At 62.8% G+C, this 226,165-nt stretch carries 217 protein-coding genes (1 of these 217 cut by a window edge); 104 read left to right on the forward strand and 113 right to left on the reverse strand.

Going from position 1 to position 226,165, the window contains the following annotated elements; all coding sequences use genetic code 11:
• Nucleotides 1-3: 3 nt before the first annotated feature.
• The 12 genes from NDI72_RS10095 to NDI72_RS10150 form a co-directional block, all read right to left on the reverse strand.
• Nucleotides 4-201, reverse strand: coding sequence for a hypothetical protein (locus NDI72_RS10095; RefSeq protein ID WP_206546599.1), 198 nt, complete (start codon nt 199-201; stop codon nt 4-6).
• Nucleotides 186-542: a hypothetical protein gene (locus NDI72_RS10100; protein ID WP_283800397.1), complete on the reverse strand. Its 357-nt coding sequence runs from the start codon at nt 540-542 to the stop codon at nt 186-188. Before NDI72_RS10100 ends, NDI72_RS10095 begins: the two co-directional genes overlap by 16 nt.
• 659 nt (nt 543-1,201) lie before the next feature.
• On the reverse strand, nt 1,202-1,642 hold the full coding sequence (locus NDI72_RS10105) for a YybH family protein (protein ID WP_206552729.1): 441 nt from the start codon (nt 1,640-1,642) through the stop codon (nt 1,202-1,204).
• A 102-nt stretch (nt 1,643-1,744) separates the two neighbouring features.
• Nucleotides 1,745-2,116, reverse strand: a complete 372-nt coding sequence (locus NDI72_RS10110; protein ID WP_206549061.1) for a thermonuclease family protein — start codon at nt 2,114-2,116, stop codon at nt 1,745-1,747.
• A 410-nt stretch (nt 2,117-2,526) separates the two neighbouring features.
• Nucleotides 2,527-2,772, reverse strand: a complete 246-nt coding sequence (locus tag NDI72_RS10115; protein ID WP_206552721.1) for a DUF982 domain-containing protein — start codon at nt 2,770-2,772, stop codon at nt 2,527-2,529.
• 154 nt (nt 2,773-2,926) lie between these two features.
• Nucleotides 2,927-3,517, reverse strand: a complete 591-nt coding sequence (locus NDI72_RS10120; RefSeq protein WP_113154977.1) for a hypothetical protein — start codon at nt 3,515-3,517, stop codon at nt 2,927-2,929.
• Between the two features lie 227 nt (nt 3,518-3,744).
• Complete coding sequence (locus NDI72_RS10125) at nt 3,745-4,752, reverse strand: mechanosensitive ion channel family protein (protein ID WP_113154978.1); 1,008 nt, start codon at nt 4,750-4,752, stop codon at nt 3,745-3,747.
• 252 nt (nt 4,753-5,004) lie between these two features.
• Nucleotides 5,005-6,144 (reverse strand): CehA/McbA family metallohydrolase domain-containing protein, encoded by a 1,140-nt coding sequence (locus NDI72_RS10130; RefSeq protein WP_283800400.1) that lies wholly within the window; start codon nt 6,142-6,144, stop codon nt 5,005-5,007.
• Nucleotides 6,145-6,382: 238 nt separating this feature from the next.
• Nucleotides 6,383-6,562, reverse strand: a complete 180-nt coding sequence (locus NDI72_RS10135; protein WP_206547706.1) for a hypothetical protein — start codon at nt 6,560-6,562, stop codon at nt 6,383-6,385.
• Nucleotides 6,563-6,702: 140 nt separating this feature from the next.
• Nucleotides 6,703-6,948, reverse strand: a complete 246-nt coding sequence (locus NDI72_RS10140; RefSeq protein ID WP_113156265.1) for a GlsB/YeaQ/YmgE family stress response membrane protein — start codon at nt 6,946-6,948, stop codon at nt 6,703-6,705.
• A gap of 117 nt (nt 6,949-7,065) precedes the next feature.
• The gene (locus NDI72_RS10145) at nt 7,066-7,884 is read right to left on the reverse strand and encodes a maleate cis-trans isomerase family protein (RefSeq protein WP_283800403.1); all 819 of its coding nucleotides are present in this window, start codon (nt 7,882-7,884) and stop codon (nt 7,066-7,068) included.
• A gap of 105 nt (nt 7,885-7,989) precedes the next feature.
• Nucleotides 7,990-8,250 carry a hypothetical protein gene (locus NDI72_RS10150; RefSeq protein WP_206545475.1) on the reverse strand — a complete coding sequence of 87 codons (261 nt, stop codon included), beginning with the start codon at nt 8,248-8,250 and terminating at the stop codon, nt 7,990-7,992.
• Nucleotides 8,251-8,552: 302 nt separating this feature from the next.
• Here NDI72_RS10150 and NDI72_RS10155 point away from each other — a divergent pair, with 302 nt between their 5' ends.
• A complete protein-coding gene (locus tag NDI72_RS10155) occupies nt 8,553-9,998 on the forward strand; it encodes an alanine/glycine:cation symporter family protein (RefSeq protein WP_113154982.1) in 1,446 nt (481 codons plus the stop codon).
• 114 nt (nt 9,999-10,112) lie between these two features.
• On the opposite strand, the gene NDI72_RS10160 is transcribed toward NDI72_RS10155, so the two are convergent.
• Nucleotides 10,113-10,361, reverse strand: a complete 249-nt coding sequence (locus tag NDI72_RS10160) for a hypothetical protein (RefSeq protein WP_113154983.1) — start codon at nt 10,359-10,361, stop codon at nt 10,113-10,115.
• A 336-nt stretch (nt 10,362-10,697) separates the two neighbouring features.
• Here NDI72_RS10160 and NDI72_RS10165 point away from each other — a divergent pair, with 336 nt between their 5' ends.
• The 3 genes from NDI72_RS10165 (at nt 10,698) to proX (ending at nt 13,992) form a co-directional block, all read left to right on the forward strand.
• Nucleotides 10,698-11,951, forward strand: coding sequence for a quaternary amine ABC transporter ATP-binding protein (locus NDI72_RS10165; protein ID WP_206545474.1), 1,254 nt, complete (start codon nt 10,698-10,700; stop codon nt 11,949-11,951).
• Nucleotides 11,948-12,880 (forward strand): ABC transporter permease, encoded by a 933-nt coding sequence (locus NDI72_RS10170; protein ID WP_113154985.1) that lies wholly within the window; start codon nt 11,948-11,950, stop codon nt 12,878-12,880. Before NDI72_RS10165 ends, NDI72_RS10170 begins: the two co-directional genes overlap by 4 nt.
• Before the next feature lie 101 nt (nt 12,881-12,981).
• Complete coding sequence (proX, locus tag NDI72_RS10175; RefSeq protein WP_283800406.1) at nt 12,982-13,992, forward strand: glycine betaine/L-proline ABC transporter substrate-binding protein ProX; 1,011 nt, start codon at nt 12,982-12,984, stop codon at nt 13,990-13,992.
• A 105-nt stretch (nt 13,993-14,097) separates the two neighbouring features.
• On the opposite strand, the gene NDI72_RS10180 is transcribed toward proX, so the two are convergent.
• Both NDI72_RS10180 and NDI72_RS10185 read right to left on the reverse strand, forming a co-directional pair.
• Nucleotides 14,098-14,391 (reverse strand): hypothetical protein, encoded by a 294-nt coding sequence (locus NDI72_RS10180; RefSeq protein ID WP_283800408.1) that lies wholly within the window; start codon nt 14,389-14,391, stop codon nt 14,098-14,100.
• A gap of 42 nt (nt 14,392-14,433) precedes the next feature.
• Nucleotides 14,434-14,886 carry a TspO/MBR family protein gene (locus NDI72_RS10185; protein ID WP_113154988.1) on the reverse strand — a complete coding sequence of 151 codons (453 nt, stop codon included), beginning with the start codon at nt 14,884-14,886 and terminating at the stop codon, nt 14,434-14,436.
• 357 nt (nt 14,887-15,243) lie between these two features.
• On the opposite strand from NDI72_RS10185, the gene mgtE reads away from it, so the two are divergent.
• On the forward strand, nt 15,244-16,659 hold the full coding sequence (gene mgtE, locus NDI72_RS10190; protein ID WP_113154989.1) for a magnesium transporter: 1,416 nt from the start codon (nt 15,244-15,246) through the stop codon (nt 16,657-16,659).
• Between the two features lie 48 nt (nt 16,660-16,707).
• On the opposite strand, the gene NDI72_RS10195 is transcribed toward mgtE, so the two are convergent.
• A complete protein-coding gene (locus tag NDI72_RS10195; protein ID WP_206547734.1) occupies nt 16,708-17,892 on the reverse strand; it encodes an MFS transporter in 1,185 nt (394 codons plus the stop codon).
• Nucleotides 17,893-18,441: 549 nt separating this feature from the next.
• Here NDI72_RS10195 and NDI72_RS10200 point away from each other — a divergent pair.
• On the forward strand, nt 18,442-18,828 hold the full coding sequence (locus NDI72_RS10200) for a MerR family transcriptional regulator (RefSeq protein ID WP_113154990.1): 387 nt from the start codon (nt 18,442-18,444) through the stop codon (nt 18,826-18,828).
• Between the two features lie 13 nt (nt 18,829-18,841).
• Here the strand turns inward: NDI72_RS10200 and NDI72_RS10205 are convergent, their stop codons facing one another.
• On the reverse strand, nt 18,842-19,318 hold the full coding sequence (locus tag NDI72_RS10205) for a methyltransferase family protein (RefSeq protein WP_283800414.1): 477 nt from the start codon (nt 19,316-19,318) through the stop codon (nt 18,842-18,844).
• A complete protein-coding gene (locus NDI72_RS10210) occupies nt 19,305-20,303 on the reverse strand; it encodes a heparan-alpha-glucosaminide N-acetyltransferase (RefSeq protein ID WP_283800415.1) in 999 nt (332 codons plus the stop codon). Before NDI72_RS10210 ends, NDI72_RS10205 begins: the two co-directional genes overlap by 14 nt.
• 87 nt (nt 20,304-20,390) lie before the next feature.
• On the opposite strand from NDI72_RS10210, the gene NDI72_RS10215 reads away from it, so the two are divergent.
• From NDI72_RS10215 to NDI72_RS10225, 3 genes are all read left to right on the forward strand, one after another.
• The gene (locus NDI72_RS10215; RefSeq protein WP_283800416.1) at nt 20,391-21,221 is read left to right on the forward strand and encodes an aldo/keto reductase; all 831 of its coding nucleotides are present in this window, start codon (nt 20,391-20,393) and stop codon (nt 21,219-21,221) included.
• 199 nt (nt 21,222-21,420) lie between these two features.
• Nucleotides 21,421-22,419 (forward strand): GGDEF domain-containing protein, encoded by a 999-nt coding sequence (locus NDI72_RS10220; protein WP_349632271.1) that lies wholly within the window; start codon nt 21,421-21,423, stop codon nt 22,417-22,419.
• A gap of 162 nt (nt 22,420-22,581) precedes the next feature.
• Nucleotides 22,582-23,241, forward strand: coding sequence for a YiaD family glycine zipper/OmpA-like lipoprotein (locus NDI72_RS10225; protein WP_113154995.1), 660 nt, complete (start codon nt 22,582-22,584; stop codon nt 23,239-23,241).
• A gap of 86 nt (nt 23,242-23,327) precedes the next feature.
• Here the strand turns inward: NDI72_RS10225 and NDI72_RS10230 are convergent, their stop codons facing one another.
• On the reverse strand, nt 23,328-24,245 hold the full coding sequence (locus NDI72_RS10230) for a pseudouridine-5'-phosphate glycosidase (RefSeq protein WP_283800417.1): 918 nt from the start codon (nt 24,243-24,245) through the stop codon (nt 23,328-23,330).
• Between the two features lie 13 nt (nt 24,246-24,258).
• Nucleotides 24,259-25,209 carry a carbohydrate kinase family protein gene (locus tag NDI72_RS10235; RefSeq protein ID WP_283800418.1) on the reverse strand — a complete coding sequence of 317 codons (951 nt, stop codon included), beginning with the start codon at nt 25,207-25,209 and terminating at the stop codon, nt 24,259-24,261.
• A gap of 235 nt (nt 25,210-25,444) precedes the next feature.
• Between NDI72_RS10235 and recA the strand changes: the two genes are divergently transcribed.
• On the forward strand, nt 25,445-26,524 hold the full coding sequence (gene recA / locus NDI72_RS10240) for a recombinase RecA (protein WP_113154997.1): 1,080 nt from the start codon (nt 25,445-25,447) through the stop codon (nt 26,522-26,524).
• Between the two features lie 206 nt (nt 26,525-26,730).
• A complete protein-coding gene (gene alaS, locus NDI72_RS10245; protein ID WP_283800419.1) occupies nt 26,731-29,391 on the forward strand; it encodes an alanine--tRNA ligase in 2,661 nt (886 codons plus the stop codon).
• Between the two features lie 77 nt (nt 29,392-29,468).
• Here alaS and NDI72_RS10250 read toward each other — a convergent pair whose 3' ends face one another.
• The 4 genes from NDI72_RS10250 to NDI72_RS10265 all read right to left on the reverse strand — a co-directional run bounded on the left by NDI72_RS10250 (nt 29,469) and on the right by NDI72_RS10265 (nt 33,123).
• Nucleotides 29,469-30,095, reverse strand: coding sequence for a DedA family protein (locus NDI72_RS10250; RefSeq protein WP_113154999.1), 627 nt, complete (start codon nt 30,093-30,095; stop codon nt 29,469-29,471).
• On the reverse strand, nt 30,092-30,448 hold the full coding sequence (locus NDI72_RS10255; RefSeq protein WP_283800420.1) for a hypothetical protein: 357 nt from the start codon (nt 30,446-30,448) through the stop codon (nt 30,092-30,094). The genes NDI72_RS10250 and NDI72_RS10255 overlap by 4 nt, the downstream gene beginning before the upstream one ends.
• A 419-nt stretch (nt 30,449-30,867) precedes the next feature.
• The gene (locus NDI72_RS10260) at nt 30,868-32,079 is read right to left on the reverse strand and encodes an NADP-dependent isocitrate dehydrogenase (RefSeq protein WP_283800421.1); all 1,212 of its coding nucleotides are present in this window, start codon (nt 32,077-32,079) and stop codon (nt 30,868-30,870) included.
• A 180-nt stretch (nt 32,080-32,259) separates the two neighbouring features.
• Entirely contained in the window at nt 32,260-33,123 is an 864-nt protein-coding gene (locus tag NDI72_RS10265) for a LysR family transcriptional regulator (protein WP_283800422.1), read from the reverse strand.
• A 94-nt stretch (nt 33,124-33,217) separates the two neighbouring features.
• Between NDI72_RS10265 and NDI72_RS10270 the strand changes: the two genes are divergently transcribed.
• The 4 genes from NDI72_RS10270 to murI all read left to right on the forward strand — a co-directional run bounded on the left by NDI72_RS10270 (nt 33,218) and on the right by murI (nt 37,940).
• Nucleotides 33,218-33,994, forward strand: a complete 777-nt coding sequence (locus NDI72_RS10270; RefSeq protein ID WP_283800423.1) for an NAD(P)H-dependent oxidoreductase — start codon at nt 33,218-33,220, stop codon at nt 33,992-33,994.
• 114 nt (nt 33,995-34,108) lie between these two features.
• Nucleotides 34,109-36,238, forward strand: a complete 2,130-nt coding sequence (locus NDI72_RS10275; RefSeq protein ID WP_283800424.1) for a DUF294 nucleotidyltransferase-like domain-containing protein — start codon at nt 34,109-34,111, stop codon at nt 36,236-36,238.
• Nucleotides 36,239-36,285: 47 nt separating this feature from the next.
• On the forward strand, nt 36,286-37,071 hold the full coding sequence (locus NDI72_RS10280; RefSeq protein WP_206545462.1) for an RNA methyltransferase: 786 nt from the start codon (nt 36,286-36,288) through the stop codon (nt 37,069-37,071).
• A 53-nt stretch (nt 37,072-37,124) separates the two neighbouring features.
• Nucleotides 37,125-37,940, forward strand: coding sequence for a glutamate racemase (gene murI, locus NDI72_RS10285; RefSeq protein WP_206993493.1), 816 nt, complete (start codon nt 37,125-37,127; stop codon nt 37,938-37,940).
• Nucleotides 37,941-38,038: 98 nt separating this feature from the next.
• On the opposite strand, the gene NDI72_RS10290 is transcribed toward murI, so the two are convergent.
• A complete protein-coding gene (locus NDI72_RS10290) occupies nt 38,039-38,251 on the reverse strand; it encodes a hypothetical protein (RefSeq protein ID WP_283800425.1) in 213 nt (70 codons plus the stop codon).
• A 524-nt stretch (nt 38,252-38,775) separates the two neighbouring features.
• Between NDI72_RS10290 and rpsD the strand changes: the two genes are divergently transcribed.
• Both rpsD and NDI72_RS10300 read left to right on the forward strand, forming a co-directional pair.
• The gene (rpsD, locus tag NDI72_RS10295) at nt 38,776-39,393 is read left to right on the forward strand and encodes a 30S ribosomal protein S4 (RefSeq protein WP_113155007.1); all 618 of its coding nucleotides are present in this window, start codon (nt 38,776-38,778) and stop codon (nt 39,391-39,393) included.
• Nucleotides 39,394-39,484: 91 nt separating this feature from the next.
• Entirely contained in the window at nt 39,485-40,975 is a 1,491-nt protein-coding gene (locus NDI72_RS10300; RefSeq protein WP_283800426.1) for a glycosyltransferase family 39 protein, read from the forward strand.
• A 72-nt stretch (nt 40,976-41,047) separates the two neighbouring features.
• Here NDI72_RS10300 and NDI72_RS10305 read toward each other — a convergent pair whose 3' ends face one another.
• From NDI72_RS10305 to NDI72_RS10315, 3 genes are read right to left on the reverse strand one after another with little or no spacing between them, the layout of a single operon-like run.
• Nucleotides 41,048-41,449, reverse strand: a complete 402-nt coding sequence (locus tag NDI72_RS10305; RefSeq protein WP_283800427.1) for a GtrA family protein — start codon at nt 41,447-41,449, stop codon at nt 41,048-41,050.
• Complete coding sequence (locus tag NDI72_RS10310) at nt 41,446-42,258, reverse strand: ChbG/HpnK family deacetylase (RefSeq protein ID WP_283800428.1); 813 nt, start codon at nt 42,256-42,258, stop codon at nt 41,446-41,448. Before NDI72_RS10310 ends, NDI72_RS10305 begins: the two co-directional genes overlap by 4 nt.
• The gene (locus tag NDI72_RS10315; protein WP_283800429.1) at nt 42,251-43,246 is read right to left on the reverse strand and encodes a glycosyltransferase family 2 protein; all 996 of its coding nucleotides are present in this window, start codon (nt 43,244-43,246) and stop codon (nt 42,251-42,253) included. The genes NDI72_RS10310 and NDI72_RS10315 overlap by 8 nt, the downstream gene beginning before the upstream one ends.
• A gap of 190 nt (nt 43,247-43,436) precedes the next feature.
• On the opposite strand from NDI72_RS10315, the gene ttcA reads away from it, so the two are divergent.
• Nucleotides 43,437-44,267 (forward strand): tRNA 2-thiocytidine(32) synthetase TtcA, encoded by an 831-nt coding sequence (ttcA, locus tag NDI72_RS10320; RefSeq protein ID WP_222473946.1) that lies wholly within the window; start codon nt 43,437-43,439, stop codon nt 44,265-44,267.
• On the opposite strand, the gene NDI72_RS10325 is transcribed toward ttcA, so the two are convergent.
• From NDI72_RS10325 to NDI72_RS10345, 5 genes are all read right to left on the reverse strand, one after another.
• Nucleotides 44,251-45,495, reverse strand: a complete 1,245-nt coding sequence (locus NDI72_RS10325) for a multidrug effflux MFS transporter (protein ID WP_206552703.1) — start codon at nt 45,493-45,495, stop codon at nt 44,251-44,253. The two genes, ttcA and NDI72_RS10325, sit on opposite strands and share 17 nt — an antisense overlap.
• 347 nt (nt 45,496-45,842) lie before the next feature.
• A complete protein-coding gene (gene grxD, locus NDI72_RS10330) occupies nt 45,843-46,178 on the reverse strand; it encodes a Grx4 family monothiol glutaredoxin (RefSeq protein ID WP_113156272.1) in 336 nt (111 codons plus the stop codon).
• A gap of 110 nt (nt 46,179-46,288) precedes the next feature.
• Entirely contained in the window at nt 46,289-46,522 is a 234-nt protein-coding gene (locus NDI72_RS10335; RefSeq protein ID WP_113155012.1) for a BolA family protein, read from the reverse strand.
• Between the two features lie 142 nt (nt 46,523-46,664).
• Nucleotides 46,665-48,860, reverse strand: coding sequence for a phosphoribosylformylglycinamidine synthase subunit PurL (gene purL / locus NDI72_RS10340; protein WP_283800430.1), 2,196 nt, complete (start codon nt 48,858-48,860; stop codon nt 46,665-46,667).
• Between the two features lie 96 nt (nt 48,861-48,956).
• Complete coding sequence (locus NDI72_RS10345; RefSeq protein WP_113155014.1) at nt 48,957-50,369, reverse strand: aminotransferase-like domain-containing protein; 1,413 nt, start codon at nt 50,367-50,369, stop codon at nt 48,957-48,959.
• Nucleotides 50,370-50,453: 84 nt separating this feature from the next.
• On the opposite strand from NDI72_RS10345, the gene NDI72_RS10350 reads away from it, so the two are divergent.
• On the forward strand, nt 50,454-50,681 hold the full coding sequence (locus NDI72_RS10350; protein WP_206545454.1) for a DUF1127 domain-containing protein: 228 nt from the start codon (nt 50,454-50,456) through the stop codon (nt 50,679-50,681).
• A gap of 99 nt (nt 50,682-50,780) precedes the next feature.
• Here the strand turns inward: NDI72_RS10350 and NDI72_RS10355 are convergent, their stop codons facing one another.
• Nucleotides 50,781-51,260, reverse strand: a complete 480-nt coding sequence (locus NDI72_RS10355) for a Pr6Pr family membrane protein (protein WP_349632272.1) — start codon at nt 51,258-51,260, stop codon at nt 50,781-50,783.
• Here NDI72_RS10355 and NDI72_RS21995 point away from each other — a divergent pair.
• On the forward strand, nt 51,249-51,413 hold the full coding sequence (locus tag NDI72_RS21995) for a hypothetical protein (protein WP_349632273.1): 165 nt from the start codon (nt 51,249-51,251) through the stop codon (nt 51,411-51,413). The two genes, NDI72_RS10355 and NDI72_RS21995, sit on opposite strands and share 12 nt — an antisense overlap.
• A gap of 192 nt (nt 51,414-51,605) precedes the next feature.
• Here the strand turns inward: NDI72_RS21995 and NDI72_RS10360 are convergent, their stop codons facing one another.
• Genes NDI72_RS10360 through purC form a run of 5 tightly spaced genes read right to left on the reverse strand, consistent with a single transcriptional unit; the run spans nt 51,606 to nt 54,067 of the window.
• Nucleotides 51,606-52,046 carry a hypothetical protein gene (locus tag NDI72_RS10360; RefSeq protein WP_206545452.1) on the reverse strand — a complete coding sequence of 147 codons (441 nt, stop codon included), beginning with the start codon at nt 52,044-52,046 and terminating at the stop codon, nt 51,606-51,608.
• Nucleotides 52,046-52,714: a phosphoribosylformylglycinamidine synthase subunit PurQ gene (gene purQ, locus NDI72_RS10365; protein ID WP_113155018.1), complete on the reverse strand. Its 669-nt coding sequence runs from the start codon at nt 52,712-52,714 to the stop codon at nt 52,046-52,048. Before purQ ends, NDI72_RS10360 begins: the two co-directional genes overlap by 1 nt.
• Nucleotides 52,711-52,986 carry a hypothetical protein gene (locus tag NDI72_RS10370; protein ID WP_206547686.1) on the reverse strand — a complete coding sequence of 92 codons (276 nt, stop codon included), beginning with the start codon at nt 52,984-52,986 and terminating at the stop codon, nt 52,711-52,713. Before NDI72_RS10370 ends, purQ begins: the two co-directional genes overlap by 4 nt.
• A gap of 20 nt (nt 52,987-53,006) precedes the next feature.
• A complete protein-coding gene (purS, locus tag NDI72_RS10375; protein ID WP_206545450.1) occupies nt 53,007-53,249 on the reverse strand; it encodes a phosphoribosylformylglycinamidine synthase subunit PurS in 243 nt (80 codons plus the stop codon).
• A 29-nt stretch (nt 53,250-53,278) separates the two neighbouring features.
• Nucleotides 53,279-54,067 (reverse strand): phosphoribosylaminoimidazolesuccinocarboxamide synthase, encoded by a 789-nt coding sequence (gene purC / locus NDI72_RS10380; protein ID WP_113155021.1) that lies wholly within the window; start codon nt 54,065-54,067, stop codon nt 53,279-53,281.
• Between the two features lie 270 nt (nt 54,068-54,337).
• Here purC and NDI72_RS10385 point away from each other — a divergent pair, with 270 nt between their 5' ends.
• Nucleotides 54,338-54,661: a DUF1476 domain-containing protein gene (locus NDI72_RS10385; RefSeq protein WP_113155022.1), complete on the forward strand. Its 324-nt coding sequence runs from the start codon at nt 54,338-54,340 to the stop codon at nt 54,659-54,661.
• 14 nt (nt 54,662-54,675) lie between these two features.
• Nucleotides 54,676-55,449 (forward strand): HpcH/HpaI aldolase family protein, encoded by a 774-nt coding sequence (locus NDI72_RS10390; RefSeq protein ID WP_206547732.1) that lies wholly within the window; start codon nt 54,676-54,678, stop codon nt 55,447-55,449.
• 117 nt (nt 55,450-55,566) lie between these two features.
• On the opposite strand, the gene NDI72_RS10395 is transcribed toward NDI72_RS10390, so the two are convergent.
• The gene (locus NDI72_RS10395) at nt 55,567-56,115 is read right to left on the reverse strand and encodes an RBBP9/YdeN family alpha/beta hydrolase (RefSeq protein WP_113155024.1); all 549 of its coding nucleotides are present in this window, start codon (nt 56,113-56,115) and stop codon (nt 55,567-55,569) included.
• Between the two features lie 222 nt (nt 56,116-56,337).
• Here NDI72_RS10395 and NDI72_RS10400 point away from each other — a divergent pair, with 222 nt between their 5' ends.
• Nucleotides 56,338-57,147, forward strand: coding sequence for a VOC family protein (locus NDI72_RS10400; protein WP_283800431.1), 810 nt, complete (start codon nt 56,338-56,340; stop codon nt 57,145-57,147).
• A gap of 216 nt (nt 57,148-57,363) precedes the next feature.
• Here NDI72_RS10400 and purB read toward each other — a convergent pair whose 3' ends face one another.
• The 5 genes from purB to NDI72_RS10425 all read right to left on the reverse strand — a co-directional run bounded on the left by purB (nt 57,364) and on the right by NDI72_RS10425 (nt 62,105).
• A complete protein-coding gene (purB, locus tag NDI72_RS10405) occupies nt 57,364-58,671 on the reverse strand; it encodes an adenylosuccinate lyase (protein WP_113156273.1) in 1,308 nt (435 codons plus the stop codon).
• A gap of 61 nt (nt 58,672-58,732) precedes the next feature.
• Nucleotides 58,733-59,230, reverse strand: coding sequence for a hypothetical protein (locus NDI72_RS10410; RefSeq protein ID WP_283800432.1), 498 nt, complete (start codon nt 59,228-59,230; stop codon nt 58,733-58,735).
• Nucleotides 59,231-59,268: 38 nt separating this feature from the next.
• The gene (locus NDI72_RS10415) at nt 59,269-59,994 is read right to left on the reverse strand and encodes a DUF2259 domain-containing protein (protein ID WP_206552694.1); all 726 of its coding nucleotides are present in this window, start codon (nt 59,992-59,994) and stop codon (nt 59,269-59,271) included.
• A 24-nt stretch (nt 59,995-60,018) separates the two neighbouring features.
• On the reverse strand, nt 60,019-61,038 hold the full coding sequence (locus tag NDI72_RS10420) for a P1 family peptidase (protein ID WP_283800506.1): 1,020 nt from the start codon (nt 61,036-61,038) through the stop codon (nt 60,019-60,021).
• On the reverse strand, nt 61,038-62,105 hold the full coding sequence (locus NDI72_RS10425; protein ID WP_283800433.1) for a branched-chain amino acid ABC transporter substrate-binding protein: 1,068 nt from the start codon (nt 62,103-62,105) through the stop codon (nt 61,038-61,040). Before NDI72_RS10425 ends, NDI72_RS10420 begins: the two co-directional genes overlap by 1 nt.
• Before the next feature lie 238 nt (nt 62,106-62,343).
• Here NDI72_RS10425 and NDI72_RS10430 point away from each other — a divergent pair, with 238 nt between their 5' ends.
• The 7 genes from NDI72_RS10430 (at nt 62,344) to NDI72_RS10460 (ending at nt 68,614) form a co-directional block, all read left to right on the forward strand.
• Nucleotides 62,344-62,838, forward strand: a complete 495-nt coding sequence (locus NDI72_RS10430) for a flavin reductase (protein WP_206545444.1) — start codon at nt 62,344-62,346, stop codon at nt 62,836-62,838.
• A gap of 62 nt (nt 62,839-62,900) precedes the next feature.
• Complete coding sequence (locus NDI72_RS10435; protein WP_113156275.1) at nt 62,901-63,815, forward strand: AAA family ATPase; 915 nt, start codon at nt 62,901-62,903, stop codon at nt 63,813-63,815.
• Nucleotide 63,816: 1 nt separating this feature from the next.
• Nucleotides 63,817-65,082 (forward strand): vWA domain-containing protein, encoded by a 1,266-nt coding sequence (locus NDI72_RS10440; RefSeq protein ID WP_206552692.1) that lies wholly within the window; start codon nt 63,817-63,819, stop codon nt 65,080-65,082.
• Nucleotides 65,075-65,413 (forward strand): XdhC family protein, encoded by a 339-nt coding sequence (locus NDI72_RS10445; protein ID WP_113155031.1) that lies wholly within the window; start codon nt 65,075-65,077, stop codon nt 65,411-65,413. Before NDI72_RS10440 ends, NDI72_RS10445 begins: the two co-directional genes overlap by 8 nt.
• Complete coding sequence (locus NDI72_RS10450) at nt 65,413-66,117, forward strand: XdhC family protein (RefSeq protein ID WP_206547679.1); 705 nt, start codon at nt 65,413-65,415, stop codon at nt 66,115-66,117. The genes NDI72_RS10445 and NDI72_RS10450 overlap by 1 nt, the downstream gene beginning before the upstream one ends.
• On the forward strand, nt 66,114-67,721 hold the full coding sequence (locus NDI72_RS10455) for an NTP transferase domain-containing protein (protein ID WP_283800434.1): 1,608 nt from the start codon (nt 66,114-66,116) through the stop codon (nt 67,719-67,721). The genes NDI72_RS10450 and NDI72_RS10455 overlap by 4 nt, the downstream gene beginning before the upstream one ends.
• A gap of 68 nt (nt 67,722-67,789) precedes the next feature.
• Nucleotides 67,790-68,614, forward strand: coding sequence for an alpha/beta hydrolase (locus NDI72_RS10460; protein WP_502888389.1), 825 nt, complete (start codon nt 67,790-67,792; stop codon nt 68,612-68,614).
• Nucleotides 68,615-68,630: 16 nt separating this feature from the next.
• On the opposite strand, the gene NDI72_RS10465 is transcribed toward NDI72_RS10460, so the two are convergent.
• A complete protein-coding gene (locus NDI72_RS10465) occupies nt 68,631-69,659 on the reverse strand; it encodes a DUF1176 domain-containing protein (RefSeq protein WP_206545514.1) in 1,029 nt (342 codons plus the stop codon).
• A 280-nt stretch (nt 69,660-69,939) separates the two neighbouring features.
• Between NDI72_RS10465 and NDI72_RS10470 the strand changes: the two genes are divergently transcribed.
• Nucleotides 69,940-70,440, forward strand: coding sequence for a hypothetical protein (locus NDI72_RS10470; RefSeq protein ID WP_206545438.1), 501 nt, complete (start codon nt 69,940-69,942; stop codon nt 70,438-70,440).
• Here NDI72_RS10470 and NDI72_RS10475 read toward each other — a convergent pair.
• From NDI72_RS10475 to NDI72_RS10490, 4 genes are all read right to left on the reverse strand, one after another.
• Nucleotides 70,406-71,815, reverse strand: coding sequence for an MATE family efflux transporter (locus NDI72_RS10475; RefSeq protein ID WP_206545437.1), 1,410 nt, complete (start codon nt 71,813-71,815; stop codon nt 70,406-70,408). The genes NDI72_RS10470 and NDI72_RS10475 overlap by 35 nt on opposite strands.
• Before the next feature lie 205 nt (nt 71,816-72,020).
• Complete coding sequence (locus NDI72_RS10480) at nt 72,021-72,791, reverse strand: polysaccharide pyruvyl transferase family protein (protein ID WP_283800436.1); 771 nt, start codon at nt 72,789-72,791, stop codon at nt 72,021-72,023.
• A 119-nt stretch (nt 72,792-72,910) separates the two neighbouring features.
• Entirely contained in the window at nt 72,911-73,948 is a 1,038-nt protein-coding gene (gene bmt, locus NDI72_RS10485; protein WP_283800437.1) for a betaine--homocysteine S-methyltransferase, read from the reverse strand.
• A gap of 106 nt (nt 73,949-74,054) precedes the next feature.
• Entirely contained in the window at nt 74,055-74,906 is an 852-nt protein-coding gene (locus tag NDI72_RS10490; RefSeq protein WP_162742301.1) for a helix-turn-helix domain-containing protein, read from the reverse strand.
• A 198-nt stretch (nt 74,907-75,104) separates the two neighbouring features.
• Between NDI72_RS10490 and NDI72_RS10495 the strand changes: the two genes are divergently transcribed.
• From NDI72_RS10495 to NDI72_RS10505, 3 genes are all read left to right on the forward strand, one after another.
• Nucleotides 75,105-76,118, forward strand: coding sequence for a fatty acid desaturase (locus NDI72_RS10495; protein WP_502888390.1), 1,014 nt, complete (start codon nt 75,105-75,107; stop codon nt 76,116-76,118).
• A 40-nt stretch (nt 76,119-76,158) separates the two neighbouring features.
• Nucleotides 76,159-76,914 carry a phosphate/phosphite/phosphonate ABC transporter substrate-binding protein gene (locus NDI72_RS10500; RefSeq protein WP_283800439.1) on the forward strand — a complete coding sequence of 252 codons (756 nt, stop codon included), beginning with the start codon at nt 76,159-76,161 and terminating at the stop codon, nt 76,912-76,914.
• Nucleotides 76,915-77,084: 170 nt separating this feature from the next.
• Entirely contained in the window at nt 77,085-78,464 is a 1,380-nt protein-coding gene (locus NDI72_RS10505; RefSeq protein ID WP_283800440.1) for an aspartate aminotransferase family protein, read from the forward strand.
• A 277-nt stretch (nt 78,465-78,741) separates the two neighbouring features.
• Here the strand turns inward: NDI72_RS10505 and mmsB are convergent, their stop codons facing one another.
• Complete coding sequence (mmsB, locus tag NDI72_RS10510) at nt 78,742-79,626, reverse strand: 3-hydroxyisobutyrate dehydrogenase (RefSeq protein ID WP_206547670.1); 885 nt, start codon at nt 79,624-79,626, stop codon at nt 78,742-78,744.
• Between the two features lie 50 nt (nt 79,627-79,676).
• Nucleotides 79,677-80,846, reverse strand: a complete 1,170-nt coding sequence (locus tag NDI72_RS10515) for an isobutyryl-CoA dehydrogenase (RefSeq protein ID WP_113155042.1) — start codon at nt 80,844-80,846, stop codon at nt 79,677-79,679.
• A 160-nt stretch (nt 80,847-81,006) separates the two neighbouring features.
• Here NDI72_RS10515 and NDI72_RS10520 point away from each other — a divergent pair, with 160 nt between their 5' ends.
• On the forward strand, nt 81,007-82,479 hold the full coding sequence (locus NDI72_RS10520; RefSeq protein ID WP_283800507.1) for a cobyric acid synthase: 1,473 nt from the start codon (nt 81,007-81,009) through the stop codon (nt 82,477-82,479).
• A 75-nt stretch (nt 82,480-82,554) separates the two neighbouring features.
• Here NDI72_RS10520 and NDI72_RS10525 read toward each other — a convergent pair whose 3' ends face one another.
• Together NDI72_RS10525 and NDI72_RS10530 are read right to left on the reverse strand one after the other, a co-directional pair.
• Nucleotides 82,555-82,725, reverse strand: coding sequence for a hypothetical protein (locus NDI72_RS10525; protein ID WP_204360808.1), 171 nt, complete (start codon nt 82,723-82,725; stop codon nt 82,555-82,557).
• Nucleotides 82,726-82,777: 52 nt separating this feature from the next.
• Nucleotides 82,778-83,563 (reverse strand): TSUP family transporter, encoded by a 786-nt coding sequence (locus NDI72_RS10530; protein WP_113156280.1) that lies wholly within the window; start codon nt 83,561-83,563, stop codon nt 82,778-82,780.
• A 339-nt stretch (nt 83,564-83,902) separates the two neighbouring features.
• Here NDI72_RS10530 and NDI72_RS10535 point away from each other — a divergent pair, with 339 nt between their 5' ends.
• Nucleotides 83,903-84,274 carry a TerB family tellurite resistance protein gene (locus NDI72_RS10535; protein ID WP_283800441.1) on the forward strand — a complete coding sequence of 124 codons (372 nt, stop codon included), beginning with the start codon at nt 83,903-83,905 and terminating at the stop codon, nt 84,272-84,274.
• Between the two features lie 16 nt (nt 84,275-84,290).
• Here the strand turns inward: NDI72_RS10535 and NDI72_RS10540 are convergent, their stop codons facing one another.
• The 6 genes from NDI72_RS10540 to NDI72_RS10565 all read right to left on the reverse strand — a co-directional run bounded on the left by NDI72_RS10540 (nt 84,291) and on the right by NDI72_RS10565 (nt 91,455).
• Complete coding sequence (locus NDI72_RS10540) at nt 84,291-84,947, reverse strand: transglycosylase domain-containing protein (RefSeq protein ID WP_283800442.1); 657 nt, start codon at nt 84,945-84,947, stop codon at nt 84,291-84,293.
• Between the two features lie 130 nt (nt 84,948-85,077).
• A complete protein-coding gene (locus NDI72_RS10545) occupies nt 85,078-86,712 on the reverse strand; it encodes an ABC transporter ATP-binding protein (protein ID WP_113155045.1) in 1,635 nt (544 codons plus the stop codon).
• Entirely contained in the window at nt 86,709-87,581 is an 873-nt protein-coding gene (locus NDI72_RS10550; RefSeq protein WP_113155046.1) for an ABC transporter permease, read from the reverse strand. The genes NDI72_RS10545 and NDI72_RS10550 overlap by 4 nt, the downstream gene beginning before the upstream one ends.
• The gene (locus tag NDI72_RS10555; RefSeq protein ID WP_113155047.1) at nt 87,578-88,525 is read right to left on the reverse strand and encodes an ABC transporter permease; all 948 of its coding nucleotides are present in this window, start codon (nt 88,523-88,525) and stop codon (nt 87,578-87,580) included. The genes NDI72_RS10550 and NDI72_RS10555 overlap by 4 nt, the downstream gene beginning before the upstream one ends.
• Nucleotides 88,526-88,607: 82 nt before the next feature.
• Nucleotides 88,608-90,089: an ABC transporter substrate-binding protein gene (locus NDI72_RS10560; RefSeq protein ID WP_283800443.1), complete on the reverse strand. Its 1,482-nt coding sequence runs from the start codon at nt 90,087-90,089 to the stop codon at nt 88,608-88,610.
• Nucleotides 90,090-90,171: 82 nt separating this feature from the next.
• Nucleotides 90,172-91,455, reverse strand: a complete 1,284-nt coding sequence (locus NDI72_RS10565) for an acetylornithine deacetylase/succinyl-diaminopimelate desuccinylase family protein (RefSeq protein WP_113155049.1) — start codon at nt 91,453-91,455, stop codon at nt 90,172-90,174.
• Between the two features lie 189 nt (nt 91,456-91,644).
• On the opposite strand from NDI72_RS10565, the gene NDI72_RS10570 reads away from it, so the two are divergent.
• Nucleotides 91,645-92,076, forward strand: coding sequence for a L,D-transpeptidase (locus NDI72_RS10570; RefSeq protein ID WP_113155050.1), 432 nt, complete (start codon nt 91,645-91,647; stop codon nt 92,074-92,076).
• A gap of 51 nt (nt 92,077-92,127) precedes the next feature.
• Here the strand turns inward: NDI72_RS10570 and NDI72_RS10575 are convergent, their stop codons facing one another.
• The 6 genes from NDI72_RS10575 to NDI72_RS10600 all read right to left on the reverse strand — a co-directional run bounded on the left by NDI72_RS10575 (nt 92,128) and on the right by NDI72_RS10600 (nt 97,785).
• On the reverse strand, nt 92,128-93,048 hold the full coding sequence (locus tag NDI72_RS10575; protein ID WP_113155051.1) for a lipid A biosynthesis lauroyl acyltransferase: 921 nt from the start codon (nt 93,046-93,048) through the stop codon (nt 92,128-92,130).
• A 10-nt stretch (nt 93,049-93,058) separates the two neighbouring features.
• Entirely contained in the window at nt 93,059-94,087 is a 1,029-nt protein-coding gene (locus NDI72_RS10580) for a zinc-binding dehydrogenase (protein WP_113156281.1), read from the reverse strand.
• 203 nt (nt 94,088-94,290) lie between these two features.
• Nucleotides 94,291-95,511 (reverse strand): beta-ketoacyl-ACP synthase, encoded by a 1,221-nt coding sequence (locus NDI72_RS10585; protein WP_502888392.1) that lies wholly within the window; start codon nt 95,509-95,511, stop codon nt 94,291-94,293.
• 113 nt (nt 95,512-95,624) lie between these two features.
• The gene (locus NDI72_RS10590; RefSeq protein ID WP_206547664.1) at nt 95,625-96,812 is read right to left on the reverse strand and encodes a beta-ketoacyl-ACP synthase; all 1,188 of its coding nucleotides are present in this window, start codon (nt 96,810-96,812) and stop codon (nt 95,625-95,627) included.
• 36 nt (nt 96,813-96,848) lie between these two features.
• The gene (locus tag NDI72_RS10595; protein ID WP_007009717.1) at nt 96,849-97,127 is read right to left on the reverse strand and encodes an acyl carrier protein; all 279 of its coding nucleotides are present in this window, start codon (nt 97,125-97,127) and stop codon (nt 96,849-96,851) included.
• A 106-nt stretch (nt 97,128-97,233) separates the two neighbouring features.
• Nucleotides 97,234-97,785 carry a histidine phosphatase family protein gene (locus NDI72_RS10600; protein ID WP_206547663.1) on the reverse strand — a complete coding sequence of 184 codons (552 nt, stop codon included), beginning with the start codon at nt 97,783-97,785 and terminating at the stop codon, nt 97,234-97,236.
• A gap of 224 nt (nt 97,786-98,009) precedes the next feature.
• Between NDI72_RS10600 and NDI72_RS10605 the strand changes: the two genes are divergently transcribed.
• The 4 genes from NDI72_RS10605 (at nt 98,010) to NDI72_RS10620 (ending at nt 102,358) form a co-directional block, all read left to right on the forward strand.
• Nucleotides 98,010-98,951 (forward strand): AEC family transporter, encoded by a 942-nt coding sequence (locus NDI72_RS10605; RefSeq protein WP_283800445.1) that lies wholly within the window; start codon nt 98,010-98,012, stop codon nt 98,949-98,951.
• A gap of 68 nt (nt 98,952-99,019) precedes the next feature.
• Complete coding sequence (locus tag NDI72_RS10610; RefSeq protein ID WP_283800446.1) at nt 99,020-100,477, forward strand: NAD-dependent succinate-semialdehyde dehydrogenase; 1,458 nt, start codon at nt 99,020-99,022, stop codon at nt 100,475-100,477.
• 172 nt (nt 100,478-100,649) lie between these two features.
• The gene (locus tag NDI72_RS10615) at nt 100,650-101,105 is read left to right on the forward strand and encodes a FixH family protein (RefSeq protein WP_283800447.1); all 456 of its coding nucleotides are present in this window, start codon (nt 100,650-100,652) and stop codon (nt 101,103-101,105) included.
• 2 nt (nt 101,106-101,107) lie between these two features.
• Nucleotides 101,108-102,358 carry a cytochrome-c peroxidase gene (locus NDI72_RS10620; RefSeq protein ID WP_502888391.1) on the forward strand — a complete coding sequence of 417 codons (1,251 nt, stop codon included), beginning with the start codon at nt 101,108-101,110 and terminating at the stop codon, nt 102,356-102,358.
• On the opposite strand, the gene NDI72_RS10625 is transcribed toward NDI72_RS10620, so the two are convergent.
• A complete protein-coding gene (locus tag NDI72_RS10625) occupies nt 102,345-102,797 on the reverse strand; it encodes an Lrp/AsnC family transcriptional regulator (protein WP_113155057.1) in 453 nt (150 codons plus the stop codon). The genes NDI72_RS10620 and NDI72_RS10625 overlap by 14 nt on opposite strands.
• 162 nt (nt 102,798-102,959) lie before the next feature.
• Here NDI72_RS10625 and putA point away from each other — a divergent pair, with 162 nt between their 5' ends.
• Nucleotides 102,960-106,586: a bifunctional proline dehydrogenase/L-glutamate gamma-semialdehyde dehydrogenase PutA gene (putA, locus tag NDI72_RS10630; protein ID WP_283800449.1), complete on the forward strand. Its 3,627-nt coding sequence runs from the start codon at nt 102,960-102,962 to the stop codon at nt 106,584-106,586.
• 80 nt (nt 106,587-106,666) lie between these two features.
• On the opposite strand, the gene NDI72_RS10635 is transcribed toward putA, so the two are convergent.
• From NDI72_RS10635 to NDI72_RS10660, 6 genes are read right to left on the reverse strand one after another with little or no spacing between them, the layout of a single operon-like run.
• Nucleotides 106,667-107,590: an energy transducer TonB gene (locus tag NDI72_RS10635; protein ID WP_283800450.1), complete on the reverse strand. Its 924-nt coding sequence runs from the start codon at nt 107,588-107,590 to the stop codon at nt 106,667-106,669.
• A 14-nt stretch (nt 107,591-107,604) separates the two neighbouring features.
• The gene (locus NDI72_RS10640; protein WP_283800451.1) at nt 107,605-108,015 is read right to left on the reverse strand and encodes an ExbD/TolR family protein; all 411 of its coding nucleotides are present in this window, start codon (nt 108,013-108,015) and stop codon (nt 107,605-107,607) included.
• Between the two features lie 5 nt (nt 108,016-108,020).
• Nucleotides 108,021-108,410, reverse strand: coding sequence for a biopolymer transporter ExbD (locus tag NDI72_RS10645; RefSeq protein ID WP_113155060.1), 390 nt, complete (start codon nt 108,408-108,410; stop codon nt 108,021-108,023).
• Nucleotides 108,400-109,107, reverse strand: coding sequence for a MotA/TolQ/ExbB proton channel family protein (locus NDI72_RS10650; RefSeq protein WP_283800452.1), 708 nt, complete (start codon nt 109,105-109,107; stop codon nt 108,400-108,402). Before NDI72_RS10650 ends, NDI72_RS10645 begins: the two co-directional genes overlap by 11 nt.
• Nucleotides 109,108-109,139: 32 nt before the next feature.
• Nucleotides 109,140-109,586 carry a hypothetical protein gene (locus NDI72_RS10655; RefSeq protein WP_283800453.1) on the reverse strand — a complete coding sequence of 149 codons (447 nt, stop codon included), beginning with the start codon at nt 109,584-109,586 and terminating at the stop codon, nt 109,140-109,142.
• A gap of 1 nt (nt 109,587) precedes the next feature.
• A complete protein-coding gene (locus tag NDI72_RS10660; protein ID WP_283800454.1) occupies nt 109,588-111,660 on the reverse strand; it encodes a TonB-dependent receptor domain-containing protein in 2,073 nt (690 codons plus the stop codon).
• A gap of 248 nt (nt 111,661-111,908) precedes the next feature.
• On the opposite strand from NDI72_RS10660, the gene hemP reads away from it, so the two are divergent.
• From hemP to NDI72_RS10685, 5 genes are read left to right on the forward strand one after another with little or no spacing between them, the layout of a single operon-like run.
• Nucleotides 111,909-112,067 carry a hemin uptake protein HemP gene (gene hemP / locus NDI72_RS10665; protein WP_222473968.1) on the forward strand — a complete coding sequence of 53 codons (159 nt, stop codon included), beginning with the start codon at nt 111,909-111,911 and terminating at the stop codon, nt 112,065-112,067.
• A gap of 9 nt (nt 112,068-112,076) precedes the next feature.
• Nucleotides 112,077-113,135, forward strand: coding sequence for a hemin-degrading factor (locus tag NDI72_RS10670; protein ID WP_206547653.1), 1,059 nt, complete (start codon nt 112,077-112,079; stop codon nt 113,133-113,135).
• A gap of 16 nt (nt 113,136-113,151) precedes the next feature.
• Nucleotides 113,152-114,066 (forward strand): heme/hemin ABC transporter substrate-binding protein, encoded by a 915-nt coding sequence (locus tag NDI72_RS10675; protein WP_283800455.1) that lies wholly within the window; start codon nt 113,152-113,154, stop codon nt 114,064-114,066.
• A gap of 1 nt (nt 114,067) precedes the next feature.
• A complete protein-coding gene (locus tag NDI72_RS10680) occupies nt 114,068-115,168 on the forward strand; it encodes a FecCD family ABC transporter permease (RefSeq protein ID WP_283800456.1) in 1,101 nt (366 codons plus the stop codon).
• Entirely contained in the window at nt 115,168-115,962 is a 795-nt protein-coding gene (locus tag NDI72_RS10685) for a heme ABC transporter ATP-binding protein (RefSeq protein ID WP_283800457.1), read from the forward strand. The genes NDI72_RS10680 and NDI72_RS10685 overlap by 1 nt, the downstream gene beginning before the upstream one ends.
• A gap of 79 nt (nt 115,963-116,041) precedes the next feature.
• Here NDI72_RS10685 and rirA read toward each other — a convergent pair whose 3' ends face one another.
• The gene (gene rirA / locus NDI72_RS10690) at nt 116,042-116,503 is read right to left on the reverse strand and encodes an iron-responsive transcriptional regulator RirA (RefSeq protein WP_113155067.1); all 462 of its coding nucleotides are present in this window, start codon (nt 116,501-116,503) and stop codon (nt 116,042-116,044) included.
• A gap of 384 nt (nt 116,504-116,887) precedes the next feature.
• Between rirA and NDI72_RS10695 the strand changes: the two genes are divergently transcribed.
• Nucleotides 116,888-117,352, forward strand: a complete 465-nt coding sequence (locus NDI72_RS10695; protein WP_206547650.1) for a MaoC family dehydratase — start codon at nt 116,888-116,890, stop codon at nt 117,350-117,352.
• An 18-nt stretch (nt 117,353-117,370) separates the two neighbouring features.
• On the opposite strand, the gene maiA is transcribed toward NDI72_RS10695, so the two are convergent.
• From maiA to eutB, 7 genes are all read right to left on the reverse strand, one after another.
• Complete coding sequence (maiA, locus tag NDI72_RS10700; RefSeq protein ID WP_283800458.1) at nt 117,371-118,021, reverse strand: maleylacetoacetate isomerase; 651 nt, start codon at nt 118,019-118,021, stop codon at nt 117,371-117,373.
• A 1-nt stretch (nt 118,022) separates the two neighbouring features.
• Complete coding sequence (locus tag NDI72_RS10705; RefSeq protein WP_206552662.1) at nt 118,023-118,718, reverse strand: fumarylacetoacetate hydrolase family protein; 696 nt, start codon at nt 118,716-118,718, stop codon at nt 118,023-118,025.
• 118 nt (nt 118,719-118,836) lie between these two features.
• A complete protein-coding gene (locus NDI72_RS10710; protein ID WP_283800508.1) occupies nt 118,837-120,210 on the reverse strand; it encodes an aspartate aminotransferase family protein in 1,374 nt (457 codons plus the stop codon).
• Between the two features lie 45 nt (nt 120,211-120,255).
• Entirely contained in the window at nt 120,256-121,740 is a 1,485-nt protein-coding gene (locus NDI72_RS10715) for an NAD-dependent succinate-semialdehyde dehydrogenase (RefSeq protein ID WP_283800459.1), read from the reverse strand.
• Between the two features lie 127 nt (nt 121,741-121,867).
• Nucleotides 121,868-122,368: an Lrp/AsnC family transcriptional regulator gene (locus NDI72_RS10720; protein WP_206547646.1), complete on the reverse strand. Its 501-nt coding sequence runs from the start codon at nt 122,366-122,368 to the stop codon at nt 121,868-121,870.
• A gap of 2 nt (nt 122,369-122,370) precedes the next feature.
• Complete coding sequence (locus NDI72_RS10725) at nt 122,371-123,363, reverse strand: cyclodeaminase (RefSeq protein WP_283800460.1); 993 nt, start codon at nt 123,361-123,363, stop codon at nt 122,371-122,373.
• Complete coding sequence (gene eutB / locus NDI72_RS10730; RefSeq protein WP_206545405.1) at nt 123,353-124,366, reverse strand: hydroxyectoine utilization dehydratase EutB; 1,014 nt, start codon at nt 124,364-124,366, stop codon at nt 123,353-123,355. The genes NDI72_RS10725 and eutB overlap by 11 nt, the downstream gene beginning before the upstream one ends.
• Nucleotides 124,367-124,640: 274 nt before the next feature.
• Between eutB and doeA the strand changes: the two genes are divergently transcribed.
• Genes doeA through NDI72_RS10745 form a run of 3 tightly spaced genes read left to right on the forward strand, consistent with a single transcriptional unit; the run spans nt 124,641 to nt 127,704 of the window.
• The gene (gene doeA / locus NDI72_RS10735) at nt 124,641-125,825 is read left to right on the forward strand and encodes an ectoine hydrolase DoeA (RefSeq protein WP_113155075.1); all 1,185 of its coding nucleotides are present in this window, start codon (nt 124,641-124,643) and stop codon (nt 125,823-125,825) included.
• Between the two features lie 3 nt (nt 125,826-125,828).
• Nucleotides 125,829-126,992 carry an acetylornithine deacetylase gene (gene argE, locus NDI72_RS10740; protein WP_113155076.1) on the forward strand — a complete coding sequence of 388 codons (1,164 nt, stop codon included), beginning with the start codon at nt 125,829-125,831 and terminating at the stop codon, nt 126,990-126,992.
• A 19-nt stretch (nt 126,993-127,011) separates the two neighbouring features.
• Entirely contained in the window at nt 127,012-127,704 is a 693-nt protein-coding gene (locus NDI72_RS10745; protein ID WP_113155077.1) for a GntR family transcriptional regulator, read from the forward strand.
• Nucleotides 127,705-127,722: 18 nt separating this feature from the next.
• Here the strand turns inward: NDI72_RS10745 and NDI72_RS10750 are convergent, their stop codons facing one another.
• The 6 genes from NDI72_RS10750 to NDI72_RS10775 all read right to left on the reverse strand — a co-directional run bounded on the left by NDI72_RS10750 (nt 127,723) and on the right by NDI72_RS10775 (nt 134,380).
• Nucleotides 127,723-128,625 carry a carbohydrate kinase family protein gene (locus tag NDI72_RS10750; protein WP_206993456.1) on the reverse strand — a complete coding sequence of 301 codons (903 nt, stop codon included), beginning with the start codon at nt 128,623-128,625 and terminating at the stop codon, nt 127,723-127,725.
• Complete coding sequence (locus tag NDI72_RS10755; protein ID WP_283800461.1) at nt 128,622-129,680, reverse strand: ABC transporter ATP-binding protein; 1,059 nt, start codon at nt 129,678-129,680, stop codon at nt 128,622-128,624. The genes NDI72_RS10750 and NDI72_RS10755 overlap by 4 nt, the downstream gene beginning before the upstream one ends.
• Before the next feature lie 4 nt (nt 129,681-129,684).
• On the reverse strand, nt 129,685-131,172 hold the full coding sequence (gene argH, locus NDI72_RS10760; RefSeq protein ID WP_283800462.1) for an argininosuccinate lyase: 1,488 nt from the start codon (nt 131,170-131,172) through the stop codon (nt 129,685-129,687).
• Nucleotides 131,173-131,179: 7 nt separating this feature from the next.
• The gene (locus NDI72_RS10765) at nt 131,180-131,983 is read right to left on the reverse strand and encodes a carbohydrate ABC transporter permease (RefSeq protein ID WP_371685977.1); all 804 of its coding nucleotides are present in this window, start codon (nt 131,981-131,983) and stop codon (nt 131,180-131,182) included.
• A gap of 79 nt (nt 131,984-132,062) precedes the next feature.
• A complete protein-coding gene (locus NDI72_RS10770; RefSeq protein WP_206545400.1) occupies nt 132,063-132,956 on the reverse strand; it encodes a carbohydrate ABC transporter permease in 894 nt (297 codons plus the stop codon).
• Nucleotides 132,957-133,120: 164 nt separating this feature from the next.
• Nucleotides 133,121-134,380, reverse strand: a complete 1,260-nt coding sequence (locus tag NDI72_RS10775) for a sugar ABC transporter substrate-binding protein (protein WP_204360810.1) — start codon at nt 134,378-134,380, stop codon at nt 133,121-133,123.
• Nucleotides 134,381-134,532: 152 nt separating this feature from the next.
• On the opposite strand from NDI72_RS10775, the gene NDI72_RS10780 reads away from it, so the two are divergent.
• From NDI72_RS10780 to NDI72_RS10790, 3 genes are read left to right on the forward strand one after another with little or no spacing between them, the layout of a single operon-like run.
• Nucleotides 134,533-135,732, forward strand: coding sequence for an ROK family transcriptional regulator (locus tag NDI72_RS10780; protein WP_113155083.1), 1,200 nt, complete (start codon nt 134,533-134,535; stop codon nt 135,730-135,732).
• A 20-nt stretch (nt 135,733-135,752) separates the two neighbouring features.
• A complete protein-coding gene (locus tag NDI72_RS10785; protein ID WP_283800463.1) occupies nt 135,753-138,107 on the forward strand; it encodes a PIG-L family deacetylase in 2,355 nt (784 codons plus the stop codon).
• Nucleotides 138,104-138,991: a DMT family transporter gene (locus NDI72_RS10790; protein WP_283800464.1), complete on the forward strand. Its 888-nt coding sequence runs from the start codon at nt 138,104-138,106 to the stop codon at nt 138,989-138,991. The genes NDI72_RS10785 and NDI72_RS10790 overlap by 4 nt, the downstream gene beginning before the upstream one ends.
• 16 nt (nt 138,992-139,007) lie before the next feature.
• Here NDI72_RS10790 and NDI72_RS10795 read toward each other — a convergent pair whose 3' ends face one another.
• The 3 genes from NDI72_RS10795 to NDI72_RS10805 form a co-directional block, all read right to left on the reverse strand.
• On the reverse strand, nt 139,008-140,543 hold the full coding sequence (locus NDI72_RS10795; protein ID WP_206545396.1) for a tripartite tricarboxylate transporter permease: 1,536 nt from the start codon (nt 140,541-140,543) through the stop codon (nt 139,008-139,010).
• 16 nt (nt 140,544-140,559) lie between these two features.
• Nucleotides 140,560-140,991 carry a tripartite tricarboxylate transporter TctB family protein gene (locus NDI72_RS10800; RefSeq protein ID WP_283800465.1) on the reverse strand — a complete coding sequence of 144 codons (432 nt, stop codon included), beginning with the start codon at nt 140,989-140,991 and terminating at the stop codon, nt 140,560-140,562.
• Nucleotides 140,992-141,074: 83 nt separating this feature from the next.
• Entirely contained in the window at nt 141,075-142,049 is a 975-nt protein-coding gene (locus tag NDI72_RS10805; RefSeq protein WP_113155088.1) for a Bug family tripartite tricarboxylate transporter substrate binding protein, read from the reverse strand.
• 171 nt (nt 142,050-142,220) lie between these two features.
• Here NDI72_RS10805 and NDI72_RS10810 point away from each other — a divergent pair, with 171 nt between their 5' ends.
• From NDI72_RS10810 to NDI72_RS10865, 12 genes are all read left to right on the forward strand, one after another.
• Nucleotides 142,221-142,898 (forward strand): response regulator transcription factor, encoded by a 678-nt coding sequence (locus tag NDI72_RS10810; protein ID WP_113155089.1) that lies wholly within the window; start codon nt 142,221-142,223, stop codon nt 142,896-142,898.
• The gene (locus NDI72_RS10815) at nt 142,898-144,307 is read left to right on the forward strand and encodes a sensor histidine kinase (protein ID WP_283800466.1); all 1,410 of its coding nucleotides are present in this window, start codon (nt 142,898-142,900) and stop codon (nt 144,305-144,307) included. The genes NDI72_RS10810 and NDI72_RS10815 overlap by 1 nt, the downstream gene beginning before the upstream one ends.
• Nucleotides 144,304-145,386 (forward strand): ABC transporter substrate-binding protein, encoded by a 1,083-nt coding sequence (locus NDI72_RS10820; protein WP_206547636.1) that lies wholly within the window; start codon nt 144,304-144,306, stop codon nt 145,384-145,386. Before NDI72_RS10815 ends, NDI72_RS10820 begins: the two co-directional genes overlap by 4 nt.
• A gap of 73 nt (nt 145,387-145,459) precedes the next feature.
• On the forward strand, nt 145,460-146,860 hold the full coding sequence (locus NDI72_RS10825) for a sigma-54-dependent transcriptional regulator (RefSeq protein WP_206545394.1): 1,401 nt from the start codon (nt 145,460-145,462) through the stop codon (nt 146,858-146,860).
• On the forward strand, nt 146,853-148,871 hold the full coding sequence (locus NDI72_RS10830) for a sensor histidine kinase (protein ID WP_283800467.1): 2,019 nt from the start codon (nt 146,853-146,855) through the stop codon (nt 148,869-148,871). Before NDI72_RS10825 ends, NDI72_RS10830 begins: the two co-directional genes overlap by 8 nt.
• A 282-nt stretch (nt 148,872-149,153) precedes the next feature.
• Entirely contained in the window at nt 149,154-150,806 is a 1,653-nt protein-coding gene (locus tag NDI72_RS10835) for an OFA family MFS transporter (RefSeq protein WP_283800468.1), read from the forward strand.
• Between the two features lie 330 nt (nt 150,807-151,136).
• Complete coding sequence (locus tag NDI72_RS10840) at nt 151,137-152,102, forward strand: isoaspartyl peptidase/L-asparaginase family protein (protein WP_283800469.1); 966 nt, start codon at nt 151,137-151,139, stop codon at nt 152,100-152,102.
• A gap of 96 nt (nt 152,103-152,198) precedes the next feature.
• Nucleotides 152,199-153,425: an NAD(P)/FAD-dependent oxidoreductase gene (locus tag NDI72_RS10845; RefSeq protein WP_283800509.1), complete on the forward strand. Its 1,227-nt coding sequence runs from the start codon at nt 152,199-152,201 to the stop codon at nt 153,423-153,425.
• 158 nt (nt 153,426-153,583) lie between these two features.
• Nucleotides 153,584-154,456, forward strand: a complete 873-nt coding sequence (locus NDI72_RS10850) for a hypothetical protein (RefSeq protein ID WP_283800470.1) — start codon at nt 153,584-153,586, stop codon at nt 154,454-154,456.
• A gap of 14 nt (nt 154,457-154,470) precedes the next feature.
• On the forward strand, nt 154,471-156,450 hold the full coding sequence (locus NDI72_RS10855; RefSeq protein WP_283800471.1) for a vWA domain-containing protein: 1,980 nt from the start codon (nt 154,471-154,473) through the stop codon (nt 156,448-156,450).
• Entirely contained in the window at nt 156,447-157,340 is an 894-nt protein-coding gene (locus NDI72_RS10860) for a hypothetical protein (RefSeq protein ID WP_283800472.1), read from the forward strand. Before NDI72_RS10855 ends, NDI72_RS10860 begins: the two co-directional genes overlap by 4 nt.
• Before the next feature lie 112 nt (nt 157,341-157,452).
• Entirely contained in the window at nt 157,453-157,866 is a 414-nt protein-coding gene (locus tag NDI72_RS10865) for a hypothetical protein (protein ID WP_206552642.1), read from the forward strand.
• A 15-nt stretch (nt 157,867-157,881) separates the two neighbouring features.
• Here the strand turns inward: NDI72_RS10865 and NDI72_RS10870 are convergent, their stop codons facing one another.
• The 3 genes from NDI72_RS10870 to NDI72_RS10880 all read right to left on the reverse strand — a co-directional run bounded on the left by NDI72_RS10870 (nt 157,882) and on the right by NDI72_RS10880 (nt 161,490).
• Nucleotides 157,882-159,702 (reverse strand): serine aminopeptidase domain-containing protein, encoded by a 1,821-nt coding sequence (locus tag NDI72_RS10870; RefSeq protein WP_283800473.1) that lies wholly within the window; start codon nt 159,700-159,702, stop codon nt 157,882-157,884.
• A gap of 190 nt (nt 159,703-159,892) precedes the next feature.
• A complete protein-coding gene (locus NDI72_RS10875; RefSeq protein ID WP_283800474.1) occupies nt 159,893-160,918 on the reverse strand; it encodes a hypothetical protein in 1,026 nt (341 codons plus the stop codon).
• On the reverse strand, nt 160,915-161,490 hold the full coding sequence (locus tag NDI72_RS10880; protein ID WP_162742308.1) for a LemA family protein: 576 nt from the start codon (nt 161,488-161,490) through the stop codon (nt 160,915-160,917). The genes NDI72_RS10875 and NDI72_RS10880 overlap by 4 nt, the downstream gene beginning before the upstream one ends.
• Before the next feature lie 221 nt (nt 161,491-161,711).
• Between NDI72_RS10880 and NDI72_RS10885 the strand changes: the two genes are divergently transcribed.
• From NDI72_RS10885 to NDI72_RS10895, 3 genes are all read left to right on the forward strand, one after another.
• Nucleotides 161,712-163,007, forward strand: a complete 1,296-nt coding sequence (locus NDI72_RS10885; RefSeq protein WP_283800475.1) for a sodium:solute symporter family transporter — start codon at nt 161,712-161,714, stop codon at nt 163,005-163,007.
• Nucleotides 163,008-163,165: 158 nt separating this feature from the next.
• Nucleotides 163,166-164,158, forward strand: coding sequence for a tRNA dihydrouridine(20/20a) synthase DusA (gene dusA / locus NDI72_RS10890; RefSeq protein WP_283800476.1), 993 nt, complete (start codon nt 163,166-163,168; stop codon nt 164,156-164,158).
• 92 nt (nt 164,159-164,250) lie between these two features.
• Nucleotides 164,251-165,072 carry a sulfite exporter TauE/SafE family protein gene (locus tag NDI72_RS10895; protein ID WP_206545382.1) on the forward strand — a complete coding sequence of 274 codons (822 nt, stop codon included), beginning with the start codon at nt 164,251-164,253 and terminating at the stop codon, nt 165,070-165,072.
• Nucleotides 165,073-165,122: 50 nt separating this feature from the next.
• Here the strand turns inward: NDI72_RS10895 and NDI72_RS10900 are convergent, their stop codons facing one another.
• From NDI72_RS10900 to NDI72_RS10935, 8 genes are all read right to left on the reverse strand, one after another.
• Nucleotides 165,123-165,863, reverse strand: a complete 741-nt coding sequence (locus tag NDI72_RS10900; RefSeq protein ID WP_206545509.1) for an NUDIX hydrolase — start codon at nt 165,861-165,863, stop codon at nt 165,123-165,125.
• 67 nt (nt 165,864-165,930) lie between these two features.
• Nucleotides 165,931-166,392 carry a DUF983 domain-containing protein gene (locus NDI72_RS10905; protein ID WP_113155107.1) on the reverse strand — a complete coding sequence of 154 codons (462 nt, stop codon included), beginning with the start codon at nt 166,390-166,392 and terminating at the stop codon, nt 165,931-165,933.
• On the reverse strand, nt 166,392-168,734 hold the full coding sequence (gene rnr / locus NDI72_RS10910) for a ribonuclease R (protein WP_283800477.1): 2,343 nt from the start codon (nt 168,732-168,734) through the stop codon (nt 166,392-166,394). The genes NDI72_RS10905 and rnr overlap by 1 nt, the downstream gene beginning before the upstream one ends.
• Before the next feature lie 4 nt (nt 168,735-168,738).
• Nucleotides 168,739-171,360 (reverse strand): type I DNA topoisomerase, encoded by a 2,622-nt coding sequence (topA, locus tag NDI72_RS10915; protein WP_206552635.1) that lies wholly within the window; start codon nt 171,358-171,360, stop codon nt 168,739-168,741.
• A gap of 536 nt (nt 171,361-171,896) precedes the next feature.
• The gene (dprA, locus tag NDI72_RS10920; protein ID WP_283800478.1) at nt 171,897-173,030 is read right to left on the reverse strand and encodes a DNA-processing protein DprA; all 1,134 of its coding nucleotides are present in this window, start codon (nt 173,028-173,030) and stop codon (nt 171,897-171,899) included.
• On the reverse strand, nt 173,027-173,641 hold the full coding sequence (gene plsY, locus NDI72_RS10925; RefSeq protein ID WP_206547620.1) for a glycerol-3-phosphate 1-O-acyltransferase PlsY: 615 nt from the start codon (nt 173,639-173,641) through the stop codon (nt 173,027-173,029). The genes dprA and plsY overlap by 4 nt, the downstream gene beginning before the upstream one ends.
• 30 nt (nt 173,642-173,671) lie before the next feature.
• Entirely contained in the window at nt 173,672-174,958 is a 1,287-nt protein-coding gene (locus tag NDI72_RS10930) for a dihydroorotase (RefSeq protein ID WP_113155113.1), read from the reverse strand.
• The gene (locus NDI72_RS10935; RefSeq protein WP_113155114.1) at nt 174,955-175,917 is read right to left on the reverse strand and encodes an aspartate carbamoyltransferase catalytic subunit; all 963 of its coding nucleotides are present in this window, start codon (nt 175,915-175,917) and stop codon (nt 174,955-174,957) included. The genes NDI72_RS10930 and NDI72_RS10935 overlap by 4 nt, the downstream gene beginning before the upstream one ends.
• Before the next feature lie 256 nt (nt 175,918-176,173).
• On the opposite strand from NDI72_RS10935, the gene NDI72_RS10940 reads away from it, so the two are divergent.
• Nucleotides 176,174-177,787 (forward strand): acyl-CoA dehydrogenase family protein, encoded by a 1,614-nt coding sequence (locus NDI72_RS10940; protein WP_283800510.1) that lies wholly within the window; start codon nt 176,174-176,176, stop codon nt 177,785-177,787.
• Here the strand turns inward: NDI72_RS10940 and NDI72_RS10945 are convergent.
• A complete protein-coding gene (locus tag NDI72_RS10945; RefSeq protein WP_283800479.1) occupies nt 177,769-178,707 on the reverse strand; it encodes an AEC family transporter in 939 nt (312 codons plus the stop codon). The two genes, NDI72_RS10940 and NDI72_RS10945, sit on opposite strands and share 19 nt — an antisense overlap.
• Nucleotides 178,708-178,872: 165 nt before the next feature.
• Here NDI72_RS10945 and NDI72_RS10950 point away from each other — a divergent pair, with 165 nt between their 5' ends.
• Nucleotides 178,873-179,457, forward strand: coding sequence for a hypothetical protein (locus tag NDI72_RS10950; RefSeq protein ID WP_283800480.1), 585 nt, complete (start codon nt 178,873-178,875; stop codon nt 179,455-179,457).
• Nucleotides 179,457-179,789 (forward strand): DUF6105 family protein, encoded by a 333-nt coding sequence (locus tag NDI72_RS10955; protein ID WP_206547618.1) that lies wholly within the window; start codon nt 179,457-179,459, stop codon nt 179,787-179,789. The genes NDI72_RS10950 and NDI72_RS10955 overlap by 1 nt, the downstream gene beginning before the upstream one ends.
• Here the strand turns inward: NDI72_RS10955 and ruvX are convergent.
• Nucleotides 179,735-180,220, reverse strand: coding sequence for a Holliday junction resolvase RuvX (gene ruvX / locus NDI72_RS10960; RefSeq protein WP_113155119.1), 486 nt, complete (start codon nt 180,218-180,220; stop codon nt 179,735-179,737). The two genes, NDI72_RS10955 and ruvX, sit on opposite strands and share 55 nt — an antisense overlap.
• Before the next feature lie 222 nt (nt 180,221-180,442).
• On the opposite strand from ruvX, the gene NDI72_RS10965 reads away from it, so the two are divergent.
• The 8 genes from NDI72_RS10965 (at nt 180,443) to NDI72_RS11000 (ending at nt 187,998) form a co-directional block, all read left to right on the forward strand.
• Nucleotides 180,443-181,150 (forward strand): metal-dependent hydrolase, encoded by a 708-nt coding sequence (locus tag NDI72_RS10965; RefSeq protein WP_283800481.1) that lies wholly within the window; start codon nt 180,443-180,445, stop codon nt 181,148-181,150.
• Between the two features lie 166 nt (nt 181,151-181,316).
• Complete coding sequence (gene gatC / locus NDI72_RS10970) at nt 181,317-181,604, forward strand: Asp-tRNA(Asn)/Glu-tRNA(Gln) amidotransferase subunit GatC (RefSeq protein ID WP_113155121.1); 288 nt, start codon at nt 181,317-181,319, stop codon at nt 181,602-181,604.
• 63 nt (nt 181,605-181,667) lie between these two features.
• The gene (gene gatA, locus NDI72_RS10975; RefSeq protein ID WP_113155122.1) at nt 181,668-183,149 is read left to right on the forward strand and encodes an Asp-tRNA(Asn)/Glu-tRNA(Gln) amidotransferase subunit GatA; all 1,482 of its coding nucleotides are present in this window, start codon (nt 181,668-181,670) and stop codon (nt 183,147-183,149) included.
• Between the two features lie 41 nt (nt 183,150-183,190).
• Nucleotides 183,191-184,000: a YdcF family protein gene (locus tag NDI72_RS10980; protein WP_206993435.1), complete on the forward strand. Its 810-nt coding sequence runs from the start codon at nt 183,191-183,193 to the stop codon at nt 183,998-184,000.
• A 589-nt stretch (nt 184,001-184,589) separates the two neighbouring features.
• Nucleotides 184,590-185,990, forward strand: a complete 1,401-nt coding sequence (locus NDI72_RS10985; protein ID WP_206993434.1) for an L-serine ammonia-lyase — start codon at nt 184,590-184,592, stop codon at nt 185,988-185,990.
• 71 nt (nt 185,991-186,061) lie between these two features.
• A complete protein-coding gene (locus NDI72_RS10990; protein ID WP_113155125.1) occupies nt 186,062-186,496 on the forward strand; it encodes a DUF1489 family protein in 435 nt (144 codons plus the stop codon).
• 66 nt (nt 186,497-186,562) lie between these two features.
• Nucleotides 186,563-187,306: a vWA domain-containing protein gene (locus NDI72_RS10995; protein ID WP_206552626.1), complete on the forward strand. Its 744-nt coding sequence runs from the start codon at nt 186,563-186,565 to the stop codon at nt 187,304-187,306.
• Nucleotides 187,303-187,998: a DnaJ domain-containing protein gene (locus NDI72_RS11000; RefSeq protein WP_283800482.1), complete on the forward strand. Its 696-nt coding sequence runs from the start codon at nt 187,303-187,305 to the stop codon at nt 187,996-187,998. Before NDI72_RS10995 ends, NDI72_RS11000 begins: the two co-directional genes overlap by 4 nt.
• Nucleotides 187,999-188,045: 47 nt before the next feature.
• On the opposite strand, the gene NDI72_RS11005 is transcribed toward NDI72_RS11000, so the two are convergent.
• A complete protein-coding gene (locus tag NDI72_RS11005) occupies nt 188,046-189,368 on the reverse strand; it encodes a D-alanyl-D-alanine carboxypeptidase family protein (protein ID WP_206545507.1) in 1,323 nt (440 codons plus the stop codon).
• 368 nt (nt 189,369-189,736) lie between these two features.
• Here NDI72_RS11005 and clpS point away from each other — a divergent pair, with 368 nt between their 5' ends.
• The 4 genes from clpS to NDI72_RS11025 all read left to right on the forward strand — a co-directional run bounded on the left by clpS (nt 189,737) and on the right by NDI72_RS11025 (nt 193,782).
• Nucleotides 189,737-190,087, forward strand: coding sequence for an ATP-dependent Clp protease adapter ClpS (clpS, locus tag NDI72_RS11010; RefSeq protein ID WP_113156290.1), 351 nt, complete (start codon nt 189,737-189,739; stop codon nt 190,085-190,087).
• Between the two features lie 8 nt (nt 190,088-190,095).
• Nucleotides 190,096-192,555, forward strand: coding sequence for an ATP-dependent Clp protease ATP-binding subunit ClpA (gene clpA, locus NDI72_RS11015; protein ID WP_206993432.1), 2,460 nt, complete (start codon nt 190,096-190,098; stop codon nt 192,553-192,555).
• A 130-nt stretch (nt 192,556-192,685) separates the two neighbouring features.
• Nucleotides 192,686-193,435, forward strand: a complete 750-nt coding sequence (locus NDI72_RS11020) for an AzlC family ABC transporter permease (RefSeq protein ID WP_113155130.1) — start codon at nt 192,686-192,688, stop codon at nt 193,433-193,435.
• A complete protein-coding gene (locus NDI72_RS11025; protein WP_283800483.1) occupies nt 193,432-193,782 on the forward strand; it encodes an AzlD domain-containing protein in 351 nt (116 codons plus the stop codon). Before NDI72_RS11020 ends, NDI72_RS11025 begins: the two co-directional genes overlap by 4 nt.
• Nucleotides 193,783-193,830: 48 nt before the next feature.
• Here the strand turns inward: NDI72_RS11025 and NDI72_RS11030 are convergent, their stop codons facing one another.
• The gene (locus NDI72_RS11030) at nt 193,831-194,256 is read right to left on the reverse strand and encodes an HIT family protein (protein ID WP_113155132.1); all 426 of its coding nucleotides are present in this window, start codon (nt 194,254-194,256) and stop codon (nt 193,831-193,833) included.
• A gap of 108 nt (nt 194,257-194,364) precedes the next feature.
• Between NDI72_RS11030 and NDI72_RS11035 the strand changes: the two genes are divergently transcribed.
• Nucleotides 194,365-194,694 (forward strand): DMT family transporter, encoded by a 330-nt coding sequence (locus NDI72_RS11035; protein WP_113156291.1) that lies wholly within the window; start codon nt 194,365-194,367, stop codon nt 194,692-194,694.
• A gap of 4 nt (nt 194,695-194,698) precedes the next feature.
• Here NDI72_RS11035 and NDI72_RS11040 read toward each other — a convergent pair whose 3' ends face one another.
• The 3 genes from NDI72_RS11040 to NDI72_RS11050 all read right to left on the reverse strand — a co-directional run bounded on the left by NDI72_RS11040 (nt 194,699) and on the right by NDI72_RS11050 (nt 197,191).
• A complete protein-coding gene (locus tag NDI72_RS11040; RefSeq protein WP_502888393.1) occupies nt 194,699-195,826 on the reverse strand; it encodes a GNAT family N-acetyltransferase in 1,128 nt (375 codons plus the stop codon).
• 187 nt (nt 195,827-196,013) lie between these two features.
• Nucleotides 196,014-196,724, reverse strand: a complete 711-nt coding sequence (locus tag NDI72_RS11045) for a glycerophosphodiester phosphodiesterase (protein ID WP_283800485.1) — start codon at nt 196,722-196,724, stop codon at nt 196,014-196,016.
• Complete coding sequence (locus tag NDI72_RS11050) at nt 196,724-197,191, reverse strand: RidA family protein (protein WP_113155135.1); 468 nt, start codon at nt 197,189-197,191, stop codon at nt 196,724-196,726. Before NDI72_RS11050 ends, NDI72_RS11045 begins: the two co-directional genes overlap by 1 nt.
• A gap of 234 nt (nt 197,192-197,425) precedes the next feature.
• Here NDI72_RS11050 and NDI72_RS11055 point away from each other — a divergent pair, with 234 nt between their 5' ends.
• From NDI72_RS11055 to NDI72_RS11130, 16 genes are all read left to right on the forward strand, one after another.
• Complete coding sequence (locus NDI72_RS11055; RefSeq protein ID WP_283800486.1) at nt 197,426-198,259, forward strand: cell envelope integrity EipB family protein; 834 nt, start codon at nt 197,426-197,428, stop codon at nt 198,257-198,259.
• 162 nt (nt 198,260-198,421) lie between these two features.
• Nucleotides 198,422-199,204: a 30S ribosomal protein S2 gene (gene rpsB / locus NDI72_RS11060; RefSeq protein ID WP_113155137.1), complete on the forward strand. Its 783-nt coding sequence runs from the start codon at nt 198,422-198,424 to the stop codon at nt 199,202-199,204.
• A gap of 104 nt (nt 199,205-199,308) precedes the next feature.
• Complete coding sequence (gene tsf / locus NDI72_RS11065; RefSeq protein ID WP_206545350.1) at nt 199,309-200,232, forward strand: translation elongation factor Ts; 924 nt, start codon at nt 199,309-199,311, stop codon at nt 200,230-200,232.
• A 92-nt stretch (nt 200,233-200,324) separates the two neighbouring features.
• Entirely contained in the window at nt 200,325-201,071 is a 747-nt protein-coding gene (gene pyrH, locus NDI72_RS11070; protein WP_113156292.1) for a UMP kinase, read from the forward strand.
• A 12-nt stretch (nt 201,072-201,083) separates the two neighbouring features.
• A complete protein-coding gene (gene frr / locus NDI72_RS11075) occupies nt 201,084-201,644 on the forward strand; it encodes a ribosome recycling factor (protein WP_113155139.1) in 561 nt (186 codons plus the stop codon).
• 92 nt (nt 201,645-201,736) lie between these two features.
• The gene (locus NDI72_RS11080) at nt 201,737-202,501 is read left to right on the forward strand and encodes an isoprenyl transferase (protein ID WP_113155140.1); all 765 of its coding nucleotides are present in this window, start codon (nt 201,737-201,739) and stop codon (nt 202,499-202,501) included.
• Nucleotides 202,498-203,358 (forward strand): phosphatidate cytidylyltransferase, encoded by an 861-nt coding sequence (locus NDI72_RS11085; protein WP_206545349.1) that lies wholly within the window; start codon nt 202,498-202,500, stop codon nt 203,356-203,358. The genes NDI72_RS11080 and NDI72_RS11085 overlap by 4 nt, the downstream gene beginning before the upstream one ends.
• A 195-nt stretch (nt 203,359-203,553) precedes the next feature.
• Nucleotides 203,554-204,693, forward strand: coding sequence for an RIP metalloprotease RseP (gene rseP, locus NDI72_RS11090; protein WP_206547606.1), 1,140 nt, complete (start codon nt 203,554-203,556; stop codon nt 204,691-204,693).
• 216 nt (nt 204,694-204,909) lie between these two features.
• Entirely contained in the window at nt 204,910-207,282 is a 2,373-nt protein-coding gene (gene bamA / locus NDI72_RS11095; protein WP_283800487.1) for an outer membrane protein assembly factor BamA, read from the forward strand.
• Nucleotides 207,283-207,347: 65 nt separating this feature from the next.
• A complete protein-coding gene (lpxD, locus tag NDI72_RS11100; RefSeq protein WP_113155144.1) occupies nt 207,348-208,409 on the forward strand; it encodes a UDP-3-O-(3-hydroxymyristoyl)glucosamine N-acyltransferase in 1,062 nt (353 codons plus the stop codon).
• Complete coding sequence (fabZ, locus tag NDI72_RS11105; RefSeq protein WP_113155145.1) at nt 208,402-208,872, forward strand: 3-hydroxyacyl-ACP dehydratase FabZ; 471 nt, start codon at nt 208,402-208,404, stop codon at nt 208,870-208,872. The genes lpxD and fabZ overlap by 8 nt, the downstream gene beginning before the upstream one ends.
• A gap of 18 nt (nt 208,873-208,890) precedes the next feature.
• Nucleotides 208,891-209,721, forward strand: a complete 831-nt coding sequence (gene lpxA, locus NDI72_RS11110; RefSeq protein WP_206547604.1) for an acyl-ACP--UDP-N-acetylglucosamine O-acyltransferase — start codon at nt 208,891-208,893, stop codon at nt 209,719-209,721.
• Nucleotides 209,708-210,598: an LpxI family protein gene (locus NDI72_RS11115; RefSeq protein WP_283800488.1), complete on the forward strand. Its 891-nt coding sequence runs from the start codon at nt 209,708-209,710 to the stop codon at nt 210,596-210,598. Before lpxA ends, NDI72_RS11115 begins: the two co-directional genes overlap by 14 nt.
• Complete coding sequence (gene lpxB / locus NDI72_RS11120) at nt 210,595-211,770, forward strand: lipid-A-disaccharide synthase (RefSeq protein WP_283800489.1); 1,176 nt, start codon at nt 210,595-210,597, stop codon at nt 211,768-211,770. Before NDI72_RS11115 ends, lpxB begins: the two co-directional genes overlap by 4 nt.
• A gap of 263 nt (nt 211,771-212,033) precedes the next feature.
• Nucleotides 212,034-213,425: an MATE family efflux transporter gene (locus NDI72_RS11125; protein ID WP_283800490.1), complete on the forward strand. Its 1,392-nt coding sequence runs from the start codon at nt 212,034-212,036 to the stop codon at nt 213,423-213,425.
• Nucleotides 213,422-213,856 (forward strand): glyoxalase superfamily protein, encoded by a 435-nt coding sequence (locus tag NDI72_RS11130; RefSeq protein ID WP_283800491.1) that lies wholly within the window; start codon nt 213,422-213,424, stop codon nt 213,854-213,856. The genes NDI72_RS11125 and NDI72_RS11130 overlap by 4 nt, the downstream gene beginning before the upstream one ends.
• A gap of 88 nt (nt 213,857-213,944) precedes the next feature.
• Here NDI72_RS11130 and gltA read toward each other — a convergent pair whose 3' ends face one another.
• Together gltA and gltX are read right to left on the reverse strand one after the other, a co-directional pair.
• The gene (gene gltA / locus NDI72_RS11135; RefSeq protein ID WP_113155150.1) at nt 213,945-215,240 is read right to left on the reverse strand and encodes a citrate synthase; all 1,296 of its coding nucleotides are present in this window, start codon (nt 215,238-215,240) and stop codon (nt 213,945-213,947) included.
• Between the two features lie 194 nt (nt 215,241-215,434).
• The gene (gene gltX, locus NDI72_RS11140; protein WP_283800492.1) at nt 215,435-216,856 is read right to left on the reverse strand and encodes a glutamate--tRNA ligase; all 1,422 of its coding nucleotides are present in this window, start codon (nt 216,854-216,856) and stop codon (nt 215,435-215,437) included.
• A 129-nt stretch (nt 216,857-216,985) separates the two neighbouring features.
• Between gltX and NDI72_RS11145 the strand changes: the two genes are divergently transcribed.
• The gene (locus tag NDI72_RS11145) at nt 216,986-219,346 is read left to right on the forward strand and encodes a ComEC/Rec2 family competence protein (RefSeq protein WP_283800493.1); all 2,361 of its coding nucleotides are present in this window, start codon (nt 216,986-216,988) and stop codon (nt 219,344-219,346) included.
• Between the two features lie 95 nt (nt 219,347-219,441).
• On the opposite strand, the gene NDI72_RS11150 is transcribed toward NDI72_RS11145, so the two are convergent.
• Together NDI72_RS11150 and uvrA are read right to left on the reverse strand one after the other, a co-directional pair.
• Entirely contained in the window at nt 219,442-220,242 is an 801-nt protein-coding gene (locus NDI72_RS11150) for a DUF72 domain-containing protein (RefSeq protein WP_283800494.1), read from the reverse strand.
• A 4-nt stretch (nt 220,243-220,246) separates the two neighbouring features.
• Nucleotides 220,247-223,171 carry an excinuclease ABC subunit UvrA gene (gene uvrA / locus NDI72_RS11155; RefSeq protein ID WP_283800495.1) on the reverse strand — a complete coding sequence of 975 codons (2,925 nt, stop codon included), beginning with the start codon at nt 223,169-223,171 and terminating at the stop codon, nt 220,247-220,249.
• A gap of 939 nt (nt 223,172-224,110) precedes the next feature.
• On the opposite strand from uvrA, the gene NDI72_RS11160 reads away from it, so the two are divergent.
• Together NDI72_RS11160 and NDI72_RS11165 are read left to right on the forward strand one after the other, a co-directional pair.
• Nucleotides 224,111-224,608 (forward strand): single-stranded DNA-binding protein, encoded by a 498-nt coding sequence (locus tag NDI72_RS11160; protein WP_283800496.1) that lies wholly within the window; start codon nt 224,111-224,113, stop codon nt 224,606-224,608.
• Between the two features lie 14 nt (nt 224,609-224,622).
• Complete coding sequence (locus tag NDI72_RS11165) at nt 224,623-225,054, forward strand: hypothetical protein (protein ID WP_283800497.1); 432 nt, start codon at nt 224,623-224,625, stop codon at nt 225,052-225,054.
• Nucleotides 225,055-225,180: 126 nt separating this feature from the next.
• Here NDI72_RS11165 and NDI72_RS11170 read toward each other — a convergent pair whose 3' ends face one another.
• A protein-coding gene (locus NDI72_RS11170) for a molybdopterin molybdotransferase MoeA (RefSeq protein WP_283800498.1) crosses the window boundary here: on the reverse strand, nt 225,181-226,165 show its 3' portion. Its footprint extends 224 nt past the window's final position; the window shows 985 of its 1,209 coding nt (coding positions 225-1,209); its start codon lies beyond the right edge, outside the window; it ends in the stop codon at nt 225,181-225,183.

Here is a 226,165-nt window from a genome sequence, read left to right on the forward strand (position 1 = left end):
TCATCAGCGCGCCGCCCCGGCGCGCACAAATCCCCAGCTGACAGATCGCTCCAGCGCTTCTACGCGCCCGGCGAGGTAGTCCCGCTCTCCCAGGAGCGCCATAACCGCTTCGCGAGGATCGCCGCCGCAGGCTTCTATGATCGCCTCGGCCGCTGGCTCATAGGGATCGGGTTCCGTCTGTGGCTTCACTGCACGGTCCATGCGCGATCTCCCAGAGCGTCATTCTTTCTCATCTCGGCGGCGTGTTTCTCATCTGGCTCGATGCACCAGGTGGAGGGCAGGGCGGCCTTGCCGGTGGCAAAGCGCTCAAGGATTTCTTGCTTGGCTGCCTCGTCGTCCGGCAGAAGCGAGGAGAGGCCATCAGGCTTTCCAAACCAGCGCCACGGCTCCACGCAGATCTGCATGACGCCATTGATACGCTCGAAGCGGTAGGTGCAGCCGGAGCGCTCGATAAGGCGCTCCACGGCTTGCTCTATGGACAGGCCCGATTCGTCCTCGAACCCGTCGTCATCTTCCATGTTGAAGACGGTGTAGGTGGTCATTCTTTTCTCCATCAGAAACGCAGATCGTAATCCAATCGCCCTTGACGAGTCTAGAGTTTGTTCCACATTTGTTCACGTTACGCATGAGGCGACATGACGGGTGAAATTGAGAAGGAGCAGACGATGTCACGTCGCAAGGGAGAGCCCACCGGGGCTCAGATTGATCGCGCGCATCCGCNAGGCGACATGACGGGTGAAATTGAGAAGGAGCAGACGATGTCACGTCGCAAGGGAGAGCCCACCGGGGCTCAGATTGATCGCGCGCATCCGCACCAGGTGGCGCTACCGGAGGATCGGGTAATGGGAGCCAACTACGATGTCGTTCACGGCTTCTGCAGTGGTCTGTCGATCCATCGTCGGACGCAATCCGTCTATGCGCAGTGGGCCGAGCCGAGAGGCGGCTACTTCATCATCTTCTGCTTTTCCGAGAAGGAGGACGCGAAGCGCTTCGCAGCCGCGTTTGACGGCACTCCATTCGATCCGAAGCGAGACAGGGGAAGGGGGATCGGAAGCGGTTTTGGGACAGAGTGCCTGCCGAGTCGCCTCATTCACGCGGATGAAGGGCAGGGAGGCGGCGTTTAGGTGCAAAAAAGAGCCCCGCCGACGTTCTCGGCCGGCGGGGCTTTTTCTATTTGCTCGAAGATGTCGCTTAACTCCCCCTAGTCCAAATAAGTGGCCTCAGTGCGCGCATCCATGTAGATCTCGGAAACAATGAGCCAACGACCGCTCGCTTGACGATGCAGGACTTTGAGCGAATGATTGTGGCGGGTCGGAAGAGCTTCTCCGTCCACGGTTTGTTGTCCCTCAACTTTGATCTGCGTCTTGGCGACGACCACATCACTGCCGATGGAACGGATATTGATATCCGGTTGGCCCAGCATCTTCCCGGCCGAAAAATTTGGATCAGCAAACAAGCCGGTAAGATAGTCGATTATGCGATCACGCCCGGAAAGAGCGGTGCCAAAAGCGTTGGTCCAATCTGCGTCCTCGACATAAACCTCACGTAAGATGCTTGCATCGCGCTCCTGAAACGCCGCCAGCAAAGTCCGCAAGGTTGTTTCGATTGCGGTAGCATCGGGGTTGCCTCGAAGGTCACTCACTTGTCTTTCTCCTCGGTCCTTCAGTCGAAGCTTATCTGTGGCGTAGTTTCCCGCGAATGGGGCGGCCAGACACGCCGTCTCGAAGCTCAGCGAGCGCGTTTTCTACTCGCACCATGCTGACCTGTACCCTGGCTTCCAGCGAACGGCATAGCCATCCGCCATGAGGATTTCCCCCGCAGTCTTCCCGTTTGGCATCCGCACCCAAACGAGCGGACGCTTCCAGCGATCACGCTCGCCGCTGTCCTCGATCTTCACGTCCTCCCGCAGAAGCTCGGCAAGCCGTAGTTTGGCCTGCTTGCCCAGTAGCTTCTCCTGCGGGCATTTCGCGTTGCGGATCTCTGGAGTGTCGATCCCGGACTTGAACGGCGCGCCTGGTCCCATGATGCGCATGTTCTGTCCATTGCACTTGATGGTGTCTCCATCGACTGCAGACAGGGACAAGCAGGAAATGAGGGTGGCGGCGAAAGCGATCATTCAGAGCTCCAAAACAGACCGCATGTGAGCAAGTCGGGGCTCACTCTTCAATGGGGCGAGAGCGTAAGAACCCGAACCATCTGGTTGGATTATTCACAGGATGCGATTTTTGTGGACGGAAACTCGGCTCGGAGCGTGGGACACCTCGCTCGTAACCCATTGAAATGCATAGAACGAAAAAACAGCGGCGTGGGACACCAAAAGCCCGGAAAATAAGGCATTGCGGCCTGTTTGCGAGTCTTCTCGACCGCACCAAGCTCTCTTCCGAGAAAGCTGTTCCTCCCGGTCATCTTCGGAATGTATCGCGCACAAAGCAGCGAACGCTTAAATTCCCTCAGAGTTTTAGACGTCTTTAGAACAAGCCGCGCTTGCTGTCCGGCGCTTTGTTTCTCGATCCGAGCAGTCCACCATCACGATGTCAGCACGCGTGCTTCCGTCGCGGCGGTGAGAAACGCCTGCATTGCCGCATCGCCGGTCGCTCTGCCATCCATGGCCCGCTGGCAGATGATCAGCGCTTCCCGGTGCGCTTCGCTGCCCGGTTGCCGCCAGTGGCCGTCCAGCAGTTCCAGAGCCTGTCTGGCGCTCGAAATGTATCGAATATCGCCCGTGATGCATTCTGCAATCGGTACGGGTTTGGAAAACCATCCTTCATTCATTGCCGGCTCTCCCAGCCTGTTGAGGCGGGGATTTTACCACATGGAGAAGGGAACACGCGCCTGCATCACCGAGATGTGAAGTGGGCGAAAAGCCAGGTGGAAGCCCCATGTTCATCGCCGCAGGCGTTTGTAAAAGCACCGCGCTTTTAAGGTTTTAGGCAAGAACCTGGAAATACTGGATGATCCAGAGGACCTGGATTGCCAGCGCTGCCGTCACGAAACTGAGGTGGAAGCGGCGGCTTTTGACGAAGATGGCCACGATGGAGAGGGTGATCATCACCGCCTGCCGCAGGGGATATTCAGGCCCGAGGTTTTTGAAATGCTCAACGCCCTTGGCCAGCGTGTCGATGATGTCCACCGCATAAAGCGCAGCCAGAAGCGCAAAAAACCACGTCTGCCGCGAATGGAAGTAGTCGGCGAACCCCGAATACTCCTTCATGTCGTCGGGAAAAAGCAGCGCGCAGATGAAGAAGAACAGCGCGGCATACATGATGACGAAGATGTAGTGCTCGAAGGTCCAGTGCGAGATGTAGATCAGGCTGAACTGAAACCACCAGAAGTGCACGACGGCCAGGAACAGGAACAGAACCCAGCCGATATGCACCGAATAGATGCGGATCTTGCCCGGATGCTGAACGAAATGGGCCAGGCCGTTGAGGAGCCGCGCAAGGCTCAACCCCATCACAACACCCAGCACAACGCGAATATGGATGAGCTGATCGGTGTTGGGGATCGACTGCTCCATTGCGCGCGGCTGCTCCTTCCATCAGCCGAATCGTCAGGCCGGATTGCTTTAACTCATAAGCATTGCACTATCGGTGAAACGATTTGGCAAGCCGCGCGCCGGATTCCGGCCGGGGCAGGGCGCATCGAGAGCACATCAAGGGAGCATCAACAGCGTATGGAAGGGGGCGCGCCGCAGGCGGCGGTCAGCCGGAAACGGGCGCCCTCTAGAGGTCGATGCTCCTCGCGTTACCCTGCGGCCTCGGCCTTCTCTATCGAGATGACCTGCTTCGGATCAGCAAAGTCAGCACCATTGTTATGCACGATCTCGATGATCTTGAGATACACGTCCTGCTGGACGTCCAGCCATTCCGCCCAGTTGGTGGTCTTGGTGAAGCAGTAGACCATGATGTTGAGCGAATACTCGCCAAACTCGTTGAAGTAGATGAGCAGGTCCTGTTTCAGGTCGATGCTCGGATTCCCCCGCAACATCGCCCGTATGTCCGTGATGATGGCATTGATCTTCGCCGCATCCTCGTAGCGCACATTGATGGACGTGCTGATCCGCCGGTTACGCATCTGGCCGGGATTCTCGACGCTGATCGATGAGAAGAGCGAATTGGGAACGTAAAGCGGGCGGTTGTCGAACGTTGTTATGCGGGTCATGCGCCAGCCGATCTCCTCGACGGAGCCCTCGATCTGGCGGTCGGGCGAGCGGATCCAGTCGCCCAGGTTGAACGGGCGGTCGAAATAAAGCATCACGCCCGAGAAGACATTGCTCAGAACATCCTTGCCGGCAATGCCGATGGCGATGCCGCCAAATCCGCCAAAGGCGAGCAGGCCGGACAGGCTCAGCCCCAGATGCTCGCCAAAGAGCAGAACGAGCGACAGGACAATCGCCATTTTGAGAACGCGTGCAACACTGGTCGCCGACGTTCGGTCGCTGCCTTTCTGTACCTGGGCATAGGTCAGTCGGTTGATGAGGTGAAACATCTCCTCAATCACGGCCAGGCCGATCGCCACATAGGTCAAATCGTCAATAAAATCAGGCTGTATCAGCGTCACTTTGTAGTGCACCAGCAACTGATCGATGACCGTGTTGACGGTCAGCAACAGGCCTGTGACCGACAGCAGGTAGATCGCATGGACGACGATGCTGTGCGACCATTTTCCATTCCTGCGCATGCCATAGAGGCAGCCGAGCACAACGGCCGAAAAGGCCACGATCAGACCCAGATCGATCCAGTAGAATGTCATGCGATCACCTCGCTGTTGTCCGCAATGTGCAGGCAATGGGCGCCGCATGCAGATAAGATCGTCATATTGCCCGTGAACACGGCCCGGCGTGCAGAACGCGCCGGCTCAGGTGAGTCAGGCGCTTTCCAGAAATCACGCATCTGCCCTGCCGTCCATCGGGATTCTTGAAGCGGGGCCGCAGTTGCCGGCCCCGTTTCCTGTCTCGCCCGCATATGATCGCTTTCTTGGCGAGGCTGCAGGCCGGGTGGCCCGTCAGGGGCAGAACACCGCATTGGTAAAGGCCTGCCAGCCATCACTGTTGGTGACCTCGGCGCGCACATAGAGGTCGTCGGGCTTGCAGCTATACTCGGGTGAATAGCTGTCATCCATGGCGAGAACCTCGCCATCGCGGCCGATGAAGCGTGTGCGGTAGCTGGTCGGGTTGAAGTCGCCTTCCTTCAGGTAAAAGCCATGCCAGCCAATGTCGCTGGAGGCCGGGTCCAGCGTGATGGAGAGCCTGCCTTCGCCCATCTGAAGGTCCGTGAAGGTCACGCCTGTGGAGGCATAGAAATGCCCCTTGTCGAGTGCGGCCCGAATGGCGTCGTCGCTCAATTCATTCGCGAACACATACATCCAGACCCGGTCGGCAAGGGCCTGCTTGCGGGGATTGTGATGGTTCGGGGCGCTTTGCTGCGGGAAGTGGTGGCTGTCATCCGTTCCCCAGCCGAAAATCTGGCGGCCGGTGGACAGAACCTCGTCCCAGATCTCGAAGGTCGAGGCGTGCCCGTTTCCGCCAAAGTCGTTCATGCCCGGTTCGCCATTGCGGATTTCGACATGGCGGCTGGCCATCGGGTCGGTTTCAAGAATGTCCTTGGCGGTGATGCTGTAAAACATGTTGGGGTGCGAGATGACGGGAATGCCGCCCGCGGCGCGGCCGGTTTCGGCCTGCGCCTTCAGCACCGCCGCCGTGCTCCACGATGTGTCGCATGGAACCTCCAGCTGGTCGTCGCTCGGCAGGCCAACGACAATCGTGTCGATCACCCCATAGGGCGGCTCGCCCACGGGTTCGCAGTTGAGTTCGTTGCCGGCCATTACAAGCGTGCGTCCCGGGCGGTCCCAGTAAGGTTTCACGCCTTCGAAGACGGGAGTGGTGTAGTTCAGGTCGGTGAAGGAAACGATGTTGTAGTCCCGGCTGAAATAGTAATTGAGCGGGACATCCGGCGGCGTGGTGGGGATGAGGTCGGGCAGGCCCCAATTTGCGTGAATATGAAACTGCGCCTTGAACCATGAGCCATCCTCGGGGAAGGCTTCAAGAAACTTGTTTGGATCTGTTTTTTCTTGCGCGAGGGATAGCGCGCTCCCGCCAGCCAATAATGCGGCGGAGAGAATCGTAAATCCGAATAGTTTTTTCACGTTGAATTGCCCCGGTATATTCAATTTCTAGTTTTTATATGGCGTTTCATTTTTAGATTGAGCGAAGCGCCAAATGAATTGCTAGCATCCGATCCAAAAGATCATCAACGGGGCTGATATAATTGTCCCGGTATAAATGCTTGATGACAGAAGGATTGGTCACCCGGTTGCGCACTGGATTGGAGCCGGGCGAGGGGCGGGCGATCTTGTTTCTGTTGGTGGGGGCTGAGGCGGAGGCTCAGCCGTGCGGCGAAAGCCGGCTCGCCGGGTGCCGGTTGGCTGCCCGGTCATCGATATGGCGGCCATCAATGTATCTGCGGCTGATCGCGCGTGACAGCAGCTCCACCGTCGCGGTCGAAACGACGATAACGGAGATGGCCAGCGCCAGCGCATTCATGATTTCGGTCAGGGTATCCATGGTCTTCGACCTTGCAGGGCAACAATGACGATAAGTCGTTGTCCGGCAAAGCGATGCATCACGAATTCTTCCGCCCATTAAGAAACCGGCAGGGCGCAGGGCCCTGCCGGTTTCAATTGTCTGGCCCTGTGCGCTCACCGCTATTTCGCGACGGCGCGCACAATGGCTATGAGAATACATGCGCCGATGAAACCGGCGATCAGGTTGCCGAGCCAGCCGGCAAACGAAATTCCCACCACGCCCAGAAGCGCGTTTGCGACAGCCGCGCCGACGATGCCCAGAACGATGTTCATGAGAAGGCCGGTGTTGGTGTCCATGAACTGTTTTGCCAGCCACCCGGCAATGCCGCCGATGATGATGGCGGCGATCCAGCCAATGCCCTGCATCAGAATCACTCCTTGAAAAGAAAGGCGGCAAATGATCGACCGGTTTCGCCCTCCGTTTCAAGCCGACCGGCGAAAGAATGTTTCAAAATAGAGGTGTGAAGCCGGTATTGATCTGCTTCACAGGTCGCGCAGCAGGGCTCCGTAGCCTTCGATCCGGTCTTCGATGCCGGCCAGTCTGAGGCAGTTCCACATCATTGCCTGGTTGCTCACGACGACCGGCTTGCCGATCTTCTGTTCCAGCGCGTCGACGATCTCCAGCGAACGTAAAGCGCTGCAGCTGATCAGCACGGCATCGGCGTCGGCCGTGTCGACCGACGCGCCGAATTCGAGAAGGAATTCCGGCGTCACCCGCACCATCTCGCTGTCATAGTCCAGATTGAGCCCCGCATAGGCGGTGATGTCGAAGCCCGCGTCATGCAGATAGCGGACGACGTTCTCCGTCAGCTCTTCCGCATAGGGCGTGGCAACGGCCAGTTTCCGGACATTCAGCGCCTCAAGCGCCCTGTGGACGCTGCCCATGAGCGAGGTTGCGCGCGCATTGGGGGCGCCCCGGTTCAATTCTTCACGCACCCGCGCTTCGCCGACGGCGACCGTTCCCGATGTGCAGGCGAGGCACACCACATCCAGCGCATCGTCGGGAAGGATGCGCCCGGCCGTCTCCGCGAGGCTGTCGGCGAGCTGGGCGAGTGACCCGGTTGAGATTTCATGCGGCATGCGGGCGCGCGAGAAATAGGTGCTGACACCGGGCGGGGCCATGCGCACCATGTCTTCCTCGACCAGCTGGTCATTGGGCACGAGCACGAAACCGAGCTTGGCGCGGGCATTGCGCCCGTCATCGAAGCGGACTGGCCCCGGCGCCTCCCGTTTGCGGTCTTTTGGCAGTGGGGTTTTTGGCCCTGGGGTTTTGGGCTGCGGGGTCTGCAGCATTGCGGTCATCTTGGCTGTGCTCGTCTGTGCGTGTGTGCGATGCGCCAATCATCGTCTCTCGCCCGGCGCGATGCAATCGAGCGCTTGCCAATTCCCGAAATTCTTCACGCGGGTCTACTGGCTCTTCCGTCCGGCAACGAAGTCGCCGCGCCAGGCCGCGCGCCGCATTTTGGCGAGCGTGGTGATGTCGAGGCCGTCGGTCTTTATGGATGCGATGGCGATTTCCATCATGGCCAGATGGACCTGCTGGCTGCTCCAGCCGCGCTCCCGTGCCGAAACCAGCACCTGCCTTAACGCCGGCTCAATGGCGTCACGACATGTCTGCGCCTCGCTCACGAAATCTGCGGGCACACAGTTTTCATATGCAAACGACATGCTTTCCCCCCGGGAAGCGTGAAAACGGACTTGTTTTTGTTTGGCATGCTGAATTTTGGCGGTTCACTACCACAACCACAGCGTTCCGACGAGTCGTCCAATCGGGGTAGTGCCCAACTCACGCGTGCAAGCGTTATGAAAGTGTTAATTCAGGCGGGTAGGGGCAAAGCAATGCCTGGCGCGCGCGTGCGCTCATTGCGTTTGCGCGCTATCATGTCGCGTCTGCACCGGCCTCCCGGAGGAAGCGTGGCTAGGCACGGGCCGGTCGGCAGCAGTCTATTTCTGAAAGTGAGGATACGGAAATGACATTCATACGAGACTTATTTGGCATCATAGGCGACTTAACCTGGGGGTGGGCGCTTATTCCGATCCTCATCGTCCTTGGCATTTTCATCACCGCACTGACCGGTTTTGTTCAGTTCCAGTTCTTCAAGCGCATGTTCCGTGTGCTTTCCTCCAAAAACCAGAGCGGGGATCCAAATGCGATCTCCGCGCGCGCAGCGCTCCTCGTTTCCGTTGGCGGTCGCGTCGGCGGCGGCAATATTGCCGGCGTTGCGGTGGCGATCACGCTTGGCGGGCCGGGCGCGGTGTTCTGGATGTGGGCCGTGGCGCTGGTCGGCATGGCCACCAGCCTGGTCGAATGCTCGCTCGCCCAGCTTTACAAGCGGCGCGAGCCCGACGGCACGTTTCGCGGCGGACCGGCCCGCTCGATCATCCATGGTCTCGGCCATGAGCACAAATGGCTCGCCGTTCTTTATGCGGTCTGTCTGATCGCGGCCTTCGCCATCGGCTTCAACGCGTTTCAGGGCAACACGGTCGCCGGCGCAGCGCAGGAGAGCCTTGGCATCGACCGGATGTGGTCCGGCATTCTGCTCACCGTCATTGCGGGTTTCATCGTCTTCGGCGGCATCCGCCGCATCGCGCTTGCAGCCGATGTTGTGGTGCCGGTCATGGCGCTGGCCTATCTGCTGATGGCCATCTTCATCATCGTCATCAACATCACCGAGTTACCGGGTGTCCTCTATTCCATCGTCATGAACGCCTTTGGCTTCGAGCAGGCGGTTGGCGGCGGCATGGGCGCGGCGCTGGCGCAGGGGTTACGACGTGGCCTGTTCTCCAATGAAGCGGGGCTCGGTTCTGCCCCCAATGTGGCGGCCACGGCCGATGTGCGTCACCCCATCAGCCAGGGCATCACCCAGTCCTTCTCCGTGTTCATCGACACGATCGTGATCTGCAGCTGCACGGCCTTCGTGATCCTTCTGGGCGATGTCTATACACCGGGTGCGGAAGGCATTGATGGCGTGGTGCTGACCCAGCAGTCTCTGGTCTCGCATCTGGGCGAATGGACCCAGTATTTCCTGACCTTCATTCTGCTGCTCTTCGCGTTCAGCTCGATCATCTACAATTACTATCTGGGTGAAAACGCCCTGACCATCATCACCGAAAGCAATGTCGCGGTGAACATATTGCGCCTGACCGTCATGGGCATGGTGTTTCTCGGGGCGGTGGCGCCCGGCGCGACGGCCGTGTTCTTCTTCTCGGATCCGCTGATGGGCGTTCTGGCGCTGGTCAATCTGATCGCCATCATGATGCTCTTACCCATCTGCCTGCGCATTCTGAAGGACTTCCGCGAGCAGCTGAAGGCAGGGGTGGACCGCCCGGTTCTCAACCCCGACAATTTCCCGGATCTCGATATCGACCGCACGGCATGGACCGGCAAGGTGCGCACATTCCGCGAGGCGGCGTAGCGCGCGGTCGTTTCAGGCGCCGGCATATGGAAAAGGGCAGGGGAAACCTGCCCTTTCTCTGTTCTGGAAAAGCCCCGGAATTCTGGAGGAGCCTCTGACCGGGGGGAGGGCCCGCTAAAAGCCCAGAAGAACAGCCGCGGCAATGGACATGGCCACCGCCAGCGCGGTCAGCGCCACGAACACACGTGCCTTGTCGAGAAACATCGCATAGCCGGCACACCACGCGGAAGTGGCGGCTCCGAGTGCGAAGAAAAACGCATCCCGCTCGCCAAATGACAGCGATGCAGCCATCAGGCCGCCAATCACGATTGCGCCGAAAATCACGATGGTGGCAGCGGCATAAGCGTCGTAGCGGTCGTTCATTCTTCATCCCTTCACTGGTGCGTTTGCTGCGTCGCAGGCGCCCCCCGCGTGTCTATCCCTAACAGTTCATCTGGCCGAAAGGAACGCCCGCCAGCGCGGCGCGTTCCGGCTTTCTGAGCATGATTCAGGATAATTCGATGCTGAATTAATTTTCACTCACTGTTGCGATTCGTAATATCGCACGTTATGTCTTTAGCCATGTATGGTATTTTCACATCATGCGCGAGGAAGACTTAAGTCTCTCAGCGCTCCGCCTGAGTGCAGGGATATGTGAAATATTGAGCAGGTGTTCTACCTGTATTTCATTTTCCATAAAATAATCAATCAAGAGGAACCATGAAACCCAAGCTAAGGGTCGAGAATGTTTACAAGATATTTGGAGATCATCCAGAACAGGCGCTCGAAGGTCTGAAAGAGGGCAAGTCGAAAATCGAGATTTTCGAAGCAACGGGACAAACCGTTGGTGTCCAGGATGTCAGTTTCGATGTTGGTGAGGGCGAAATTTTTGTGGTTATGGGCCTGTCCGGCTCGGGCAAGTCGACACTTGTCCGCACGCTGAACGGTCTGATTGCCCCCACATACGGCAAGATCCTCATCGACGATGATGACGTCGCCAGCTGCTCGGCAGACCGGCTGCGCAAGGTGCGCCGCGAAAAGATCACCATGGTCTTCCAGCATTTCGCGCTTTTCCCGCACAAGACCGTTGCCGACAATGTCGCCTACGGCCTCAAGATCAAGGGCGAGGGCGCTGCCGAACGGCGCAAGAAGGCGCTGGCGGCGCTGGAGCAGGTCGGGCTTGCCGCCTATGCGGACAGCTTCCCCAGCGAACTGTCGGGCGGCATGCAGCAGCGCGTCGGCCTGGCGCGCGGTCTCGCCACCGATCCGCAGATCCTGCTCATGGACGAGCCTTTCGGCGCGCTTGATCCGCTCATTCGCCGCGAGATGCAGGAAGAGCTCCTGCACCTGCAGAAGAAGCTCAAGAAGACCATCATCTTCATCACCCACGATCTCAACGAGGCGCTGCTCCTCGGTGACAAGATCGCCATCATGAAGGATGGCGAGTTCGTCCAGGTGGGCACCGCGCAGGAAATCGTCGACAACCCGGCTGACGAGTACGTCGCCGCCTTTGTCGCCGACATTGATCGCGGCCGCGTGTTCGACGCCGCCCATGTGGCAGAACGCCCGATCACGGTCGAGCTTGGTGAAAAGGGCGCGGCGGAAAAGGCGCTTGAGCTCATGGAAGAGCACAATCGCAATGCGCTCTACGTGGTCGATAAGGACCGCATCGCCGGCCTCGTCACCTATCAGGAGCTGGCGGTTGCCGCACGCGAGGAGGGCCGGACCGATCTTTCCGAAGTGATGGTCACCGAGGTTCCGACCGTCGAGCGCGAAACCCCGCTCAACGAACTTTATGGCGCAGCGAGCGCCGGCTACCCGATCGCCGTTGCCGACAAGCGCGGCCGGCTTGCCGGCGTCATCGAGGCGCAGGCGGTGTTCTCGCAGCTTTCGGGCGACGAGAACGACGAAACGGCGGTTCCGGCGGAAGACGCCGAAGCCCGGCAGTCCGCCAGCGAAGGAGACCGCCCATGATTAGCCCCGCTGACCTCGTTCAGATCCCGCTCGACGACTGGGTGAACAGCTTCGTGCGCGATTTCCTCGTGCCGAATTTCCGCCCCTTCTTCAGAAGCCTGCAGGTGCCGGTCACCGTTGTTCTGGGCTGGCTTGACGCCTTCTTCCACTGGCTGCCCATGCTGGTCTTCACGGCCATCCTGACCGTGATCGCCGACCGCACGGCCGGTCGTGGCGTGGCAATCTTCACGCTCATCGCGCTGGTCTTCATCGACATGATCGGCCTGTGGGCGGAAACGATGACCACGCTGTCCATGATCATCACCTCGGTGTTCTTCTGCGCCGTGATCGGCATTCCCATCGGCATCTGGGCGGCGCGCAGCGACCGTGTCCTGCTTGTCGTGCGTCCGATCCTCGACATCATGCAGACGATCCCGTCCTTCGTGTATCTGGTGCCGATCGTGATGCTGTTCGGTGTGGGCATGGTGCCGGGCATCATCGCCACCATCATCTTTGCGCTGCCGCCCATCATCCGTCTCACCAATCTCGGCATCCGCAATGTGCGCGCCGACCTGATCGAGGCGGCCGAGGCGTTCGGTTCCACCCGTTCGCAGATGCTGTGGGAGGTCCAGTTCCCGCTGGCGCTTCGCACCATCATGGCGGGCCTCAACCAGACCCTGATGCTGGCGCTTTCCATGGTCGTCATCGCCGCGCTCATCGGCGCGGGCGGTCTCGGCCTCACGGTCTACACCGGCCTTGGACGCCTCAATGTGGGCGCGGCAACGGCCGGCGGCATCGGCATCGTGCTTCTCGCGATCATTCTCGATCGCATCACTCAGTCGCTCGGCGAAAAGAAAGCCGTGCAGACGCCTTCGCTCTGGCAGACGCTGCGCTCGATGTTCGGGCTCGGCAAGCCGGTCAAGGAAGAGCAAGCGGGCAAAGCCGCCTGAGGCGAGACCCGCTCTGCGGAACGCAATTGCGCGTTCCGCTCTTGCGGCAGCGGCTCCATTCGCTGCCACCACTGAAAATCACATAAAGGAGACTGCTTGTTATGACTGGTCTTAAGAAAAGCATCCCCGCAATTGCAGCCCTGGCGCTGCTCGGCTCCGTCGCCATGCCGGCAATGGCCGCAGACGCGCCTGGCGAGGGCAAGACGATCAAGATGGCCCAGGCCACCTGGGACACCGGCTGGTTCCACTCCGAGGTCTACAAGCAGCTGTTCGAGGAACTCGGCTACACTGTCGATGGCCCGACCACGCTCGACAACCCGCCCTTCTACCAGGCCGTCGGCTATGGCGACGTCGATCTCTGGGTGAATGGCTGGTTCCCGATCCATGACACCTATCGCCCGGCCTTTGAAGAGTCCGCCGAGATCATCGGCGCCGTTGCCGCTGGCGGCGCGCTTCAGGGCTATCTGGTGGACAAGGCGTCCGCCGAGAAGTTCGACATCAAGACGCTTGACGATTTCAAACGCGATGAGGTCAAGGAAGCGTTCGACCGTGATGGCGATGGCAAGGCCGATCTGGTCGCCTGCCCGCCCGGCTGGGGCTGTGAGGTTGCCATTGAAGGTCACCTGACCGAGTACGGTCTCAAGGATCACATCAACGAGATCAAGGCGAGCTATTCGGCTTCCATGGCCGATGCGGTTGCTGCTCACGACAGCGGCGAGCCGATCCTGTTCTACACCTGGACGCCGAACTGGACCGTCAACGAGCTGAAGCTCGGTGAAGACGTTGTCTGGATTCAGGTTCCGGAGGAAGCCACTGAAGAGAACGCCGCTGCGGGCATCGCGTCCTGTGTGGCCGACCCCTGCGTGATGGGCTTTGAGGCGAACGACATCGTGCCGGTCGCAAACTCCAAGTTCCTTGAGGAAAACCCGGCAGTTGCCGCTGTTCTCAAGACGGCTTCGATCCCGCTTGAAGACATCTTCGCCCAGAACTCTGCGATGAATGACGGTGCGGACAGCCCCGAAGACATCAAGAAGCAGGCTTCGGACTGGATCGAGAAGAACCGCGAAATGGTTGATGGCTGGCTCGAAGAAGCCCGCAAGGCTGTCGACTAAGAAATCGGCGCAGTCAGGCGCGCTTGCCTGACACGGCACAATTCGAGACCACGCGCTGGAAACGGCGCGTGGTTTTTTCGTGGGTCCGGAAGAAGGCGCGGCGATCTAGTAAAGCCGCGGCGGGGCTGTGTAGATCGGAACATCCAGATCCGGCTGCACCGGCTGGATGCGGTATTTGAGGTCCTGCTGCTGGCGCAACCAATCCCGATGCTGGTCGTCCATCGCATCGCGGGTCCGTTCGGCCTCGCTTTCGGCGCGCTCCTGCCGGGCGCGTTCCGCATCGCCCAGCGCCTTCGTGTCTTCTGCCGCATGAACCGGCATTGCAGCCGCCATGCCCACCGCCGCAAGGGCGAAGGCCATGCCGGCAATGCGTAACCCGTCTTTCAGAAATGCGCTCATGGTCCTTATGTAGTGTGCCGGGCCGCGTTTCGACAGGGAGGCTCAGTTGAGCGAGAGAATGGCCCCGTTCAGAAGGGCCGCGAAGAACACCCATGCCGCATAGGGCAGGAACATCAGCGCCGATGCACGGTCCGAGCGCCAGCTTGCTGCAATGAAGGCGGTGATCGTTGCCGCCAGAAGCAGGATGATCAGCAGGGCGAGCCCCACCTGATGCAGCACGAAGAAGGCCGGCGACCAGGCGAAGTTCAAGACGAGCTGAAGCCACCAGAGCCGCATCGCCATGCCATGCCGTGCGCGCTGCCATGTCCGTGCGCCCGCCACCGCGATCAGCACATAGAGAATGGTCCAGACCGGCGCGAACACCCAGTTTGGCGGGTTGAAGGCCGGCTTTGCCAGCGCCGCATACCAGGGACCGGGCGCGGTGATGTATCCGATGGCGAGACCCGCGCCGACAACGAGAAGCAGAAAGACCGGCAGGACGCGAATGATGGGCATGGTTTGATCCGTATTGATGTTCTTGAGGGGAGGTGGCTGCGTGCTTCCGTGCAGATCACATGTCCGTTTCGCTGCGGATTTCAAGGCGAGGTGATGCAAAAGAAGAGTGTTTTGCCCCGTACCCGGTGGCAACCCCAGCGGGTACCCCAAGGGGAAACCCAGGGGGAACAATGCCAATTCACCGGCATTATTGTTCTGGCAGACGTGTGACCGCTCCTCAGGCAGGGGCGGGGCCCGGGCGGAATTTCTCTGGCGGAAAGCGCCCTGTCGCGGTTGCCGTGCGGCGCGCGCCTCTGTATTGCCGGATGAGGGCCGTGCCCGTTCACAAAGCCGCAATTCCCAGCCAGGGAGGACCATTTGAGCGAGCCTGAAGGACTGGACGAGAAAACCGGGGCGGAAGCCGCCGACGGTCTGGGCATTTATGACGAGGATGGCGTCGTCTCCGCGCCGTTCCTGGCCCATATCGGCGCAGCCATAGCCGACCGGGACACGATCACCCTCAGACAAGAGGTGAGTTCGCTCCACCAGTCCGAAATCGGCGATCTGCTCGAAGCCCTCCTGCCGGATCAGCGCCTCGCGCTGGTCGTGCTGATGGGCGACGATTTCGACTATACGGCGCTGACCGAGGTCGATGAGGCGATCCGTCTCGAAATTCTCGAAAACCTGCCCAATGCGCAGGTCGCGCGCGCCGTCGAACAGCTCGATTCGGATGACGCCGTCTATATCCTGGAAGATCTGGAACAGTCCGATCAGGACGAGATTCTCGCCCAGCTTCCGTTCACCGAGCGGGTGCGGTTGCGCCGGTCGCTTGGCTACCCGGATGAAACCGCCGGCCGGCGCATGCAGACGGAATTCGTCGCCGTGCCGCCGTTCTGGACCGTCGGCCAGACCATCGACTACATGCGCGAGGAGCAGAACCTTCCGGAGAGCTTTTCGCAGATATTCGTCATCGATCCGACCTTCCGCCTCGTGGGCGCCGTCGATCTCGACCGCATCCTGCGCACCGGGCGGGGCACCAAGATCGAAGACATCATGCGGGAGACGCGCCACGCCATCCCGGCCACGATGGATCAGGAAGAGGCGGCGCAGATCTTTGAAAAATACGATCTTCTGTCCGCCGCCGTCGTGGACGACAATGAGCGGCTCGTGGGTGTCCTGACCATTGATGACGTGGTCGACGTCATCCAGCAGGAAGCCGAAGAGGATCTTCTGCGCCTTGGCGGCGTGGGTGATGAAGAACTCTCCGACCGCGTGTGGACGGCCGCGCGCTCGCGCGTGCCATGGCTGATGGTGAACCTCATCACCGCTTTCCTTGCTGCGTCGGTGATCGGCCTGTTCGACGACACGATCGAAAAAGTGGTGGCGCTCGCCATCCTGATGCCCATCGTCGCCGGCATGGGCGGCAATGCCGGCTCGCAGACCATGACGGTCACCGTGCGCGCGCTCGCCACCCGCGACATCGACATCTACAATGCCGGCCGCATCATCCGTCGTGAGATGGGCGTCGGGGTGTTCAACGGCATCGTTTTCGCGATTTTGATCGGCGCTGTCGCTGCCGCATGGTTCCAGGATTACAATCTGGGCGGCATCATCGCCGCCGCCATGATCATCAACATGTTCGTGGCGGCGCTTGGCGGCATTCTCATCCCGCTTCTGCTCGACCGGGTGGGCGCCGATCCGGCCGTCGCCTCGGCCGTCTTCGTGACGGCCGTGACGGATGTGGTGGGCTTCTTCGCCTTCCTCGGTCTGGCGACCTGGTGGTTCGGGGTCTAATAGAGCAGTTCCAGGAAAGGTGGGAACCGCTTTTCCGCCCGGTATTGCTCAGGCCGGAACGGCTGCCATGGCCGAGCGGCGCGCGCGATAGAGAATGAAGAACGCGATGGCCACATTGCCCAGGTTCCATGCGATCCCGTTGAGGAACGCCGCCTGATAGGAGCCGGTCAGATCGTAGATCCAGCCCGACATCCAGCCGCCCAGCGCCATGCCGATAATGGTCGCCATGATCACCACGCCCATGCGCTGGCCCGCTTCGCGTGCGGGCAGATATTCGCGCACGATGATCGCGTAGCTCGGAATGATGCCGCCCTGCGACAGGCCGAAGATGAACGACACCATGTAGAGCGAAGCGAGCCCGTTAAACGGAATGTAGAGAAGCAGCGAAAGGCCCTGTAGCACGGAGCCGAGCAGCAATGTCGGCACGCCGCCGATTTTGTCTGCGAGCACGCCGGAGATCAGGCGGCTTGCAATGCCCGCGCCCAGCATCAGCGACAGCATTTCCGCGCCACGCGCAATGTCGTAGCCCAGATCGATGCAGTAGGCGACGATGTGCACCTGTGGCATCGACATGGCGACACAGCAGCCGAGACCGGCCAGAACGAGCAGGCTCTGAAGCGCGCGGGGCGACAGGTCGATGGGGCGTCGTCCGCCCGGCCGCCGCGCCTGTGCGCCCGGCATTTCATCCGCCTCCTGCACGACAGGCTTTGCGCGCATCAGGAGCGCCAGCGGCACGATGCTGACAATGCAGAAAATGCCGATGCCCAGAAAGGTCACGCGCCAGCTCGTGTGTTCCAGCGCAAGCTTGATGACGGTCGGCCACAGGACACCGGACAGGTAATTGCCGCAGGCCACAGCCGCCACCGCGATGCCGCGGCGCTTTTCGAACCAGTGCGAAATGTCCGCCAGAAGCGGCCCGAAACAGGCCGCGCCGCCCAGTCCGATCAGAACCTGAAGGATGACAAACTGCCAGAGCGCGGTCGTGAAACTGGAGAGGATGAAGCCTGCGCCCAGCGCCGCACCGGCAATCGCCACCGGCATCGCCACGCCGGTCCGGTCGGCAAAGCGCCCAAGAAGCACATTGCCCAGCGCAAATCCGACCATCGCGCTTGTATAGGGCAGGGATGCCGCCGCGCGGTCAACGCCGAACTCCGCCTGAATGGGCGGCAGAACCACGACAAAGGCCCAGAGCCCCACAGTGCCGAAGGTGCCGATCAGGATCGCGATCGTCATCCGGAACCAGGCATAGGGTCCGTCGATCGCGTTGTCGCCGGCGCTGTAGAAGCTGCGCAAATGCACGTCTTGTCATCCTTGCTCGTGAGAGGCGTTCATGCGCGCCTGCCGAAACAGGCTCGATCCTGAACGGTTATTCTCATAGCGCGTGGCGATGCGCCACCGTAGGGCCAGTCGCCCTGTCATGCCTGTCCATGCCCGCGCCCCCCGCCATGGCATACGGGCCGTATGTCCCGCCAGCACAAAGCCTGGAGCAGGACAGCATTGCGGTCATATTAATGGGTCCTGACCCTGAGCTCCGCACAAGTGTCTCTCCTGTCTAAAGAGTAATGGTGCACAACGAAAAATTGACTTTTACGTAAGGGCCGTGGCAGTTTACGCGCCCGCTGCATGCTTTAAGGGAATCGACCGAAATGGATGGCGGGTCTTGATGGTTTGCCGGTCCGGTGTGATCGGCTTTCTGTCGAACACGATAAATGGCGGCATATTCCTGGGGGCGCCGGTTGATGAACGACCGGGCAGGGGGCCGGAAGCAAAGGGCGAAAAGCCATGCGCGACTATTATTCCATCACCGAGCTGACGCGTGAGTTCGGCATATCCACCAGAACGCTTCGCTTCTATGAGGATGAAGGGCTGATCAAGCCCGTGCGTCGTGGGCGCACCCGTCTTTACCGCCCGTCCGACCGGCATCTGGTGCGCCAGATCCTGCGCGGGCGCAGCATCGGTTTTTCCATCGCCGAAATCCGCGAGATCATCGATGTCTACAAGGCGCCGCCCGGCGAGATTGGCCAGCTCAAGCTCATGCTGGCGCGCATTTCGGAAAAGCAGCAGGATCTGCGCCAGAAGCGCCGTGATCTGGAAGACACGCTCGATGAGTTAAGCCGCGCGGAAGAGTCCTGCGTGGAGCGCCTTGCCGAGCTCGGCGTCAACACCTGACGCCCAACCCGCCTCAGAACCAGCGGCGCACCCGCTTCTGATAATCCCGGTATTTCTTGCCGAACCGCAGGCCGAGATGCTTTTCCTCGGGCTCGATGGCCAGTTTCTGCGTCAGGAAGCAGGCGACGATGAGGCTTGCGAAAAACCACGCATTTCCGGCCAGAAGCCCGATGCCCGCCGTCAGCATGGAATTGCCGAGATAGATCGGGTTGCGGCTGAATGAGAAGGGGCCGCTCGTCACCAGCGTGTCTGCGCCGCGGGTCGGCAGGATCGCCGTGCCCGCCCTGTGCAGCGTGCGCATGGCCTGCAGGTCGATGAACACGAAGCCTGCGATCAGCAGCCAGCCGATGGCGAACAGAAGATCGGAAAGCGGCGGCCCGATCCACGGCAGGGGATAGAAAATGCCAAGCACCGCCGCGATCACGATGGCCGAGAGATAAATCACCGGTGGCCAGGGAAAGCGCGCCGGTCGCTGTTCATGGTCGTTCATTCGAAGTGTCCCGCTCCGTAAAATCGCTCCCCGTTTCAGCGGTCATAGTGCATTCGGCAGCGATTTCACTCAAGCGGCTTTGCGTTTCCATTCCCGGCGTTGATGTCATCAGTGCATCCAGCCGGCCTTCCACCTTCAGCGTATCGGTAAAGCAGGCGCAATATGCGGTGCAGAAAGCCTCGTCGCGGCTCTCAAGGCACTGGCTCGCACAGGCCTTGGTGAAGCGGATTTCGGCGGGCTCCACTGCCGGCGGCCAGATCTGCGCCAGCACCCACACGCAGCCGATCAGCACCGGCTGATGCAGCAGATAGAAGGCGAGGCTGTGCCGGCCCGCAAAGGTGAATGGCGTATGCCAGCGCGCCGGCTTCATCAGCGAGAGCCAGCTGAGGAAACCGCTGTCACGGGCGATGCGCGCCGCCGCGATCCCGGCGAGCGTGGCCGCAAACCACGGAAACAGTGGCACATAATCATTGGAGGGCGGGCGGAACGTCGAAAGGCCGACCCACCAAAGCGCCGGCGTGTCGAAAAAAGCCGAGCGCAGGAAATGGGGTGCCGCCGCCACAAGTGCTGCCAGAACAAGAAGGCTCCATGCCGGAAAGCGCAGAAACGACAGGCCGAGCAGGCTCGCAAGCGCGATGTGATGGAGAATGCCGAAGAAGATGAAGCCCGAGGGAAAGGCGAACCATGTGGCGAGCGAAATGGCAGCGGCCGCAGCGACGATCATCAGCAGCCGCTTTGCGAAGCTCCTCCAGCGAATCCCCTTCTCATGGGCGAGAAAAAGACCCACGCCGACCAGAAAGATGAACGATGTGGCGATGCTGCGGGCAAAGAGCTTCCAGCCGCCGGTCACGGTGGTACCCGGCTCCATATAGCCGAAGAATTCGAGGTCCCACCCGAAATGGTAGACCGCCATGGCGAAGAGGGCGACACCGCGCGCAATATCGATGGCTTCGATGCGCGTCTTCCCTGCCGCCCGATGCCGCATATATGATCCGCCCCTGGAAAATGACTGTTATGTGTTGTGCTTATATTAGTCGGCGCTAAAAGTGGCCGAAAGACGGAGAGGTTTTCTATGCACATGGTTGAAGCAAACGGCGCGTCCATTCCTGCTCTGGGAATGGGAACCTGGACCTTGAAGGGGCAGACCTGCGCCGATCTCGTCACCCATGCGCTGAAGTCCGGATACCGGCACATCGACACCGCAGCGGCTTATGAAAACGAGGAAGCCGTGGGCACCGGCCTGCGCGCATCGGGGCTCGCGCGCGACGAAATCTTCGTCACCACCAAGGTCTGGTGGACCAATATCGGCGCTGGCGACCTCGAACGGTCTGCAGAAGAGAGCTGTGCGCGGCTCGGTCTCGACCATGTCGACCTCTTGCTCATTCACTGGCCTAACCCGGATGTCGCTCTGTCCGAGAGCATTGCGGCGCTCAATCGTGTGCGTGAGAGCGGGCTTGCCCGCCATATCGGCGTTTCCAATTTCCCGACCGCGCTTCTTGCCGAAGCCGTGCGCCTGTCGGATGCGCCGCTGGTGGCCAATCAGGTGGAGTATCACCCCTATCTCGACCAGGAGAAGGTGTATCAGGCATGTCGCGCGGCTGGCATGGCCATGGTTTCCTATTGTCCGTTGTCGCGTGGTGGCGATCTTTTCGCACAGCCTGCAATTGCCGATGCAGCCGCGCGTCATGGCAAGACCCCGGCGCAGATCGTGCTTCGCTGGCATGTCCAGCAGGAAGGCGTCGTCGCCATTCCCCGCACCACCAATCCGGATCGCCTGATCGAGAATGCAGACATTTTCGACTTCGCGTTGAGCGGTGAAGAAATGGTTGCCGTTTCCGCACTGCGTAAACGCGGGTATCGCATATGCGATTATGACTTCTCACCGGTCTGGGATATGGCCTGAATACGGCCTTGCGCAAAGGGTTAACCCTGCGTTAGCTGGTCTTGAATAGTTTACTTGCGGTTGTCGTCGGTCACGCGTCCGCGCGGCGAGAGACAACATGCCTTTGGGGGAAGGTGGACGGCGTATGTTGCAGGTGTCAGACGTCCCGGGAAAGGGGCCCACCGATATTGCCAGCACGATCGCAAGTTCCATGCGTCGCATGGGGGTTAGCGGTCTGCCGCGCAACTACGAGATTTTCTATGAGGTGTTCACCGGTTCGAACCGCGATCTCGTGCGCGAGTTCGAGGCGCTGAACGGCCGTCCCACGCAGGAAGCGCTGGACAAGCTTTCCCTGAAATATTTCACCCAGAACAAGCGACAGGCCGTTGTCGAGAGCGCACAGGAGCAGATCGCAGCCCGTGCGCAGGACATTCTCTCGCTTCTGGGGCGCGAGCGCAGTTCGCTGGAAAAATTCGGCGTCATTCTCGATCAGACCTCGAATGGCCTGAGCGGGCGCGATCTCTCGCACGACATTCTGCGCAAGATCGTCGGCATCATGGCGGCCGCCACCGAGACCACGATCCAGCAGGGGCGGCAGATCAGCCAGGCGATGGAGGAGAAGTCCAACGAGCTGGAAGAGATGCGCACCAAGCTCGCCCAGTACAAGAAGCTCGCCGACACCGATCCGCTGACCAGGATCTGGAACCGGCGTGCCTTCGACAAGCGCATGGCGGATGTCTATGACGACCAGCGCTCGGTCATGTTCCACGCGCTGATCCTTGCAGACATTGATGGCTTCAAGGCGTTCAACGATCACTATGGTCATCCGGTGGGCGACCGGATTCTTCAGGGCGTTGCACAGATCCTCAAGACACAGTCGACCACAGACTGCTTCGTTGCGCGCACTGGCGGCGAGGAATTCGCCATTATTGTCGAGGGGTTATCGGAAGAAGCGACCATGAAGGTTGCAGAAGCCATACGTCTCGCCGTGGAAAAGGCGGAGTTCGTCATCGGGGCCGGCGTTCGCAATTACGGCCCCATCCACATCTCGCTCGGCGTGTGCATGGCGGCAGACGCCGGCGATGCCGAAGAGCTCTACGCAAAGGCCGATCAGGCGCTTTACGCGTCGAAAGTCGACGGTCGAAACCGGGCAACGCTCTTCTCGCGGATCCCCAAGGGGAAGTTCACGAAGAACTGGCTTCTCTACAGGCAGGACTGAGGGTTAAGTCCGGGCATTCCGCCGCACGCATTTTGTTAAATTTTGCCTACACTTTGACGGGTAAGACGTCGAATTCCAACCGATCTGTGCTAAACGGAGAGGCAAGGGGCGATTTGCGCGCGATTCATGTCGCTGCTTTCCATTCAAGTGAGGATACTGACCATGTTGAAGAAATCCATCGCTGTTGCGCTCGTGGCGGGCTTTGCCGCCGGCTGCGTGACCAGCACAGACCCGTATACCGGTCAGCAGAAGATCTCCAACACGGCCGGCGGCGCAGGGCTCGGCGCGCTGGCGGGTGCGGGCATTGGACTTCTGGCTGGTGGCGATGACCGCCGCAACGCGCTGATCGGCGCTGGCATCGGTGCGCTCGCCGGCGGCGCCATTGGCTCCTATATGGACCAGCAGGAAGCGCAGCTTCGCGGCCAGCTTCAGGGCACGGGCGTGAGCGTCACCCGTCAGGGCGACTACATCATCCTCAACATGCCGTCGAACATCACCTTCGCAACCGATTCGTCGACCATCCAGCCGGCGTTCTACTCCACGCTGAATTCGGTGGCGCTGGTGCTCAACAAGTACAACCGCACCCTCGTCGACGTGTTCGGCTTCACCGATTCCACCGGCAGCCCGAGCTACAACATGGACCTGTCGCAGCGTCGCGCCAGCTCTGTTGCCAGCTACCTGATCTCGCAGGGCGCGGCCAGCCAGCGCTTCGCGGTCATCGGTCGTGGCGAGAGCCAGCCGATTGCGTCCAACGCAACGCCGGAAGGCCGCGCACAGAACCGTCGCGTGGAAATCCGTCTGTCGCCGCTCACCGGCGCCTGATCGAGCACACAGCGGTCATACGCAAAAAGAAAAGCCGCCGGCGCATCGCCGGCGGCTTTTTTCGTGTCCGTTATAAGGTCGCGCGGTCAGCCGGCGGCGATGGCGGCAGCGATCCGCGCGGCAAGGCGGGCATTGTTCTTCACCAGCGCAATATTGGTGGTGAGGCTTGCGCCATCGGTCAGCTCCAGAATGCGGGCCAGCAGGAACGGCGTCACATCCTTGCCCGAAATGCCCTTTTCGGTCGCCTCCTTCTGGGCGGTGGCGATGTATCCGGCCATCACGTCGGCAGCGATTTCCTCATCCGCCGGAACCGGGTTGGCAATCAGCATGCCGCCGTCGATGCCAAGCGCCCGGCGCGTTGCCTGGAAACGGGCAATCGCCTCGGCCGTGTCAAGCCGCAGCGGCGCGGTGTAGGGCGACTGGCGCGACCAGAAAGCCGGCATCGTGTCGGTGCCATACGCCACGACCGGCACGCCGCGCGTTTCCAGAACCTCGAGCGTCTTTTCCGTGTCGAGAATGGCCTTGGGGCCAGCCGAAACGACGATCACCGGCGTCTGGGCCAACTCGTCCAGATCGGCGGAAATGTCGAAGCTCGTCTCCGCGCCCTTGTGAACGCCGCCAATGCCGCCGGTGGCGAAAACCGGGATGCCGGCCATCTGCGCGGCAATCATGGTCGCGGCCACCGTGGTGCCGCCGCTCTTGCCTTCGGCAATGGCGAAGGCGAGGTCGGCGCGCGACAGCTTCATCGGATCCTTGGCCTGCGCCAGCGCCTCGCGCTCATGGTCGGAAAGGCCGATCTTCAGCCGCCCGTCGATCACGGCGATGGTGGCGGGAACCGCACCTTCTTCGCGGATCAGAGCCTCCACGTCGCTCGCCATCTCATTGTTGCGCGGCCACGGCATGCCATGGGTGATGATAGTGCTTTCCAGGGCCACCACCGGCTTGCCGGCGGCAAGGGCTTCGGCGACGGGCGCGTGGATGTCGATAATGTTCTTGGACTGCACGGGGGAGGCTCCTTTATGAAACTGGTTGCGGCGCGGGCACCCGCTCAAGCGCCGCAAGGAAGGCGTTATCGTCGAATTCCGGCGCTGCCGAGGCGCTGGCGATCACAAGTCCGGACGCCGCGACGCCCTCGCGCACGGCCTGCGGCAAGGGCGTTCCGCGCATCAGCGCCGTCAGCGTCGCGCCGGTCAGCGCATCGCCGGCACCGGTCACGTCCACGATCTCCTCGATGCGCGGCGGCGTTATCTGCCACAGCCCTTCGGGGGTGAAAATCATGACCGATCCGCCACCCCCGGTGATCACGCCGGCGCTAAGGCCAAGCGCGCGCAGCGCCTCGATGGCGCGGGGAAGGGCGGCCTCGTCATCGACGCCTGCAAGGCTGCGCGCCTCGCGCACATTCATAAAGAGAACGGCGATCTGCGGAAAACTGGCGGTCAGCCGCCCCGCCTTTGCGGGCGAGACCGCGATGGCGTAGAGCGGCGCGCCGGCCCGGATCTCCGCAAGTCTGACCACCGCATCTTCAGGCATGTTGGCGTCGCACAGGATCGCATCGGCCTGTTCGGCGGCATGCCGCGCCTTCGAGCGGCGCATCTGTTTGGGAAAGGCCGTATCGTAAAGCGCCATGTCCGCGAACCCGGTGATCAGCTCGCCATCATGGTCGAGGATCGCCGTATAGCTGGGCGTCGCGCGGTCGAGAAACGTGGCGGAGAGGTCCTCAAAGCCCGCATCCTCGATGGCGCGCGCCACGGCGCTGCCGGCTGCATCGCCGCCGCGCAGAGACATGAGCGACACCGCGGCGCCACGCCGGCTGGCGATGCGCGCCGCATTGAATATGCCGCCGCCCACTTCTTCGCTCATCCGTCCGGGGTTGGATGTGGCGGGAATGTGCGGCGCATTAAGGCGTCCGCGCCGGTCCGGATGCGCGCCGCCAATGGCCAGCAGGCGAGGGGCTTTATCCGCGTTCATGGCGCTCTCCCGCGAATCGAAATGCACCCCTGCAATCCCCTTCGCCGCCACGGCCTTCCTGAGCGGCAGAGAGGCTGTCCGGCATGGTGTTGCGCGTACAAAAATAGAACAAATCTGGTTTGTTTATGTTTTTCAATATTTTGGTGCCTATTGCAAAAATAGAACAAAAGAGGTACAGATAATCATCGCGGATTTGGCGGAACCGCCTCCATTGACCTCGAAGGGGTGTTGTATCATGGCTCAGAATTCATTGCGGCTTGTAGAGGATAATTCGGTGGACAAAACCAAGGCTCTGGACGCGGCGCTATCGCAGATTGAACGGTCCTTCGGCAAGGGCTCGATCATGCGGCTCGGCGCCAACGATCAGGTGGTCGAGATCGAGACCATCTCCACCGGGTCTCTGGGCCTCGATATTGCTCTGGGCGTGGGCGGTCTGCCGCGCGGCCGTATTATCGAGATTTATGGCCCGGAAAGCTCCGGTAAGACGACACTCGCGCTGCACACGGTGGCCGAGGCGCAGAAGAAGGGCGGCATTTGCGGCTTCATCGACGCCGAGCATGCGCTCGATCCGGTCTATGCCCGCAAACTGGGCGTCGATCTGGAAAACCTTCTCATTTCGCAGCCCGACACGGGCGAGCAGGCGCTTGAGATCTGTGACACGCTGGTGCGCTCCGGCGCGCTCGACGTGATCGTGGTCGATTCGGTCGCCGCGCTGACGCCGCGGGCCGAAATCGAAGGCGAGATGGGCGATTCCCTGCCGGGCATGCAGGCCCGTCTGATGAGCCAGGCGCTCCGGAAGCTCACCGCTTCCATTTCGCGCTCCAAGACCATGGTCATCTTCATCAACCAGATCCGCATGAAGATCGGTGTGATGTTCGGCTCGCCCGAGACGACGACGGGCGGTAACGCGCTGAAATTCTACTCCTCGGTCCGTCTCGACATTCGCCGCATCGGCTCCGTCAAGGACCGTGACGAAGTGGTCGGCAACCAGACCCGCATCAAGGTGGTGAAGAACAAGATGGCCCCGCCCTTCAAGCAGGTCGAGTTCGACATCATGTATGGCGAGGGCGTGTCGAAGACCGGCGAACTGGTCGACCTTGGCGTGAAGGCCGGGATCGTCGAGAAGTCGGGCGCATGGTTCTCCTACAATTCCCAGCGTCTGGGGCAGGGGCGTGAAAACGCCAAGCAGTTCCTGCGCGACAATCCCGAGGCGGCGCAGGAGATCGAGCTGGCGCTGCGCCAGAATGCCGGTCTCATCGCCGAAAAATTCCTTGAGGATGGCGGCCCCGGCGACCAGGATGGCGCTGACGATTGATAATTTGAGTGACGCCGACTGTCGGATGTGACCGTTGGCTGACTGTGAAAGACAAGACACCGCCGCTCGCCGGCGGTGTTTTTTTGTGTAAAGCCCGCATGATGTGCGCTGGCGCACGGGATTTCTGGACACGTCCCGGTGCTGGCGTTAAAAGGCGGACTTCTATTCCCCGCACCCTTGGACGGGCTTCTCGCAAAGGCTGAAACATGAGTGGCGTCAACGACATCCGGTCGACCTTTCTCGACTATTTCAAGAAAAACGGTCATGAGATCGTGGCCTCGGGCCCGCTCGTGCCGCGCAACGATCCGACCCTCATGTTCACCAATGCGGGCATGGTGCCGTTCAAGAACGTGTTCACCGGTCTGGAAACGCGGCCCTATGATCGCGCGGTAACCGCGCAGAAATGCGTGCGCGCCGGCGGCAAGCACAACGATCTCGACAATGTCGGCTACACGGCCCGCCATCACACCTTCTTCGAGATGATGGGCAATTTCTCCTTCGGCGACTATTTCAAGGACCGCGCCATCGAATTGGCCTGGAACCTGGTCACCAAGGAATTCGGCCTCGACGCCAAGCGCCTTCTGGTCACCGTCTACCATACGGATGACGAGGCCGCCGAGTTCTGGAAGAAGATCGCCGGCCTGCCGGATGAGCGCATCATCCGCATCGCCACCAACGACAATTTCTGGGCCATGGGCGATACCGGCCCGTGCGGTCCGTGCTCGGAAATTTTCTACGATCACGGCGAGGACATTCCCGGCGGTCCGCCCGGAAGCCCGGATGAGGATGGCGACCGATTCATCGAGATCTGGAATCTCGTCTTCATGCAGTTCGAGCAGCTGACGCCGGAAGAGCGGGTCAACCTGCCGCGTCCCTCCATCGACACGGGCATGGGGCTTGAGCGCGTCGCAGCCGTTCTGCAGGGCGTGCATGACAATTACGACATCGACCTGTTCCGCGCGCTCATCCACGCTTCCGAAGAGGCCACCGGCGTCAAGGCGCAGGGCGCGCAGCATGCGAGCCACAAGGTCATCGCCGACCATCTGCGCGCCGCAAGCTTCCTCATTGCCGATGGCGTCCTGCCGTCCAATGAAGGGCGCGGCTATGTGCTGCGCCGCATCATGCGCCGCGCCATGCGCCACGCCCAGCTTCTCGGGTCGAAGGAGCCGCTCATGTGGCGTCTCGTGCCGGCGCTGGTGCGCGAGATGGGCCGCGCCTATCCCGAGCTGGTGCGCGGCGAGCCGCTCATCACCGAAACGCTCAAGCTCGAGGAAACCCGTTTCCGCAAGACGCTGGCGCGCGGTCTCACGCTTCTCTCCGACGCCACCAGCGACATGGATGAAGGCGACCGGCTCGATGGCGAGACCGCCTTCAAACTCTATGACACCTATGGCTTCCCGCTCGATCTGACGCAGGATGCGCTGCGCCAGCGCGGCATCCATGTCGATCTCACCGGCTTCAATGACGCGATGGAGCGTCAGAAGGCCGAGGCGCGGGCCAACTGGGCCGGTTCCGGCGAGGCCGCAACCGAGGCCGTCTGGTTCGCGGTCAAGGACAAGACCGGCGGCAGCGACTTCCTCGGCTATGAAACCGAAGAGGCCGAGGGCGTGGTTTCGGCTCTCGTGCGCGATGGCGCGATGGTCGAGCACGCCAGCGATGGCGACGAGGTGATCGTCGTCACCAACCAGACGCCGTTCTACGGTGAGTCCGGTGGTCAGGTGGGCGACACCGGCGTGATCGCGGGAGAGGGCTTCTCCATCGCCATTGGCGACACCCAGAAGAAGGGCGACGGCCTGCTGGTTCACATGGGCCGTGTCGAGGGTGGTCAGGTCAAGGTCGGCGATGTCGTCGCGCTGAAAGTGGATCACGTGCGCCGTCGCCGCGTACGCGCCAACCATTCGGCAACGCATCTCCTGCACGAGGCGCTGCGCGAGGTTCTGGGCTCCCATGTGGCGCAGAAGGGCTCGCTGGTCGCGCCCGAGCGTCTGCGCTTCGACTTCTCGCACCCCAAGCCCATCACCGAGGCCGAGCTTGCCCGCGTCGAAGACATCGCAAACCGCATCGTTCTCCAGAACGCGCCCGTCGAAACGCACCTCATGGCCGTCGATGACGCCATCGAGGCTGGCGCAATGGCGCTGTTCGGCGAAAAATATGGCGACGAGGTTCGCGTCGTCTCCATGGGCACCGCGCAGGATGGCGAGAAGGAAGGCAAGACCTACTCGCTTGAACTGTGTGGCGGCACCCATGTGACGGCGACCGGCGATATCGGTCTGATCCGCATCGTCTCCGAAGGCGCGGTCGCCGCCGGCGTTCGTCGTCTCGAGGCGCTCACGGGCGAAGCTGCCCGCCATTATCTTGGCGAGCAGGAGCAGCAGCTGAAGCGCGCCGCCGGCGCGCTGAAGGTCGCGCCTGCCGATGTGCCCGCCCGTCTGGAAGCCGTGCTTGAAGAGCGCCGCAAGCTGGAGCGCGAGTTGAGCGAAGCCCGCCGCAAACTCGCCCTTGGCGGCGGTGGTTCGGCATCGGATGGCGGCGCGGAGACGGTTGCCGGCGTTGGCTTCATGGGCCGCGTGGTCGATGGCATTTCGCCCAAGGATCTGAAGCCGCTCGCCGATGATGGCAAGGCGTCGCTGGGGTCGGGCGTCACCGTGTTCGTCGGCACGTCGGATGAAGGCAAGGCCAGCGTCGTGGTGGGCGTCACCAAGGATCTGGTCGACCGCTTCAGCGCTGTCGATCTCGTGCGCGTCGCGTCTGCCGCCATTGGCGGCAAGGGCGGCGGCGGTCGTCCCGACATGGCGCAGGCCGGTGGTCCCGATGGCTCGAAGGCCGCCGAAGCCATTGCCGCAGTCAAGGCGGCGATGGAAGGCTGACCGGCCGCCAGCTCTGAAATCACATGAACATCAAGCGCCGCGCGTCCCACCGGATGCGCGGCGTTTTCGCATCCGGCTCAGGCGTTGCGTGTGCCGCTGGCGCTGCGCGCGCGGTGCCTTTTCACCGCCCGCCACATCAGCACGCCCAGGAGCAGCGTCACGGCGGCCGCGCCGATCAGCCAGCCCAGATTGGCCAGAAGTTCGGCAATTCCGGCGATGGAGCGGCTGAAGGCATAGCCGATCGACAGATAACCGATGATCCACACGCTTTCGCCCGCAACATCCCAGAACAGGAACTTGCCCCAGTGATAGCGCGCCAGCCCGCTGGTCAGGTTGATCCATGGCCCAAGCGGGCTCACAAGCCAGCGGCTGAAGAAAACGCCGAACCCGCCCCATCTGGCCGAAAAACGCTCCGCCCGGGCGAAGCTTCCGGTTTCGGACGTTCCGCCTTTGAATACGCGGTCCAGCAGGCTGCGTCCGCCAAAGCGCGCAACTGCATAGCTCAACTGGTCGCCGAGCACTGCGCCCGCAAGCGCCCAGGCGAAAACCTGGGTCGGCGTCAGGTCGCCATCGGCAATCAGCGCGCCCGCTGTCATCAGAAGGATCGAGGTGGGGAGCGGCACGCCAAACTGGCCAGCCGCAAGGATCACGCAGATGCCGGGCAGGCCGTAAAGCGCGAAAAGAGCAAGGATCTCCTCTGTCACTGCGCCGTTTCCCCGCCCTCGGCGCGCAGTGTCTCCACGGCCTGTTCCACCTCGCGGATAAGGGTGTCGGCTGCAACCTCACGCTCCCTCGCGATCTGCGCGATGCTGCGCCGGTCATGGTTCTCCACCGAAAGGTCGAGCAGACCGCGCAGCTCCTGCGGCGGCACCTCCCATGAGCGGGCGACATAGCCGATCGTCATCCACTCCTCGACGGGCACCGAACGATGGCTCGACCAGTAGGCGTAGAAGGCGACGGTGCGCACGGCCAGAAACAGCGTGACGAGCAGGGCGACGCAGAAGGCGATGAAGAGCAGCCTGTTGTGCTGCCACAGGGATTTTATCGCGCCGCGCATTCATCGCCCCAGAGTGTTTGCCGTTGACCTTATCTCGCAGGGATGGGGCATGTTTGTCGAGCGTAAAGAGGCCCGGCGCCTGGCTTTCGATGTCATGCGTTTCCGCGCTTCGCCGGGGCCGCCTTGCCGGCATGGCCGTTCTCTCTGCAGGATTTGCGGAACGTCCCCGGCGAACGCGCTGGACACGGAGATCGACCTCACGGTCAGGTTCCACGCGTTCACATCCGAAAACCCCGGTTGGCGCGAGAGCCGTGACGAGGCTCCGCCCTGCGACGGGCATCCTCCCTCATGACCTGTTGAACCATTTCGGGGGCGTCGGCCCGTCCGCGCGCCTTAATCCATGTCCAAAAAGAAACGGCCGGAACGCGAGGTTCCGGCCGTTCTGATCTTCAAGCTGCGCAGAATGCGCGAAGAGCTGCCTAGCTCATTGCCTTCTGCAGGTTCTCGTCGATCTTGTCGAGGAAGCCGGTGGTCGAGAGCCACGGCTGGTCCGGACCGATCAGCAGCGCCAGATCCTTGGTCATGAAGCCCGATTCGACGGTGTCGATGCAGACCTGCTCAAGCGTCTGTGCAAACTGCGCCAGCTCTGCATTGTCGTCCAGCTTGGCGCGGTGGGCGAGGCCACGCGTCCAGGCAAAGATCGAAGCGATGGAGTTGGTTGAGGTTTCCTCGCCCTTCTGGTGCTGGCGGTAGTGGCGGGTCACCGTGCCGTGTGCGGCTTCGGCTTCAACCGTGTTGCCATCCGGCGTCATCAGAACTGAGGTCATCAGGCCGAGCGAGCCGAAGCCCTGCGCAACCGTGTCGGACTGCACGTCGCCATCGTAGTTCTTACAGGCCCAGACATAACCGCCCGACCACTTGAGAGCGGAAGCGACCATGTCGTCGATCAGGCGATGCTCGTACCAGATCTTGGCTTCCTTGAACTTCGCCTCGAACTCGGCCTCGTAGATCTCCTGGAACAGATCCTTGAAGCGGCCGTCATAGGCCTTGAGGATCGTGTTCTTCGTGGAGAGGTAGCAGGGAACCTTGCGCATCATCGCGTAGTTCATCGAGGCGCGTGCGAAGTCGCGGATCGAATCGTCCAGATTGTACATGGCCATGGCAACGCCGGAGGAGGGGGCGTCGAACACTTCGTGCTCGATCTCCTGGCCGTCGTCACCAACGAACTTGATCGTCAGCTTGCCCTTGCCGGGGAACTTGAAGTCGGTGGCGCGGTACTGGTCGCCGAATGCGTGACGGCCAACGATGATCGGCTGCGTCCAGCCCGGAACCAGGCGCGGCACGTTCTTCATGATGATCGGCTCGCGGAAGATCACGCCACCGAGAATGTTGCGGATCGTGCCGTTCGGCGAACGGTACATGCGCTTCAGGCCGAATTCCTCGACGCGCGCCTCGTCCGGGGTGATCGTCGCGCATTTCACGCCGACGCCGTATTCCTTGATCGCATTGGCTGCATCGACGGTGATCTGATCGTCCGTGGCGTCACGGGATTCGATGCCCAGATCGTAATATTTCAGGTCGATGTCGAGATAGGGATGGATCAGCTTTTCCTTGATGAACTGCCAGATGATCCGGGTCATCTCATCGCCGTCGAGCTCGACGACTGGATTGTCCACCTTGATCTTACCCATGAAAAAGCTCCCAACTATAGAGTGTGAAACGACGCGGCGAAGACCGGCCGCGCAAAGGTCGGCTGCCCTATAGCACTCCTTGCAGAAAGCGCAAAGCGGGGAGGAGTGTTTTACCCCTGGCGCCGCGTAACCACAAGCGTGTCGCCGGCATGATGCGCCACTCTTCCCGCCGCGCGCGTGTCAGAAACGGTCCCTTGCAGCATCCGCGACAAAGTCCATCAGCGCGCGTATGCGCGCCGCGCGCCTTAAGGTGGGATGGGTAAGGAGCCACAGGTCCACATCCAGCGCGGGAACGGCTTCCACACATTCCAGATCGGGATCGTCTGCGGCTGCGTAATCCGGCAGAACGGCGAGCCCGACGCCGTGCTGTGCAGCCGCCAGCATGCCCGGCGTCGCATTCACGCGCGTGCGGCAGTTCTGCGCGTGACTTTCGGCCTTCATCCAGCTTTCCAGCGCCGCATAGCCCATATGGCGCTCCGGCCAGATCCATCCGAGCGTCGATTTCCGCCATGGCCCGTCCAGCAGGCCGCGCCGCACATAAATCGACTGGCGGATCACGCCCAGCCTACGCCCGACAAGGTGGCCGGGCGGTGCTGTCGCCGGTCTGATTGCGATGTCGGCCTCGCGCTCCGTCAGATCGAGCACGCTGTTTGAAAGAACGACATTCAGCTCGATCCCGGGAAACGCGCTGCAGAAACGGGCCAGAAGCGGCGCAAGGCAGAAGCCGTAGAGCGCATCCGTGGTGGTCACGCTCACCGTGCCGGAAGGCCGCAGGTCGCGCCCGATCACCTGCCGCTCCAGCGCATGCACCTCGGTCTCGACCCGGCCGGCCGCTGCAATCGCCTCTTCGCCGGCGGGTGTGGGCGCATAGCCATGGCGCGAGCGCTCAAACAGGGTCACCCCGATGCGACGCTCCATCTCGCCAAGCCTGCGAAACACGGTCGGGTGGCTGACGCCAAGCGCCTTGGCGGCCCCCGTCAGCGTGCCCGCGCGGCCCACCGCCAGCACCAGCCGCAGATCGTCCCATTCCAGCGTGTTGTTCATTTTTGCAAGCTCGACTTCCGGTTTTGCTCAATCGAAGTTCGTCAGAAAACAGCCTAGATCCTGTCGAAACAGAGCACAATGCAGGAGAAAGCCGATGCACGCGCTGATCGTTTTCGCGCATCCCGAGCCCGCATCCTTCAACGGAACGCTCAAGGACGCCGCCATCCGGCGGCTTGAGGCGCTCGGCCACACGGTCGAGGTGTCAGACCTCTATGGAGAGGGGTTCGATCCGGTTGAAGGCGCGCGGCATTATGAGAACCGGCTCGACCAGGACCAGTTTGCCACGCTTGCAGAGCAGCGCCATGCAGGCCGGCAGGGCACGCTTGCCGCCGATGTCAGCCGTGAGATCGCGCGCATTGAGCGGGCCGATCTGGTGATCTTCCAGTTCCCGCTGTGGTGGCACGCCCAGCCGGCCATCCTGAAGGGCTGGTTCGACCGGGTCTTCGTCAACGGCCTGCTCTACAGCGGGTCGAAGCGCTATGACCGGGGCGTCTTTCGCGGCAGGCAGGCGGTGGTTTCGCTCACCACGGGTGCGCCCGAAACGTCCTTTGCCCCCGGCGGGCGCAGCGGCGATATCGAGCTGCTTTTGTGGCCGATCCACTATTCGCTCAACTATATGGGCTTCGCCGTTCTGCCGCCCTTTCTCAGCTTTGGCGTTGCCGGCCATGGCTACCGTTATGACAGCGATGAAGAGAAGACGCGGCGGCTCGATGCCCGTCGCCGTTCCTGGGAAGCGCGGCTGGCAACGATTGCCGATGAAACACCGCTGCCCTTTTCCGGCTGGAACGACTGGGATGAGACCGGTCTCCCGCTCCGCGCCGATGGGGCGGACGAAGCACTGCGCTTTCGCTCGCGCAAGGGCGCGCGGTAGCGCACAGCCATCAGACTTTGGTCCAGAATGGCGCATTCTGGCGTGAAATCGGGTTTGGTTTGAGGCAAAATTCGCCAAAACCGGCCATTCCGGCGCAAAAGAGGGGGATCTGTCGTGAAAGCCGTAACCGACGCCACGCCCCTTATCGCGGCCAATGCTGTGGCGTTCGACACCGAGACCACCGGCCTTGATGTCAAGGAAGCGCGCATTCTGCAGCTTGGCGGCATGGCGCTGGTGGAAGGGCGGTTGCGCGCTGACGATGCGTTCGAAACGCTGGTCGATCCGGGCGTTCCGATCCCGCCGCGCTCCACCGCCATTCACGGCATCACCGGTCAGATGCTGCGCACTGCGCCGGATTTCACCGATGCCTGGCAGCGTTTCGAGGAATATCGCGGCGGCCGGCTTCTGGTCGGCTATGCGCTGGGCTTTGATCTGGCGGTTCTGGAGCGTGAGGCGCATCGCGCCGGCCTTTTATGGCAGGCCCCGCGAACGCTTTGCGTGCGCATGCTGGCCGGCATCGTCAATCCCGAACTGCCGGACGCCTCGCTCGACGCCATTGCCGCCTGGCTCGAGGTGGAGACTTCGGGCCGCCATTCGGCGCTTGCCGATGCGCGCATTGCCGGGGAGGTCTTCACAGCACTCGCCCCGCATCTTGCCGGGCGCGGCATCCGCACCGTGGCAGAGGCGGAGCGCGCGTCGAGCCTGCGCTCACAGGCGCTGCGCCAGCAGGCCGAGGCGGGCTGGAGCGAACCGTTTCTGCGCCGCAATGGCGCGTCCCGTCACGCGCTTGAGGCCATCGACCCTTACGCGTTCAGCCATCGCGTGGCCGAGGCGGCCAGCGCCGAGCCGGTGATCGCGCGCGACGACATTTCGGTACAGGAAGCCGCGTGCATCATGGCCGAGCGCCGCATCAGCTCGCTGCTTCTCTCATCCGATGGCGCACCGGGCGGCCCGGCCGAGCGATACGCCATCGTGACGGAGCGCGATGTTCTGCGCGCGGTGGCTTCGTCCGGCGGCACGGCGCTTGCCGGCCCGGTCTCGGGCATTGCCGCTGGTCCGCTGATCGCCATTGAGGGCAGCGCTTTCTTCTACCGGGCGCTCGGGCTTATGAACCGCAGAAAGATCCGCCATCTGGGCGTCAGCGATACCGATGGCCGGCTGGCGGGCGTCATCTCCGCGCGCGACTTTCTGAAATTTCGCGCCGGTGCTGCGGTCGATCTTCAGGCGCGCATCGAAAACGCCGACACACCGGCTGATCTTGCGGGCGCGTGGTCGCGTGTCGCCGTGGTGGCGTCGGCGCTGCTTGACGAGGAGATCGACACACGCAGCATCACGGAAATCATCTCCGGCGTCCTGTGCGCGATGACTGCGCGGGCCTGCGAGATGGCGCTTCACGACATGGAGGCGGCGGGCGAGGGCAAGCCGCCCTGCGCCTTCGCGGTCATGGTTCTGGGCTCTGGCGGGCGCGGCGAAAGTCTGCTGGCGCCCGATCAGGACAATGCGCTGATCTTCGCCGAAGGCGAACCGGATGGCCCGCAGGACCGCTGGTTTGCGGAACTGGGAGCCCGTTTCGCCGACCATCTTCACGCCGCCGCAATCCCCCTTTGCAAGGGCGGGGTCATGGCGCGCAATGCGGTGTGGCGCGGCTCGGCGGAAACCTGGCGGCAGCGCGTGGATGAATGGGTGACGAAGGCGCGCCCGCAGGATCTTCTGAACGTCGATATCTTTTACGACCTGCGCGCCGTCCATGGCGATGAACGCCTCGTAAGCGCGCTCAGCGCCCATGCATGGAAACGCGGATCGGAGCAGATCGAGTTTGCCAAGCTTCTGGGCGAGAGCGTGCGCGACATGAACAACCCTTTCACCCTGTTCGGTGGGTTCAGGCTGGAGGAGGGGCGGGTCGATCTCAAAATGCATGGTCTCTTTCCCATTGCGGCGATGGCGCGCGCGCTGGCGATCCGGCACCACTTGCCGCGCGCCTCCACCCGTGCGCGGCTTGAGGCGCTGGCCGAACATCCGGGCATGCCGCGCAACGATCTTCTGGCGCTGCGTGATGCGCACCGCTTTTTCCTCACACTCGTTCTGGAGCAGCAGGTGGACGACATCGCGCTCGGCATTCCTCTTTCCAACAATGTCGCGCCCGAGCGTCTCACCGCGCGTCAGCAGAAGACGCTGAAAGATGCACTGAAGAGCGTGGCCATCATTCCGCAGCTCGTGCGCAACGCCATGTTCGTGAATGGATGAACTGCGCGCTTTACCGCAGCGCGTGAAGCGGGTAACAGCACCGCATTATGGCAGGAACAGACAAACAGCAGGACATGCTCGCGGAAGGCCCGGCGATCATTCTGGTGGAGCCGCAACTGGGCGAGAACATCGGCATGGTGGCGCGCGCCATGGCCAATTTTGGTCTGGCGGAGCTGCGGCTCGTCGCCCCGCGCGATGGCTGGCCGAATGAAAAGGCGCGCGCCTCGGCAAGCCGCGCAGACCACGTCATCGATGCGGCGACCGTCTACGAGACGCCGGCCGAAGCGGTGGCCGATCTCAATTTCGTCCTGGCGACGACGGCCCGTCCGCGTGACAATTTCAAGCCCGTGCGCGGGCCGGTCGAAGCGGCAAGCGATCTGCGCAGCCGTTTTGCCGGCGGCCAGAAGACCGGCATCATGTTCGGGCGCGAGCGCTGGGGCCTCACCAATGAGGAAGTGGCGCTCGCCGACGAGATCGTCACGTTCCCGGTCAATCCGGCCTTCGCCTCGCTCAACATCGCGCAGGCCGTGCTTCTCATGTCCTATGAGTGGATCAAGACCGGCGATCAGGCCGTGACGCCGCCGGAGCAGGCGCTTGCGCCCGCCCAGAAGCTGCATATCGAGAGCCTGATGGGCTATCTCGACAATGTGCTCGACGAGCGCGGTTATTTCCGCACGGAAGACAAGAAGCCCAAGATGATGGAGAACCTGCGCGCCCTGTTCACGCGGCCGGGTTTCACCGTCGAGGAGCTTGCCGTTCTGCGCGGCGTGTTGACGTCGCTTGAGAAATTTTCGCCCAGGAATCCGCGCGGTTCTGGCGCGCCTGAGCGTTGACCGCAAAGTGGTGGCGATAGAGTGGCAGCGATAGAGATGGATCGGAGATGAAGATGGAAACGCGGCCGATCCTGTTCTTCGATTCGGGCATTGGCGGCCTTTCGGTCGTCAAGGAAGCGCGCATTCTTCTGCCGGGGCGGCCTTACGTCTATGTGGCGGACGATGCCGCCTTTCCCTATGGCGCGTGGGAAGAGGAGGCGCTTTTGGAGCGCATGGTCGGCCTCTTTGCCGATCTCCTCGACACCTACAGGCCGGTCATGTCGGTCATCGCCTGCAATACGGCATCCACGCTCGCCATTCATCGTCTGCGCGAGGCGTTTCCAAACGAGGTCTTTGTCGGCACGGTTCCGGCCATCAAACCGGCTGCGGAGCGCACCCGCTCAGGCCTCGTTTCCGTTCTTGCCACGCCGGGCACGGTGAAGCGGCAATACACCCGCGACCTCATCCGCGATTATGCTGCGAAATGCCATGTGCGGCTCGTGGGCAGCGAAAATCTCGCAGCCCTTGCCGAGCAATATATGCGCGAAGGCTTCGTCGATGAGGCTGCCGTCGAGGCCGAAATCGCGCCCTGTTTCGTCGATCAGGATGGCGGGCGCACCGATATCGTGGTTCTGGCCTGCACGCATTATCCCTTCCTGGTCAACCGCATGCGCAAGACCGCGCCATGGCCGGTCGACTGGATCGACACATCCGAGGCGATTGCCCGCCGCGCGCTGGCGCTGTCGGCAAATCTGCCCGCGCCATCATCCGCTGCCCATGGCGGCGGCGATGGAAATGGCAATGGCGCGGACATCGCCCATTTCACCTCCGGCGCACCCGCAGAAGGCTATCGCCGGCTGCTGTCCGGATTCGGCTTCAGGATGCGCTGAGCATCCGCGCTTTCTTCAGGGGCTGGAACTTGATCGAAGCAATCCAAAACCTGCTTTGAGAAGACCCCGGAGTTGTGACCGGGGTCTTCTTTGCTCAACTAGAACAAATCGAGTTGCGTCGGCTCAATACCAGGGTACTTCGTTCCTGTGTTGATTTCGCTGACGCGACCCTGGTTGATGTGGAAATGAGCCGCGATATCATGCTGCGCCATACCCAGGCTCAGTAGGTACTTAATCTTTGCCGCCATAGCCGGAGTTACGTCCGGGGAACGACGGCGGCGCGGAAGTGGGGGAGGAGTGTCCTCGTTCATGTGTGCTTTTCCTTGTGGTGCGCACACGATCCGAGTTGAAAGGCCCGTCTAATTGCTGTAAGGACACCTTGCAATGGGAGGCTTAACAGCTTTCGATTCGACCTTGCCTGACTCGGATCGCATCGACTTCAGGCTAGTCGCTTAAAGGCGGGTTTAGCATTGGTAGTGCGGCCCGCCCTTTTGGTGAACGAATCACCAACATTACTTTTACCAAGACCCAAGTGTGAATCCGAGTCGTTTTGTCGCAATTGACGAAGGCGCATGGGGAAAACTGCATTTTTGCTTTTTTTGAATGCGACCCGGTCCAGCCAACGCGTTTCGGTTGACATTCGGGGCGCTCTGGCATAATCACCCGCTCAAGCGCGATGGCTTCTGGCTGCCGCGCTTTTTAACGTGTCCCGTGGACAAGCCGCATTAGCGTGCGTGGCATGTCCTGTCAGGTCTCGAAAACGGAGGCCAGAGGAGGGCGCGTTTCCTTCGTCCGGAGCTTCGGCTTCGGTGTTTTTGATATGAAAGGGAATGCGATGAGCAAGCGCCATTCTGCAAAGTACAAGCTTGATCGCCGTCTTGGCGAAAACATCTGGGGCCGTCCGAAGTCCCCGGTCAACCGTCGTGAATATGGCCCCGGCCAGCACGGTCAGCGCCGCAAGGGCAAGCTCTCGGACTTCGGTCTGCAGCTTCGCGCCAAGCAGAAGCTGAAAGGTCACTACGGCGACATCTCGGAAAAGCAGTTCCGCAAGACCTACGACGAGGCGAACCGTCGCAAGGGCGACACCAACGAGAACCTGATCGGTCTCCTGGAGTCCCGTCTCGACGCCGTGGTCTACCGCGCCAAATTCGTTCCGACGATCTTCGCTGCGCGCCAGTTCGTGAACCATGGTCACATCCTGGTCAACGGCCGCCGCGTCAACATCCCGTCCTACCGCTGTAAGGCTGGCGACGTGATCGAGGTCAAGGAAAAGTCGAAGCAGCTCGCCATCGTCATGGAAGCAACGCAGCTCGCAGAGCGCGATGTTCCGGACTATGTCGAAGTCGACCACAACAAGATGGTTGCCACCTATCTGCGCGTTCCGGCCATCTCCGATGTGCCGTATGCCGTGCATATGGAGCCGAACCTGGTTGTCGAGTATTACTCGCGCTGATACCTTTCGGCAGGTAATTTTTGGGGGGCGTCCTGCCAGTGGCCGGGCGCCTTCTTTTTTGTCTTTTTTCGGGAAGAGGCGAGGTGCTTGCATGACGGGACTGGCGAAGGCGTCCGGGTTGCGGATGGGCTTGTTGCTGGCCTTTTTCGTGGGCTTATGGACGGTCTATGCGAGCCTGACGCAGCTCAATCTCGACGGTTTCGGCGACATGCTGGAAAACTACTCCTGGGGCATCGCCTGGGAGCAGGGCTACTACAAGCATCCGCCGCTTTTCGCCTGGATCACGGCCGCCTGGTTCTCCGTCTTCCCGAATGTGGACTGGGCCTACTATCTCCTGTCGGCCGTCAACAGCGCCGCGCTCATGTTTGCAAGCTGGCGCATCGCCGTGCGGTTTCTCGATCCGTGGCGCGCGTTTTTGAGCACCGCGCTCTTCTTCTTCCTGCCGCCGGTCACCTTTTTAGCCATCAAGTACAACGCCAATTCGGCGATGCTGCCTTTCTGGGCGGCGACGGTCTGGTTCTATCTGCGCTTTCTTGAAAAGCAGCGGCTTTCCGACGCCATCATTCTGGGCGCGCTGGCTGCGGCTTCGGTGCTGATCAAATATTTCTCCGGCGCGCTTCTGGGCGCGATTGTCCTTCATGTCCTGATCGACCGGGAAGCGCGCGGGCTGCTGCTGCGCCCCGGCGTCTGGGTTGCCAGCCTCGTCTTTGTCGCGCTGGTCACGCCGCATCTGATCTGGCTTGTTGGCAACGATTTCCTGCCGCTCACCTATGTGTCGGAGCAGGGCGATGGTTCCGCGCTGATCGGCATCACCTCCGCCCCCCGTTTCCTTGGCGCGCTTCTGGCCTACATGCTGCCGGTGGTGCTGGTGCTTCTGATCGCCATACTGCGCAATGGGCGCGGGCCGTGGTTTGATGCAACGCCCTTCCTGGCGCTGCGCAAGACGCTGGCCGGCAGGGCGCTTCTGTGGACCGGCTTCGGCTCGCTGGCGCTGACATTGCTTCTGGGCATTGCATTCACGGTGCAGTTCAGTTCCGTCTGGGCGCTGCCGCTCTATTTCGCCGCGCCCATCTTCTTGATGCTGCTCATCAAGCCGGGGCGGCTTGAGGCGCAGAAACTGGCAATTCCCGCTGCCGTGGTGATCTACGGCGCGTCCCTTCTTGCGCTGTCGCCCTTCATCTATGCGGAAGAGGCGAAGAACACCTCGCACTACAACAATGTGCCGGTTCGCGCGATTGCAACGGAGATCGAGGCGGCCTGGAACGAGCGGTTCGACACGCCGCTCACCCATGTGGCGGGCGACAAGATACTGGCGAGCGGCACCACGTTCTACACCGCCTCGCGTCCCTTCTCCATGCAGGGCAATTCCTATGCGCTGACACCCTGGGTTTCGCCGCAGGCGGTGGCCGAGAAGGGCATGGCGATTGCCTGTTTTGACGGTCAGTCGGGATGTCTTGCAAAGGCTGAAGAACTGGCGGGCGCAGGGGCGGAGACGCAGGTTCTGACCGTGCCCGGTTTCGGCGGCGAACGAAGCTGGACGGTGCAGCTGTTCTTCATGCCACCGGCGGCTCAGGGCTCCTGATTCCTTTTTCGGAAAAACGCGCTGTTTTTGGGAAATTCGGGACGAAATTTCTTCGTTTTACCCGAAATTCCCTCAAACGATGCGGTCTTCTATGGACCAGCGCGCGGCGAAGAAATTCAGGATCGCACCGATCACGATGCCGATCAGCTTGGCCGCGAAAAGACCGGTGAGCGGGGGCAGGAGATAGACGGCGAGCGTCGACGAGCCAAGCGAGATGATGCTGCCGCTGACGGCGAATTTCGCAAACGCCCTGTGCAGGCTGAAACGCTCCGCCCGCTCGAATGTCCAGCGTGAGTTGACGACAAAGGAAAAGATCACCGCCACCGCCCAGCCGAGAAAATTGGCGAGCAGCGGCGCAAAAGACAGGGCGATCAGCGCCGTGAAGGTGGCGAAGTCGATCACCGTGTTCAAAACGCCGACCACCGCGAAGCGGCCCAGCTTTGCGGAAAGCGTGCGGTTCTCGCCTTCGCTCATGAGCGGGCCTGTCTCAGGGAAAGCCCGGCGGCGACAAGGCGGGCGGGAAAGGCGTCTGCGGCGAGCGTATCGCGCTCTTCTGCGCGGGCATCGGTGAAGACGTCGCGGCTGCGCAGCACATCATCCACCGTGCCGGGATGGCACATGATGACGCTGCCATGGGGCGCCCTGTCAATGAAGAGATCGAGCGCGCGGGAGAATGCGCCCTTGCGCCGCCAGTCATAGAAGCCGCAGAGCGGGCCTTCGACGGCGAAGCCGTGCCGGCGCATCTCGGCATCGAAACCGCGTGCGAGCAGGCGGGCAACCACGATCTTAGCCTTGATGAGCGCAGGGGCGGCGCGCAGCGTCGGTGCGCCGCGAAGCCAGGGGCGCTCGGCTGCGGGAGCATCGGCAAAGCGCGCGGCCAGCCAGCGCCGGACCGGCGGCAGGAAATGCACGTGCTGGTGCCCGTCGATGAAATCGGGATTGCGGCCGAACGCCTCGCGGAAACGGTCAAGCTGCGCATCGGCCTCGGCGGCGATGGCGGCATCGTCGTCATGGCTTGCCAGAAGCCGTTTCAGCTCCGGCATTTTCCGACCGGTGGAAAGGGCCGGAAAATCGGTGAGGGTGAGGTGCATGCCGGTCGCAAAGCTGCCGCTGGTGGCTGTCAGCGCGGCGGCGTGGTCGCGCCAGTCATCGAACAGCGTCATGCAACCCGTGCCGCTCAGGCGGCCATTGGCGAGAAGCATGCGAATGCTCTCGCTGACGGCAGGGGAGAAGCCGTAATCGTCGGCGATCAACCAGACCGAGCGGGCGGCGGGCTCAGTCATCGTGAGACGCTCTGCCGGTTTTGCGCGTCTCGGCCAGCGGGACGGCGCTCGGACCGGACATGGATTTGATGATGTAGTTCGGCCGGTTCTTGGCCTCGCTCAGCGCCGACCAGACATATTCGCCGACAAGCCCGGTCAGGGCGAGGTTGAGGCCGCCAAGCACGAGGACGGCGACGATGAGGCTCGGATAGCCGGGAACCGCGACGCCGGTGAACAGAACCTCCAGAAGGATCTTGATGCCGTAGATGAAGCCGAGTGCTGCAACACCGCCGCCAAACAGCGACACCATGCGCAGAGGCACGACGGAGAAGGAGGTGAAGCCTTCGAGCGAAAAGGCGATCAGCTTGCGGCGCGACCACTTGCTTTCACCGCCCTGGCGATCTGCGGGCTTGTAGAGAATGCGTTCCTGCCGGAAGCCGGTCCATGCATAGAGGCCCTTGTTGAAACGGCGCTGGTCGCGCAGCTGGCGGAGCGCCATGGCAAAGCGCCGTGTCATGATGCGGAAGTCGCCGGCATTGGCCGGGATTTCGTAGCGCTGTCCCATATTGATGAGCCAGTAGAAGCCGTTGGCCAGATAACGCCCGAGCGTGCGGCTTTCGGCGCGGTCGGCGCGAATGGCATAGACCATGTCGAGATCGGGATCGGCGATGATGCGGCCGATCATGTCGAGCGCGACATCGGCGGTGTGCTGGAGATCTGCATCCATGAGCAGGACGTAATCGCCCTCGCTCTGGTCGAGACCGGCGAGGATCGCCGTTTCCTTGCCGAAATTGCGCGCGAGCGTGATGAGCGACCAGTCGCCGGTCATGTGCTCGCCATAGAGCGCGCCACCGCCATCGGTGCTGCCGTCATCGATGAAGATGAAATTGGTGTCGAGGCCGAAGCGTTCTTTTGCCTGCGCAGCCAAATCGCCAGCCAGGGCGCAGAAGCCGGCTACACTTTCCCGCTCGTTGAGGAACGGGACCAGAATGTCGAGCCGTTTGGCCACGCGCGCAATCTCCATCAAAAGGTGACACGATCAAAAGGTGATTTGCCAACAGAAAGTCGAAAATGCCTATTCGTTAAGTCGCCTTGCCGCAAGGCTTCTGATAGGAAGGCGCGAAATCACACGATCCGACAAAGGCCCGCCCATGCATAGCACCTTGGCGCAACCGAAAGAACCGGCGGAAACCGTTGAAATGGCAACGCCGACCGGCGAGGACACACCACCTTTCATGAAGGGTATGCCGTCTTCGGTGGAGTTCAACAAGCTGCGCAAACGCCTGCTGCGCAACACGCGTCAGGCGATCGAGGATTTCGCCATGGTGAAGCCCGGCGAGCGCTGGCTTGTGGCGCTTTCGGGCGGCAAGGATTCCTACGGGCTTCTGGCGGTGCTGATGGATCTTCAGTGGCGCGGCCTTTTGCCGGTGGAGATTCTCGCCTGCAATCTGGATCAGGGGCAGCCGAACTTTCCAAAGCATATTTTGCCGGATTATCTGGACAGTCTCGGGGTCGCGCACCGGATCGAGTATCAGGATACCTATTCGGTGGTGACCGAGAAACTGCCCGAATCGAGCACCTATTGTTCGCTCTGCTCCCGGCTGCGGCGCGGGCACCTCTACCGGATCGCGCGCGAAGAGGGCTGCTCCTCGCTTGTTCTCGGTCATCACCGGGAAGACATTCTCGAAACCTTCTTCATGAACCTGTTCCACGGCGGCAGGCTGGCGGCGATGCCGCCCAAGCTTTTGAACGATGAAGGTGACGTGATGGTGCTGCGCCCGCTCAGCTATTGTGCGGAAAGCGACATGGCGAAGTTTGCCGACGCCATGAATTTTCCGATCATTCCGTGCGATCTGTGCGGCAGTCAGGACGGGCTGCAGCGCAATGCGATGAAGTCTATGCTGACCGACATCGAAGCCCGCATGCCCGGCCGCAAGGACACGATGATCCGGGCGCTGACCAATGCGCGCCCGTCTCATCTTCTGGATCGCAAACTGTTCGACTTTGCGGGTCTTACACGGGCTGATTGACCGCGTGGAACATGCGTCCGCGCTCGGCGACCAGCACCAGAACGATGCCGACTGCCCCGGTGATGAAATAGCCGGTGGCGAGCGGGGCGGTTGAACCGTCGAACATCTGGCCGATGAAGGCGCCGATCAGGCCGCCGCCCAGCGTGGTGAGAAAGCCCTGCGTGGCGGCTGCCGTGCCCGCCACGTGGCCCAGCGGCTCCATGGCGATGGAGTTGAAGTTCGCGCCGACCCAGCCGAACTGGAACATGGCGACCGAGAACAGCAGGAAGAACAGCCAGAACGGCATGAAGCCGATGCTTGCCAGAACGAGCCAGAGCAGGCTGACCGTGGTGAAGCCGACCAGTGCGCCGTGGGAGAGACGGCGCATGCCGATGCGGCCCACGAGGCGCGAATTGGTGAAGGACGAGACGGCCATCAGACCGGCGCCGACGGCAAACAGGATCGGGAACCAGTCCGCCAGATCGAAAGCGTCGGTGTAGATCTGCTGTGCGGAGCTGATGAAGCCGAACAGCGCGCCGAAGACGCTGGTGGTGGCCAGCGTGTAGCAGAGCGAGATGCGGTTCGTCAGAACGATGCCGAACCCCTTCGTGATCGATGAGACGGTGAGGGCGCGGCGATTCTCCGGCGCAAGCGTTTCGGGAAGGCGGAAAGCCGCCCATGCGCCGAAGATGATGGCGAGAACGGCCATCGCCACGAAGATCTCCGACCAGTCGCCGAAGATCATGATGATCTGGCCGATGCTGGGAGCGATCACGGGGATGACCATGAAGACCATCATGACCATGGAGAGGACTTCTGCCATCTGGCGACCGCCAAACACATCGCGGATGACGGAGACGGCGACAACGCGCGTCGCGGCAGCGGCAACGCCCTGAAGGAAGCGCAGGACCAGAATGAAGGCGAAGCTGGGCGAGATGGCCGCAATCAGCGACGTCGCCACATAAAGCGTGAGACCGAAGAAGAGCGGCGCGCGGCGACCGAAACGGTCCGAAACGGGGCCGAAGAAGAGCTGTCCCGCACCGAGGCCTGCGAGATAGGCGGTCACGATATACTGGCGCGAATTCTCGTCATCGACGCCCAGCTCCGCGCCAATCTGCTGAAGGGCGGGCAGCATGATGTCGATGGCGAGCGCGTTGATGGACATGAGCGCTGCCGTCAGCGCGACGAATTCGACACGACCGAGGGATCTTTGCGGTTTAAGGGCGGTTTCTGAAACGGGTTTCTGCATATATCTCTCCAGCGGTCGTCAATGCGTGCAATCAAATGGCCGGTCGCGCCCCCTCGCAGTAAAAAGGCAGGTGGGCCGGTCAACAGGGGCAGGCGTCCGCGCCGTCAGGGCGCGCGTCTGCAAAAGGTTTCAGCGCGTCCGCCCGAACAGTACCGCCCAGGAGAAACCCCCGAAATATCCATGAGGGTTCTCGCATGGCGAGGCGCGCTTATCTCCTGCGTCAAAACACCAGTTGCCCTGCGGGCAAAAAAGCATGTTCAGACGCGAAAAAATGCGCTGGCGAAAACCAGCGCATTTCCAAAGAGGAGAGCGCCAGCGTGAAAGCAGGCGCGGTCCTGAAAAGCTTTTTAGGCGGCGCCTTTGGCTGCCACGCCTTTTTCGTTCAGGAAAGCCTGAAGCTCGCTGGCCTGGAACATCTCACGAATGATGTCGCAACCGCCAACGAATTCACCCTTCACATAAAGCTGCGGGATGGTCGGCCAGTTGGAATAATCCTTGATGCCCTGACGAAGCTCGTCGGAGGTGAGGACGTTGATGCCTTTGTACTCGACGCCGAGATAGTCGAGGATCTGGACGACCTGACCGGAGAAACCGCACTGCGGAAAGCCGGGTGTGCCCTTCATGAACAGCACAACGTCGCTGCTCTTGACCTCATTATCGATGAATTCGTTGATGCCGCTCATCGCAAGTCCTTTCATGTCCGGGTTCAAGGCCCGGCATTTTCATCATCAAACGTTATGTATTGCACCATTTTCCATGGCGCAACGCCACGCGTCAAACTTTCCGGATGAAATCAGTCCGGAGCGCTGGTCTGCAGGGCGAGCGCATGGAGCGCACCGCCCATATTGCCCTTGAGCGCGTTGTAGACCATCTGGTGCTGCTGCACGCGCGACTTGCCACGGAAGCTCTCCGCCACAACCTCTGCGGCGTAATGATCGCCGTCGCCAGCAAGGTCGCGGATGGTGACCTGGGCGTCCGGGATGCCTTCCTTGATGAGGCGCTCGATATCAGAAGCATTCATAGCCATGGGTAGGCGAGTCTCCAAAACAGTCTGTCTTAACGAGATATGGCTGTTCCGGCAGGCAAGGTCAATCGCAGTGAGCCCGCGAAGGCAGCGGCCGAATGTCCGCCCCGGTTTTAAAAACGAGCCGGGGCGGGACAGTGCGATGTCAGTCCATGAAGCCCGGGAACCAGGCCTCGTGCGCCGTCTTCAGCACTTCAACGGAGACAGCGCCGGCATCGCCGAGCTCAAGCGTGTCGCCACGGGTCTCGCCAATTTCGAAGGCCGACACACCGGCCTTTTCGGCTGCGGCGAGCACGGCTTCAACATCGCTGGTGGTGACGATGTAGCGGCCCTGATCCTCGCCAAAGAAGGCGGGGATGGCGTCTTCAGGCGCATCGATGGTCGCGCCAATGCCCGAAGCAATGGCCATTTCGGCGAGTGCAACGGCGAGTCCGCCATCGGAACAGTCGTGAACGGCGGAGACCTGACCGGCGCGGATCAGCGCACGCACCATGTCGCCGGTGCGCTTTTCATGCGCGAGATCGACCGGCGGGGGCGGGCCCTCGGCGCGGCCATGAATGTCGCGCAGGTAGACGGACTGGCCCAGATGCGTGCCCCAGCCTTCCGGCGCGCCGATGAGGACGACGGCCTCGCCTTCGGCGGCAAAGGCGGCGCGGGCTGCCTTCTGCCAGTCGGGGATGAGGCCAACGCCGGCCATGGTCGGTGTCGGCGGGATCGCTTCGCCCAGCGTCTCGTTGTAGAGCGAGACATTGCCGGAAACGATGGGGAAGCCGAGCGCGGTGCAGGCCTCGCCGATGCCCTTGATGGCATGGACGAGCTGACCCATGATTTCGGGCTTCTCCGGATTGCCGAAGTTCAGATTGTCGGTGGCCGCCAGCGGCTCGGCGCCGGTTGCGGTGATGTTGCGCCAGCACTCGGCAACCGCCTGCTTGCCGCCCTCATAGGGATCGGCCTCGCAATATCGGGGCGTGACATCGGAGGAGAAGGCAAGCGCCTTTTTGTCCTGTCCGTCGACGCGCACCACGCCGGCGTCGCCGCCGGGAAGATGAAGCGAATTGCCCTGAATCAGCGTGTCATACTGCTCCCAGACCCAGCGGCGGGACGAGAGATCGGGCGAATCGAGCAGCTTGACGAGGCTGTCGGCAATGTCGGCCTCGGGAGCCGGGCCTTCGAGCGGGGCCCGGAGCTTCGGCTCCACCCAGGGGCGGTCATATTCCGGCGCTTCGTCGCCAAGTTCCTTGATGGGAAGATTTGCGACTTCCTCGCCCTGATGGAAGATGCGGAAGCGCAGATCGTCCGTGGTCTTGCCGACGATGGCGAAGTCGAGACCCCATTTGCGGAAGATGGCCTCGGCCTCGTCGCGCTTTTCGGGGCGGAGCACCATGAGCATGCGCTCCTGGCTTTCCGACAGCATCATCTCATAGGCGCTCATGCGCTCTTCGCGCACGGGCACGCAGTCGAGATCGAGCTCGATGCCCAGATCGCCCTTTGCGCCCATCTCGACCGCCGAGCAGGTGAGGCCGGCAGCGCCCATGTCCTGAATGGCGATCACGGCGCCGGTGGCCATCAGCTCAAGGCAGGCTTCGAGCAGGCATTTTTCGGTGAACGGATCGCCGACCTGAACGGTGGGGCGCTTCTCGTCGATGCCTTCGTCGAACTCGGCAGACGCCATGGTCGCGCCGCCGACGCCATCGCGACCGGTCTTTGCGCCCAGATAGACGACGGGCAGGCCGACGCCTTCGGCCTTGGAATAGAAGATCGCGTTGGTCTCGGCGATGCCGGCTGCAAAGGCATTTACCAGAATGTTACCGTTATAGCGGGCGTCGAAGTTGACTTCGCCGCCGACGGTGGGAACGCCGAAGGAATTGCCGTAGCCGCCAATGCCGGAAACGACGCCGGCAACCAGATGCTTCGTCTTGGGATGATCGGGCGCGCCAAAGCGCAGCGCGTTCATGGCGGCGACGGGGCGTGCGCCCATGGTGAAGACGTCACGCAGGATGCCGCCGACGCCGGTGGCCGCGCCCTGATAGGGCTCGATGAACGAAGGGTGGTTGTGGCTCTCCATCTTGAAGACCACGCACTGGCCATCGCCAATGTCGACCACGCCGGCATTCTCGCCGGGGCCCTGAATGACCTGCGGCCCCTTTGTGGGGAGCGTGCGCAGCCATTTCTTGGAGCTCTTGTAGGAACAGTGCTCGTTCCACATGGCCGAGAAAATGCCCAGCTCCGTAAAGCTCGGCTCGCGGCCGATCAGCTCCAGGATGCGCTGATACTCATCGGGCTTCAGGCCGTGAGCCGCAATGAGGTCTTCGGTGATCGGGATGTGATTGGGGATGGTCATCGGGTCGGCGTTCCCTGCAAAAGGGTGGCAACGGGTGTCTCGAGGCTGCGTTACAGTATTGCGGCCCGATAATCCACTTCCCAATGCCGGTTTTCATCAGCCGTAATTGTCAAATCCGCTGATCGGGTTGTCCAGAAGGCCTGCGAGCGTGGCAAATCCCCGCCGGATCAGGTCGCGGTTTTGGGGAACGGTGAAGGCGATGCGCACCCGGTGGAGGGGTGCGCCGGAGCGCCCGACGCGGAACTCGTCCTCGTCGTCGATCAGCACGCCTTCCTCGAAGGCCGCCTGTTTGAACGTGCTGGAAAGCCAGGGTTCGGGCAGTTTGAGCCAGAGAAACGGCGCGCGGGGATGGCTGGTGAAATCGGCCCCGGCGAACGCTTCGGCTGCAATGGCGTGACGTGCGGCGATCTCTTCAAGCACCTGATTGCGCAGGGTTTGCGCCTCGCCGGACAGGACGAGCTGCGCCGCCAGTTCGCCCAGCAGAAACGGCATGCCGCCGGTGATCATCTTGTGGGCGGTGAGAATGCGGGAGGCATAGGCGGGCGGGCTCGCCACCCAGCCGCCGCGAACGCCGGCGGCCACGGATTTGGAAAGGCCGCCCACATGAAAGGTGCGCTCCGGCGCAAGCGAGGCGAAGAGAGGCGGGGTTTCCTCAAGCAGCGCGCCATAGATGTTGTCCTCGATCAGCCAGACATTGTGAAGCCGGGCGATATCCACAATGGCGCGCCGGCGCGCCTCGGGCATGGTGGCGAGTGTGGGATTGTGGAGCGAGGCCACCAGAAACACCATGCGGGGATGCTGCTGGGCGCAGACGCGTTCGAAATCCTCCGGGATCATGCCGTCTTCATCGATGGCGATGGGGAGAGGGCGGCGGCCGATGACCGTGGCGCTGCGCGCGACATGGGAATAGGTGAGTTCTTCAAAGGCGATGCGGTCGCCCGGCGTGGTCATCGCGGCGATGGTGGCGAGAATGCCGGCATGGCCGCCAAGCGTGGGGACAATGCCTTCGGGCGGCGGGCTCCAGCCCTCGCGCGCCAGCCACTGACGGCCTGCATCGAACCAGTGAGCGGGCAGGCTGCGCGTGTAGCTGGCAATGCTGTGCGGGTGCTCGCAAACAATGCGCGTGGTGATGCGCTCAAGCGCCGCGGCCTGGCCGATATCGGGGGCAGCGGAGGAATCCATGCGCGTCTTGCCGGACGCAACCACCATGTCGCGCGTGCCGCCGAAGGCCTGTGCGGCAGAGGGGCCGGTGCGCGGCGTGCCGACGCGTTCGAGCACATAGGTGCCGCGACCGACTTCGCCGGAAACGAGCCCGCGCTGACGCAGGAGTGCATAGGCGCGACTGACCGTGCCTATGGTCACGCCGATGTCGTAGGCGAGATTGCGCTGGGGCGGCAGCTTGGTTCCGGAGGCAAGACGTCCGCTCTCAATGTCCCGCTCGATCTGGTCTGCGAGGCGCACATAGAGCGGGCCGGTGCCGCGCGCGAGGTTTGGAAGCCAATTTGTCATGGTGACAATTGTGTATATTGCACCTGTTTTTGAGTCAATGCATAGGTTCAATCGTTCAAATAAAGACGGATCGAGGGCATTGCAATGGGTGCAAGTAAGACAATGCGTGGTGCATGCAGTCCCGCTGCGCCGCGTCTGAAGCACGAGCGCGCGGGGTTCGGCCTCGCTTATGTGATGGGAAAGCTTGCGGCATGGCTGAGCAAGCGCCGCAGCAGGCTGGATCTTCTGGAGTTGACCGACGAGCAGTTGTGCGACATTGGCGTGTCGCGCAGTGAGGCGCGGCGCGAAGGGCTGCGCCCCTTCTGGGATTAGAGCGTTTCCGGTGAAAACAGGATCACCGGAAACGCTCTGTCTTTATGATTTGACGCAATTGCGAACGCAAAACCGGTCTCCACTTTTGCTGGAATTGCTCTAGCTGCCGCCGCCCGTTTCGCGGGTGGCGCTGCCTTCGGTTGTGAGGCGGTCTGCGAGGATCGCGAGGCGGCCAAGAAAGGCGAAGAGCAGGAGAATGGCGGCGGATGTGACGAGAACGCTCGGCCAGCCGTTCAGCGCGACATCGAGAAACGGGTAGGGCACTTCGCCGGTGATCTGTGCGCGGGCGAGCACGTAGACCATGTAGGCGAACGGATAGGCGAGCCAGAGCGGAACGTGCCGCCAGCCGAGACTTCCATCCGTACCGGCCGAAAGCCACCAGGCGAGGTAGATCGCGGGCGCGACGTAGTGGAGCACGATGTAACAGACGAGGAACAGGCCTTCCGGCTCCCAGAGCGCTGAAAGCAGTAGCCAGTAGATAGTGCCGACCACGGTGATCGCAATGGCGATGCCGGCGCGCACCCATGCCTGCGTGAAAAAGCCCTGTCGACCAAACAGGGCTGCCCCATGAACCAGCACGGCCAGTATGTTGGTCAGAATGGTGAAGAAGGAAAAATAGAAGACAATCGAGCCTGCAAGGCTGCGCCCGGCTTAAATGGCGTCGGGGATGGTCAGACCGAACTGAAGAATGAGCGCGAACAGACCTATGGTCAGGCCTGCGACGTTCAATAATCTGGCCATGCAATCCCCCCAAGATCGCCGTGCGTCCGTCTGGATGCACAAAGGACGATCTAAACCAGTGATGGAGCATCGGAATAGCCGGAATTCACATTTCGGCCCGATGCTCTTGAGTTCCCAGGGAGATGCAATAAAGCCCGGAATCTAAATTCCAGGTTTAAATTTAAAGCGATTGAAACCGCAAAATCAGCACGAAGAGCCGCCGCTGGACCAGCGCATGATGTCGGTGTTTATGCGTGCGCCGGTGCGTGTGGAGGCCAGAGGGCCATAGGTGCTGATCGTCGCTGGCGACCCTGACGCTTCGATGACAAGCAGCGGGAGACCCTGCTGCTTGTTGCTGCGCACGATCAGAAGGCGTGGCCGCCCGACGCGCGTGTCGAGTTCGGGAACCATGCGCAGATCGCGGAAGCGACGGTCACCGGAGCGTATCCAGCATTTGAGGCCTGCGCTGTTGATGGTCTGAAGCGCCTTTACCGCGCTCGATTCCTCGACTTCGAGGGTGAGCGGCCCGCCCGCCGGCTCTGTCTGGCAGGCGGCGAGGGAAAATGTCAGCGCTGCAAGGGCTGCGCCGGCGGCAAGCCGGGAGCGTAATTGAAAATGCGAACCGGCGTGACCGGCGCGGCCCATCAGGCGGCCTTTCCAAGCACGCCGGCGAAGAGCGCGCGACCGTCATCGCCGCCATGGGCGGCTTCGATCAGGTTTTCGGGGTGAGGCATCATGCCAAGCACATTGCCGCTGTCGCTGACAATGCCGGCAATGTCATTCACCGAGCCGTTGGGATTGGTGCCCTCGGCGTAACGGAAAGCAACCTGGCCTTCGCCCTCGATCCGCTTCAGCGTCTCGGCGTCCGCGAAATAGTTTCCGTCGTGGTGGGCAACCGGGCAGCGGATGATCTGGCCCTGCTGATAACCACGCGTGAAGGGCGTGTTGGCGTTGGTGACTTCAAGCTTCACCTCGCGGCACACGAATTTCAGCGAGGCGTTGCGCATCAGCGCGCCGGGCAGGAGGCCCATTTCGAGCAGAACCTGGAAACCGTTGCAGACGCCCATGACGAGAACGCCCTTGCGGGCCTTTTCGGCCACGGCCTGCATCACCGGCATGCGGGCGGCGATTGCGCCACAGCGCAGATAGTCGCCATAGGAGAAGCCGCCGGGAATGACCACCAGGTCGACATCGGGAAGCTCGGTCTCCGTCTGCCAGACAGTGATCGGCGCTTTTCCGGAAATCTTGGTAAGCGCGGCGATCATGTCGCGGTCGCGATTGAGGCCGGGAAGCTGGATGATGGCTGATTTCATGGGTTCTGATCGTTCGGGCTGGGATCGTACGGTTTCTGAGGGCCTTCGGCCAATTCGCGGAGCTCGAGGCGGGGTTCTATGCGTTCAAGGCGGTCGTCATGGCGTCCGAGCATACCGTAGATATTGTGGGTGTCCTGCTGGATCGCAATCATATGCCCCCGGATGGAGATCAGCTCCTGACGGATCTCCGATTGTCCGGCTTCAAGTTTGTCCAGGCGACCCTGCATGCTTTTGAGAACCTCATAAAGCAGCTCATTGGTGACGTCGCCCATGACAGTCTTTCTCTACAACCTCAGGTAACGGAGACAGTGTAGTCCTCAATCACGGTATTCGCCAGAAGCTTTTCGCACATGGCGTTGAGGTCGCTCTCGGCCCTGGCCCTGTCGGAGCCCTCGAGCTCCAGGTCGAAGACCTTGCCCTGACGCACCGAACCGACGCCGGAGAAACCGAGCGCGCCGAGCGCGCCTTCAATGGCTTTTCCCTGCGGGTCCAGAACGCCGTTCTTCAACGTCACGGTGACGCGCGCCTTGATCACGGTAGTGCTCCCTGATTTCCCGACGCGCCCTAGTGGCGCGTCTTGTTGTCTTTGGAGGATACGAGGACGGGACCGCCACCGCGCGGCGGTTCGTTCTCGTTCATGATGCCGAGACGGCGTGCGACTTCCTGATAGGCCTCGACCAGCCCGCCCATGTCGCGGCGGAAACGGTCCTTGTCCATCTTGTCCTGCGTGGTGGTGTCCCACAGGCGGCAGGAATCAGGCGAAATCTCATCCGCCACGATGACGCGCATCATGTCGTTTTCCCAAAGGCGGCCGCACTCCATCTTGAAGTCGACGAGCTGGATGCCGACGCCAAGGAAGAGGCCGGTCAGGAAGTCGTTGACGCGGATGGCGAGCGCCATCATGTCGTCGATCTCCTGCGGGCTTGCCCAGCCGAACGCGGTGATGTGCTCTTCGGAGACCATCGGGTCGTCCAGCGCATCCGCCTTGTAGTAGAATTCGATGATCGAGCGGGGCAGCACGGTGCCTTCCTCGATGCCCAGACGCTTGGCGAGCGAGCCGGCGGCAACATTGCGCACCACGATCTCGAGCGGAATGATCTCCACTTCCTTGATCAGCTGCTCGCGCATGTTGAGGCGGCGAATGAAGTGGGTCGGGATGCCGATCCGGTTCAGATGCTCGAAAATGTATTCCGAGATCCGGTTGTTGAGCACGCCCTTGCCATCGACAATCTCATGCTTCTTCTTGTTGAAGGCGGTGGCGTCGTCCTTGAAGAACTGAATCAAGGTGCCGGGCTCCGGGCCTTCATAAAGAATTTTGGCCTTGCCCTCATAAATGCGGCGACGACGGTTCATGGCTTTTCCTGGTCCGTTGCCTTGACAGGGAAACTTCGCGCGGAAGTTCCGCAACGCGGCAGTTTCAAAGATGCATCGTTTCACGGGGTCTCTAGCGCAAACCCGTCCATACCACAATTGCCATTTCTCAAAGCCAACCGGTTTATGGCCGCAGCCAAAGGGCAAATGCGCCCATAGAGCGTATTGACCCGGAGCGGGGGTTCTGGTTTTTGCTTGCCAACCCAGTTGTATCCGCATCGTTTGCGATGCCCGAGCCGGAGGACATTCAGTATGGCCAGCATGAAAGACCGCGAAGACGCTTTTGAGAACAAGTTCGTCCACGACGAAACCCAGAAGTTCAAGGCGATGGCGCGTCGCAACAAGCTCCTGGGCCTGTGGGCCGCAGAAAAGCTTGGCAAAAGCGGCGACGAGGCCGAGGCCTATGCGCGCGAAGTGATGAACTCGGACTTCGAGGAAGCCGGTGACGAGGACGTGTTCCGCAAGGTGCGCAAGGACTTCGACGCCGCCAATGTCGAGCAGTCCGATCACCAGATTCGCCGCACCATGGAAGAGCTGCTCTCCACGGCGCTCGAGCAGATCAAGAACGGCGAGTAAGCGTCTTGGCGTCCTTGTCGCTGGCAGCACGCCTCAGGGCGGGGGAGAGCGTTTTCTCCGCCTGGTCGCTGATTCCCGATTCGCAGACCGTCGAACTGGTTGCCGGACTGGATTTCGGCGCCGTCACGCTCGACATGCAGCATGGCGGTCATCACGAGGACAGCGTGCTGCGCGGCGTGGGCGCCGTTCGGCTGAAGGGAAAGCACCCGGTGGTGCGCATTCCCGTCGGCCGTTTCGACATGGCGAGCCGCGCGCTGGACATGGGAGCGGAAACCGTGATCGCGCCCATGGTCAACTCGGTAGAGGATGCGCGCGCCTTTGCCGCCGCCATGAAATATCCGCCCGTCGGGCTGCGTTCATGGGGACCAAGCTTCGCCATGCCGCGCGCCGGGGCCTCCGATGCGCAGACCTGGCTGGCGAACGAGAACGCCAACACGGTCGCCTTCGCGATGATCGAAACGCGGCAGGCGCTGGCGGCACTTGATGACATTCTCGCCGTGGACGGGATCGACGGTGTTCTGGTCGGTCCTTCGGACTTCTCCATTGCGTGGTCGAATGGCGCGACAATGGACCCGGCGCTTGAAGACATGATGCCGGCGATTGCCTCCATCGCGGAAAAAGCGCGCGCAGCGGGCAAGCATGCGGCCATCTATGTGGTCGATCCGCTGCTTGTCGGCCGTTTCCATGCAATGGGATACCGGTTCTTCGCGCTCGGGTCCGAGGGCGCTTACATGACCGACGGTGCACCGGCCATGCTTGCGGCTGCGCGCGGTTCGATCAAGGGCTGATCCGGCCACAGCCGGTCTGGCAAATGATTGAGGGCGGTTCTTCGTTTTTCAGGAACGATGAGCCGCCCTTTGCTTTTCAGGCGCACCGGCAGAAGACGCGGTCTGCGGAGAGGCTGTTCAGAGCTGCTGCAGGAATTTGGCGAAGGTCATGGAGCCTTCCGGCCAGGGGCCGAAGCCCGATTCGGCATTGATGTGCCCGGCGTCACCCGCATCCATAAACAGCGAACCCCACGCGGCGGCGATGTCTTCAGCCACTTCGTAGGAGCAGAAGTGATCGTTGCGGCTGGCGATGGTGATCGACGGAAAGGGCAGCGGATCGCGCGGGTACGGCCCGAAGGTCATCAGGTGTTTGGGCCTGATCTTGCTGTTTGCGACATCGGGCGGGGCGACGAAGAATGCGCCCGCAACCGGCTTCCTGAACTCGGGAATGGCCTGAACGGCGGTGGCGACGCCCAGCGAATGGGCGACCAGCACAACGGGCTTTTCCGCTTCGTTGACGGCCGTCACCACATTGGCGATCCAGTCCTCGCGAACCGGCTTCGACCAGGCTTCCTGTTCGACGCGACGCGCCGTCGACAGCCGCGACTGCCAGCGCGTCTGCCAGTGATCGGGCCCGGAATTGGTGTAACCGGGAATGATGAGAATATCGGCGTCTGAAGCTTTCATGGCCGGGCATGTAGCCATCGTGTCGGAGGCATGCAAGCGCTGGGATGATCTGCGGCGCGAATTGCGCGTGTTTTCGAACGATTTTTGAAGATTGTATTTTATTTGGTGAACAGCGTGTTCGCCGGGCAGGTGCTTGTGCGGAGGGGGATGGCGCGCCAGTTTCAGGGGGACATGAGGCGGCCCGCCAAAGGGGCTGGCTGCCGCTTCGCAGGAGATAAAGCGATGAGTGGGTTTCCCTTTGCCGCAACCACGCCGGTCAGCATTGGCCGTGTCGGCCTGAAAGCGCGCGACGCGCAGAAGCTGGCGGCGTTCTATTCAGATATTCTGGGCCTTCAGGAGATGGACGGCGACAATGGCGCGATTGCGCTGGGTGTCGGTGGTCGCACGCTTCTGGAGATTGCCGAGGACCGGTCTGCCGAGCCGGACGATCCGCGCGAGGCCGGTCTCTTTCACACGGCGTTCCTGTTGCCGGAGCGGGCCGATCTGGCGCGCTGGTCGCTCTTTGCCCGCGACCGCAATATGCGGCTTGAGGGCGCGTCCGACCATCTGGTCAGTGAGGCGGTCTATCTGTCCGATCCGGAAGGGAACGGCATCGAGATCTATGCGGACCGCGCGCCCGAATGCTGGACCAAAACCGCGGACGGGATCGCCATGGCGACCGAGCGTCTCGATTTCGGCAGCCTGCTTTCCACGGTTCCCGATGGCGATGCGGGCTGGCAGGGCGCGCCGGAGAACACGGTGATCGGCCATGTGCATCTGCGCGTCGGCGACCCGGTGACGGCGGAAGCCTGGTGGCATGAGGCGCAGGGCTTCGACACGATGACGCGCTATGGATCGCAGGCGGTGTTTCTGGCGACGGGCGGTTACCACCACCATATCGGCGCAAACAGCTGGCGCAGCGCCGGGGCGGGCAAACGCAACCCGAACCGCACGGGGCTCTCCTGGCTTGAACTGAAGAGCAGGAATGCGACGGCGGAGACCGAGTTCGTCGATCCGTGGGGCACGGTCGTGCGGGTCGCACCGTCGAACTGACGCGTCAGGTTCCGCGAACCCACAATGCGGCGGGATTTTCATGCGCGGCGTCAGCCCCTCATCCCCCTGCCGGGACCTTCTCCTCGCTGGCGGGGAGAAGGAAGCCGTCATTCAGCCAGAGCGTTTCCGCTTCTTGTGGAATTGCTCCAGCCAACAAATAAAAACGCCGGCGCATCGGGTGATGCGCCGGCGTTTTCACGTTTCAGGGCGTCAAGATCAGCTTTCGCCGAAAACGCGCTCGAAGATCGTGTCCACATGCTTGGTGTGGTAGCCGAGGTCGAACTTGTCGCGGATGACCTCTTCGGAGAGGGCGGCGCGCACCTCGTCGTCACCGAGCAGTTCGGTGAGGAAGTCGGCGCCCTGTTCCCACACCTTCATGGCGTTGCGCTGCACGAGGCGGTAGGCGTCCTCACGGGACACGCCAGCCTGGGTGAGGGCAAGCAGAACGCGCTGCGAGTGAACGAGGCCGCGGAAGCGGTCCATGTTCTTCTGCATGGCGTCGGGGTAGACGACCAGCTTTTCCATCATGCCGGTGAGGCGGGCGAGCGCGAAGTCGAGCGTGACGGTCGCGTCGGGGCCGATCATGCGCTCGACGGAGGAGTGCGAGATGTCGCGCTCGTGCCAGAGCGCCACGTTTTCCATGGCCGGCGTCGCATAGGCGCGGACCATGCGGGCAAGACCGGTCAGGTTTTCCGACAGGACCGGGTTGCGCTTGTGCGGCATGGCCGACGAGCCCTTCTGGCCCGGCGAGAAATACTCTTCGGCTTCCAGAACCTCGGTGCGCTGCAGGTGACGCACCTCGACCGAGAGCCGCTCGATGGAGGAGGCGATCACGGCGAGCGTGGCGAAATACATGGCGTGGCGGTCGCGCGGGATGACCTGCGTGGAGACGGGCTCCGGCTTCAGGCCCATCTTCTCGGCCACATGCTCCTCGACGCTCGGGTCGATGTTGGCGAAGGTGCCGACAGCGCCGGAAATGGCGCAGGTGGCGATTTCTTCGCGCGCATTGACGAGGCGCTGGCGGCAGCGCTCGAACTCGGCATAGGCCTGGGCGAGCTTGACGCCGAACGTGGTCGGCTCGGCATGGATGCCATGGCTGCGGCCGATGGTGACGGTGTCCTTGTGCTCGAAGGCGCGCTTCTTGAGAGCGGCGAGCAGCTTGTCGAGATCGTCAAGCAGGATGTCGGTGGCGCGCACGAGCTGGACGCTGAGGCAGGTGTCGAGCACGTCGGAAGAGGTCATGCCCTGATGCACGAAGCGGGCTTCGGGGCCGACAATCTCTGCCAGATGCGTCAGGAAGGCGATGACGTCGTGCTTCGTTTCGCGCTCGATCTCGTCGATGCGGTCGATGTCGAACGTGGCTTCGCCGGCCTTGTCCCAGATGGTCTTCGCGGCGTCCTTCGGCACGATGCCGAGCTCGGCCATCGCGTCTGCGGCATGCGCCTCGATTTCGAACCAGATGCGGAACTTGGTCTCAGGCGACCAGATTGCGGCCATTTCAGGCCGCGAATAGCGCGGGATCATGCGTGCCTTGCCTTCCATAGGTGTGGGGTTGGCGCTTCACTAGCAGAGGTGCGCGTTTTGCTCAACGCGGCTTGATGGCATAGGCGAGCGAGAGCGCGAAAAGTGCGGCCAATCCCCAGGGAAAATAGACGCGCAGGCCGAGAACGGCGAACTGGTATAGTGCGCCGGCTATTGTGAAGACGAACTCAAACGCCCATCGGATCGACAGGATCGGGCCGTGCCACTGGGCGTAATAGGCGCGGTATTCGAGCGCGTAGAGGGCGGCGGTGATGCACAGGGTGCACAGCGCGAAGGCGAGGAAGGCTGCGGCAAAGCGCTGTTCAGGCCGGCCATGGCGCGCGATAAGCGCCTGAAGCGTGTGGCCGAGCGGAAAGGCAAGCACGCCGCCCAGCGCAAAGATCACGGTGAGGGCGGTGACGCGCGGCGCGGTCTGCCATTCGCTTTGCCAGAAGAAGGCGAAGGCGTTGAGCCCCATCAGCGCGCCCCAGAGGAGCGCGCCCAGAAGAGCCGTGGCGGGGGCGGGCAGTGCGCGCCTGATGGCGGCGAGAGCCGGTCTCATGAGATCCCGATGCTATCACCGCCCCCGGACATGACAGGTCAGTGCTGGCCGGTGACGGCGATGAAACGGTGGTCCGGCCCTTCAAAGCCGATACCGCGCACGGCGATCATGACGGCGAAGACCGGCGAACCGCCCTGAGGGTAGAAAGTCTGGACGCCGGCGATGCGGTAGCCGAGCGGGCAGCCGCGGCTTTTCGGAATGGAATTGTCCTCATGCACGAGCGTGGTTTCCGCACCCGGTTCGGTGGCGATGCGGGTGAGGCGGAAGCCTGCCGCTTCACCGAAGCCGTAGCATTCCGCGCCATCGGGCATGGGCAATTCGGCGAGGCGGAAATCAAGGGTGCCGTCGATCGACGGGAAGACCGGGCGCGGATTGACCTCGATGCGATAGGGATCGGCCGAAATTTCCGTGACCGCGTTCCAGCCGGCGGTGAAACCGGGATTTTCGGCGAGCACTGCGTCGCTGATGACGGACTGGGACTGGCTTTTGGCCTGTGCGCGGGCGTCGGCGAGGCTTGCGCCATCCTGATCGATGCGCACACGGACCGGTGTGCCGGGCAGGAAACTGTCATTGGCGGTGTTGATGTAATAGCGGTTTGCGTAGGGAAAGCCGGAACCGTCCTGAATGCCATACTCCTCAAAGGCGAAGGTGGAGCCATCGGCGGAAAAGCCGAGAATGTTGACGGAGGCGGTGTCGCCCGCCTGCGCCATGGTGCAGGTGGCGGCGAGGGCGATGGCGCAAAACCCTGAATGAAGAGATTTCATGCTGAAAATCCTTTTAAACTGAAACTAGTCACGCTTGCTGGTGGCTTTGAGCTCTTCCCAAACCGGGAATATATCACGATTGGTCTTTTTTGCGGCAAAGACGCCGCGTGCGATGGCGCGGGCCATGGTTGCGGTGGCTGCGGCGTTCAGGTCGATCACGCCTTCCATGTCGAGGACCGTGTCGTTGCGGCCAGTGGCAAGACCGAACACGAGATCGCCGTCGACCGGCGTGTGGGTCGGCCAGATGGCGCGGGCAAAACCGTCATGGGCGGCGATGGCGAGGCGCTTGGCAGCTGCCTTGTCGAGCTTTGCGTCGGTGGCGATGACGGCGATGGTGGTGTTGCCGCGCGCGGTGGCGCGCAGCTTGGTCAACACTCTGGATGCATCGTCGGGCATCGGGTGAGGCAGGCCGAGACCGCCGAACTCGTCACCGATCTCGAAGGGCGCTGCCCAGAAATGCGGCGTGCCGCCGACGGTGACGGAGCCCACGGCATTGACGGCGACGAGCGCGCCGACGGTGATGCCGTTTTCAAGCACGGTCGAGGCCGAACCGAGCCCGCCCTTGAGCGCGGCGGTGGTTGCGCCTGCGCCTGCGCCGACGCTGCCGATCTCGAACTCCTGCGCGGCGGCCATGGCGGCCTCGAAGCCGAAATCGCGATAGGGGGAGAAGCGGCCCCAGTTCTTGTCGCCGCCATTGGGCAGATCGAACAGGATCGCCCCCGGCACAATCGGCACGCGAAAACCGAGGATCTCGAACCCGCGATCCATCTCGCGCAAAGCCGCCTGTACGCCTGCTGCTGCGTCGATGCCGAAGGCCGAGCCGCCCGACAGCGAGATGGCGTCGACGCCATCGACCAGATTGTGCGGCTCCAGAGCGTCCGTTTCGCAGGTGCCCGGCGCGCCGCCCAGCACCTGAACGCCGGCGGCGGCAGGCTCATCGCACAGAATGGCGGTAACGCCGGATTTGACGGTCTCGTCCGTGTGGTTTCCCACAGTGATGCCCGCCACATCGGTGAGCAGATTACGCGGGCCGGTGCGCCACATCATTCAACCTCCTGGAATGTCTGGTCCTCGAAGCGGAAGAGGCGATAGAAACCCTGGTTCAGATCGCCTTTGGCGTCGAAGGAAAGAGAGCCGAGCGCGGTGCCGAACGTGCCGGAAGAAAGGGCGTCGAAGACCGATCCTGCTTCCGCGTCCGCCTGACGGGCGGCGGCAATGGCAAGTTCCGTTGCGGCATAGCCCGGAATGACATAGCCGTCCGGCACGATGCCGGCGACTTCAAGCGTCTGCCTGACGTCATCCGAGACGATGTCCGCCCAGTGCGGCAGGCCGACCATGAGCGTGCCTGTGGCAAGGGGGACGCTGCTGTTTTCCGCGCGCAGCGCCTCGCCACCGGCAATGGTGAGTTCGTAATCCATGCCGCGCGCATCGCGCGCCAGAATGGCGATGTCGCTGCGGTCGCCGCCGACGAAGACATGGGTGGCTCCGGCGCGGCGCAAGCGCCCGGCGAGGCCGATCTGGTTGTCGAGCTGGGGGCGGAACGTGTCGATGAAGACGGGGTTCAGTTCCTGAAGCTCGGCGGCGGCGCGCATGTTTTCGGCCAGTTCACGCCCGTAGATCGTGCCGTCATCGACGATGGCGAAGAAATTCTCGCGCCAGCGCGGAACGAGAATGTCGGCTACGGCGTCGCGTTCTGCGTCGGCGCGGGGCGCGGTGCGGAAAACAGGCCAGCCGGTGCGCTCGCGCTGGTCGGTGAGCGTGGCGGTGCGCACGCCGGGCGTTACGACGGGAATGCCGGCCTCGGCAAAGAGCGGCAGCGCGGCCTCGATGGCGTCGGTGCACAGGAAGCCGACCACGATGGCGACATTCTGCGCGATCAGCGCGCGGGCTGCCGCCTCGCCACCTTCGGTGGTGCAGCGTGTGTCAGCCTCGATGGCGGTGGCGCCGCCGGCTTCAGCGGCAAGGCGGGCACCGTCGCGCAACTGATTGCCAAGAATGGAGAAATTGCCGCTGAGTGGCGCGGCGATGCCGATGGAGGTTTCCTGCGCATGCGCGGAAGGCGCGGTCAACGCGGCAAAACTGGAGACGAGAAGGCAAGCGAGGCAACGCATATCTGGAGATCAATCACCCATTTCACGGTCACGCACTAGCATGAGAATCAGGCCGCCCGCATCCGAAGTTAACCGCAAAGCTGCGGAACTGGTAAATAACTGTGCCATAAAGTGCTTCCGTCGATGGAGACTTTCTGGCGCAGTCCTTTTTCCTTTTTTGGACTGTCGGGCGATGGTGCGCCTTGGTAAGGCTCTGCAGCAATCCTATATCGCACATGTGAGTTGAAAAGAGTTGACTGTGCTGAAGACCAACGAGATCGAACCGCGTCATTATCGCGATGCCATGGCCCGCTTTGCAGGGGCCGTTCATGTGGTCACGACCGACGGGCCGGCTGGCCTGCGCGGCGTGACGGCGATTGCGGCGTGTTCCGTCTCGGACGATCCGCCGACGGTGTTGGTGTGCCTCAACCGCGAAAACCCGCACAATGAGGCCTTCGTGAAGAATGGCATCTTCGCGCTCAACACGCTGACGGCAGACCATCAGGCGCTTTCCAACGCCTTTTCCGGCCTGACGGGGCTTTCGCCCGAAGAGCGTTTTGCGCTGACCGAGTGGGAGACCATCGCCACGGGCGCGCCGACGCTGCCGGATGCGCTGGCGGTGTTTGACTGCCATGTGGTTCAGACCGTGGAAATCGGCACGCACCGGGTCTATTTCGGCCGCGTGGCCGGCCTGAGCATCGGCGACAAAAGCAATCCGCTCCTCTACCATGAGCGGGGCTACCGGGTATTGTAGCCTCTCGACCCGGGAGTATTTCGGGAAACCCGGGGAGCCCTTTGGGAAGCAATGGGGGAATGATGTCCGAAACGACAGCCCGCGGCCTGCCGCAATCTATCGACGAGACGCTTACGCTTCTGACGGAAGGCGGCTATGTGGCCGACCGGGCGCTTGCGACCGTGCTGTTTCTGAGCCTGACCATGCAGCGCCCGCTGTTTCTGGAAGGCGAGGCAGGTGTCGGCAAGACGGAGATCGCCAAGGTTCTGGCGGCGGGGCTCGGGCGCAGGCTGATCCGGCTGCAGTGCTATGAAGGGCTTGATGTTTCGTCTGCCGTCTATGAGTGGAACTATGCCGCGCAGATGATCGAGATCCGCATGGCCGAGGCTGCGGGCATTCACGACCGCTCCGAGATGGAGAGCGGCGTCTTCTCCGAAAAATACCTGATCCGCCGCCCGGTGCTGGAAGCGCTGGAAAGCGGCATTGACGGGCCGCCGATCTTCCTGATCGATGAACTCGACCGGGCGGATGAGGCGTTCGAAGCCTATCTTCTGGAAGTGCTCTCCGACTATCAGGTGAGCGTGCCGGAGCTGGGAACGATCAAGGCGGATGAACCGCCCATCGTCGTGATCACCACCAACCGGACCCGCGAAATCCACGATGCGCTGAAGCGGCGCTGCCTTTATCACTGGGTCGATTACCCGGATGCGCAGCGCGAGCTGGAAATTCTCGCCCGCAAGGTGCCGAACGCCAACGCCACGCTGGCGAAACAGGTGGTGACATTCGTGCAGAAACTGCGCGAGCTCGATCTCTTCAAAGCGCCGGGCGTGGCCGAAACCATCGACTGGGCAACGGCGCTGACGGCGCTGGGCAAGGACAGCCTCGATGCGGATGCGGTGTCGGACACGATGGGCGTGTTGCTGAAATACCAGGACGACATTGCGCGGCTGGAAGACGGCGAGGGCGCGCGCGTTCTCGAAGAGGTCAAGGCCAGCTGACATGCCGGCTGCTCCAGACGCGGACAAACGAGCACCGGAACGCGAAGAGGGCGCGCGGCTGGCCGACAGGATCGTCGGCTTTGCCCGCATGCTCCGGCGCGCGGGGCTGCGCGTGGGACCGGCCGCCGTTATGGACGCCATTCAGGCGGTGGTGACGGTCGGCGTCGAGCGGCGCGACGACTTTTACTGGACGCTGCACGCCACCCTGATTTCCAGACATGAGGATCATGCGCTGTTCGATGCGGCGTTCCGGCTCTACTGGGCGCGGCGCGACGAGCGCGATGAAGGGCGGACCGAAGACGAGGGCGACGAGGCGGAAGTGCTGCGCGAGAAGAAACGCGCCGGCGACCGCCGCGCCGAGGATGCGCTGGACGAGGAGCGCCGGGCGATCATCAAGAAGCGGCCGGAGTTTGAACTGGACGCACGGCTTTCCTTCACGGCGATGGAGGTTCTGCGCCAGAAGGATTTCGCGCAGATGTCGGCTGAGGAAGTGGCCGAGGCCCGCCGCGCCATGCGCGATCTCGTTCTGCCGTTCGACCGGGTGGCGACGCGCCGGTTCAGGCCGGACCCGCATGGGGCGCGGATCGATCCGCATGCGATGCTGCGGGCGAGCCTGCGCACCGGCGGTGACCTGATCCTGCCGAAATTCCGCTCGCCGCGCCAGATCGCGCCGCCGCTGGTGGCGCTGGTCGATATCTCCGGTTCGATGAGCCAGTATTCGCGGGTTTTCCTGCATTTTCTGCATGCACTGACGGAAAAGCGGCGGCGGGTCTTCAGCTTCACCTTCGGCACACGGCTGACCAACATCACGCGCCCGCTCAGCCGGCGTGACCCCGACGAGGCGCTGGAAGAAGCGTCTGAAGCGGTGCGCGACTGGTCCGGCGGCACGCGTATCGGCACGGCGCTTGGCGATTTCAACCGGCTGTGGTCGCGCCGGGTTCTGGGACAGGGCGCAATCGTGCTCCTGATCACCGACGGGCTGGAGCGCGATCATATCGAGGTTCTGTCGCGGGAGATGGAGCGGCTTTCGAAATCATGCCGCCGGCTGATCTGGCTCAACCCATTGCTTGGCTTTGACGGGTTCGAGCCGCGCGCACGCGGCATGCGGGCGATGCTGCCGCATGTGGACGAGCTGCGGCCGGTGCACAATCTCGATGCGCTTGGCGATCTGTGCGCCGCGCTGACGGATGCGCCCGCACAGGGCGGGGACTTGGCACGGCACTTTCAGCGTGCCCATATGAAGGGCGGGAGAAACGCCAATGTCTGAGCTGAAACAATCCGATGAGACACGCGATCCGCTGATGATCGCCGAGGACTGGATGCAGGCTGGCCGCGATGTGGCGATTGCCACGGTGGTGGAGACCTGGGGGTCTGCACCGCGCCCGGTGGGAAGCCATCTGGTGATCGATGCGGATGGCAATTTCGAGGGCTCGGTGTCGGGCGGCTGCGTAGAGGGCGCGGTGGTGGCGGAGGCCGCCGATGTGCTGACCGAGGGCAGGCCGCGCATGCTGGAATTCGGCGTCGCCGACGAGACGGCCTGGGAAGTGGGCCTGTCATGCGGCGGGCGCATCAGGGTTTATGTGGAGAGGCTCGGCTAGTGGATCCGCTGTCGCTGAAGAAACTGAACGCGCTGCGGCGCGAACGCAGGGCCGCGATCCTGCTCACCGATCTGGAAGACGGGCGCGACCGGGTGATCCGCGAGGGTGACACGGTGGCCGGTGCGCTTGGCGAGGCGGTGGCGCGCGCCTTTCGCTCAGGCAAGTCCGGTGTGGTGGAGATCGACGGGCGCACTTTCTTTTTGAACGTGCACCTGCCCGAACCGCGCCTCGTGGTGATCGGGGCGGTGCATATCAGCCAGGCGCTGGCGCCGATGGCCAAGATTGCGGGTTTCGATCTGACGATCATCGATCCGCGCACGGCGTTTGCCACGCCGGAGCGCTTTCCGGGTGTCGCGCTTCATGCCGAATGGCCTGACGAGGCGCTGGCGCGTCAGCCGCTCGACGCCTACACGGCGCTTGCCGCGCTGACGCATGATCCGAAGATCGATGATCCCGCGCTGCGGGCGGCGTTTGAAGCGGATTGCTTCTATATCGGCGCGCTGGGCAGCCGGAAGACCCACGCAAAGCGCATCGACCGGCTGACGGAGGCTGGCGTTTCGCCGGCGGCGCTTGAGCGGATCGATGCGCCCATCGGGCTCGACATTGGGGCGGCAACGCCGGCGGAGATCGCGGTTGCCGTGCTGGGCGCGGTGATTGCGGCGTTGCGCTCGCGCGGGCCGGGGGACAGGAGCGTATCGGCGTGAAGTTCGGACCGCTATCCATTGACGAGGCCGAAGGGGCGGTGCTGGCGCATGCCACGATGGCCGGCAAGACGCGGCTGCGCAAGGCGCACCGGCTTGGCGCTGCCGACATCGCGCTTTTGAGGGCGGAAGGCGTCAGGACGGTGATCGCGGCGCGGCTGGAGCCTGGCGATCTGGACGAGGATCAGGCGGCAGAGCGCCTTGCGGCAACGCTTGCGGTGGAGGGAATTTCTGCGCGCGCGCCCACGACCGGGCGGGTCAATCTGCATGCGCAGAAGGCGGGGCTCTTTATTGTGGACCGGCAGGCGGTCGATGCGGTGAACGCCGTCGATCCCGCGATCACCATGGCCACGCTGCCCGATTACAGCGCGGTGAGCGAAGGGCAGATGGTGGCGACGGTGAAGATCATCCCGTTTGCCGTTTCCGCCGCGCAGTTGGACAGGGCGGCTTCTGCCGCGCACGGGCCGGTGTTTTCGTTGCGGCCCTTCAGGGCCATGCGCGTCGGCGTGGTGCAGACGGCGCTGCCGAGCCTGAAGGACAGCGTGCTCGACAAGACGGCGCGCATCACGGTGGAGCGGTTGCAGCGCTCCGGCAGTCATGTGACGCGCGAACTGCGGCCTGCCCATGAGCCGGATGCGGTGGCGCGCGCCATTACGGCGCTCAAGGATGAGAGTGACATGCTGCTCGTCTTCGGCGCTTCGGCCGTGTGCGACGCCGACGACGTGATCCCTGCCGCCATCCGCAAGGCGGGTGGAACGGTGGAGCGGGTCGGCATGCCGGTCGATCCGGGCAATCTGCTGGTGCTGGGGGCCATCGAGGGGCGTCCGGTGATCGGCGCGCCGGGATGCGCGCGCAGCCCCAAGACGAATGGTTTCGACTGGGTGCTCGACCGGTTGATGGCGGGGCTCGAGCTTTCCTCGGCGGACATTGCCGGGATGGGCGTTGGCGGGCTATTGGCCGAAATTCCGACCCGGCCGCAGCCGCGTGAAGGCAGGATTGCGGAGCGTGCGCCCTCCGTCTGGGGCGTGCTTCTTGCGGCGGGACAGTCGCGGCGCATGGGTGAACACAACAAGCTTATGGCGTCATTCGACGGCGTGCCGCTGGTGCGGCGCACGGGAGCGGCGCTGGCGCAAAGCCGTGTCGACGGGGCTGTCGCCGTGCTCGGGCATGAGGCAGCGCGCGTGCAGGGCGCGCTGGACGGGCTTGGCATGGCGGTGGCGGTCAATGATGCTTATGCGGAAGGACTGTCCACCTCGCTGAAAGCCGGCATTGCGGCGCTGCCGGAGGAGGCGGCGGGCGCGCTGGTGATGCTGGCCGACATGCCGGAAATCAGCACTGTGGATCTCGACCGTCTGGTGGAGGCCTTTGTGAAGGCAGGCGGCAATGCGGTGGTCAGGGCGACGCATAACGGCAAGCGGGGCAATCCGGTGATCCTGCCGCGCGCGCTGTTTGCCGAAGTGGCGCGGCTTGAGGGCGACACCGGCGCGCGGCATGTGGTGGAGCAGGAGCTGGTCGGCATTGTCGATGTGGAGACGGGCGCTGCCGCGCATCTGGATGTGGACACGCCGGAGGCGCTGGAAAAGGCCGGCGGCGTGTTGAATCGATGAGTGCGATGTCTCTTGCAAGAAGCTGTATTCGCTTGGGTTTTGCCGGATTTATGGTGGCTTTCTCCGGTATGAGCGCACAGGCGCTGGAGCTTGCCTCGCAAAAGGACCGGCTGTTTGCTTATCCGGCGGTTCTTTCATCGAGCGATGGCGGCGCTTACCGGGTGGTCGACTATCGGGAGATGCGGGACATCAACGGGCGCGACGCGGTGCCGGAGCGCCGCGTGGACGGGCGCTACATCTCCACCGGTGTACGGCGGGCGCAGCAGGATCTGGCGCTGCAGACCAATGCGGGCACGGTGCGCCATGTCGCGGTCGGCAAGACCGAGGGTGCGAGCGCCATCGTGCTTTATCTGCATGGTCAGGGCGGCAACCGTCGGCAGGGGGTGGACGACTTCACCTTCGGGGGCAATTTCAACCGCATCAAGAACCTTATGGCAAAGAGCGGCGGGCTCTACCTGTCGCCCGATTTCTCGGATTTCGAGGCGCGGGGCGCACAGGAAATCGCGGCGCTGATCGCGTATTATGCGGAACGTTCACCCGGCGCGCGGGTGTTCGTGGCCTGTGGTTCGATGGGCGGCGCGCTGTGCTGGCGGCTGGCGCAGGACCGGGTAACAGCCGACCGGCTGGGCGGGCTTTTGCTGCTCGGTTCGATGTGGAACGATGCGTTCCTGCAAAGCCCGGCCTTTGCTGAACGGGTGCCGGTGTTCTTCGGGCATGGCAGCGAAGACCGGGTTTTCCCGGTTGGAAATCAGGAAGCGTTTTTCACGAAAATCCGTTCGTCGGCAAAGGGTTATCCGGCGCGCTTCGTGCGTTTTGAGAGCGGGACGCACGGCACGCCGATCCGTATGAGCGACTGGCGCGAGACCCTGAACTGGATGCTCGCGCAGCCGTGATGCGTGAGGCCCTGGCCTACGGGCCGGTGTGATAGTCGAGGATCGTTACCGGGTTCTGCTCGCCGTCATAGGACGCATCCACATCGTAGCGCACCAGAGTGAACGCGCCCTCGCGGAAGATCCATGTACCGGCAGAGAAGGCGTCTCCGACGCCGCGCCACTTGTTGTAGCTGGTAAGTGTCTGCGTTCCCGGATCATAGTCCGAGTTCACCAGCGTGCTCTCGGCGGTGTAGCCGACGATGCGGATGTCTTCGACCTTGCCGTCGCTGTCGCCATTCTCGTACTGAACGCTGGTTTCCGGCATGGCGAACTGGACCGGCGACACGCCGCCCTGCGGGCTGGCCAGAATATAGGCGTGGATCTCGTTATAGGCGCCGGTGCCGCAATAGAAGCGGAAGAGCCGGGCTTCATGCTTCGGCGTGTCCAGGGTCTCGTAGGAATAGTTGAAGGGGATGGTGTAGCTGTCCACCAGATCGAAATTTTCCGGCGGTGGCGGGCAGGTTTCGGCGTAGACCGCAGCAAACATCGCCTTGGCCTCGGCCAGAACCCTGTCGGTTTCGTCGGGGGGACCATCGCCGCAGCTTGCCGGCAGAACATCCGTCAACTCGCCGCTTGCGGGCTTGAGCGATGCCTTCTCGATGTGGAGCGGGTTATAGGGCGTGCCCTGGATTGTCGGGTTGGACAGGCGCAGCGTGTAGCAACCGGCGAAAACCTGCTCCTTGCCGTCATTGTCGGTGGCGCGGATGGCGACGGGAAGCGAATAGATGATGCTGCCGGCTGCGCCTTCGGAGCTGACCGCACCGGTGGCGAGCTCGACATTGGCGGTGTTGGCGTAGCCTTCCTGATAGGCATCGAGGCTCTTTGCCGGGGGCGTTGAGAAATAGTCGTAGGCGCGCGCATATTCCTTGCGGTTGACCGCGTTGTAGAGCGAGCGCAGCAGCGTTTCGGGGCTCGAACGGTCGTCCAGATAGGCGTCCTGCTGCTGGGCAAAGGCCGGAGCCTGAAGCGCGGCAAGGATTGCGGCGGTCGTTAGAACGGGTCTCATCATGGCCTCCTCGGCTTTGAAACTGGCGGGAGAGTAACGCGGCGTGCGTCGATTCGGACAGATGTTACTGTTCCAAGATTGCCCGGATTGTGTCCGGGGCGATGGGGAGGCAGCTGCGTCGCGCAGCTCTCGCGCAGGGTGCGTTGCGCTGCTCGTTCAAATAGTGTGTTTTCGCTGGGGGATTTCTTAACCGCAGCCGGCTAAGGCTGAAGCTGGCAGGCTTTGCGCAAACGGGAGGCGTTTGTGCGCTTCGGGCCTGAAGGGGGCCGGAAAGAGAGACATGGCGATCGGAGGAAACCGCAATTTTGCGGCCTTACTGGACGAACTGATCAGCGAGGAGGCAGAGCGCACCGGCGGTGCGGCCACGAGCCTCAACTCGCTCGATTATCTGTCGGTCGCCGAAGAGCTGCATTCGGGCCGGATCAACTTCACCGACAAGCGGGCGCAGGACGCCTATGACGCAGAGGAAGCATTTGCGTCGGACGAGACGCCCGACGCGGTTGATGAGGTCAAGGCCGCCGCGGAAGACGAGCCACCGGCAGCGCTGCCGCTTTCCACCGATCCCGACGAGATTGCCCGGGAGCTCGGCTTGTATGCGGACATTGATGCGGGCCTGCTTGGCCGGATCCGCCGCGACTTCGCCTTCAACAATCACCCCGACCGTGTGCCGTCCCATCTGCGCGCCAATGCAATGGAGCGCATGCAGGTGGCGAACATGCTGATCGATGAGGCCAAACGCGGCAAATTCAGGTTGCCGCGTTCGGTCGAAGCCAGGGGATGAGCCGGTCACGCCGGAGCCAGCGCACGTAGAGCAGGACCGAGACGATGGCGAGGCCGCTGACGAGGCCGATCCAGATGCCGGGTCCGCCCATGCCGAGCGTGAAGGCGAGGACGACACTCGACGTCATGCCGAGCCCCCAATAGCCCAGAAGCGAGTAAACCATCGGCACCTTGGTGTCGTGCAGGCCGCGCAGCATGCCCGCCGCAACTGCCTGTGCGCCGTCAAAGATCTGGAACAGGCCGGCAAAGGCCAGGAAGGTGATGGCCAGACCGATCACCTCTGCGTTTTCAGGCAGGTCGAGATCGAGGAACGCGCCGATGAGCAGTTCGGGTATGGTGACCATCAAAAGCGCCATCAGCGCCATGAAAGCGATGCACATGACAAAGGCGGTCCAGCCGGCGCGGGTGATGCCATCAAGGTTCTGTGCGCCAAAGGCGCGACCGACGCGGACCGTCGCGGTCTGACTGAGGCCAAGCGGCACCATGAAGCTGATCGACGCGATCTGGATGGCGATGGCGTGCGCGGCAAGTGCGGGCGCGCTGATGAGGCCCATCAGAAGGGCTGCGGCGTTGAAGATCGTGACTTCGAAGGTCATGGAGCCGGCAATCGGCAGGCCAAGCCGGATCAGCTCGAAGAAGCGCGGCCAGTCGGCGCGCCAGAAACGGCCGAAAAGCTGATAGCGGCGAAAATTGCGCTCGACCGAAACGACGAGGGCAAGGCCGAGGAACATGAGCGTGCTCGAAATCGTGGTGGCGATGCCGGAGCCTGGAACGCCAAGGGCCGGAAAGCCGAGATTGCCGAACATCAGCGCCCAGTTGGCCAGCACGTTGAAAGCCACCATGACGAACATGATGCCAAGCGCCCAGCCGGGGCGCTCCAGCGCCGAGATGAAGGAACGCAGGATGATGTAGCCGAAGAAGGGCAGGGCCGCCCATTGCAGCGTGCGCACATAGCTGCCGGCGATGCGGGCGAGTTCCGGGTCCTGTCCCATCCATAAAAGGATGCTCTCGGACTGCCAGAGAAGCAGCCAGATGGGAAGGGACACGGCAATGGCGAGCCACAGGCCCTGACGCACGGTGCGGCGCACATCGCGCACCGCATGCAGCTTGCGGCCAAGCGCGGTCGCCATCATGGGTGAGGTGGCAAGAAGCAGGCCAAGGCCGAAGATGAGCGGTGCGAAATAGAGGTTGTAGCCGAGCGTGCCGGCAGCCAGCGCATCCGGTCCCAGACGGCCCATCATCATGACGTCGGTGGTGGTCATGGCGTTCTGCGCCAGATTGGTGAGCACCATCGGCCAGGCGAGCGAGAGTGTCGCCCGCGCTTCCGCGATCCACGGATTGACCGGCGCGCGTGCGCCGGAAGCAAAAACCGTCATGTCGTCTACCCCTTGCGGCGGGCGGAATGTTCAACGCCTGCCGGAATCAATCGCGGAAGGAGGATGCCTTCGGCGAAGCATCGCTTTTAACGCGCCCAGCCTGACAGGCAAGGCGGTTTCGTTTGGTCCAGCAAGCTTTGCGTGTAACGGGGGCGTGTAACGGGGGCGTGTGACGGGGAGACGACGGAGGCGGCAGCGGACGCTCTCAATAGGGGAAGGATCGCTCCAGACCGTCTGCCAGTCGTGAGACGATTCCCGGATCGGCTGCGGTTGCGGTTTGTTCAAGGGAAACGAGGTCCACGGGTTGCGTGATGGGAGAGGCCGTGCGGTTCACGCTCTGGAAGTAATCTTCGAACTTCCAGTTTCCCATCGACGCGCCGACCTGGAGCCAGACATTGGGCACGCCGAAGGAATCGGCGGCGATGAGGCCGTGAAGACTGGAGGAGAGCACGAAGTCGCAGCGGGCGATGTCACGGGCGATTTCGAGTGTGTCTTTGCTGGTGAGGTCGATCAGGTGGACGCCGGGAGCCCTGGCCAGTTCCCGAATGAGCGGGCTTTCCTGATGGTGAATGTGGGGGATGAGGCCCCAGCGGTGTCTTCTGGCGGGTCGGTCAAGAATTCTGGGTAACAAAAGGGCCGGGTCGCCCAAAGGCGTTTCTGCGGGGAGGTTCATCATCCTGCGGGTGAGCGGGCCGCGCACGCCGCTGACGCTTGCATGATGGTAGCGACCGGAAATGTCGCCGAAGCAGCCGGTGCCCCAGATGTGTGTTCTGCGCAGTGGCTTGCGGAGTGCGCGTTGCCAGCGCCGCTTGGTTGCCTGCCCCAGAAGACTGCCGATTGCGATCATGTCGCAGGACTTGATGCTTGCGTGCCGAACGGGGCGCTGTGCGTAGTGTTCAACGATGAGCGGCGACAGATCATCGCCGAAATTGCCTTTTGGAGCCTGCCACCAATAGAGGCCAATGGGTTTGCTCATGGCGCCCTCCGGATCTTGTCTGAGAGGTGCGATGTGGTTTGAGCCGATCAGTATACACCAATCAATGCCCGCTGATGGCGGCGGACATATCGTCCAAAAGGCGTAGGGTCTGGCGGCGCTCAGCTCTCGCCGGAGCGTGCGCGGCGGGAGCGGCGCGTGCCTGTGGCGGAACCGCTTTCGGAGGCGGACTTGTTGCGCAGCGGGCCGACGCGGGCGACGACATCTTCGATGGTCGGGCGTTGTTCGGGATGTTTGTGGCCGTCGAGCGCCGTGCGCATGGCCGCCAGATGCTCGAAGGATGTGCCGCAGCAGCCGCCGATGATCTTTGCACCGCCATCGACGGCAAGCCGCACATACTCGCTCATCAATTCAGGCGTGCCGGAATAATGGACTTCCGTGCCGCGAAATTCGGGAATGCCGCAATTGCCCTTCACCACGATTGTGGCGTCTGGCCGGGCTTCGGTCATGTCGAGAAGGGTGGCGAGGATGTCGGGTGCACCGACGCCGCAATTGGCCCCGACGGCGACAGGCGGCTGGCCGAGATCGTCGACAACGCCGTGAATGTCCTTCGGCGCAAGGCCCATCATGGTGTGGCCGGCAGTGTCGAAGGAGCCTGTATAGGTGTAGGGCAGGCCAATGCGGATCGCGGCTTCGGCAGCCGCATGGATCTCTTCAGGTGCAGACATGGTCTCGATCCAGGCGACTTCCGCGCCGCCCGCCTTGAGGCCTTCCATCTGCTCGGCAAAGGCTTCAACCGCTCCATCATAGGTGAGCGCGCCGAGCGGTTCGAGAAGCTCGCCCGTGGGGCCGACGGAACCGGCGACGATGACACGGCGGCCAGCTTTTTCGACGACGCGGCAGGCGATTTCGGCGGCTTTCCTGTTCAGCTCGAAGACGCGGTCCTGCGCATTGTGCAGTTTCAGCCGGTGGCGGGTGCCGCCGAAGGAATTGGTGAGGATGATGTCGGCGCCTGCATCGATGAAGCCCTGATGCAGCGCCTCGATCTTTTCCGGCGCATCCTCATTCCACAGTTCCGGCGCATCGCCGGACTCAAGCCCCATGGCGAAGAGGTTGGTTCCGGTCGCGCCATCGGCGAGGAGAACGCCTTTTTCGGCAATGAGGGCATCGATGGGATTGGGGATCGAAGAAGCTTGCATCGGGTGCCCTCCATTCGGGCGGCGCTGTTTCAGGCGTTGAGGGTATAGAGAGGCGTTTATGCCCGTCAATCCTCCCGGAAGGCCCGGACGGGACGCGGGAAGGCGATCAGCCGAGCCGCAGGCTCTTTACAAAACCGGCGGCCTCATGGGCGTTGATCTCGGCATCGCGAATGAGACCGTCGAAATGGCGCGTCAGGCGCTGCACGGAGCTGGTGGCGCTGAGGACCAGATAGACGCCGCCCATATAGAGCGCGGCGCGGTAGGGGCCGAAGATCGTGTAGGGCGCGGAGAAGCGTTTGCGCCCGTCGAACAGGAAGAGGCGGAAGGTCGGGTAGAGATCGTCCAGCAGGCGGGCCATGTGCACAACCTGCTCGGCGCGCACCTTTTCGGGCAGGGTGCGCCAGACGCCTTCTCCCTTGGCGAAGAGCTCGAGTGTCTGGCGCGGCATGCAGACTTCCATGTCCGTTTCCGGCCTGCGGTTGTAATCGACCCGGTACTGCGCTTCGCTGATCTGGGTGGCGCGGCGCTGCGGCATGGCTTCGGCTTCGTAGAGGATGACGGCTTCGGTGCGCAGCAGATCCGGAATGCCCGATGGCACGTAGCGGATCTTGGTGCCGACGGCCTCGGCGTGCCATTTGGCGAGCAGCGTGTCGTTGAAACCGCCCTGCGCCTCGGCGATCTCCAGGCTTTCGCGCAGGTCGCCGGTGATGCCTTCATCCTGACTGAGGCCAAGGAGCCAGTCGAGCGAGACCTTGTGTTCGGCAGCGATGTTGATGAGCGTTTCGGCACGCGGCAGGCGTGTGGACGCGCCGGAGAGAAGCTGGGAGAGGGCCGAGCGGTCTATGCCGACGGCGCTGGCGAAGGCCGACTGGTTGAGGCCCGAGCGCTTGAGCAGGGTTTTCAGGCGCTCGCGGAACGTGCCGGAGAGATCGCGTTTGTCGATGACAATCCTGTCCATGATGCGCTCAATCGTCGACTGATGAGTTTTGTAAACAATTGATGCTCTTGGTGCGCAAAGTCAACGCATTGTGCGTATTCTCGCATTGCGTGTGCCGGGGCCCTCCTGACAGTTTCATGTCAGGATGCACGGCGCGCCGCGTTTCCGGGCCGAGAGCGGGGAGCGATTGGTGCCGTGCGGCGCAGAACCGGGATAGAGATGAATATGACAACCAGACGCCGGGGCGCAGGCCGTGCGGCGGTGGAATGGCCGACGCTTGCGCTGATTTTCTTATGCTACGGAGCCTGGGCTGCGGCGGGGCTTTTTCTGTGGCCGGATTGGCCTTTGACGGCACTGGCGCTTCTGGCGTTGACGGTCGCGCTGCAGAGCTCGCTGATGCACGAATGCCTCCACGGCCACCCGACGCGGCGGGCGCTGGTGAACGAGGCGCTGGTGTTCTTGCCGCTGGGGCTTGTCTATCCCTATCGCCGTTTCAGGGCGCTGCATCTGCGCCATCACGCAGACGAGCGCCTGACCGATCCGTTCGAGGACCCGGAGAGCTATTACCGGGCGCGGTGGCGCTATGAGGAAATGCCGGGCTGGGCGCGGCGTCTTCTTGGGATCAACAACACGATGGCCGGTCGGTTCGTGCTGGGACCGGCGATCATGACGGCAGGCTTTCTCGCTGCGGAGATGAAGCTGATCCGGGAAAATGCACCCGGTGTGCGCAGGGCGTGGCTTCTGCATGCAGCCGGGCTGGCGGTTTTGCTGCCGGTGGTCGCTTTCGGGTTCGGGATGCCGCTGTGGCTTTACGTGCTGGGGCCGGCCTGGCTTGGGCAATCGCTGATCTCGGTTCGCACCTTTGCAGAGCATCAATGGTCCGAGCGGCCGGACGGACGCACGATCATCGTGGAGCGCTCACCGCTGGCGCTCCTGTTTCTGAATAACAATCTGCATCTGGTCCATCACAAGATGCCGGGCGCGCCGTGGTATCGACTGCCGGCGCTTTATCGCGCGCGGCGGGCGGAGTGGCTCGCCATGAATGACGGGTACAGCTATCCGGGCTATTTTGCGCTGGCGAAGGACTTTGCCTTTCGCACGAAGGAGCCGGTGCCGCATCCCGCACTTCGACGGGCACGGGAAGCCGCCAGCGCGTTTCGTCCGCGCGCCCATGGCCGCTCGATGAGCGGGACGGGCAGTGTGCCAGTTCCGGCAAGGCCCGTGAAGGAGTAGGGCGCTTGCCATCATCCTTCCAGCCATCGGATAAGGTTCTATGAGCGAACCTTTGGCAGCCCTTCCCATGTATGACTGGCCGGAGTGCCGGGACGAAACCGATGCGCTGTGGCGGGTCATTCGTGACGGGCTGCGCGCCCGTGGCGTGGCCGCGCCGGATGCTTTGACGCGCGGCGGCGATGTGCAGGCGATCTGGCGGGACCCGGACCTGCTTCTGGCGCAGACCTGCTGGGGGCCTTTGGAGGCGGGGCTGGCGAATGACGTGCAGGTGCTGGCGCAGCCGGATTATTCCGCCTTTGAGGGCGGTGCGGGGCCGCTCTATTCGAGCGCCATCGTGATGCGCCGTGACGCGGCGGGTGGAGCCGTGAGCGTCCCCGCGCCCGAGGACGGCATGGCGCGCCTGCCGCTTGATCGCATGCGCGGGATGCGGTTTGCGTTCAACGATCCGGTCTCCCGATCAGGCTATCTCGGCTTGATTCAGGATCTGAGAGAGTCCGGGGAAGGCATTGATTTGTTTTCACAATGTCTTGAAACAGGCGGGCATCGCCAGTCGCTTCGGGCCGTGCGCGACGGGCGTGCGGATCTGTGTGCCGTAGACTGTCGAAGCTGGGCGCTGGCGCAGCGCTTCGAGCCGGGCATGGATCTCCTGCTTGTGGCGGGGTGGACGGCGCGGCGGCCGGGGCTGCCCTATATCACGAGCCTTGCGACGGATGCGCAGACACGGGCTGCGCTGCGCGCCGTGCTGGCGGAGGCATCTTGCAAGGTGAATGATGGCGGGGATAGACTTGCGCCATGAGCCGTCGTCAAACACTGACAAGCGCCAAACTGCCGACCGCCAGACCGTCGCCGCGCACACGGCACACGGAGCTTCTGCGGCTTTGCGCGCGCATAGGGTACTCACCGCCGCTCTTCGCCTGAACCGGTTTTCGGCCTTGCCGAATAAATTCAAGCGAAGAGAGCAAGTCTATGACATACAAGAATTTTTCCCTGGATCAGCTTCAGGCGATGGATGCTGCGCACCATCTGCATCCGTTCACCGACCACGCGGATCTGCGGGCTGCGGGCTCGCGCATCGTGACGCGCGCGGACGGGCCTTTCGTCTATGACACGGAGGGCAATGAAATCCTCGACGGCATGGCGGGGCTGTGGTGCGTGAATGTGGGCTACGGGAGGGACGAACTGGCCGAGGCCGCTTGTGAACAGATGAAGGAGTTGCCCTACTACAATTCCTTCTTCCGCTGCACGACGCCGACGCCGGTGCTTCTGTCGCAGAAACTGGCGGAAATCGCGCCCGCCAACATCAATCAGGTGTTCTACGGATCGTCGGGCTCGGAGGCCAATGACACGGCGCTGCGGCTGGTGCGTCATTACTGGGCGCTGGAAGGCAGGCCGGAAAAGAACCGCATCATCTCGCGCAACTGGGCCTATCACGGCTCAACCGTGGCGACGACGTCGCTGGGTGGCATGTCGGCGATGCATGGCCAGCTTTATGGCGAAGTGCCGAACATCGCCCATGTGATGCCGCCCTACGCGTTTGAGCTGCGGGAGGAGGGCGAGAGCGATCATGATTTCGGCCTGCGCGCTGCGAAGGCCGTGGAGGACGCCATTCTGGAAGCCGGGCCGGACAATGTCGCCGCCTTCATCGGTGAGCCGGTGATGGGGGCCGGCGGCGTGAAAATCCCGCCGGAAAGCTATTGGCCGGAGATCGACCGCATCTGCAAGAAATATGATGTGCTGTTGATGCTGGATGAGGTGATCACGGGCTATGGCCGCACGGGCGAATGGTTTGCGGCCGAGCGGCTTGGGCTTGAGCCCGACACGATCACGACAGCCAAGGCGCTGACATCGGGTTACCAGCCGCTTTCGGCCCTTTTGGTTGGTGACCGGATTGCCGAGACGCTGGTGAAGAAGGGCGGCGAGTTCTATCACGGCTACACCTATTCGGGGCATCCGGTGGCGTGTGCGGTGGCGCTGAAGAACCTGGAGATCATCGAGCGCGAAGGGCTTGTCGAGCGGGTGCGAACGGACACCGGGCCTTATTTTGCCAAAGCACTTCAGGCGCGGCTGGGCGATCACGGCATTGTCGGCGAGGTGCGGGCCTTTGGTCTGATGGCGGCCATCGAGATCGTGGCGGACCGGGAAACGCGGGCGCGTTTTCCGGGTGATGGCGCGGCGGCTTCCTGCGTGCGCGATCATGCGATTTCCGGCGGGCTGATGATGCGGGCCGTGGGCGACACGATGATCCTGTCGCCGCCGCTGATCTGGACGCGGGAGACCATCGATATGGCCTGCGAGCGGATCGGCGCAGCGCTTGATCGCGCGGAAGCGGATCTGCGGAAGGGGTAGAGAGGTTTGCAGCCGGGTGTGTGCACCCGGCGTTCTCACAAGCACAAAAAAAACCGCGTTTCTTCGGGCGGGAAGAGACGCGGTTTTTTGCTACTCGAATACGCTGTCTTCGCAAATACGCTACGCTGCGAAAACTTCCCGTACCGGTACGCGAGACCTGTTCCGGCGTCGGGGAGGCTTCAAATCCGCCTCGACGTCATTTCTAGCCCCTCATGGTTACCGGGAGGTTAGCGGGAAGTATAAAAACGCATCTTTTTTGCCGGCAGACTATTTTTTTTCAGCTTTCCTTGCCGCGCAGGAAATTCACGATGCCTGAAAAATCCGTGCCTTCGTGGCCCATGGCGTTGAAAAGTGCGTAGAGCTGGGTGGCTTCCGCACCGAGCGGCGTAACTGCGCCGGCGCCCTGTGCCGCTTCCTGTGCAAGGCGCAGATCCTTGAGCATGAGGCCGGCGGCGAAACCGGGCTTGTAGTCGCGGTTTGCGGGTGAGGCGGGTACGGGGCCGGGCACCGGGCAATAGCTCGTCAGCGACCAGCACTGGCCGGACGAGGTGGACGCCACGTCGAACAGCGCCTGATGGGAGAGCCCGAGCTTTTCGGCCAGCACGAAGGCCTCGCTGACGCCGATCATGGAAATGCCGAGGATCATGTTGTTGCAGATCTTGGCGGCCTGGCCCGCACCACCTTCGCCGCAGTGCACGACGCGACCGGCCATCGGCTCCAGAATGGGGCTGGCCTTGGCGAAGGCGTCGGCAGAGCCGCCGGCCATGAAGGTGAGGGTGCCCGCTTCCGCGCCGCCCACACCGCCGGAGACCGGCGCGTCGATGGAGAGAAGATTGTTCTCGGCGGCAATGGCGTGGGCCTTTCTGGCCGACTCCACGTCGATGGTGGAGGAATCGATGAAGAGCGCGCCCCGGGCGGCTTTCGGGGCGATGTCGGCATAGACGGAGAGCACATGCTTTCCCGCCGGCAGCATGGTGATGATCACGGCAGCATCCTTCACCGCCGCTTCGGCGCTGGCCATGACGGTGACGCCATTGCTGGCGGCGGTTTCGAGGTTCTCCGTGATCAGGTCGAAGCCCTGAACGCTGTGCCCGGCCTTGACCAGATTGGCGGCCATGGGATTGCCCATATTGCCGAGACCGATGAATGCGATGGTTGCCATATTGGGGTTCCTCCGGAAATGCGGGCTGGGCGTCGTGTTCTCGTTTGGGGTCAGGAGCGACCGACCAACTGTCTTGCGATGATCAGGCGCATGATCTCGTTGGTGCCTTCGAGGATCTGGTGGACGCGCAGATCGCGCACCAGTTTTTCGACGCCATACTCGTGCAGATAGCCATAGCCGCCATGAAGTTGCAGCGCGTCATTGGCCACATCGAAACAGGTATCGGTGACGAAACGCTTGGCCATGGCCGACCATTTGGAGGCGTCCGGTGTCCTGGCGTCCAGCCGGGCGGCGGCGGTGTAGAGCATCATGCGCGAGGCCTGGAGACTGGTCTCCATGTCGGCGAGTTTGAACTGGAGCGCCTGAAAGCGGTTGATGGCCTGTCCGAACGCCTCGCGCTCTGCCGTGTAGGCGAGCGCCTTGTCGAGGGCCGATTGCGCGCCACCCAGCGAGCAGGCGGCGATGTTGAGGCGACCGCCATCAAGCCCGGCCATGGCGATGCTGAAGCCTGCTCCCTCATTGGAGAGAAGGTTTTCGGCGGGCACTTTGCAATCCTCGAAGATGACCTGACGGGTCGGCTGCATGTGCCAGCCCATCTTGAACTCGGCCGGGCCGAAGGAGAGACCGGGCGCATCCCTGGGCACGATCAGCGTTGAAACGCCCTTGGGGCCGTCCTCGCCGGTGCGGGCCATGACGACATAGATGTCGTTTTCACCGGCACCCGAAATGAACTGCTTGGTGCCGTTCAGCACATAGTGGTCGCCGGATTTGACGGCCTTGGTCTTGAGCGCCGCGGCATCGGAGCCGGAGCCGGGCTCGGTGAGACAGTAGCTTGCCAGCCACTCCATGGAGGTGAGTTTCGGCAGGAAGCGCTGGCGCTGCTCCTCGCTGCCGAACGTGTCGATCATCCAGCCGGCCATGTTGTGAATGGAAATGAAGGAGGAAAAGCCGGGGCAGGCGGCGGCCAGAGCCTCGAAGATGAGCACGGCGTCGAGCCGACCGAGCGCTGAGCCGCCCACATCGTCGCGCACATAGATGCCGCCGAAGCCAAGCGGCCCGGTCTCGCGCACCACATCGGCAGGGAAATGCCTGTCACGGTCCCAGTCGAGCGCGTTGGGGGCAACACGGTCGGCGGCGAAGCTCTCCGTCATTTCCTGAATGGCGCGCTGATCGGCGTTGAGCTCGAACTGCTCTGCGCCAGACGAAGCATTGGCGTCCATGACGTCCTCCCGAAATGGAAAATCTTCCCAGTCGGATCAGTTTAGTGCATTGAGTGGGCCGCGCAATGCGAGGTGCGGCACAGGCGCTGTGCATCAAACACGGACAGGATGGGGGCACGGGCAGTATGGGCGCGCTGACAGGATGAAGACGGGGATGACCATGGCGCGCGCCATCATGCTGCAGGGCACGGGTTCGGATGTGGGCAAGTCGGTGCTGGTGGCCGGGCTCTGCCGGATGGCGAAGCGGCGGGGTTTCGATGTGCGCCCGTTCAAGCCGCAGAACATGTCGAACAATGCAGCGATTGCCGCGATGCCGGGCGGTGGCGACGAGATGGGCGAGATCGGCCGGGCGCAATGGCTGCAGGCGCTGGCCTGCGGGGTCGCGCCGAGCGTGGACATGAACCCCGTTCTGATCAAGCCGGAGAGCGACATGGGCGCGCAGCTCGTGGTGCAGGGCCGCTCGCGCGGCTCGGCGCGGGCGCGCGACTATCAGCGCAGCAAGGGCGCGCTGATCGGGCCGGTGCTCGAATCGTTCGAGCGGCTGCGCAAAGAAGCCGATCTGGTGATCGTCGAAGGCGCAGGCTCGCCCGCCGAGATCAATCTGCGCGCCCGTGACATCGCCAATATGGGGTTTGCCACGCAGGCGGACGTGCCAGTGGTGCTGGTCGGCGATATCGACCGGGGCGGGGTGATCGCCGCACTCGCGGGCACGCATCTGATCCTGAGCGATGAAGACCGGCGCATGATCGTCGGCTACATCGTGAACAAGTTTCGCGGTGACCTCTCGCTGTTCGATGACGGCATTGCCGCGATTGGCCGGTTCACGGGCTGGCCCTCCTTCGGGGTGGTGCCGTGGCTGGCCGACGCAAGCCGCCTGCCGCCGGAGGATTCCGTCACGCTGGCGCGGCGGACGAGCCATCTGCCGGCGAAGCTCAAGGTTGCCGTGCCGATGCTCTCACGCATCGCCAATTTCGACGATCTCGATCCGCTGTCGGCGGAGCCGGAGGTGGAGGTGGTGTTCGTGCCGCCGGGGGAGCGTCTGCCGCGCGATGCGGGGTTGATCGTTCTGCCGGGGTCGAAATCGACCATCGGCGATCTGGCGTTTCTGCGCCGGCAGGGCTGGGATGAGGATCTGAAGGCGCATCACGCGCGCGGCGGGCACATTGTCGGCCTGTGCGGGGGCTATCAGATGCTTGGCCGCAGCGTCGATGATCCGGAAGGGTTTGAGGGCGAGGCCGGGCGCTTCGAGGGGCTGGGGCTGCTCGATGTGGAGACGGTGATGCAGCCGCAAAAGGCGCTGCGCGAGGTGGAGGCGCTCTCACCGCGCCACGGCGTTGCCCTGTCCGGCTATGAGATACATATCGGCCGGACCGAAGGGGCGGATTGCGCCCGCCCGGTGGCCATGATCGGCGACCGCCCGGACGGTGCGACATCCAGCGATGGCCTTGTCACGGGCACCTATCTGCACGGTCTGTTCGGCTCCGACGCATTTCGGGCGCGATTCCTCAGGGAATTTGGCATCGAGACGGGGGGAACGAATTATCGCGCGCAGGTCGAGCAGGCGCTGGATAACATCGCCATGCAACTTGAAGAGCATCTGGACTGCGACGCGCTGCTTGCTGCCGCCCGCTAGGGCCCTGACCCTGAACGCACCCCGATTACGCTATCATACAATGCTCTTCAGGCCGGTGGGTCCTGATGTCTTTCCCTATACGCCTTTCAAAAGCGAGCCGCCGACCATCAGAAGATAGGCCAGCGTCATGATCCAGAAGGCGGGGATCGGCACGAAGGTCAGGAGATTGAACGCTGCGACGACCCCTATGATCGCGATGACCAGGCTGAGCAGAAAGACGACTTTTGTGGGTGCGTTGAGTGTCATGGGAATCCCCGATGGTGATGATAGCGGGGATCAGGTTAGGGCCGGATCGGGCTTATAGGCCAATAGACCGCAGCAGCGGGTTCTCGGGATCCATCAGGAGACGAACCGCAAGCGCCAGACAGGTGATCACCAGAAGCGGCTTGATGACGCGCGAACCCTTCTTCATGGCGAAGGCTGCACCGATGCGCGCGCCGGCGATCTGCGCCAGTCCCATCATCAGCCCGACCTTCCACGCGATGGCGCCGACCATGGCGAAGGCTGCGAAGCCACCGACATTGGACGCGAAGTTCAGAAACTTGGTGTGCGCGGTGGCCTTGAGCAGGCCCTGACCGGCGAGGCCGACAAAGGCGAGCATGAAGAACGAGCCCGTGCCGGGACCGAACGCACCGTCATAGAAGCCGAGAAAAGGCGCGACGGTTAAGCCGAAAACGAAGGGCGTGATGCGCTGCGCGCGGTCGATGTCGTTCAAATTGGGTTTAAACGCGAAATAAAGCGCGACCGCGATCAGGAGCACGGGAAGCATGCCGCGCAGGAGATCGGCCGGCAGGATCGTTGCCACCAGCGCGCCGGCTATCGAGGCCAGAAACGAGAAGATCGCGGGCCATATCTGGTCGGAAATGCGCACATGCCCCGCCTTGGCATAGGCGTATGCCGCGGCTCCGCTGCCGAACATGCCCTGCAGCTTGTTGGTGCCGAGTGCAAGCACGGGTGGAAAGCCGGCCAGAAGCAGGGTGGGTATGGTGACGAGACCGCCGCCACCGGCGATTGCATCCATAAAGCCGGCAAAAAAGGCTGCCAGGGTCAGAAGGAGGAGAATCTCGAGACTTGCTTCAAACATATTCACGGAGTAGCCAGCGATAAGGATGGCTTCTTGCATCACAACCGGATGCGCTCCGCAAGGCGGTTTCGGCAGTTGTACAGGAAGCTTTGCGCTGTGGCGCAATCAATGAAGGAACGGCCTTGACGACGATGCGTGTCGACCCTCACCGGAAGTGTTGTGTTTGAGCACTTTCGTGGCGGTTGCGTTATGGCGCGATGCCCGGCCCGGTGATCCAGTTGGGCAGTGGCACCGTATTGTGGTCAGGAACGGAGAGACCGGGAGCAAGCCATGTTTACTTCGCCAGATTCCGGGCCAGATGCCGGGCCAGATTTCGGCTCAGGGGCGGAGGGCCACGAGATGTCAGCCGCTTTGAACGCCATGGCCGGCGACGTGCTGCTGCTCTTACGGCTGGCACTGACCGACGAGCCGCTGGGGGAGCGTGAGAAGACGGTCCTTGGCCGCGTCGCCGCTGGCGCGCTTGCTTTATCCGAAGACGAGATTGCAGAGCTTGTCGCCGCGCTTTCGGCGCTGGCGACGGAGGCCGAAGTGATGCAGGCGCGCGTGAACCTGCGCCAGACCAGCCACGAGCGGCGGCTGATCCTTGCCGAGACACTGTTTGATCTGGCCGCGCGCGACGCGGAGCTTGGTCCCCGCGCTGACCGGCTGACGGCGCGGGTGTGCGATGTACTGGGGCTCGGCGCAGATGAAGTGGCGCATCTGTCGGGCTAGAGCGCGGCTCTGAGGCTCAACGGCATCCCTCCAGCCAGACGTCCCCATTGTCCAGCGGGCTGCACGATCCTGAAACAAGACGTGCGATGCGCTCTACGCGTTCGGCAAGGGCCGGATCGTCCGTGCCAAGCCGGTATTTTCCAGGCGCAATCAGAACGGCCACGAGGCTCAGGAACTCGGTTTCCTGAAGGTCTGAGGGCGCTTTGCCGAAATTTTTTTCGCTTGCACGGTGAAAGCCGGTGACCCAGCCATCGGGACCCTTGCCCATCTCCAGCGTGTCGAGCCAGAGCGCGAGGATCTGCTCTTTGGTGAGTTCGCTTTCCAGCCCAAGGGCATAGCCGGTCTGGCGGATTTTTCCGATGCCGGGTTTGAACGCTTCAAAAGCCAGGCGTTTGGCGGCTGACTGGGTGATGGTCGTGACGCCTGCGCCGGGGGTGATCATGTCGACACCGGAATGGCCTTGGAAGTTTGGATCCTGCACCTGCAGCAACTGCTGCAACCGGGCGTCTCCAAACGACTGCCCGCCGCGGTTCTCGGCGATGAGCGCATCTGCCCGCAGTTTCAGGGCATCGGCATCCTTGATTGCATCGAGATAGCCCCATCCCCCATAGGCGAGCGCGGCGGCGAAAATGGCAAGGATGAGGGTAGAGGCAGTTTTCAGAATCTTCTTCATTCAAACCGGATGCGGTTTCGGATCGGTCAAAATGTGGCCGGCAGAGAGAATCCTCTGATGTTTGATGATGTGACGCCAGACCGGGGCGGGGTGCTTGCGCAATGCCGTCGGTCTGGCGGGAAGATCGGGATCAGGCCTTCTCCCGGGCGAGCCGCGCCGCGATGGCGCGTTCCAGATCGGGCGCGGCGGCGACGAGCGCCTTTGCCGCTTCCGATTCCGGGTTTTCCAGAACGGCGGCGGTGGGGCCGCTTTCCACGATGCGCCCGTCATGCATGACCATGACTTCGTCGGTGATGGCGCGCGCCACCGTCAGATCATGGGTGATGAAAAGATAGGTGAGATCGAGCCGCTGGTTCAGATCGGCGAACAGGTCGAGGATCTGCGCGCGGATCGACACGTCAAGAGCGGAGACAGGCTCGTCGGCCACGATCAGCTTCGGACGGGTGATGATGGCGCGGGCGATGGATACGCGCTGGCGCTGGCCACCGGAAAACTCATGCGGGTATTTCTGCATGTCGCTGGCCTTGAGGCCGACGGATTCGAGCGCTTCGGCAACACGGTCGCGGCGTTCGGTGACGGACGGTTTCGTGTCGAGCAGATGCAGGGGCTCGGCCACCAGCCGCTCCACCTGATGGCGCGGATTGAACGAGCCATAGGGGTCCTGAAAGACCACCTGCATGTTGCGCCGGGCGTGGCGCAGTTCATGTTCGCTCTTGCCGCCAAGCGCTTCGCCGTCGAGGCGGATTTCGCCGGATGTGGGACGATCGAGCGCAAGGATCATGCGGGCAAGCGTCGACTTTCCGCAGCCTGAACGTCCCACCAGCGCAACCGCATGGCCGGGAACCAGCGAAAAACTGACATTGTCGACGGCGCGGAAGGGTTCCGGCTTGGAGAAAAGCCCCTTGCGGCGACCGGGATAGTCGCGCGTGACGCTGGAGACGCTGAGGAGGGGCGTCTGCTCCTCCTTCCCGGCCTCTTCCTGCGGGCGGGCGCGGGCCGGCACATGGGTGGAGGCCTCGGCGAGCTGGCGGGTGTAGGGGTGTTTCTGCTCGCGCAGAACGGTGGCCGTGGGGCCGCTTTCCATCACCACGCCATGGCGCATGACGGTCACGCGGTCGGCCATGTCGGCGACGACGGCCAGATCGTGCGAGATGAGCATGAGGCCCATGCGGTTTTCTTCCACCAGATCGCGCAGCAGATCGAGGATCTGCGCCTGAAGCACGACATCGAGCGCGGTGGTGGGTTCGTCGGCGATCAGGAGCTTGGGCTTGAGCGCGCAGGCGATGGCGATGACGACGCGCTGGCGCTGGCCGCCGGAAAGCTCGTGAGGAAAGCGCGAGAGCGGAAACTTGCTCTCGGGCAGACCGACACGGTCGAGAATGGCGCGGGCGCGCGCTTCGGCGTCCGGACGGTTGGCGCCGGTGTGCCAGCGAATGCCCTCGGCCACCTGTTCGCCGATGGTCTTGACCGGGTTGAGCGCGGTCATGGGCTCCTGAAAGACCATGCCGAGATCATCGCCGCGAAGGCGGCACATGGCCTCCTCGGGGGCGGCGAGAATGTCGATACCGTCAAAGGTGACGCGGCCTTGAGCGCGGGTGAGCTCCGGCAGGAGCTGCATCACGGTGAGGGCGCTCATGGATTTGCCGGAACCGGATTCGCCGACGACGCCGAGCACTTCGCCGGGAGCGATCTGAAGGTCGACATCCTTAAGAACCGGGTGGCCGGCGATGGAAAGGGACAGGTTTTCTATTTCAAGCAGGCTCATCGCTCGCGCCTCAGCCTTGGGTCGAGAAGGTCGCGCAGGCCGTCGCCGAGCAGGTTGAGACCGAGCACGGTGATGACGATGGCGAGGCCGGGGAAGATGGCCAGATGGGGGGCGATCATCATGCGGGTCTGCGCCTCGAACAGCATGCGCCCCCAGGAGGGCATGGGCGGCTGCGTGCCAAGCCCCAGATAGGACAGGCCCGCCTCGGCCAGAATGCCGAGCGCAAACTGGATGGTGCCCTGCACGAGGAGCAGCGCGACGATGTTGGGCAGGATGTGCTCGATGGTGATGAGCACCCTGTTCTTGCCGGCGGCGCGGGCTGCCAGAATGAACTCGCGCGGCCAGATGGAGAGCGCGCCGGCGCGCGCCACGCGGGCAAAGACCGGAACGTTGAAAATGCCGATGGCGATGATGGCGTTGATCGCGCCGGGGCCGAAAATGGCTGTGATCATAATGGCCGAGAGAAGGGCCGGGAAGGCGAAGACCAGATCGTTGAAGCGCATCAGGACTTCATCGACCACGCCGCCACGCGCCGCTGCCCAGCAGCCGAGCGGCACGCCGACGCCCATGCCGATGCCAACGGCGACAATGGCCACGGCGATGGAGTTGCGCGCGCCGATCATGATCATGGAAAGGATGTCGCGGCCAAGGTGGTCGGTGCCCAGCGGATGCGCCCATGACAGGCCCTGCATGCGGTCGGAGACCACCAGATGGGTAATGTCGTAAGGCGTCCAGACAAAGGACAGGAGCGCCATGCCGGTGATGATCAGCGTTATGAAAAGGCCGATCATGAAGGAACGGTTGGCGAGCGCCATTTGCAGGAAATGGTTCTGCGGCGGTGCGGGGGGCATGCTTGCGTCCTGGCTCATCGGCGTGTCCTCAGGCGCGGATCGACGATGGCGTAGCCGATATCGACGAGAATGTTGACGATGATCACCGTGGCGACGAGCAGCATCACCACGCCTTCAACGACGATGAGATCGCGTTGGGTGATGGCCTGAAAAACGAGACGGCCAAGACCCGGCAGGTAGAACACGTTCTCGATGATGATGGTGCCGGCGAGCAGGAAGGCGAATTGCAGGCCGAGAATGGTGAGCACCGGGATCAGCGCATTGCGCAGCGCGTGGTGCCACAGAACGATGCGGCGCGGCATGCCCTTGGCGCGGGCGGTGCGGATGTAATCCTCGCCCAGCACTTCGAGCATGGCCGAACGGGTGACGCGGGCAAGGATGGCCGCCTGCGGCAGCGCCAGCGCGATGGCCGGCAGGATGAGCGCCTTGAGACCGGCCCAGATGCCCGCATCCCAGCCGGGAAAGCCGCCGGCGGGCACAAGGCGGAGCCAGACGGCGAACAGGTATATCAGGAGCAGCGCGAACCAGAAATTGGGGATGGCGACACCCACCTGCGCCGCCCCCATGGTGATGGTGTCGGCGGGCTTGCCGCGGCGCGCAGCGGCGAAAATGCCGACGGGCAGCGCGATGACGGTGGACAGGAATAACGAGATGAGAGCGAGCGGCAGGGAGACCATGACGCGCTCGCCGATGAGCTCCAGAACCGGCGAGGAATAGGTGTAGGACGTGCCGAAATCACCGACGGCGAGACCCGACACCCAGTCGAGATAGCGCAGGAAAACCGGCTGGTTGAGGCCCATCTGCTCGCGCAGGGCGGCGAGCGTGTCGGGCTCGGCGTTCATGCCGAGCATCAAGAGGGCCGGGTCGCCGGGAATGATTTCCAGGACGGAGAACACCACGGCGGACGCCACGAGCAGCGTGGCGAGGCCAATGGCAATGCGCTTGAGAAGATAGACGAGCATGAGTCCGGGGTCAGAACCTATCCATATGATCGCAGCCCGCCCGCCGCCCGCTCACGCGGACGGCAGGGCGGTTCATGAAGGTTCAGTCAGCCCACTTCACGTCGGTCAGGTCGTTTGCCTGAATGGGAGAGTTCTCCCACATGCCTTCGAGCTTGGCGTCCCAGACACCGATCTTGGGAAGCTGGAACAGGAAGCCGTTCACCGCATCTTCGGCGATGATCTTCTGCGCGGTCTTGTACAGCTCGACACGCCGTGCCGGATCGGCGGTGGCTTCGAGCGTGTTCATGACCTCCTTGAAGGCCGGATTGCTGTAATCGAAGTAGTAGTCGTCACGGGCGTAAATGTTGATGTCGTTCGGCTCCGTGTGGGAGATGATGGTCAGGTCGTAGTCCTTGTTCTTGAAGACCTGTTCCAGCCACTGGGCCCACTCGACGGGGATGATTTCCAGGTCAATGCCGACCTGGCGAAGCTGCGATGCGACGATCTGGCCGCCATCGCGCGCATAGGCCGGCGGCGGCAGTTTCAGCGTTGCCTTGAAGCCATCCGGGTAGCCCGCTTCGGCAAGCAGTTCCTTCGCCTTTGCCGGATCGTAGGCGTAGGTTTCGGTCAGATCGACATAGGCCTCGTTGGCCGGCGAGAAATGCGAGCCGATGGGCGTGCCATAGCCGGAGCCATTGCCGGCGATGATGTCTTCGCGGTTGAGGGCGTGGGCGATGGCCTGACGCACGCGAATGTCGTTGAAGGGCTCTTTGCCGTTGTTGGTCGACAGGATGGTCTCGCCCTCGGTGGCGCCGATGGCGACGACGAAACGCGGATCGCTCTCGATCTGGATGAGCGCATCGCCGGCGGGCATCTGCGGGAATGCCTGCACATCGCCCGATAAGAGGGCGGGAATGGCTGCTGCGGCATCCGGAACGACGCGGAACTCGGCTTTCTCCAGCGCGACGGGCTCGCCCCAGTAATCCGGGTTTTTGACGAGGGTGATGGAAGAGCCCTTGGCCCAGTTGCCGAACTTGAACGGGCCGGTGCCGACCGGCTTCTCCTTGTTCCCTTCAGCCGTTTCGGGCGCGACCATGACGGCGTCGCCCCAGCCCAGATTGTAGAGGAAGGAGCCCTGCGGGGATTTCAGCGTGACCTTGACGGTGGCCGGGTCCACCACCTCGACCGTGTCAATGGCGGCGAAAAGCTGCTTCTGCGCATTGGTCGAATCGTCGGCGCGGGCGCGGTCGAGCGTGAACTTCACGTCCTCGGCGTCGAATGCGGTGCCGTCATGGAAGGTGACGCCCGAGCGCAGGTTGAACGTGTAGCCCTTGCCGTCGTCGGAAACGGTCCAGCTTTCGGCCAGTGCGGGAAGCACTTCGCCATTGCGGCCGATACGGGTCAGACCCTGAAAGAGATTGGCGTAGAGGATTTCGTCAATGGCGGCAGCAGCGCTGGTGGTCGGGTCGAGATGCGGCGGTTCAAGAACCACGCCGATGACGAGGTCGGTGCGTGCTGCAAATGCAGCGGTGCCCGCTGCCAATAACAGCGCGGCTCCGCCAATGATGGACTTGATGGTTTTCATGTGTCTCTCCCGCAGGGCCGTGTCATTTTTATGGATTGAAGCGCGATTCAGGGCACGTGTAAATCGCGTGTTTTGGAAGGGGTTATTTCGGCGGTGTGACACCGCGCAAAAGCACATCAAGGCTCATGGCCATGACGGTGGCCGACTGCACCATGTCCTCGATGCCGACCCACTCGTCCGGCTGGTGCGCCAGGTCGAGAATGCCGGGGCCATAGGCAACGCAGTCATGCAGATGGCCGATGCGCGAAATGTGCTTCTGGTCATAGGTGCCGGGCGAAATGACATATTCCGGCTCCTTGCCGAACACTTCGCGAATGCCGGCGGCGATGGCGCTGGGTACGGGCGCGTCTTCCTCGGTCATCAGCGGCAGCACTTCCATCAGGTCGCGCATGGAATAGTCGAATTTCGGCCGTTCCTGCTTCAGGCGTTCGAGGATCGAGACGACTTCGCCCTTCACCTCGGAAATGTCCTCCTCGATGAGGAAGCGGCGGTCGAGCACCATGCGGCACGAATCGGCGACATTGGGTGAGGGCAGGCCGGGGAAGAAATCCTCCGTCTGGCCGCCATGGACCGAATTGATGTTGAGGGTCGAACGGCGCGCGCCCTCCGGCACGACGGGCATGCGGGTCTGCTTGGCGTCGAGGGCGGGGAAAAGCTCCTCCTCGAAGGCGTGAAGCAGGGCGCCCATGTGGCGGATGGCCGAATCGCCGAGGAACGGCATTGCCCCATGGGCGATTGCGCCGTGGGTTTCGATCTCCGCCCACCAGACGCCGCGATGGCCGAGGCAGATGCGGTCCTTGTTGAGCGGCTCGGGAATGATCACGTGATCGACGCGGGGCTTGGAGAAGAAGCCTTCGCGGGCCAGATAGGCGACGCCGCCAAAACCGCCGGACTCCTCGTCAGCCGTGCCGGAAATCTCGATGGCGCCGGGGAAATCCGGATAGATTTCCAGAAAGGCTTCTGCGGCGATGATGGAAGCGGCAAGGCCGCCCTTCATGTCGCATGCGCCGCGACCGAACACCTTGCCGTCGCGAACCACGCCCGCATAGGGATCAAGCGTCCAGCCTTCGCCGGCTTCCACCACGTCGATATGGGAATTGAAATGCACGGTCGCACCGGGGCTGCGGCCCTCGCGGCGGGCGACCACATTGGTGCGCGGATAACGGTCGGAATCACCCGGCGCGCCGACGCCCCGGATGAACTGTGTGGCAAATCCCTTCGCCTTGAGACGGCGTGCGATGTACTCGCAGCAGGGCGTGTAGGCGTCTCCCGGCGGGTTGACCGTCGGGAAGCGGATCAGATCGATGGTGAGGGCGACGAGTTCTTCCGTCCTGCGTCGTACGGCTAAGGCAAGCTGTTCATTCATGCGAGCAATAGAGCGATACGAAAGCGGCTTGGCAAGATGCTTCGCACGCGATTGTGAAGCCCCGGAACTTGCACGTTACGCGGGCGTGTAGTTCAATTTTAATCGGGAAGTTTGGGGTTTCGTTATGTTTTGAAGCTAAGCTTCTCAAGACTACGGGTAGAAACTTCACACATGCAGCGGGGGGCGCTCATGAAACGATTTTTCTTTGCTGTAGCCATTGCAGGCATGATTCTTTCTGGCGGCGTGGACCAAAGCTTCGCTGCAAGCCTGGTGGCTAAGGTCAGTGTATCCAAGCAGACCATGACGGTGATGCATCGCGGACGTGTCCTGCATCGCTGGCGTGTTTCCACGGCGCGGCGCGGTTATGTGACCCCGCGCGGGCAGTGGAGACCAAAGCGCATGCACAAGATGTGGCATTCGCGCAAATACAACATGTCGCCCATGCCCTATTCGATCTTCTATTATGGCGGTTATGCCATCCACGGCACGAATGCCGTCTCCAGGCTGGGAAGTCCGGCCTCGCATGGCTGTGTGCGGTTGCACACAACAAATGCGAAGCGGCTCTACGCGCTGGTGAAGAAGATCGGTCCGGGCAACACGCGAATCGTCGTGACGGACTGACGGGGATTACGGGGCTGACGGGGATGACGGGGAAGCGCAGGCGCGCTTCCGCTACATCTGCCAGCGTTTGTGGAACCACATCCACTGGCCGGGGTCTTCGCGCACCCAGCGTTCGACCACGTCGTTGAGCATCTGGGCGCTGGCCTCGATGTCGATGACGCCGTCGGCGTTGCGGGGCAGGGCGACCTTGTCTTCCACGATCAGGCGGTAGCGGCCGCCGGGCAGACGCTTGCAGCGCGCCGGGTAGACATCGCACTCATACTGCCGCGCAAGCTTTGCGAGCAGCGGATTGGTGCGGCATTCACGGCCGAAGAAGCGGGTCTTCACCCCCTTGCGGAATTTCTGATCGACCAGAACGCCGATATTGCCGCCATCGTCGAGAACGCGGGCAAGCTGGAGGGCTGCACCGGCCTGAGAGGGCACGAGCCCGCCCATGGCGCTGCGCCGGGTCTCGAGAATGTAGTCGGCGACAAACGGGTTGTTTGGCGGACGAAAGAGCGAGGTGGTGGTCAGATCGAAGCGGGCTGCGGCAATGGGCAGGAACTCGAAATTGCCCATATGGCCGGTGAAGAAGATGTGCGGGACACCCTTTTCCTCGCGCAGCCGCTTGAAGATCTCCACGCCTTCCACTTCGACGCGGCCGGGCGTCTCGGCTTCCGGGTCGAAATCGAACAGCTTGTCGAGAAACACGTATTCGACGGCGAGACGCGCCATGTTGCCCCACATGTCGCGGGCAATGGTCTCGATCTCGGCGTCGCTCTTTTCGGGATAGGCCTGACGCAGATTGTCGACGGCAAGGCGATGCCGTCCGACCTTGGGGCCGAATGTGCGCGCGACCCGGTCTGCCAGATTGAGCGCCTTTTCAGGCGGCAGGCGGCGCAGCAGCGCCAGAACGCCGATCACCAGTTTGGCGGTCAGCCAGTATTCCAGCGTCTTCAGACGCCTGCCGAGAAGGAAAAGAAAGCGCTTCATGCTGGATGGATCAGTCGACGCGCAGGATGATCTTGCCGAACACGTCGCGGCCTTCCATGCGGGCGAGCGCCTTGTCGATGTCGTCGAAGCTCACCTCGGTGTCGATGACCGGCGAAGCCAGCCCGCGCGCCATCTTCTGCATGGCGTCGGCCATGTTTTCCATGCGGCAGCCGAAGGAACCGAAGATCTTGAGCTGCTGCTGGAAGAGCTGCATCAGGTTCATGTTGGTGGAGACGCCGGAGGTGGAGCCACAGGTGACGAGACGGCCGCCGCGCTTCATGCACAGAAGCGAGCCTGCCCAGGTGTCTGCGCCCACATGCTCGAACACCACATCGACGCCGCGCTTCTTCGTGATCTTGCGCACCACGCCCTCGAAACGGTCTTCGCGGTAGTTGATGACGTGATCCGCGCCGAGTGCGCGGGCTTTCTCCATCTTGTCGTCGGAGCCGACCGTGGTGATGACGGTGCAGCCCATGCTTTTGGCAAGCTGGATGGCGGCGGTGCCGATGCCGGAGCCGCCGGCCTGGACGAGGATCGTCTCGCCGGGCTCAAGCTTCGCATTGTCGAACAGCATGTGCTCGACCGTGCCGAAGGTGACGGGTGCGACGGCTGCGCCGATCTCGTCGACGCCGGGCGGCGCGGGGACGAGGAGGCGGGCCGGCAAGTTGATCTTTTCCTGCGCAAAACCATCGAGATGGAAGCCATGAACGCCGGAGACGTGCTCACACAGATTGTCACGGCCTTCGCGGCAGGGGCGGCAGAGGCCGCAGGTGCGCGCGCCGTAGATGGAGACGAGCTGGCCGGGGAGCAGGTTGCTCACGCCGGGGCCGACCGTCTCGACCACGCCGGAGGCTTCCGCACCGACCACGAGCGGCATCTTGCGCTTGGCGAACGCCATGCCGCGCCAGCCCCAGACATCGATGTGGTTGAGCGCGACGGCGCGGATCTTCAGCGTCACTTCTCCCTGTCCGGGAGCGGGGGGCGGCGCAAGATCGACGGTTTCAAGCTTGCGGTCGGCGACGAGTTGAAGTGCGCGCATCATGTCTTCCGATGTTCTGGCTGGTGGTCTGTTTCCGGCATTTGCGTTCGATCCATTTCGGGGATGAGCGCCAAGGCTGGAAAAAGGAAGGCCACCGGCAAGTTTGCGTTTCCGGCGGAACGATCAAATTCGGCGTTCGTGGAGCGCGACACACCGCGCAGGCACCGAACGCCAAACGCATTCCACCGGTCTGAACCGGTCGATTAGACCGGTTCCCTGGCCATGACAAGGCAGGTGTTCTGTCCGCCGAAGCCGAACGAGTTGGAAAGCACGGTCGAAACCTGCGCCTCGCGCTTCACGTTCGGCACGACGTCGAGCTCGATGGCCGGGTCGGGCGTGTCGTAATTGATGGTCGGCGGAATGACGCCTTCGCGCATGGTCATGAGCGAAAAGACGGCTTCCACGGCGCCGGCGGCCGAGAGGGTGTGGCCGATCATCGACTTGTTGGACGAGATGGGCAGCGTCTTCATGCGCTCGCCGAAAACGGTCGACAGTGACATGTGCTCCATCTTGTCGTTTTCCTGCGTCGAGGTGCCGTGCGCATTGATGTATTCGATGTCTTCGGTCGACATGCCGGCGTCAGCGAGCGCGGCGCGGACGGCGCCGATGGCCGGAGAACCGTCCGGCTTGGACCGGGTGCGGTGGAAATCGTCGGCCTTTTCGCCGCAGCCGCTCATGATGCCGAGGATCTCGGCGCCACGGGCAAGGGCGCTTTCGAGCGATTCCAGAACCAGTGCGCCTGCGCCCTCGGCCAGAACAAAGCCGCTGCGGTCCTTGGAGAAGGGGCGCGATGCCTTTTCGGGATCGTCGTTCTGGGTGGTGAGCGCGGAAAGGAGCGAGAAGCGGATAAGCGCTTCGGCTGTCGCCGAACCGTCTGCGCCAATGGCGAGCGCGCGGTCGCATTCGCCGCGGCGGATCGCTTCCGTGCCGAGCTGAATGGCGGTCGCGCCCGATGCGCAGGCCGTCGACAGGGTGATGGGCAGGCCGCGCGTGCCGTAACGTTCTGCAAGGCGGTCGGCGATGGTGCCGAACTGGCTTTCCTCGAAGAGTTCAGTGGCGTGCGCCTCGCGGGCGGCTTCGATCAGCGAGGTGTTGCCATTGTGCTCGCGGGCCTTGGCGTAGAGCGCCAGGCGGTGATGCCAGTCAAGCTCCACCGGGGGCGCTGCAAGGAACAGGGGGCCGCCGAAATCGGACGCGGGAAGGCCCGACTGTTCGATGGCTTCCGCCGCAACCAGATCGGCAAGCTCATGGGTGTGAACGCTTGCGCCACGGGTGCTGGACGACAGGAAGTCGACCATGCCGGAAATGGTGGTGGCGAGATGGTCGATGGGAAAGCGCGTGATGGGATGGATGCCGGAACGGCCACTGATCAGCGCATCCCAGTTTTCCGCACGTCCCTGGCCGAGAGAGGTGACAACGCCCATGCCGGTGACGGCGATAACGGGTCTTCCAAAGCTGTCGGTCGTTTTCACGTGATCGCTTTCTCTAAATCTTCCGGCTCATAAACTTACGGGCCCGGGCCTTCCCGACTGTCGGGTCAGGCTTTGGTGATGAGCCCCATGCCCTCATAGCAGTGATAGCCGACGGCCGTTGCCAGAACGGCGTCGAGGCTGCCATCGAATGCGGCTTCGCGCTGATCGTCAAATGCAGGGTAGGCCTGTCCATGGTGAACGGCGAGCGCTGCAAGCGCCACGGCGAAGGGGAACTGCGCCTCCTTCATGTGGCCGGTGAGCGAGGAGAAACCACGCAGCGCCATGTTCTCGCGGCTGCCAAAGGCTTCCAGCTCGGCAGCGGTTGCCTCATGCGCGCCCGATGCGCCCGAGAGCGCCATGAGCGGTGCGTCGGGCAGCTCGAGCCGGTCGATCATTTCGGAAACGCCTGCGGCAAGCGGCTCCGCCTTGCGGCGGCTGCGCCGGGAAACGACGGGGCCGATGGCGGCATAGGCCTTGCGGCCGCGCTTTTCGGCATGCTCGCGCGATTCCAGAACCAGGAAGGCCGCGCCGGAGCCGGTGACCACGCCGCCGCCTTCGCCATTGGCGCGCTGCCAGACCGGCGCCCAGTCACCACGGTGCAGAAAGCCGCCGAGCTCGTAGGCGAGCAGCATGTCGGAATGCTCGGTCTGGAAGGACGCGCCCACCAGAACGTGCGAGGACTGGCCGGAGCGGATGCGGGCCGCAGCCGTCTCGATGGCCGAAACGCCAGCGCCTTCCTCGCCCATGAAGGTGCGGGACGAGCCGGTCACCTTGTGGACGATGGAAATATTGCCGGCGGCCAGATTGGAAAGCTGCGCCAGGAACAGGGTCGGGCGCAGCTCGGTCGTGAGCTTTTCGTTGAGAAGCAGATCATGATCGCTGCGCTCGAGCGATGCGGCGAGAATGCCCTCATCCACGGTCTCGTCGCGCTCGCCGCCACCGGCGGCCACAACCATATCCATGGAGGCGCAGAGCGCCTCGTCTCCCTTCATGTCGGCGTCATCGAGCGCCAGACCGGCTGCATAGGTGCCCAGGCGCTGCCAGGTCTCCATCTGCCGCTGATCGCCGCGGCGCGGGATCTGCTGACCCCAGTCGATCTCGGGAAGGGGGTGGATGGTGTAGGGCGCGAAGCGCTCCTTATCGAGCACGGGAGCCGGCGTGCCGGCTGTCAGTGCCTGCCAGTGGGCGTCCGCGCCCTCGCCAAGCGAGGAAACGATGCCCATACCGGTGATAACTACGTCGCGCGGGCTCATGCCTGCCTCTTCAACGATGCGGTGTCGGAAATGCGATCAGCCGGCCTTGGCGGCCACGAGGTCGTCGATCTTGGCGCACAGGTTCTTCATGACGAAATACTCTTCCGTCGAAACCTTGCCGTCATTGACTTCCTGGGTCCACTTCTCGAGCGGAACCTTGATGCCGAATTCCTTGTCGATTGCGAACACGATGTCGAGGAAGTCCAGGCTGTCGATGCCAAGGTCGTCGATCGTGTGGCTCTCGGGGGTGATTTTCTCGCGGTCGATCTCGCTGGTCTCAGCGATGATGTCAGCAACCTTGTCGAATGTCGTCACTTGGGGCCCTCAGGTCTGGGGAGATTCTTTTACAATTGGATGATCGGGGGTCTCTAATCGGTTTTTCGCGGCAGGAAAAGGGCTAAGGCTCCGGGCGATGCCGGTATCAGTTGAATTTGATCCTTGCCGAAGCGTGCAGATTGTCGCCTCCGCGTGACAAAATAATGGCCTCGCCCTCACGCGCCTGACCACCGATCAGCGCCTGTATGATCTCAAGATGGGTGATCATGATCAGGTTTCCGGATCCGGTGTATTCGTTGATTCGCTTCAGAATTTCAGCTTTCTGCTGTTCGAGCGCGGCATCGTCGGCCGGCAGGTCCAGAGCCTCGAAGATTTCGACCGGGCCTGCGCCGAAGGCCTGCGTGGCGGTGTCGCGGGCGCGGCAGTAGCGGCTGGTCAGCACCTTTTCGACCGGCGCGGCGCGTGCCTCGATCAGTGCGCCGATACGGCGTGCCTGCAGGCGACCGCGCTCCGAGAGGTTGCGCTGCGTGCCACAGTTCTCGATGTCGAAATTGGCCGGATCGCCATTGCCCGGTGCGATGGCATGCCGCATCAACACCACCTGACCGCCATTGCGCAACAGCGCCCAGCCGGCTTCCGTCGCCTGTGCTGGCAATACGCCGAGAAGAAGGGCGATGACGGCGAGCAATCGAAACATGTGGCAATCCTCAAAATATACTTCTTCTGAAGCATATAGGCATGTGGGGGCAGCTTGAAAGGTGCCTTGCCGTCGCTGCCCCGCCATGAGCCCCGGCGCATGGCGGCTGGGCGGCTGGGCGGCCGGGCGGCACGGAAACGGGGAGGCGCGCCTGCTGGGCCAGTTTCGCGCGCTGCTTGTCCAGTGGCTTTCCTTCCACCTGGGTTTGCGTCTAAAGAGGCTGCATGTCGCCACTTGTCGAAACTGTTGCCTTCGTCTTCGGTCTCGTCGCTTTCGGCTATATCTCCGGGTGGACCGGTTTGCTGAAGACGGAGACCGGCGAAGCGTTGAGTGAGTTTGCCGTCACCATTGCGGTTCCGCTTTTGTTGTTTCGCACCATGGCGGGGGCGGAGTTTGGCTCCAGCATCCCCTGGGCGCTCTGGTTCACCTATTTCAGCGCCGTCGGCGTTGCCTGGGTCGCAGGGCACTTCACCATCATGCGGTTTTTCGGCCGCGATGCGCGTGTCGGCGTGGTGGCGGGCCTGTCCACCAGTTTCTCCAACCTTGTTCTGCTCGGCATTCCCTTCATGCTCGGTGTTTACGGGCAAGAGGGGTTCGAGGTGCTGTCGCTGATCGTGTCGATCCACCTGCCGGTGATGCTGGGGGCATCGATCCTTCTGTTCTCTCTGGTCGGGCGCAAGGGAACGGGTGCAACCGGTATTGCCCGCGAGTTCCTGACGAAGCTTTTCTCAAGCCCGCTGATCCTGGGCATCGTCGCGGGGCTTCTGTGGCGCTTCTCGGGGCTTGAAATGCCCGCCCTTGGCACGCGTTTCGTGGATGCGCTGGCCAATGTGGCGGGGCCGGTGGCGCTGTTTGCCATGGGGCTTGGCCTGAACCGGTTTGGCATTACGGGCGATGTGCGTCCGGCCATCGTGATCGCGGCGCTGAAACTTTTCCTCATGCCCGCCGTTGCCCTCGGTGTGGCGCTGGCGGTCGGACTGCCGGCCTTCAGCGCGCAGGTTGCGGTGGTGGCGGCAGCGCTTCCCTCCGGGGTGAACCCTTATCTGATCGCCTCGCGGTTCGGCACCGGACAGGCTCTGGCGTCGAACGCGATGACCATCGGCACGCTCTTTGCCGTATTTACGACGGCATTCTGGCTGTCAGTGGTCCACTGGACCTATCAATAGGGCCAGACAGCCCCTAGTCGCTGACGTCTGGACCATTAGGTTGCCGCGCGAAACAAAAGGAGAAGCAAATGCTTCAGAAAACAAATCATTTCCTGCGTCAGGCGAACTTCATCGACGGAGCCTGGGTCAACGCGGATTCGGGGCAGGCCGTCGATGTCTTCAATCCGGCCAATGGCGAAAAGATCGGCACCGTGCCGCGTTCGGGCGGTGCAGAAACGCGCCGCGCCATCGAGGCTGCCGAAACGGCCTTCCATTCGTGGAAGAAGACCTCGGCGGCGCACCGCGCAACGCTGCTGCGCAGGCTGCATGACGCGATCATGGACAATCAGGACGCGCTGGCCGAACTGCTGACCATGGAGCAGGGCAAATCGTTTGCCGAGGCAAAGGGCGAGGTCGGCAGCTCGGCGGCCTATATCCTCTGGTATGCGGAAGAGGGCCGCCGGGTTTACGGCGATGTGGTGCCGTCGCCCTGGGCAGACCGCCGCATTCTCGTGACCAAGGAGCCGGTGGGCGTCATTGGCGCGATCACGCCGTGGAATTTCCCGTCCTCCATGCTGGCGCGCAAGCTCGGTCCGGCGCTGGCGACGGGCTGCACCGCCGTGGCGAAGCCTGCTTCGCAGACCCCTTATTCGGGCCTTGCCTGGGGCGTTCTGTGTGAAGAAGCCGGTTTCCCGAAGGGCGTGGTGAACATCGTCACCGGTTCGGCTTCCGAGATTGGCGACGAGCTGTGCGAAAACCCGCTGGTGCGCAAGATCACCTTCACCGGCTCCACCGAGATCGGCAAGCTTCTGATCCAGAAGACGGCCGGCACGGTGAAGAAGGTTTCGATGGAACTCGGCGGCAATGCGCCGTTCATCGTGTTCGACGATGCGGATCTGGACCGCGCGGTCGAGGGGGCGATTGCCGCCAAATATCGCAATTCGGGCCAGACCTGCGTGTGCACCAACCGCTTCTTCGTACAGGCCGGCATCTACGACAAATTCGTCGAGAAGCTTTCGGCGGCTGCCGACAGGCTGAAGGTCGGCTCGGGCCTTGAGGAAGGCACGCAGCAGGGACCGCTGATCGACGAGAAGGCTGTCGAGAAGGTCGAGGAACTGATCGCCGACGCCACCGGCAAGGGCGGCAAGGTGACGGCCGGTGGCGCGCGCCACGCGCTGGGCGGCTCGTTCTTCCAGCCGACCGTCATTTCCAACGCCAGCTCCGACATGCGTTTCATGCAGGAAGAGATTTTTGGCCCGGTGGCCCCGGTCTTCCGTTTCGAGACGGAGGAAGAGGCGATCAAGCTTGCCAATGACACGGTGTTCGGTCTGGCCTGCTACTTCTATACGGGCGATCTGGGCCGCGCCTTCCGTGTGATGGAAGGGCTGAAATACGGTCTGGTGGGCGTCAATGAAGGCATCATCACCACGGTGGAAGCGCCGTTTGGCGGCCTGAAAGAGTCCGGCATGGGCAAGGAAGGCGGCCATCAGGGCATCGAGGACTATCTCGACACCAAATATGTGTGCATCGGCGGCCTCGGCCTCTGAGCCACAATCGGCTGAAATTGAAAACCGGCGTCATCGACGCCGGTTTTTCTTTGCCCGTTTTTCGCGCCCGTTTTTCGTGTGGGCGCATGGATGCGACAACCCGGTGGTGGAACTGCGGTCAGGGCGCGGGTTATGTAGTGGCCTGGCAATGCTGGTGAATCGGAGGGACGACATGGCGGCGCAACGCGCGAACGGAAAACAGCGCCTCATTCTTGCAGGTGTTGGACTGCTGGTGGCTTCTGTCGCCATCTATGCGGCATTCCAGCTGTTTGCCCCGCCGCCGCCCGAAATGGATACTGCCTACAACACCGTGAGCCGTGATGGTCTCTATCAGGTGATGTTCGAGCCGGAGACGCAGCCGGTTCCGCTCAATGAGACCCATGACTGGGTGGTGGTGATCACCACGCCGGAGGGGGCTGCGGTCGAGGATGCGCAGATTTCCATCGATGGCGGCATGCCGGATCACGGTCATGGCCTGCCGACCGAACCCGAGGCCAGCGAGAATCCGGGCGAGGGGCGCTACCGCGTGGAGGGCATGCGCTTCAACATGGGCGGGCATTGGGAAATCCGCATCGGGATAGACGCCGAACCCGGCCTCGACGAGGCGGTGTTCAATCTGGATCTCTGACGATGGGGATGGCGCGACGCCTTTTCGTGTCGTTTGTCCTTGGCGGGCTTGTCGCGCTCGCCGGTTGCGATTCTTCCGAATTGAGCGAGGACGAGAAGGCAAAGATCGCGTCGCTTTCCATTGACGCGCTGGGGCCGTTGCCGCCGTCACCCGGCAACCGGTTTGCCGATCATCCGCGTGCAGCGGCTTTCGGGCAGCTTCTGTTCTTCGAGGAGGGCCTGAGCGGCGAGGGGAATGTCTCCTGCGCCACCTGCCACATGCCCGATCTGCAGTTTCAGGATGGTCTGCCGCGCGGTGTCGCGGTGGGCGAAAGCGACCGGCGCACCATGCCGCTGGCGGGCACGGGGTGGAATGTCTGGCAGTTCTGGGACGGGCGGCGCGACAGCCTCTGGTCACAGGCGCTGACGCCGCTGGAAGACCGGCGCGAGCATGCCGGCAACCGGACCGCCTTCGCACACTACATCGCGGCGACATATCCGGACGGCTATGCAGAGGTTTTTGGCGTGCTGCCGGAACTCGACGGGCTGCCGGCCAATGCCAGCCCGCTTGGCAATGAGGCCGAGCGCGCGGCCTGGGCCGCGATGGGCGAGGACGAGCGTGATGCGGTGAACCGGGTGTTCGCCAATCTGGGCAAGGCAATCGGTGCGTTCGAACGCACGCTGCACCCGCCTGAAACCCGCTTTGACCGGTTTGCGCGCGCCGTGGCGGCGGGCGAAGTGGCAAAGGGCGACGCCGCCTTCAGCGATCTGGAGCAGGAGGGGCTGAGGCTGTTCATCGGCAAGGCGAACTGCCTCGAATGCCACAACGGCCCGCGTTTCACCGACGATCATTTCCACAATACCGGCGTTCCGCCCGTCGCAGGGCTGCCGGACGATCTGGGCCGCGCCAAAGGCATGGCGGATGTTCTGGCCGATCCGTTCAATTGTCTTGGACCCTACAGCGACGCCGCCCCCGAGGCCTGCGAGGCGCTGCGCTTTATGCAGCGCGATGCGGCGGTGATGGAACGGGCCTACAAGACGCCGTCGCTGCGCGGGGCGGCCAGCAGACCGCCCTATATGCATGCGGGCCAGATCGACACGCTCGACGGGGTGATCGATCATTACAGCACTGCGCCGGAGGCAGTTTCCGGGGAAAGCGAGATTCGCGGCGTGGTGTTCACCGACCGTGGACGGCGGGCGCTGATCGCCTTTCTGAAGACGCTCGACGTTGAACCCGGCAGCGAGCCGATCAGCGGTCCCCCTAGCGATCCTTGACCGTCTCCATCGTCACGAAGGTGGATGTGCGCGCCACATGGGGCAGGGCGGAAATGCGCTCGCCCAAAATCTTGCGATAGCTGGAAATGTCGCGCGTGCGCACCTTGAGCAGATAGTCGAAACCGGCTGCCGTCATGTGGCACTGCTCGATCTCGGGAACCGCGAGAACGGCCTTGTTGAAGGCGGCAAGCGCCGATGAGCGGGTGTCTTCCAGCTCCACCTGAACGAAGGCGATGTGACCCTCGCCGATGCGCGCCCGGTCGATGATGGCCGAGTAGCCACGGATGTAACCATCCTTCTCAAGCCGGCGTAAGCGCGCCTGAACCGGGGTCTTGGAGAGCCCGACCCGGCGGGCCAGTTCCGCGATGGACAGGCGGCCATCCTTGGTCAGCGCGTCCAGTATGTTGCGGTCGATGCGGTCCACACGTTCTGTTGACATGGGAATTCCGTCCCTATGAGTGTTCTTGCTGCGATCAACATAGTCCATTTGAGCTGTCGACGGCAACTAATCAGCCCGATTGGCTGTTTTTGTTATGCTATGATCGCCCGAATGGCGGCGATGGGAGCGCCGCGAAGACCTTTCCAGCCATCTGAGGATGTTATGCAGAACAAAGCGCCCGCAAACTTGCGAGAGGACATCAGAGCCCATTATCTGGCCGATGAGGCCGAGGCTCTGCGCAGGCTGATCGAGCTTTCCGGACTGTCGCGGGAGGACCGCCAGCAGATTTCGAAGCGTGCGGCCGATCTCGTGCGCAATGTCCGCGCATCGAGCGACATGGACCTGATGGAGGCTTTCCTCTCCGAATACGGTCTTTCCACCGAGGAAGGCGTTGCGCTGATGTGTCTGGCCGAGGCGCTGTTGCGCGTGCCGGATGCGGAGACGATGGACGATCTGATCCGCGACAAGATCGCGCCGCATGACTGGTCGGCGCATTCGGGCGAATCCGCCTCGATCTTCGTGAACGCGTCCACCTGGGCGCTGATGCTGACCGGCCGGGTGCTGGACGATGAAGGGCAGGGCGTGGAAGCCACGCTGCGCGGGCTGGTGCGCCGCATGGGCGAACCGGTGATCCGCCGCGCCGTGTCGCGCGCCATGCGTGAGATGGGCGAGCAGTTCGTTCTGGGCCGCACCATCGACGAGGCGCTGAAGCGCGGCAAGTCGATGGAAGAGAAGGGCTACACCTACTCGTTCGACATGCTCGGCGAAGCGGCCCGCACCGAGGCCGACGCACTGCGCTACCTCAAGGCCTATGGCGACGCCATCGCATCGCTGAAGCGTTTTTCCAACCGTGACGACATTCGCGCCAATCCGGGCATTTCGGTCAAGCTTTCCGCGCTGCACCCGCGCTATGAGGCGACGCAGAAGGAACATATGCTGCCGGTCATGGTGGAGCGGCTGAAGAGCCTTGCACTCGCCGCCCGTGACGCCCGCATGGGGCTGAACATCGATGCCGAAGAGGCAGACCGTCTCGACCTCTCGCTGGACGTGATCGAAGCCGTTCTGTCCGATCCGGATCTGGCCGGCTGGGACGGGTTCGGCGTGGTTGTCCAGGCATTCGGGCAGCGCGCGCCCTTTGTCATCGACTGGCTGAACGACCTTGCAACACGGCTTGACCGCCGCATCATGGTGCGGCTGGTGAAGGGCGCTTACTGGGACACGGAAATCAAGCGCGCGCAGGTGCTCGGGCTTGACGGGTTCCCGGTTTTCACCCGCAAGTCGAACACGGATGTGAGCTACATCGCCTGTGCGCGCAAGCTGCTGGGCATGACGGACCGCATCTATCCGCAGTTCGCCACCCACAATGCGCACACGGCGGCGGCGATCCTCGCCATGGCCACGGACAAGAGCGCGTTCGAGTTTCAGCGCCTGCACGGCATGGGCGAAGCGCTGCACGAGGCCGTGCGCAAGAGCGAGGGCACGCGGTGCCGCATCTATGCGCCGGTCGGCGCGCATCAGGATCTGCTGGCCTATCTGGTCCGCCGCCTTCTGGAAAATGGTGCGAACTCCTCCTTCGTTCATCAGATCGTCGATACCGATGTGAGCGCGGAAGAGATTGCAGCCGATCCGTTTGCCGCAGTCGAGGCGGAAGCCGAGGCGACGAATACGGCAATTCGCCGTCCTTCGGAGATCTTTGGCGCAGGACGCCGGAATGCGAAGGGCTGGGACGTGACCGATCCGGTCACCATGGCCGAACTTGATGCGGGCCGTGCGCCCTTTGCCGCGCCGCACCGGTGGGACGCCGCGTCCATCACCCGCGCCATTACCCGAGCCAGGGGCAAGGGCGAAACGCGCGATGTCATCAATCCGGCGAAGCTCGGCGAGATCGTGGGCTCGGTGCAGGATGCGACCAGCGAACAGGCTGCGGCGGCGGTGGAAATCGGCCTGAAGGCGCAGCCGGCATGGGCAGGTACGCCGGTGGCCGAGCGCGGCGTGATCCTGCGCCGGGTTGCCGACCTCTATGAAGAGCATGCCGCCGAGTTCTTCGCGCTTGCCAACCGGGAGGCCGGAAAATCGCTTTCCGATGGCGTTGCCGAGGTGCGCGAAGCGGTCGACTTCCTGCGCTATTATGCGCGCGAAGCGGCACATGTGGAGAAGGACACGGATGCGCGCGGCGTCATCGTGTGTATTTCGCCCTGGAACTTCCCGCTTGCCATTTTCACGGGCCAGGTCGCAGCCGCGCTGGTGACAGGCAATGCCGTTGTGGCCAAACCCGCAGAGCAGACATCGCTGATTGCGGCGCGCGCCGTGGCGATGATGCACGAAGCCGGTGTGCCGGCGGATGCGCTTCAGCTTCTGATCGGCGATGGCCCGACCGTGGGCGGGCCGCTGACGGCTGATCCACGCATTGCAGGTGTGTGCTTCACCGGCTCGACGGAAGTGGCGCGTCTGATCGAGCGCCAGCTTTCTGCCAATGCCGGACCGGAGGCGATGCTGATCGCCGAAACCGGCGGTCTCAACGCCATGATCGTCGATTCCACCGCGCTGCCGGAGCAGGCGGTGCGCGACATCGTGGCCTCCGCGTTCCAGAGTGCGGGTCAGCGCTGCTCGGCGCTGCGCATGCTCTATGTCCAGAAGGATGTGGAGGACCGGGTTCTGGAAATGCTCAAGGGCGCGATGCAGGCGCTCAGCATTGGCGATCCGTGGGACGTGTCGACGGATGTGGGGCCGGTGATCGATGACGAAGCGCTTCAGACCATTGGCGGCTATGCGCAGCAGATGACGAGCAAGGGCCGGCTGATCGCGGCGCTGGATGTGCCGGCTGGCGGGCGTTACGTGGCGCCGGCGGCATTCAAGGTGTCGGGCATCGGCGAAATGGAGCGCGAGATCTTCGGGCCGATCCTGCATGTGGCAACCTTCGACGCAGAAGACATCGACAAGGTGATTTCCGACGTCAACGCAAAGGGTTATGGCCTGACCTTCGGGCTTCACACACGCATCGATGCGCGTGCGCAGCATGTGGTGGACCGGGTTCATGCGGGCAATATCTATGTGAACCGCAACCAGATCGGTGCGGTCGTTGGCTCCCAGCCATTCGGTGGTGAAGGGCTTTCGGGCACCGGTCCCAAGGCTGGCGGTCCTCACTATCTGCGCCGTTTCCGCCGTGGTTCGGAAGGCGCGGGTGCTGCGCCTCAGGGTGCCGTTCTCTCTTCCGACGCGCTGGACAGGCTGATGCCGGCAGTGGACGGCAAGTGGGCTGCGCGTGCGGACCGTCTGCCGGCGCTGCGCAAGATCCTGCGCGGGCAGGCGCAGGCGGCCATGGCGGCTGCCGCCGCGCTCGATCAGGGCCCGGTGGATCTGCCCGGACCGACCGGTGAGGCCAACTCGCTGATGCTGACGCCGCGCGGACGCGCGCTCTGCCTCGGCGCGGATGAAGACACGCTGATGGCGCAGGTCGTGCAGGCGCTGGCCATGGGCAATGCGGTTCTGGCCGTTCATCCCGAGGCGCGGCGCATCCTGAAGCCGCTGCTTGGTCAGGGGCTTCCGGTTGAAGCTGCAGACGGTGTGGCAGCGCCCGAGGCGCTGGGCGCGCTGAGGCTCGATCTGGTGGCGGCCAGCGGTGATGCCGCATGGCTGAAGAGCCTGCGCGGCGCGCTTGCTGGCCGGGACGGGGCCATCGTGCCGCTGGTGATCGAGCCGATCTATCCGGCAGCCTATGCCCATGAACGCGCCATCTGCGTCGATACGACGGCGGCGGGCGGCAATGCGAGCCTTCTGGCTTCGGTCTAGCGGGAACACAGTTCAGGCGATTGTGCCTGATGCAGAATGAAAAACGGGCGGAGAGAAATCTCCGCCCGTTTTTCGTTCTGTTAGCGCCGGAAGGCGAGAGGCACCGTGAAGCCCCAGCTTGAACGGCCTGCGCCATCCGGAATTCTGGGGAAGGGGGCGGCGCGGCGCACGGTGTCGACAGCCGCCTGATCAAGTATATCCGAGCCGGAGCTGCGAACGATGCGTATGGCGCTGACCGATCCATTGCGCGCAATGGTGAAGCGGACATGAGCTTCGCCCTTCAGGCGCTGGCGCTTGGCTGCGCTGGGATAGCGCTGCGCTCTACGAAGCTTGGTCCTCACCTTTCCGGGATAGTTGGAAACCTGCGCATTGCCGCTTTGGGTGGCGCGGGCGGTCTTGCGGCCCACGGTCGCCTTCCGGGCGTTCTCGCGGCCGGATGCGGTGCCGCGGCGTGCATCCTGCTGGTCTTTTCCTCTTGAGCCGGCCTGACGCTTCTTCGGCGGTGCGGCTTTCGCCACCTTCTGCCTGCGTTCGACCTTGGGTTTGGGAGGCGGTGTATAGGCGGGGCGGGGTGTGGGAACCGGCACCTCGGCGAGGGCTGCCACCACCTGCGCGTTTTCGACCGGTTCGACAATTTCTTCAGCGGTCTCGGCCTCTGGGGCCTGCTCGACGGGCTCCTCTGCCTCCACCGGCTGCACCGGAGATTCTTCGCTGACGCTTTCCACAGTGGCGGCGCTTGCCGCCTTAACGGGGGTCTCGGTCACGATTTCAGCCACGGTTTCCGGCGGAACCGTTTCGGTTGCCGTTTCCGTTAAGGGTTCGGCCTCGTCAACGGCGTCGCCCGCGGACACCATGTCGGCAAAGGCATTGCCGGCTAGGGCGATCTCTGTCACGCCGCCACCGGCAATCTCGATATCGGGGGTACGCTCCATCACATAGACGGCGGCGCCGGCATGCACTGCCAACGAGACCGCGAGTGCTGCAGCCCATTTCCATGCCCGCATCTTCGCCCGCATCTTCATTGCGGCACACGTTCGGTGATGATGCTGATCCGGCTTGCGCCGGCGGCTTTCAGCGCGCCGACAATGTCGACCAGCTTCGCAGCCGGCAGTTCGCGATCGGCGGCGACCTTGATTTCAAGCTCGCGGGCGGCTGTTTCGCCGAGCGTGTCGACACGCTCCAGCATGAAGCTCGGCGCATCCGTGGCGGTTCCACGCAGGCGCATTTCGCCCTCACTGGTGACGAAAAGGGCGTCCGGTGGCTGAGACCGATCCGCTTCGATGGTGGAAATCAGGCTGACATCATTGTCGAGCGGCGGGGTGAGGGTGCCGGCGACAAGAAAGAAGATCAGCATCAGGAAGACGATGTTGATCAGGGCAATCGTGCTTTCCCGCTGACGTGTCTGTGTGGGACGGGCAAGGCGCAGCATGGGGATTACCTCGCGACGGAAAGATTAAGTTGCGTGTTGCGGCGGATGCGCTCGACGGCGCTGACGAGGTCCTGTGACGTTAATTCGCCCCGAACGAGCAGCACGGCGGTCTCTGCGCCGGCTACCTGCAGGCGCGCAAGCTCGAGGATGGCGGCATCCTCGGCCAGTGTCTGGCCATTGATGCGCCAGCCGGCCGGATCGTCCACGCGGATCAGCACGTCCGGCGGCTTGCCGCCGGCGGAGGCCGAAGCCGGTCCGCCTGAAATCTCGACCTTGGCGAAGCGCGTGAAGGTGGAGGTCAGCATGAAGAACAGAAGGAGCAGGAAGATCACATCGATCAGCGATGTGAGCGAAAGCGGCTTTCGCTTCCTGACCCTGATTGCGTCAATGCGCATGGCCTTCACCCGTCACGAGCCTCGGCGTGCTGGCACTGACCGGCGTGGCTCCGGCTTCCGCTGCCTCGATTGAAGCGTGCGAAAGCACGGTGGCGGTCATGGTTTCGATGGCGACGCGCTCGTTTTCGATGCGGGTTTCAAACCAGGTGAGCACCAGCGAGACCGGCATGGCGACGGCAAGGCCGCAGGCCGTTGTCAGAAGGGCCACCCAGATGCCGCCTGCAAGCAGGGACGGATCGACCGAATTGCCCGCTTCCTGAAGCTTCTGGAACGCCTCGATCATGCCGAGAACGGTGCCGAACAGGCCAAGCAGCGGGGCAACCTGGGCAATGGCGTCCAGCGCGCGGAAGCCGCGTTGCAGATCATGCAGGCGGCCAAGCGCCAGACGGCTCACCTCATCCTCAATGGCGCTCTTGTCGGCTTTGGCCGCTGCGAGCCGCATGGTGGTGGAGAGCGTTTCCTCCAGCGGCGAACGGGCATTGGCGAGCATGGCCCGCGCCTCGCCCTGATTGTGGTGGAACCAGGCGTGAAGCGCCCGGTTGGACCGTCCATGCCGCCCCACGCGCTCGCGCTGGAACTGAAGGAATTTCAGAAGGATCATCGCCAGGGCGAAGACCGAGAGCACGAGCAGGATGGCAACGACAGGGCCGCCGAGCTTGAGAAAGGAGCCGATGGAGTTGATGACGCCGTCGAACATGTTTGGCATTCCCATGGTGTCGCAGTTTCTGGTTATTTGCCGAAGGTGACGGAGCTGCGGCTCGTCGCGTTCAGTCTGGCGATGCAGTCGCCCGCCTGAACGCCGTCACCCTCACAGGCGTCGGCATCGTTGATCAGGACGCGCCCGATGGCGTCGCAATCGGTCTCGGCCAGATCGAAGCGGCTGACTTTCGTCTTCTCGTCCGGAAGGTCCTTGAATTCGAGCTTCATAAGCCGTTCGACAAGGCCCTGCCTGTTGAAAAGCGCAATCTCGTAGACGGTCCTTGTGACGTCGCCGCCAAGGCTGTTCTTCACCACGAAGGTTATCCGGCACCCTTTGTCGCTCTTCTCAAGCGCATTGAGTTCGAGGTCGATCATGCCTTGAGGATCGTTTTCGGCCAGGACCGGACTGCCGCCTGCCGCCGCCAGCACGAGGCTGGCGGCGAGGAAACGGGCGGAGACGGATAATCGTGATGGCATTCTATCCTCCAAAACGCACGGTCGCGCCGAGCTTTACGGTCAGGCCGGGCTGCGCGAAGACGCCATCGGACGTGTCGACGATGGGCAGCACGTATCTCTTATCGAAAAGATTATCGACGCGGAAATCAAACCGAAGATTCTCGGTGGGCTGATAGTTCGCGTAGAGATTGACCAGCGTGTAGTCCTTGGCAAAGGAGGAGCCGCTGGGCGCCTTGTTGAACTGGACTTCACCGCCGAGCGTCAGGCGACGTTCAAGAAAGCGCATGCCGCCATCCACCGTGACGCTGGCTGACGGAATGGTGGTGAGATCCTTGCGCACGCCGCTGCGGTCGGTCTGGTGGCCATGGATGATGGAGGCGCTGAGGCCCGCGAAATAACGCCCTGCATCATAGCGGCTCTCAAGCTCGAAGCCCTGAATCCTGGCCGAATACATGTTCTGGTACTGGGCGCACATGGTGTGGCCGAGGCTGGTGCATTCGCTGCCCGGCATGGCCGGGAAGGTGGGGATGGTGATGTAATCCTTGATGTCGTTGTGGAAATAGGCCGCCTTGAGACGCAGCGTGTCGTCGGCCTGAATGAGCCCGTCAGCCTTGTAGTTGACGCCCGCTTCCCAGGTTTTGCCGGTTTCCGGCTTCAGGTCCGGATTGGGCAGGAAGGCGAAGGAGCGGCCAGGTCCCATGGAATGGGTGCCGGTGATGTAGGCTTCGGATGTGTTGGGTGCGCGGTAGCCCTCGGCATAGGAGCCGTAGACCTGAAGGCCGGAGAGTGCGCCTTCGCTGAAGGGTGAGACGCCGACGCTGAGGCGCGGCGAGAAACGGTCGCCAGAACTTTTTCCGGAGCCTTCCAGTTCGTAGGAATCGTAGCGCAGCCCGGCAACGATCTCGAGCCAGTCATAGGTGATCTTGTCCTGAACATAGGCGCCCCAGACAGAGCGTGTGCCCGTGGGGTTGAAGCTGTCTGCGGCCCCGCTGCCGGTCTTGGAGGTGAAGTCGTCATAAACCCAGTCGCCGCCGACCGTCAGTTCGTGGGCGAACAGACCGGTCTCGAAATAGGAGGTGTTCCAGATGTCGAGGCTGCTCGTGCGCAGGTCATAACCGGTTGTGCCGGGGCGTGAACCGGTATCGGTCTGGCGCAGGTCGAGATTGTTGATCGCGCCCTTGATGTTGAGGTTCACCCACTTTTCCTCGGCGTCGGAGATCTTGAACTCTCCGGTGAACATGTCGCTGTCGAGGCGGTAGTCGCGGGTTGCCTTGGAGGACCACTCGTCGCGCGAACCGGTCCAGCCGAGCGTCAGCTCGCTGTTTTCCGTTGGCTTGATGGTGCCCTTGAGGTGGCCGGACAGCACGTCGAAACCGGAATGGCCGACACGCACGCCGCCGCCATCCTTGTAGTCGCCATAGTCGCGCCAGACGATGTTGCCGAGAATGGAGGCGGCGTCATTGAAGCGGTATGCGCCAACGGCGCTGGTCGTCCAGCCGGAGCCGTTTGATTCGTAGCGGCCGGTCAGCGACAGGGCGTAATTCTCGTCGTCGCGCAGGAAGTCTTCGGCCTTCTTCGTCTCGAAATAGACCACGCCACCAATGGCGCCGGAGCCGAATGTGTTGGCGCTGGGGCCGCGGATCACATCGACCTGCTGCACCAGTTCCGGGTCCAGCCAGAACATGCGGGCGACCTCGTGGCCGGCCTTGTGGAAGTTCTGGCGCGCGCCATCGACGATGACCGCGACACGGCCGGCATCCTGCAGGCCGCGAATGTTGATGTTGCTGACGGCGGGGCGGCCGTTCGAATAGACCTTGATGCCCGGAACGCCGAAGAAGATGTCGTTGGCATTGCTGGCCATGCGGCGCTCAAGCTCTTCACCGCTGATCTGGCTGACCGAGGCGAGCGTGTCGAGCGCGCTGTCGCCGGTGCGGCTGACCACGGTGATGCGGTCGAGAAGCGTGACGCTGCCTGCAGCGTCCGCCATCATCATGGAAGGGGCTTCCTGCGCCATGGCGCCCATGCTCAGCGCCAGCGTCACGATGGAGGTTCCGCACAACAGGCCGAGCCGTCCGTTTAAACTATTATCCTGCATTCCCGCCTTCTCCAGAAAACAAACTCAACGGGCCGACTGGCACTGGCTTGTCGACGGTTAACCGGCTAGGAAATTTATCTTGATAATTTCACTCCGGTATTGCGGTGGCTATAAAATATGATAATAAAAGTCAAGAAAGCGGAGGGGCGAATTTTTCACCGTGATGCGAGCCGTCGCAAGCACATTCAAAAAGGAGGTTTTTTCCAATGAAGACCTATTTGTCGATCGACCCGCAGGGGCAGGCGGATATGCAGCATCTGGCCGCCAGACATGGAACCGTTACACCTGACCGTACGATCTCGAGCGTCGATCTGTTCGGCGGTCGCCGTGAAATCGGCATCGAGCACCATGGTGCGTATTACCGGCTGAAGATCACCCGTCAGGGAAAGCTAATTCTCAACAAGTAGGTTTACAGAATGACTGTTCAGGCTGTTCGCGCGCCTGAGGTGATCAGGCGCGCCCGCAACGAAAACCCGAAAATGCGTGAGCGCGACCTGGCGCTCAAACTCGGTGTCTCCGAAGCGGAACTGGTTGCGGCTCACATCGGTGAGGGTGCAACGCGCATCGAACCGAATGTTGCTGCTCTTCTCCCCTTGCTCGAAGCGCTGGGCGAGGTGATGGTTCTCACCCGCAATGAAAGCGCGGTGCATGAAAAGGTCGGCGTTTATGAGAAATGCTCAAGCGGCGCGCAGCATGCGATTGTGCTGGGCCGCGACATCGATCTGCGCATTTTCCCGGGGCGCTGGGCATTCGGATTTGCGGTGGAAAAACGCGACGGCGACACGGTTCGGCGCAGCCTGCAATTCTTTGACGCGGCGGGCGACGCCGTCCACAAGGTTCATCTGCGGCCGAAATCCAACCTCTATGCCTATCAGAACCTCGTCGAGGAGCTGCTTCATCCCGAGCAGGATCCGCAGATCGAGGTGCAGGCCGAGAAAATCGTCGATGACGTGGTCAGCGAGGAGCTTCCGGCTGCCGATCTGCTGCGCGAGCGCTGGAGCGCGATGACGGATGTTCATCAGCTCTTCAACATCCTGCGCAAGCTGAAACTGACGCGGCATCAGGCCGTTCACCTGATCGGTGAGGATTACGCCTGGCGGCTGGAAGAGGACGCGCTGACGACGATGCTCCACGAGGCGGTGAGCGGCGAAGTGCCGATCATGTGCTTTGTGGGCAGCAGCGGCTGTATCCAGATCCACACCGGCCCGATCCAGACCGTGAAGCCGATGGGACCGTGGATCAACATTCTCGATCCCGGCTTCAACCTTCATCTGCGCACCGACCATGTGAAAGAACTCTGGGCCGTGCGAAAGCCGACCAGGGACGGGCATGTGACCTCCATGGAAGCCTATGGCGCCGATGGCCAGCTGATTGCGCAGTTCTTCGGCGAGCGGCTGGAAGGGCGCGCGGAGCGCGATGACTGGCGCGCCATGGTCGAAGGCCTGCCACGGCTTGAATGCCGGCAGGTGGCCTAGGGAGATCAACTGACCCATGCCTATCACCGAATTAATGAGCGGCCGCGTCCTTTTGGGCGGCGCGGTCCTGATCGCTGGCCTTATGGGTGGCGTGGCCCCCGTGGCCATGGCTGATGAAGCGCTGCCGAAGCCTTTTGCCGACACTTCGAAGGTTGTAAGCATTGGTGGCGCGGTCACCGAGATCGTCTACCGTCTCGGGGAAGAAGACAGGCTCGTCGCCCGCGACCAGACGAGCATCTATCCGGCTGAAGTCAAGGAACTGCCGGATGTCGGCTATATGCGCGCCCTGTCTCCCGAGGGCGTTCTTTCCGTGGGTCCGAGCGCCATTCTGGCATCCGAAGGCAGCGGACCGGCGGAGACCATGGGGGTTCTTGAAAAGGCGGGCATCCCACTGGTTACCGTGCCGGAGGGTTTCGACCGTGAGGCGATCCTGCGCAAGGTGCGGGTGACCGGTGCAGCGCTGGGCGTGAACGACAAGGCCGAGGCGCTGGCGCGTGAACTGGAGGCGGATCTCGAAGAAGCCGAGTCGCTGGCGCAGCAGAGCGGTGAAGAGAAGCGTGTTCTCTTCATTCTGAGCGTTCAGGCGGGACGGATCATGGCTGCAGGCCGGGACAATGCCGCCGATGGCATCATCCGCATGGCCGGGGGCGCGAACGCCATGGACGGTTTTATTGGCTACAAGCTGGTCTCCGAAGAAGCCGTGATCGCCGCCAAACCGGATGTGGTTCTGATGATGTCACGCGGCGACAGCAGCGAACATGCGCCGGATGACATCATGGACAATCCGGCAATCGCCTCAACGCCGGCCGGAGAAAACCGGGCGCTGATCCGCATGGATGGCTCTTATCTGCTTGGCTTCGGTCCGCGCACGGCGGATGCGATCCGCGAACTTTCCAAGAAGCTGCATGGCGCGGGCCCGGTGGTCGACTGACATGGCTGTGCGTGAAGAAATGGCGCCAGCTTCCTCATGGCGCTGGCGCGATGCGGTGGAGGGTGATCGCTCCATGCGGGCGAAAGCGGTTATCCTCGCTCTCGTCGTTCTCTATGTCCTCCTGTTCCTGTTCAGCCTTGGTTCCGGGGCGTCTGACACCTCGTTCCGGGATGCGGCGGTTGCCTGGCTTGGCGGCGGCAGCGAAGCACTGTCGCTGCGCGACCGCGTGGTGATCAACGACATTCGCCTGCCGCGCATCGTGCTTGGCACGCTGGTGGGCGCGTCGCTGGCGGTTTCGGGCGCGGTCATGCAGGGGCTGTTCCGCAACCCGCTTGCCGATCCCGGCATTGTCGGCGTTTCGTCCGGCGCGGGGCTGGGCGCGATCACGATCATCGTTCTGGGCGGCACCGTGCTTGCTCCGGTGATCGGGGTGCTTGGCATCTACGCGCTGCCGCTGGCGGCATTCTTCGGCGGCCTTGCCTCGACGCTGCTTCTTTACCGCGTGGCGACGCGGCGCGGGCAGACCTCGGTTGCCACCATGCTTCTGGCCGGCATTGCGCTTGGCGCACTGGCGGGGGCGCTGTCGGGCATACTCGTCTTCATCGCCGACGATCAGGAATTGCGGGACCTGACCTTCTGGGGGCTTGGCTCGCTGGCCGGTGCGACATGGGCGAAAATCTGGGCTGCCGGCCCGTTCATTCTGGCGGGGCTTCTGGTCACGCCGTTTCTGGCGCGGGGTCTTGACGCAATGGTGCTGGGCGAGGCGACAGCCAATCATCTGGGCGTGCGCGTGCAGCGGGTGAAGAACACCGCCATCGTCACCGTGGCAGCCGCCACGGGCGCATCGGTGGCCGTTTCGGGCGGCATCGGCTTTGTCGGCATCGTTGTGCCGCATCTCCTGCGGCTCACCATCGGCCCGGAACACCGCTACCTGCTGCCGGCTTCGGCGCTTCTGGGGGCAAGCCTTCTGCTCGTGGCAGACGCGATCAGCCGGGTGGTCGTCGCGCCGGCGGAACTGCCGATCGGCATCGTGACCGCCGCCATCGGCGCGCCGTTCTTCCTTTGGATCCTGCTGCGGCAGAGAGGATTGTTGGATCTGTGATGTCGATTGAAGTCAGCAATCTTGGTGTGCGGGTGGGGCGCAAGCAGATCCTCTCGGATGTGGCGCTTTGTGCAAAACCCGGTGAGGTGACGGCCATTGTCGGCCCCAACGGCTCTGGCAAGACGACCTTCCTCAAAGCGATCTCGGGCGATCTGCCGTTCACGGGAATGGTGCGGATCAATGGCGCACCGCTTCACGGCATGAAGCCATGGGAGGCGGCGGGACACAGGGCCGTGCTGCCGCAGGCGAGCGCGCTGTCCTTTCCCTACAAGGTCCGCGAAGTCGTGAAGCTGGGCCTGTTGAGCGGCCGCTCGGGCACAACCCGCGCCGAACAGGAGCGTTTGCCCGAAATCGCGCTTGAGCGTGTCGATCTCTGCGGCTTTTCAGGGCGGTTCTATCAGGAGCTTTCAGGCGGCGAGCAGCAGCGTGTGCAGCTCGCCCGTGTGCTCTGTCAGGTCTGGCGTCCGGTGCTGGACGGACAGCCGCGCTACCTGCTGCTCGATGAACCGGTGTCGAGCCTCGACATCAAGCATCAGCTCATCATCATGGACATTGCCGCGCAGTTTGCAGCGGCCGGTGGCGGGGTGCTGGCCGTGCTGCATGATCTGAACCTGACGGCGCGTTTTGCCGACCGGGTGGCCATGATGCATCGCGGAAAACTGGTGGCGACGGGAACGCCGGCGGAGGTTTTCAACGACACGCTGATTTCTGACGTGTTCGAATGCCGGATACAGGTGGGCGTGCCGCCCGTGGGGGCATTGCCCTATATCCTGCCGCAGTCCGCGCAGCTTTGAGAGAAATGCCGGAAAAGCAGGACCGAAATAAAGAAAAGGACCGTCAAACTGGCGGTCCTTTTTCTCAAATTTCGCTTTTCTAGCGCGCCGCTGCGCGCTCGGGTAACTCGTCCAGACCAAGCCGGAAGCGCATATCGGGCTTGGAATCGGCCAGATCGCGAATCGTATAGCTGCCCAGAACCTCGAAGAAGGCATTGAGCGCCTTGCGCAGAGCCTCGTTCAGGCCGCAGCTATCGACCAGCGGGCATTCCGCATCGTCGTTCTCAAAGCACTCCGCCATGGCGAAATTGTCTTCGGTCACGCGCACCACTTCGAACAGGGTGATGTCTTCTGCCGGCTTTGCAAGGCGCACGCCGCCATTGCGGCCGCGCACGGTTTCCACGAAACCGTTCTCCACGAGGGGCTGAAGGATCTTGAACAGGAACAGGTCGGAGAGCGAATACGCCTTCGCGATCTCCGAGATGCGGCTCAGACGACCTTCATTGGCCGCGCAGTACATGAGGATGCGAATGGCGTAGTTGGTTTGTCGCGTTAAGCGCATAACAATCCTTTCAGATAACGTTCCCGTAATATGGCTTATTGTTTAGAATAATTCCAGAGTGAGTCTGGTAAAATCTGACAAAACAAATCAACTTTATGTGCCTTGCGAACGGGTGTCCGCGCAAGGGCGCTGAACGTGCGTTTGTGCGAATTATGTTGCGTTGCACAATATCGAGGCGCTAGGGGAATGGGTGCCCAGCCTGAAATGGTGAAAGCAATCAGTCCCGGCTGCTTTGTGTGGCCGGGCGCAGGGGCGTTTCGGCCGCATGCAGCCCACGGGCTGGCGGCGAGCCGATCCGCTGAATGAAGGACTACTCTGCCGCGTTCTTGTGTCCGGTCGGATGCGCCCGCGCTGCTGCAGAATTTGACAGGGAAGGCTCAGCTCATGAACGCACATGTTCTTGAAGCGCAGATCGGCGGCGGCACGACCGTTTCCGATTGGGTGGTTGTCGATCAGTCGATGATCGACCGTTTCGCCGATTGCACCAATGACCATCAGTGGATCCATGTGGATCGCGAGCGCACGGAGCGCGAAAGCCCGTTCGGCAGGCCTGTGGCGCACGGTTTCCTCACGCTGTCGCTCTTATCAAGCCTGTCTTATGACTGTGGCGCGTGGCCGGTGCATCTGGGCACGATCATCAATTACGGCCTCGACAAGCTGCGCTTTCTGGCGCCGGTGAAGGCTGGCAGCCGCGTGCGCCTGCGCAGCACGCTGAAAGGTGTCGAGGAAAAGGCTCCGGGCCGGCTTCTCGTGCGTCATCACGGCGAGGTGGAGATCGAGGGCGAGGACACGCCCGCGCTCGCGGCCGAAACCATTATCATGCTTATTCTGGACGAAAAGGCCGGCTGAGCCGGCCTTCCGGTTGAATTATTCGGCGTCGGGCTGGTTCATCGGCGCGGCCTTGCGGAACGCTTCCAGTTCCATGCAGGCCTCGTTGATGCGCTGGATGACGGAATAGGGCGTCATGTCGACGTCGAAGCGCTTGTTGTTCGCCACCTGCGCAACGAGGCAGATATCGGCCATGCCGGGCGTGTCGCCATGGCAGAAGACGCCGGTCTGCGGGCTCTCGGCGAGCATCTTTTCAAGCGGTTCGAACGTGGCGTTCACCCAGTGGCGGAACCATGCGCCGACTTCGGCGTCGTCTGCGCCGTAACGCTCTTTGAGCGCGTTCAGAATGCGCAGATTGTTCACCGGATGGATTTCACAGGCGATCATCTGGGAGAGCATGCGAACCCGCGCGCGCCCATGCGCATCCGCAGGCAGGAGCGGGGGCTCGGGCACCGTCTCGTCCAGAAACTCCATGATCGCCATGGACTGTGCGATCATCGTGCCGTCGCTCCACACCAGCGCCGGCACGAGGCCCTGCGGATTGACCGACAGATAGGCCTCGCCGCGATGCTCGCCATGCCGCAGATGATGCGCGGCGTAGCGATAGTCGATGCCCTTCATGGCGAGCGCGATGCGCACGCGGTAGGAGGTCGAGGAGCGGAAGTAGTTGTGCAGAACGACTTCGCCCATATCAGGCCTCGCCGATGGTGACGGCGATCTCGCCGACGCCGTCAACGCCGCCTTCCACGTGGTCGCCCGGCTGAAGCGCGCCGACGCCGGCAGGTGTTCCGGTGTAGATCAGATCGCCGGCCTTCAGCTCCATGGCCTGGCTGCACAGTGCGATCACGTCGGCCACCGGCCAGATCAGCTCGTCGAGATCGCCTTCCTGGCGGATTTCGCCATTGACGGCGAGCCAGACACGGCCCTGCGACGGGTGGCCGGTTTTTGCAACGGGCACGATGGGGCCGCAGGGCGACGAGCGGTCGAACGCCTTGGCCCAGTCCCACGGGCGGCCCTTCTTCTTGGCTTCTGCCTGCAGGTCGCGGCGGGTGAGGTCGAGCCCCACCGCATAGCCGTAGACATGGTCGAGCGCATGGGCCGGATCGATGTTGCTGCCGCCCTTGCCGATGGCGACGACCATCTCGATTTCGTGATGCAGATCCTGCGTGAGTGCGGGATAGGGAATCACCGTGTCGGCATCGACCACGGCGTCAGCGGGTTTGGTGAAGAAGAATGGCGGCTCGCGCTCTGGCTCATGGCCCATTTCGCGGGCGTGGGCGGCATAGTTGCGCCCCACGCAGAAGATGCGCCGCACGGGAAAGCGCGCTTCTTCGCCGGCTACGGCGACGGAGGGCTGGCTGGCGGGCGGAAAAACGAAATCGGCCATGAAATTCTCCCAGATGACTGCGGAGAAAGAGATGGCTTAATTGGCGCTCCGGGGCAAGCCCGGCAAGAGCGCGAACCGGCGCTCCGGGGCAGGGATCCGAAGCGCCGAAAGTTCGGGGTCAGTGCTTGAAGACGGTCTTCACGGCCTTCGCGGTCGCATCGACGATGCGGTCTGCTTCTTCGCGCGTCAGGCAGAGCGGGGGCGCAAAGCCCAGAATGTCGCCCTGCGGCATGGCGCGGCCAATGACGCCCTGTTCGAGAAGGGCTGCGGCCATCTGCGGGCCGATCTTCTCGGAAGCGTCGAAGAACTGGCGGCTCTCACGCTCTTTCACGAACTCGACTGCACACAGCATGCCTTCGCCGCGCACTTCGCCCACATGGGCATGTGCGCCGATGGCGTCACGCATGGCGTTGACGAAGTAAGCGCCCGTCTCGCCGGCATTCTTGACGAGGCCGAGCTTGTCGACCAGTTCGAGATTGGCGATGCCGGCTGCCGCGCCGATGGGGTGGGCCGAATAGGTCCAGCCATGGCCGATGGGGCCGTATTCGTCCGTGCCGCGCTCAAGCACTTCCCACATCTTCTTGCCGACGATGGAGCCGGAAAGCGGCGCATAGGCCGAGGTGAGGCCCTTGGCGATGGTGATGAGGTCGGGTTCCATGTCGTAATGGATGGAGCCGAACATGGAGCCGAGGCGTCCAAAGCCGGTCACCACCTCGTCGGCGACGAGCAGGATGTCGTGCTTGCGCAGCACTTTCTGGATCGCGGCCCAGTATCCGGCCGGTGGCGGCACGATGCCGCCCGTGCCGAGCATGGGCTCGCCGATGAAGGCGGCGATGGTGTCCGCGCCCTCGCGCTCGATCAGCGCTTCAAGCTCGGCCACGCAATGGGCGGTGAACTGCTCCTCGCTCATGGCGAGGTCCGGGCGGCGGTAGTAATAGGGCGCTTCGGTGTGAACCACCTGGGCCAGCGGCAGGTCGAACTTCTTGTGGAACAGCTCAAGGCCGGTCAGCGAGCCGGTCATCAGGCCGGAGCCGTGATAGCCGCGCCAGCGCGAGATGATCTTCTTCTTCTCGGGGCGGCCGAGAATGTTGTTGTAGTACCAGATCAGCTTGACGTTGGTTTCGTTGGCGTCGGAGCCGCCGAGGCCGAAATAGACCTTGGACATGTTCTCCGGCGCGCGGTCGACAATCATCTTGGCAAGCGTGATCGAGGCTTCCGTGCCGTGGCCCACATAGGCGTGGTAATAGGCAAGCTCCCTGGCCTGCTCGGCAATGGCGTCGGCGATCTCGGTGCGGCCATAGCCGACATTGACGCAATAGAGGCCGGCAAAGGCGTCGAGCAGCCTGTTGCCGTCACGGTCCTCGATATAGACGCCGTTGCCGCCGGTCACGATGCGGTTGGGGCTTTCGCCGCGCGCATGCTGGGCCAGATGGGTCGAGGGATGGAAGAAGGCCTCGCGGTCCCACTGGTCGAGTTGGTCGTTCTTCAACAGCATGTCACTCTCCTGTTATTCTCAAACTGTGTCAGTCAGCGCTGCTCAACCGATGTTGCGGCAGACGTATTTGATGTTGGTGAAGGCTTCCAGCCCGTGGCGGGAGCCCTCGCGCTCGAGGCCGGCCTGCTTGACCCCGCCGAAGGGGATGGGCGCCCCGGTGATCTTGGTGCGGTTGACCGCGACCATGCCGAATTCCAGGCCGCGCGAAAGGCGGGCGATGCGGCTCGGGTCCTGCGTGTGCAGATAGGCGGCAAGGCCGGTTTCGGTGTCGTTCGCCTTCTCCAGCACGTCCGCTTCGTCATCGAAGGGGGTGAAGGCGGCAATCGGCCCAAACGTTTCCTCGCGGAAGATGAGCGCGGTTTCGGGCACATCGGCCAGAACCGTGGGCTCGAAGAAGGTTGGGCCGTGCCGCGACACGTTTCCGCCCGTTACCAGACGTGCGCCTTTTGCGAGCGCATCGGCAACCTGTTCGGTCTGCTTGGCAACGGCGCGTTCATGGATGAGCGGGCCGATATCGGGATCGCTGAGGCCATTACCGACGGTCAGTTCCTCGACCTTGCGGGCGAATGCGGCGACGAAGGCGTCATAGATGGAGCGCTCGATATAGAAGCGGTTGGCGGCAAGGCAGTCCTGCCCGGAGGTGGCGAACTTGGCCGAAATGGCGCTCTCGACCGCGTGATCGAGGTCGCAATCGGCAAAGGCGATGAAGGGCGCATGGCCGCCAAGCTCCATGACCAGACGCTTCACGGTCGGCGCGGACTGCGCGTAGAGCAGGCGGCCGATCTCGGTGGAGCCGGTAAAGGAAACGGCGCGCACACGGGTTGAGGCGGTCATCGCGCCGACCACTTCGGCGGCCTTGCCGGTGAGCACGTTGAAGACGCCTGCCGGCACGCCAGCGCGCTCGGCCAGCTCGGCAAGGGCGAGTGCGGAGAACGGCGTCTCGGAAGAGGGATGCGCGACCACGGTGCAGCCGGCGGCAAGCGCTGCCGCCGCCTTGCGGGTGAGCATGGCGGAGGGGAAGTTCCACGGCGTGACGAGGGCTGCAACGCCCAATGGCTCGCGCGAAACCTGCATGTCGGCGCCCGGCAGGTGTGAGGCAACGCTTTCGACCGAAACGCGCTTTGCTTCCTCGGCGTAGAAGGAGACGAAGGAGGCGGCGTAATCGATCTCGCCACGCGCTTCAGAAAGGGGTTTGCCCTGCTCCAGAACCATCAGATGAGCGAGGTCCTCCTTGGCGGCGACGATCAAATCGTACCAGCGCATCAGGATCTGCGCGCGCTCCTGCGGAAGGAGGGCCGCCCAGCCGGGAAACGCCGCGTGAGCCGCTTCAATGGTTTCATCGACCTGCTCGGCGGTGAGTGCCGGGACGCAGCCGAGCCGCGCACCATCGGCCGGGTTGAAGACGTCCACGACCGGGTCACCGGGGGCGGCGATCCAGTGACCGTTCGCATAGGCGTATTCACGGAAAAGGCGCGGATCGGCGAGATCGGAAAGGGCGGTTTTCTGAAGGGCTGCAATAGCGGACATCGGCTCACTCCCAAGCGGATTTCCAGTGTTTGGATTGACTGGAATTATGCCGTTCGGGCCGCCAAATTTTCTGATGAACTTGCCATGGCGCGCCAACGTTTCTTCTGAACTTCGCGCCGCTCGCCCATTATTCCTTCTGTGTCGTATCGTCGGTGTTCACCAGAACGCCAAGCGGGAACGCGCCCGGCTGCTTCACCGGCTTGGTGACGATGTAGGTGAAATAGCGCGCCAGACCGACATTCATGTCCAGAAGCCGGTCGACCAGACGCTGATAGGTATCGATATCGCGGGCGATGATCTGCAAAATATAGTCGAAACCGCCGCCGACAGCCCAGCAACCGGTGATTTCATCGATCTCCTGAACGCTGCGCTCGAATCGCTGGAAGTCTTCGGCGCGGTGGCCGGCAAGCTCCGCCGCCATGAAGACGGCGATGTGCGGGGCGAGCTTCGCCAGCGCCACTTCGGCGCGGTAACCGGTGATGATCCCCGCCTTTTCAAGGCGTTTCAGCCGCTCCCAGCAGGGGGCGGGCGTCAGGTTCACCCGTTCGGCCAGCGCCGCCTTGGAGATGCGGCCTTCCCTTTGAAGGATACCGAGGATTTTGAGATCGCGGTCGTCGAGCTTGAGCATGGTCAGCTCTGGATCGTCGTACCGGCTCCCGCTGTCAAGGCCCGTTCACGCGCCAGGGTGGCGATGGCCGTGTCCTGCGCGCCGGTTCCGGTGAGGTCGCAAATGGTGATCTGGTCGTCTCCGGTGCGACCGGTTCTGGCTCCGGTCACGATCTCGCCGAGCTCTGCGGGCGTGCCGCCATTCCAGTCGCCGGCACGGATCGCTGCCGCCAGTTCGCCCAGTTTTTCGCACTGGCTCACACGGTCGGCGACATAGAGATCGGCGCGGGAAAGCGCTGCCGGCTGCAACTCGTTCTTGCCTTCCTGATCGGACCCCATGGCCGTGACGTGAAGGCCCGGATGAAGCCAGTCGGCCATCAGAACCGGGGCGCGCGCGGGCGTGGTGGTGACGACAAGCTGGCTTTCGGCAACGAGACGGGCCGGGTCTGCTTCAGCTTTCACGTCGATGCCGAGGGTTTTGGCCAGATCGGCTGCGCAGGCTTCTGCCTTTTCTGCATCGCGCCCCCAGACGAGAAGACGGGAGAAGGGGCTTACCTGATGGGCGGCGATCATTTGCAGGCGGGCCTGCACACCGGTTCCCATGACGCCGGCGGTCTCGACACTCGACGGGGCCAGATGGCGGGCGGCGACCGCGCCGGCGGCAGCGGTGCGCACATCGGTGAGAAAGCCATTGTCGAGCAGAAGCGCTTCCACCAGCCCGGTTTTTGCCGAAAACAGGATCATCAGGCCATTGAGGCTCGGCAGGCCGATCTTCGGATTGTCGAAGAAGCCGGGGCTGACCTTGATGGCGAACCCGTCGAAGCCGGGAATATAGGCGGTCTTCACATCCACCTCGCCATGAACCTGCGGAATGTCCATGGACAGGATGGGCGGCATGATGACCGCGCCCGAGGCGAGCGCGCGGAAGGCGTTTTCCACCACGTCGATCGCTTCGAGGTCGAGCCGGACGGCCTTGCGCAGATCGGCTTCGGTCAGAACGAGAATGTCATGCGGCATGGATGTGTCCCTTGAGCGTTGTGTCGCCGAGCTGCACCGCCCGGCCAGACACGATGTCGGTGAAAACCTGCATGTCGACATTGCGCCCGGTTATGAGCGTGGCCGTGGGGCCGGGGTGCCTGCCCAGCCTGCCGGAAAGCAGTGCGGCCGCGCCCACAGCACTTGCGCCTTCGCAGACCAGCCGGTCTTCATGGTAGTGCACCTGCATGGCGCGGTAGATTTCTTCTTCGCTGACGAGGATCACCTCATCGAGGAAATCGCGGCAGAGCGCGAAGGAATGGCGGTTTTCGAGCCCGATGCCGCCGCCGAGCGAATCGGCAAGGCTCGCCATTTCGGTGACTGCCACCGGTTTTCCGGCCGCAAGCGAGGCGTGCATGGCCGCGCCGTGCTCCATGGTGATGCCGACGACCCGGATCGATGGCTTGATCGTCTTGAGCGCAAAGGCGATGCCGCCCGCAAGACCGCCGCCGGACAGCGGGATCAGCACGGTCTCAAGGTCCGGGCGCTGTTCCAGAAGCTCAGGCCCGATCGTGCCCTGGCCGGCGATCACATGGAGATCGTCAAAGGGCGATATCTCGTGGAATCCCTCTTCCTCGGCGAGGCGGCGGCTTTCCACCTGCGCCTCGTCCTGGCTCTTGCCGATGATCCGCGCTTCCGCGCCCAGAGCGCGGATGCCGGCAAGCTTGGCCTCGGGGACGAGGCTCGACATGCAGATAACAGCCCGGAAGCCGCGCGCACGGGCGGCATAGGCGACGGCCCGGCCGTGATTGCCGGTCGAGCAGCAGGTGACGCCTTTCGTGCTCTCCGGCAGGCTCAGGACGGCGTTCGCCGCGCCGCGCAGTTTGAAGGCGCCGGTCGCCTGACCGATTTCGAGCTTCAGGAGAACATCGTCACCGGCGATGGCGCTGAGACAGGGCGAGGGCGGCAAAGGCGTGTCGAGCGTGGCGATGCCGGCAATGCGTTTACGGGCGGCCAGAATGTCTGCAAGGGTGAGCGACGTCATTTGGGCGCGACCGGAATGCGTGAGGTCGTGTGACACATGAAAAGGCCCCCCCCGTGATGCGCGCCCCGTGATGCGCGAATACTTGATGATCAGAGGATTTGTACACATCATCATCCGGGTGGAGAATAGAACAACGACATTTGATGTCGTTTCTGTGCGATTCAGGCGTTCAAAAATGTGATGATGGATTAGTTGTACACAAGGTGGGAGAGCCTGATCGGTGTACGGTTTGTCCGGGTGCGTCAGCGTCCGGCTTTTCTCAGGTGGAGGAACCATGCCAGCAGCCGAAATGCCCTTCAGCGCGCAGGAATATGCCGCGCGTCTGGAAAAGACCCGCAACGCCATGGAGGCGAAGGGTATCGACGTTCTCTTCGTGGAAGATCCGTCCAATATGGCCTGGCTCACAGGCTATGATGGCTGGTCGTTCTACGTCCATCAGGGCGTGATCGTCTTCAAGGATGCCGATCCGATCTGGTGGGGCCGCGCCATGGACGGAAACGGCGCGGTGCGCACCGTCTACATGGATGATGAGAGGGTGCTGCGCTACCCGGATCACTATGTGCAGGCCAACACGTTGCATCCCATGCAGCATCTGGCGGAAATCCTGCGCATTCACGGCTATGGCAATCAGCGCATCGGCGTGGAGCTGGAGAATTATTACTTCTCCGCCAAGGCCTATCTGGTTTTGAAGGAAGAACTGCCGAACGCCACCTTCGTCGACGCGACGGCGCTGGTGAACTGGCAGCGCGCGGTGAAATCCGAAGAGGAAATCGTCTTCATGCGCCGGGCGGCGCGGATTTCGGAGAAGATGATCGACGGCATTGTCGAACGCATCGAGCCGGGTCTCAAGAAGAACGACCTGGTGGCCGAGATCTATGCGGACGCCATTCGCGGCGTGGATGACGACTGGGGCGAATATCCGGCCATCGTGCCGCTTCTGCCGACGGGCTCCGATGCGGCCGCACCACACCTGACCTGGGACGGGCGACGGTTCGAGCAGGGGCATGCGACCTTCTTCGAGATCGCCGGCTGCTATCGCCGCTACCACGCGCCGCTCTGCCGCACCGTGTTTCTCGGCACGCCGCCGCAGCACATGCTGGATGCGGAAAAGGCGCTGGTGGAAGGCATCGAGGCCGGGCTTGAGATCGCACGACCGGGCAACCGCGCAGGCCAGATCGCCGATGCGCTCTATGGCGCGCTGGAGCGGGCCGGCATCACGCGTGACGGGCGCTGCGGTTATCCGATCGGCATTTCTTATCCGCCGGACTGGGGCGAGCGCACAATTTCGCTGCGCCGCGAGGACGAGACGGTGCTGGAAGCCGGCATGACCTTCCATTTCATGCCGGGCCTGTGGATGGCCGACTGGGGGCTCGAAATCACCGAGAGCATCCTGATCACGGAAGACGGTCCGGCCGAGGCGCTGTGCCGCCGTCCGCGCGAACTGATCGTGAAGTCGTGATCCATGCGCACTGAAAGGCTTGATAACACGACCCGCATTCTGGCCGATCTGGTGGGGTTTCCCACCATTTCGGCAGAGAGCAATCTGGAACTGATCGCCTATGCCAGCGAAATGCTGAGCGCATTGGGCGCGCGGCTTTCGGTGACGCTGGATGAAAGCGGGCACAAGGCGAACCTGTTCGCCACGCTCGGGCCGGAGGGCGATGGCGGCATCGTCCTCTCCGGCCATTCCGATGTCGTGCCGGTGGACGGACAGGACTGGACCGGCGATCCGTTTGCGCTGCGCATGGGCGACGGCAATCTCTATGGGCGCGGCACATGCGACATGAAGGGGTTTATCGCCTGCTGTCTCGCCATGGCCCCGCACTTTGCCGGTCTCGACCTGAAACGGCCGCTGCATTTTGCCTTCACCTATGACGAGGAGGTGGGGTGCTTCGGTGCGCGGGCGCTGGTGGAGGAGCTGGAACGGGCCGAAATCCGCCCGTCCGTCGCCATTATCGGCGAGCCGACCATGATGCGCATCATCGAGGGGCACAAGGGCTGTTTTGAATACACGACCGAGTTCCGTGGCCTTGCGGGCCATGCCTCGGGGCCGGAGCGCGGGGTCAATGCGGTCGAATATGCGGTGCGCTATATCACGCGCCTGATGGCGATTGCCGAGGAACTCAAGACGCGGGCGCCGCTCGGCAACCGGTTTGACCCGCCCTGGACGACGCTTCAGGTGGGGACGATCTCGGGCGGTGCTGCGCGCAACGTGATTGCCGATCACTGTTCTGTGGAATGGGAGATGCGGCCTGTGCGCAACGAGGATGCGGACTTTGTAAAAGACCGCATTCGCGCCTATGCAGAGCTGGAACTGAAACCGGCGATGCGCGCCGTGTTTGAGGACGCCGACATCGTGACCCATGTGATCGGCGAAGTGGACGGGCTGGAGCCGGTGACCGAATCCGAAGCGCGGCAGATCGTTTCGGAGCTGACCGGTCTTACCGAAGCGGAAGTGGTGGCGTTCGGCACGGAGGCCGGGCTCTTCCAGAAGGCGGGCATCTCGTCCGTCATCTGCGGGCCGGGTTCCATCGAGCAGGCCCACAAGGCGGACGAGTTCGTTTCCATCGAACAACTCGACCAGTGTCTTGGGATGCTCGAGCGGCTGGGAAAAAGGATGAGCTGAGGACGATGGAGCAAAAACGATGACAGGCGAGGGACGGGCGCGGTTCGAGCGGATCTATGCGCTGCTGCGCTCCCGGATCTGTCTTCTGGATTACCCGCCGGGCATGCGGCTGCGTGAAGAAGACCTCGCGGAGGAATTCGAAACCAGCCGCACGCCGATCCGGCGCGTTCTGGCGCGGCTTGAAGACGAAGGCTATGTGCGCTCGGTGCACGGTGTTGGCACGATGGTGACCGATATCGACAGCGCCTCGCTCGAGCAGGTCTACCGGCTGCGCGTGGAGCTTTCCGAACTGATCGGCCGGCTTTCGCCCATCGTGCCGGACGCGGAGACCATCGAGGCTTTCGATGTCATGCGGCGGCGCTGCGAGGCGCTGGCGAAAGCGCCGGACCAGCGCACCTTCGCGCAGCTCAACATGGATTTTCTGGATCTCCTGATGACGCTCACGGAGAACGAGCCGCTGCGGGAGTTTTCCGAACGGCTCTACTACCAGACCACGCGCTTCTGGCTGAAGACGGTGGCCGGTCTTGAGCGCCATGAAGAAGCGCTTGCCAGCGAAACGGACTATTTCCTGCGCGAAATCTCAGACATCGCCACGGCGGTTTCGTGCGGGGCGCTGGAAACGGTCGGGCAGGTGCGCCGGGCGCATGTGGCGATGAGCTATGCAAGGCTCAAGGCGCGTGCGCGCGGCGATGTGCTGCCCGACGAGGTTTAGGCGCAGTGAGTGGCTCTCTCAAGCTTCGGCCTCTTGCGCAAGGGCGCTGAGGTCTGGCAGGTCCGAGGCTCCGCCAACACGCATCACGGCTTCAGCGCCACATCGATTGCCCGCTTCAAGGCACTGTTTTAGCGGCAGTTTCGCAAGCCAGGCGTCGATGAAGCCAGCGTTGAATGCGTCGCCCGCACCGGTGGAATCGATTACATCCACGGGCTTTGTCGGTGCGGAAACGGTTTCCTCCGCCGTGATGGCGATGGAGCCATCCGGCCCACGCTTCACGATTGTGAGCGGGGCCGGCGGGGTTGCCGCCTTCAGAATGCCAAGCCGCTCTGCTTCCGTCTCGTTGGGAAGGAAGATGTCCACGGCGGAAATCAGCCCGGCCAGATCGTCGCGCGCGAGCACCGCATCGTCCCAGGAGCAGTCCAGCGAAATGGACAGGCCCGCCGAACGCGCCTTCTCGATGAGGTCGGGCGCTTCGACCAGCGTGGCAAGCTCGCCGATGTGGAGATGCGCAAACGCGCCGCTCGCAACTGCCGCATCGAAAGCCCCGGGTACGGCGGGGCCGGCGCGGCGCGTCAGGAAGGCGCGTTCCAGGCCCGACGCCATGGCGACCGTGATTTGCGGATCGAGATTGGCCGGGGTTTCCTCCGATGCCGAAAGGTCGACGCCGCTTGCCTCAAGGTCGGCCATCAGGGCGCTGGCAAAGGGGCCGGATGGAAGCGCCGAGGCGAGCGAAACCGGGCGGCCGAGAGCGGCCACATAGGCTGCGGTGATGAACGCGCCGCCACCGGGCTTGATCGACAGGCCGCCGGCGAACACCTCTTCGCCGAGTGTCGGCATCTTCGGCAGTTCGGTGAAGATAAGGTCGCAGTAAAGTCGGCCCACACTCAAAACGCGGCCCGAGCGTTTGGCTCGCGTCACGGCAGGGCCTCCCCGGATTTCGCGTCGAAGAGATGCATCTCGCCGGCGCTTGCCGTCAGGTTGACCGTCTCGCCGGGCTTCGGCGGCTCGCGGCCGGACGCCTTGGCGATCACTTCGTAGCCATTCACGCCGACATAGACCAGCGTGTCCGCGCCAAGCGGCTCGACGATGTTGACCTTGCCGGAGAAGAGGCCCTTGTCGCCGGTCACGACCAGATCGTCCGGACGCACGCCGACCACCACGTCAGCGCCTTCGGCGGCCTTGCGGTGGGGCAGTTCGATGCCGAGACCGTCGCCGAGCTTCACGCCATTGCCATTCCAGGTGCCCGGCAGCATGTTCATGGAGGGAGCGCCGATGAACTGGGCGACAAAGGTGTTTGCGGGCTTGTGGTAGACCTCCAGCGGTGTGCCGACCTGCTGGATATAGCCGTCCTTCATGATCACGATACGGTCAGCCATGGTCATGGCTTCAACCTGGTCGTGGGTCACGAAAATAATTGTGTTTCCAACGCGTTGATGCAGCTTCTTGATCTCAAGCCGCATCTGCGTGCGCAATTGCGCATCAAGGTTGGAGAGCGGTTCGTCGAACAGGAAGACGGCAGGGTCGCGCACCATGGCGCGGCCAATGGCGACGCGCTGCCGCTGACCGCCGGAGAGCTGGTTGGGACGGCGCTCGAGAAGGTCGGTCATGCCGAGAATGGCGGCAACCTCGTCAATGCGCCTGTCCTTGTCCTCTTTCGAGAGTTTGGAGGTGCGCAGGCCGAAACCGATATTCTTGCGCACGGACATGTGCGGATAGATGGCGTAGTTCTGGAACACCATCGCGATATCGCGGTCCTTGGGCTCCAGATTGTTGACCAGGCGGTCGCCAATGTGGATCTCGCCGCCGGTAACCTCTTCGAGGCCGGCGATCATGCGCAGCGTCGTGGATTTGCCGCAGCCCGAAGGGCCGACGAAGACGACGAATTCGCCATCCGCCACATCGAGGTCGATGCCGTGCAGCACCTCGACCTTGCCATAGGTTTTGACGAGTTTGCGAAGGTTGAGTGTGGCCAAGGGTCTACTCCTGCAAGAGTGCGCCAAAGGCGGCGTCGAGCGCGGCCCCGGCATTGGCAGCGCGGGCAAGGGCCGCGGCCTGTTGTTCTGAAAGGCTGGCAAGCGTGGCGCGGTAGGTTTCAAGCGCCTCGTTCATGGCTTTGGGCGCGGGGCCGCCGAAACGTTCGCGCACCGTCACGAAATGACGCGCGCTGACGGCTTCGCCATAGGCTGCGCGGTCGAGCGTGCTGTCGCGGCCGGTCAGGCCCGTAAAGGCTTCGGAGAACGCCTCGAAGCCTTCGCCGAGCGGCTTGCCGGCGGCAATGACGGCGCGGGCCGTGGCGGCTGCGATCTCATGCGCCTGCCGGAAGGACAGGTTCTCGCGGCGCACCAGCGTATCGGCCAGTTCCGTCACGGTGATGCAGGCGGCGTCGATGTTTCTGGCCACGCGCTCGCCATCGATGGAAACGGCGCTGATCAGGGCTGCCAGAAGGTCGAGCGCGCGCGCGCCGCTCTGGAAAGCCGCATAGCCGGCCACCTGAACCTCGCCCTCACTGTCATTCATGTCGGTGAACGGCGTGTTGTGCATCGTGTTGACGACCGCATCGGCCCGGCCGCAGGTCATGGAAGCGAGGTGGCGCAGGTGCTCGATGGGCACCGGATTGCGCTTCTGCGGCATGATCGAGGAGATCTGCACGAGGCTGCCGGGCACATGGAGCTGTCCCACCTCGAAGGCCGACCAGAACTGCATGTCCTGGATCAGGCGGCCAAGATGCAGGAAGGTCAGCTTCATCGCGCTGTAGAGGCCGGTGACATAGTCGACCGAGGCGATGCAGCCATAGGAATTGCGCAGCGGCTCGGAGAAGCCCAGCAGATCAGCCATGCGGGCGCGATCAATGGGGAAGCCGCTGGTGGTGATTGCGGCAGCGCCCATCGGGCAATGGTCGATATTGGCGCGCGCGGCCTGAAGGCGCTCGATGTCGCGCAGAAGCACTTCGACGGCCGCCGACAGATAGTGGCCGAAGGTCGAGGGCTGTGCCGGCTGGCCGTGCGTGTAGGCAACGATCAGCGTGTCGCGCTCGGCTTCAGCCTTGGCGATCAGGGCGGAGGCGAGGGCCTGCGCCTTTTCGATCAGCGTGTCGGCATGGGCCTTCAATGTGAGCTTGAAGACCGTATGGTCCATGTCGTTGCGCGAGCGGGCCGTGTGCAGCATGCCGGCGAGATCCGGTCCAAGCCGCTTCTTCAGCTCGGCCTCGACGAGGAAGAAATAGTCTTCCACCTCGCCGGTATAGGTGAGGGCGTCGACATCGACCGTCTCGTCGATGTCGATCAGCGCGCCGGCGATGCGGGCGGCGTCCTCACGCGTCAGGATGCCCGTTTCGGTGAGCATCACCAGATGCGCCCGGTTGATGGCGCGGAACGCACCCACATAATTGGCCTTCACGCCTTCAAAGAGCGGCGCAAGCACCGTGTCCTTGTAGACGGGATGGGGAAATTTCTCGTTGAGACTCATCGTTCACTTATCCCTTGAGGCCGGCCATGACGACACCACGGATGATGAAGCGCTGGAAGATCAGGAAGACGACCAGCGTCGGCAGCGTGGAGATGGCAGCACCCGTCATGATCAGCTCCCAGGCCACGTCCACCTCGTCGCCAAAGCTCGAGAGGCCGACCGGCAGCGTGTACATCTCGGCAGAGTTGGTGACGATCAGCGGCCAGATGAAGGCGGTCCAGTTGCCGAGGAAGACGAAGATCGCCAGGGCGGCAAGGGCGGGGCGCACGAGCGGCATGGCCACCTGCCACCAGATCTGGAATTCGTTCAGCCCGTCGATGCGCGCAGCCTCCAGGAAATCGTCGGGAACGGTCTCGAAGAACTGCTTCATGAGGAAGGTGCCGAAGGCGGTCATGACGCCCGGGAACATGATGCCCCAATAGGTGTCGAGCCAGCCAAAACTCTTGCTCATGAGATACCACGGGATGACCAGCATCTCGGTCGGGATCATCAGCGTCGACAGGATGGCGATGAAGACGAGATAGCGGCCGGGGAACTTGAACTTGCAGAGCGCGTAGCCAACCAGCGCGTCGAAGAAGACGGCCGACACGGTGGTGAGGATGGCAATGACCAGCGAGTTGATGAACCAGCCGTAGAAGCGTCCGTCTTCGAGAACATAGGTGTAGTTCTCGATTGTCGGCTCTTCGGGGATCAGGTTCAGATTGTAGACCTCGAAGGGAAATTTCAGCGAGGTCGAGATCATGAACACGATCGGCATGACCATGAGGATGCCGCCGCCGAACAAGAGCACCCAGCGGATGAACTGGCCCATATTGCGCCGTGAATTGCGCGAGGAGCCGGAGAAGAGCGCGTCCGTGGACGCTTTGACTGCAATGTCCTGACTGGCCATGTCAGCTATCCTTCAGGAGACGAAGCTGGATCAGGCTGACGACCAGCAGAATGGTGAAGAGAACAACGGTCTGCGCGGCTGCGTAGCCCATGTTGAAGCCGTTGAAAGCGGTGTCGTAGATCAGGAGCACCAGTGGCTTGGTGGAGTTCAGCGGACCGCCCGGATTGTTGGTGGTCATGTTGAACACCTGATCGAAGATCCGCAGGAAGCCGATCGAGGAGAAGACGACCAGGAACACGATGGTGGGCTTGAGGAGCGGAATGGTGATTTCCGTCAGCACCGTCCAGGTGGAGACGCCATCGATGCGGGCTGCCTCGTAATAGCTCTGTGGAATGGCGCGCAGGCCGGCCATGAAGATGATGACCTGAAAGCCGAGACCCGCCCATACGGCCGGTGCGAGCACCGAAGGCAGGGCGTTGGTGGTGGAACTCAGGAATTCGATCTGCGCAAAGCCTAGGCTGGCCAGGAAATTGTTGAACACGCCGATGGGAACCGGCTGGTAGAACCAGCGCCAGACCCAGGCCATCGCCACCGCGCTCGTCATGAAGGGCAGGAAGTACAGTGCACGGATCGTGCCGTGCATGAACCGCACCTTGTCGAGGTGATAGGCAATGATGAAAGACAGGACGAGGCTGATCGGCGTGCCGAGGATCAGATACATGAAGGTGTTCTTGAACACTTTCCAGAAGACCGGATCGCTGAACAGCTTTGCGTAGTTTTCCAGTCCGACGAATTTGCGGTCGCCAAGCAGGTTCCATTCCTGAAAGGAAAGAACGAAGGCGTTGGCCGTCGGATAGAAACGGATGACGACGTAGAAGAGAACGGGGAGGGCGAGGAAAGCCCAGGCCCAGACGATCTGCTTCTGCGGTATGGATAGGTTTTTGTAAAAGCGCATGGCCCCGTCCCGGTCGGCGCCAGAGTGTCTTCGCCCGTGCCGAAGCCCGCGAAACCACCCTGTCTGTCTGTCTGTCGATGCGTCGATGCGAAGCCGGATGTGTTCACCCGGTAGCAGAAAACGCTGAAAGGGCGTCCGAACATGGTCCGGACGCCCGACAGGCCTTATTTGTTGTAATACTCGTCGAGGATTTTCTGCTCTTCCCCGGCGGCCTGGGAGACGCTCTCTTCAAGCGCCTGACCCTGCAGCTCGATGCGCTGCATCATGTCCACCATCGTCTGGCGCTGGGCGCTCTCATTGGCGAAGACCGTGGTCTTTGCGTATTCGAGACCCTTGATGAAGGGGCCGTAGACGGGGTGGTTGACATTCTCGTCGGTCATTGCGGCAGAGGGTTTGGCCGGAAGCTCGCCAACGGTTTCGAGCCAGATCTGCATGGCTTCGTCGGAGGTGAGGTATTCCATGAACTTGACCGCCGCATCGAACTTCTCGCCTTCCGCCTTGGAGGTGATGGCGTTCACCCAGTAGGAGGAATAGTTCGACTTGGTGCCGTCAGGACCGGCCGGCAGCTCCGCCACGCCCCATTTGAGGCCGCGCACGTTTTCCAGCGCGCCGATGCGGAAGGAGCCGTCGATGTGCATGCCGGCGCGGCCCGCCTTGAAGGCTGCCTGCGGCTCGTCCATGAAGGCAGCCTTGGTGACGCCGTGCTTGGCCTGCAGGTCGTTGTAGAAGCCGAAAGCCTTGAGACCGGCTTCGTTTTCGTAGTTCACCTTCTTGTAATCATCGAGATAGGGCTCGCCGCCGAACTGGCGGATGAGCACTTCACGGATCCAGTGATGGTCCTGCGCGGTCATGCCGGTGGTGATGCCGACGGCGGTAAGGTTTCCGGCGCCGTCCTTTTTGGTCAGCTTCTTTGCCGCCTCGACGAACTCGTCGAGATTGGCCGGCGGGTTCTCGATACCGGCCTCATCGAACATGCGCTCATTGTAGAAAAGCGCCAGCGAACGCACGGCCGTCGGCAGCGCCCAGTAGCTGTCGCCCATCCGCATCGCCTTGACCATGGGGAAGAACTCTTCCTCGATCTTCTCCGGCGGGAAGGTGTCGGCCGGCAGCGGCTGGATCAGCTCTGCCTCGACATAGTCGTTCAGCCAGCCATAGAACAGCTGCACAACGTCCGGACCCTGGCCGGCCGGAATGGCGGCGGCAACCTTGGTGCGATAGCTGTCATAGGGGAAATGCGTCATCTTGACGGTGATGTCGGGATTGGCCGCCTCGAAATTCTCGATCAGTTGGTCCATCGCCTTGACGCGGGCGTCGAAGAAGTACTGCCAGTATTCGATCTCGACAGCCGAAGCGCTGGTGGCCGCAGCCGTAAGCGCTGCCGTCGCAGCACCCAGGATGTAAGTCCGTAACCTGTGCAATTTCATTTTACTCGCTCCCTTTGACCGCCAGCCGCCTCTTTCCGGCTGGTTTCGGCATTCACCCTCAGATCGGCCATCCGGTAATGACAGCCGGCTCATTCGTTAACGATTAACTCAATCAAGTTGAATGTTCAAGTAAGTTGAATTAATAAGCCTGTATGAAGATTGTCCACCCACGCCGCATCGTCGGATCGAACGCTGAACGCACCCGTCTGCACAATCGACAGGTGGTGCTTGGGCATGTGCGTGAGCGCCAGCCCATCGGGCGCGCCGAGATCGCGCGCATTTCGGGACTTTCCACGCAGGCGGTGAGCAACATCATCGCGGAGCTGGAGGAGGACGGTTTCATCGTCGAGGCCGGTCGCCAGTCGGCGGGCCGGGGGCTTCCGGTCCTGCAATACCGGCTGAACGGGGATGGCGCGGCGGCGCTCGGCATCGAGGTGCGGCCGGATGCCATGTTCGGCGCGCTGGTGAACCTTGCTGGCGAGACGCTTTTCACGACGCGCGAAGCCCTGCCAAAGAACGATCCGAAGACGGTTGCAGATGTGGCCCGGCGCATCAGGACGGTGGCGCTCCATGGCCGGAATGCGGAAAAGCAGGACATTCTGGGCGCTGGCGTCGTCATGCCGGGCCCGTTCGGAAAGGTCGGCATTTCCGGTGCCGGTCAGACAGCCCTGCATGGCTGGGAGGAGACGGACCCCGTCGCGCTGTTTGAGGATGCGCTCGACATGGCGGTCGTGGTCGAGAACGACGCCACCGCCGCAGCCGTTGCCGAGCGCGTGCGCGGCGTTGCATCGGGGCTCAGGACTTTCTGCTTCATCTATTTCGGCGCGGGTCTCGGCCTTGGCGTCGTCAATGATGGCGAGGTGCAGCGCGGCGCATTCGGCAATGCGGGCGAGATCGGTCATGTGATCGTGACGCCGGGTGGACGCCAGTGCGCCTGCGGCAACAAGGGCTGTCTGGAAACCTATGCGAGCCGCATTTCCGTGCGCTCCAAACTGGCCTGTGCCGGCGTCGAGATCGACAGCGCGACCGACATCGAGAAGCTTTATGAAGCAGGCAATCCGCATCTGATGGAGTGGATCGGCGAGGCGGCCGGCCCGCTCTCGCAGGCCATCGGCATGATCGAGAACCTGTTCGATCCGGAAACCGTCATTCTCGGCGGGGCGATGCCCGACGAAGTGCTCGATCACCTGATCGGCGCGCTGCATCTGCCCGGCGGCTCGGTTGCGGCCCGTGAGGGGCGCGTTTCTCCGCGCGTGCAGCGCGGCGCATGCGGCCGCCTGACGGCCGCCCTTGGCGGGGCAGCCCTCGTCATCCACGACACCATTACCCCGCGCATTGCCGCGAAGACTTGATAATTTCCGGGAGGTTTGGAATGCCCTTGTCCGATCAGGAGCGTATTGACGCGCAGATGCGCAACCCGCGTATCGTCCAGCTGTGGCGCGCGCTGGCGCCGCTGAAATCCTGCGTCTCCTTCATGAATACGGGCGCGCATCCCGATGACGAGACGTCCGAGATGCTGGCAGCGCTCGGTTTGCGGGACGGCGTGGCGCTGTCATTCGCCTGCGCCAATCGCGGCGAGGGCGGGCAGAACGCCATCGGCTCGGAAGTCACGCATGATCTGGGTGTGGTGCGCACTGCCGAGATGGAGCGCGCCGCCGATGTGCTGAACCTCAATCTCTACTGGCTTTCCGAAACGCCGGACGACGCCGTCTTCGATTTCGGTTTTTCCAAGAGCGGCAAGGAAACGCTGGGCAAATGGGGACGTGAACGCACGCTCAAGCGTTTCGTCGAGATCATACGCACCGAACGCCCGGACATCATCTGCCCGACTTTCCTCGACATTCCGGGCCAGCACGGCCATCACCGGGCGATGACGGAACTGGCGCATGCGGTGATGGACGCGGCGGCTGATCCGGCGTTTCCCGATGTGGATCTGCCGGTATGGCAGGTGAAGAAGCTCTATCTGCCGGCATGGTCCGGTGCGGGCGACGCCTATGATGACGATCTGCCGCCACCGAGCGCCACGCTGACGGTGAAAGGCGGCGGCGAAGACCCGGTGACGGGCTGGAGCTGGGCGCAGATCGGCGAGCAGTCACGCGTGTTCCATCGCACGCAGGGCATGGGCCGCTGGGTCGCGCATGGCGCGCCGAACGACTGGCCGCTCCATCTGGTGCGCTCGGAGGTTTCCGGCCCGGATGACAGTGTGACGGACGGCCTGCCGGTCACGCTGATCGATTTGGCGGCGTTTGCCGGTGCTCCGGAAATCGCCGCGCAACTTGTAACTGCGCATGAGGCCTGCATGGCGGCCATTGCCGCTTTCCCGAACAGGGAGAGCGTGGCGCGAAAGGCGGCCTCGGCACTCAGGGCCGTTCGCGAGGCGCGCGATGCCTGCCCGGCGCACGCCCATGACGAGGTGCAGCACCGCCTTGCCGCCAAGGAAGTTCAGCTTTCGCACGTGATGCGGATCGCAAGCGGGGTGCAGGTGCGCGCTGCACTTGAGCGCGACATTCTGCGCCCTGGCGAGAGCGTGGCGCTGACCATCGAGAGCGCCGGACCCGTGGCGGAAGTGACGCCCGTCGTGCCGGAGGGCTGGCGCGCTGCCGATGGCCTCGTCCATGTGCCGGAGGATGCGCAACCCACCGACTGCTATCCCGCGCATTATCTGCCGGGCAGGGCGCGCCTGCCTGCGGTGCGTGTGGGCGTGACCATTGACGGGGTTTCGGCGGAAACGCTCCTGCCGCTCGAGCGCGCGCCGGTGGTTCTGCCCGCGCGCTCGGCCACGCTTGCGCCTGACCGGGCGCTGATCAATGTTGCAGCGAGTGCGCGCACGATCGATCTGCGCGTTTCGGAACTCCATCCGGCGCAGGCGGAAACCGCGCTGGAACTGCCGGACGGCTGGACTGCATCGTCGGTGACGGGGGGGGTGCGGGTTACAGCGCCTGAGGCCATTGCGCCGGGGCTCTATGAACTGCCGCTGGAGATTGACGGTCAGACGGCCGAAACGGTTCACCGGTTCGATTATCCGCATATCGGCGCGCGGGCGCGCGCCTTTCCGGCCAAGCTCTCCGTGCGGGTGCTCGACGTGGCGCTGCCGGATGTGCGTGTCGGCTATGTGGGCGGCGGCAATGACCGCGTCGGACTGTGGCTGCGCGCACTGGGGCTCGATGTCACCGACATGAGTGATGAGGCGCTGACGGCTGAGGGGCTGAAGGACATCGACACGCTGGTGGTGGGCATTTTCGCCATGCGCGCCCGTCCGGCGCTTAAAGAAGCGATGCCCGCGGTGAAAGCCTGGGTGGAGGATGGCGGCAATCTGGTCACGCTCTATCACCGCCCGTGGGATGCGTGGGATCCGGAGACGGTGCCGCCGCGCCGGCTGGAGATCGGCAAACCGTCGCTGCGCTGGCGGGTGACGGATGAGAATGCCGAGGTGACCCATCTCGCGCCCGGACATCCGCTGCTCAACACGCCGAACCGCATCACGGATGAGGACTGGAAGGACTGGCACAAGGAGCGCGGGCTTTATTTCGCCAAGAGCTGGGACGAGGCCTATGAACCGCTTCTGTCCATGGCTGATCCGGAAGAGGAAGCGCATAAGGGCGCGCTTCTCTCGGCGCGGATCGGCAAGGGGCGGCACACCCATGCGGCGCTGATCCTGCATCACCAGATGGAGAAACTGGTGCCCGGCGCGTTCCGCCTGATGGCGAACCTTCTGGCGCGGCCGTGAGTGCGCCTGCCACGGCAAAGGACAATCTGCGCGCCGGGGCCTGGCTTCTGGCGGATATGGGGCTCAACATCTGGGCCATATCCATCGTCAAGGCGCTGGGCGCGGGCTATCCGCCGTGGCAACTCGTTTTTCTCAGGGCACTGGTCGGGTTCTGCCTGATCCTGCCGTGGCTGGCGCGTCAGCGGCAGGTTCTGTGGTCGATCGACCGCGTTCCGCTGCATCTGTTCCGGGTGTTCCTGTCGGCCGTGGCGCTGACGGGCGGCTTCTACGCCGTCGCGCATCTGCCGCTGGCGCTTTACATGACCATGAATTTTACGCGGCCCGTCGTGCTGGTGGCGCTTTCCGCGCTGATCCTGCGCGAGGCGGTGTCCGGTTCGCGCTGGCTTGCGGCGGGGCTGGGGCTCGTCGGCGCGTTCATCGCTGCAAGCCCCGGCAATGTGGAATGGACGCCGGCCCTGCTCGCGGCGCTGGCCGCCGTTCTGGCAGGCACGGGGGCGATCATCGTCACACGCCAGCTCAAGGGCACGCCGCCGGTTGTGATGATGCTGTTCTATACGGGCGGGCTGGCGCTGACCACCGCCTGGCCGGCCATTTCGGGCTGGCAGGACGTGGCGGCCGGTCACTGGCCGTTTCTGCTGGCGGTCGGCGTTTTCTCGCAGGCCGCACAGTTCTGTTTTCTGCGGGCGCACTGGCTTGGCGATGCGGGGTTTCTGGGACCACTCGGCTATTCGAGCCTGATCCTGTCGGGCGTGGTGGGCTATGTCTTCTTCGGTGAGGTGCCCAGCCTCAACACGGTGATCGGCGCGGCCATCATCGTTTCGGCCACTGCCTTTCTCACATTGAGGACGGCGCGGCTGAGAAGCCACGCCGCCTCTGGCAGTTGAAGCCTGTAAGCGCCGATCAATCGGGATCGGCGCCTTCGGCAATCGCCTCGTCGGCGATCTTGGGACGGAAGTAGCGACCGACGATCAGCGGCATGACGAAGCCGATGATGGCGAAGGACCAGAGCCCGATGGCGAGCCACGAGTTGAACAGCATCGTCCAGTCGCCGTCATGAATGGTCATCGCGCGGCGCAGGTTCTTCTCCATCTGGTCGCCCAGAAGAACGCCGAGGATGATCGGCACCAGCGGCACGTCGAGCTTGCGCAGAACCCAGCCCAGAACGCCGAAGGCGATCATCACCAGAAGGTCGAAGGTGGAGCCGGAAATGCCGTAGATGCCGACGAAGGAGATCATCGCCACGGCGGGCATCAGATACCGGGTCGGGATCAGCAACACGCGCACGAACAGCGACACCAGCGGCAGGTTCATGGCCAGAAGCATGATGTTGCCGATGAAGAGCGCGGCGATCAGGCCCCAGACCACATCCGGGTTCTGCTGGAAGAGCAGGGGGCCGGGGGTGATGTTGAGCGCGAGCAGCATGGCGAGCAGGACGGCGGTGGTGCCGGAACCGGGAACGCCGAGCGCCAGCATGGGCACCAGCGCGCCGCCGGCGGCCGAGTTGTTGCCGGCCTCGGGCGCTGCCACGCCGCGCGGATCACCCTTGCCGAACGTGCCGTTGCGGTCGGAGATGCGCTTCTCGAACGTGTAGGAGATGAAGGAGCCGAGTGAAGCGCCTGCGCCCGGCAGAACACCGGCGATGAAGCCGAAGACCGTCGAACGGCCCATGGCCGGAATGGTTTCGCGCACCATCTTCCAAGGCGGCACGATGCGGCCCACCTTGACCACCTTGTCGTCTGCACCGCCGCCGGCGCGGTGTTCGAGGAAGATGAACACTTCCGAAAGCGCGAACAGGCCGACAATGGCGACGAGGAAGTCGATGCCGTCATAAAGATGCACTTCGCCGAAGGAAAAGCGCGGAACTCCGGTCTGGCCATCGACGCCGATGGTGGCGATGCCAAGGCCCAGAACCGCGGCCAGCGCCGCCTTGGCCTGATTGCGGCTGGCGATGCCGCCAAGCGTGGCGAAGGCGAGCACGAACAGCGCGAAATACTCGGCCGGACCGAACAGGAGCGCGACCTTGACCAGCTGCGGCGCGAGGAAGACGAGGCCCCAGGTGGCGAAGAACGCGCCGACGAAGGATGCAAGACCGGAGATGGCGAGCGCTTCGCCGGCCTTGCCGGCCTTGGCCATGGGGTGGCCGTCAAGCGTTGTCATGAGGGCCGGTTCATCGCCTGGAATGTTGAGCAGGATCGATGAGATGCGGCCACCATACATCGCGCCATAATAGACGCTGGTCAGCAGGATGAGCGCCGGTGTGGCCGGCAGGCCGAGGGTGAAGGCGAGCGGAATGAGGATCGCAACGCCGTTTGAAGGGCCGAGCCCCGGCAGCGCGCCGATGATGGTGCCGAGAAAGCAGCCGATCAGCGCCAGCATGAGGTTCTGCCAGGTCAGTGCGACGGCAAAGCCGTCTGCCAAAGAGGCTAGTGTGTCCATGATAGGGCCTCCCGTCTCAGAAGCCCCAGGGGCCGCGTGCAAGCGACAGCCCCAGGACGAGATGGAAAATGACATAGATGCCGACGGCGATCACAACGCCGGCGATGATGGCGGAAACGGGGTGCGACCCCAGACGCCAGGAAAGGTAGCTCGCTGCGATGGCCGTGCAGAGCACGAAGCCATATTCCTTCAGGAACAGCGCATAGGCGATCATCACGGCGGTGGCGACGCCGATTTCAAACAGCCGCGCGAAGCCTGGCCATTCCGGCTCGGTGTCCGGCTTGATAATGATGACCACGCTGGAAATCGCGAGCACGGTACCGATCATGTAGGGAAAGGCCTTGGGGCCAAACGGATCGGATATGAAGCTCAGTTCGATCTGCGTCGCCTGCCACATATAGAAGGCGGCGAGGAGGAAACCGAAAACGCCGAAGATGCGGTCGCTCATGACAGACGTGTTCCCCTGATTGTTCTTGATACAATTCGGGCCTGTGGGGTGTCCCGACAGGCCCGATTAGGTTCGCTCGTGCGTTACTTCACGATGCCGATCTGTTTGGACAGATCGGTGATGGAATCGATGGATTCCTTCACGAAGGCCTGGAATTCCGCGCCCTGCAGGTCGAGCGGTGCGAGACCATTGTTGGCCATGACCTCTTTCCACTCGTCAGAGGCATAGACCTTGCTGACGGCGTCGACCCAGTAGTCATAGGCTTCGTCCGACATGTTGCCGGGGGCATAGAAGCCGCGCCAGTTCGCACCGATCACGTCGATGCCCTGTTCCTTCGCCGTGGGGAAGGAGGAGAAATCGCCTTCAAGACGCTCGGGCGCCATGACGGCAATGACCTTGATGTCGCCGGAATCGACGAAGCCCTTGGCTTCCGAAGCATCGCCCGTGAACGCCTGCACGGAGCCGGCGAGGAGCTGGGTAACCGCTTCACCGCCACCGTCAAAGGCGACATATTTGACCTGACGGACATCCTCGATGCCGGACTTGGAGGCGGCGATCAGAACCTTCAGATGATCCCAGCCGCCCACGGCAGAACCGCCGGCCACAGAGACGGAGGACGGGTCCGCCTTGATCTTGTCCATCAGCTCGGGGAGCGTGTTGATGGGCGAATCCTTGGCGACGGCGATCACGCCGTAATCAGCGCCGACTGCGCCGACCCAGCGCACCTGATCCATCGTGTTGCCGGGGAACGCGCCCTGGGCGAGACGGGTGGCGGTTGCCGAGGAGGCGGCGACAATCAGATTGTTCTCGTCATTGCGCTTGCCGACGACTTCGGCAAAGGCCACACCACCGCCGCCGCCGGCGACATTGGCGACCTGCATGGTGCCGGGAACAAGCTTCAGGTCCTGAAGCGTCTTGCCAACCTGGCGGCAGGTGAAGTCCCAGCCGCCGCCCGGATTTGCAGGCGCGATGCACTCGGTGTTGTTGGGATCGAACGCGAACGCCGACAGGCTGGACGCAAGTGTGACCACGGCCGCAAGGCCAAGCAGCTTCTTCATGGAATTCCTCCTGTTAAGCAGTTCCGCCGCATGGTGGACGGAACTCTCCTCAAACCTGTTTTTTAACCGCTGTCCTCCCGGAAACCGGAGCGGTGCGCCAATGAGATTGTTCTCATGACGATGGAGAGCCTATAGGGTGTCCCTGTCACAAAGCTGTCAAAGTCGGGAAAAATGCATTTCTTGATCGTCGAAGACACACGCGATGTCGCAGAAGCCATTGAAAGAAGGCTGGAAAAGGCCGGTCATGTGAGTGATCGTGCGGAGACGCTGGAAGACGCAAGGCACTTCGTGGCGATGGCGCATCACGACCTTGTCATTCTCGACATCAATCTGCCCGACGGGTCGGGCATCGCGTTTCTGAAAGCGCTGCGGGCTGCGGGAAACCGGGTTCCGGTGCTGGTCCTCACGGCGCGGCTTGCGGTCAACGACAAGATCGATGCGCTCGATCTCGGCGCGGACGACTACATGATCAAGCCGTTTGATCTCGGCGAGCTGGAAGCGCGCATCCGCGCCATCATCCGTCGGCGCAGCGGCGAGGCCGACCGGACGCTTTCGGTCGGAAAACTCACTTTCGACATGGCGGCGCGGCGGGTTCTGATCGACGGGCAGCCCTGTGATCTGACCCGGCGCGAGCAGACGCTTCTGGAGATTTTCCTGACAAACCGGGATCGTGTTCTCGACAAGGAGGATTTGCTCCTGCGCCTGTTCGGCCATGATGATGAGCGCAATCCCAATGCGGTGGAGCTCTATGTCGGGCGGCTGCGGCGCAAGATCGAGGGTTCCGGACTGGAAATCCGCACCTTACGGGGGCTCGGCTATCAGGCGGTGACGATGGAGACGGGCGGCTGATGGCGCATCAGGGGCGCGAGGCTGCGCCCGACCGCAGCCTTTCGATTGCCTATCGACTGGCCATTTCTCTGACTCTGGTGCTCGGGCTCGCCGTGGCAGCGACGATTTATGCGGCCTATGGCTATGGCCGGCAGGCGGCCAACGAAGCCTTCGACCGGCTGCTTCAGGGCGCGGCGCTTCAGATTGCGGAGCGCATTTTCGTGATCGAAGGCGAGGTGCGCGTCGATATCCCCGTTTCGGCGTTCGAGCTTCTCTCGCTTGCCAAGGACGAACGCGTTTTCTACCGGGTCGCGCAGCCGGACGGCGCGACGCTGACGGGCTATGAAGACTTCCCGCTGCCCGAAACTGACGAGATCCCCGAGGGCGGTCTTGCCTATGAAGTGGATTTTGGCGGCGAGCGGGTGCGCGCGCTTGCAACCCTGCGCAGGCTGGCCGAACGGGCGGTGAGCGGCGATATCTACATCGTCGTGGCGCACACCACGGGAAGCCGCGAGCAGCTTGCCCGCAGCATGGCCACACAGGCCGTCGCCGTGATCGCCGGTGCGGGTGTCGCCATTCTGGTTCTGGCGCTTCTGGCCATGCGCTATGCGATGCGCCCGCTGGAGCGCATTCAAACGGCGATCCTTGAGCGTGACCCGCTCGACCTCTCACCCTTTTCCATGCATGCGCCGGACGAGGTGTCGGCGCTGGTCGCCTCCATCAACCGCTTCATGGGGCGGCTCGACCGGCGGGTGCGCGCCATGCAGGACTATGTGGCCGATTCCGCGCATCAGATACGCACCTCGATCACGGCTCTGCGGGCGCATAGCGAGCTGGCGCTGGACGAGGATGATCCAAAGCGCCTGAAGGTTCTGCACCGACGCATCCGCAGCCGCGCCATAGGGCTGAACCGGCTGACCGACCAGTTGCTCAGCCATGCGCTGGTGACACACCGCGCCGACACCGCACCGCTTGAGCCGCTCGACCTGCGGCGCATCGCTGTCGACGCTGAACGCGAGTTCACGCAGCTTGCGGGTGGCGGCAGATCGCGCATCCGTCTCGACTTGCCGGAAGAACCGGTGATGGTGCGCGGCGATGCGTTCAGTCTGGGGGAAGCCGTGAAGAACCTTTTGAACAACGCGCACGCCCATGGAAAGCCGCCCATCGCGCTTGGCGTATCGAGCCATGGCGAACGGGCGCGGGTGACCGTCACGGATCGTGGCGGGGGGCTCTCCGTGCGTGATCCCGTCGAGATCGGCCAGCGTTTTGCGATCAACCCCAACAAGCCGGAAAGTGCGGGGCTCGGGCTCGCAATCGTGCGTGAGGTGGCGGAGTTTCACCATGGCCATATCGCGCTCGATGGCGGGGAGGGCGCGTTCTCCATCAGCCTCGATCTGCCGCTTGCAACACCGGGAGACCAGCCGGCATGATACGCTTCATCCTGTGCGTTTCGGCGCTGTTCGCGCTCCTTCATGCGCTGCCGGCCCACGCCAATGACACGGTGTTCGATGCGCCGGACGGCAAGGCTGAAACGCTGGTTATCGGCAGCGTGACCGATCTCGAACACATCGAACCGCTCATTCGGGAGTTTCAGAGAACCAATCCGACAACAGAGGTCGTCTACCGCCAGATGACCAGCCTCGATCTTTACGGCGCTGCGGCGGAAGCCTGCGAGGAGCGGCGCTTCTTTGCCGATGCGGTGATTTCGTCCGCCATTCCCGAACAGGTGCGCCTTGTGAACGATGGCTGTTCGGAGCCGTTCCGCTTTGCGCTGCCGCCCGACCTGCCGGACTGGGCCTCGTGGCGCAACGAGCTTGTGGGTCTCACCTTCGAGCCCGCGGTGATCGTCTACGACCGGGAAGGGCTGGAACCGGATGAGGTGCCGCGCAACCGTTTCGAGCTGGTCGACCTTCTGCGCCAGACGGAGCGTTTTCGCGGTCGCATCGGCACCTATGACATCGAAAGCTCCGGCGTCGGCTACATTTTCGCCTTCGAAGACGCCGCGCAGGCCTCCACCTGGGGGCGGCTTCTGGAAAGTCTTGGTCAGAACCGGGCGCAGCTTTTCTGTTGCAGTTCCGATGTGATCGACGGCGTGCGGACCGGCCGGCTGGTGCTCGGCTACAATGTTCTGGGGTCCTATGCGCTCGCCCGGCAGCAGGAAGATCCGCGCATCGGCATCATCTTTCCGTCCGATTACACGCTGGCGCTGTCGCGCGCGGCACTGGTCTCGCGCCATGCCCGCAACAAGCGCGCCGCCAATGCGCTGATCGCCCTGGCGCTCAGCGACAAGGGGCAGGAGCTTTTTTCCGGCCCGTCGCGCCTGTTCTCCTCGATGAGCGGGCCTGAAATGCTGGGCAGGATCGATACGGGCGACGGACCGTCTGCCGAGGCGGCGGCCTTCCGGCCCATCGGGCTTTCACCGGCCCTTCTGGTCGGGCTCGATCAGGCAAAGCGCAAGGCGTTTCTCGACCAGTGGCGCAAATCCTTTCGCGCGGGCGGTGGAGAGTAGAAGGCGCGCTATTTGCTTTCCCGTCATCCTTGGCTAATCATGCCGCAAAAAACGGGGAGAGGTGCGGGAGGAAATGGCGAGCGGTCAGGCAGCAAAGGCGCAGCGCAACATGGCAGCGGATCCGGAATTCGGGCCGTGGCTTGCGCAGGCTTCGATTCTCGTCATCGATGATGAGCCGGGCATGCGCAACTTTCTCGTGCGCACGCTTGGTCCGCGCTGCAAGCGGCTCGATGAAGCCGCCGACACGGAAGAAGCCTCCCGAAAGCTCGACGCCAACCACTATGATGTGGTGATCCTCGACAACATCATGCCCGGCAAGAACGGCGTCGACTGGTTGGCGGAGCAGCGGGCCATCGGCTTTTTCTCCAACGCCATCCTGATGACGGCCTATGCGGACCTCGAAACCGCAATCCAGGCGCTGCGCGCAGGCGCGGTCGATTTCATCCTGAAGCCGTTTCGCTCCAACCAGCTTCTGAACGCGGTGGCCCGCTGTCTCGATCAGATGCGGCTCCAGCGTGAAAATTACGTGCTGCGCTATGAGCTGAAATCCACATCGGACCATGTGTTGCTGCGCGACAAGCTGATCGGCGGATCAAAGGCGATCAGTGATGTGCGCAACACGATTGCGCGCGTCGCGCCGCTGCCCACATCGGTGCTGCTGACCGGCCAGTCGGGCACGGGCAAGGAAGTGGCGGCGCGCTCGCTGCACTCGCTGTCGGACCGCGCGGACAAGCCCTTCGTGCCGGTCAATTGTGCGGCGATCCCGCCAGACATGATCGAGACCGAGCTGTTTGGCCATCTGAAGGGCGCGTTCACCGGAGCGGAAGGCGGTCGCGAAGGCCTTTTCATGCATGCCCAGGACGGCACGCTGTTTCTCGACGAGATCGGCGAATTGCCGCTTGCGACACAAAGCAAACTCCTGCGGGTACTCGAAGACCGGCGCATCCGCCCGGTCGGCTCGGAACGTGAAATCCCGGTCGATCTGCGTTTCGTCTTCGCTACCAATGCAGAGCTTGAGAAACAGGTGGAGGCCGGCCAGTTTCGCGCCGATCTCTTCTTCCGCATCAATGTGATGCAGATCCACCTGCCGCCGCTCAAGGATCGCGATGACGATGTTCAGGAACTGGCGGATTTGTTCATGAGCAAACTCTCGCTGCAGCTCGGCACGCCGGATGTGCCCATCGGCGCGGATGTGCGGGCCGCGCTTGCGGCCTATGCTTGGCCCGGAAACGTGCGCGAATTGCGCAATCTGATCGAACGCACGCTCATTCTGGGGCGTTTCCCGGACGACTTTGGCGGAAATGGCGCAATTGTTCCCGAAGCGACCGTCGGCGGCGAAAGCCTGGCCGACATTGAGCGCCGGCATATTCTGGCCGTTCTGAAGCGCACCGGCGGTGACCGGGAAGCGGCAGCGCAGCAATTGGGGATTTCGCGCAAGACAATCGACCGCAAATGCGCGGCCTGGAATGTCTGAGCGATTAGCGACACGCCAGCAAAGGGGAAAGGGCGGTTCGGTCCGCTTTCGTCTTCTGGCGATCGCGCTTTTGCCGACACTGGTGATCCTGCCGCTGCTGCTTGGCATGGCGGTTTATCGCTGGAACGCCAAGTTCGACGCGGCGCTCATCTCCAAGGTGAATGGCGACCTGACCATTGCGCACCAGTATTTCGCGCGCCTGCTTGAGAACACCGGTGAACGCGTGACGGCGCTTGGCGCATCCGCGCGCTTTCGCGATACGCTTGACGTGGGCGGTGAGGGACTATCAGCCCTTCTGGAAGAGCATCGCCGCAGGCTCGACCTCGATTTTCTCTATCTCCTGCCTGAAGACGGCGGGGTGCTTGCCTCCGCACCGCACCTTGCAGGCGCGCCCCGGCGTGACTGGCTGATCACCGAAAAGGCCTATGCCGGTGAGGCCATGACGGGCGTCGACATCTTTTCCCGTGAGGAGCTTGCCGACATATCGCCCGCCCTTGCGGACCGCGCCCGGCTGGAACTGGTGCCGACCGCCAATGCCGTTCCCACGGAGCGCGCAGCGGAGACGCGCGGCATGGTCGTGCATTCGGCAACGCCGGTAAGGCTTGCCGATGGAAGCGCGGCAGCACTTGTCGGCGGCAATCTGCTCAATCGGAACCTCGTCTTTATTGATACGATCAATGATCTGGTTTACCGCGAGGCGAGCCTGCCGGAGGGCAGTCAGGGAACGGCGACGCTGTTTCTGGACGATGTGCGCATCAGCACCAATGTGCGCCTTTTCGAGGGGCGCAGGGCGCTGGGCACTCGCGTTTCGAGCATTGTGCGCTCGGCTGTGCTGGGACAGGGACGCGTCTGGCTCGACAGCGCCTTTGTCGTGAATGACTGGTACATCTCCGCCTATGAGCCGATCACGGACACCTATGGCAAGCGCGTCGGCATGCTCTATGTCGGCTTTCTGGAAACGCCGTTCACCCAGGCGAAATACGCAACGCTATTGACGATCGCCATCGCCTTTCTGGCGATAACGGCGCTCAGCGTCCCGCTTTTCCTGCGCTGGGCGCGCTCCATCTTCAAGCCGCTGGAGCGGATGGCCGGCACGATTTCGGAAGTGGAAAGCGGCGATCTTGGCGCGCGGACGGGGATTCACGGCGTTGATGACGAGATTGGCCGCGTGGCGCAGCATCTCGACCTGCTTCTGGAACAGCTACAGGAGCGCGACCGGCAATTGCGCGCCTGGAACGAGGAGCTGAACGCGCGCGTTGAAGAGCGCACGCGGGAACTGCGCCTTGCCAACCGGCAGCTTGAAGCGACGACACGCCAGCTGATCGTCTCCGAAAAGCTCGCCGCCATCGGCGAGATCACTGCCGGCGTGGCGCATGAGATCAACAACCCGATTGCCGTGATGCAGGGCAATCTGGAGGTGGTGCGGCAGGTGATGGGCGAGCGGGCGGAAGAGGCGCGGACAGAGTTTCGCCTGCTGGACGAGCAGATCCACCGCATCAGCCAGATCGTCACCAAGCTGCTTCAGTTTGCAAGACCTGAGGAATATGCAGGGTTTCTGGAACGACACGCGCCGGCGGATGTGATTTCCGACACATTGCCGCTGGTGCAGCATCTTCTCAACAAGAGCGAGATCGTCGTTGAACGCGATGATCGGGCAAGCAGGCTGGTTCTGATGAACCGAACGGAACTGCAGCAGGTTCTGGTCAATCTGATCGTGAACGCCATCCACGCCATGTCGGATGGCGGCACGCTCTCGCTGCGCAGCCATGACAGCGATCTGGACGGTAAGCCGGGCGTCTTGATCGAGGTGGCCGATACGGGCGTTGGCATGTCGGCGAAAATGCTAAGCAAGGTGTTCGATCCCTTCTTCACGACCAAGCGGCAGGAAGGGACGGGGCTTGGCCTGTCGATCAGCCAGACGCTGATTTCGCGACAGGGCGGCAAGATCTCGGCTGAAAGCGAAGAGGGCGTGGGCACGCGCTTCACGATCTGGTTGCCCGAGGCCAGCTGAGGCCTTTGGACAAAATGTCCGGACATTTTGTCCGGGTCCCATGGACAATTTGTCCATAGAGAAACTCTTTCAATCGATAAGCAATTGAAATCGTTCAGCCGTGCCGACTGGCACGCTCATTGCTTGCCCAATGGGTAATGCAAGAGGAGGACGTTTTCAATCACCTGATCCCGCAGCGGGGACCGTGTCTGGTGCGCAGGGCGCCGGACCAGCGCAGGCGGGATTTTCGCACAAGTAACCAGCAGGACGGCTGCCGGGTTTCCGGCAGGAGGAGGAGACTTAATGTCCGCAGCAAGTGAAACACTAACCGGCGCACCCGCCGGTGGCTTTCTCGACAGGGAAAGAATCATCGCCCGGCCGGGCTTCAACCGCTGGCTCGTTCCGCCGGCAGCACTCGCCATCCATCTGTGCATCGGCATGGCCTACGGCTTCAGCGTGTTCTGGCTGCCGCTGACGCAGGCCATCGGCATTTCCGAGAGCGTCGTCTGTGAAGACATGACGCTGGTGGGCGCGCTGTTCACCACGAGCTGCGACTGGCGCGTTTCCGATCTCGGCTGGATCTACACGCTGTTCTTCGTGCTGCTCGGCTCCGCTGCCGCCATCTGGGGCGGCTGGCTGGAGCGCGCCGGCCCGCGCAAGGCCGGCGTGGTTGTAGCCTTCTGCTGGTGCGGCGGCATCGCCGTTGCAGCGCTCGGCGTCATGATGCACCAGCTCTGGCTGATGTGGCTGGGCGCTGGCGTGATCGGCGGCATTGGCCTCGGCCTCGGCTATATTTCGCCGGTTTCGACGCTGATCAAATGGTTCCCGGACCGTCGCGGCATGGCCACGGGCATGGCGATCATGGGCTTTGGCGGCGGCGCGATGATTGGCGCACCGCTGGCCGACATGCTGATGAACACGTTCAAGACGGCCGATTCCGTTGGCGTGTGGCAGACCTTCCTGGTCATGGCGGTGATCTATTTCGTGTTCATGATGGGTGGCGCTTTCGGCTACCGCATTCCGCCGGCCGGCTGGCGCCCCGAGGGCTGGACCCCGCCTGCCAAGAGCGCGAAATCCATGATCACCTCGCGCCATGTGCATCTGCGCGACGCCCACAAGACGAAGCAGTTCTGGCTGATCTGGGCGGTTCTGACGCTCAACGTTTCCGCCGGCATCGGCGTGATCGGCATGGCGTCGCCCATGCTTCAGGAGATCTTCGGCGGACGTCTGATCGGCCTTCCCGAACTCTCGTTCAATGAACTCGATGCATCGCAGAAGACCGCGATTGCAGCGATTGCGGCAGGCTTTGCCGGTCTTCTGTCGCTGTTCAACATTGGCGGACGCTTCTTCTGGGCCTCGCTTTCCGACAAGATCGGCCGCAAGAACACCTATTATGCCTTCTTCCTGATCGGCATCGTGCTCTATGCGCTCGTTCCTTCAGCCGCGCATATGGGCAGCCAGGTTCTGTTCGTGCTGATGTTCGGCATCATCCTGTCCATGTATGGCGGCGGCTTCGCCACCGTGCCGGCCTATCTGGCCGACATTTTCGGCACGCAGTTCGTGGGCGCGATCCATGGCCGCCTGCTGACGGCATGGGCAACGGCCGGCATCATCGGCCCCGTGGTGGTGAACTACATTCGTGAAGCGCAGCTCAATGCGGGCATTCCGCGCGAGCAGGTCTACGACTTCACCATGTACATTCTGGCCGGAATGCTTCTGCTCGGCCTGATCTGCAACATGCTGGTCAAGCCGCTTTCCGACAAATGGTACATGTCGGATGAGGAAGTGGCCAAGCTTCAGGCGAAATCTGCCGCTGCCGATTCCGGCCCGACCGGTTCCTTCGGCATCGGCAAGGGCGGTTTTGACGGCAAGGCGCTCATTGCATGGGCCATTGTTGGTATCCCGATCCTCTGGGGTGTCTGGATAACGCTGCAGAAGACCGCGGCCCTGTTCTAGGCAGGGTTGTTGCAGCGCTGCCCTCCGGCTCTCGAGCCCCGCCGGAGGGTGGTTTCCAAGGGCCGCGCGATGCGCTGTGTCAGGCTTTGCATCGCGCGGCCCTTTTTGTTTCGGCAACGGAAAAGCGCCTGTCGATCACGCCTACTTTCAGGGGCGACGGGCTTGTCAGCGGCATGGGGCTTGTCGAATAAGAAGCACGCCGTGCGTGACCTGCGCGACGATGGATTTAGGGCAAATGTGCCTGTGGCTCGCGATGAAGCCAGGCCCGACGCATTTGCCAGACCCGGCGGCCGATTGCGGCGCGCGGGGCATGGTTTTGAAAGGGAGACAATGAAACCTGTTGCACTGGCTATTCATGGCGGTTGCGGCGTCATGGCGAAGAGCGATCTGCGTGAAGAGGAATGGGAGGCTGCGCGCGCAGACCTTGCCGCATCGCTTCGCGCCGGCTGGGCCGTGTTGAGCAAGGGCGGTTCGGCTCTCGATGCGGTGGAAGCCGCCGTTGTCGTGATGGAGGATTCGCCCCATTTCAACGCTGGCTACGGCGCAGCGCTCAACGAGAACGCGGAGCATGAGCTCGACGCCTCTATCATGAACGGCGCAAACCTTGATGCGGGTGCGGTTTCGGCGGCAAGCCGCATTCGCAATCCGGTCAAGGCGGCGCGGGCGGTGATGGAGAAAAGCGGCGCGGTGCTGCTCACCGGCGCTGCCGCAGATCGTTTTGCCGAGCGTTGCGGTCTTGAAATGGTCGCGCCCGACTATTTCACCACGAAGCGCAGGCAGGATGCGCTTGCCGCCATGAAAGAACACGCAAAGGCAGGAACGGCTGCGGCGGCATCGGAAGCCGAGAAGCACGGCACGGTGGGCGCCGTGGCGCTCGATGCAGACGGACATCTTGCAGCCGCAACTTCGACCGGCGGATACAACAACAAGCCGGAGGGACGCGTGGGCGATTCCCCGATCATCGGTGCGGGCACTTACGCACGCGATGGCGTCTGCGCGGTTTCCGGCACCGGGCAGGGCGAGTTCTTCATCCGCCACGTGGTTGGCCACGAGATCGCAAGCCGCATCGCCTATCGCGGTGAAACGCTGGAGATGGCGGCGAACGGCGTCATTCGCGAAGACCTGAAATCCTACGGGATCGGTGCCGGGGCCGTGGCGGTGGACGGGGCGGGCAATGTCTGCGCGCCCTACAACACCGCCGGCATGTTCCGTGGCTGGATTGCCAGTGACGGCGCGCTCTACGTGGCGTCCCATGACGAGGTGTTCTGCGTCGAGACGCTTGAGGCTTCCGTCTGAGGACTGGTGCAGGCGCGCTGCTCTTGCCGCGCCCGCCGGGCGTCTCTATGTCAGGCGGGCGTGGGCTGCGGCCCTGAAACGAGCGGAGACAGAGCGCTGGACGAGCACATCATCATCGTGGGAGCGGGGCATGGCGGCGTGCAGGCGGCGGCAAGCCTGCGCGAGGAAGGCTATGCCGGGAAGCTGACCCTGATTTCGGCAGATCCCGAACTTCCCTACCACAAGCCGCCGCTTTCCAAGGCCTTTCTGAAGGCGCTGGATGCCGAACCGCAGATCCTCAAGGCGCAGGCCTTTTATGATGCGCAGGGCATCGATCTGCGCCTCGGCGAAACGGTTACGGCCATTGATCCCGAAGCCCATACGCTGACGCTTGCAGACGGAGACGTGCTCCAGTGGAGCCGGCTTCTGCTGGCGACGGGCGCGCATGCGCGTCCTCTCTTGGTGCCGGGTGCGGACCTTGATGGCGTGTTCTACCTGCGCGACTGCGCCGATGCGCGGCAGCTGCGCGAGGCGGCGGAAGCGGCGCAAAACGTCGTCGTCGTGGGGGGCGGCTTCATCGGCCTTGAGGCTGCCGCGACCATGGCAATGGCGGGAAAGCGGGTCCGGGTGGTGGAAGCCGCAGAGCGCCTTCTGGGTCGTGCGGTGACTGCGCGGATTGCCGCGCATATGCTGGCCTATCACGAGAGCCTTGGCTGCGAAGTCATCACCGGCGCGGGCGTTGAGCGCCTGATTGGCGAGAATGGGCGGGTGCGGGCGCTTGTGACATCAGACGGGCAGGAGCTTGCAGCCGATCTTGTGCTGGTGGGCATCGGTGCGCTGCCGAACACCACGCTTGCCGAACAGGCTGGTCTTGTCTGCGACAATGGCATTCGCGTGGATGCGGCGTGCCGCACCAGCGCGCCCGACATTTACGCCATCGGCGATTGCGTTTCGTTCCCACATGTTGCGGCGGAGCGTTTCCTGCGGCTGGAATCTGTACAGAACGCGACCGATCAGGCGCGCTGCGCGGCGAAGGTCATGCTGGGGCAGGAGACCGCTTTCGATGCGGTTGCCTGGTTCTGGTCGGATCAGGGCGAACGCAAGCTGCAGATGGTTGGCCTGCCTTTCGGCGTGGATCGCGAGATTGTGGCGGGCGAGGCCGAGAGCGGCGCGTTCAGCGTCTATCTGTTTTCAGGAGACCGGCTTGTTGCGGTCGAGACCGTGAACCGGCCCGGAGAGCACATGCTGGGCCGGCGCATGCTGGCCGCAGGATTCTCGCCAAGCGAGGCGCAGATACTGGAAGGACCGGCGGCGCTGAAGGCGGCGTTTATGGGGAAAACCTGAGGCGAGAGGGGAGCTCCGCCTCTCCCATTTGAGGGAGTTCAGCACAAGCGTGAGCGACTACCAATCAATCTGATCGATTGATGGAGATTCGTTTCATGTCATGCGCAGCAGCCATCCCGCGCACTTCTTCGCTCGCGATCAGCAGCCCTCTCAGGGGGATGCTGAGATCTTCTTTTATTCTGGCGCTTCTTGCGGGCGTGGCGTTCGTGAATGCCGGGGCTGATGCGCGTGCCCAGACGCTGAGCAAGGAGGAGCAGGCGCGGCTTGCCGCCGCCGATGAAGGCGAGACGCCCGCAACCGCCATCGCCCTGCCTTTCGAGGACCGTTTCGAGGATGACGGGCTTGCCGCGCACTGGCAGGTTCTGAATGAGGACCGCGACCAGTACGTTGCCGAGCGGGGCCTGCTGCTTGCCATCACCAGCGGCGGCAGGGACGGCTTCGACAATGTGGATGCGCGCAACATCTACCAGTTGCAGGGCGCCATGCCGGACGGCGATTTCGACATCTCGCTTGGCGGCCGCCTCGACGCCAAGACCGGCTTTGATGAAGTGTGGCTGGGACTGCGCGAGAGCGATGAGAATTTCGTCGCCGCGCATCTCTATGTTCATACCAAGGGCTGTGGACCGGCGCTCTATATCAGCACGGTCGCCAACCAGCCGCTCAACCCGGAAGAACCCGCCGTGCCTTCTGCGATGTCCGTCAACCTCTTTGACGGGCCGGCAGCCCGGAATATCTGCAACAAGACCGGGCGCGCCTACGGGGATCGGGTCCTGGCCGATCTTTATGAAAAAGGATTCGTTCTCACGCTTTCCAGGCGCGAATTGCGCTACCAGGCGAAGGTCACGCTCGATTTGCCCGCCGGTGAAGGCGAGGCGATAGGCGGCGTGCAGGAATTTTCCGGCGGCCGGGTCGCGCGCATGGCCGGTTTCGGCAGCCCCGCTTTCATGGTCGGGCAGGGCAAGAAGGCCAAGGGCGGGGAAACACTCGCCGAGTTCGACCGGTTCAGCATCAAACGTCCGGGGCAGCAATGAGCAGGGTGAGCAGAATGATGGGCAAGACGTGTTTCGCGCAAGGGTTGCGGCGCGCCATGCTGGGCACGGCGCTGGCGGGTTGCATTCCCATGGGGGCGCTGCAGGCGGAAGCGGCCGAGATTGATGACGCCGTGGAGGTGGTGCGCATGTTCTTTGCCGAACACAGCCGCCGCTTCAACAACAATGAAGAGCCGCTTCTCAATGATGGCAAGGCCTCGCGACGCTTTCTCGTGGACGGGCTGGCCCATGACGATCTGCAGGGCGCGCTGATGTTCGATCCGGTTTATGGCGGACAGGATGCGGACATAGCCAATCTGAACATCGCGCCGGATGCGGATGCGCCCATTCTGCGCGGTGCGGCGCAGATCCACGTGACATTCACGAATATGGGCGCGCCGCGCAACTTCATCTACACGCTGATCGAGGCCCCGGACGGGACGTGGCAGATCAACGACATCTATTCCGAGGATGACAACTGGTCGCTGTCGGAGCTGGCGCAGGGGCAGGGCTTTGAAATCCGCTCCGATCCGGCCATGGAGGCAACGCTTTCGGGCGGGGGGGCTTCCAGTGCCGGATCGGGCGGAGACCGCAGGCCGGAGGGTGCGGGCGCTGACGACCGGTCTTCCATCGTGCCGGGCATGGAAGAGGGAGACCTGCCGGGCAATGGTCTGGCCGAAGGCGGCAGCGATCTTCTTTTCGTTCTGGACGGTTCAGGCTCCATGTGGGGGCAGATCGACGGTGTAGCGAAGATCACCACGGCGCGACAGGTTCTGTCGGGTCTGATGGGCGATCTGGCAGCCAACACGAATGTGGGGCTGATGGCCTATGGCCACCGCCGCGAGGGCGACTGCGGCGATACGGAGATCATTTATCCGGTTGCCAATTATGAAAGCGGGCAGTTGAAGCCGGCGATTGAAGGCATCACGCCGCGCGGCAAGACGCCGATTGCCGACGCGCTCATGCGCGCTGCCGACGCAATGCCGCAATCGGGCCGTCCGGCCAATGTGCTCCTGATCTCGGATGGTCTGGAAACCTGCGGCGGGGACCCGTGCGCGGCGGCGGCAGCCCTTGCCGAGCGCGGCATCAACACGCGGGTGCATGTGGTCGGTTTCGATCTGAGCGATGAAGAAAACGCAGCCCTGCAATGCATCGCGGATAACGGGAACGGCAATTACTACTCTGCCAGCAATGCGGACGAATTTGCGCGCGCCGTTGGCGAGGTTGTCGCCGAGGCCGAGCGACAGATGCCCGAGCCGAAACCCGCGCCGCAGCCTGAACCGGTGGTTCAGGCCGTGTTTGAGGAGAATTTCGACGGGCCGGAACTGGATGCGGCCTGGCAGGTGGTAAACCCGGCTGAAAATCTCGCAGCCTTCACCGGCGATGGCATGCTTTTCACCTCGGTGCTGGGCCGCTATGCCAATCATGACGATGCGAAGGCTCAGAACCGCTATGTGCTCGATCATGCCCTGCCTGAGGGTGATTTCGACCTTGCGCTCGATTTCAGGATTCATGAGCAGACCGGTTATGAGAATGTCTGGCTCAGTGTTCAGGACGATGCGGAAAACCAGATCGGTGCGATGGCATGGGTCTGGCGGAAGGGCTGCGGGGCCTATCTGAACCTGTCTCTGATCCGCGTGAGCGATGGCAAGGAGGAAGCCAGGTTCGATACGAACCTCTTTGACGGGCCGATTGTCGCCAGGCTCTGTCAGGACGGCGACCGCACTTATGGCGACCGGGTTCTGGAAGCGCTCGGCACGCAGGGCGCGGAACTGCGGCTCAAGCGGCGCGGACGGCAGGTGACGGCGGCCATCGACATGGAGCTGCCCGAAGCCAACGGACGACCGGCCGACACGTTCCGCTTCGAGACAGAACCGATGACCGTTCTGCGTCTTTCCGGTCAGCCGGCCGTTCTGGCCGGGCACTGGCACAAGGCGCGTCCGGGCAAAAGTCATATCGCCTTTGATCGCTTCACGATTGAGGCCGGATCGGAATGATCGCGCTCCACACGGTCTGGCGGCATCTGGCAGGTGCAATGCTGCTCGCGGCCATGACGACCGTGACCCATGGGCAGGAACCGGATGCGCAGGTGCTTCGATGCGCAGCCGGGTTCGGTTGTCCCGCGGGCGGCGTGTCGCAGGAGGACGCGCTTGGCCTTGTGGATGTACGCTCGGCGCAGGAAGCGCGTGACCGCTATGCGCAGGATCATCCCGATCTTTATGTCGAGGATGCCTTCGAGGCGGCGAAGGAGACGGCTGCCGAGCCCGTGGAAACAGCGGATGCCGATCTTCTGCGCTGCGCATCGGGCTTTGGCTGTGAGGGTATGGCTGTTTCGCCAGACGATGCGCTGGTCCTTTCGGGCGAGAAAAGCAGGAGCGCTGCGCGTGACCGCTACGCCAGCGAATTTCCGGAAGCCTATCTGGAAGACGCCTTTCCCTCGGAAGGCCAGCGCGACAATCCGGTTAAACTCGATGCCGACAGCGCGGACGAGACGTCCGGAGAGATCGAGCTTTTCGATGGCAGCGAAGAACCGTCCAGGGCAATCGATATGTTTGAGGGGGAAGGCGGCCCGGACCGGAAGAAAAGCAGCACAGAGGGTTCTGATTTCGCGCAGCTTGAAGGCTATGCCGAAAAGCCCTGCGCAGGCGAGGTCTACCAAAACCCGGATTTCATGCATATGGCCGGGTACAAGGTTGCCCTCTGTCTCAGGGTGGCAGGCAATGCGCTCAGTGATTGTGGTCTGCCTGCCGCCCGCGCTTTCTGCCTCACAAGGCAGCATGGCAATGCAGCCTGTTTTGGCGTGACGACGGCAGCACAGGCGCTCAATGTGGGCGCTTATTGCCAGGGCGGTGGCTGTGCGGCGTTCAGCTTCATCGTGTGCCGATAGGGGCGATTATTGCGCAGTACTGCGTCGCAAAACCACCCAAATGGGAGAGGCCACGCGCCGCATGATCGTGTCTCCTGCCTGCATTGAAGAACGCAGGGTGAAGGAGAACCAGATGCGAAGATTTGTGATTGGACTGGCTGCCATGCTGGGCCTTGCCATCGTCGGCCATGCGCCTGCCGCGATGGCCAAGACGATCTGTTCCATTCAGGCGGTCGAGGCGAGCAGCAAGGGACACCGCACCGGCAAGGGAGCCGTGGCGCGGGCCTGGGTCAACTGGCAGGGCAAGATGCGCAATGAGCACGGACGACGCTTCTCGGTGGCGCTTGCGCGTTCAACGCGCGGCTTTCCCAAGCGGCAGCGGGACGGGCGTTTCAATCATGCGGCCACGGTGCGCGCACAGGGTTGTTACGTCAAACGCGTCTCCTGCGTGACCGGCTCGGGCATTACGCCGGTCTGTGAATGCCAGCCGGACAGGCGGGCCGCGCTTCGGCAGGGCTGCGAGGTCTATGCGCCGGGACGACGTTAAAAACCGGGCGGCCCCTCATTTCAGCCAGCCCACCGGCCCGGACATGATCCGGGCCGTCAGCTCGGCCTGGCTGTGAACGCTCATCTTCTGAAACGCCTTCTTCAGGTGCCCGCGCGCGGTGCTGACAAGAATGCCCAGTTCGCCGGCGATCTCATCCAGCGACATCCCTTCGGCGATCAGGAGGGCGATTTCCGCTTCCTTGCCGGTCAGCCCATAGGCCAGCTCGGTGAGCACGCGGCGCGTGTTGTCGTCATCGTCGCGTTCCGTAGCCCGCAGGATGAGGATGCTTGCCGGGCCCTGGCGCTGAAGTCCGGTCTGCCGGAGCGCCTGGGGGTGAAAATGGAAGCCGACCGGCGCATTGTCGTGCAGCACGATCCGGTCATTGTTGACCTTCCCGGTGTCCTCGGCGGATGCGCCTGTAACGAACAGTCGGCGGGTGGCAGCCGCGCTGAAGGCATCGCCATCGGTACCGGGTGAAGTTTTGGGAAAAATCCGTAAGAGCGTTTCCCGGTAGGTCGTATTGGCGTGCAGCAGCGCGCCATCGGCATCGAGGATAGCAATGCCGATCTGCAGCTTGTCGATGACCGCCTGAAGCAGGACGCCCAGCGTGGCGTTCATCATCACCTGCCGGTTGAGGCTGAAGGCCCGCTCCCAGTGGGGCATCAGGCGTTCGATGCGCTCGGCCAGTTCGGCCTCCGTCATCTCGCCATCCTGCTCGGCCTCGTAGATGATCCGGTAAATCACCTCGGTCCAGCGCGTCTCGTCATCAATGGCGTTGTAGCAGAGCTCGACCAGTTCGTCGGGGCGCATGTCTGCGGGCGCGGCTCCGCCGCCGAGGCGGGCGATCACATCGCTCGCCAGCTGTGCGACGTCCACTTCGCTGTAGCGTGCGTCAGCGGTCGCTGCGCCATCCTGACCGACCCAGTCGAGAATGCGTTTTGAAATGCCGAAGCGCCTTTCTTCCAGAAACAGGCCGGAGCGTACGCCTTCGACACGTTCGGCGGCGACGTCCTCAACGCCGACTTCAGCCAGAAAGCGTTCGATGGGCGGCAGGAACCCGCCATCGCGCAGCATGGCGTCCTCACCGCCAAACATCACCAGAACGCGGGTGCCGGGCTTGAGGCGCGCATTGTTCGGCCATTTCCAGGCGGACAGCATGCCCGAGAAGATGTTCGACCAGTAGGCGGGGCTGGGAATGGGCCAGCCTTCCGGATCGGACACGATCTCGCGGATCAGGTCCCGGTCGGTGCTGATGACATCCGCCGGATGCTCCCGGTCGCGCAGATGCGCGCCGAGGAAGGCATAGAGATGATGCAGGATCTGTTCGTCCGGCTGGTCGGCGGCGCGAAGACGCATGCGGACCTTTGAAAAGGCTTTGCCGAACAGGGCAAGCGTTCTCTGGTTGGGAACCGGCGAGATGAGCACGATGTGGCGGGCAAGGTCGTGCCAGGTCTTCATCACTTCAAGCGTCATCAGCGCCGTGATGTTCGGCACCACGACGAGGCGGTCTTCCCACCCGACGCCATCAAAGCTGCGTTCCAGAAGATGGCGCATGTCGTCCACGGCCAGCGACCAGCCATCGCCGGTGTCCAGATGGCCGAGCGGCACCTGGGCGTCCGTGCTTTTGCCATGGCCGCGAATATCGCCGGAATGGGCATCCCAGCCGGCGGCGCGAAACCCTTCCGCCAGATCCGACAGCATGCCGGAATGGGTGGGCTGGCTGTGGCCGATGAACACGGCCCTGCGCGGGGCGGAAGTGCGCGGCTGCGATGCCGAGCGCCATTTCCGGTAGAACAGCGGCGGGCCGTTCACACGCGCTAAGTATTTGGCTTCCATGGGTTCCTCCTGCATGCCCTTCTGGCAGACGCCGGCTGAACCGACACTGAACGGGGCGTGCAGATTCCCCGAAACGGGGGAAACCTAGAGCATTTTGCAGTCAGGTGGAAACACCAGACATCCGCATGAATGCGCAGAGCGGGCCGGCATCAGCGATGCCAGCCGGAACAGGATACAGATGGCTACGCGCCTATTCGACGTAGCGCTTGATGGCGAATTTCGCTTCTTCGAAGTCTGCCGCGATGCCGGCCAGAAGTGTGTCGATCCGGTCGGGGTTGGCGTTCTTGCCCACCAGCCTGTCCTGCGCCATGAAGAACAGAACATCGTCATCCACCACGAAACCGACATTGTGGTAGCGCTGAAGCAGGTCGAGCATGGTCGCCTGTGTCGCGGGGGTGAGAATGCGCAGAATGTCGTGCTCCACCGCGTTTTCATCACCGCTCTTTGCTGTTCCGGTGATGTTGAAGGCGGCATTGAACTGCACGGATTCGGTCTTGATGTCCCGGTCGAGCGGCCCCCTGTTGACCAGGTTTTCCGGGCGGATGACGGCGCGAACGCCTGTCTTGCGGCCAATTCTGTAGGCCCCGAGCAATGAGAAGAAGACGCCGAAGCCGCCTTTGCCGCCATGCGCGTCTTCACGCAGCGACTTGTCTGCCGCAAGCCCGGCCTCCATCTGCATGGCGCCGATGGCCATCCAGAAAGGCAGGTCGTCTTTGGTGCTTTTGCCCCAGAATTCGCCGTCGAAGTCAGCGCCCATGAACGCGCCGACCTGAAGCTTCGTCAGTTCCGGAACAAGGGTCTCGACGGCTCTGGCGCGTTCCGATTTCACACGTTGTGCGCGCCGTTCCGCACCATCCGAGGACCAGGCCGTTTGATAGGCCATCACCCGCTCCATCAGCTTGCCGGTGTAGGTCCAGCCCTTCTGCCGTGCGAGCCTGACGCGCCGCAGGGTCTTTCGGCCATCTTCGTTCTCCAGCTCTGCGGCGAAGATGAATGCGCCGAAAAGAACCGTGGTGACGGCGACCGGAATGAAGGGGAACCCGTCAGAGAGAAAACCCTGCACGAAGGTCCACAACATGGCGGCAAGCGCGGCGATGGGAAGGAAACGCCGAACCGGAGCGGGCAGGGTGATGCCGGTCTTGATCTGCGAGATGTCGTCGGTTTCGACCGAGATGGTCCCCTGAACGGGATCCCAGTGGCCGCTGACGGCGTTCACGCCTGCGCTCCCGGCAGATCGATGGCCGGCACGGCCTCGACATGTTTGCGTTCGGCATCCGAGAGCGCGAAGAAGTCTGCCCGCTCGAAACGGAGCATGGCGGCGACCCAGCTTGAGGGGATCGCATCGAGCATGGTGTTGTAGCGCTCGACATTGCCATTGTAGAGCCGGCGCGCGGCGCTGATCTGGTCTTCGGTCTCTTCAAGCTGCTTCTGCAGCTCGAGTATGTTCCCCGTCGAGGTGATTTCCGGGTGATCTTCCGTATAGCCAAAGAAGCTGCGCAGGCTCGCCGTCAGTTCGGCCTCGGCCTCCTGAACCTCTTCCATCCTGCCATTGAGTGCGGCGACCGCCTTTTCACGCACGTCCAGAATGCTGTCGAACAGGCGGTTTTCCTGTGCGATGGCGCTGCGCGCCGCCGAGACGAGCGCGGGAACGAGATCGTGTCGTCGCTTGAGCTGCACCTGAACGCCGGAAAAGCCGTTCAGTACGGAATTGCGGGCCGAGGCGAGGCGGTTCTGGAAGAAGACGAACCCGCCAAACAGGACGAGGACGATGATCAGTATGGTTGTCATGCCAGCTTTCACTTTCTGCAGAATGCTGCCGGCAATCGAGCAAATGGGGAAACCACGCGCCTCTCCCATTTGAGGGAGTGAGCACTTTCAGATGGCCCTTGTGGCATCGAAACGGGGCCACACTGTCCGTTCAGACGGTGCTTCCGGTCTGGCGGCACGCCTAGTCTCCCGTCACGCGAATCGGCGTTTCAGTGGGCGGGAACCGGGACAGAAGACCGACGATGGACATCTATCTGCAATTGCCGCTGATCGGCGCGGTTCTGGCGCTGCCGGCGCTCTATGCGCTCTGGCGCGCGCCTTCGGGAACGCGCGACGATTTCATCTTCAATTCCGGCCGCACGGGGTTCTGGGGCACGCTTGCGGGCATTGTCTGCGGCAATATCGGAATCGGCACCTTCGTGGCGATCATGCTTTTTTCGGCGGCGAGCCCCGTGATCGGTGTTTCGCTGGCATTCGCCTATACGCTTGGCCTCGTGATCTGCGCAATCATCGCACCGAACGTGCATGCGCTTTCTGAACGGCATGGGGTGAGGGGGCTGATCGATCTCATCGTGGTCACCCACCGCATCCAGCAGCCCCTTCTGGTCTGGCTGCCCATTGCGTTCGTGTTTCTGCTGCGCGCGACCGTGCAATTGCTGGCGCTGGCGGCGATCCTGATGACGATCCTGCCCGTATCACAGCTCGCGGCGGTGGGGCTCGCGGCCCTTTGCGCCGGCGCATACACGGCCATCGGCGGCTATCGCGTGGCCACGGAAACGGATGTCGTGCAGTCGCTCATCATCGTTGCCGGCATTGCGCTTTTGACATTCGCCAATCTGGGTGCGGTTCCGCAGACCGGGCCATTCTTCGATCTGGGCCCTTATCGGCTGCCGCTCCTTATCGGTGTCTGGCTCTTCATCCCGGTCAGCGCGGTGCTGGCGGTGGACAACTGGCAGCGCATGGCGACGGCGCGCGATCCGCAGGTGGCGCGCAGGGCATTTCTCGCCGGCGCCCCGCTTTGCCTCCTGTGCTATCTCGGCATCGTCTGGCTTGGGCTCGGCGGCGCAGTGGAGGGCGCGATAACGAGCGGCCTGCACGGTCTTGTGCCGGCGGGCCATGGCTGGATCGTCGACCTGATGCTGATCGCCGTGGTCATGTCGACCATGGACACATTTGTCATGCCGCTGATGACCGGGCTTGAGCGCACGACGCTGCCGCTCAGGCAGTTACAGCTGATGGTGGTCGCCGTTTTCGCCGGCATGGCCCTGATCGGGGCGCTGTTCGGTGACCTCCTGTCTTCCATCATCGCCGCCTTTTCATCGCTCGCCGTGTTCCTGCCGACCGTTCTGGCGGCGGTCCTGGGCCACCGGGTCAGTGCGCCTGCCGCCATCCTGTCGCTGAACGCGGGCGTGATCGTGACGCTCCTTCTGCTCACCGTGGATCAGAATTCCGCGGCGCTGGTGGGCTGCGCATTCGCGGCCATGGTCTACGCTTTCACCGCCTATCTGACAGGCAGTCGCCGGGCCATCGCCGGTTAGGGGGCGATTGAAAAACGGGGCAGAATCCGGTTTCCATCCTTCGGTCCGGTGCTCCAGCGCATGTTACCTTTGAAAAATGGTGCGCGATGGGGCACATATCTGCGCAGAGAGGCGCGTGACCGCGCCGCATCATGAAACACTGCAGACAGAACCCGTAAATGGCTGAGTACAATCAAAAATTCGCCGTAGCGCCCATGATCGACTGGACGGACCGGCATTGCCGCTACTTCCATCGCCGGCTGACAGAGCGCGCGCTGCTCTATACGGAGATGGTTGTTGCAGATGCTGCGATCCATGGCGACCGGTCGCGCCTCCTGGGCTTTGACGAGAGCGAACACCCCGTGGCGCTGCAGCTTGGCGGCTCCGATCCGCAGAAGCTGGCGCAGGCCGCGGAGATCGGCGCTGAATTTGGCTATGACGAAATCAACCTCAATGTCGGTTGCCCCTCCGACCGGGTTCAGTCGGGCACGTTCGGCGCATGCCTGATGAAGACGCCGGAGATTGTCGGTGCGTGTGTCGCCGCAATGAAGGAGCGTGTGTCGGTTCCCGTCACGGTGAAGTGCCGGATCGGCGTGGATGAGCAGGACACGCAGACAGCGCTTGATGCGCTGGCGGAGGCTTCCTGGTCGGCTGGTGCGGATGCGCTGTGGGTGCATGCGCGCAAGGCTTGGCTTCAGGGGCTCAGCCCCAAGGAAAACCGCGAAATCCCGCCGCTCGATTATGACCGTGTCTATCGCCTGAAGGCGGCGCACCCAGACCGCTTCATCGGCATCAATGGCGGAATTGCAACGCTTGAGGACGCTGCCGAGCATCTTGCGCATGTGGATGGCGTCATGATGGGGCGCGCGGCCTATCAGAACCCGGTCGTTCTGGCCGGCGTCGATGCGCTCCTTGCCGGAAACACGACGCAGAAGGTTGATTTCGAAGCGCTGATCGACGTCATGGCAGCCTATGCCGGGCGGCACATTGAAGCCGGTGGACGCCTGTCGCATGTGACGCGGCACATGATCGGTCTGTTCCACGGCTATGACGGTGCGCGCCGCTACCGGCAGATCCTGTCGAGCGAGGCGACGCGGTCAGGCGCGGGGCCGGAGGTGCTGCGCGCGGCGTTTGCAGCCGTTGATCTCAGCACGCAGCGCGACGCGGCCTGAGGCGCGTTCAATCATCACCCATTATCTGCAACAAGCCATGGGGTGTTTCAGCCGGGCGGATCGGCCGAACCGGGGCGGGAGAGGGAACTGACATGAACCTACCGATTGGCGAGATCGCCATGTTTGCCGCTGCCCTTGCGGCTGCGGGCGTCGTGGCGGGCGTTCTGGCCGGGCTGTTTGGCATTGGCGGCGGGGCGATCCTCGTGCCGGTGTTCTATCAGGTCTTCGGGCTGGTCGGTGTGGACGAGGCGGTGCGCATGCATCTTTCCGTCGGCACCTCGCTGGCCATCATCGTGCCCACCTCGCTGCGCTCGTTCCGCGCGCATTATCTGCGCGGAGCGGTGGATATGGACCTCCTGAAGAGTTTCGTCATCGCGGTGCCGGTGGGCGTGGTGCTTGCCTCGCTCGTTGCGGCCTATGTGTCGAGCGGCGGTCTGCGCGCCATCTTTGCGGTGATCGCGCTTCTTGTCGGTGTGCGGCTGCTTTTGAACCGCGAGAGCTGGCGGCTCGGCACGGAGCTTCCGGGCAACCCCGTGCGCTCGATGGTCGGTGTTCTGATCGGCTTCCTGTCGACGCTGATGGGCATTGGCGGCGGCGTTCTGAACAACACCTTCATGACGCTGTTCAACCGTCCCATGCACCAGGCTGTGGCGACCTCGTCCGGCGTCGGCGTTCTGATCTCAATACCGGGCCTGTTTGGCTATGTGTGGGCCGGGTGGGGCGAACCGCTTCTGCCGGTCGCCTCGACCGGCTATGTGAACTGGATTGCGGTGTTCCTGATCATCCCGATCACGCTTCTGGTTGCGCCGCTCGGTGTGCGGATCGCCCATGCGCTCGACAAGCGAAAGCTCGAAACGGCGTTCGGCATCTTCATGATCATCGTTGCGGCCCGCTTCGGCTGGAGCCTGATCTGATTCCACTCAGAAAAATGCTCTAGAGCGTTTCCGCTTTTCCTGGAATCGCTCTAGATAAGCGTCCGCTCGAAGCGGTTGCGGCGCATTGCGTAGAAAGGAACAGGTGCGCCGGGGGCAAGGTCGGGATCGACCTTGAGACGCGCCTCTAGATCATCGAGGATCGTGCAGGTGATCAGCGGAACCTCGGTTTCCTTGGCTTCTGGAATGGGAAGCCAGACCAGCTCTTCCAGTTCGTGGGTCGGCCCGCCATCGGGCAGTTCGACGGCCACGTCATCGCGCCAGGCGGCGAGAAAGCGTGTGTCGAAGCGGCGCACGCGGCGCGGCGGCGTCACGGCGCGGGCAATGTAGCGAAGGCCCGAAAGCGACGGGCAGACGCCGTGCTCGACAAAGCCCTGCCAGTCCTTTGCAGCAGTCGAAAACGCACCCTTTTCACCGATCAGAAGCCCTGCTTCCTCATAGGTTTCGCGGATTGCGGACATGGCGACGGCGCGGGCGCGCGCGGCCGTGGCGCGCGATCCGGTGCCGATGAGACGACGCTCTTCATCCGGGTGGAGACCGGAGGCAACGGGAATGCGGCTGTCGGCGGGGTCCGTGCGTCCACCGGGAAAGACGAAGCGGCCGGGCATGAAAGCGTGTTTGTGGTGGCGGCGACCCATCAGAACGCGCACCTGATCGCCGCTGCGGTCGAGCAGGATGAGCGTTGCCGCGTCGCGCGGGCGCATCGGCTTTCCGCCAAGCGAAAAGTCCTTTGCCTCGGCGCGGTCCACCGCCGCCTTGTCGAGACCGTCCATACGGTTTGGCCGATCACTCATCGCTGTCTCCTGAAAGCTCGCATCGCTGTGCCGCATCGATGCGGCGTCAGCGCATCTCGTCTGAGGCGGAAGCATCAAGCTCCGGGTGGGTTTCAATGATATCTTCCTCGCCACCGAAACCGTGCATGTAATAGGCCCATTGCAGCCCCACGACTGCGCCCTTCATCGGTTCGATGAGCAGCAGAGACATGATGATCGTGAGCGGCACCCAGATGGCCAGATGAACCCAGCCGGCCCAGTCGGTCACGGCTTCCAGTCCCATGAACGCGCCGACCACGATATGGCCGACGACGAAGATCACCAGATAGGCAGGCAGATCGTCGGCGCGGTGATGATGGAAGGCCTCACCGCACTCGGAGCATTCGTCGGCGGTCTTGAGATAGGTGCGGAACAGCTTACCACGGCCGCAATTGGGGCAGCGCCCCAGAAAACCGCGCTTCATCGCCTCGCCAAGCGGGCGTGTCGGCTTCTGCCCGGCTGCTGCGCCGCCGTAAACCTTCTGTTCCATTACCGTCTCCTGCTCTGGCTGGCGCGGCGGCTTTTGCCCTGACTGCTGCCACGGCGGCCCTTGGCCTTGTGGAAGGATTTCATGGAGCCGGGAAGCTTGTCAGGCTTGCTCAGCATCTCGAAGCGCATCGCGCCGGCCATCGGCGCAATCTCGACGAGGCGGACCGAAACGGAATCGCCAAGCTGGAAGCCACGGCCGCTGCGCTCGCCTACCATGGCGTGGCGCGCTTCGTCATAGATATAGTATTCGTCGCCCAAAGTGGAAACGGGCACGAAACCGTCCGCGCCGTAATCCGGCAGCTGAACGAAGAGGCCGGCCTTGGCGACACCGGAGATGCGGGCGTCGAATTCCTCGCCGACACGGCTGGAGAGGTGTTCGGCGACCAGCCGGTCGACCGTGTCGCGTTCGGCGGCCATCGCGCGGCGCTCGGTGGCGGAAATCAGGGCGGCGGTCTCTTCAAGCCGCGCCTCTTCCTCGGGCTTCAGACCATCATCGCCCAGACCGAGTGCGGAGATCAGCGCGCGGTGAACGATCAGGTCCGCGTAGCGGCGGATCGGTGAGGTGAAGTGTGCGTAGCGGCGGAGGTTCAGACCGAAATGGCCGAGATTTTCCGGCGCGTAGACGGCCTGACTCTGGGAGCGCAGGACCACCTCGTTGACAAGCTGTTCGTGCTCGGTGTTGCGCACGCGGGAGAGAATGGCGTTGAACTGCGAGGGTTTCAGCTGTGCGCCGCGCGCCAGCGAAATCTCAAAGCTCTGCAGGAATTCGCGCAGCGCCTCCTGCTTGGCGAGCGAGGGCGCATCGTGCACGCGGTAGACAAGCGCCTGACGCTTGGCTTCCAGCGTTTCAGCAGCGGCCACATTGGCCTGCACCATGAATTCTTCGATGAGCTTGTGCGCATCGAGGCGCGGCGGCACGACAACGCGGTCGACCGTGCCATCTTCTTTCAGAAGGATCTTGCGCTCCGGCAGATCGAGTTCGAGCGGCTGGCGCTCCTCGCGGCCGCGCCTGAGCGCGCCATAGGCGTCCCACAGCGGCTGGAGGATCGTTTCCAGAAGCGGACCCGTCTTGTCGTCGGGATTGCCGTCTATAGCGCTCTGAGCCTGCTGGTAGGAGAGTTTTGCCGCAGACCGCATGATGACGCGGTGGAACGAATGGCCGATCTTGCGGCCCGTCGCGGTAAAGCGCATGCGCACGGCCATGGCCGGGCGGGCTTCGCCCTCACGGAGCGAGCACAGATCGTTTGAGATGCGCTCCGGCAGCATCGGCACCACCCGGTCGGGGAAATAGACCGAATTGCCGCGCTTGAGCGCTTCGCGGTCGAGCGCAGATCCCTGACGCACATAATGCGCGACATCGGCAATGGCCACGGTGGCGATGAAGCCGCCACGGTTCTTCTCGTCGGGGTCGGGTTCGGCCATGACCGCGTCGTCATGGTCTTTGGCGTCAGCCGGGTCGATGGTGATCAAAAGGCGGTCGCGCCAGTCTTCACGGCCCGAAAGGGTGATCGGTTCTGCGGCCTCGGCCTCCGCGATCACCTGATCGGGGAAGACATGGGGGATTTCATGGGCATGAATGGCGATCATGGAGACCGCCTTTTCGCTCGACAGCGACCCGATGACCGAGGTGACCTTGCCGCGCGAGGGGCCGTAGCGCCCGCCGGAGACCGGTTCGACCTCGACCAGATCGCCGTCCTGAGCATCGTTGAGATAATCCGAGTCGATCACCAGTTCGCGCTGCGTGCGCTCCACCGGTTCGATGCGGAAGCCGCCATCCTTCGATTTGCGCACGACGCCGAGCACATTCTGCCGGCGCTTCTCGAAGACCTTCATGACACGGCCCGTATAGGCCGGACCATCCTTGCTTTCGGTCGGAAAGACGCGGGCCAGAACGCGGTCGCCAATGCCGGCGGCCTTGCCGCCCTTCTGGGTGCGGATTTCGACCAGGGGCAGGGGGCCTTCGCCCTCGTCCTGATCGTCTTTCTCTGCGGGGCGCGCGAGCAATGCGCCCGATGCGTCACGCGAGAAAATGTCGAGCACCACCACATGCGGTAGCGCGCCAGGACGCAGCAGGCGCTTGCGGGTTTTCTTCAAAAGCCCCTCATCCTGCAGGTCGCGCAGGATATCTTTCAGCCAGATGCGGTCGCCGCCCTTGAGGCCGAACGCCTTGGCAATGTCGCGCTTCGCCGTGCGGTCTGGGTTGTCGGTGATGAAGCGCAGCACCTCGTCGCGGCTGGGCAGTCGCGTATCGGAAGGCCCTTTTGCGCCAGATGCCCCTTTCGCGCCGGATGATTTTGCCGAACGGGGCTTGGATCTGGACTTGCCGGAGATGCTGCGCGCCAAGGCGTTATTCCTCTTTCTTGGCTGCGGTCTTCTTTTTAGCCGCGGTGGTTTTCTTTGCCGTCGTTGTCTTCTTCGCAGCAGGCTTTTTCTTGGCGGCCGGCTTCTTTTTGCCGCCCTTGGCCGCTTTTGCCGCGATCAGCTCCACGGCTTCCTCAAGCGTCACTTCCATCGGGTCCTTGCCCTTGGGAAGCGTGGCGTTGACCTTGCCATGGTTGACATAGGGGCCATAACGGCCGTCGCGCACGGTGATCTTGCCGCCCTCGTCGGGATGATCGCCAAGCTCCTTGAGCGCCGATGGCGTGGAGCGGCCGCGACCACCCTTGGCCTTCTTCTCGGCGATGACGGTCACCGCGCGGTTGAGGCCGACGGTGAACACATCCTCGACGCTTTCCAGATTGGCGTAAGCGCCATCATGAAGCAGGAAGGGGCCATAGCGACCGATGCCGGCGGAGATCATCTTGCCGGTTTCGGGATGCTCGCCCACCTCGCGCGGCAGGGCGAGAAGCGAGAGCGCCTTTTCCAGATCCATCTCGGCCGGAGACCAGCCCTTGGGCAGACCGGCGCGCTTGGCTTCCTTGCCTTCGCCACGCTGCACATAGGGGCCGAAGCGGCCCGAGCGCAGGGTGATGTCCTCGTCGGTCTGCGGATCCTTGCCGAGCACCTTGTCGCCGTCGACACCGTTCTCGCCATTCTCGCCGTTTCCAGCCTCGCCGAACTGGCGGGTGAAGCCGCATTCGGGATAGTTGGAGCAGCCGACGAATGCGCCGTGCCGGCCAAGTTTTAGCGAAAGCTGGCCGGTGCCGCAGCGCGGGCAGGCGCGCGGATCGGTGCCGTCTTCCTTTGCCGGGAAGGCGAGCGGAGCAAGTTCCTCGTTCAGCGCATCGAGAACATTGGTGACGCGCAGTTCCTTGATCTCGTCCACATGACCGGAGAAGTCCTGCCAGAAATCGCGCAGCACATCCTTCCAGGAGAGCTGGCCGTCGGAGATCTTGTCGAGCTTCTCTTCAAGGCTGGCCGTGAAGTCGTATTCCACATAGCGCTCGAAGAAGCTTTCCAGAAACGCCGTGACGAGACGGCCCTTGGCCTGCGGCATGAGCCGCCGCTTCTCGATGATCACGTAATCGCGATCCTCAAGCGTCTTCAGCGTCGCGGCATAGGTGGACGGGCGGCCGATGCCGAGCTCTTCCATCTTCTTGATGAGCGAGGCTTCGGAATAGCGCGGCGGCGGCTCGGTCGTGTGCTTGGTGACGTCGATGGTCTCGCGGGTCTGCTCCTCGCCCTCGCGGATCTCGGGCAGGCGGCGGCTCTCTTCGTCGTCGGCGTTCTCGTCCTTGTCGATTGCATAGGCGGCAAGGAAGCCTTCAAAGCGGATCACCGAGCCAACGGCGCGCAGGCCGGCGTTGCGGCCAGCGTTCTCGGCAAGAATCTCGACCGTGGTGCGCTCAATCTCTGCCGGCTGCATCTGGCTGGCGATGGCGCGCTTCCAGATCATCTCGTAGAGACGGGCCTGATCCGGATCGAGATAGCGGCGCATCTGGTCGGGCGTGCGGGAGAAATCCGTCGGGCGGATCGCTTCGTGCGCTTCCTGGGCGTTCTTGGCCTTGACCGAATAGAAGCGCGGCTTCTCGGGCAGGTAGCGCTCGCCGAAATTGTCGCCGATCGCCTTGCGGGCCTGATCGAGCGCCTCGGGCGCCATCTGCACGCCGTCGGTACGCATATAGGTGATGAGACCGGCGGTCTCGCCGCCAATATCGATGCCCTCATAAAGGCGCTGCGCGACCTGCATGGTGCGCGATGCCCCGAAGCCGAGGCGCGACGAGGCGGCCTGCTGCATGGTCGAGGTGGTGAAGGGCGGTGCGGGGTTGCGCCGCGTCGGCTTGGCCTCGACGGACAGCGTGCGGAAGGTCGCGCCCTCCAGCATGGCCTTGATGTCGTCGGCCTGCTCCTGGCTCTTGATGTCGAGCTTCTGGAGCTTCTTGCCTTCAAGCGTCGTCAGGCGCGCCTCGAAGCTCTCCTGGCGGGGCGTGGCGAGTTTTGCCGCGATCTGCCAGTAGTCTTCGCGGATGAAGCGCTCGATTTCGGCTTCGCGGTCGCAGACGAGCCTGAGGGCCACGGACTGGACGCGGCCGGCCGAGCGTGCGCCCGGCAGCTTGCGCCACAGAACCGGCGACAGGGTGAAGCCCACCAGATAATCGAGTGCGCGGCGGGCGAGATAGGCATCCACCAGCGGCGTGTCGAGGTCGCGCGGATTGGCGAGCGCATCGAGAACCGATTTCTTGGTGATGGCGTTGAAGACGACGCGGCGAACCGGCTTGTCCTTCAGCGCCTTCTTCTGTTTCAGAACCTCAAGCACATGCCAGGAAATCGCTTCACCTTCGCGATCCGGGTCAGTGGCGAGGATAAGGGTGTCAGCCTCCTTCACGGCCTTGGTGATATCACTCAGGCGTTTGGCGGAAGGGCTGTCGACACTCCACGACATGGCGAAGTCTTCGTCCGGGCGAACGGACCCGTCCTTGGCCGGCAGATCGCGCACATGGCCGAAGGAGGCGAGAACCTTATAGTTCGAGCCCAGATATTTGTTGATGGTTTTCGCCTTGGCAGGCGACTCGACGATAACGAGATCCATAAGCTTTCAGATTTCCCCGCAGGCTTCCGGCTTTGTCGCCGCGCCCCGCATTTTGAACGAATCCAGCCCCGTCACATGGCCGTGCTTTACCCCGCGGTCAAGGGCCAATGGGAATTTCGTCCGCTGGCGAAGGGCTGTGGACGGCGGTGTGTTTATCGTAAATTTATCGTTTATTTGTTTATAACGGCATGTATACTCCATCTGGGTCCTTAATGGAGAAGTACCGGGGAAACAGGCAACACTGGGGCTGCACAACAGGAGCATCGGGGCTGTGAAGAGGGGTGCCGCGCGCTGGAAGGGAGTGTCGGCGAATGGGCGAACAGTATGGAAGGAGACGTACCGAGACGCTTGATTACGTTCAGGCGATGCTCGGGCAATTGCGGACGATGGCGCTTTCCGAACGGTGCGACATGCTCGCCTACCTTGTCGAGATGGCCTATCTTGAGGCCAGCGACATCATTCGTGGCGAACGACCGCATCGGGTCGGTCAAGGTCGCGGGGTCGGGGAAGGTCGCGTCGGGGAATGTCGTCTTGAGCTAGATGTCGGTGGGAACAAGCGAGACCGCGCTTCCTGAGTGCCGTTCGAGTCGGCCCGCCAGATCAAGCTCAAGCAATATTGTCATGACCTGTGCCGGGTGTAGCCCGGTATGGCGAATGAGATCATCGATAAGCACGGGCGTCGGTCCCATCGCGTTGACGATGTGGTCGCGCTCGCTTTCGCTTGGGGGCGGAGCGGAGGTCAGGGGCTCCGGCTCTTCAAAGCTTTCCGTTCTCACGGGCGGCGTGTCCAGAAGCGGCAGGATCTGCGACACCACGTCATCCATCTCGGTCACGAGGATCGCGCCATCCTTCAAAAGCGCGTTCGCGCCGCCCGCCCTTGGATCGAACGGCGAACCGGGCACCGCGAAAACCAGCCGTCCCATCTCTCCTGCCAGTCTGGCGCTGATGAGAGAACCGGACCGCTTGGCGGCTTCCACCACCACGAGACCGAAGGCAATGCCGGCAACGAGGCGGTTGCGGCGCGGGAAATCGCGCGCGCGGGGCGTCCAGCCGAACGGCATTTCGCTGATCACCACGCCGCGCTCGGCGATCTCTCCATAGAGCCTGTCGTTCTCGGGCGGATAGGGCTTGTCGAGCCCGCCGGCCAGCGCGGCGACGGTGCCTGTCTCCAGACTGCCCTTGTGGGCGGCAGCGTCGATGCCGCGCGCGAGGCCCGAAGCAATCGTGAAGCCGGCGCTGCCAAGGTCCGAGGCCAGGCGCTGGGCCATCTTGATGCCGGTGACGGAGGCGTTGCGGGCACCGACCATGGCGATGGTGGGGCGCTGGGCGATTGCGGGATCGCCTTTCATGGCGAGAAGCGGCGGGGGCTGGTCCATGCGGCGCATCAGGGGCGGGTATTCCTGCTCGCCCACAGCGACGAAGCGCGCGCCGAAACGGCGGGCCTGTTCCATTTCGCGTTCGGCGTCCTCACGCGTCGCGATCACGATGCGCCGATTGGCGCCACCGCGCTGCGCAAGTTCGGGAATCATCTCAAGGGCGTTCGTTGCCGAGCCGAAATGATTGACGAGCTGGCGAAAGGTCGCCGGCCCGACATTCTCGCTGCGCAGGAGTTGCAGCCAGTCGAGGCGCTGTCGGTCACTGAGCCGCACACCGCCCCGGGGCGCGTTCACCCCTTGCCCCCGATGCGCGTTTCCGTGCCGGATAGAAGGCGCGCAATGTTTGCGCGGTGCTTGATGAAGACGATCAGGCTCATCAGAACGAACAGTTCCGCCGCCTGCACATATCCAAGCAGGTAAAGCCCGATGGGCACCGCGACGGCGGCGACAAGCGCCGACAGTGAAGAGTAGCGGGTGAGGAAGGCGACGGAGAGCCACACTGCGGCGAAGATCAGCGCGCCGGGCCAGGCGATGGCGACGAGCACGCCGAGATAGGTTGCCACGCCCTTGCCGCCGCGAAAGCCGAGCCAGACGGGAAAGAGGTGGCCGAGAAACGCGCCAAGCCCGGCTGCGACCGCCTGATCAGGCCCGTAGAGCCCGGCCAGGAGAACGGCCACCGTGCCCTTGAGCGCATCGCCCAGAAGGGTGAGGGCGGCGAGCTTCTTGCTGCCGGTGCGCAGCACATTGGTTGCGCCGATATTGCCTGAGCCGATCTTGCGCACATCGCCCTTGCCCGCAAGCCGCGTGATGATGAGGCCGAACGGGATGGAGCCGAGCAGATATCCGAAGACAAGCGCGGCAATGAGATAGGGCAAGGCTACTTGCCAACTGATGGGATCTGGCATCCGACTCTCTCCCCCGGTGTTTCGGAGTGCTCAGGCGCTGAACACTGTGCGGCCTGCAACCATTGTTTGCAAGACCCGGCCCTGCATGCGGGCGCCTTCAAAGCAGGTGTTCTTGGACAGCGAGCGAATGTCTGCCTCGCGCACGATCCACGGCGCATCAATGTCGACAAGCACCAGATCGGCAGGCGCGCCGGTCTTCAGCGTGCCGCCGGGCAGGCCGAAAAGCCGCGCCGGCGCGGTCGACAGGCACTCGATCAGGCGCAGCAGCGGCAGGTCGCCATTGTGATAGAGACGAAGCGCAGCAGCCAGAACGGTTTCGAGGCCGATGGCACCGGCTTCGGCTTCGGCAAAGGGCAGGCGCTTCGTGTCGACATCCTGCGGGTCGTGCGAGGAGACAATCACGTCGATCGCGCCCGATTTCAGCGCTTCCACCATGGCAAGCCGGTCGTCTTCGGTGCGCAGTGGCGGCGAAAGCCGGAAGAAGGTGCGGTAATCGCCGATGTCGTTTTCGTTGAGCGTCAGGTGATTGATGGAAATGCCGGCGCTCACCTGCGCGCCTTCGTCCTTGGCGCGGGCGATGGCAGCCGCTGACATGGCGGTCGAAATCTTTGCCGCATGATAGCGCCCGCCGGTCAGACCAGCGAGCATCAGGTCGCGGGTAAGCGGAATGGTCTCCGCCTCGCGGGGGATGCCAGGAAGGCCGAGCCAGCTTGCAAAAAGCCCCTCATTCATCACGCCGGAGGAGGCAAGATGCGGATCCTGCGTCTCATGGGCGATGGTGATGCCCAAATCGCGCGCATAGGTGAGGGCGCGCCGCATCACCAGCGCATTGGCAATTGTTGCACGACCTTCGGTGAGCATCACCGCGCCTGCCTCGCTGAGCAGGCCGAACTCGGAAAGCTCCTTGCCGGCAAAGCCTCTGGTGACGGCGGCGGAGGGAAACACGTTGACCACGGCCGTCTCGCGCGCCGTGCGCTTGACGAATTCCACCAGCGCCACATCGTCGATGACGGGCTTGGTGTCGGGCATCATGATCAGCGATGTCACGCCGCCGGCGGCTGCCGCGCGGCTGGCTGAAGCGATGGTCTCGCGATGCTCGGCACCCGGTTCGCCGATGAAGACGCGCGAATCCACGAGGCCCGGCATGACGGCATGGCCCTGGCAGTCGACAATCGTTGCATTGTCGGGCGCACCCTGGTTCAGCGCGTCAGCGCCGGCGGCGGCAATCGCGCCGTCGATGACGATCACCGCGCCGCGCTCATCGATGCCGCGCGACGGGTCGATCACGCGGGCGTTCTGGAAAACCGTCGCGCTCATGCTGCGCCTCCTTCCGCGTTGCGTCGCGGATCGAGCAGCGCATCCATCACGGCCATGCGCACGGCAACGCCCATTTCAACCTGCTCCTGAATGAGGCTCTGCGGCCCGTCGGCGATTTCCGAGGCGATTTCGACGCCGCGGTTCATGGGGCCGGGATGCATGACGAGGACGTCATCTTTCGCGGCTTTCAGCTTTTCTGCATCAAGCCCGAAATGACGGAAATATTCGCGAACGGACGGAACCAGAGAGCCGGCCATGCGCTCGCGCTGCAGGCGCAGCATCATCACGATGTCCGCGCCCTTGAGGCCTTCGTCCATGCGGGTGAACGGCTCGACGCCCATCTGGTCGATGCCGGAAGGCAGAAGCGTGGAGGGGGCGACCACCCGAACCCGCGCGCCCAGCGCGTTGAGCAGAACGATGTTCGAGCGCGCCACGCGTGAATGCAGAACGTCGCCGCAGATCGCGACCGTCAGCCCGCCGATCCGGCCCTTGGCGCGGCGGATGGTCAGCGCGTCGAGCAGGGCCTGGGTCGGATGTTCGTGCGCGCCATCGCCGGCATTCACGACCGAGCAGGAGACCTTTTGGGCAAGAAGCGCTGCCGCGCCCGCCGCCGCATGGCGGATTATCAGAATGTCCGGGCGCATCGCGTTCAGCGTGATGGCCGTGTCCAGCAGCGTCTCGCCCTTCTTGGTCGAGGAACTGGCGACGGACATGTTCATCACGTCAGCGCCCAGCCGCTTGCCAGCCAGCTCGAACGAGGACTGCGTGCGCGTCGAGGCTTCGTAGAACAGGTTTATCTGGGTGCGGCCGCGCAGCGTGGCGGTTTTCTTTTCCTGCTGTCGTGAAATGGCAACAGCGGCGTCGGCCCGGTCGAGAAGCATCTCGATATCCAGCGGCGACAGGCCCTTGATGCCAAGCAGGTGGCGGTGCGGATAGAGCGGGAAAGAAGTGTTTGTCATCTCAAGAGTTTGCTATAGGCCCCGCCCGGCAAGCCTGCAAGCGCGCATCACGCGTGCACTTGATTAATCCGGCAAAAGTAACAGGTTTCTGTTTTCATGGATCGCCCCGGTTTTCATGGATTGGCCCCGTTTTCATGGATTGGCCCCGTTTTCATGGATTGGCAAGGTGTGGTTGCCATCATGCATCGTTAAAAGTGCGTTGATTCCCGACGCGCCGCCGCAGTTCTGATAGAGTGAAGCCGTGACGCACGAAGTAATGAACCAGTCGCCTCCGATCGCCGGCACGAACGCCTGGCGCAGCGACCCGCTGCTGATGCAGGCGGCGGAGAATTTTTCCGAACCCGTGCGCAAGGATCTCGACACGCTTGGCCGTTTCGTGCGCAATCAGGAAGCGCTTGATCTGGCGCGGCTTGCAAATTCCGAAGTTCCCCAGCTTCGCACCCATGACCGTTATGGAAACAGGCTTGATCTGGTGGAGTATCACCCGGCCTATCACGCGCTCATGCGGCGTTCTGCGGCGAACGGCCTGCATTCTTCCATCTGGGAGAAAACGGCATCCGAATCCGGCATGCGCCACCAGATTCGCGCGGCCCGCTTTTTCATGACGGCGCAGCTCGAGAGCGGGCATCTGTGCCCGCTGACCATGACCAATGCGTCACTGGCCGCGCTGATGGCCGACACATCGCTCTTCCGGCGCTGGGCACCGCGCGTGGCGGTGCGCAAATACGATCACACCAGCAAGCCGCTTGCGCAAAAGGCCGGCATCACCATCGGCATGGGAATGACCGAGAAACAGGGCGGAACGGATGTGCGGGCGAACACGTCGCGCGCCGAACCGCTGGAAGGCAAGATCTACCGTCTGTCGGGCCACAAATGGTTCCTGTCTGCCCCCATGTCGGATGCGTTTCTCATGCTGGCGCAAACGGATCGGGGGCTGTCATGCTTCCTCGTTCCGCGTCTTCTCGAAGACAATGCCGGCAACGGGCTGCGTCTTCAGCGCCTGAAGGACAAGCTCGGCAACCGCTCCAATGCGTCCGCCGAAGTGGAGTTCGACGGCACGATGGGCGAACTCGTGGGCGAGCCGGGAGCCGGTGTGCGCACCATCATGGACATGGTCACGCTAACGCGGCTCGATTGCGCGCTCGGATCAGCGGGCATCATGCGGGCGAGCCTCGCAGAGGCGGTTCATCACGCGCGTCATCGTTCCGCCTTCGGAAAAACGCTGATCGAGCAGCCGCTCATGCTGCGCGTTCTGGCAGACATGGCGCTGGATGTGGCAGCGGCCACGGCGCTTTCCATGCGCCTTGCGCGCGCTTTCGACGAGGCTGCGGATCATCGCGGCGAGGCGGCCTTTGCCCGCGTGATGACGCCGGTCGTGAAATACTGGGTCTGCAAGCTTGCGCCTGCCGTCACCTATGAGGCGATGGAGTGTCTTGGCGGCAATGGCTATGTGGAGGAAGCGCCGCTTGCGCGCCATTACCGCGAAGCCCCGGTCAACGCGATCTGGGAAGGTTCTGGCAATGTGATGGGCCTTGATGTGCTGCGCGTGCTGGATCGCAATGCCGGGCTCTTTGACGATGTGCTGGGCATGATCGGCAATGATCTCGGCGAAAAGGGCGGCGCAACGCTTGAGGTGCTGGCGGCTGCGGCCCGCGTGTGCCAGACGGATGAAGGCTCTGCGCGCATCCTGACCGAGCAGCTGGCGCTCGCGGCAGCGGCTGCCGAACTGCGGCGCATGGGCGGCGGCCGGGTCGCCGACGCCTTCATCGAGACGCGCCTCGCAGGCCAGTGGCGCAGCACCTACGGCATGCTGGACGCGCGCCATGACGCGGCGTCCATTCTCGATGTGCTCTATCCGGAAACGAACTGAGAAACGAGCGTCAGAACGAGCGGGATCGTGAAGAAGGCGAGGGCGGTCTGTACCGTCGTGATGCTGGCGTAAAGCGGCGCGTCGCCGCCAAGCTGACGCGCCAGCAGAAACCCGTTCATGGCGGTGGGGACTGCGGCGCACAGGGCCAGATAGCTGAGTGCCGGCCCGGACACACCAAAGCCGAGCGCCACGGCAATCATCAAGACCGGGAAGAACAAAAGCTTCAGGAAGGATGAAATCCAGAGCGACGCGCCTGCGGCGCGGAAATCGTCCGTCTGCAGGCTGGCCCCGATGGTCAGGAGCCCCATGCCAAGCGCTGCCCGTCCGACCAGATCGAGCGTCTGGTTGAGTGGCGGGTAGAGATCAAAGGGCATGAAGCGCAGCAGGACTGCCGTCGCTGCCGCCAGGATCATCGGGTTGCGCGCGACATCCAGCATCACTTTGGAGAGCGAAGCGGTGCTGTCGGCAAAGCGCGTCACCACAAAGACAGAGGCGATGTTGATCGGGATGATGATCGTCGCCATCACCAGCGCCACAACGGCCGCCCCCTCCGGCGGAAAGAGTTTTTGGGCCACCGCGAGCGCCATGAAACCGTTCCAGCGCACCGCCGTCTGAAAAACCGAGGAATATTGTGCGTGTCGCACGAGGCCGGTTGCGCGCAGCGCAGGCCAGAGCGCCAGAACGAGCGCAATGAAAGAGAGAACGGAGACGATCAGCGCGCCGAGCATCGCGTCCAGCCGAAGCTCGGAAAAGTCTGCGTTCGCGATGGTTATGAAGAGAAGCGACGGGTAGAGGAACCAGTAGCAGAGCTGTTCGAGGCCGGGCCATGTCTCATCACTGATCAGCGGCGTGCGGCGCAGCACATTGCCGGCGATGATCAGCAGGAAGATTGGCAGGATACTTTCAAAGATCGCGAACATGGAGAATCCGGCAGGCGAGAGGAAGCCTCATTAGCTAGTGGCCGGGGCTGCGCCTGTAAAGCGAGGGCGCGATTGCGATGCTGTGAAAATTAACCTTAACAATTGGTAAGCGTTGCGGCGGATTTTCCCGCAGTTCACTGTGGTTCGCATTCGAGAATGAGAGCCATGAATCGCACATTCGCAACCCTTCTGACGGTCTTCTGGACCATCACTTTCGCAGCCTCTGCCTGGGCGGCAGCGCTTGCTGACGGCGTTTTGATGCCCGTCGGTGCGTCGGCTGCCGAGGGGGGGGTGCAGCTTTCACATCTCCTTGGCCAGCTGGGCGTGGTGCTTGGAAACGCACTCGTTGCGGTGCTGTTCCTGTGGACCTTCGTGGTGTCCGTGCTGGAAAAGGGGGAGACGCGGGAGACCGCGACCGTGGCGCAGCTTGCCTGCGCCGGCGCGCTTCTCATGCTGATCGTGGATGCGGTTCAGGCCGGCTTCGTCGCGGATGCGACGGCTCTGACGCCGACGGGAGCGGTGACGGTGAAATTCCTCGCCATCCTGGCAACCCATCTGGTGCTGCGTCGCCAAGAGCTTGCGGACAATGGCGCGGAGCAACAGCTTCAGCCGGTTCCGGTGAACCGCTTCTCGGCGATGCGCCTTGTCGATGCCGCGCACGAAGCCATGACCGCGCGCCTTGCTTCCCGGCTTGTCGCCCGCCGGGGCTTTCAGTTTTCCCCACCCGCCAATGACGACAGGAGCCACTGATGCGTCTGCTGCTTATCTTATGGGCATTACCCATGGGCCTGTTCTGGGGATGGTACGGCCTGTCGTACAACGATCTGAACTTCGGCTTCACATTCCTGAGCCGGGAGATGAATGATCTGCTGTTCAGGATTTATGGCAATATTCTCGGCATCGATCCGCAGGTGATTCCCGGCATGGTCGCGCGGGCCTGCGTGGTCGACTCGTTCATCCTTGCCGGCATCGTCGCGTTTCGTCGCCGTCGCGCAATCAAGGCCTGGTATCAGGACAAGCGCGCGGCCTACCGGGCCGGTGAAGCGGCTCCGGAAGCACGCAGCCTGTCCAGCGCGCCCTGAAGGATGAAGGCGGCGGCGGCCGAATCGATCCGCTCCGCCCGTTTCTTGCGCGATACATCCATCTCCAGAAGCGCCCGCTCTGCGGCAACCGTCGACATGCGTTCGTCCCAGAAGGCGACGGGAAGGTCCGTCAGCCGCTCAAGATTGCGGATGAAGGCGCGCGTCGACTGTGCGCGCGGGCCTTCCGTGCCATCCATATTGACCGGTAGGCCGATGACGATGCCGCCGACATTGTCGCGCTTGAACGCGGCAAGCAGCGCTTCGGCGTCCTGCGTGAATTTCTTGCGCATCACCACCTGACGCGGCGTCGCCAGCGACAGTCCGCGGTCGGAGACCGAAAGCCCGATGGTCTTGGTGCCGAGGTCGAGCCCGGCCAGCGTCTGGCCCGCAGTGAGAAAAGCGGGGAGTTCCTGCAGGTCGACCACTGACAAAACTGTACACTCCAATTACGACTGTGGGATGGTTCTAGAGCAATTCCAGGGAAAGTGGAAACCGGTTTCCCGTCCGGAACTGCCTGAAAACAATGACTTGGCGACTTTGCCGATTCCGCGGGACGACAAAGTGGTCTAATGACGCTGCAGCGGTTACACGAAAAGAAGTCGCTGCGCGACAGGCGTCGTTGAACGCGCCACATTCAGCAAGGAGTATTTCCCATGGACCTGACCTGGTACGGCCATTCCGCGTTTCGCGTGGATGCAGGCGATGCGCGCATCCTGATCGATCCGTTCCTCAGCGGAAACCCTTCCTGGAACGATGGATGGGAAGGCCCGGCGGAGGGCGTGACGCATGTGCTGCTCACCCACGGCCATGACGATCATATCGGCGATGCGGTCGAAATCCTGAAGAAGACCGGCGCGATGCTGGTCGCCAATTTCGAAATCTGCATGTTCCTTGTCGGCAAGGGCGTCGACCAGAACCGCATCAACCCCGGCAATCACGGCGGCACCGTCGATTGCGGCGGCTTCACCACAACATTCGTGAACGCGCTGCATTCCTCGTCGTCTGCAGGCGAGGGCGGTGCGAACACCTATCTGGGCAATCCTGCCGGTCTCGTCCTCCACTTCCCCGAGGACAAGACGCTCTATCACATGGGCGATACCGACATTTTCGGCGACATGGCGCTGATCCACGAACTCCATCAGCCTGAAATCGGTCTTGTGCCGGTCGGTGACCGGTTCACGATGGGCGGTGCCGTCGCGGCACTCGCCTGCCGCCGCTACTTCAAGTTCGATACCGTGCTGCCCTGCCATTTCGGGACATTCCCGATCATCGATCAGACGGCGCAGAAATTCATCGACGGCATGCAAGGCTCCGGCGTGACTGTGCCGGTGCTGAAGGTGGGCGAGACGATTTCGCTTTAGGGAGCGCGATGCATCGCGCATTGATGCACCGCGTATTCTGGAAATCGTTTCCGATTTTCGGGCCTTTCCTATAGCAATTCCGGTGCGCCGGAGCGCGTTGGCGGTTGCACGCCGCCCGCGCGCCGATTATAGCCGTGGCGCAGCCAATAAGCGCCTGGAGAGAACCATGTCCGTGGACATCGATACCGTGAAGCGTGTTGCGCGCCTTTCCCGCATTGCCGTTGACGATGCGGACGCAGAGCGCATGACAGGCGAACTGAACGCCATTCTCGGTTTCGTCGAGCAACTGAACGAAGTGAATGTCGAGGGCGTCGAGCCCATGACGTCTGTCATCCCGATGGCGATGAAGAAGCGTCAGGACGGCGTGACCGACGGCAACAAGGCCGACGACATCGTCGCCAATGCACCGGTTTCGGAGGACAATTTCTTCGTTGTCCCGAAAGTGGTCGAATAGAAGCCAGCATAAGCTTCCAAACCCATTTGCCCTGACCGGCCCCCGGATTTTCACGGATTTTCCATGACAGAGCTCACCAAACTCACCATTGCCGAGGCGCGCGAAAAGCTGGCTGCCAAGGCGTTCACCGCCACGGAGCTGACCGAGGCATATCTTTCGGCCATCGACACGGCCAATGAAAAGCTCAACGCCTATGTCGCCGTCACCCACGACAAGGCGCGCGCCATGGCGAAGGCAAGCGATGAGCGGATCGCGAAGGGCGAGGCGGGCGCGCTGGAAGGCATTCCGCTCGGCATCAAGGACCTGTTCGCGACCGAAGACGTTCACACCCAGGCCTCCAGCCACATTCTCGACGGGTTCAAGCCGAAATACGAATCCACCGTGACGGCCAATCTGTGGGCCGATGGCGCGGTGATGCTCGGCAAGCTCAACATGGATGAGTTCGCCATGGGCTCGTCCAACGAGACCTCCTATTACGGTCCGGTCATCAACCCGTGGCGCGCCGAAGGCTCCAATGCCGATCTGGTGCCGGGCGGCTCTTCCGGCGGTTCGGCGGCAGCCGTTTCCGCCCTTTTGTGCGCCGGCGCAACCGCAACGGACACCGGCGGCTCCATCCGCCAGCCCGCAGCCTTCACCGGCACGGTCGGCATCAAGCCGACCTATGGCCGCTGCTCGCGCTGGGGCACGGTGGCTTTCGCTTCCTCACTCGATCAGGCAGGCCCGATTGCGCGCGATGTGCGCGATGCCGCGATCCTTCTGAAGTCCATGGCTTCGGTTGACGACAAGGACACCACCTCCGTCGATCTTCCGGTGCCGGATTACGAGGCCGCCATCGGCCAGTCGATCAAGGGCATGAAGATCGGCATTCCGCGCGAGTACCGTCTCGACGGCATGCCGGAGGAAATCGAGGCACTGTGGAAGCAGGGCATCGACTGGATGCGCGATGCGGGCGCGGAGATCGTCGATATCTCGCTGCCGCACACGAAATACGCGCTGCCGGCCTATTACATCGTTGCGCCTGCCGAGGCGTCTTCCAACCTCGCGCGTTATGACGGCGTGCGTTATGGCCTGCGCGTGCCCGGCAAGGACATTGCCGACATGTATGAGCAGACCCGCGCCGCCGGTTTCGGCCGCGAGGTCAAGCGCCGCATCATGATCGGCACCTATGTGCTGTCGGCCGGCTATTACGACGCCTATTACCTCAAGGCGCAGAAGGTTCGCACGCTCATCAAGCGCGACTTCGAGCAGGTCTTCGATCAGGGCGTCGACGCGATCCTGACGCCGGCAACGCCGTCGGCCGCTTTTGGCATCGCCGATCAGGAAATGGCGTCCGATCCGGTCAAGATGTATCTGAACGACATCTTCACCGTGACGGTGAACATGGCGGGCCTGCCCGGCATCGCCGTGCCCGCCGGTCTTGACGCGAAGGGCCTGCCGCTCGGCCTGCAGCTGATCGGCAAGCCGTTTGAAGAAGAAACGCTGTTCCGCACAGCACATGTGATCGAACAGGCCGCAGGGCGTTTCGCACCGAACAAGTGGTGGTGATGCCCATGGCGCGGCTCGCTTCCTGAGAGAAAGGCCGCGTCATGTTCCATTTCGTCTCCGCGATTGGCTGGCTGTTCCTGCAGCCGCTCGGCCTTGCTGCGATCCTGATTGCGGTTTCGGTGGTCACCGCCTTTTTTGGCTGGCGCCGCCTGTCCATGACGGCAGGCGGCCTTTCTTTTATCGTTCTCTTTCTGTCGGCCTGGACGACGCTCGGCGCGCTTCTTCTCGGACCGCTCGAAGACCGCTTCCAGAAGCCCGACCCCGTGCCTGAGACGGTTCACGGCATCGTCGTTCTGGGCGGCGGGCTGGAAGGCTCCATCAACAGTGCGCGCGGCGGCCACGAACTGAATGCCAGTGGCGACCGTTTCGTTGAGACCGCCATCCTGGCGCGCCGCTTCCCGCAGGCGAAAATCCTGATTTCTGGCGGACAGGGAGCCGTTTTCCTGGCCGGTGAGGGCGACGCGGATACGGCGCCGCGTCTGCTGACGGCGCTTGGCGTCGATCCGGACCGCCTGATTCTGGAGAACCGCTCACGCGATACCTATGAGAATGCGCGCTTCTCCAGCGAGATGGTGCAACCGGCCGAAGGCGAGACATGGCTGCTCGTCACATCCGCGTTTCACATGCCGCGCGCGGTGGGCGTGTTCCGCAAGGCGGGGTTCCCTGTGACGCCGTGGCCGGTCGACTACAAGACCGCCGGCAATGAGAAGCCCGGCCTTGCCGAGGACAATGCGCTCGATTCCCTGCGCAATCTCACAGTGGGCATAAGGGAATGGCTGGGGCTCGCCGCCTACTGGTTCGCAGGCAGAACGGACGTGTTTTTGCCGGCCTCCGATACACGCACAGACTGAGTTTCGGACCGGCTTTCCCTGTCTGATGGTGCAGTGCAGCAATATTGTCCTTTTTTGGTCGCATGTATTGAAAATTCCTTTATGTGCGCAAGTGCCTGATTAGACACGGAAAGCCCCGTTTTCTGCGGATTTTTAACAGTTCAAATGCCGTCATTTTGCCGTTTTTGGACTTGCGGAAGCATGTGCTTAGGAGTATCTCCCGCCGTCACGGATCGGCGGTCGGGATCATCCCGGTCGGAGATCGGATAACAAACGGGATATGCATGGACGATAGCGTTGAGAGATCCTGCTGGGGCGTAACCGCCAAGGCAGTGATCGGGCTTGCGGGAATCATCTTTCTGGCATGGCTCTTGATTGGCGCCGAGACGGCAGCGGTCGTAGCAACGGCAGGCTGAACAACCAGCAAAACCGCACAACATCGGTTCACAGAAGTTGAAGGGCGCAGCGCAATCGCTGCGCCCTTTGCTTGTTCAGGGAAATCGCCTACATCTTTCCTGTCGCGTTCACGCCAGCCCGTGCCGCGCGATAGCCCGCCACGGCAACTGATCGCTGGAATGCTTCCAGCGGTGAAATCCCGGAGCCTTCGCCCATGTTTCTTTCCGTTTTCGACCTGTTCAAGATCGGCATCGGACCGTCGAGTTCGCACACAATGGGGCCGATGACGGCGGCAGAGCGCTTTCTGGCGGAGATTGCAGGCGATGACTGGCCGCGCCCGGCAGGCAGCGAAGTGGACCGTCTGTCGGTCAGCCTGCATGGTTCGCTTGCATTCACGGGCATCGGGCACGGCACCGACCGCGCCGTGATCCTCGGTCTTGCGGGCTTCAACCCGCTGACGGTCGATCCGGATCGCATGGACGGGCAACTGGCCACCATCGCCGAGGAAAAGATGGTGCGGCCACAGGGCCATCCGGCCTATCGTTTCGATCCGCAAAGCGATCTTGTGCTCGACAAGAAGCAGCCGCTTCCCGGTCACGCCAATGGCATGGCCTTCAACGCCTATGATGCAGACGACCGCCTTCTTCTGCGGCGCATCTATTATTCGGTCGGTGGCGGCTTCGTAGTTTCCGAAGAGGAGCTTCAGACCCTCAAGGCCGAGAAGGCCGGGCCCGAGGGCAGCACTGTGCCATATCCGTTTGCCAACGGGCGCGAGATGCTGGCGATGGCGGCTGAGAGCGGGCTTTCCATTGCCGAGATGAAGCGCGCCAATGAGGAAGTGAAGATGGATCGCGCCGCGCTCGACGCGGGGCTCGACGAGATCTGGCAGGCGATGGATTCGTGCATCGAGCGCGGGCTTTCCCAGGACGGCATCATGCCCGGCGGGCTCAATGTGCGCCGCCGTGCGCGCCAGCTTCACGACCGGCTTGACGAGGACTGGCGCCAGAACCGGCCCAACCCGCTTGCCGCAAACGACTGGCTGGCGGTTTTCGCCATGGCGGTGAACGAGGAGAACGCCAGCGGTGGCCGTGTGGTCACCGCGCCGACCAATGGTGCGGCGGGCGTCGTGCCGGCAGTCATGCGTTACTGGCAGAAATTCCACGTGGATGCGGACAAGAACGGCATCCGCGACTTCCTGCTGACGGCGGCGGCCATTGGCGGCATCGTCAAGCACAATGCCTCGATCTCCGGCGCAGAGGTGGGCTGCCAGGGCGAGGTGGGCTCCGCTTCGGCGATGGCGGCGGCCGGGCTGGCAGCGGTTCTGGGCGGCACGCCGGAACAGGTTGAGAATGCGGCCGAGATCGCGCTGGAGCATCATCTGGGCATGACCTGCGATCCCGTGGCCGGGCTCGTTCAGGTGCCGTGCATCGAGCGCAATGCGCTGGGCTCGGTAAAGGCCGTGACGGCAGCATCGCTTGCGGTGAAGGGCGACGGAAAGCACTTCGTCTCGCTTGATGCCGCAGTCGAAACCATGCGCCAGACCGGCGTCGACATGAATGAACGCTACAAGGAGACCAGCCTTGGCGGTCTCGCGGTCAATGTGGTGGAGTGCTGAGCGACATTTCGCGCTGTGGAGAGCCGGCTATCGTGCTTGACCTTGGTGGAGCTGCGCCCGACATTTAGATCATGGCACTAAATCTCATAAAACTGTGCGTCGGCTGCGAAAGCGTCGAGCAATTGCAGGACTGGATCAGGCTGCGCACGCAGGAACAGCGGGCGCTGGGCGAACCGGCGGAGCAGTTTCACACGACCCGCATGGTGCCCAAGCGCGTTGAAGAGCTGACCGATGGCGGTTCGCTCTACTGGGTCATCAAGGGCACGGTGCAGTGCCGCCAGAAGCTCATCGACATCCGCCCGTTTCGCGATGCGGAAGGCGTGTCGCGCTGCCATCTGGTGCTGGAGCCGAAGCTTGTGCGCACGCAGTTTCAGCCGCGCCGCGCGTTTCAGGGCTGGCGCTATCTCGATCCCAAGGATGCGCCGGCTGATCTTGGCGCGGCCGGAGACGATGCGGAGATGCCGCCGGAACTGCGCCGCGAACTCACCGAACTCGGCTTGCTGTAAGCGCTGTTCTGGCGCAGGCTGCGGGATAGTCTTGCAACTGCTCTCAACGAGCCCATCTTTTTCATCATGAACGACAAGAAAACGCCTGCGCCGCGCCGCGTCGAATCGGACATCGCCAAAACCCGATCGTCATCGGGAGCGATTGATGCCTTCGTGCGCCATGCGCGCGCCGTCGCACCCGTGCGCGGCGGTGAGACCGGGAGTGGCCGGCTCATTCTGGCGCTTGATGCGACGATGAGCCGGCAGCCCACCTGGGATCTGGCCTGCAAGCTGCAGGCCGAGATGTTCGATGCGGTGGGCAAGGCCGGTTCGCTCAACGTCCAGCTCGTCTATTTTCGCGGGTTTGGCGAAAGCCGCGCCTCGCGCTTCGTGCGCGACACGGATGCGCTCAAGACGCTGATGACGAAGATCGACTGCCGTGGCGGCCACACGCAGATCGGCAAGGTGCTGTCGCATGCGCTGAAGGAGACCGGACGCGAGAAGGTCAACGCGCTCGTCTATATCGGGGATGCGATGGAAGAGAGCGTGGATGACCTTGCCGAGAAGGCGGGCAGGCTGGGGCTGGGCGGCGTGCCGGTGTTCGTCTTCCAGGAAGGGCATGACCCGACAGCCGAACGCGCCTTCCGCGAGATCGCGCGGCTTTCCAAAGGCGCATGGTTCCGGTTCGATGCGCGCGCGGCCGCAGAGCTTGGGAAGCTCCTTTCAGCGGTCGCCGTCTATGCGACGGGCGGGCTGAAAGCGCTGAGCGACCGCAACCGGCCCGAAGACCGCAGGATGCTGGAGCATCTGCGCGGCGGACAAGAGCGATGACCTATCCGTTTTTCTTCTTCGCGCTTGTCCTGCTCGTGCTTCTGGCGGGCATGGCATTCGTGAAGTCCAGCCCGCGCAGCATCGCAAACACGCTGCGGATCGCCGGCCCGGTGCTCATGGCGCTGGTCGGTGTGGTGATGCTCTTCATCGGAAGAGCGGGGCTGGGAGGAATGCTGCTCTCAGGCGCTGCCGCCTGGTATGGCTCTGGACGCCTCAGGATGGGGCAGAGCAAAACGCCTGGGCAAAGGTCCACCGTTCGTTCGGCAGCGCTCGAAATGGAGCTTGATCACGACACTGGCAAATTATCCGGTGTGGTGCTTGCCGGCCGGCATGAAGGACGCCGGCTCGGCGAGATGACGCAGGATGAACTGCTTGATCTGTACGCTGAACTTGCCAGCGACGAAGAGAGCCTGAGGCTCCTAGAAACCTACCTTGACGGAGAATTCCCCGCCTGGCGCGACAGCGCGGACACGCACGGAGACGCGGGGCAGGGACGTGCGGCGGGCACGGGCCCCATGACCAAGGAGGAGGCCTATGAGATCCTTGGTCTTGAACGCGGTGCGTCCGTTGCGCAGATCCGACAGGCTCACCGCCGCCTGATGCAGCGCCTGCATCCCGACATGGGAGGAACCTCTTCTCTTGCCGCCCGTATCAACGAGGCGCGCGACGTTCTGCTCTCCACTCACAACTGAACTCCCGGTGGGCAAGACACTTTCCTTGCTGTTCTTCAAACTGGTTCTCACTGCTGCACCGCGTAGCAGGAGATGCTCTTTTTCTTCAGAGACGCACAGGCGCCCCAGGCGTCGGATTTGCTGTTGAAGCCGACGAAGCGGGCGCGGTGATAGACGACGCCGCCCTTTTCGAAGGTCTCGGTGATCGGAACGGCGCGGGCGAGAACACTGCCGGCCTTCTGCTCCGTCTGGGCGAGAACCATGAGGGCCTCATCCTCGGTGGGAAGCGACGCAACCTGAATGACCCAGCCACCCATGGAGGCGGTCTCGGTTGCCGCGGCATTGGTGGAGGCCGTCGGCATCGGGTCGACGGCTGCGACGGCAACACGCGGACGCGGAACGGCAGCGTTCACCACGGCAGCTGCCTTGACGGGCGGCTCGGGCGCATAGGCGGTCAGGGTCTGCGGCTGCGCCTCGGGGCGATCGGTCGGAAGCGGAACATCGCTGCCGGGGATCATCGCGGCAAGTGCTGTGCGGGCGCCGCCGGGCGCCTTGGCGATCAGCATGCGGTCGCGACCGGTCGAACCCTTGTTCAGGTAGCGCTTGATGAGGTCGGCCATGTGCGCGTCACGGCTGCGGGAGGTGCGCCCGCCCATGACGACGGCAACGATGCTGCGGCCATTTGCCTGCACGGAGCTGGCGAGATTGAAGCCTGAAGCGCGCGTGTAGCCGGTCTTGATGCCGTCCACGCCCTTGACGCGACCGAGAAGCCGGTTGTGGTTGCCGTAACGGCGCTTCTTGTAGGTGAAGGAGCTGGTCTGGAAATAGCTGTAATACTGCGGGTAGTGCTCACGCAGTGCGATGCTGAGCTTCGCCATGTCGCGCGCGGTGGTCTTCTGCTTGCTGTTGGGCAGGCCATGCGCGTTCTTGAACGTGGTGCGGGACATGCCGAGCTGGCGGGCCTTGGCGGTCGTCATGGCCGCGAATTTCGCTTCCGAGCCACCGAGGAACTCGGCCACTGCCGTTGCCACATCGTTTGCCGAGCGGGTGACCAGCGCGCGGATCGCCTGGTCGACGGTCAGGCTGTCGCCGGGCTTGAGCGCGATGTTGGTGGGCGGCTCTGCTGCCGCGTTGCGTGAAACGGGAATGCGGGTGTTCTTGTTGATGCGACCGCTCTCCATGGCTTCGAAAAGCATGTAGGCGGTCATCATCTTGGTGAGCGAGGCCGGGTAACGCAGCGAGTCGGCATTGGACTCATAGAGGACCTTGCCGGTTTTGGCGTCCATCACGATGCCCGCATATTTGGAGTTGGCCGAAGCCTGCCCAATCACACCGAATACCATGAGACATGAAAGAAAAAGTGCGGTGAGAATCTTGCCCGGGAGCCGCACAAGATTCGCTCTACCCAACAACGCCTGACGCACAACAACACCTATTTGCACCTAGTTTCAGGCCGCGGGGCATCCCAACCCACAGGCCCATTTCCCGAAACTTTAGTGCGAGCGGCGTTACCAATCCGTTTATGGTGACCCAAACGTTGACGGAATTTCTTAACATTGAAGCGAAATTGAGCCATTCCGCAGGGGAATTGGGGGTAGAGAATCGTCTATCCGTTTGATGGCGTAGTTTTGAACGTAAAAGCCCCTGCGCCGTATTGTCAGGAACTGAGAAGGTCTTAAAATTGTCGGAAGGGTACCTACATGTCCTACGTAAGGGCTCGGCAAAGGGAATGGAATTTTTGAGCACCGGCAGCGAAGCCATGCAGCGTTACGATTGGCGATTGCAGGATGGTGAGGGCGATGGCGACGAATCCGATCGCGGAACGGCTGTCATCACGCGCACGAAGACCAAGACAAAGAAGCCGAGTCTGTATCGTGTTCTGTTGTTGAATGACGATTACACGCCGATGGAGTTCGTCATTCATGTGCTCGAGCGGTTCTTCAGGAAGGACCGCGAGGCTGCGACGCGAATTATGCTGCACGTACACAATCACGGTGTTGGTGAATGTGGCGTGTTCACGTTCGAAGTGGCCGAGACCAAGGTAACGCAGGTGATGGACTTCGCCAGACAGCACCAGCATCCACTTCAATGCGTGATGGAAAAGAAATGAGGTACTGAATGCCGGCTTTTTCCCAAGGCTTGGAGCGGGCTCTGCATCAGGCGCTCACATTTGCCAATGAGCGCCACCACGAATATGCGACGCTGGAGCATCTTCTCCTGGCGCTGATCGATGATGCCGATGCCGCCGCCGTCATGCGCGCATGCAATGTCGATCTCGATGCGCTCAAGGGGACCGTGGTCAAATATATCGACAGCGAGCTCGACAATCTCGTCACGGGCTATGACGAGGATTCCAAGCCCACCGCCGGATTCCAGCGGGTCATCCAGCGGGCGGTCATCCATGTGCAGTCTTCCGGTCGTGAAGAGGTGTCGGGCGCAAATGTGCTCGTGGCCATTTTCGCCGAGCGCGAGAGCCACGCCGCCTACTTCCTGCAGGAACAGCAGATGACGCGCTATGACGCCGTCAACTATATCAGCCATGGCATTGCCAAGCGGCCGGGCGGCTCTGAAGCGCGCACGCCGCGCGGGGCCGAGGACGATGATGCCGGCGCACCGGGCGCCGAGGCGGAAGAGGGCGCCAAAAAGAAACAGGCGCAGGACGCGCTGACCGCTTACTGCGTCAATCTGAACGACAAGGCGCGGGCCGGCCGCATCGATCCGCTGATCGGTCGCACGGCCGAGGTCAACCGCACCATCCAGGTCCTGTGCCGCCGTTCGAAGAACAATCCGCTCTATGTGGGCGATCCCGGCGTCGGCAAGACGGCGATTGCCGAGGGGCTTGCCAAGCGCATCGTCGAGGGCGATGTGCCGGATGTTCTGTCGGACGCCACCATCTTCGCGCTCGACATGGGCACGCTTCTGGCCGGCACGCGCTATCGTGGCGATTTCGAGGAACGCCTCAAGCAGGTCGTCAAGGAGCTTGAGGATTTCCCGGGCGCGGTTCTGTTCATCGACGAGATCCATACGGTTATCGGCGCGGGCGCAACGTCGGGCGGCGCGATGGATGCATCGAACCTCCTGAAGCCGGCCTTATCGTCCGGCTCGATCCGCTGCATCGGCTCGACCACCTACAAGGAGTTTCGACAGTTCTTCGAGAAGGACCGTGCGCTGGTGCGCCGCTTCCAGAAGATCGACGTCGCCGAACCCTCCGTTGAGGACGCTGTCGAGATCATGAAGGGGCTGAAGCCTTACTTCGAGGACTTCCACAAGGTTCGCTACACGAACGAGGCGGTGAAGGCCGCGGTGGAACTGTCGGCGCGCTACATCAACGACCGCAAGCTGCCGGACAAGGCCATCGACGTTCTGGACGAGACCGGCGCATCGCAGAAACTTCTGCCGGAATCGAAGCGTCGCAAGACGATCAACGTCAAGGAAATCGAAGCGACCATCGCCACCATGGCCCGTATTCCGCCGAAGACCGTTTCGGCCGATGACGAGAAGGTGCTGGCGACGCTCGAGGACGAGCTGAAGCGCGTTGTTTACGGTCAGGATGCCGCGATCACGGCGCTGTCGTCGGCGATCAAGCTGGCGCGGGCCGGTCTGCGCGAGCCTGAAAAGCCGATTGGCTCCTACCTGTTCTCCGGCCCCACGGGCGTCGGCAAGACGGAAGTCGCCAAGCAGCTCGCCGCGTCGCTGGGTGTCGAACTCCTGCGTTTCGACATGTCGGAGTATATGGAGCGCCACACCGTGTCGCGCCTGATCGGCGCGCCGCCCGGCTATGTGGGCTTCGACCAGGGTGGCCTTCTGACCGATGGTGTCGATCAGCATCCGCATTGCGTGCTGTTACTCGACGAGATCGAGAAGGCGCATCCGGATCTGTTCAACATCCTGTTGCAGGTCATGGATCACGGCAAGCTGACGGACCATAACGGCAAGAGCATCGACTTCCGCAATGTCATCCTCATCATGACGACCAATGCGGGTGCGGCCGATCTCGCCAAGCCGGCCATCGGTTTCGGATCGACGAAGCGCGACAGCGACGACATGGAAGCGATCAACCGGCTGTTCACGCCGGAGTTCCGCAACCGTCTCGACGCGGTCATCCCGTTCGGCTCGCTGCCGGTTCCGGTCATTCACCAGGTGGTGCAGAAATTCGTCATGCAGCTGGAGGCGCAGCTCGCCGAGCGTCGCGTCACCTTCGACCTGTCGGATGACGCCATCGCCTGGCTGGCGGACAAGGGCTATGACGAGCGCATGGGCGCACGGCCGCTTGGCCGCGTGATCCAGGAGCACATCAAGAAGCCGCTGGCTGATGAAGTGCTGTTCGGCAAGCTCAAGAAGGGCGGCACGGTGCGTGTCAGCGTCGAGAAGGACGAGGCGGGCAAGAGCCACCTCAAACTCGACGCGCTTCCCGATGATGCACCGATCAAGCCGCGCGACGAGGTGCCCGAGAAGAAGGCGAAGCCGGCGGCCAAACGGACCCGCAAGCCCAAAGCGGCAGCGGCCAAGCCCAAGGCGCAGAAGCCCAAGGAACCGCCAAAGCGCAGCCTTGTGCCGCAATTGCCGCGCAAGGACTGACAGGCAGGCCCGGTACTGACAGGCAAGTCCGGTCTCGGAACTGGTCCAATTTCGAAGGCGTGGGTGCCCCAAGCACTCACGCCTTCGTTGTATCGCAGGCCTGCATGCGCTGTGCTAAATCATTTGACCGATGAGCGAGAACACGGAAGTCGAATCGGACAGTCAGGAAAAGCACGTCACCTGGTATCTGCGGGGCGTGCGCCGCTGTTTCTCCATTCCGGGTCTGGTGCTGGTCAGCGCCTTTATCGGTTTCGCCGGTCTGGCGCGCGAGGCCGGGCTTTCGCTTCCCCAAACCGTTTTCATGACAGGGGCTGTCTGGGCCCTGCCGGCGCAGGTGGTGCTGATTGGCGCCGTACTGGCGGGCAACAGCCTGTTTGCGGCGGCTTTCGCCGTGGCGCTGTCATCGGTCCGTCTTGCGCCCATGGTGGTGGCCATCACGCCTGAAATGCGCACGGAGAAGACCCGGCCCTGGGTGCTCTATTGCCTTTCGCATTTCGTTGCCGTGACCTCATGGGTGCTGGCGATGGAGAGCTTCAAGAACGTTCCGCGCGCAATGCGCACGGCCTATTACACCGGCATCGGCTCGACGCTTGTTCTGGTGAATATGGGCGTGGTGGCGACCGTCTTTCTTCTGGCCGAACGTCTGCCGCCGCAACTGACGGCCGCGCTCTTCTTCCTGACACCGCTCTACTTCCTGACATCGCTCTGGGGTTCTGCGCGGGAGCGGGCAGGGCATGTCGCGATGGTGCTCGGCCTCGCCGTAGGCCCGGTCTTTCACATTCTCCTGCCCGGTTTTGACCTTTTGGCAGCCGGGGTTATCGGTGGCTCGGTGGCCTATTTCTGGCACCGCGCGCGCGTCAGGCGGGAGACTGTCGGATGAGTTTCGACGCCTTTGATGCCTGGTGGTGGCCTTATCTCTTCATCCTGCTTGCAGGCTGGCTCGCCACCGATTCCTGGCGCTATCTCGGTGTCTATCTTGGCGGCAAGCTTTCGGAAGGTTCGGACATTCTGGTGTTCGTGCGCTGTGTGGCGACGGCGCTGGTCGCCGCCGTCATCGCCAATCTGATTGTCTTTCCCAGCGGCGCTCTGGCCGATGCACCGCTCACCCTGCGGGTCGGCGCATCCATAGCCGGCTTCTCCGCCTATCTTCTCTCCCGCAAGCAGATCCTCGTCGGCATCGTGGTTGCAGAGATCATCCTGCTCACAGGTCTCTACCTTCTTGGGTAGAGACCGTGTTCAGTAAAGCACTCTCACCCTTTGGGGGGAGAGTTGGCTTTAAAGCGCTGCGCGGATCTTTTCCGCCTGCTCTGCGAGAACAGCCTGATCCGCCATCTCGCCCGTGTGGGGACGCAGGGCGACGCCATCAAAACGCGGGATGATGTGGACGTGAAGGTGAAACACCACCTGACCGCCGGCTTCCTCGTTGAACTGCTGGACCGTCACGCCATCCGCCCCAAAGGCGGCCTTCGCGGCGCGGGCCAGTTTCTGCACCGTGCGCATGACGGCGGCGAGCGAATCGTGCTCGACATCGAGAATGTTGCGCGACGGCTTCTTCGGGATCACCAGGCAGTGGCCGTCGCCGCGCGGCATGATGTCCATGAAGGCAAAGGTTTCGTCGTCTTCGTAGAGCTTGTGCGAGGGCAGTTCGCCGCGCAAAATCTTGGCGAAAACATTGTCGTTGTCATAGGCGGCGCTGCTCATGGAAACCTCTCGTCTGGGCAATTGCGGCCGCATTTTTCTGCGCTAATGTCGCGCCCGTCAACTCCCGGGAGCGGGCGATTCGCCGCGCTTTTCGAAAAGGTGCCGTCCGTGACCTATCTCTTTCTGCTCGTGGCCATTCTGTTCGAAGTCGTGGCCACCACTGCACTCAAGCAGACCGAGGGGTTCACGCGTCTTGTGCCGTCGCTGATCACGCTGATCGGCTATGCGGTGGCCTTCTTCTTCCTGTCGCTGACGCTGCGCACCATGTCGGTGGGCATTGTCTATGCGCTGTGGTCAGGGGCGGGCATCGTCTTCATCACCGCCATTGGCTGGCTGTGGTTTCAGCAGTCGCTCGATACGCCGGCGCTCATCGGCGTCGCGTTGATCATCGCCGGCGTGCTGGTCATCAACCTGTTTTCAAAATCCGTGATGCACTGAAGCGTCAACCCTTGCGGAAGGGCGTGTGGGTTTCGAGCACGCGGTTGATCTCGGCCACGTCGCGCCGCTCCAGTTCGAGATACTGCGCCACTGCGCGCCGGAGACCCGGATGCGGAATGTAGTGCGCCGAGCGCGTCGTGACCGGTTCATAACCGCGCGCCAGCTTGTGCTGCCCTTGCGCGCCGGCCTCGACCGTCGACAGGCCGCGCGCGATGGCGAATTCGATGGCCTGATGGTAGCAGACCTCGAAATGCAGGAACGGGTGATGCTCGATACAGCCCCAGTTGCGGCCGAACAGCGTGTCGGAACCGATAAAGTTGATCGCGCCGGCGATGTAGCGGCCTTCGCGGCGCGCCATCACCAGAAGAATGTCGTCGGCCATGCGTTCGCCGATCAGCGAAAAGAAGCGCCGGTTGAGATAGGGCCGCCCCCATTTGCGGCTGCCGGTGTCCAGATAGAAGGCGAAGAAATCGTCCCAGACGGCTTCGGTGAGCCCGGCTCCCGTCAGCCATTCGATCTCGATGCCGTTTTCAAGCGCCGTGCGGCGTTCCTTCTTCAGCGCCTTTCGCTTGCGTGAGGCAAGCGTGACCAGAAAATCGTCATAGTTTTCATAGCCGCGGTTGAAGAAGTGGAACTGCTGGTCGGTGCGCAGAAGAAAGCCCACATCATCCAGTGCCGCGATGTCCTCATCACGGGCAAAGGTGACATGGACAGACGAAACGCCAAGCCTGTCGGTCAGCGTCTTCAATCCTTCCGCCAGCGCATGGCGCACCGCGTCGGGCGCTATGCCATCGCGGACCAGAAGGCGCGGACCCGTTGCCGGGGTGAACGGCACCGAAACCTGCAGTTTGGGGTAATAATGTCCGCCGGCGCGCTCGAAGGCATCGGCCCAGCCATGGTCGAACACATATTCGCCCTGGCTGTGGGATTTCAGGTAACAGGGGACTGCGCCGAGCAGTACGCCATCTTCCGAGCGCAGGAAAAGATGCTGGCCAAGCCAGCCGCTTTCGCGCACCGCACAGCCGCTTTCTTCAAGACTTGAAAGGAAAGCGTGGGAAACAAAGGGATTGTAGGGCGCGCCCGCTGCCTGCGGGCCAGCGCCGACAAGCGCTTCCCAGTCGGATGCCGGCATGTCGGCGAAGGAGGGTGAAACCGTCAGCGTTACATCGCCTGACATGGCGGCACTCGTTTGGGCTGATGACATACCAGATAAGTAAGCGCGTGAGGCAGGGCGCTTCAAGGGGCAATGCCCCTTGAGGGCATGTGGATGGAGCAGCGGCATTGCCCAAAAGGCGGAAACTCCCTTCGGGTCCGGTGCTTCAGGGCGTGAAACCCTCAAACGTCATCTGGTCGGCATGCCGGAAGGTGCGGTCAACGGCTTCCTGATCCTGCACCGTCCAGGTAATGACGGGCAGCGAAAGGCGCTCGCGCACAAAACTGACGAACGGGTTCGGCAGTTCCTTCACCGCATAGGACACGAAGGACAGATCGTGCGCCAGCATGGAGAAATGCGCCTCCATGGCTTCGGGCGAAAGCCCTTCGGCCGTCAGTCCGCGCGGAATGTCCGGCGCGAATTTGGCCAATTGCCGGACAAGACGGTGCGAGAACGACATCAGCACCACTTTTCCGGAATAGTCCTGAAGCGTCTCCACGACTATCCCGACAAGCGCGTCGTCATGCCCTTCCGAGCCCTTGAGCTCGATCACCAGCGGCACCTGGCCGGCGACCAGATCGAGCATTTCGCGAAGCGTCGGAGCGCAGTCCGACGTGCCGCCGATGGGCATTGCGCCCATTTCGGCGGCCGTTTTCTCTGCAATGGTGCCTTCCTGACCGGTGAGACGGCGCAGCGCGTGATCGTGAAAGACCATCGGAACGCCATCGGAGGAAAGATGGAGATCGCACTCGATGGAGAAGCCGCCATCGATGGCCGCCTGAAACGCGGGGAGGGTGTTCTCCCAGCGCACATTGTTCATGTCGTGCAGACCGCGATGGGCAATCGGCCGCTCGGTCAGCCAGGAAAGCGTACTCATTATTCAGCGACCTCGATGACGGCGTCGATCTCGACGGGCGCATTCATCGGCAGGGAGGCCATGCCGACGGCTGCGCGGGCGTGACGGCCACGGTCGCCCAGAGCGGCGACGAGGAAATCCGATGCGCCATTGGCGACGAGATGCTGGTCGGTGAAGTCGGGCGTGGAAGCCACGAAGACGGAAATGCGCACAACGCGCTTGATGCGCTCCAGATCGCCGAGCGCGGCGCGCGCCTGGGCGAGAATGTTGACGGTGCACCATTTGGCGGCAAGCTTGCCGGCCTCAACGCCGAGCTCGCGGCCCAGAAGGCCCATCGCCATCAGCTTGCCGTCCTTTACGGGCAGCTGGCCGGAGGTCATCAGCAGGGAGCCGGTCTGGACGTAAGGCACATAGTTCGCCACGGGGGCTGCCGCCTCGGGCAGTTCCACACCCAGCTCCAACAGTCTTTTCTCGATCTCGCTTGCCATGATTGTCTCCCGGCATTTTTTGAATTCAAACAGAGCGGGCTCCGCACTGTCGGCAGATCTAAACGTCACTCGTGACAGTTACGCAATCGAATCCGCCGTTGATGGGGAAAGCGCCGCAAGGCGAGAGGTTGCATATTTGCCTCGCTTCCGCCACGACTCTTGTCCAAACGATAACGCTCCAGGCGGTCAATCCACTCTCCGACCGCGACAATGCCGAATACCGGGAGGTCGTACATGCGCGCATCGCGCTTATTTGCCTTGGCACTCACCGCCGTTTCGAGCGCCGCGATCAGTGCAGCGGCGGCCGAGCCCAACCTGCTCCCCCATCGGGCGGTCTATGATCTCTCGCTGGAACAGGCGAGCGACCGCTCGGGCATCAACGGCATATCGGGGCGTATGGTCTATGAGTTCGCCGGCTCGGCCTGCGAGGGCTACACGACGACGTTCCGCTTCGTCATGCGGCTCGAGACGGATGAGGCATCGCGGCTTTCCGATCAGCAGACCACCACCTATGAGGATGGAAAGGGCGAGGTCTTCCAGTTCGTCAACAAGATGTATCTGGACAACATGCTCGACCGCGAGGTGAAGGGCGTCGCCCGGCTGGAAGGCGATGAAACCCTGGTCGAACTGTCAAAGCCAGAGCGGCGCAGCGAAACGCTGGAGGCGACGCAGTTCCCGGTTCAGCACATGATTGAAGTGCTGGAGAAGGCGGCTGCCGGCGGCGGCTTTTATCAGACGACACTCTATGACAGTTCCGAAGATGCCGACCGGGTCATGATGACGTCGGTCACCATCGGCCAGCCAAAGCCGATGGAGGAGGGCGATGCCGAGAAGGACGCGGCAGCGCCGCTCGACAACCAGTCCTACTGGCCCGTGAGCATCGCCTATTTCGACCCCGGCAATGAGCGGGGCGAGACGCTGCCCGACTACGATATCGGTTTCCTGCTGCATGAAAGCGGCGTCACGCGCAGCCTCGACATGAACTATGGCGAGTTTTCGATTCGCGGTCAGCTTGTCGACCTCACCCTGTTCGATACGGCCGAAGAAGAGGCAGACTGCGCTCAATAGGCGCTTTTGCCGGCCTAACGCTTGCATTGTGCGCGATTAGTTCGTATATGCGCGCGCATTCCACACACGGATCTTGGTTCCGGTCGGGAGAAATCCGGTCGGCGCCCCCGGTGGCGGTTTCCGCCTGACGGTCCGTGGAGGTTCAACCGGAAAGGAAAAAGAATGGCACTGCCCGATATCAGCATGCGCCAGCTTCTCGAAGCTGGTGTTCACTTTGGTCACCAGACCCACCGCTGGAACCCGAAGATGTCCAACTACATCTTTGGCGCCCGCAACAACGTTCACATCATCGACCTCAGCCAGACCGTGCCGCTGATGCACCAGGCGCTGAAGGCCGTGTCCGACACGGTGGCCAAGGGCGGCCGCATCCTGTTCGTCGGCACCAAGCGCCAGGCTTCCGAGATCGTTGCCGACTCGGCCAAGCGCTCGGCTCAGTACTATGTGAACGCACGCTGGCTCGGCGGCATGCTGACCAACTGGAAAACGATCTCTCATTCCATCCAGCGTCTGCGCAAGCTCGACGAGCTGCTCGCTTCGGAAGCACAGGGCTTCACCAAGAAGGAGCGCCTGAACCTTGAGCGCGAGCGCGAGAAACTCGACCGCGCGCTGGGCGGCATTCGCGACATGGGTTCCACGCCGGACCTGATGTTCGTGATCGACACCAACAAGGAAGCGATTGCCGTTCAGGAAGCCAAGCGCCTTGGCATTCCGGTTGTCGCAATCGTCGACTCCAACTGTGATCCGGACGTTGTCGACTACCCGATCCCGGGCAATGACGATGCCGCACGCGCACTCGCACTTTACTGCGACCTCATCGCGAAGGCCGCAATCGACGGCATCGAGCGTCAGCAGGGTGCACTCGGCTTCGACATTGGCGAAGCGGTCGATGCGCCGGAAGAGGCTGCATTGAACGATGCCGCCGAGGGCGAAAACAAGGACGCCTAACAAGCGCCGTTCCGAAAATGTGGGGCTTATGGCCCCGCGACGGCCGCGCGGCAGACGACCAGCTACGCGGCCGTTTTTGTTAGAATATTGATGAAGAGGCGACGATGAGCATTACAGCTGCACAGGTCAAGGAACTGCGCGAGAAAAGCGGCGCAGGCATGATGGACTGCAAGACGGCCCTGAAGGAAAACGACGGTGACATGGAAGCAGCCATGGACTGGCTGCGCAAGAAGGGCATCGCCAAGGCTGACAAGAAGGCCGGCCGTACGGCTGCTGAAGGTCTGGTCGGCGTTGCAGGCGACGCAAACAGCGCCGTTGTCGTCGAAGTGAACTCCGAGACCGACTTCGTTGCGCGCAACGACGCGTTCCAGTCGCTCGTCAGCAACATCGCAACCGTTGCACTGGGCACCGATGGCTCCATCGAGGCCGTTGCTGCTGCGACCTACCCGGAAACCGGCAAGTCGGTTGAAGACACCGTCAAGGACGCGATCGGCACGATCGGCGAGAACATGTCGCTGCGTCGTTCGGCGAAGCTTTCCGTCGAGAACGGTGCGGTTGCCAGCTACATCCACAACGCCGTGACCGACGGTCTTGGCAAGCTTGGCGTTCTGGTCGCCATCGAGACCACCGGCAATGCGGAAGCTGCCCGTGCATTCGGCCGTCAGGTCGCCATGCATGTTGCCGCGACCAACCCGCTGGCTCTGACCGAGGCCGATGTCGACCCGGTTGCCGCAGCGCGCGAGAAGGACATCTTCTCCGACCAGGCACGCCAGTCCGGCAAGCCCGAGAACATCATCGAGAAGATGGTCGAAGGCCGCATGCGCAAGTTCTACGAGGAGGTTGTCCTCCTGAAGCAGGCTTTCGTCATGAACCCGGATCTCTCGGTCGAGAAGGCGCTTGCCGAAGCCGAGAAGGAAATCGGCGCACCGGCGAAAATCGTCAGCTTCGTCCGCTTCGCTCTTGGCGAAGGCATCGAGCGCGAAGAGAGCGATTTCGCAGCCGAGGTTGCGGCAGCCGCCAAGTCGTAAGACTGGTTGTATAACTGCTTGATGATAAAGGGCGCCGCGTGACAACGCGGCGCCCTTCGTGTAACGCAGGGGCAAATTTGGAGACTATGAAGATGAGCGAAGCACGCTACCGGCGCGTTGTCCTTAAGGCATCCGGCGAAGCTTTGATGGGCGAGCAGGGATTCGGTATCGATGTTTCGGTGGTCGACCGGATTGCCCGCGATATCGTCGAGGCGCGCAAGATCGGCGTCGAGGTTGGCGTTGTCATCGGCGGCGGCAACATCTTCCGCGGTGTGGCCGTTGCCTCGAAGGGCGGCGACCGTGTGACGGGCGACCATATGGGCATGCTCGCCACGGTCATCAATTCGCTCGCCCTGCGCACCTCGCTCGTCAAGATGGGCGTTGATGCGGTGGTCATGTCGGCCATTGCGATGCCGGAGCTGTGCGAAAGCTTCTCCCAGCGTCAGGCGATGAGTTACATGGACGCAGGCAAGGTGGTCATCTTCGCCGGTGGCACGGGCAACCCGTTCTTCACGACCGACTCGGCCGCCGCTCTGAGGGCTGCGGAAATCGGCGCGGACGCGCTGTTCAAGGGCACGCAGGTGGATGGCGTCTATTCCGCCGACCCCCGCAAGGACCCGGACGCCACGCGCTTTGACACTCTCAGCCATGCACAAGTTATACGTGACGGGCTGGCGATTATGGATACCGCTGCGATTGCTCTTGCGCGCGAGAACCACATTCCGATAATCGTTTTCTCGATTCATGAAGAGGGCGGATTTAACGCCATCTTGAAAGGCGGCGGACATTGCACCATCGTGTCCGATGACGCCGATACCGAACAGCGTGCCGGTGCGTAAGGAGATTTAAGAATGGCCGACGGCGTTGATTTCAAAGATCTGAAGCGACGTATGGAAGGGGCAGTCAGTGCGTTTCAGCACGATCTTGCTTCGCTTCGTACGGGCCGTGCTTCTGCCAACCTTCTGGACCCGATCCAGGTGGAGGCTTATGGCACGCCCATGCCGATCAACCAGGTGGCCACGGTGTCCGTGCCCGAACCCCGCATGATCTCCGTGTCGGTGTGGGACCAGAGCATGGTCAATGCCGTGGACCGCGCGATCCGCGAATCGAATCTCGGGTTCAACCCGATCATGGACGGCTCGACCCTGCGCATTCCGCTGCCAGAGCTCAATGAAGAGCGGCGCAAGGAACTCGTGAAGATCGCCCATCAGTACGCCGAGGGCGCCAAGGTTGCCGCGCGCCACGTGCGCCGCGACGGCATGGAGCATCTCAAAAAGGCCGAAAAGGATGGCGACATAAGCCAGGACGAACTGCACACGCAGTCCGAACAGGTGCAGAAGATGACGGATGAGACCATCACCGTCATGGACAAGCTCCTGACCGAGAAAGAAGCCGAGATCATGCACGTCTAGGTCGCCCTGCGTCCATCGGGACGCATAGGGGACGATCCAGACCATCGATGGAGCATCGGAACAATCGAAAACCGGATTCCCGTTTCGGTCCGATGCTCTACCAGCCCCAGGGCTGCTCGAACGCGAGGGGAGGCAGATACGTGAAGCCGGCGCATGTGGCGATCATCATGGACGGCAACGGTCGCTGGGCGGAAGCGCGCGGCTTGCCACGCCGTGCCGGCCACCGCGCCGGTGTGGAGGCGCTGCGCAAAGCGGTGCGCTCTGCCGGTGAGCTGGGCATCAACTGGCTGACCGTTTACGCCTTCTCCTCCGAAAACTGGTCCAGACCGCGCTCCGAGGTGAATGACCTCATGGGCCTCCTGCGCCTGTTCATCAGGCGCGATCTTGCGGAACTGCACCAGAACGGGGTTCGCGTTCGCATTATCGGCGACCGCGAAAACCTCGAGAAGGACATCAAGTCCCTTCTGCTTGAAGCGGAAAACCTGACGGCGGAAAACACCAGCATGAATCTGGTGATCGCCTTCAACTATGGTGCGCGTGACGAGATCGTGCGCGCTGCCAAATCGCTCTTCGCCGATGTGCAGGCGGGAAAGATCACCGCCGACGACATCGATATCGATGGTTTCGGAAACCGTCTCGATACCGCCGGTATTCCCGATCCCGACCTGATTATCCGCACAAGCGGCGAGCAGCGCCTGTCGAATTTCCTTCTGTGGCAGGCAGCCTATGCGGAATTCGTCTTCCTGCCGTGCCACTGGCCGGATTTCGGCCGATGCGAGCTGGAGACGGCTCTGGCCACGTTCAACGCGCGCGAGCGCCGCTTCGGCGGTGTTGGAGCACGCGAAGCGGCTCTATGAGCAAGCCCGGCGATGAAGGCGGGCCGACACGGCGCCCGCGCAGCAATCTTCAGGTGCGGGCCGTTTCAGCGCTCGTTCTTGGAAGCGTCGTCCTTCTGATCACCTATCTGGGTGGCCTGCCGTTCCGTCTCATGGCGGCGGTCATGGCCGGCGCGATCCTTTATGAATGGCTCGCGATGCGACCCGGCTCGAAGACCGGCGTTCACGCGACCATCGCCATCGCACTTCTGGCGGTGGTGATGGCAATGATGATACTCGGCCTTTCAGCGGGCGCGGTTTTTCTGGCGCTGGCCGGTATTCTTGTCGTGCTTGCGCTTCATGGATGGGCGTCGGGCGAGGGGCTCGGAACCACGGCCGGCGTCGCTTACGCCGCAGCACCCGCAATCGCCCTGGTGCATTTGCGGGCGGACGACCAGTCCGGTTTCCTGGCAATCCTGTTTCTGTTCGCCGTGGTCTGGACCTCGGACATTATGGCCTATTTTACCGGCCGCAGTCTGGGCGGACCGAAGCTTGCGCCTTCGATTTCTCCCGGCAAGACGTGGAGCGGCGCGATTGGCGGCGCGGCCTTTGCGGTTGTCGCAGGCGCGGCTTTCGCCATGCATGAAAGCACCGTCCATGGCGTGGTTCTGCTGGCGCTCATCGCGCTTGTTCTCTCTGTCATCTCGCAGCTGGGCGATCTGTTCGAATCAGCCCTGAAGCGCCGCAGCGGCGTGAAGGATTCGAGCAATCTCATTCCCGGCCATGGCGGGGTCATGGATCGTGTCGACGGGCTGATGGCGGCAGCGCTCGCCCTATATCTCGTGGCGGCGCTGCTCGGCAGTCCGGAGATGCCGGCTCACGCCTTTTTCCGGTTCTAGGGGCTGAGGGCGTTTGCCTTCGCCATGCCGGAATGGCATTGAAGTGTCGAATTCCGGGATTCGCCGTACAGCGTCGACGGAATCCCGCAGGCTGTTAAGCAGCAGCTTATTGGAACAGTGCAGCTGACGTTCTGAAAGTCATGCAGACATTTCGGATCGAGGCGCTGATGCAAACCGTAATCGAGTGGAACAACCGTGACCGATTTTTTCAGCACCATATTCAGCACGGACGGATTGCTGATCGGCACCATCGTGCCGTTTCTCTTCGTCCTGACCGTTGTCGTGTTCGTGCACGAGATGGGGCACTATCTGGTGGGGCGCTGGTGCGGCATTGGCGTGAAGGCGTTCTCGATCGGTTTCGGGCCGGAACTCTTCGGCTTCAACGACAGGCATGGCACACGCTGGAAGCTGTCGGCCATTCCGCTCGGCGGCTATGTGAAGTTCACCGGCGACATGTCGGTGACCAGTACACCCGATCCCGAATCGACGGAGCGCCTGTCGCCCGAAGAGCTGCGCGTCGCCTTCCATACCCAGCCGGTCTGGAAGCGCGCGGCCACGGTTTTTGCCGGCCCGCTGTTCAACTTCCTTCTCACCATTGCGGTTTTCGCGGTGATGTTCGCCGGTTTCGGGCGTTATGTGATGGAGCCGATGGTGGCCGAGGTTCGGCCCGACACGCCGGCCGCCATTGCCGGTTTCGAACCGGGCGACCGCTTCGTTTCCGTCGATGGATCGCAGGTGCGCAGCTTTGGCGATGTGCAGCGTCTCGTGTCCGGGCGGTCGGGCGACGAACTCTCCTTCGTGGTGCGTCGTGGTGATGAAGAGCTGGAGCTCAAGGCGACGCCCGAAATGGTCGAGCAGAAGGATGCGCTCGGCAACACGGTGAAGATCGGAATCATCGGCGTCGTCAATGATGAGGAAATGGGCCAGCCGCGACTGGTTGAGTATGGCCCGCTGGATGCGCTGGGCGAGGCGGTCAAGGAAACCGGCTATGTGATCTATCGCACCGGCCAGTTTCTAAAACGCTTTGTCGCAGGGCGTGAGGACAGGTGTCAGCTTGGTGGCCCGGTGAAGATCGCCGATATGGCCGGCAAGGCGGCCCAGCTCGGCTTCGAATGGCTCGTACAACTTGTTGCATTATTGTCAGTCGGTATCGGTGTTCTTAATCTTTTGCCCATTCCCCCCCTTGATGGCGGGCATCTGGTGTTCTACGCCATAGAAGCTGTAATGCGTCGTCCTGTGTCCGAGAGGGTCATGGATGCGGTTTACCGCGTCGGCTTGTTCGCCGTTCTCGCATTCATGGGATTCGTTTTCTGGAACGACCTGTTCGGATGCTGAGGGAGGATCGGGAAGGCGGAATGTGTAAAAATTGAGACGATATTTACCATGGCTTTGAATTTCGCGTGACGCGAATGCCACTAAGCGGTGGTTCGTAAACGCAAATTAACCAGAAGGCTTGCGTGTAGGGAAAATCTGGCTATTACGATAGCTGCTTTTTTAGATTGTTCCTATTTCTCGCTGCGGGGACAAAGAGAATAGAGGTTTTCAGGCCCAATGAAGGCATCTTCTAGCTTTAAGAACGCCGTTTCGGCAGTAGCCCTTTCGGCGGGGTTGGCGATGACGGGGACGGTTGCCGTCCAGCTCGCCGCCATGGAAGCGGCCGAGGCCGCGACGGTCAGCCGTATCGAGGTGCGTGGAAACCGCCGCGTCGAAGACGAGACCATTCGCAACTATATCGACATTCGTCCGGGGCGCTCTTTCTCGAACGATGATGTGAACGAGGCCGTCAAGCGCCTGTTCGCAACCGGCCTGTTTGCCGACGTGTCGATCAGCCAGTCCGGCGGCGCGCTGATCGTGACCGTTGACGAGTATTCGATCGTCAACCAGGTCATTTTCCAGGGCAACAAGAAGATCAAGGACGCGAATCTGGCGCGCGCTGTTCAGCTGCAGCCTCGCAAGTCCTTCTCCAACCAGTCGCTCCAGGCTGATGAGGAGACGATTCGGGAAGCCTATCGCCGCATCGGTCGCGACGACGCAACCGTTACCGGCCGCACGCAGGCGCTTGACGACGGTCGCGTCAACGTCATCTTCGAAGTTCAGGAAGGTGGCCGCACGAAGATCGCCGCGATCAACTTCGTTGGCAACGAAGCTTTCGGCAATGGCCGTCTGCGCGACGTGATTTCGACCAAGCAGTCGAACTTCCTCTCCTTCCTGATGCGCGACGACATCTATGACGACAATCGTCTGCGCGCGGATGAAGAGACGCTGCGCCGTTTCTACTACAACCGTGGTTATGCGGATTTCCGCGTGATCTCGGCGACCGCCGACTTAGACGAAGTCGAGAACGCCTACACGGTGACCTTCACCGTGGACGAGGGCGAGCGCTATCGCTTCGGCAATATCGGCGTCGAGAGCACGGTCACCGGTATCGACACGGACGCTCTCAATGCAGAGATCAAGACCCGTCAGGGCAATGTCTACAGCGCCAAGAACGTTGAAGACTCCATCATTGCGCTGACCGAGAATGTGGCTGGCAAAGGCTATGCCTTCGCCCAGGTGACGCCGCGCGGCAACCGCAATTTCGAGACCCGCGAGATCGATGTCGTGTACTCGATCGACGAAGGTCCGCGCGCTTACATTCAGCGCATCGAGATCCGCGGCAACCAGCGCACGCGTGACTACGTGATCCGTCGCGAGTTCGATCTGAGCGAGGGCGACGCCTTCAATCAGGTGCTCGTGCAGCGCGCAAAGCGTCGCCTCGAAGGCCTCAACTTCTTCCAGACCGTCAACATCTCGACGGTTCCGGGTTCGCAGCCCGATCAGGTCATTCTGGTCGTTGATGTGGTTGAGAAGTCGACCGGTGAGTTCTCCATCGGCGCCGGTTACTCGACGGCTGGTGGCGACAGCAGCAGCGGCGGCTTCTCCGTTGAAGGCTCCGTCACCGAGCGCAACTTCCTCGGTCGTGGCCAGTTCGTCCGCATCGCGGCCGGCGGTGGCAAGGACTCGCGCGACTACTCGTTCTCCTTCACCGAGCCGTATTTCCTCGGTCGCCGGATTTCGGCTGGTTTCGACGTCTACCGCCGCACCCGCAAGTTCGACGACAAGTATGATCGCGACACCACCGGTGCGACGATCCGCTTCGGTCTGCCGATCACGGAAGCCCTGTCTTCGCAGCTCGCCTACAACTTCTCCCAGGAGGAGTACACGGGTATCGGCAATTGTTCGGATCCCAGTGTCCCAGCGTTTGCCAGTTGTAACCTGGCTCCTGCCATCAAGGACGCCATTGACGACGGCAAGTGGATCAAGTCCTCGGTTAGCGGCTCGCTGGTCTACAACACGATCGACGACATGAAGAACCCGCATTCGGGCCTTTATGCGAACCTCACGCTTGAGGTTGCCGGTCTCGGTGGCGATGCGAAGTTCGTGAAGGCGACGGCGCGCGGCACCTACTACCAGACGCTGTCCGAAGAACTCGATCTCGTCGGCCTGTTCACGGTTGGCGCCGGTCACATCCAGGCTCTGGATGGCGATCTGCGCGTGTTCGACCACTTCTCGAGTAGCGACCGCATCATTCGTGGCTTCGATTACAACGGCATCGGCCCGTACCAGAACGCTTCGGGTGGCGGCATCGACCACATCGGCGGCAAGACCTACTTCAACGCTTCGGCAGAAGCGCAGTTCCCGTTCCCGGTCCTGCCGGAGAGCTTTGGTCTTCGCGGCGCGGTCTTTGCTGATGCGGCAACGCTCTATGGCAGCGATATCGCAGGCGCCATCGGAACGGATCTGCAGTGGCGCGCTTCGGTCGGTGCCGGTCTGATCTGGGCTTCGCCCTTCGGTCCGCTGCGTGTCGATTACGCATACCCGATCTTGAAAGAAGACACAGACGACGTGCAGAACTTCAACTTCGGTATTTCGACCCGCTTCTAACCGGTTGACGTTTTCTGGCACACCCTGTTTAGCCCGGGCCCCGGTGGCCCGGGCGAAAGGTTTCCATGAAGGATCCTGAATTCTTTGCTCCCGCGCGCCGCATAACGGCAGGCGAGATCGCCTCGCTGACGGGAGCGAATCTCACGCATGCAGAGCATGCCGGGATTGTTATTGAAAGCGTTGCCGCAGCCTCTGAGGGCGGTGCCGGAACGCTTGTTTTCGTTGAAGGAAAGCGCAACGCCGATCTGGCAAAGGGCACAACGGCTTCCGCCGTTCTGTGCAGGGATGAGATCGCGGGCCATGTTCCCGAAGGTGTTGCCGTCCTCGTGGTCGACAAACCGCAGGCCGCTTTCGCGCAGATAACACGCCTTCTTTTCCCTCAGGCCATGCGCCCGGGCTCGATGACCGGCGAAACCGGTGTCTCCGCCCGTGCAAGCGTGGCCTCCGACGCAATTCTTGAAGACGATGTCACCATCGAGCCGGGAGCCGTGATCGGCTCGGGCGTGCATATCGGCAGCGGTACGATCATCGCCCCCAATGCGGTGATTGGAGCGGGCACGCGAATCGGACGCGAAAGCTATATCGGCCCCGGCGCCACCATTCAGTGCGCGATGGTCGGCGACCGCGTGATCATTCACGCCGGTGTGCGCATCGGTCAGGATGGGTTCGGCTATCTTCCAGGCCCCACCGGGCTCGAAAAACTGCCCCAGATCGGACGCGTCGTCATTCAGGACGATGTGGAGATCGGCGCAAACACCACAGTCGACCGTGGCGCGCTGGTCGACACGATCATCGGGCAGGGCTCCAAGATCGATAATCTCGTGCAGATCGCGCACAATGTCCGCCTTGGCCGGGGATGCATCGTTGCAGGCCATTGCGGGCTGTCCGGTTCTGTCACACTTGGCGATTTCGTGATGCTCGGCGGACGTGTCGGCATCGCGGATCACATTACCATCGGCTCAGGCGCGCAGCTTGCGGCTTCCAGCGGCGTCATGAATGACGTGCCGCCGGGAGAACGCTGGGCTGGCTCGCCGGCGCAGCCGATGCGGGAAGCTTTCCGCGAACTGGCCGCGCTGCGCGGTCTTGTTGGTGGAAGGAAGAAGAAACAGAGGGATGGGGATGACTGACTCCGCTTCGACCACGCTTGAAAGCCTCGACATCATGGACCTGATGCGGTTGCTGCCGCATCGCTATCCGTTCCTGCTGGTCGACAAGATCATCGAGATTGACGGCGACCGCTCTGCCATCGGCATCAAGAACGTGACGGCCAATGAGCCGCACTTCACCGGTCACTTCCCAACGCAGCCGGTCATGCCGGGCGTGCTGATCGTTGAGGCCATGGCGCAGACCGCCGGTGCAATCTGCATCAACAATGCGGGTGATGAGAGCCCGTCTCTCGTCTATTTCATGACCATCGACAATGCGAAGTTCCGCAAGCCCGTCGTGCCGGGGGATCGCATGGAGATCCACGTCACCAAGGTCAAGCAGCGCGGCAGCATCTGGAAGTTCGACTGCGTGGCCAAGGTTGATGAGGCGAAGGTTGCCGAGGCCACGATTTCGGCACTGATGTCTGTCGAACAGGCTGGCTGACGGAAGAATATAGAATAGATGACCCGAGAGACCGTCATTCATCCCTCATCCATCATCGAACCCGGCGCAGAGCTGGGCGAGGGGGTGCGGATTGGCCCGTTCTGCCATGTTTCCGCTCAGGCGAAGCTGCACGACGATGTGGAGCTGATCGGCCATGTCACCATCATGGGCGACACCACGCTTGGCGCAGGCTGCCAGGTCTATCCGCAGGCGGTTCTCGGCGCTCCGCCGCAGAATTTCGGCCACAAGGGCGGTCACAGCACGCTTGAAGTGGGCGAACAGTGCGTCGTGCGCGAGGGCGTGACCTTTCACGCCGGCACGGACACCAGCCGTGGCAAGACCACGGTCGGTTCCCATGGCCTCTTCATGGCCTATTCCCATGTCGCGCATGACAGCGCGGTGGGCAATCATGTGACCATGGCGAATTATGCCGGTCTTGGCGGACATGCCGAGATCGGCGATCACGTCATCATCTCCGGCTATGCTGCGGTTCATCAGTTCGTGCGCATCGGTCATCACGCCTTTCTGGGCGGCTTTGCTGCCGTTGTCGGCGATGTGATCCCCTACGGCATGGCTGTGGGCGACCGTGCGCGCCTGCGCGGCCTCAATCTGGTCGGGCTCAAGCGCTCGGGCATGCCGCGTGAAGACATTTCGGCGCTGCGCAAGGCCTACAGGATGCTCTTTGCCGAAGGCGCTTCGCTTGAAGAGAATGCTGCCGCCGTTCTGCGCGCCTATCCCGATTCGGAACTGATCGGCGACGTGGTGGCCTTTGTCGGTGCAAAGGACAAGCGGCACTTCACGCTACCGGCGCGCGGCAAGGGCGCGGCCGAGGAAAATGAGACAGCCTGACCCCAAGTCGGTCCTGCCAGCGGGCGCCCGCGTTGCCGTGGTCGCCGGCAGCGGCGGTCTGCCACGCGATGTAGTGCGCACGCTGGTGAAGAATGGCCACAGGCCGCTCGTCGTCGCCATGGAAGGCGAGGCAGACTGGGTGGCCGGTGAAGATCAGAGCGCATTTGATCTCTGGCCGACGCCCGTTGAGCGTCTGGCGCTCTTTCTTCCAAAACTCAAGCGCGCAGGCGTGACGCATCTGGTTCTGGCCGGCGGCGTCAGCCGGCGACCGCCCATCCGCAAGGTGCGGCTCGGCTGGGACGTATTCCGGGCGCTGCCGAAGCTGATCGCCGCTTACGCCAAGGGCGACGATGGCCTGCTGCGGGCGGTGATTGCCTATATCGAATCGAAAGGCATCCGGGTTCTGGGCGCGCATGAGATCGCGCCGGAGCTTTTGTCGCCTGAAGGTGTCATGACCCGCACAAAGCCCGGCGCCAGGGATCGCAAGGATCTCGCCGCCGCTTATGAAGCTGCGCGCATGATCGGCGGTCTCGACATCGGACAGGCCGCCATCGCCGTCGGCGGGCGCGCTGTGGCTCTGGAAGGCATTGAGGGCACGGCCGGCCTGTTGGACCGGATGCGCGACATGCGCAACCATGGCCGCCTTGCAGGCAAGTCCGGGGGCGCTTTGGTCAAATGTGTGAAACCGGATCAGGATGAACGCGCAGACCTGCCGACCATCGGGCCGAACACCATCGAGGCGGCGCATGCAGCCGGCCTTGCCGGTGTGGGGCTGGAGGCGGGCCGCTCGCTGATCATAGATTATGCTGACACGATTGGCCGGGCCGACGCGCTTGGCCTGTTCATCGTTGGCCTTGAGCCGGAGGGGCGGGCATGAACGCGAAAGGCGGGGCATTGAAACTGGCGATCATCGCCGGCGAGGAATCCGGTGATCTGCTCGGCGCGGATCTGGTCAAGGCGCTGCGGGTCGAAAGCGACGCAGAGGTCGAACTCACCGGCGTCGGCGGGCGCAATTTGATGGCGCTTGGGTTGGAGCCGATCTTCAATGCCGAGGAAATAGCGCTTATGGGCGTCAGCGCCATCCTGCGCGACTTGCCGCGTCTCCTGCGCCGTATCGGCCAGACAGCGCAGGCCATCGTCAAGGCAAAGCCCGATTGCCTCGTCACCATCGACAGCCCCGAGTTCAGCCTGCGCGTGGCGAAGAAGGTCCGTGCGCTCGATCCCTCCATCCCCATCATCCATTATGTCTGCCCCAGCGTTTGGGCCTGGCGACCGGGCAGGGCCATCGCGATGCGCCCGCATGTGGACGAAATCCTCTGCCTGCTGCCATTCGAGCCGGCGGAGCTGGAACGGTTGAAAGGTCCGCCCGGAACCTTTGTCGGACATCGTCTGGCCACCGACCCCGATATTCTTGCAGCCGCCAGCGCACATCTTTCCGGACCCGCCAAGCCTGCCTATGCGCAGCGCGAACTGCTGCTCCTGCCCGGATCACGCCGGGGCGAGGTGTCGCGTCTTCTGGAGCCGTTTGGAGAGACTGTGCGGCACCTCCATGAAGCCGGACACGACTTCCGCCTGCTCATGCCCACCGTGCCGCATGTCGCGCCCATGGTGGAAGCCGCCGTGAAGGACTGGCCCGTTCAGCCGGAGATCATTCTGGAGCCTGCGCGCAAGTGGGCGGCCTTCGCCGAAGCCGATGCAGCCCTTGCCTGTTCGGGCACGGTGTCGCTGGAACTGGCGCTTTCACGGGTTCCGACAATCCTTTGTTACAAAACGGATTTTGTTGCGCGGGCGCTGATCCCGCTCATCACCGTCTGGTCGGCGGCGCTGCCCAATCTCATTGCCGGCTGGCCTGTCGTTCCGGAGCACTTCAACCAGTATGTCCGCCCGTCCTATCTGGCGCGTCAGCTCACCGGGCTGTGGGCGGACAAGCCGCCGCGCGCAGCACAGATGGACGGGTTCCAGCAGGTCGCAGATGCGCTCGAAACGCCGCGCCCCTCCGGCCAGATCGCGGCCGAAGTCGTTATGCGGCACATCGCAGGCGCGGCCTGAAAACGGCGCATACAGACGCCGAGCGCTTGCCGTTTGATCAGGCGCGCTCGTGTTCCGAGACAGCGTATTACCGAACGGCTTCTTGACGTTTGCCATCGTTCCCGCTAGATGGCGGTTGGCTGCAGACGCCCGCCGCCCGCTGACACATGTCCCGGTGAAGTTCTGCCTCAGACTGATTTCTTCGTCCTCCACGCTCGTCGCGCGGATGGAAATGCGGGCCCCATCCAGTTCCAGCGCGGCCTTTGCGACAGGAGAATGGGGATTTGTCTGAAACGTCCTCCAATACATTTACGGAAGGCCCACTGGGGCCGATCTACGCAAAAACGGCGCTGCCGATCATCTTTGTGATGGGGATGAACGGTCTTCTTGCCGTGTGCGATGCGCTCTTTCTGGGGCATTTTGTCGGCCCGGATGCGCTTGCCGCCGTTACGCTGATGTTTCCCGTCTACATGCTCATCGTCGCAATGGCGACGCTGGTCGCAAGCGGCATGTCCAGCCTGCTTGCCCGCCACCTCGGTGCATCCTCGATGGATGATGCGCAGGCGGTGTTCGCAGGCGCGCATGGTCTCGCCCTTCTTCTGGGCGGTGTCCTAATCCTCCTGTTCTTGCTCTTCGGTGCTCCGGTTGCCCTGCTTGCCGCGGGCGGCTCGGTTCCTCTGGCCGAGATGGGGCTCGTCTATCTGCGGATCACGGTGTTCTGTTCGCCGCTTCTGTTCATCCTCTCGGTCAATTCCGACGCTCTGCGCAATGAGGGGCTCATCAACCTCATGGCGGGCATGAGCCTTCTGGTGTCCGTTGCGAATATTGGTTTCAACTATGTGTTCATCGCCATTCTGGAGATGGGGGTTGCCGGTTCCGCCTATGGCACGGCGATGGCGCAGGCGCTGGCTTTCATCATCATTCTGGCGTTTCGGCTGCGCGGACGCACGCAACTGCGTCCCAGCGTTCTGCTGCGCCACCGGCTCGATACGGCCTGGACGCGCATCCTGGCGCTCGGCGCCCCCCAGAGCCTCAACTTCATGGGGCTGGCGCTCGGGTCTGCGGCGATCATCATCGCCCTGCAATGGGTGAACGCGCCCGGTTACGGCGATACGGTGTCCGCCTATGGCATCATCACGCGGGTGATGACCTTCTGCTTCCTGCCGCTTCTGGGGTTGAGCCACGCGATGCAGACGATCACCGGCAACAATTACGGCGCGCGCGACTGGGCGCGTTCCGACCGGAGCCTGCGCATCGCCGTTGTCACGGCCTTCGTCTATGCGCTGGTGGTCCAGTTCTTGCTGACCGTCTTTGCCGCAGACATCGGACGAGGCTTCGTTGATGATCCGGCTGTGGTCTCGGAGGTTGAGCGCGTTCTTCCGATCATGGTGGCGCTGCTCTTTGCCGGCGGGCCGCTGATGATGATCGCGATGCATTTTCAGGCCATCGGCGACGCCAGTCGCGCCGCACTGCTTGGTCTGTCAAAGCCCTATCTGTTCGGCATCCCGCTCACCTTTGTCCTTGCCGACATGGTGGGTGAGCGCGGCATCTGGATGGCCGGGCCCGTTGCGGAACTGCTCCTGTTCTGTCTGACACTGATTGTTCTCTTCCGCACGGCGCGCACGCGCTCTCTGAAATGGGGCCTGTTTCAGGCCGGTGCAGCGGAGCAGGCATGATGAACCAGATCCCGACCATGGCGGAAGCCAAGGCGCTCGCAAAGAAACTGCGGGCGCATCTGGAGAGCCAGGGACGTGCAACGTCTCATGCGCAGGCTCTGGAAACGGTCGCGCATCAGCATGGCTATCGCGACTGGAACACGTTCTGCGCGGTGATTTCCGCCCGTGAGGAAGACCCGTGGGAGCCTGGCATGCGCGTACAGGGGACCTATCTGGCCCAACCCTTCAAGGGCAGCATCATCGCCAAGATGAAGCAGGGGCCGAGCTGGTTCAGGCTGGTGCTCGATCTGGACGAGCCCGTCGATGTGGTGATGTTTGAAGGCTTCTCCAACTACCGTAGGCGCATTCGCGGTATTGTGGGGCCGGATGGTCATTCCAGAGAACGCACATCCAACGGCGTTCCGCATCTGCGCGTCGAAGCCGAAAAATAGGCAGAAGCTTCTCCGTCCCTGAGAGAGGAGCAACAGCTCAAAGAAAAAGCCCCGCCAGTCTGGCGGGGCTTTTTTGAATGTCGAATGATCAGCGCTTGGCGATCGGAACGTAGTCGCGGTGCGTTGCGCCCGTGTAGAGCTGACGCGGACGGCCGATCTTCTGCTTCGGATCCTCGATCATTTCCTTCCACTGGGCGATCCAGCCGACAGTGCGCGCGAGCGCGAAGAGCACCGTGAACATGGTGGTGGGGAAGCCCAGCGCCTTCAGCGTGATGCCGGAGTAGAAGTCGATGTTCGGGTAGAGCTTCTTCTCGATGAAGTACTCGTCCGTCAGGGCGATGCGCTCCAGCTCCATGGCGATGTCGAGCTGCGGATCGTCCTTGATGCCCAGTTCGCTTAACACCTCATGGCAGGTCTTCTGCATGATCTTGGCGCGCGGATCGTAGTTCTTGTAGACCCGGTGACCGAAGCCCATGAGACGGAACGGATCGCTCTTGTCCTTGGCGCGGTCGATATATTCGGGGATACGGTCAACGGAGCCGATTTCGTCGAGCATGTTGAGCGCGGCTTCGTTCGCGCCGCCATGGGCAGGGCCCCAGAGGCAGGCGATGCCGGCAGCGATACAGGCAAACGGGTTTGCGCCCGAAGAGCCGGCCAGACGCACCGTCGAGGTGGAGGCGTTCTGCTCGTGATCGGCATGGAGGATGAAGATCCGCTCCATGGCGCGGGCCAGAACCGGGTTCACCTTGTAGTCCTCGCACGGCACCGAGAAGCACATGTGCAGGAAGTTGGCCGCGTAACCGAGATCGTTCTTCGGGTAAACGAAAGGCTGGCCGACATGGTACTTGTAGGCCATGGCCGCGATGGTCGGCATTTTGGCGATCATGCGCAGGCTGGCGACCATACGCTGATGCGGATCGGAGATGTCGGTGGAGTCGTGATAGAAGGCAGACATCGCGCCGACAACGCCGCACATAACGGCCATCGGATGCGCATCACGGCGGAAGCCGGTGAAGAAGCGGTTCATCTGCTCATGCACCATGGTGTGGTGCGTCACGCGGTAATCGAAGTCTGCCTTTTCCGTCTTCGTCGGAAGCTCGCCGTAGAGCAGAAGGTAGCAGGTTTCCAGAAAGTCGCCGTGCTCGGCGAGCTGTTCGATGGGGTAGCCGCGGTGCAGCAGAATGCCTTCATCGCCATCGATATAGGTGATCTTCGATTCGCAGCTTGCGGTCGACGTGAAGCCGGGATCGTAGGTGAACAGTCCCGTGTCTTTGTAAAGCGAGGCGATGTTGACCACATCCGGGCCCACGCTGCCCTTCAATACCTCGAATTCGTGCCCTTCTTCCTGGCCGCCAATTTCCAGCTTCGCAGTTGGTTTGGTCATCGCAATCACCTCTCACTTCAAGGAACTTGGCGCCAGAAATCTGTCGCCCAAAATAATGGCTGGCGGTCGAGCGCGCGAAATAGCTAACGCATTTCCCCCGTGGTGCCAAGCGCGTGCAGCATGCAAATATTGCAGTGCAGCACGCACTCGGTGATCAAACCCGTTCCGCAAGCCAGGTCCTTTGCGGGACGAAGCTAGGCAGCCTGATCGCTGATACGCGCCAAACTCTCCTCGCGCCCAAGAACGGAGAGAACATCGAAGATGCCTGGCGATGTGGTGCGCCCGGTGAGCGCTGCCCTGAGGGGTTGGGCGACTTTGCCAAGCTTGCGTTCGGTCTGCTCCGCGAATTCACGGACAGCTGCTTCGATGTTCGCAAGGGTCCAATCGCCGACATTTTGCAATACGGGAAGAATTTCCGCAAGAAGCTGACGCGCATTCTCATCGAGAAGCTGCTGTGCCTTCTCATCGAAGGAGAGCGGCCTCTGGTCGAAGATAAATGCTGCACTTTCAACGAGTTCAACCAGCGTCTTCGCACGCTCCTTCAGGCCGGGCAGGGCGGCAAGAAGCTGCGCCTTGCGCTGCTCGTCCAGCGCGGAAAGAAGCGCTTCGCCACCTTCCAGATGCGGCAATGTGTCTATCAGCCGGGAAAGCAGCTCTTCATCGGCCATCTGGCGCATGTGAACGCCGTTCAGCGCCTCCAGTTTCTGGAAGTCGAAGCGTGCAGCGCCCTTGTTTACATCGGTGATGTCGAACCAGCGAATCATGTCCTCATCCGACATGATTTCGTCGTCGCCATGGCTCCAGCCAAGGCGGGCCAGATAATTGCGCAGTGCCGAAGGCAGGTAGCCCATGGCGCGGTACGCCTCGACGCCGAGCGCGCCATGACGCTTGGAAAGTTTTGCGCCATCGGCGCCATGAATGAGCGGAATATGCGCCATCACCGGCACGTCCCAGCCCATGGCCTTGTAGATCACCGTCTGGCGCGCAGCGTTGGTCAGATGGTCATCGCCACGGATGATGTGGGTCACGCCCATGTCGTGATCGTCGACCACTACGGCATGCATATAGGTCGGCGAACCGTCGGAGCGCAGGATGATGAAATCGTCCAGATCCTTGTTCGGGAAGCGCACCGTGCCCTGCACCTGGTCTTCGACGACCGTCTCGCCTTCCTGCGGGGTCTTGATGCGAATGACGGGCTTCACGCCATCAGGCGCTTGGGAAGCATCGCGGTCGCGCCAGGTGCCGTCATAGCGCGGCGGGCGTCCCTCTGCGCGCGCCTTTTCGCGCATCGCCTCCAGCTCTTCGGGAGAGCTGTAGCAGTAATAGGCTTCGCCCTTGGCCACCAGTTCCTCGGCCACCGCGCGGTGCCGGTCTGCGCGGGCAAACTGGGAAATCGGCTCGCCGTCGCAGTCGAGGCCCAGCCAGGCAAGGCCGTCGAGGATCGCGGCGGTTGCGGCTTCGGTGGAGCGCTGACGGTCGGTGTCCTCGATGCGCAGAAGCATCTTGCCGCCCGTATGCTGCGCATAGAGCCAGTTGAAGAGCGCCGTGCGTGCCCCGCCGATGTGCAGGTAGCCGGTGGGTGAGGGCGCAAAGCGCGTGACGACGGGTTTTGTCATGGGGTCTTTCCCGGGAATTGTCGCGGTCTCCCGGCCCGCAAGGGGTAGGTGATACCGCAGGTGGCATTCGACTGGCAGTCATGTAGCATACAACGCTCGGGGCGCAAGCATTGCACGGGGGACCACGCCATGGGGGGCGAGGTGGCATCGGCGCGCGCCGATGAACGCATGCAGTTCACCGACACAGAGGCGGCTCCCGTCGCAGTGGACGGTTGCGGCCCTGCGTCTGCCATTGAGGCGCGTAAGATCCCGAGCCATGGCGCCAGGCCCGTTGCGGCAGGAATCCGCTTCGCCATCGCGCAGGAGGTGGCGCGGGGCACGATTTTTCTATGGCTTCCGGTCCTTCTGGGCAGCGGGGCGCTCATCTATTTTGCCCTGCCGGTCGAACCGCCGGCCTATGCACTGGCGAGCGGGCTGGCGCTCTGTGTTCTGGCAGCGCATCTGGCCGGCGCAAAGGCCCGGTTGCGCCTTGCCCTTCTGGCTGGTCTCGTCGTGCTTCTGGGGCTCGTGGCCGCAAAGGTGGAGACCTGGCGCGCCAGCACGCCCATGGTCGGCTCCGACATCACCACACGCATCACCGGGCGTGTGCTCAAGGTCGAGCATCGCGCCGATGGCCGGTTCCGCCTGACCATCGATATTCTGTCCACGGCACGCCCGCAGCTGCGCTATGCGCCGGAGCGCGCGCGGTTTTCCGCCCGCACGATCCCGCCAGACCTGAAACCCGGCGAGGGTCTGAGCGGGCTTGTCCGGCTCATGTCGCCTTCAGGTCCGGTGCGCCCCCATGCCTATGATTTCTCGTTCGAGAGCTATTTTGACCGCCTTGGCGCAGTCGGTTTCTTCATGCGGGAGCCGGCGCGCATCGCCCTTGATCACCCTGTCGGGCTGGTGCAGCGGCTTACCGCCCGCCTGCAGGCGGTGCGCGAAGCGCTTGCCGCCCGGCTGCGCGAGAAGATCGGCGGCGCGGAGGGCAATGTCGCTGCGGCGCTCATCACCGGCCTGCGCAGCGGCATTCCGGAAGAGGTCAACGAGGATCTGCGCCGGGCCGGGCTCGCGCATGTGCTGGCGATCTCGGGCCTGCACATGGCGCTCGCAGCCTTCACCATCATCGGCGCGGCGCGGCTGGGCTTTGCGCTCTTTCCCGGTTTCTCCTCAAGGCATCCGGTCCGCAAATATGCGGCCGGCGCAGCACTTATGGTCTGCTTCCTCTACCTTTTCATTTCCGGAGCGGGCGTGGCCGCGCAGCGCAGCTTTCTCATGCTGGCCGTCATGCTTCTGGCGCTTCTGTTCGACCGCGCCGCGCTCACCATGCGCAATCTGGCCATCGCTGCGCTGGTGGTGATTGCGGTTTCGCCGCATGAGGTGGTCGGTCCGGGGTTTCAGATGTCCTTTGCTGCGACGGCGGCGCTCATTGCCGGCTATGCGGCCTGGAACCGACGTCGTGAAAGGGCATTCGGACGCAACTCAGCCGAGATTGAACCTTCGGGCGCGCGCCGTCTTTTCCGCCTTGTTCTGGTCTATGTGGGCGGCCTGGCGCTCACTTCGCTGATCGCGGGTGTGGCGACCACGCTGTATGGCGTCTGGCATTTCCAGCGTGCATCGCCACTGGCGCTTGGGGCCAATCTCGCGGCCATGCCCGTCGTCTCTCTGGTCGTCATGCCATCGGCGGTCGCGGCCATGGCCACGATGCCCCTCAATCTCGATGGCTGGGCGCTTGCCCTCATGGGGCGCGGCATCTCGACAGTCATGGCCATCGCGCACTGGTTCTCTGAGCGCACGCCATTCGATGCGACGGGAGCGATCCCGCTGTCAGCCACGCTGAGCCTGAGCTGCGCGCTGGCCATTCTCACCCTCACAACCACCCGTTTGTGGTTGGCGGCTGTTCCGTTCCTGCTGGCGGGCGGCGTGCTTCTGGCAAACCGCGATCTGCCCGACATGTTCGTTTCTGAAGATGCGCGACTGGTCGCGGTCCAGATCGGGGACGACACGCTCGCCGTCAACCGCGCGCGCCCCAACGGGTTTTCTATCGAGAACTGGTTGCGCGCAGCGGGCGCGGGAACGGTGCGAAAGCCCGCCGGTTCGAAAGGCGCGTCGCTGGCCGACCTTCTCGCAGATCAGAGCACCGGCCGTTTCCTGTGTAATCAATCGATCTGCGTTCTGCGGCATCCAGAGGGTATGCGGATCGCGCATGTGAAAAAGTCGGACGATGCCGCGACCGTGCGGCGCAGCATCATCGCTCTTTGCACCTCGGTCGATCTGGTCGTGGTGAATGATCCAACGCTTGATCGGCATTGCAGTGAAGATGGCGCGCGCATCATCACGGCGCGCGATCTTGCGCGTCGCGGCAGCGCCGAAGTCCGCTTTTCAGAAGGCGTCGGGATGCCGCACATCGCCTTCGCGATCCGCGAGCCATACCGGCCCTGGCATGAACACCGGCAATACTCACGGGCATCGAGAGGGCTTGGCCCCTACAGGCGTAAAGACAAAGAATGAGCGGCGCACCATCGTTCGCATAATCAATAAAAACAGATAGATACGCCGCTATATTGACTCTCTACATGCGCTTTCACGCGCGGCCTGAAGCGAGATCAGCCGACAAGGCCCATGAAGGCTTTTGCAGCATGTGGGGCGCGGATCTTTCCTTCATGAATGAAGTAGACGAACACATCACGCGGCTTCTTCTCCGCCGTGAAGCCGGGGTCAACAATCGGCAAATCGTCTGGCTGTCCGCCTTCGGCCCATTGCTCTGCGCGTCTGGCCCAGCCCTCCAGTTCGGCGGGCGGATAGGCCGTGGGCACATCGTCCTCGCCACGCTGGAGGCGCGCATAGACGAAGTCACCCGTCACATCGGCAATCTCGGGATAGGTGTTGTGGTGGGCGTAGCAGATGGCCGCGCCATATTTGCGAACCAGCTGCGGGAATTCAGGCGTGCAGAAGGAATCGTGCCGCACTTCAAGAACGTGCCGCAGCGCGATGCCGTCACGCTCGGCCGGCAACAGTTTCATGAACCCTTCGAAATCTTCCGGGTCGAACTTCTTCGTGGGCGCGAACTGCCAGACGAGCGGGCCGAGCTTGTCACCCATTTCCGTGATGCCGGAACCCAGAAATTTCTCAAGAGAAGCAGAGGCTTCCGAAAGAACCTTGCGGTTCGTCACGAAGCGGTTCCCTTTGAGTGAAAAGACAAAACCATCCGGGGCCTCATCCGCCCATTTGGCATAGGTGGCCGGCTTCTGGCTGCCGTAATAGGTGCCGTTCACTTCGATGGTCGGCACCTGTCGCGCCGCATATTCGAGCTGCCGCTTCTTTGGAAGGTCGTCCGGATAGAACGTGCCTTCCCAGGGCTGAAACGTCCAGCCGCCCATGCCTGCGCGAATGGTGCCTGCGCTCATCGTCTTACTCCGCTGCCTGGGCCTTGCCGGCTGGCCGGCGCTCCAGAAGTTCTTTCAGGAATTTGCCGGTGTAGCTGCGCGGCTCGGCCATCACATCGTCGATGGAGCCGCAGGCCACGAGCTCGCCGCCGCCATCACCGCCTTCGGGGCCGAGGTCCAGAATCCAGTCGGCGGTCTTGATGACTTCGAGATTGTGCTCGATCACCACCACCGTGTTGCCCTGGTCCACCAGCTCGTGCAGCACTTCGAGCAGCTTGGCCACATCGTGGAAATGCAGACCCGTGGTCGGCTCGTCCAGAATGTAGAGCGTGCGCCCGGTTGCCCGTTTGGAGAGTTCCTTGGCGAGCTTGATGCGCTGCGCCTCACCGCCGGAGAGCGTGGTTGCCTGCTGGCCGATATGAATATAGCCGAGCCCCACGCGCGAGAGCGTGACGAGCTTGTCGCGCACGGCCGGAACGGCAGAGAAGAACTCCACGCCTTCATCCACCGTCATCTCGAGTACGTCGGCAATCGACTTGCCCTTGAAGGTGACGTCGAGCGTCTCGCGGTTGTAGCGCTTGCCGTGGCAGACGTCGCAGGTCACATAGACATCCGGCAGGAAGTGCATTTCGATCTTGATGACGCCATCGCCCTGACAGGCCTCGCAGCGCCCGCCCTTCACATTGAAGGAGAAGCGACCCGGCTGATAGCCGCGCGCCTTGGCCTCGGGCAGGCCTGCGAACCAGTCGCGGATCGGCGTGAACGCGCCTGTATAGGTGGCCGGGTTGGAGCGCGGCGTGCGGCCGATGGGCGACTGGTCGATATCGATGACCTTGTCGAGATGCTCAAGCCCTTCGAGCCGGTCGTGATCGGCCGGTTGCTCGCGCGACCCCATGATGCGGCGCGATGCGGCCTTGAACAGCGTTTCGATCAGAAGCGTGGACTTTCCGCCGCCAGAAACGCCGGTGACGCAGGCAAAAGTGCCAAGCGGCACATCCGCCGTCACGTTTTTCAGATTGTTGCCGCGCGCGCCCACGACGCGAATGCGTCGCTTCTTGGAGATTTCACGGCGCTGCTCCGGCATCGGGATTGCCATCTCGCCGGTGAGATATTTGCCGGTGACCGAGGCCGGATTGGCCATGATCTCCTGTGGCGTGCCTTCAGCGATGATCTGTCCGCCATGAACACCGGCTGCGGGGCCGATATCGACCACATAGTCGGCGGTCAGAATGGCGTCCTCATCGTGCTCCACCACGATCACCGTGTTGCCGAGATCGCGCAGATGTCTGAGCGTCGCCAGCAGGCGGTCATTGTCGCGCTGGTGCAGGCCGATGGAGGGTTCGTCCAGAACATAGAGCACGCCCGTCAGGCCGGAGCCGATCTGCGAGGCCAGACGAATGCGCTGGCTTTCGCCGCCCGACAGCGTGCCCGAATTGCGCGACAGGGTGAGATATTCCAGCCCGACATCGTTGAGGAAGCGCAGCCGCTCGCGGATCTCCTTGAGGATGCGCACCGCGATTTCGTTCTGCTTGTCGTTCAGATGCTCCGGCAGTTCCTCGAACCATGCGCCGGCCTTGCTGATCGACATGCCCGTGACCTGGCCGATATGCATGCCGTCGATCTTGACGGCAAGCGCCTCGGGCTTCAGCCGGTGACCATCACAGGCGGGGCAGGGATGGGCCGACATGTAGCGCTCGATCTCCTCGCGCATCCAGGCCGATTCCGTCTCCTTCCAGCGCCGCTGAAGATTGACCACGACACCCTCGAAAGGCTTGGTGGTGCGGTAGCTGCGCAGGCCGTCATCGTAGTCGAAGACGATTTTCCTGTTGCCGGTGCCGTTCAGGATCGCGTCCTTGCCATCGTCCGGCAGATCGCGCCAGCGGTCGCCCACCTTGAAGCCGAATTCGCGGCCAAGCGCTTCCAGCGTCTGCAGATAATAGGGCGACGTGGATTTGGCCCAGGGCGCGATGGCGCCTTCGCGCAGGATCGCATTGTCGTCCGGCACCACGAGATTGGGGTCGATGGCGCGCTGGCTGCCCAGACCGTCACAGGTGGGGCAGGCGCCGGCCGGATTGTTGAACGAGAAGAGACGCGGCTCGATCTCCGGAATGGTGAAGCCGGAGACCGGGCAGGCGAATTTTTCGGAGAAAACGATGCGCTCATGCGTCTCGTTTTTCGATTTGTTTGCGCCGCCGCCCTTGGCGGTCGCGCCTTCTGAAAGAGGTTTGTCGGCAAACTCGGCGACAGCCAGCCCCTCGGCGAGCTTCAGGCAGGTTTCGAGCGAATCCGCCAGGCGCGTCGCCAGATCGGCGCGCACCACGACGCGGTCCCCCACCACATCGATGTCGTGCTTGTATTTCTTGTCGAGGGCAGGAACATCGGCGATCTCGTAGAAGACGCCGTCCACCTTCACACGCTGAAAACCCTTCTTCTGAAGCTCGGCCATCTCCTTGCGGTATTCGCCTTTGCGCCCGCGCACGATGGGGGCGAGAATGTAAAGGCGTGTGCCTTCCTCCAGCGCCATCACCCGGTCCACCATCTGGCTCACGGTCTGGCTTTCGATGGGAAGGCCGGTCGCCGGCGAATAGGGCACGCCCACACGCGCGAAGAGAAGGCGCATATAGTCGTAGATCTCCGTCACCGTGCCGACGGTGGAGCGGGGATTTTTCGACGTGGTCTTCTGCTCGATGGAAATGGCCGGCGAAAGCCCGTCGATCTGGTCGACATCCGGCTTCTGCATCATTTCCAGGAACTGGCGCGCATAGGCCGAAAGGCTTTCGACATAGCGCCGCTGACCTTCGGCATAGATCGTGTCGAAGGCCAGCGAAGACTTGCCCGAGCCCGACAGGCCGGTCATGACGATCAGCTTTTCGCGCGGAAGGTCGAGATCGACATTCTTGAGATTGTGCTCGCGCGCGCCGCGAATGGTGATGGACTTGTGTTCTGGCATGCCCCGTCGCTGCCTGTCTCATTTATCTGGTGTGGCCGGCAGCATGCCGGACCATGCTTCATGTAGGAAACGCGCCGCAAATGTCGATGGGCCGCGCGGCCCGCTGACAGACGAGGGCGTTTCGACGTTGCGGGGGTTGTCCCTCGTTTTAAAAAAAAGAGCAAGGGAAAAGAACAAATATCGAACACGCTCCTGACACTATCGTCCTGCGCCGGGCTGGCTCTCGTGCGCATCCGTTACAGATGATCACAATTTCGCCCGCGCCGCCGCATCGCCTTGACCGCCATTAACCAAAGGCGCAGTATCATTTTCGTCAGTGCTCGTGGCTGTTGGCCGCCCTTGAAACCGCGCCGGTGGGCGCTTCGGGCGCGCATGGTTGCTTGAGCACGCTGACACCGAGCAAAGCCTCGTAACGCGAAGAAGGAGGGAGGCATGACTCCACCTGACCGACGCATCGGGCTTCGCCTCTTGCGCGAAGCCACAGCTGGCTGATCGGTCCCGAGCGCATAACCGTCTCGTACGATCATGCGTTCCCGACGCGGTCCATGGCGATTGAGGGCACTGCACTGCAGAACCTTTTTCGTCGGCAGGCACGACAACGCTGGCGGCTGGCTGCCCCATGAAAATCAAATCTCTTTGAAGACAGGGACGGTGAAACCCGTCCTGCCTGATGATTACCGGTAAACCACTCCCGGTACGGAGGGTCAGAAGACCCGAAGCCCCGCGCGCTCGAAACAATGCGGCGGGGCTTTTCCTTTTTCTGTTGCGCCTTTCTGCGCGCCCCGGAAGGGGCTCATTGACAGGCATTCCGCCAGGTGCGAACATAAGGAGAACAAATGAGCTGTGGACGAGACCGGAGCAGGGGCAGCGGGAGAGCGCGCGCCAGCCCTGCTTGCGATAAAGTGCGCGGCAGATTTCGGATAAGCGTGGAGAAGCGTTATGGCGGGCAGCGTCAACAAGGTCATTCTGGTGGGAAATCTGGGTGCAGACCCGGAAATCCGCCGGCTCAACTCCGGTGATCCGGTGGTCAACATCCGCATCGCGACCTCGGAAACCTGGCGTGATCGCCAGTCCGGCGAGCGGCGCGAGCGCACCGAGTGGCACAATGTCGTGATCTTCAACGACAATCTTGCCAAGGTGGCGGAACAGTATCTGAAGAAGGGCGCCAAGGTTTACGTCGAGGGCCAGCTCCAGACGCGCAAATGGACCGACCAGAACGGTCAGGACCGCTACACGACGGAAATCGTTCTGCAGAAGTTCCGTGGCGAGCTGCAGATGCTCGACACGCGCGGGCAGGGTGGTGACAACCAGGTCGGTTATGGCGGCGGCGGTGGTCGCAGCTCCGATTTCGGCCAGTCCGGTCCCGCCGATACCGGTGGCAGCAGCGGCGGCGGTGGCGGTTACTCGCAGAACCTCGACGACGAAATTCCGTTCTGAGGCGGAACAATCGCATGAAAAAGCCCGGCAGAGCCGCTTCGACCGAACCGTGTCTGAGCAGGCCTGCCGGGCTTTTCTTTTTTGCGGTGGCGACAGCCTTTGCGCCATCGCCGGTGAATGCCGGTGAAGCGGATGTTGTCGCGGTCGAAATCATTGCTGACGGTGATGGAGCCCATCGCTTCGACGTGACGGTCGAGCATGGGGACGAGGGCTGGGATCACTATGCAGACCGCTGGGATGTGCTGGATGACGCTGGCAGGGTCATCGCCTCTCGAACGCTTCTTCACCCACATGTGAATGAACAGCCTTTTACGCGCAGCCTTTCAGGTGTCGCGCTGCCCGAGGGGCTCGGTCATGTGACTGTACGTGCGCATGACACCGTGCACGGGCTTGGCGGTCGCATCATGCGCGTCGCAATCCCCGGGCGCGAAGGCGAGGGCGGTTAATGCCTGCTCTCTACAGCGCAGCGGGCTGACATTGCGCAGAATGGCAAGCCGGGCTGGCGCGGTGTGCTGACGACGATCCACCGGATTTCTCAGCACGTCTGGCTGTAACCGTCGGGTGCGAAGCACTCACCCGAGCATCAAAACACGGCAGCGATCGCCTTCTTCAGCCGCCGGCGAGCCGGGCTCGCGCACGATCAGTGCATTGGATGCGGCCAGCGTGGTCAGCATGGAGGAATCCTGCAGCGTGAACGGCGTTGCGATCAGCCCTTCGGAACCGGGCGCTACCGAGGCGCGAACATAGTCGCGGCGTTCATCGTTTGCCCGCAGCGCCTTTGCCAGAACAGCCGAGCGCAGATCCGGCGCGTAGCTGCGCTGGCCAAGCCGGGCAATGAGCGGACGCAGAAACAGATGCGCGCAGACGAGGCTGGAAACCGGGTTGCCTGGCAGGCCAAGCACACGCATGTCACCCAGCCGCCCGAACATCAGCGGTTTGCCGGGGCGCATGGCGATTTTCCAGAAATCAAGCGACATGCCCGCATCGAGCAGCGCCTGCCGCACCAGATCGCGCGCACCGACAGAAGCGCCGCCAAGCGTCACCAGAACATGCGCACCGGCGGCAGCGGCGCTGCGCACCGCGTCGGAGATCGCGGCGCTGTCGTCGGGGATGATGCCGAGATCAAGAATGCGCGCGCCTTCCCTGCGCGCCAGAGCGCCGATGGCAAAGCCGTTGGATGCAACGATCTGGTCCGGGCCACAGGGCTCGCCCGGCCGCACCAGCTCGTCGCCCGTGGCGATCACCGCCACCAGCGGGCGCTGCGTCACATCAAGCGTTGCATGGCCTGCCGCAGCCGCCAGTCCTATTCCCGCAGGTCCGAGCCGTCGTCCCTGTTCGAGAACGCTGTCGCCCTTTCGAAAATCGAGCCCTGCGCGGCGGATATGGCGTCCGGCAGCGACGGTATCGGTCGCCTCGATCCGGCCATCGTCCAGAATGTCCGCATTTTCCTGAATGAGTATCGTGTCCGCGCCTTCGGGCACCGGCGCGCCGGTGAAGATCCGCACGGTTTCGCCGTCGGCCACTGCGCCGTGATACCGGCTGCCCGCGGCAGATTCT

The organism is Nitratireductor sp. GZWM139 (assembly GCF_030068685.1).
Lineage (GTDB): Bacteria > Pseudomonadota > Alphaproteobacteria > Rhizobiales > Rhizobiaceae > Nitratireductor > Nitratireductor aquimarinus.

Bases quoted from the DNA above. Each gene is read 5' to 3' on its own strand.
- NDI72_RS10170 (WP_113154985.1), top strand. From the start codon at position 11,948: ATGATTAGCCCCGCTGACCTCGTTCAGATCCCGCTCGACGACTGGGTG.
- NDI72_RS10310 (WP_283800428.1), bottom strand. From the start codon at position 42,258: ATGACTGAGCCCGCCGCCCGCTCGGTCTGGTTGATCGCCGACGATTAC.
- putA (WP_283800449.1), top strand. From the start codon at position 102,960: ATGCAGAACAAAGCGCCCGCAAACTTGCGAGAGGACATCAGAGCCCAT.
- NDI72_RS10385 (WP_113155022.1), top strand. From the start codon at position 54,338: ATGGCCAGCATGAAAGACCGCGAAGACGCTTTTGAGAACAAGTTCGTC.
- bamA (WP_283800487.1), top strand. From the start codon at position 204,910: ATGAAGGCATCTTCTAGCTTTAAGAACGCCGTTTCGGCAGTAGCCCTT.
- NDI72_RS10610 (WP_283800446.1), top strand. From the start codon at position 99,020: ATGCTTCAGAAAACAAATCATTTCCTGCGTCAGGCGAACTTCATCGAC.
- NDI72_RS10965 (WP_283800481.1), top strand. From the start codon at position 180,443: ATGGACCTGACCTGGTACGGCCATTCCGCGTTTCGCGTGGATGCAGGC.
- NDI72_RS10775 (WP_204360810.1), bottom strand. From the start codon at position 134,380: ATGAAATTGCACAGGTTACGGACTTACATCCTGGGTGCTGCGACGGCA.
- gltA (WP_113155150.1), bottom strand. From the start codon at position 215,240: ATGACCAAACCAACTGCGAAGCTGGAAATTGGCGGCCAGGAAGAAGGG.
- NDI72_RS10515 (WP_113155042.1), bottom strand. From the start codon at position 80,846: ATGGACGCCAATGCTTCGTCTGGCGCAGAGCAGTTCGAGCTCAACGCC.
- NDI72_RS10125 (WP_113154978.1), bottom strand. From the start codon at position 4,752: ATGACATTCTACTGGATCGATCTGGGTCTGATCGTGGCCTTTTCGGCC.
- proX (WP_283800406.1), top strand. From the start codon at position 12,982: ATGACTGGTCTTAAGAAAAGCATCCCCGCAATTGCAGCCCTGGCGCTG.
- NDI72_RS11020 (WP_113155130.1), top strand. From the start codon at position 192,686: ATGAGCGAGAACACGGAAGTCGAATCGGACAGTCAGGAAAAGCACGTC.
- NDI72_RS10335 (WP_113155012.1), bottom strand. From the start codon at position 46,522: ATGGCTATGAATGCTTCTGATATCGAGCGCCTCATCAAGGAAGGCATC.
- purQ (WP_113155018.1), bottom strand. From the start codon at position 52,714: ATGAAATCAGCCATCATCCAGCTTCCCGGCCTCAATCGCGACCGCGAC.
- NDI72_RS10460 (WP_502888389.1), top strand. From the start codon at position 67,790: ATGAGCGCACAGGCGCTGGAGCTTGCCTCGCAAAAGGACCGGCTGTTT.
- NDI72_RS10695 (WP_206547650.1), top strand. From the start codon at position 116,888: ATGAACGCACATGTTCTTGAAGCGCAGATCGGCGGCGGCACGACCGTT.
- NDI72_RS10400 (WP_283800431.1), top strand. From the start codon at position 56,338: ATGAGTGGGTTTCCCTTTGCCGCAACCACGCCGGTCAGCATTGGCCGT.
- NDI72_RS10825 (WP_206545394.1), top strand. From the start codon at position 145,460: ATGGCGAGCGGTCAGGCAGCAAAGGCGCAGCGCAACATGGCAGCGGAT.
- NDI72_RS10435 (WP_113156275.1), top strand. From the start codon at position 62,901: ATGTCCGAAACGACAGCCCGCGGCCTGCCGCAATCTATCGACGAGACG.
- NDI72_RS10945 (WP_283800479.1), bottom strand. From the start codon at position 178,707: ATGTTCGCGATCTTTGAAAGTATCCTGCCAATCTTCCTGCTGATCATC.
- NDI72_RS10210 (WP_283800415.1), bottom strand. From the start codon at position 20,303: ATGCGGCATCGGGCGGCAGGGAAGACGCGCATCGAAGCCATCGATATT.
- NDI72_RS10370 (WP_206547686.1), bottom strand. From the start codon at position 52,986: ATGGGCGACGTCACCAATGAGCTGCTTTATGAGGTTCTCAAAAGCATG.
- NDI72_RS11160 (WP_283800496.1), top strand. From the start codon at position 224,111: ATGGCGGGCAGCGTCAACAAGGTCATTCTGGTGGGAAATCTGGGTGCA.
- rpsD (WP_113155007.1), top strand. From the start codon at position 38,776: ATGAGCAAGCGCCATTCTGCAAAGTACAAGCTTGATCGCCGTCTTGGC.
- NDI72_RS10650 (WP_283800452.1), bottom strand. From the start codon at position 109,107: ATGTTCGACGGCGTCATCAACTCCATCGGCTCCTTTCTCAAGCTCGGC.
- NDI72_RS10990 (WP_113155125.1), top strand. From the start codon at position 186,062: ATGGCACTAAATCTCATAAAACTGTGCGTCGGCTGCGAAAGCGTCGAG.
- clpS (WP_113156290.1), top strand. From the start codon at position 189,737: ATGCAGCGTTACGATTGGCGATTGCAGGATGGTGAGGGCGATGGCGAC.
- purB (WP_113156273.1), bottom strand. From the start codon at position 58,671: ATGATCCCGCGCTATTCGCGGCCTGAAATGGCCGCAATCTGGTCGCCT.
- lpxA (WP_206547604.1), top strand. From the start codon at position 208,891: ATGACCCGAGAGACCGTCATTCATCCCTCATCCATCATCGAACCCGGC.
- mmsB (WP_206547670.1), bottom strand. From the start codon at position 79,626: ATGGCAACCATCGCATTCATCGGTCTCGGCAATATGGGCAATCCCATG.
- hemP (WP_222473968.1), top strand. From the start codon at position 111,909: ATGCAGCATCTGGCCGCCAGACATGGAACCGTTACACCTGACCGTACG.
- rirA (WP_113155067.1), bottom strand. From the start codon at position 116,503: ATGCGCTTAACGCGACAAACCAACTACGCCATTCGCATCCTCATGTAC.
- NDI72_RS10260 (WP_283800421.1), bottom strand. From the start codon at position 32,079: ATGGGTAAGATCAAGGTGGACAATCCAGTCGTCGAGCTCGACGGCGAT.
- NDI72_RS10745 (WP_113155077.1), top strand. From the start codon at position 127,012: ATGACAGGCGAGGGACGGGCGCGGTTCGAGCGGATCTATGCGCTGCTG.
- gatA (WP_113155122.1), top strand. From the start codon at position 181,668: ATGACAGAGCTCACCAAACTCACCATTGCCGAGGCGCGCGAAAAGCTG.
- NDI72_RS11055 (WP_283800486.1), top strand. From the start codon at position 197,426: ATGCGCGCATCGCGCTTATTTGCCTTGGCACTCACCGCCGTTTCGAGC.
- NDI72_RS10655 (WP_283800453.1), bottom strand. From the start codon at position 109,586: ATGCCATCACGATTATCCGTCTCCGCCCGTTTCCTCGCCGCCAGCCTC.
- NDI72_RS11000 (WP_283800482.1), top strand. From the start codon at position 187,303: ATGACCTATCCGTTTTTCTTCTTCGCGCTTGTCCTGCTCGTGCTTCTG.
- NDI72_RS10620 (WP_502888391.1), top strand. From the start codon at position 101,108: ATGGGGATGGCGCGACGCCTTTTCGTGTCGTTTGTCCTTGGCGGGCTT.
- NDI72_RS10725 (WP_283800460.1), bottom strand. From the start codon at position 123,363: ATGCCGCATGACATTCTCGTTCTGACCGAAGCCGATCTGCGCAAGGCC.
- NDI72_RS10580 (WP_113156281.1), bottom strand. From the start codon at position 94,087: ATGCGCGCACTTCAACTCGTCGCCGACCGCAAGCTTGAAACCGTCGAT.
- NDI72_RS10220 (WP_349632271.1), top strand. From the start codon at position 21,421: ATGGGGGTTAGCGGTCTGCCGCGCAACTACGAGATTTTCTATGAGGTG.
- NDI72_RS10525 (WP_204360808.1), bottom strand. From the start codon at position 82,725: ATGACACTCAACGCACCCACAAAAGTCGTCTTTCTGCTCAGCCTGGTC.
- NDI72_RS10810 (WP_113155089.1), top strand. From the start codon at position 142,221: ATGCATTTCTTGATCGTCGAAGACACACGCGATGTCGCAGAAGCCATT.
- NDI72_RS11040 (WP_502888393.1), bottom strand. From the start codon at position 195,826: ATGCCGGCATCCGACTGGGAAGCGCTTGTCGGCGCTGGCCCGCAGGCA.
- bmt (WP_283800437.1), bottom strand. From the start codon at position 73,948: ATGCAAGCTTCTTCGATCCCCAATCCCATCGATGCCCTCATTGCCGAA.
- NDI72_RS10350 (WP_206545454.1), top strand. From the start codon at position 50,454: ATGGGTGCAAGTAAGACAATGCGTGGTGCATGCAGTCCCGCTGCGCCG.
- NDI72_RS10215 (WP_283800416.1), top strand. From the start codon at position 20,391: ATGCACATGGTTGAAGCAAACGGCGCGTCCATTCCTGCTCTGGGAATG.
- lpxB (WP_283800489.1), top strand. From the start codon at position 210,595: ATGAACGCGAAAGGCGGGGCATTGAAACTGGCGATCATCGCCGGCGAG.
- frr (WP_113155139.1), top strand. From the start codon at position 201,084: ATGGCCGACGGCGTTGATTTCAAAGATCTGAAGCGACGTATGGAAGGG.
- NDI72_RS10540 (WP_283800442.1), bottom strand. From the start codon at position 84,947: ATGAAGAAGATTCTGAAAACTGCCTCTACCCTCATCCTTGCCATTTTC.
- NDI72_RS11050 (WP_113155135.1), bottom strand. From the start codon at position 197,191: ATGGCAAGCGAGATCGAGAAAAGACTGTTGGAGCTGGGTGTGGAACTG.
- NDI72_RS10555 (WP_113155047.1), bottom strand. From the start codon at position 88,525: ATGCTCGTCTATCTTCTCAAGCGCATTGCCATTGGCCTCGCCACGCTG.
- NDI72_RS11045 (WP_283800485.1), bottom strand. From the start codon at position 196,724: ATGAGTACGCTTTCCTGGCTGACCGAGCGGCCGATTGCCCATCGCGGT.
- NDI72_RS10300 (WP_283800426.1), top strand. From the start codon at position 39,485: ATGACGGGACTGGCGAAGGCGTCCGGGTTGCGGATGGGCTTGTTGCTG.
- rpsB (WP_113155137.1), top strand. From the start codon at position 198,422: ATGGCACTGCCCGATATCAGCATGCGCCAGCTTCTCGAAGCTGGTGTT.
- NDI72_RS10270 (WP_283800423.1), top strand. From the start codon at position 33,218: ATGCACGCGCTGATCGTTTTCGCGCATCCCGAGCCCGCATCCTTCAAC.
- NDI72_RS10135 (WP_206547706.1), bottom strand. From the start codon at position 6,562: ATGGATACCCTGACCGAAATCATGAATGCGCTGGCGCTGGCCATCTCC.
- NDI72_RS10615 (WP_283800447.1), top strand. From the start codon at position 100,650: ATGGCGGCGCAACGCGCGAACGGAAAACAGCGCCTCATTCTTGCAGGT.
- NDI72_RS10440 (WP_206552692.1), top strand. From the start codon at position 63,817: ATGCCGGCTGCTCCAGACGCGGACAAACGAGCACCGGAACGCGAAGAG.
- NDI72_RS10985 (WP_206993434.1), top strand. From the start codon at position 184,590: ATGTTTCTTTCCGTTTTCGACCTGTTCAAGATCGGCATCGGACCGTCG.
- NDI72_RS10600 (WP_206547663.1), bottom strand. From the start codon at position 97,785: ATGTTTCGATTGCTCGCCGTCATCGCCCTTCTTCTCGGCGTATTGCCA.
- gltX (WP_283800492.1), bottom strand. From the start codon at position 216,856: ATGACAAAACCCGTCGTCACGCGCTTTGCGCCCTCACCCACCGGCTAC.
- NDI72_RS10290 (WP_283800425.1), bottom strand. From the start codon at position 38,251: ATGAACGAGGACACTCCTCCCCCACTTCCGCGCCGCCGTCGTTCCCCG.
- NDI72_RS10765 (WP_371685977.1), bottom strand. From the start codon at position 131,983: ATGGGCCAGTTCATCCGCTGGGTGCTCTTGTTCGGCGGCGGCATCCTC.
- NDI72_RS10785 (WP_283800463.1), top strand. From the start codon at position 135,753: ATGCCCTTGTCCGATCAGGAGCGTATTGACGCGCAGATGCGCAACCCG.
- NDI72_RS10145 (WP_283800403.1), bottom strand. From the start codon at position 7,884: ATGACCGCAATGCTGCAGACCCCGCAGCCCAAAACCCCAGGGCCAAAA.
- NDI72_RS10200 (WP_113154990.1), top strand. From the start codon at position 18,442: ATGCGCGACTATTATTCCATCACCGAGCTGACGCGTGAGTTCGGCATA.
- NDI72_RS10905 (WP_113155107.1), bottom strand. From the start codon at position 166,392: ATGGAACAGAAGGTTTACGGCGGCGCAGCAGCCGGGCAGAAGCCGACA.
- NDI72_RS10410 (WP_283800432.1), bottom strand. From the start codon at position 59,230: ATGAGACCGGCTCTCGCCGCCATCAGGCGCGCACTGCCCGCCCCCGCC.
- plsY (WP_206547620.1), bottom strand. From the start codon at position 173,641: ATGCCAGATCCCATCAGTTGGCAAGTAGCCTTGCCCTATCTCATTGCC.
- NDI72_RS11080 (WP_113155140.1), top strand. From the start codon at position 201,737: ATGCTCTACCAGCCCCAGGGCTGCTCGAACGCGAGGGGAGGCAGATAC.
- NDI72_RS10535 (WP_283800441.1), top strand. From the start codon at position 83,903: ATGTCAGCCGCTTTGAACGCCATGGCCGGCGACGTGCTGCTGCTCTTA.
- doeA (WP_113155075.1), top strand. From the start codon at position 124,641: ATGCCAGCAGCCGAAATGCCCTTCAGCGCGCAGGAATATGCCGCGCGT.
- NDI72_RS10140 (WP_113156265.1), bottom strand. From the start codon at position 6,948: ATGCAGGGCATTGGCTGGATCGCCGCCATCATCATCGGCGGCATTGCC.
- NDI72_RS10110 (WP_206549061.1), bottom strand. From the start codon at position 2,116: ATGATCGCTTTCGCCGCCACCCTCATTTCCTGCTTGTCCCTGTCTGCA.
- uvrA (WP_283800495.1), bottom strand. From the start codon at position 223,171: ATGCCAGAACACAAGTCCATCACCATTCGCGGCGCGCGCGAGCACAAT.
- eutB (WP_206545405.1), bottom strand. From the start codon at position 124,366: ATGACGTCGCTCACCCTTGCAGACATTCTGGCCGCCCGTAAACGCATT.
- maiA (WP_283800458.1), bottom strand. From the start codon at position 118,021: ATGGGCGAAGTCGTTCTGCACAACTACTTCCGCTCCTCGACCTCCTAC.
- NDI72_RS21995 (WP_349632273.1), top strand. From the start codon at position 51,249: ATGAACCAGCACGGCCAGTATGTTGGTCAGAATGGTGAAGAAGGAAAA.
- NDI72_RS11115 (WP_283800488.1), top strand. From the start codon at position 209,708: ATGAGACAGCCTGACCCCAAGTCGGTCCTGCCAGCGGGCGCCCGCGTT.
- NDI72_RS10795 (WP_206545396.1), bottom strand. From the start codon at position 140,543: ATGGACACACTAGCCTCTTTGGCAGACGGCTTTGCCGTCGCACTGACC.
- NDI72_RS10980 (WP_206993435.1), top strand. From the start codon at position 183,191: ATGTTCCATTTCGTCTCCGCGATTGGCTGGCTGTTCCTGCAGCCGCTC.
- NDI72_RS10680 (WP_283800456.1), top strand. From the start codon at position 114,068: ATGGCTGTGCGTGAAGAAATGGCGCCAGCTTCCTCATGGCGCTGGCGC.
- topA (WP_206552635.1), bottom strand. From the start codon at position 171,360: ATGGATCTCGTTATCGTCGAGTCGCCTGCCAAGGCGAAAACCATCAAC.
- NDI72_RS10885 (WP_283800475.1), top strand. From the start codon at position 161,712: ATGGACATCTATCTGCAATTGCCGCTGATCGGCGCGGTTCTGGCGCTG.
- purL (WP_283800430.1), bottom strand. From the start codon at position 48,860: ATGACCATCCCCAATCACATCCCGATCACCGAAGACCTCATTGCGGCT.
- NDI72_RS10685 (WP_283800457.1), top strand. From the start codon at position 115,168: ATGTCGATTGAAGTCAGCAATCTTGGTGTGCGGGTGGGGCGCAAGCAG.
- ttcA (WP_222473946.1), top strand. From the start codon at position 43,437: ATGGCAACGCCGACCGGCGAGGACACACCACCTTTCATGAAGGGTATG.
- NDI72_RS10100 (WP_283800397.1), bottom strand. From the start codon at position 542: ATGACCACCTACACCGTCTTCAACATGGAAGATGACGACGGGTTCGAG.
- NDI72_RS10520 (WP_283800507.1), top strand. From the start codon at position 81,007: ATGGCGCGCGCCATCATGCTGCAGGGCACGGGTTCGGATGTGGGCAAG.
- NDI72_RS10345 (WP_113155014.1), bottom strand. From the start codon at position 50,369: ATGACAAATTGGCTTCCAAACCTCGCGCGCGGCACCGGCCCGCTCTAT.
- NDI72_RS10155 (WP_113154982.1), top strand. From the start codon at position 8,553: ATGACATTCATACGAGACTTATTTGGCATCATAGGCGACTTAACCTGG.
- NDI72_RS10530 (WP_113156280.1), bottom strand. From the start codon at position 83,563: ATGTTTGAAGCAAGTCTCGAGATTCTCCTCCTTCTGACCCTGGCAGCC.
- NDI72_RS10835 (WP_283800468.1), top strand. From the start codon at position 149,154: ATGTCCGCAGCAAGTGAAACACTAACCGGCGCACCCGCCGGTGGCTTT.
- NDI72_RS10880 (WP_162742308.1), bottom strand. From the start codon at position 161,490: ATGACAACCATACTGATCATCGTCCTCGTCCTGTTTGGCGGGTTCGTC.
- NDI72_RS10235 (WP_283800418.1), bottom strand. From the start codon at position 25,209: ATGAACGCGGATAAAGCCCCTCGCCTGCTGGCCATTGGCGGCGCGCAT.
- NDI72_RS11130 (WP_283800491.1), top strand. From the start codon at position 213,422: ATGATGAACCAGATCCCGACCATGGCGGAAGCCAAGGCGCTCGCAAAG.
- NDI72_RS10095 (WP_206546599.1), bottom strand. From the start codon at position 201: ATGGACCGTGCAGTGAAGCCACAGACGGAACCCGATCCCTATGAGCCA.
- NDI72_RS10150 (WP_206545475.1), bottom strand. From the start codon at position 8,250: ATGTCGTTTGCATATGAAAACTGTGTGCCCGCAGATTTCGTGAGCGAG.
- NDI72_RS10470 (WP_206545438.1), top strand. From the start codon at position 69,940: ATGGCGATCGGAGGAAACCGCAATTTTGCGGCCTTACTGGACGAACTG.
- lpxD (WP_113155144.1), top strand. From the start codon at position 207,348: ATGAAGGATCCTGAATTCTTTGCTCCCGCGCGCCGCATAACGGCAGGC.
- NDI72_RS10160 (WP_113154983.1), bottom strand. From the start codon at position 10,361: ATGAACGACCGCTACGACGCTTATGCCGCTGCCACCATCGTGATTTTC.
- NDI72_RS10165 (WP_206545474.1), top strand. From the start codon at position 10,698: ATGAAACCCAAGCTAAGGGTCGAGAATGTTTACAAGATATTTGGAGAT.
- gatC (WP_113155121.1), top strand. From the start codon at position 181,317: ATGTCCGTGGACATCGATACCGTGAAGCGTGTTGCGCGCCTTTCCCGC.
- NDI72_RS10900 (WP_206545509.1), bottom strand. From the start codon at position 165,863: ATGGACGGTCTCGACAAGGCGGCGGTGGACCGCGCCGAGGCAAAGGAC.
- NDI72_RS11030 (WP_113155132.1), bottom strand. From the start codon at position 194,256: ATGAGCAGCGCCGCCTATGACAACGACAATGTTTTCGCCAAGATTTTG.
- NDI72_RS10815 (WP_283800466.1), top strand. From the start codon at position 142,898: ATGGCGCATCAGGGGCGCGAGGCTGCGCCCGACCGCAGCCTTTCGATT.
- NDI72_RS10265 (WP_283800422.1), bottom strand. From the start codon at position 33,123: ATGAACAACACGCTGGAATGGGACGATCTGCGGCTGGTGCTGGCGGTG.
- NDI72_RS10495 (WP_502888390.1), top strand. From the start codon at position 75,105: ATGAATATGACAACCAGACGCCGGGGCGCAGGCCGTGCGGCGGTGGAA.
- NDI72_RS10855 (WP_283800471.1), top strand. From the start codon at position 154,471: ATGATGGGCAAGACGTGTTTCGCGCAAGGGTTGCGGCGCGCCATGCTG.
- NDI72_RS10995 (WP_206552626.1), top strand. From the start codon at position 186,563: ATGAACGACAAGAAAACGCCTGCGCCGCGCCGCGTCGAATCGGACATC.
- NDI72_RS10950 (WP_283800480.1), top strand. From the start codon at position 178,873: ATGAATCGCACATTCGCAACCCTTCTGACGGTCTTCTGGACCATCACT.
- NDI72_RS10360 (WP_206545452.1), bottom strand. From the start codon at position 52,046: ATGGGCCGCGCCGGTCACGCCGGTTCGCATTTTCAATTACGCTCCCGG.
- pyrH (WP_113156292.1), top strand. From the start codon at position 200,325: ATGAGCGAAGCACGCTACCGGCGCGTTGTCCTTAAGGCATCCGGCGAA.
- NDI72_RS10490 (WP_162742301.1), bottom strand. From the start codon at position 74,906: ATGGACAGGATTGTCATCGACAAACGCGATCTCTCCGGCACGTTCCGC.
- NDI72_RS10940 (WP_283800510.1), top strand. From the start codon at position 176,174: ATGAACCAGTCGCCTCCGATCGCCGGCACGAACGCCTGGCGCAGCGAC.
- clpA (WP_206993432.1), top strand. From the start codon at position 190,096: ATGCCGGCTTTTTCCCAAGGCTTGGAGCGGGCTCTGCATCAGGCGCTC.
- NDI72_RS10415 (WP_206552694.1), bottom strand. From the start codon at position 59,994: ATGAAATCTCTTCATTCAGGGTTTTGCGCCATCGCCCTCGCCGCCACC.
- NDI72_RS10770 (WP_206545400.1), bottom strand. From the start codon at position 132,956: ATGCGCTTTTACAAAAACCTATCCATACCGCAGAAGCAGATCGTCTGG.
- NDI72_RS10500 (WP_283800439.1), top strand. From the start codon at position 76,159: ATGAGCGAACCTTTGGCAGCCCTTCCCATGTATGACTGGCCGGAGTGC.
- NDI72_RS11150 (WP_283800494.1), bottom strand. From the start codon at position 220,242: ATGAGCGCAGGCACCATTCGCGCAGGCATGGGCGGCTGGACGTTTCAG.
- NDI72_RS10935 (WP_113155114.1), bottom strand. From the start codon at position 175,917: ATGACAAACACTTCTTTCCCGCTCTATCCGCACCGCCACCTGCTTGGC.
- NDI72_RS10305 (WP_283800427.1), bottom strand. From the start codon at position 41,449: ATGAGCGAAGGCGAGAACCGCACGCTTTCCGCAAAGCTGGGCCGCTTC.
- NDI72_RS10640 (WP_283800451.1), bottom strand. From the start codon at position 108,015: ATGCTGCGCCTTGCCCGTCCCACACAGACACGTCAGCGGGAAAGCACG.
- NDI72_RS10840 (WP_283800469.1), top strand. From the start codon at position 151,137: ATGAAACCTGTTGCACTGGCTATTCATGGCGGTTGCGGCGTCATGGCG.
- NDI72_RS10205 (WP_283800414.1), bottom strand. From the start codon at position 19,318: ATGAACGACCATGAACAGCGACCGGCGCGCTTTCCCTGGCCACCGGTG.
- NDI72_RS10505 (WP_283800440.1), top strand. From the start codon at position 77,085: ATGACATACAAGAATTTTTCCCTGGATCAGCTTCAGGCGATGGATGCT.
- NDI72_RS10645 (WP_113155060.1), bottom strand. From the start codon at position 108,410: ATGCGCATTGACGCAATCAGGGTCAGGAAGCGAAAGCCGCTTTCGCTC.
- NDI72_RS11145 (WP_283800493.1), top strand. From the start codon at position 216,986: ATGGGGGGCGAGGTGGCATCGGCGCGCGCCGATGAACGCATGCAGTTC.
- NDI72_RS10445 (WP_113155031.1), top strand. From the start codon at position 65,075: ATGTCTGAGCTGAAACAATCCGATGAGACACGCGATCCGCTGATGATC.
- NDI72_RS11165 (WP_283800497.1), top strand. From the start codon at position 224,623: ATGAAAAAGCCCGGCAGAGCCGCTTCGACCGAACCGTGTCTGAGCAGG.
- fabZ (WP_113155145.1), top strand. From the start codon at position 208,402: ATGACTGACTCCGCTTCGACCACGCTTGAAAGCCTCGACATCATGGAC.
- NDI72_RS11085 (WP_206545349.1), top strand. From the start codon at position 202,498: ATGAGCAAGCCCGGCGATGAAGGCGGGCCGACACGGCGCCCGCGCAGC.
- recA (WP_113154997.1), top strand. From the start codon at position 25,445: ATGGCTCAGAATTCATTGCGGCTTGTAGAGGATAATTCGGTGGACAAA.
- NDI72_RS10805 (WP_113155088.1), bottom strand. From the start codon at position 142,049: ATGAAGAAGCTGCTTGGCCTTGCGGCCGTGGTCACACTTGCGTCCAGC.
- NDI72_RS10705 (WP_206552662.1), bottom strand. From the start codon at position 118,718: ATGGCCGATTTCGTTTTTCCGCCCGCCAGCCAGCCCTCCGTCGCCGTA.
- NDI72_RS10115 (WP_206552721.1), bottom strand. From the start codon at position 2,772: ATGAATGAAGGATGGTTTTCCAAACCCGTACCGATTGCAGAATGCATC.
- NDI72_RS10545 (WP_113155045.1), bottom strand. From the start codon at position 86,712: ATGAGCCTGCTTGAAATAGAAAACCTGTCCCTTTCCATCGCCGGCCAC.
- NDI72_RS10395 (WP_113155024.1), bottom strand. From the start codon at position 56,115: ATGAAAGCTTCAGACGCCGATATTCTCATCATTCCCGGTTACACCAAT.
- tsf (WP_206545350.1), top strand. From the start codon at position 199,309: ATGAGCATTACAGCTGCACAGGTCAAGGAACTGCGCGAGAAAAGCGGC.
- NDI72_RS10830 (WP_283800467.1), top strand. From the start codon at position 146,853: ATGTCTGAGCGATTAGCGACACGCCAGCAAAGGGGAAAGGGCGGTTCG.
- NDI72_RS10930 (WP_113155113.1), bottom strand. From the start codon at position 174,958: ATGAGCGCGACGGTTTTCCAGAACGCCCGCGTGATCGACCCGTCGCGC.
- NDI72_RS10550 (WP_113155046.1), bottom strand. From the start codon at position 87,581: ATGAGCCAGGACGCAAGCATGCCCCCCGCACCGCCGCAGAACCATTTC.
- NDI72_RS10180 (WP_283800408.1), bottom strand. From the start codon at position 14,391: ATGAGCGCATTTCTGAAAGACGGGTTACGCATTGCCGGCATGGCCTTC.
- NDI72_RS10425 (WP_283800433.1), bottom strand. From the start codon at position 62,105: ATGCGTTGCCTCGCTTGCCTTCTCGTCTCCAGTTTTGCCGCGTTGACC.
- alaS (WP_283800419.1), top strand. From the start codon at position 26,731: ATGAGTGGCGTCAACGACATCCGGTCGACCTTTCTCGACTATTTCAAG.
- NDI72_RS10185 (WP_113154988.1), bottom strand. From the start codon at position 14,886: ATGCCCATCATTCGCGTCCTGCCGGTCTTTCTGCTTCTCGTTGTCGGC.
- dusA (WP_283800476.1), top strand. From the start codon at position 163,166: ATGGCTGAGTACAATCAAAAATTCGCCGTAGCGCCCATGATCGACTGG.
- NDI72_RS10585 (WP_502888392.1), bottom strand. From the start codon at position 95,511: ATGGGCGTTGTCACCTCTCTCGGCCAGGGACGTGCGGAAAACTGGGAT.
- NDI72_RS10625 (WP_113155057.1), bottom strand. From the start codon at position 102,797: ATGTCAACAGAACGTGTGGACCGCATCGACCGCAACATACTGGACGCG.
- NDI72_RS10420 (WP_283800506.1), bottom strand. From the start codon at position 61,038: ATGTGGCGCACCGGCCCGCGTAATCTGCTCACCGATGTGGCGGGCATC.
- NDI72_RS10255 (WP_283800420.1), bottom strand. From the start codon at position 30,448: ATGCGCGGCGCGATAAAATCCCTGTGGCAGCACAACAGGCTGCTCTTC.
- NDI72_RS10860 (WP_283800472.1), top strand. From the start codon at position 156,447: ATGATCGCGCTCCACACGGTCTGGCGGCATCTGGCAGGTGCAATGCTG.
- NDI72_RS10820 (WP_206547636.1), top strand. From the start codon at position 144,304: ATGATACGCTTCATCCTGTGCGTTTCGGCGCTGTTCGCGCTCCTTCAT.
- NDI72_RS10715 (WP_283800459.1), bottom strand. From the start codon at position 121,740: ATGTCCGCTATTGCAGCCCTTCAGAAAACCGCCCTTTCCGATCTCGCC.
- NDI72_RS10570 (WP_113155050.1), top strand. From the start codon at position 91,645: ATGAAACGATTTTTCTTTGCTGTAGCCATTGCAGGCATGATTCTTTCT.
- NDI72_RS10675 (WP_283800455.1), top strand. From the start codon at position 113,152: ATGCCTATCACCGAATTAATGAGCGGCCGCGTCCTTTTGGGCGGCGCG.
- murI (WP_206993493.1), top strand. From the start codon at position 37,125: ATGGAAACGCGGCCGATCCTGTTCTTCGATTCGGGCATTGGCGGCCTT.
- NDI72_RS10670 (WP_206547653.1), top strand. From the start codon at position 112,077: ATGACTGTTCAGGCTGTTCGCGCGCCTGAGGTGATCAGGCGCGCCCGC.
- NDI72_RS10480 (WP_283800436.1), bottom strand. From the start codon at position 72,791: ATGAGCAAACCCATTGGCCTCTATTGGTGGCAGGCTCCAAAAGGCAAT.
- NDI72_RS10225 (WP_113154995.1), top strand. From the start codon at position 22,582: ATGTTGAAGAAATCCATCGCTGTTGCGCTCGTGGCGGGCTTTGCCGCC.
- NDI72_RS10575 (WP_113155051.1), bottom strand. From the start codon at position 93,048: ATGAAGCGCTTTCTTTTCCTTCTCGGCAGGCGTCTGAAGACGCTGGAA.
- NDI72_RS10865 (WP_206552642.1), top strand. From the start codon at position 157,453: ATGCGAAGATTTGTGATTGGACTGGCTGCCATGCTGGGCCTTGCCATC.
- NDI72_RS10565 (WP_113155049.1), bottom strand. From the start codon at position 91,455: ATGAATGAACAGCTTGCCTTAGCCGTACGACGCAGGACGGAAGAACTC.
- NDI72_RS10560 (WP_283800443.1), bottom strand. From the start codon at position 90,089: ATGAAAACCATCAAGTCCATCATTGGCGGAGCCGCGCTGTTATTGGCA.
- NDI72_RS10850 (WP_283800470.1), top strand. From the start codon at position 153,584: ATGCTGAGATCTTCTTTTATTCTGGCGCTTCTTGCGGGCGTGGCGTTC.
- argH (WP_283800462.1), bottom strand. From the start codon at position 131,172: ATGAGTCTCAACGAGAAATTTCCCCATCCCGTCTACAAGGACACGGTG.
- NDI72_RS10590 (WP_206547664.1), bottom strand. From the start codon at position 96,812: ATGAGCCCGCGCGACGTAGTTATCACCGGTATGGGCATCGTTTCCTCG.
- NDI72_RS11025 (WP_283800483.1), top strand. From the start codon at position 193,432: ATGAGTTTCGACGCCTTTGATGCCTGGTGGTGGCCTTATCTCTTCATC.
- NDI72_RS10465 (WP_206545514.1), bottom strand. From the start codon at position 69,659: ATGAGACCCGTTCTAACGACCGCCGCAATCCTTGCCGCGCTTCAGGCT.
- purC (WP_113155021.1), bottom strand. From the start codon at position 54,067: ATGAACCGTCGTCGCCGCATTTATGAGGGCAAGGCCAAAATTCTTTAT.
- NDI72_RS10635 (WP_283800450.1), bottom strand. From the start codon at position 107,590: ATGCGGGCATGGAAATGGGCTGCAGCACTCGCGGTCTCGTTGGCAGTG.
- NDI72_RS10895 (WP_206545382.1), top strand. From the start codon at position 164,251: ATGAACCTACCGATTGGCGAGATCGCCATGTTTGCCGCTGCCCTTGCG.
- argE (WP_113155076.1), top strand. From the start codon at position 125,829: ATGCGCACTGAAAGGCTTGATAACACGACCCGCATTCTGGCCGATCTG.
- grxD (WP_113156272.1), bottom strand. From the start codon at position 46,178: ATGAGCGGCATCAACGAATTCATCGATAATGAGGTCAAGAGCAGCGAC.
- NDI72_RS10475 (WP_206545437.1), bottom strand. From the start codon at position 71,815: ATGACGGTTTTTGCTTCCGGCGCACGCGCGCCGGTCAATCCGTGGATC.
- NDI72_RS10955 (WP_206547618.1), top strand. From the start codon at position 179,457: ATGCGTCTGCTGCTTATCTTATGGGCATTACCCATGGGCCTGTTCTGG.
- NDI72_RS10660 (WP_283800454.1), bottom strand. From the start codon at position 111,660: ATGCAGGATAATAGTTTAAACGGACGGCTCGGCCTGTTGTGCGGAACC.
- NDI72_RS10720 (WP_206547646.1), bottom strand. From the start codon at position 122,368: ATGCTCAAGCTCGACGACCGCGATCTCAAAATCCTCGGTATCCTTCAA.
- NDI72_RS10325 (WP_206552703.1), bottom strand. From the start codon at position 45,495: ATGCAGAAACCCGTTTCAGAAACCGCCCTTAAACCGCAAAGATCCCTC.
- NDI72_RS10120 (WP_113154977.1), bottom strand. From the start codon at position 3,517: ATGGAGCAGTCGATCCCCAACACCGATCAGCTCATCCATATTCGCGTT.
- NDI72_RS10605 (WP_283800445.1), top strand. From the start codon at position 98,010: ATGTCGCCACTTGTCGAAACTGTTGCCTTCGTCTTCGGTCTCGTCGCT.
- NDI72_RS10800 (WP_283800465.1), bottom strand. From the start codon at position 140,991: ATGAGCGACCGCATCTTCGGCGTTTTCGGTTTCCTCCTCGCCGCCTTC.
- NDI72_RS10870 (WP_283800473.1), bottom strand. From the start codon at position 159,702: ATGGAAGCCAAATACTTAGCGCGTGTGAACGGCCCGCCGCTGTTCTAC.
- NDI72_RS10780 (WP_113155083.1), top strand. From the start codon at position 134,533: ATGAAGATTGTCCACCCACGCCGCATCGTCGGATCGAACGCTGAACGC.
- NDI72_RS10195 (WP_206547734.1), bottom strand. From the start codon at position 17,892: ATGACGATCGCGATCCTGATCGGCACCTTCGGCACTGTGGGGCTCTGG.
- NDI72_RS10280 (WP_206545462.1), top strand. From the start codon at position 36,286: ATGGCAGGAACAGACAAACAGCAGGACATGCTCGCGGAAGGCCCGGCG.